223 protein-coding genes, 1 riboswitch and 2 other annotated features (1 of these 226 cut by a window edge) are annotated in these 230,686 nt (G+C 44.3%); of the genes, 163 read left to right on the top strand and 60 right to left on the bottom strand.

Going from position 1 to position 230,686, the window contains the following annotated elements:
- Positions 1-1,181, bottom strand: partial view of a transcriptional regulator gene (locus ACFPTP_RS15275; RefSeq protein ID WP_381446518.1) — the 5' portion only. It extends 64 nt beyond the left edge of the window; the window shows 1,181 of its 1,245 coding nt (coding positions 1-1,181); the start codon lies at positions 1,179-1,181; the stop codon falls past the left edge of the window.
- Between the two features lie 86 nt (positions 1,182-1,267).
- Here ACFPTP_RS15275 and ACFPTP_RS15270 point away from each other — a divergent pair, with 86 nt between their 5' ends.
- From ACFPTP_RS15270 to ACFPTP_RS15245, 6 genes are all read left to right on the top strand, one after another.
- The gene (locus tag ACFPTP_RS15270; protein WP_381446516.1) at positions 1,268-2,380 is read left to right on the top strand and encodes a mandelate racemase/muconate lactonizing enzyme family protein; all 1,113 of its coding nucleotides are present in this window, start codon (positions 1,268-1,270) and stop codon (positions 2,378-2,380) included.
- Positions 2,377-3,060: a GNAT family protein gene (locus tag ACFPTP_RS15265; RefSeq protein WP_381446514.1), complete on the top strand. Its 684-nt coding sequence runs from the start codon at positions 2,377-2,379 to the stop codon at positions 3,058-3,060. Before ACFPTP_RS15270 ends, ACFPTP_RS15265 begins: the two co-directional genes overlap by 4 nt.
- Positions 3,061-3,258: 198 nt before the next feature.
- Positions 3,259-4,947 carry a methyl-accepting chemotaxis protein gene (locus ACFPTP_RS15260; protein ID WP_381446512.1) on the top strand — a complete coding sequence of 563 codons (1,689 nt, stop codon included), beginning with the start codon at positions 3,259-3,261 and terminating at the stop codon, positions 4,945-4,947.
- Between the two features lie 179 nt (positions 4,948-5,126).
- The gene (gene helD / locus ACFPTP_RS15255; protein ID WP_381446510.1) at positions 5,127-7,361 is read left to right on the top strand and encodes an RNA polymerase recycling motor HelD; all 2,235 of its coding nucleotides are present in this window, start codon (positions 5,127-5,129) and stop codon (positions 7,359-7,361) included.
- A 255-nt stretch (positions 7,362-7,616) separates the two neighbouring features.
- Positions 7,617-8,915 carry a phytoene desaturase family protein gene (locus ACFPTP_RS15250; protein ID WP_381446509.1) on the top strand — a complete coding sequence of 433 codons (1,299 nt, stop codon included), beginning with the start codon at positions 7,617-7,619 and terminating at the stop codon, positions 8,913-8,915.
- A 5-nt stretch (positions 8,916-8,920) separates the two neighbouring features.
- The gene (locus ACFPTP_RS15245; RefSeq protein ID WP_381446508.1) at positions 8,921-9,784 is read left to right on the top strand and encodes an RNA polymerase sigma-70 factor; all 864 of its coding nucleotides are present in this window, start codon (positions 8,921-8,923) and stop codon (positions 9,782-9,784) included.
- A gap of 131 nt (positions 9,785-9,915) precedes the next feature.
- Here the strand turns inward: ACFPTP_RS15245 and ACFPTP_RS15240 are convergent, their stop codons facing one another.
- On the bottom strand, positions 9,916-11,376 hold the full coding sequence (locus tag ACFPTP_RS15240; protein ID WP_381446507.1) for an alanine/glycine:cation symporter family protein: 1,461 nt from the start codon (positions 11,374-11,376) through the stop codon (positions 9,916-9,918).
- 129 nt (positions 11,377-11,505) lie between these two features.
- On the opposite strand from ACFPTP_RS15240, the gene ACFPTP_RS15235 reads away from it, so the two are divergent.
- The 3 genes from ACFPTP_RS15235 (at position 11,506) to ACFPTP_RS15225 (ending at position 13,198) form a co-directional block, all read left to right on the top strand.
- On the top strand, positions 11,506-11,970 hold the full coding sequence (locus ACFPTP_RS15235) for a GNAT family N-acetyltransferase (protein ID WP_381446506.1): 465 nt from the start codon (positions 11,506-11,508) through the stop codon (positions 11,968-11,970).
- 1 nt (position 11,971) lies between these two features.
- Positions 11,972-12,367, top strand: coding sequence for a hypothetical protein (locus tag ACFPTP_RS15230; RefSeq protein WP_381446504.1), 396 nt, complete (start codon positions 11,972-11,974; stop codon positions 12,365-12,367).
- Between the two features lie 96 nt (positions 12,368-12,463).
- Positions 12,464-13,198, top strand: a complete 735-nt coding sequence (locus tag ACFPTP_RS15225; protein WP_381446502.1) for a sulfite exporter TauE/SafE family protein — start codon at positions 12,464-12,466, stop codon at positions 13,196-13,198.
- 53 nt (positions 13,199-13,251) lie between these two features.
- On the opposite strand, the gene ACFPTP_RS15220 is transcribed toward ACFPTP_RS15225, so the two are convergent.
- On the bottom strand, positions 13,252-13,437 hold the full coding sequence (locus ACFPTP_RS15220) for an H-type small acid-soluble spore protein (RefSeq protein WP_381446499.1): 186 nt from the start codon (positions 13,435-13,437) through the stop codon (positions 13,252-13,254).
- Positions 13,438-13,621: 184 nt separating this feature from the next.
- On the opposite strand from ACFPTP_RS15220, the gene ACFPTP_RS15215 reads away from it, so the two are divergent.
- Complete coding sequence (locus tag ACFPTP_RS15215) at positions 13,622-14,167, top strand: cupin domain-containing protein (protein ID WP_381446497.1); 546 nt, start codon at positions 13,622-13,624, stop codon at positions 14,165-14,167.
- A gap of 201 nt (positions 14,168-14,368) precedes the next feature.
- The gene (gene corA, locus ACFPTP_RS15210; RefSeq protein WP_381446495.1) at positions 14,369-15,331 is read left to right on the top strand and encodes a magnesium/cobalt transporter CorA; all 963 of its coding nucleotides are present in this window, start codon (positions 14,369-14,371) and stop codon (positions 15,329-15,331) included.
- Between the two features lie 32 nt (positions 15,332-15,363).
- On the opposite strand, the gene thpR is transcribed toward corA, so the two are convergent.
- The gene (thpR, locus tag ACFPTP_RS15205; protein WP_381446493.1) at positions 15,364-15,906 is read right to left on the bottom strand and encodes an RNA 2',3'-cyclic phosphodiesterase; all 543 of its coding nucleotides are present in this window, start codon (positions 15,904-15,906) and stop codon (positions 15,364-15,366) included.
- A gap of 153 nt (positions 15,907-16,059) precedes the next feature.
- On the opposite strand from thpR, the gene ACFPTP_RS15200 reads away from it, so the two are divergent.
- The gene (locus tag ACFPTP_RS15200) at positions 16,060-16,851 is read left to right on the top strand and encodes an HAD family hydrolase (protein WP_381446821.1); all 792 of its coding nucleotides are present in this window, start codon (positions 16,060-16,062) and stop codon (positions 16,849-16,851) included.
- A 93-nt stretch (positions 16,852-16,944) separates the two neighbouring features.
- Here the strand turns inward: ACFPTP_RS15200 and serA are convergent, their stop codons facing one another.
- Both serA and ACFPTP_RS15190 read right to left on the bottom strand, forming a co-directional pair.
- Positions 16,945-18,531 carry a phosphoglycerate dehydrogenase gene (serA, locus tag ACFPTP_RS15195; RefSeq protein ID WP_381446491.1) on the bottom strand — a complete coding sequence of 529 codons (1,587 nt, stop codon included), beginning with the start codon at positions 18,529-18,531 and terminating at the stop codon, positions 16,945-16,947.
- Between the two features lie 3 nt (positions 18,532-18,534).
- Complete coding sequence (locus tag ACFPTP_RS15190; RefSeq protein WP_381446489.1) at positions 18,535-19,689, bottom strand: pyridoxal-phosphate-dependent aminotransferase family protein; 1,155 nt, start codon at positions 19,687-19,689, stop codon at positions 18,535-18,537.
- 53 nt (positions 19,690-19,742) lie between these two features.
- Positions 19,743-19,977 (bottom strand) — a binding site (T-box leader).
- 153 nt (positions 19,978-20,130) lie between these two features.
- Here ACFPTP_RS15190 and ACFPTP_RS15185 point away from each other — a divergent pair.
- Positions 20,131-20,643: a DUF3231 family protein gene (locus ACFPTP_RS15185; RefSeq protein WP_381446487.1), complete on the top strand. Its 513-nt coding sequence runs from the start codon at positions 20,131-20,133 to the stop codon at positions 20,641-20,643.
- 98 nt (positions 20,644-20,741) lie between these two features.
- Positions 20,742-22,787: a prolyl oligopeptidase family serine peptidase gene (locus ACFPTP_RS15180; protein WP_381446485.1), complete on the top strand. Its 2,046-nt coding sequence runs from the start codon at positions 20,742-20,744 to the stop codon at positions 22,785-22,787.
- 32 nt (positions 22,788-22,819) lie between these two features.
- Here the strand turns inward: ACFPTP_RS15180 and ACFPTP_RS15175 are convergent, their stop codons facing one another.
- Positions 22,820-23,800, bottom strand: a complete 981-nt coding sequence (locus tag ACFPTP_RS15175; protein WP_381446483.1) for a M23 family metallopeptidase — start codon at positions 23,798-23,800, stop codon at positions 22,820-22,822.
- 149 nt (positions 23,801-23,949) lie between these two features.
- On the opposite strand from ACFPTP_RS15175, the gene ACFPTP_RS15170 reads away from it, so the two are divergent.
- Complete coding sequence (locus ACFPTP_RS15170) at positions 23,950-24,267, top strand: thioredoxin family protein (protein WP_381446481.1); 318 nt, start codon at positions 23,950-23,952, stop codon at positions 24,265-24,267.
- Between the two features lie 148 nt (positions 24,268-24,415).
- Here ACFPTP_RS15170 and ACFPTP_RS15165 read toward each other — a convergent pair whose 3' ends face one another.
- Positions 24,416-25,141 (bottom strand): glycerophosphodiester phosphodiesterase, encoded by a 726-nt coding sequence (locus tag ACFPTP_RS15165; protein ID WP_381446479.1) that lies wholly within the window; start codon positions 25,139-25,141, stop codon positions 24,416-24,418.
- A gap of 89 nt (positions 25,142-25,230) precedes the next feature.
- The gene (locus ACFPTP_RS15160; protein WP_381446477.1) at positions 25,231-25,509 is read right to left on the bottom strand and encodes an AbrB/MazE/SpoVT family DNA-binding domain-containing protein; all 279 of its coding nucleotides are present in this window, start codon (positions 25,507-25,509) and stop codon (positions 25,231-25,233) included.
- A 197-nt stretch (positions 25,510-25,706) separates the two neighbouring features.
- On the opposite strand from ACFPTP_RS15160, the gene ACFPTP_RS15155 reads away from it, so the two are divergent.
- From ACFPTP_RS15155 to ACFPTP_RS15130, 6 genes are all read left to right on the top strand, one after another.
- On the top strand, positions 25,707-26,564 hold the full coding sequence (locus ACFPTP_RS15155) for a YitT family protein (RefSeq protein WP_381446475.1): 858 nt from the start codon (positions 25,707-25,709) through the stop codon (positions 26,562-26,564).
- Positions 26,565-26,618: 54 nt separating this feature from the next.
- A riboswitch (SAM riboswitch) is annotated at positions 26,619-26,725 on the top strand.
- A gap of 74 nt (positions 26,726-26,799) precedes the next feature.
- Positions 26,800-27,708 carry a homoserine O-acetyltransferase MetA gene (gene metA / locus ACFPTP_RS15150; protein ID WP_381446473.1) on the top strand — a complete coding sequence of 303 codons (909 nt, stop codon included), beginning with the start codon at positions 26,800-26,802 and terminating at the stop codon, positions 27,706-27,708.
- 104 nt (positions 27,709-27,812) lie between these two features.
- A complete protein-coding gene (locus tag ACFPTP_RS15145) occupies positions 27,813-28,517 on the top strand; it encodes a DUF421 domain-containing protein (protein ID WP_381446470.1) in 705 nt (234 codons plus the stop codon).
- A gap of 216 nt (positions 28,518-28,733) precedes the next feature.
- Positions 28,734-29,303 carry a TetR/AcrR family transcriptional regulator gene (locus ACFPTP_RS15140; protein ID WP_381446468.1) on the top strand — a complete coding sequence of 190 codons (570 nt, stop codon included), beginning with the start codon at positions 28,734-28,736 and terminating at the stop codon, positions 29,301-29,303.
- 73 nt (positions 29,304-29,376) lie between these two features.
- Positions 29,377-29,718, top strand: coding sequence for a DMT family transporter (locus tag ACFPTP_RS15135; protein WP_381446466.1), 342 nt, complete (start codon positions 29,377-29,379; stop codon positions 29,716-29,718).
- Positions 29,718-30,032 carry a DMT family transporter gene (locus ACFPTP_RS15130; RefSeq protein ID WP_381446464.1) on the top strand — a complete coding sequence of 105 codons (315 nt, stop codon included), beginning with the start codon at positions 29,718-29,720 and terminating at the stop codon, positions 30,030-30,032. The genes ACFPTP_RS15135 and ACFPTP_RS15130 overlap by 1 nt, the downstream gene beginning before the upstream one ends.
- Positions 30,033-30,097: 65 nt before the next feature.
- On the opposite strand, the gene ACFPTP_RS15125 is transcribed toward ACFPTP_RS15130, so the two are convergent.
- Entirely contained in the window at positions 30,098-32,707 is a 2,610-nt protein-coding gene (locus tag ACFPTP_RS15125; RefSeq protein ID WP_381446462.1) for a cation-translocating P-type ATPase, read from the bottom strand.
- Between the two features lie 219 nt (positions 32,708-32,926).
- On the opposite strand from ACFPTP_RS15125, the gene ACFPTP_RS15120 reads away from it, so the two are divergent.
- The 10 genes from ACFPTP_RS15120 to ACFPTP_RS15075 all read left to right on the top strand — a co-directional run bounded on the left by ACFPTP_RS15120 (position 32,927) and on the right by ACFPTP_RS15075 (position 42,391).
- Positions 32,927-35,254, top strand: coding sequence for a xanthine dehydrogenase family protein molybdopterin-binding subunit (locus ACFPTP_RS15120; protein ID WP_381446460.1), 2,328 nt, complete (start codon positions 32,927-32,929; stop codon positions 35,252-35,254).
- Positions 35,251-36,087 (top strand): FAD binding domain-containing protein, encoded by an 837-nt coding sequence (locus ACFPTP_RS15115; RefSeq protein WP_381446458.1) that lies wholly within the window; start codon positions 35,251-35,253, stop codon positions 36,085-36,087. Before ACFPTP_RS15120 ends, ACFPTP_RS15115 begins: the two co-directional genes overlap by 4 nt.
- Positions 36,087-36,557 carry a (2Fe-2S)-binding protein gene (locus ACFPTP_RS15110; protein WP_381446456.1) on the top strand — a complete coding sequence of 157 codons (471 nt, stop codon included), beginning with the start codon at positions 36,087-36,089 and terminating at the stop codon, positions 36,555-36,557. Before ACFPTP_RS15115 ends, ACFPTP_RS15110 begins: the two co-directional genes overlap by 1 nt.
- Before the next feature lie 1,531 nt (positions 36,558-38,088).
- Positions 38,089-38,553, top strand: coding sequence for a hypothetical protein (locus ACFPTP_RS15105; RefSeq protein ID WP_381446454.1), 465 nt, complete (start codon positions 38,089-38,091; stop codon positions 38,551-38,553).
- Between the two features lie 134 nt (positions 38,554-38,687).
- Positions 38,688-39,221 (top strand): sigma-70 family RNA polymerase sigma factor, encoded by a 534-nt coding sequence (locus ACFPTP_RS15100; protein WP_381446452.1) that lies wholly within the window; start codon positions 38,688-38,690, stop codon positions 39,219-39,221.
- Positions 39,205-40,209, top strand: coding sequence for an anti-sigma factor (locus tag ACFPTP_RS15095; protein WP_381446450.1), 1,005 nt, complete (start codon positions 39,205-39,207; stop codon positions 40,207-40,209). The genes ACFPTP_RS15100 and ACFPTP_RS15095 overlap by 17 nt, the downstream gene beginning before the upstream one ends.
- A gap of 58 nt (positions 40,210-40,267) precedes the next feature.
- Positions 40,268-40,960 carry a hypothetical protein gene (locus ACFPTP_RS15090; RefSeq protein WP_381446448.1) on the top strand — a complete coding sequence of 231 codons (693 nt, stop codon included), beginning with the start codon at positions 40,268-40,270 and terminating at the stop codon, positions 40,958-40,960.
- A gap of 138 nt (positions 40,961-41,098) precedes the next feature.
- Entirely contained in the window at positions 41,099-41,404 is a 306-nt protein-coding gene (locus tag ACFPTP_RS15085; RefSeq protein ID WP_381446446.1) for a hypothetical protein, read from the top strand.
- A 15-nt stretch (positions 41,405-41,419) separates the two neighbouring features.
- Positions 41,420-41,845, top strand: coding sequence for a hypothetical protein (locus tag ACFPTP_RS15080; RefSeq protein WP_381446444.1), 426 nt, complete (start codon positions 41,420-41,422; stop codon positions 41,843-41,845).
- A gap of 66 nt (positions 41,846-41,911) precedes the next feature.
- Entirely contained in the window at positions 41,912-42,391 is a 480-nt protein-coding gene (locus tag ACFPTP_RS15075) for a hypothetical protein (protein WP_381446442.1), read from the top strand.
- 53 nt (positions 42,392-42,444) lie between these two features.
- Here ACFPTP_RS15075 and ACFPTP_RS15070 read toward each other — a convergent pair whose 3' ends face one another.
- Positions 42,445-43,107: an HAD family hydrolase gene (locus ACFPTP_RS15070; protein WP_381446440.1), complete on the bottom strand. Its 663-nt coding sequence runs from the start codon at positions 43,105-43,107 to the stop codon at positions 42,445-42,447.
- 108 nt (positions 43,108-43,215) lie between these two features.
- Here ACFPTP_RS15070 and ACFPTP_RS15065 point away from each other — a divergent pair, with 108 nt between their 5' ends.
- Positions 43,216-44,115 (top strand): RluA family pseudouridine synthase, encoded by a 900-nt coding sequence (locus tag ACFPTP_RS15065; RefSeq protein WP_381446438.1) that lies wholly within the window; start codon positions 43,216-43,218, stop codon positions 44,113-44,115.
- Positions 44,116-44,152: 37 nt separating this feature from the next.
- On the opposite strand, the gene ACFPTP_RS15060 is transcribed toward ACFPTP_RS15065, so the two are convergent.
- Positions 44,153-44,791, bottom strand: coding sequence for a spore coat protein (locus ACFPTP_RS15060; RefSeq protein ID WP_381446436.1), 639 nt, complete (start codon positions 44,789-44,791; stop codon positions 44,153-44,155).
- A gap of 160 nt (positions 44,792-44,951) precedes the next feature.
- Here ACFPTP_RS15060 and ACFPTP_RS15055 point away from each other — a divergent pair, with 160 nt between their 5' ends.
- The 8 genes from ACFPTP_RS15055 to ACFPTP_RS15020 all read left to right on the top strand — a co-directional run bounded on the left by ACFPTP_RS15055 (position 44,952) and on the right by ACFPTP_RS15020 (position 55,091).
- The gene (locus ACFPTP_RS15055) at positions 44,952-46,235 is read left to right on the top strand and encodes a glycoside hydrolase family 18 protein (RefSeq protein WP_381446819.1); all 1,284 of its coding nucleotides are present in this window, start codon (positions 44,952-44,954) and stop codon (positions 46,233-46,235) included.
- A 508-nt stretch (positions 46,236-46,743) separates the two neighbouring features.
- Positions 46,744-48,123: an NADP-specific glutamate dehydrogenase gene (gene gdhA / locus ACFPTP_RS15050; protein ID WP_381446434.1), complete on the top strand. Its 1,380-nt coding sequence runs from the start codon at positions 46,744-46,746 to the stop codon at positions 48,121-48,123.
- A 298-nt stretch (positions 48,124-48,421) separates the two neighbouring features.
- Complete coding sequence (locus tag ACFPTP_RS15045; RefSeq protein ID WP_381446432.1) at positions 48,422-49,630, top strand: argininosuccinate synthase; 1,209 nt, start codon at positions 48,422-48,424, stop codon at positions 49,628-49,630.
- Positions 49,631-49,821: 191 nt separating this feature from the next.
- Positions 49,822-51,411 carry a hypothetical protein gene (locus ACFPTP_RS15040; protein WP_381446430.1) on the top strand — a complete coding sequence of 530 codons (1,590 nt, stop codon included), beginning with the start codon at positions 49,822-49,824 and terminating at the stop codon, positions 51,409-51,411.
- A 27-nt stretch (positions 51,412-51,438) separates the two neighbouring features.
- On the top strand, positions 51,439-52,653 hold the full coding sequence (locus tag ACFPTP_RS15035) for an ABC transporter permease (RefSeq protein ID WP_381446428.1): 1,215 nt from the start codon (positions 51,439-51,441) through the stop codon (positions 52,651-52,653).
- Entirely contained in the window at positions 52,650-53,780 is a 1,131-nt protein-coding gene (locus tag ACFPTP_RS15030; RefSeq protein WP_381446426.1) for an ABC transporter permease, read from the top strand. The genes ACFPTP_RS15035 and ACFPTP_RS15030 overlap by 4 nt, the downstream gene beginning before the upstream one ends.
- Before the next feature lies 1 nt (position 53,781).
- Complete coding sequence (locus ACFPTP_RS15025; protein WP_381446817.1) at positions 53,782-54,447, top strand: ABC transporter ATP-binding protein; 666 nt, start codon at positions 53,782-53,784, stop codon at positions 54,445-54,447.
- 86 nt (positions 54,448-54,533) lie between these two features.
- Positions 54,534-55,091, top strand: a complete 558-nt coding sequence (locus tag ACFPTP_RS15020) for a YdcF family protein (protein WP_381446424.1) — start codon at positions 54,534-54,536, stop codon at positions 55,089-55,091.
- A gap of 104 nt (positions 55,092-55,195) precedes the next feature.
- Here the strand turns inward: ACFPTP_RS15020 and ACFPTP_RS15015 are convergent, their stop codons facing one another.
- Positions 55,196-55,990: a histidinol-phosphatase HisJ family protein gene (locus ACFPTP_RS15015; RefSeq protein WP_381446422.1), complete on the bottom strand. Its 795-nt coding sequence runs from the start codon at positions 55,988-55,990 to the stop codon at positions 55,196-55,198.
- A 106-nt stretch (positions 55,991-56,096) separates the two neighbouring features.
- On the opposite strand from ACFPTP_RS15015, the gene ACFPTP_RS15010 reads away from it, so the two are divergent.
- The 10 genes from ACFPTP_RS15010 to rlmN all read left to right on the top strand — a co-directional run bounded on the left by ACFPTP_RS15010 (position 56,097) and on the right by rlmN (position 64,168).
- Positions 56,097-57,068, top strand: a complete 972-nt coding sequence (locus ACFPTP_RS15010) for an ATP phosphoribosyltransferase regulatory subunit (RefSeq protein ID WP_381446420.1) — start codon at positions 56,097-56,099, stop codon at positions 57,066-57,068.
- The gene (gene hisG, locus ACFPTP_RS15005) at positions 57,059-57,694 is read left to right on the top strand and encodes an ATP phosphoribosyltransferase (RefSeq protein ID WP_381446417.1); all 636 of its coding nucleotides are present in this window, start codon (positions 57,059-57,061) and stop codon (positions 57,692-57,694) included. The genes ACFPTP_RS15010 and hisG overlap by 10 nt, the downstream gene beginning before the upstream one ends.
- Complete coding sequence (gene hisD / locus ACFPTP_RS15000) at positions 57,691-58,971, top strand: histidinol dehydrogenase (protein ID WP_381446415.1); 1,281 nt, start codon at positions 57,691-57,693, stop codon at positions 58,969-58,971. Before hisG ends, hisD begins: the two co-directional genes overlap by 4 nt.
- Complete coding sequence (gene hisB, locus ACFPTP_RS14995) at positions 58,968-59,552, top strand: imidazoleglycerol-phosphate dehydratase HisB (protein WP_381446413.1); 585 nt, start codon at positions 58,968-58,970, stop codon at positions 59,550-59,552. The genes hisD and hisB overlap by 4 nt, the downstream gene beginning before the upstream one ends.
- A 13-nt stretch (positions 59,553-59,565) precedes the next feature.
- Complete coding sequence (hisA, locus tag ACFPTP_RS14990; RefSeq protein ID WP_381446411.1) at positions 59,566-60,315, top strand: 1-(5-phosphoribosyl)-5-[(5-phosphoribosylamino)methylideneamino]imidazole-4-carboxamide isomerase; 750 nt, start codon at positions 59,566-59,568, stop codon at positions 60,313-60,315.
- On the top strand, positions 60,278-61,042 hold the full coding sequence (gene hisF / locus ACFPTP_RS14985) for an imidazole glycerol phosphate synthase subunit HisF (RefSeq protein ID WP_381446409.1): 765 nt from the start codon (positions 60,278-60,280) through the stop codon (positions 61,040-61,042). The genes hisA and hisF overlap by 38 nt, the downstream gene beginning before the upstream one ends.
- Positions 61,039-61,674, top strand: a complete 636-nt coding sequence (gene hisIE / locus ACFPTP_RS14980; protein WP_381446407.1) for a bifunctional phosphoribosyl-AMP cyclohydrolase/phosphoribosyl-ATP diphosphatase HisIE — start codon at positions 61,039-61,041, stop codon at positions 61,672-61,674. The genes hisF and hisIE overlap by 4 nt, the downstream gene beginning before the upstream one ends.
- On the top strand, positions 61,667-62,737 hold the full coding sequence (gene hisC, locus ACFPTP_RS14975) for a histidinol-phosphate transaminase (RefSeq protein WP_381446405.1): 1,071 nt from the start codon (positions 61,667-61,669) through the stop codon (positions 62,735-62,737). The genes hisIE and hisC overlap by 8 nt, the downstream gene beginning before the upstream one ends.
- Before the next feature lie 85 nt (positions 62,738-62,822).
- A complete protein-coding gene (locus tag ACFPTP_RS14970; protein WP_381446403.1) occupies positions 62,823-63,014 on the top strand; it encodes a hypothetical protein in 192 nt (63 codons plus the stop codon).
- A gap of 86 nt (positions 63,015-63,100) precedes the next feature.
- Positions 63,101-64,168, top strand: a complete 1,068-nt coding sequence (rlmN, locus tag ACFPTP_RS14965; RefSeq protein ID WP_381446401.1) for a dual-specificity RNA methyltransferase RlmN — start codon at positions 63,101-63,103, stop codon at positions 64,166-64,168.
- Between the two features lie 89 nt (positions 64,169-64,257).
- On the opposite strand, the gene ACFPTP_RS14960 is transcribed toward rlmN, so the two are convergent.
- The 7 genes from ACFPTP_RS14960 to ACFPTP_RS14930 all read right to left on the bottom strand — a co-directional run bounded on the left by ACFPTP_RS14960 (position 64,258) and on the right by ACFPTP_RS14930 (position 69,759).
- On the bottom strand, positions 64,258-65,679 hold the full coding sequence (locus tag ACFPTP_RS14960) for a tyrosine phenol-lyase (RefSeq protein ID WP_381446399.1): 1,422 nt from the start codon (positions 65,677-65,679) through the stop codon (positions 64,258-64,260).
- A 135-nt stretch (positions 65,680-65,814) separates the two neighbouring features.
- Positions 65,815-66,186, bottom strand: a complete 372-nt coding sequence (locus ACFPTP_RS14955) for a hypothetical protein (protein ID WP_381446397.1) — start codon at positions 66,184-66,186, stop codon at positions 65,815-65,817.
- Positions 66,187-66,329: 143 nt separating this feature from the next.
- Positions 66,330-66,650: a YflT domain-containing protein gene (locus tag ACFPTP_RS14950; RefSeq protein ID WP_381446395.1), complete on the bottom strand. Its 321-nt coding sequence runs from the start codon at positions 66,648-66,650 to the stop codon at positions 66,330-66,332.
- An 82-nt stretch (positions 66,651-66,732) separates the two neighbouring features.
- Positions 66,733-67,032, bottom strand: coding sequence for a hypothetical protein (locus ACFPTP_RS14945; protein ID WP_381446392.1), 300 nt, complete (start codon positions 67,030-67,032; stop codon positions 66,733-66,735).
- A gap of 71 nt (positions 67,033-67,103) precedes the next feature.
- A complete protein-coding gene (locus ACFPTP_RS14940) occupies positions 67,104-67,673 on the bottom strand; it encodes an SCO family protein (protein WP_381446390.1) in 570 nt (189 codons plus the stop codon).
- Positions 67,670-69,082, bottom strand: a complete 1,413-nt coding sequence (locus tag ACFPTP_RS14935; protein WP_381446387.1) for a sensor histidine kinase — start codon at positions 69,080-69,082, stop codon at positions 67,670-67,672. Before ACFPTP_RS14935 ends, ACFPTP_RS14940 begins: the two co-directional genes overlap by 4 nt.
- Positions 69,082-69,759: a response regulator transcription factor gene (locus ACFPTP_RS14930; protein ID WP_381446385.1), complete on the bottom strand. Its 678-nt coding sequence runs from the start codon at positions 69,757-69,759 to the stop codon at positions 69,082-69,084. The genes ACFPTP_RS14935 and ACFPTP_RS14930 overlap by 1 nt, the downstream gene beginning before the upstream one ends.
- A 159-nt stretch (positions 69,760-69,918) precedes the next feature.
- Here ACFPTP_RS14930 and ACFPTP_RS14925 point away from each other — a divergent pair, with 159 nt between their 5' ends.
- From ACFPTP_RS14925 to ACFPTP_RS14910, 4 genes are all read left to right on the top strand, one after another.
- Entirely contained in the window at positions 69,919-70,671 is a 753-nt protein-coding gene (locus ACFPTP_RS14925; RefSeq protein ID WP_381446383.1) for a FixH family protein, read from the top strand.
- Between the two features lie 132 nt (positions 70,672-70,803).
- Positions 70,804-71,136 (top strand): ASCH domain-containing protein, encoded by a 333-nt coding sequence (locus ACFPTP_RS14920; protein WP_381446381.1) that lies wholly within the window; start codon positions 70,804-70,806, stop codon positions 71,134-71,136.
- A gap of 15 nt (positions 71,137-71,151) precedes the next feature.
- Positions 71,152-71,580 (top strand): hypothetical protein, encoded by a 429-nt coding sequence (locus ACFPTP_RS14915; RefSeq protein WP_381446379.1) that lies wholly within the window; start codon positions 71,152-71,154, stop codon positions 71,578-71,580.
- 134 nt (positions 71,581-71,714) lie between these two features.
- Positions 71,715-72,563 carry a GNAT family N-acetyltransferase gene (locus tag ACFPTP_RS14910; RefSeq protein WP_381446377.1) on the top strand — a complete coding sequence of 283 codons (849 nt, stop codon included), beginning with the start codon at positions 71,715-71,717 and terminating at the stop codon, positions 72,561-72,563.
- Between the two features lie 175 nt (positions 72,564-72,738).
- Here ACFPTP_RS14910 and ACFPTP_RS14905 read toward each other — a convergent pair whose 3' ends face one another.
- The 4 genes from ACFPTP_RS14905 to ACFPTP_RS14890 form a co-directional block, all read right to left on the bottom strand.
- Positions 72,739-73,917, bottom strand: a complete 1,179-nt coding sequence (locus ACFPTP_RS14905; protein ID WP_381446375.1) for a pyridoxal phosphate-dependent aminotransferase — start codon at positions 73,915-73,917, stop codon at positions 72,739-72,741.
- Between the two features lie 140 nt (positions 73,918-74,057).
- The gene (locus tag ACFPTP_RS14900; protein ID WP_381446373.1) at positions 74,058-74,804 is read right to left on the bottom strand and encodes a hypothetical protein; all 747 of its coding nucleotides are present in this window, start codon (positions 74,802-74,804) and stop codon (positions 74,058-74,060) included.
- A 137-nt stretch (positions 74,805-74,941) separates the two neighbouring features.
- Positions 74,942-76,762 carry an oligoendopeptidase F gene (gene pepF / locus ACFPTP_RS14895; protein ID WP_381446371.1) on the bottom strand — a complete coding sequence of 607 codons (1,821 nt, stop codon included), beginning with the start codon at positions 76,760-76,762 and terminating at the stop codon, positions 74,942-74,944.
- 104 nt (positions 76,763-76,866) lie between these two features.
- A complete protein-coding gene (locus ACFPTP_RS14890) occupies positions 76,867-77,166 on the bottom strand; it encodes a hypothetical protein (protein ID WP_381446369.1) in 300 nt (99 codons plus the stop codon).
- A gap of 61 nt (positions 77,167-77,227) precedes the next feature.
- Between ACFPTP_RS14890 and ACFPTP_RS14885 the strand changes: the two genes are divergently transcribed.
- The 4 genes from ACFPTP_RS14885 to ACFPTP_RS14870 all read left to right on the top strand — a co-directional run bounded on the left by ACFPTP_RS14885 (position 77,228) and on the right by ACFPTP_RS14870 (position 79,437).
- The gene (locus tag ACFPTP_RS14885; RefSeq protein ID WP_381446367.1) at positions 77,228-77,644 is read left to right on the top strand and encodes an NUDIX hydrolase; all 417 of its coding nucleotides are present in this window, start codon (positions 77,228-77,230) and stop codon (positions 77,642-77,644) included.
- Positions 77,641-78,096, top strand: a complete 456-nt coding sequence (locus ACFPTP_RS14880) for an NUDIX hydrolase (RefSeq protein ID WP_381446365.1) — start codon at positions 77,641-77,643, stop codon at positions 78,094-78,096. Before ACFPTP_RS14885 ends, ACFPTP_RS14880 begins: the two co-directional genes overlap by 4 nt.
- On the top strand, positions 78,093-78,887 hold the full coding sequence (locus ACFPTP_RS14875) for a class I SAM-dependent methyltransferase (RefSeq protein ID WP_381446362.1): 795 nt from the start codon (positions 78,093-78,095) through the stop codon (positions 78,885-78,887). Before ACFPTP_RS14880 ends, ACFPTP_RS14875 begins: the two co-directional genes overlap by 4 nt.
- A 97-nt stretch (positions 78,888-78,984) precedes the next feature.
- On the top strand, positions 78,985-79,437 hold the full coding sequence (locus ACFPTP_RS14870) for an NUDIX hydrolase (RefSeq protein WP_381446360.1): 453 nt from the start codon (positions 78,985-78,987) through the stop codon (positions 79,435-79,437).
- Between the two features lie 54 nt (positions 79,438-79,491).
- On the opposite strand, the gene ACFPTP_RS14865 is transcribed toward ACFPTP_RS14870, so the two are convergent.
- Positions 79,492-79,935 (bottom strand): hypothetical protein, encoded by a 444-nt coding sequence (locus tag ACFPTP_RS14865; RefSeq protein WP_381446358.1) that lies wholly within the window; start codon positions 79,933-79,935, stop codon positions 79,492-79,494.
- A 208-nt stretch (positions 79,936-80,143) separates the two neighbouring features.
- Between ACFPTP_RS14865 and ACFPTP_RS14860 the strand changes: the two genes are divergently transcribed.
- The 6 genes from ACFPTP_RS14860 (at position 80,144) to ACFPTP_RS14835 (ending at position 84,237) form a co-directional block, all read left to right on the top strand.
- Positions 80,144-80,623: a PaaI family thioesterase gene (locus ACFPTP_RS14860; protein ID WP_381446356.1), complete on the top strand. Its 480-nt coding sequence runs from the start codon at positions 80,144-80,146 to the stop codon at positions 80,621-80,623.
- A 29-nt stretch (positions 80,624-80,652) separates the two neighbouring features.
- On the top strand, positions 80,653-80,901 hold the full coding sequence (locus ACFPTP_RS14855; protein WP_381446354.1) for a hypothetical protein: 249 nt from the start codon (positions 80,653-80,655) through the stop codon (positions 80,899-80,901).
- Between the two features lie 2 nt (positions 80,902-80,903).
- Positions 80,904-81,290 carry a DnaJ family domain-containing protein gene (locus ACFPTP_RS14850; RefSeq protein ID WP_381446352.1) on the top strand — a complete coding sequence of 129 codons (387 nt, stop codon included), beginning with the start codon at positions 80,904-80,906 and terminating at the stop codon, positions 81,288-81,290.
- Positions 81,291-81,304: 14 nt separating this feature from the next.
- Complete coding sequence (gene nagZ, locus ACFPTP_RS14845) at positions 81,305-82,525, top strand: beta-N-acetylhexosaminidase (RefSeq protein WP_381446350.1); 1,221 nt, start codon at positions 81,305-81,307, stop codon at positions 82,523-82,525.
- Positions 82,526-82,590: 65 nt separating this feature from the next.
- Positions 82,591-82,896, top strand: coding sequence for a magnetosome magnetite crystal formation protein family (locus ACFPTP_RS14840; RefSeq protein WP_381446348.1), 306 nt, complete (start codon positions 82,591-82,593; stop codon positions 82,894-82,896).
- Between the two features lie 135 nt (positions 82,897-83,031).
- Entirely contained in the window at positions 83,032-84,237 is a 1,206-nt protein-coding gene (locus ACFPTP_RS14835) for a dicarboxylate/amino acid:cation symporter (RefSeq protein ID WP_381446815.1), read from the top strand.
- A 41-nt stretch (positions 84,238-84,278) separates the two neighbouring features.
- On the opposite strand, the gene ACFPTP_RS14830 is transcribed toward ACFPTP_RS14835, so the two are convergent.
- Positions 84,279-84,512 (bottom strand): YkuS family protein, encoded by a 234-nt coding sequence (locus ACFPTP_RS14830; protein ID WP_381446346.1) that lies wholly within the window; start codon positions 84,510-84,512, stop codon positions 84,279-84,281.
- A 254-nt stretch (positions 84,513-84,766) separates the two neighbouring features.
- Positions 84,767-85,258: a hypothetical protein gene (locus tag ACFPTP_RS14825; RefSeq protein ID WP_381446344.1), complete on the bottom strand. Its 492-nt coding sequence runs from the start codon at positions 85,256-85,258 to the stop codon at positions 84,767-84,769.
- A gap of 117 nt (positions 85,259-85,375) precedes the next feature.
- On the opposite strand from ACFPTP_RS14825, the gene ACFPTP_RS14820 reads away from it, so the two are divergent.
- The 4 genes from ACFPTP_RS14820 (at position 85,376) to ACFPTP_RS14805 (ending at position 89,892) form a co-directional block, all read left to right on the top strand.
- Positions 85,376-86,548 (top strand): MFS transporter, encoded by a 1,173-nt coding sequence (locus ACFPTP_RS14820; protein ID WP_381446813.1) that lies wholly within the window; start codon positions 85,376-85,378, stop codon positions 86,546-86,548.
- Positions 86,549-86,662: 114 nt separating this feature from the next.
- Entirely contained in the window at positions 86,663-87,055 is a 393-nt protein-coding gene (locus ACFPTP_RS14815) for a MarR family winged helix-turn-helix transcriptional regulator (protein ID WP_381446342.1), read from the top strand.
- A gap of 13 nt (positions 87,056-87,068) precedes the next feature.
- Positions 87,069-88,232: an MFS transporter gene (locus ACFPTP_RS14810; protein ID WP_381446340.1), complete on the top strand. Its 1,164-nt coding sequence runs from the start codon at positions 87,069-87,071 to the stop codon at positions 88,230-88,232.
- A 94-nt stretch (positions 88,233-88,326) separates the two neighbouring features.
- Complete coding sequence (locus ACFPTP_RS14805; RefSeq protein ID WP_381446338.1) at positions 88,327-89,892, top strand: BCCT family transporter; 1,566 nt, start codon at positions 88,327-88,329, stop codon at positions 89,890-89,892.
- Between the two features lie 49 nt (positions 89,893-89,941).
- Here ACFPTP_RS14805 and ACFPTP_RS14800 read toward each other — a convergent pair whose 3' ends face one another.
- A complete protein-coding gene (locus ACFPTP_RS14800) occupies positions 89,942-90,367 on the bottom strand; it encodes a protein-tyrosine phosphatase family protein (RefSeq protein WP_381446336.1) in 426 nt (141 codons plus the stop codon).
- Complete coding sequence (locus tag ACFPTP_RS14795) at positions 90,348-91,109, bottom strand: metallophosphoesterase family protein (RefSeq protein WP_381446333.1); 762 nt, start codon at positions 91,107-91,109, stop codon at positions 90,348-90,350. The genes ACFPTP_RS14800 and ACFPTP_RS14795 overlap by 20 nt, the downstream gene beginning before the upstream one ends.
- A gap of 91 nt (positions 91,110-91,200) precedes the next feature.
- Between ACFPTP_RS14795 and ACFPTP_RS14790 the strand changes: the two genes are divergently transcribed.
- Entirely contained in the window at positions 91,201-91,875 is a 675-nt protein-coding gene (locus tag ACFPTP_RS14790; RefSeq protein WP_381446331.1) for an SOS response-associated peptidase, read from the top strand.
- 177 nt (positions 91,876-92,052) lie between these two features.
- Here the strand turns inward: ACFPTP_RS14790 and ACFPTP_RS14785 are convergent, their stop codons facing one another.
- The gene (locus ACFPTP_RS14785; RefSeq protein WP_381446329.1) at positions 92,053-92,670 is read right to left on the bottom strand and encodes a DUF3298 and DUF4163 domain-containing protein; all 618 of its coding nucleotides are present in this window, start codon (positions 92,668-92,670) and stop codon (positions 92,053-92,055) included.
- Positions 92,671-92,780: 110 nt separating this feature from the next.
- Here ACFPTP_RS14785 and ACFPTP_RS14780 point away from each other — a divergent pair, with 110 nt between their 5' ends.
- Complete coding sequence (locus tag ACFPTP_RS14780) at positions 92,781-93,194, top strand: nucleotide excision repair endonuclease (RefSeq protein ID WP_381446327.1); 414 nt, start codon at positions 92,781-92,783, stop codon at positions 93,192-93,194.
- A 53-nt stretch (positions 93,195-93,247) separates the two neighbouring features.
- Here the strand turns inward: ACFPTP_RS14780 and ACFPTP_RS14775 are convergent, their stop codons facing one another.
- From ACFPTP_RS14775 to ACFPTP_RS14765, 3 genes are read right to left on the bottom strand one after another with little or no spacing between them, the layout of a single operon-like run.
- On the bottom strand, positions 93,248-94,195 hold the full coding sequence (locus ACFPTP_RS14775) for a metal ABC transporter solute-binding protein, Zn/Mn family (protein WP_381446325.1): 948 nt from the start codon (positions 94,193-94,195) through the stop codon (positions 93,248-93,250).
- Positions 94,196-94,248: 53 nt separating this feature from the next.
- A complete protein-coding gene (locus ACFPTP_RS14770) occupies positions 94,249-95,103 on the bottom strand; it encodes a metal ABC transporter permease (RefSeq protein WP_381446323.1) in 855 nt (284 codons plus the stop codon).
- On the bottom strand, positions 95,103-95,846 hold the full coding sequence (locus ACFPTP_RS14765) for a metal ABC transporter ATP-binding protein (RefSeq protein WP_381446321.1): 744 nt from the start codon (positions 95,844-95,846) through the stop codon (positions 95,103-95,105). Before ACFPTP_RS14765 ends, ACFPTP_RS14770 begins: the two co-directional genes overlap by 1 nt.
- Positions 95,847-96,135: 289 nt before the next feature.
- On the opposite strand from ACFPTP_RS14765, the gene ACFPTP_RS14760 reads away from it, so the two are divergent.
- From ACFPTP_RS14760 to brnQ, 3 genes are all read left to right on the top strand, one after another.
- A complete protein-coding gene (locus tag ACFPTP_RS14760) occupies positions 96,136-97,287 on the top strand; it encodes an exonuclease SbcCD subunit D (RefSeq protein WP_381446319.1) in 1,152 nt (383 codons plus the stop codon).
- The gene (locus tag ACFPTP_RS14755) at positions 97,284-100,361 is read left to right on the top strand and encodes an AAA family ATPase (protein WP_381446317.1); all 3,078 of its coding nucleotides are present in this window, start codon (positions 97,284-97,286) and stop codon (positions 100,359-100,361) included. The genes ACFPTP_RS14760 and ACFPTP_RS14755 overlap by 4 nt, the downstream gene beginning before the upstream one ends.
- Before the next feature lie 194 nt (positions 100,362-100,555).
- Positions 100,556-101,932, top strand: coding sequence for a branched-chain amino acid transport system II carrier protein (gene brnQ / locus ACFPTP_RS14750; protein WP_381446315.1), 1,377 nt, complete (start codon positions 100,556-100,558; stop codon positions 101,930-101,932).
- 18 nt (positions 101,933-101,950) lie between these two features.
- On the opposite strand, the gene ACFPTP_RS14745 is transcribed toward brnQ, so the two are convergent.
- Positions 101,951-102,613 (bottom strand): GntR family transcriptional regulator, encoded by a 663-nt coding sequence (locus tag ACFPTP_RS14745; protein WP_381446313.1) that lies wholly within the window; start codon positions 102,611-102,613, stop codon positions 101,951-101,953.
- A 114-nt stretch (positions 102,614-102,727) separates the two neighbouring features.
- Complete coding sequence (locus ACFPTP_RS14740) at positions 102,728-103,243, bottom strand: GNAT family N-acetyltransferase (protein WP_381446311.1); 516 nt, start codon at positions 103,241-103,243, stop codon at positions 102,728-102,730.
- Between the two features lie 126 nt (positions 103,244-103,369).
- On the opposite strand from ACFPTP_RS14740, the gene ACFPTP_RS14735 reads away from it, so the two are divergent.
- The 3 genes from ACFPTP_RS14735 (at position 103,370) to ACFPTP_RS14725 (ending at position 104,958) form a co-directional block, all read left to right on the top strand.
- A complete protein-coding gene (locus ACFPTP_RS14735; RefSeq protein WP_381446309.1) occupies positions 103,370-103,951 on the top strand; it encodes a 3D domain-containing protein in 582 nt (193 codons plus the stop codon).
- Positions 103,952-104,062: 111 nt separating this feature from the next.
- Positions 104,063-104,233 (top strand): hypothetical protein, encoded by a 171-nt coding sequence (locus ACFPTP_RS14730; protein ID WP_381446307.1) that lies wholly within the window; start codon positions 104,063-104,065, stop codon positions 104,231-104,233.
- A complete protein-coding gene (locus ACFPTP_RS14725; RefSeq protein ID WP_381446305.1) occupies positions 104,230-104,958 on the top strand; it encodes an SDR family NAD(P)-dependent oxidoreductase in 729 nt (242 codons plus the stop codon). The genes ACFPTP_RS14730 and ACFPTP_RS14725 overlap by 4 nt, the downstream gene beginning before the upstream one ends.
- Positions 104,959-104,995: 37 nt before the next feature.
- On the opposite strand, the gene mnmM is transcribed toward ACFPTP_RS14725, so the two are convergent.
- Both mnmM and mnmL read right to left on the bottom strand, forming a co-directional pair.
- Entirely contained in the window at positions 104,996-105,595 is a 600-nt protein-coding gene (mnmM, locus tag ACFPTP_RS14720) for a tRNA 5-(aminomethyl)-2-thiouridylate-methyltransferase MnmM (protein WP_381446302.1), read from the bottom strand.
- Entirely contained in the window at positions 105,592-106,551 is a 960-nt protein-coding gene (gene mnmL, locus ACFPTP_RS14715) for a tRNA modification radical SAM protein MnmL/YtqA (protein ID WP_381446300.1), read from the bottom strand. Before mnmL ends, mnmM begins: the two co-directional genes overlap by 4 nt.
- A gap of 173 nt (positions 106,552-106,724) precedes the next feature.
- Here mnmL and ACFPTP_RS14710 point away from each other — a divergent pair, with 173 nt between their 5' ends.
- From ACFPTP_RS14710 to leuS, 4 genes are all read left to right on the top strand, one after another.
- The gene (locus ACFPTP_RS14710) at positions 106,725-107,897 is read left to right on the top strand and encodes an MDR family MFS transporter (RefSeq protein ID WP_381446811.1); all 1,173 of its coding nucleotides are present in this window, start codon (positions 106,725-106,727) and stop codon (positions 107,895-107,897) included.
- Between the two features lie 109 nt (positions 107,898-108,006).
- Positions 108,007-108,693, top strand: coding sequence for a CoA transferase subunit A (locus ACFPTP_RS14705; protein ID WP_381446298.1), 687 nt, complete (start codon positions 108,007-108,009; stop codon positions 108,691-108,693).
- A gap of 9 nt (positions 108,694-108,702) precedes the next feature.
- Complete coding sequence (locus ACFPTP_RS14700) at positions 108,703-109,344, top strand: CoA transferase subunit B (protein ID WP_381446296.1); 642 nt, start codon at positions 108,703-108,705, stop codon at positions 109,342-109,344.
- Positions 109,345-109,538: 194 nt separating this feature from the next.
- Positions 109,539-109,755: a binding site (T-box leader), on the top strand.
- Positions 109,756-109,826: 71 nt separating this feature from the next.
- The gene (leuS, locus tag ACFPTP_RS14695; protein ID WP_381446294.1) at positions 109,827-112,241 is read left to right on the top strand and encodes a leucine--tRNA ligase; all 2,415 of its coding nucleotides are present in this window, start codon (positions 109,827-109,829) and stop codon (positions 112,239-112,241) included.
- Positions 112,242-112,301: 60 nt separating this feature from the next.
- On the opposite strand, the gene ACFPTP_RS14690 is transcribed toward leuS, so the two are convergent.
- Positions 112,302-113,570 (bottom strand): BaiN/RdsA family NAD(P)/FAD-dependent oxidoreductase, encoded by a 1,269-nt coding sequence (locus ACFPTP_RS14690; RefSeq protein ID WP_381446292.1) that lies wholly within the window; start codon positions 113,568-113,570, stop codon positions 112,302-112,304.
- 131 nt (positions 113,571-113,701) lie between these two features.
- On the opposite strand from ACFPTP_RS14690, the gene ACFPTP_RS14685 reads away from it, so the two are divergent.
- On the top strand, positions 113,702-115,321 hold the full coding sequence (locus tag ACFPTP_RS14685) for a putative polysaccharide biosynthesis protein (RefSeq protein ID WP_381446290.1): 1,620 nt from the start codon (positions 113,702-113,704) through the stop codon (positions 115,319-115,321).
- A gap of 3 nt (positions 115,322-115,324) precedes the next feature.
- A complete protein-coding gene (locus tag ACFPTP_RS14680; protein ID WP_381446288.1) occupies positions 115,325-116,041 on the top strand; it encodes a pseudouridine synthase in 717 nt (238 codons plus the stop codon).
- Between the two features lie 34 nt (positions 116,042-116,075).
- Here the strand turns inward: ACFPTP_RS14680 and ACFPTP_RS14675 are convergent, their stop codons facing one another.
- Positions 116,076-116,297, bottom strand: a complete 222-nt coding sequence (locus ACFPTP_RS14675; RefSeq protein ID WP_060210271.1) for a DeoR family transcriptional regulator — start codon at positions 116,295-116,297, stop codon at positions 116,076-116,078.
- Positions 116,298-116,565: 268 nt separating this feature from the next.
- On the opposite strand from ACFPTP_RS14675, the gene pepV reads away from it, so the two are divergent.
- Genes pepV through ACFPTP_RS14650 form a run of 5 tightly spaced genes read left to right on the top strand, consistent with a single transcriptional unit; the run spans position 116,566 to position 121,385 of the window.
- The gene (gene pepV / locus ACFPTP_RS14670) at positions 116,566-117,978 is read left to right on the top strand and encodes a dipeptidase PepV (protein ID WP_381446809.1); all 1,413 of its coding nucleotides are present in this window, start codon (positions 116,566-116,568) and stop codon (positions 117,976-117,978) included.
- Positions 117,978-118,832 carry a D-amino-acid transaminase gene (gene dat / locus ACFPTP_RS14665; protein WP_381446285.1) on the top strand — a complete coding sequence of 285 codons (855 nt, stop codon included), beginning with the start codon at positions 117,978-117,980 and terminating at the stop codon, positions 118,830-118,832. The genes pepV and dat overlap by 1 nt, the downstream gene beginning before the upstream one ends.
- A 33-nt stretch (positions 118,833-118,865) precedes the next feature.
- A complete protein-coding gene (locus ACFPTP_RS14660) occupies positions 118,866-119,852 on the top strand; it encodes a nuclease-related domain-containing protein (RefSeq protein WP_381446283.1) in 987 nt (328 codons plus the stop codon).
- Between the two features lie 18 nt (positions 119,853-119,870).
- Positions 119,871-120,515, top strand: coding sequence for a tRNA (guanosine(46)-N7)-methyltransferase TrmB (gene trmB / locus ACFPTP_RS14655; RefSeq protein WP_381446281.1), 645 nt, complete (start codon positions 119,871-119,873; stop codon positions 120,513-120,515).
- A gap of 24 nt (positions 120,516-120,539) precedes the next feature.
- On the top strand, positions 120,540-121,385 hold the full coding sequence (locus ACFPTP_RS14650; RefSeq protein WP_381446279.1) for a YtnP family quorum-quenching lactonase: 846 nt from the start codon (positions 120,540-120,542) through the stop codon (positions 121,383-121,385).
- Positions 121,386-121,455: 70 nt separating this feature from the next.
- On the opposite strand, the gene ACFPTP_RS14645 is transcribed toward ACFPTP_RS14650, so the two are convergent.
- Positions 121,456-121,770: a hypothetical protein gene (locus ACFPTP_RS14645; RefSeq protein ID WP_381446277.1), complete on the bottom strand. Its 315-nt coding sequence runs from the start codon at positions 121,768-121,770 to the stop codon at positions 121,456-121,458.
- A gap of 163 nt (positions 121,771-121,933) precedes the next feature.
- On the opposite strand from ACFPTP_RS14645, the gene ACFPTP_RS14640 reads away from it, so the two are divergent.
- From ACFPTP_RS14640 to murC, 7 genes are all read left to right on the top strand, one after another.
- Complete coding sequence (locus ACFPTP_RS14640) at positions 121,934-123,007, top strand: M42 family metallopeptidase (RefSeq protein WP_381446274.1); 1,074 nt, start codon at positions 121,934-121,936, stop codon at positions 123,005-123,007.
- Between the two features lie 68 nt (positions 123,008-123,075).
- Complete coding sequence (locus tag ACFPTP_RS14635) at positions 123,076-123,597, top strand: DUF84 family protein (RefSeq protein WP_381446272.1); 522 nt, start codon at positions 123,076-123,078, stop codon at positions 123,595-123,597.
- A gap of 83 nt (positions 123,598-123,680) precedes the next feature.
- Positions 123,681-124,196 (top strand): hypothetical protein, encoded by a 516-nt coding sequence (locus ACFPTP_RS14630; protein WP_381446270.1) that lies wholly within the window; start codon positions 123,681-123,683, stop codon positions 124,194-124,196.
- A gap of 71 nt (positions 124,197-124,267) precedes the next feature.
- On the top strand, positions 124,268-125,086 hold the full coding sequence (locus tag ACFPTP_RS14625) for a DUF1444 domain-containing protein (RefSeq protein ID WP_381446268.1): 819 nt from the start codon (positions 124,268-124,270) through the stop codon (positions 125,084-125,086).
- A complete protein-coding gene (gene ytpR / locus ACFPTP_RS14620; protein ID WP_381446266.1) occupies positions 125,083-125,688 on the top strand; it encodes a YtpR family tRNA-binding protein in 606 nt (201 codons plus the stop codon). Before ACFPTP_RS14625 ends, ytpR begins: the two co-directional genes overlap by 4 nt.
- A 114-nt stretch (positions 125,689-125,802) precedes the next feature.
- Positions 125,803-128,358, top strand: a complete 2,556-nt coding sequence (locus ACFPTP_RS14615; RefSeq protein ID WP_381446264.1) for a DNA translocase FtsK — start codon at positions 125,803-125,805, stop codon at positions 128,356-128,358.
- Positions 128,359-128,506: 148 nt separating this feature from the next.
- Complete coding sequence (gene murC, locus ACFPTP_RS14610) at positions 128,507-129,820, top strand: UDP-N-acetylmuramate--L-alanine ligase (protein ID WP_381446262.1); 1,314 nt, start codon at positions 128,507-128,509, stop codon at positions 129,818-129,820.
- 249 nt (positions 129,821-130,069) lie between these two features.
- Here the strand turns inward: murC and ACFPTP_RS14605 are convergent, their stop codons facing one another.
- Complete coding sequence (locus ACFPTP_RS14605) at positions 130,070-130,501, bottom strand: ABC transporter permease (RefSeq protein ID WP_381446260.1); 432 nt, start codon at positions 130,499-130,501, stop codon at positions 130,070-130,072.
- Between the two features lie 318 nt (positions 130,502-130,819).
- Between ACFPTP_RS14605 and ACFPTP_RS14600 the strand changes: the two genes are divergently transcribed.
- The gene (locus ACFPTP_RS14600) at positions 130,820-131,305 is read left to right on the top strand and encodes a DUF948 domain-containing protein (protein ID WP_381446258.1); all 486 of its coding nucleotides are present in this window, start codon (positions 130,820-130,822) and stop codon (positions 131,303-131,305) included.
- Positions 131,306-131,339: 34 nt separating this feature from the next.
- A complete protein-coding gene (locus ACFPTP_RS14595) occupies positions 131,340-131,978 on the top strand; it encodes a YtxH domain-containing protein (RefSeq protein WP_381446256.1) in 639 nt (212 codons plus the stop codon).
- 49 nt (positions 131,979-132,027) lie between these two features.
- On the opposite strand, the gene ACFPTP_RS14590 is transcribed toward ACFPTP_RS14595, so the two are convergent.
- A complete protein-coding gene (locus ACFPTP_RS14590; protein WP_381446807.1) occupies positions 132,028-134,148 on the bottom strand; it encodes a cell division protein FtsA in 2,121 nt (706 codons plus the stop codon).
- A 165-nt stretch (positions 134,149-134,313) separates the two neighbouring features.
- Here ACFPTP_RS14590 and ACFPTP_RS14585 point away from each other — a divergent pair, with 165 nt between their 5' ends.
- Positions 134,314-135,396 carry a bifunctional 3-deoxy-7-phosphoheptulonate synthase/chorismate mutase gene (locus tag ACFPTP_RS14585; RefSeq protein ID WP_381446804.1) on the top strand — a complete coding sequence of 361 codons (1,083 nt, stop codon included), beginning with the start codon at positions 134,314-134,316 and terminating at the stop codon, positions 135,394-135,396.
- Positions 135,397-135,507: 111 nt separating this feature from the next.
- The gene (gene ccpA, locus ACFPTP_RS14580; RefSeq protein ID WP_381446254.1) at positions 135,508-136,506 is read left to right on the top strand and encodes a catabolite control protein A; all 999 of its coding nucleotides are present in this window, start codon (positions 135,508-135,510) and stop codon (positions 136,504-136,506) included.
- A 119-nt stretch (positions 136,507-136,625) separates the two neighbouring features.
- Here ccpA and ACFPTP_RS14575 read toward each other — a convergent pair whose 3' ends face one another.
- The 3 genes from ACFPTP_RS14575 to ACFPTP_RS14565 are packed head-to-tail and all read right to left on the bottom strand — an operon-like array spanning position 136,626 to position 139,072.
- Positions 136,626-137,780 (bottom strand): acetoin utilization protein AcuC, encoded by a 1,155-nt coding sequence (locus ACFPTP_RS14575; protein ID WP_381446252.1) that lies wholly within the window; start codon positions 137,778-137,780, stop codon positions 136,626-136,628.
- A complete protein-coding gene (locus ACFPTP_RS14570) occupies positions 137,777-138,424 on the bottom strand; it encodes an acetoin utilization AcuB family protein (RefSeq protein ID WP_381446250.1) in 648 nt (215 codons plus the stop codon). Before ACFPTP_RS14570 ends, ACFPTP_RS14575 begins: the two co-directional genes overlap by 4 nt.
- A gap of 15 nt (positions 138,425-138,439) precedes the next feature.
- Positions 138,440-139,072 carry a GNAT family N-acetyltransferase gene (locus ACFPTP_RS14565; protein ID WP_381446247.1) on the bottom strand — a complete coding sequence of 211 codons (633 nt, stop codon included), beginning with the start codon at positions 139,070-139,072 and terminating at the stop codon, positions 138,440-138,442.
- Between the two features lie 179 nt (positions 139,073-139,251).
- On the opposite strand from ACFPTP_RS14565, the gene acsA reads away from it, so the two are divergent.
- Entirely contained in the window at positions 139,252-140,970 is a 1,719-nt protein-coding gene (gene acsA / locus ACFPTP_RS14560) for an acetate--CoA ligase (RefSeq protein WP_381446245.1), read from the top strand.
- A gap of 48 nt (positions 140,971-141,018) precedes the next feature.
- Here the strand turns inward: acsA and ACFPTP_RS14555 are convergent, their stop codons facing one another.
- Positions 141,019-144,027: a transglycosylase domain-containing protein gene (locus ACFPTP_RS14555; protein ID WP_381446243.1), complete on the bottom strand. Its 3,009-nt coding sequence runs from the start codon at positions 144,025-144,027 to the stop codon at positions 141,019-141,021.
- Positions 144,028-144,390: 363 nt separating this feature from the next.
- Here ACFPTP_RS14555 and tyrS point away from each other — a divergent pair, with 363 nt between their 5' ends.
- A complete protein-coding gene (gene tyrS, locus ACFPTP_RS14550) occupies positions 144,391-145,656 on the top strand; it encodes a tyrosine--tRNA ligase (protein WP_381446241.1) in 1,266 nt (421 codons plus the stop codon).
- Positions 145,657-145,973: 317 nt separating this feature from the next.
- Here tyrS and ku read toward each other — a convergent pair whose 3' ends face one another.
- Positions 145,974-146,801, bottom strand: coding sequence for a non-homologous end joining protein Ku (ku, locus tag ACFPTP_RS14545; RefSeq protein WP_381446239.1), 828 nt, complete (start codon positions 146,799-146,801; stop codon positions 145,974-145,976).
- 119 nt (positions 146,802-146,920) lie between these two features.
- On the opposite strand from ku, the gene ACFPTP_RS14540 reads away from it, so the two are divergent.
- Both ACFPTP_RS14540 and ACFPTP_RS14535 read left to right on the top strand, forming a co-directional pair.
- Complete coding sequence (locus ACFPTP_RS14540; RefSeq protein ID WP_381446237.1) at positions 146,921-148,762, top strand: DNA ligase D; 1,842 nt, start codon at positions 146,921-146,923, stop codon at positions 148,760-148,762.
- A gap of 120 nt (positions 148,763-148,882) precedes the next feature.
- Positions 148,883-150,475 (top strand): long-chain-fatty-acid--CoA ligase, encoded by a 1,593-nt coding sequence (locus ACFPTP_RS14535; RefSeq protein WP_381446235.1) that lies wholly within the window; start codon positions 148,883-148,885, stop codon positions 150,473-150,475.
- Positions 150,476-150,547: 72 nt separating this feature from the next.
- Here ACFPTP_RS14535 and ACFPTP_RS14530 read toward each other — a convergent pair whose 3' ends face one another.
- Positions 150,548-151,213, bottom strand: a complete 666-nt coding sequence (locus ACFPTP_RS14530; RefSeq protein WP_381446802.1) for a Type 1 glutamine amidotransferase-like domain-containing protein — start codon at positions 151,211-151,213, stop codon at positions 150,548-150,550.
- Between the two features lie 229 nt (positions 151,214-151,442).
- Positions 151,443-152,045 carry a 30S ribosomal protein S4 gene (gene rpsD / locus ACFPTP_RS14525; RefSeq protein WP_381446233.1) on the bottom strand — a complete coding sequence of 201 codons (603 nt, stop codon included), beginning with the start codon at positions 152,043-152,045 and terminating at the stop codon, positions 151,443-151,445.
- A 345-nt stretch (positions 152,046-152,390) separates the two neighbouring features.
- Between rpsD and ACFPTP_RS14520 the strand changes: the two genes are divergently transcribed.
- The 3 genes from ACFPTP_RS14520 (at position 152,391) to ACFPTP_RS14510 (ending at position 156,690) form a co-directional block, all read left to right on the top strand.
- Positions 152,391-154,259 (top strand): sensor domain-containing diguanylate cyclase, encoded by a 1,869-nt coding sequence (locus ACFPTP_RS14520; protein ID WP_381446231.1) that lies wholly within the window; start codon positions 152,391-152,393, stop codon positions 154,257-154,259.
- Between the two features lie 84 nt (positions 154,260-154,343).
- The gene (gene megL / locus ACFPTP_RS14515) at positions 154,344-155,555 is read left to right on the top strand and encodes a methionine gamma-lyase (protein ID WP_381446229.1); all 1,212 of its coding nucleotides are present in this window, start codon (positions 154,344-154,346) and stop codon (positions 155,553-155,555) included.
- A 250-nt stretch (positions 155,556-155,805) separates the two neighbouring features.
- Positions 155,806-156,690: a hypothetical protein gene (locus ACFPTP_RS14510; protein ID WP_381446227.1), complete on the top strand. Its 885-nt coding sequence runs from the start codon at positions 155,806-155,808 to the stop codon at positions 156,688-156,690.
- A gap of 795 nt (positions 156,691-157,485) precedes the next feature.
- On the opposite strand, the gene ACFPTP_RS14505 is transcribed toward ACFPTP_RS14510, so the two are convergent.
- The gene (locus tag ACFPTP_RS14505; RefSeq protein WP_381446224.1) at positions 157,486-157,968 is read right to left on the bottom strand and encodes a GAF domain-containing protein; all 483 of its coding nucleotides are present in this window, start codon (positions 157,966-157,968) and stop codon (positions 157,486-157,488) included.
- A 211-nt stretch (positions 157,969-158,179) separates the two neighbouring features.
- On the opposite strand from ACFPTP_RS14505, the gene ezrA reads away from it, so the two are divergent.
- The 10 genes from ezrA to ACFPTP_RS14455 all read left to right on the top strand — a co-directional run bounded on the left by ezrA (position 158,180) and on the right by ACFPTP_RS14455 (position 168,631).
- Positions 158,180-159,874, top strand: coding sequence for a septation ring formation regulator EzrA (gene ezrA, locus ACFPTP_RS14500; protein ID WP_381446222.1), 1,695 nt, complete (start codon positions 158,180-158,182; stop codon positions 159,872-159,874).
- A gap of 104 nt (positions 159,875-159,978) precedes the next feature.
- Positions 159,979-161,109: a cysteine desulfurase family protein gene (locus ACFPTP_RS14495; protein ID WP_381446219.1), complete on the top strand. Its 1,131-nt coding sequence runs from the start codon at positions 159,979-159,981 to the stop codon at positions 161,107-161,109.
- 3 nt (positions 161,110-161,112) lie between these two features.
- On the top strand, positions 161,113-162,318 hold the full coding sequence (thiI, locus tag ACFPTP_RS14490; RefSeq protein WP_381446214.1) for a tRNA uracil 4-sulfurtransferase ThiI: 1,206 nt from the start codon (positions 161,113-161,115) through the stop codon (positions 162,316-162,318).
- A gap of 83 nt (positions 162,319-162,401) precedes the next feature.
- Positions 162,402-162,611, top strand: a complete 210-nt coding sequence (locus ACFPTP_RS14485) for a small, acid-soluble spore protein, alpha/beta type (RefSeq protein ID WP_381446212.1) — start codon at positions 162,402-162,404, stop codon at positions 162,609-162,611.
- Positions 162,612-162,797: 186 nt separating this feature from the next.
- Positions 162,798-164,372 carry an acyl-CoA synthetase MbcS gene (mbcS, locus tag ACFPTP_RS14480; protein WP_381446210.1) on the top strand — a complete coding sequence of 525 codons (1,575 nt, stop codon included), beginning with the start codon at positions 162,798-162,800 and terminating at the stop codon, positions 164,370-164,372.
- 108 nt (positions 164,373-164,480) lie between these two features.
- Complete coding sequence (gene rarD, locus ACFPTP_RS14475) at positions 164,481-165,398, top strand: EamA family transporter RarD (RefSeq protein WP_381446208.1); 918 nt, start codon at positions 164,481-164,483, stop codon at positions 165,396-165,398.
- A 63-nt stretch (positions 165,399-165,461) separates the two neighbouring features.
- The gene (gene sppA, locus ACFPTP_RS14470; protein WP_381446206.1) at positions 165,462-166,466 is read left to right on the top strand and encodes a signal peptide peptidase SppA; all 1,005 of its coding nucleotides are present in this window, start codon (positions 165,462-165,464) and stop codon (positions 166,464-166,466) included.
- A gap of 15 nt (positions 166,467-166,481) precedes the next feature.
- Entirely contained in the window at positions 166,482-167,099 is a 618-nt protein-coding gene (locus ACFPTP_RS14465) for an RDD family protein (RefSeq protein ID WP_381446204.1), read from the top strand.
- Between the two features lie 33 nt (positions 167,100-167,132).
- Complete coding sequence (gene tpx / locus ACFPTP_RS14460; protein ID WP_381446202.1) at positions 167,133-167,639, top strand: thiol peroxidase; 507 nt, start codon at positions 167,133-167,135, stop codon at positions 167,637-167,639.
- Between the two features lie 74 nt (positions 167,640-167,713).
- The gene (locus ACFPTP_RS14455) at positions 167,714-168,631 is read left to right on the top strand and encodes a class I SAM-dependent methyltransferase (protein ID WP_381446199.1); all 918 of its coding nucleotides are present in this window, start codon (positions 167,714-167,716) and stop codon (positions 168,629-168,631) included.
- A gap of 291 nt (positions 168,632-168,922) precedes the next feature.
- Here ACFPTP_RS14455 and ACFPTP_RS14450 read toward each other — a convergent pair whose 3' ends face one another.
- Complete coding sequence (locus ACFPTP_RS14450) at positions 168,923-169,372, bottom strand: universal stress protein (RefSeq protein WP_381446197.1); 450 nt, start codon at positions 169,370-169,372, stop codon at positions 168,923-168,925.
- A gap of 315 nt (positions 169,373-169,687) precedes the next feature.
- Here ACFPTP_RS14450 and ald point away from each other — a divergent pair, with 315 nt between their 5' ends.
- Positions 169,688-170,803 carry an alanine dehydrogenase gene (ald, locus tag ACFPTP_RS14445; protein ID WP_381446195.1) on the top strand — a complete coding sequence of 372 codons (1,116 nt, stop codon included), beginning with the start codon at positions 169,688-169,690 and terminating at the stop codon, positions 170,801-170,803.
- A gap of 43 nt (positions 170,804-170,846) precedes the next feature.
- Here ald and ACFPTP_RS14440 read toward each other — a convergent pair whose 3' ends face one another.
- Positions 170,847-171,944, bottom strand: coding sequence for a M24 family metallopeptidase (locus ACFPTP_RS14440; RefSeq protein WP_381446193.1), 1,098 nt, complete (start codon positions 171,942-171,944; stop codon positions 170,847-170,849).
- Between the two features lie 102 nt (positions 171,945-172,046).
- Between ACFPTP_RS14440 and ACFPTP_RS14435 the strand changes: the two genes are divergently transcribed.
- Together ACFPTP_RS14435 and ACFPTP_RS14430 are read left to right on the top strand one after the other, a co-directional pair.
- Positions 172,047-172,727, top strand: coding sequence for a metal-dependent hydrolase (locus ACFPTP_RS14435; protein WP_381446191.1), 681 nt, complete (start codon positions 172,047-172,049; stop codon positions 172,725-172,727).
- A 144-nt stretch (positions 172,728-172,871) separates the two neighbouring features.
- Positions 172,872-174,179, top strand: a complete 1,308-nt coding sequence (locus ACFPTP_RS14430; RefSeq protein ID WP_381446189.1) for a DRTGG domain-containing protein — start codon at positions 172,872-172,874, stop codon at positions 174,177-174,179.
- Between the two features lie 34 nt (positions 174,180-174,213).
- Here the strand turns inward: ACFPTP_RS14430 and ACFPTP_RS14425 are convergent, their stop codons facing one another.
- Positions 174,214-174,534 carry a YtpI family protein gene (locus ACFPTP_RS14425; RefSeq protein WP_381446187.1) on the bottom strand — a complete coding sequence of 107 codons (321 nt, stop codon included), beginning with the start codon at positions 174,532-174,534 and terminating at the stop codon, positions 174,214-174,216.
- Between the two features lie 91 nt (positions 174,535-174,625).
- Between ACFPTP_RS14425 and ACFPTP_RS14420 the strand changes: the two genes are divergently transcribed.
- From ACFPTP_RS14420 to ACFPTP_RS14370, 11 genes are all read left to right on the top strand, one after another.
- A complete protein-coding gene (locus tag ACFPTP_RS14420) occupies positions 174,626-175,567 on the top strand; it encodes a DHH family phosphoesterase (protein WP_381446185.1) in 942 nt (313 codons plus the stop codon).
- Positions 175,568-175,586: 19 nt separating this feature from the next.
- Positions 175,587-178,652, top strand: coding sequence for a DNA polymerase III subunit alpha (locus ACFPTP_RS14415; protein WP_381446183.1), 3,066 nt, complete (start codon positions 175,587-175,589; stop codon positions 178,650-178,652).
- 494 nt (positions 178,653-179,146) lie between these two features.
- Positions 179,147-179,971 carry a DUF3888 domain-containing protein gene (locus ACFPTP_RS14410; RefSeq protein ID WP_381446181.1) on the top strand — a complete coding sequence of 275 codons (825 nt, stop codon included), beginning with the start codon at positions 179,147-179,149 and terminating at the stop codon, positions 179,969-179,971.
- 381 nt (positions 179,972-180,352) lie between these two features.
- The gene (locus ACFPTP_RS14405) at positions 180,353-180,874 is read left to right on the top strand and encodes a DUF5412 family protein (RefSeq protein ID WP_381446179.1); all 522 of its coding nucleotides are present in this window, start codon (positions 180,353-180,355) and stop codon (positions 180,872-180,874) included.
- Between the two features lie 132 nt (positions 180,875-181,006).
- The gene (locus ACFPTP_RS14400; protein ID WP_381446177.1) at positions 181,007-181,423 is read left to right on the top strand and encodes a metal ABC transporter substrate-binding protein; all 417 of its coding nucleotides are present in this window, start codon (positions 181,007-181,009) and stop codon (positions 181,421-181,423) included.
- A gap of 505 nt (positions 181,424-181,928) precedes the next feature.
- Entirely contained in the window at positions 181,929-182,579 is a 651-nt protein-coding gene (locus tag ACFPTP_RS14395) for a FadR/GntR family transcriptional regulator (protein ID WP_381446175.1), read from the top strand.
- Positions 182,576-183,430, top strand: a complete 855-nt coding sequence (accD, locus tag ACFPTP_RS14390; RefSeq protein ID WP_381446173.1) for an acetyl-CoA carboxylase, carboxyltransferase subunit beta — start codon at positions 182,576-182,578, stop codon at positions 183,428-183,430. Before ACFPTP_RS14395 ends, accD begins: the two co-directional genes overlap by 4 nt.
- A 1-nt stretch (position 183,431) precedes the next feature.
- On the top strand, positions 183,432-184,385 hold the full coding sequence (locus ACFPTP_RS14385) for an acetyl-CoA carboxylase carboxyltransferase subunit alpha (protein ID WP_381446170.1): 954 nt from the start codon (positions 183,432-183,434) through the stop codon (positions 184,383-184,385).
- 204 nt (positions 184,386-184,589) lie between these two features.
- Positions 184,590-185,552 carry a 6-phosphofructokinase gene (gene pfkA, locus ACFPTP_RS14380; protein WP_381446168.1) on the top strand — a complete coding sequence of 321 codons (963 nt, stop codon included), beginning with the start codon at positions 184,590-184,592 and terminating at the stop codon, positions 185,550-185,552.
- Between the two features lie 49 nt (positions 185,553-185,601).
- Positions 185,602-187,362, top strand: coding sequence for a pyruvate kinase (gene pyk / locus ACFPTP_RS14375; RefSeq protein ID WP_381446799.1), 1,761 nt, complete (start codon positions 185,602-185,604; stop codon positions 187,360-187,362).
- Between the two features lie 71 nt (positions 187,363-187,433).
- Complete coding sequence (locus ACFPTP_RS14370; protein ID WP_381446166.1) at positions 187,434-187,817, top strand: FxsA family protein; 384 nt, start codon at positions 187,434-187,436, stop codon at positions 187,815-187,817.
- Here ACFPTP_RS14370 and ACFPTP_RS14365 read toward each other — a convergent pair.
- The gene (locus ACFPTP_RS14365) at positions 187,807-188,781 is read right to left on the bottom strand and encodes an AI-2E family transporter (RefSeq protein WP_381446164.1); all 975 of its coding nucleotides are present in this window, start codon (positions 188,779-188,781) and stop codon (positions 187,807-187,809) included. The genes ACFPTP_RS14370 and ACFPTP_RS14365 overlap by 11 nt on opposite strands.
- A 181-nt stretch (positions 188,782-188,962) precedes the next feature.
- Between ACFPTP_RS14365 and citZ the strand changes: the two genes are divergently transcribed.
- The 25 genes from citZ (at position 188,963) to ACFPTP_RS14240 (ending at position 213,708) form a co-directional block, all read left to right on the top strand.
- A complete protein-coding gene (gene citZ, locus ACFPTP_RS14360; RefSeq protein ID WP_381446162.1) occupies positions 188,963-190,078 on the top strand; it encodes a citrate synthase in 1,116 nt (371 codons plus the stop codon).
- 95 nt (positions 190,079-190,173) lie between these two features.
- On the top strand, positions 190,174-191,433 hold the full coding sequence (gene icd / locus ACFPTP_RS14355) for an NADP-dependent isocitrate dehydrogenase (RefSeq protein WP_381446160.1): 1,260 nt from the start codon (positions 190,174-190,176) through the stop codon (positions 191,431-191,433).
- Positions 191,434-191,568: 135 nt separating this feature from the next.
- Positions 191,569-192,042 carry a MaoC/PaaZ C-terminal domain-containing protein gene (locus ACFPTP_RS14350; protein WP_381446797.1) on the top strand — a complete coding sequence of 158 codons (474 nt, stop codon included), beginning with the start codon at positions 191,569-191,571 and terminating at the stop codon, positions 192,040-192,042.
- A 51-nt stretch (positions 192,043-192,093) separates the two neighbouring features.
- Positions 192,094-192,801 carry a response regulator transcription factor gene (locus ACFPTP_RS14345; protein ID WP_465269809.1) on the top strand — a complete coding sequence of 236 codons (708 nt, stop codon included), beginning with the start codon at positions 192,094-192,096 and terminating at the stop codon, positions 192,799-192,801.
- Positions 192,798-194,198: a two-component system histidine kinase PnpS gene (gene pnpS, locus ACFPTP_RS14340; protein WP_381446156.1), complete on the top strand. Its 1,401-nt coding sequence runs from the start codon at positions 192,798-192,800 to the stop codon at positions 194,196-194,198. Before ACFPTP_RS14345 ends, pnpS begins: the two co-directional genes overlap by 4 nt.
- 75 nt (positions 194,199-194,273) lie before the next feature.
- Entirely contained in the window at positions 194,274-195,242 is a 969-nt protein-coding gene (hflK, locus tag ACFPTP_RS14335; protein ID WP_381446154.1) for an FtsH protease activity modulator HflK, read from the top strand.
- On the top strand, positions 195,242-196,243 hold the full coding sequence (gene hflC / locus ACFPTP_RS14330) for a protease modulator HflC (protein WP_381446152.1): 1,002 nt from the start codon (positions 195,242-195,244) through the stop codon (positions 196,241-196,243). The genes hflK and hflC overlap by 1 nt, the downstream gene beginning before the upstream one ends.
- A 506-nt stretch (positions 196,244-196,749) precedes the next feature.
- Positions 196,750-197,286 carry a hypothetical protein gene (locus tag ACFPTP_RS14325; RefSeq protein ID WP_381446150.1) on the top strand — a complete coding sequence of 179 codons (537 nt, stop codon included), beginning with the start codon at positions 196,750-196,752 and terminating at the stop codon, positions 197,284-197,286.
- Between the two features lie 256 nt (positions 197,287-197,542).
- Entirely contained in the window at positions 197,543-198,079 is a 537-nt protein-coding gene (locus ACFPTP_RS14320; protein ID WP_381446148.1) for a GNAT family N-acetyltransferase, read from the top strand.
- Between the two features lie 101 nt (positions 198,080-198,180).
- Positions 198,181-198,507: a DUF3221 domain-containing protein gene (locus ACFPTP_RS14315; RefSeq protein ID WP_381446145.1), complete on the top strand. Its 327-nt coding sequence runs from the start codon at positions 198,181-198,183 to the stop codon at positions 198,505-198,507.
- A gap of 109 nt (positions 198,508-198,616) precedes the next feature.
- A complete protein-coding gene (locus ACFPTP_RS14310; protein WP_381446143.1) occupies positions 198,617-199,543 on the top strand; it encodes a hypothetical protein in 927 nt (308 codons plus the stop codon).
- Between the two features lie 141 nt (positions 199,544-199,684).
- Complete coding sequence (locus ACFPTP_RS14305; RefSeq protein ID WP_381446141.1) at positions 199,685-199,897, top strand: hypothetical protein; 213 nt, start codon at positions 199,685-199,687, stop codon at positions 199,895-199,897.
- Positions 199,898-200,166: 269 nt separating this feature from the next.
- Positions 200,167-200,472 carry a hypothetical protein gene (locus tag ACFPTP_RS14300; RefSeq protein WP_381446139.1) on the top strand — a complete coding sequence of 102 codons (306 nt, stop codon included), beginning with the start codon at positions 200,167-200,169 and terminating at the stop codon, positions 200,470-200,472.
- Between the two features lie 555 nt (positions 200,473-201,027).
- Entirely contained in the window at positions 201,028-203,652 is a 2,625-nt protein-coding gene (polA, locus tag ACFPTP_RS14295; RefSeq protein WP_381446137.1) for a DNA polymerase I, read from the top strand.
- 9 nt (positions 203,653-203,661) lie between these two features.
- Positions 203,662-204,534: a DNA-formamidopyrimidine glycosylase gene (gene mutM, locus ACFPTP_RS14290; RefSeq protein WP_381446135.1), complete on the top strand. Its 873-nt coding sequence runs from the start codon at positions 203,662-203,664 to the stop codon at positions 204,532-204,534.
- A 16-nt stretch (positions 204,535-204,550) separates the two neighbouring features.
- A complete protein-coding gene (gene coaE, locus ACFPTP_RS14285; protein ID WP_381446795.1) occupies positions 204,551-205,147 on the top strand; it encodes a dephospho-CoA kinase in 597 nt (198 codons plus the stop codon).
- A gap of 127 nt (positions 205,148-205,274) precedes the next feature.
- Positions 205,275-206,297, top strand: a complete 1,023-nt coding sequence (locus ACFPTP_RS14280; RefSeq protein WP_381446133.1) for a glyceraldehyde-3-phosphate dehydrogenase — start codon at positions 205,275-205,277, stop codon at positions 206,295-206,297.
- A 122-nt stretch (positions 206,298-206,419) separates the two neighbouring features.
- Entirely contained in the window at positions 206,420-206,884 is a 465-nt protein-coding gene (nrdR, locus tag ACFPTP_RS14275; RefSeq protein ID WP_381446131.1) for a transcriptional regulator NrdR, read from the top strand.
- Positions 206,885-206,919: 35 nt separating this feature from the next.
- Positions 206,920-208,284 (top strand): replication initiation and membrane attachment family protein, encoded by a 1,365-nt coding sequence (locus ACFPTP_RS14270; protein ID WP_381446129.1) that lies wholly within the window; start codon positions 206,920-206,922, stop codon positions 208,282-208,284.
- 2 nt (positions 208,285-208,286) lie between these two features.
- A complete protein-coding gene (dnaI, locus tag ACFPTP_RS14265; protein WP_381446127.1) occupies positions 208,287-209,231 on the top strand; it encodes a primosomal protein DnaI in 945 nt (314 codons plus the stop codon).
- A 347-nt stretch (positions 209,232-209,578) separates the two neighbouring features.
- Positions 209,579-211,516, top strand: a complete 1,938-nt coding sequence (gene thrS / locus ACFPTP_RS14260; protein ID WP_381446125.1) for a threonine--tRNA ligase — start codon at positions 209,579-209,581, stop codon at positions 211,514-211,516.
- A 605-nt stretch (positions 211,517-212,121) separates the two neighbouring features.
- Positions 212,122-212,628: a translation initiation factor IF-3 gene (infC, locus tag ACFPTP_RS14255; protein WP_381446123.1), complete on the top strand. Its 507-nt coding sequence runs from the start codon at positions 212,122-212,124 to the stop codon at positions 212,626-212,628.
- A gap of 26 nt (positions 212,629-212,654) precedes the next feature.
- Positions 212,655-212,855, top strand: coding sequence for a 50S ribosomal protein L35 (gene rpmI / locus ACFPTP_RS14250; RefSeq protein WP_252502652.1), 201 nt, complete (start codon positions 212,655-212,657; stop codon positions 212,853-212,855).
- A gap of 49 nt (positions 212,856-212,904) precedes the next feature.
- Complete coding sequence (rplT, locus tag ACFPTP_RS14245) at positions 212,905-213,264, top strand: 50S ribosomal protein L20 (protein WP_060209871.1); 360 nt, start codon at positions 212,905-212,907, stop codon at positions 213,262-213,264.
- A gap of 153 nt (positions 213,265-213,417) precedes the next feature.
- Complete coding sequence (locus ACFPTP_RS14240) at positions 213,418-213,708, top strand: DUF1294 domain-containing protein (protein ID WP_381446120.1); 291 nt, start codon at positions 213,418-213,420, stop codon at positions 213,706-213,708.
- A 25-nt stretch (positions 213,709-213,733) separates the two neighbouring features.
- Here ACFPTP_RS14240 and ACFPTP_RS14235 read toward each other — a convergent pair whose 3' ends face one another.
- Entirely contained in the window at positions 213,734-214,117 is a 384-nt protein-coding gene (locus ACFPTP_RS14235) for a sigma-w pathway protein ysdB (protein WP_381446117.1), read from the bottom strand.
- Between the two features lie 95 nt (positions 214,118-214,212).
- On the opposite strand from ACFPTP_RS14235, the gene ACFPTP_RS14230 reads away from it, so the two are divergent.
- The 5 genes from ACFPTP_RS14230 (at position 214,213) to ACFPTP_RS14210 (ending at position 219,244) form a co-directional block, all read left to right on the top strand.
- Positions 214,213-214,698: a dUTP diphosphatase gene (locus ACFPTP_RS14230; RefSeq protein WP_381446115.1), complete on the top strand. Its 486-nt coding sequence runs from the start codon at positions 214,213-214,215 to the stop codon at positions 214,696-214,698.
- 85 nt (positions 214,699-214,783) lie between these two features.
- Positions 214,784-215,278 carry a helix-turn-helix domain-containing protein gene (locus ACFPTP_RS14225; RefSeq protein WP_381446113.1) on the top strand — a complete coding sequence of 165 codons (495 nt, stop codon included), beginning with the start codon at positions 214,784-214,786 and terminating at the stop codon, positions 215,276-215,278.
- Between the two features lie 11 nt (positions 215,279-215,289).
- On the top strand, positions 215,290-216,147 hold the full coding sequence (locus ACFPTP_RS14220; protein ID WP_381446111.1) for a metallophosphoesterase: 858 nt from the start codon (positions 215,290-215,292) through the stop codon (positions 216,145-216,147).
- A 369-nt stretch (positions 216,148-216,516) separates the two neighbouring features.
- Positions 216,517-217,503: a zinc-binding dehydrogenase gene (locus ACFPTP_RS14215; RefSeq protein ID WP_381446109.1), complete on the top strand. Its 987-nt coding sequence runs from the start codon at positions 216,517-216,519 to the stop codon at positions 217,501-217,503.
- A 61-nt stretch (positions 217,504-217,564) separates the two neighbouring features.
- Positions 217,565-219,244, top strand: a complete 1,680-nt coding sequence (locus ACFPTP_RS14210; RefSeq protein WP_381446107.1) for a formate--tetrahydrofolate ligase — start codon at positions 217,565-217,567, stop codon at positions 219,242-219,244.
- A gap of 42 nt (positions 219,245-219,286) precedes the next feature.
- On the opposite strand, the gene ACFPTP_RS14205 is transcribed toward ACFPTP_RS14210, so the two are convergent.
- On the bottom strand, positions 219,287-220,984 hold the full coding sequence (locus tag ACFPTP_RS14205) for a M3 family oligoendopeptidase (protein WP_381446105.1): 1,698 nt from the start codon (positions 220,982-220,984) through the stop codon (positions 219,287-219,289).
- Positions 220,985-221,171: 187 nt separating this feature from the next.
- On the opposite strand from ACFPTP_RS14205, the gene ACFPTP_RS14200 reads away from it, so the two are divergent.
- The gene (locus ACFPTP_RS14200) at positions 221,172-221,459 is read left to right on the top strand and encodes a DUF6509 family protein (protein ID WP_381446103.1); all 288 of its coding nucleotides are present in this window, start codon (positions 221,172-221,174) and stop codon (positions 221,457-221,459) included.
- Positions 221,460-221,661: 202 nt separating this feature from the next.
- Here the strand turns inward: ACFPTP_RS14200 and ACFPTP_RS14195 are convergent, their stop codons facing one another.
- Positions 221,662-223,212 (bottom strand): methyl-accepting chemotaxis protein, encoded by a 1,551-nt coding sequence (locus ACFPTP_RS14195; RefSeq protein ID WP_381446101.1) that lies wholly within the window; start codon positions 223,210-223,212, stop codon positions 221,662-221,664.
- A gap of 266 nt (positions 223,213-223,478) precedes the next feature.
- On the opposite strand from ACFPTP_RS14195, the gene ACFPTP_RS14190 reads away from it, so the two are divergent.
- Positions 223,479-224,462, top strand: a complete 984-nt coding sequence (locus ACFPTP_RS14190; protein ID WP_381446099.1) for an NAD(P)/FAD-dependent oxidoreductase — start codon at positions 223,479-223,481, stop codon at positions 224,460-224,462.
- 24 nt (positions 224,463-224,486) lie between these two features.
- Here ACFPTP_RS14190 and ACFPTP_RS14185 read toward each other — a convergent pair whose 3' ends face one another.
- The 3 genes from ACFPTP_RS14185 to ACFPTP_RS14175 all read right to left on the bottom strand — a co-directional run bounded on the left by ACFPTP_RS14185 (position 224,487) and on the right by ACFPTP_RS14175 (position 227,622).
- On the bottom strand, positions 224,487-225,593 hold the full coding sequence (locus ACFPTP_RS14185) for a DUF1648 domain-containing protein (RefSeq protein ID WP_381446097.1): 1,107 nt from the start codon (positions 225,591-225,593) through the stop codon (positions 224,487-224,489).
- Between the two features lie 3 nt (positions 225,594-225,596).
- A complete protein-coding gene (locus ACFPTP_RS14180; protein WP_381446095.1) occupies positions 225,597-225,980 on the bottom strand; it encodes a GntR family transcriptional regulator in 384 nt (127 codons plus the stop codon).
- Between the two features lie 91 nt (positions 225,981-226,071).
- A complete protein-coding gene (locus tag ACFPTP_RS14175) occupies positions 226,072-227,622 on the bottom strand; it encodes a polysaccharide deacetylase family protein (RefSeq protein WP_381446093.1) in 1,551 nt (516 codons plus the stop codon).
- A gap of 371 nt (positions 227,623-227,993) precedes the next feature.
- Between ACFPTP_RS14175 and trhO the strand changes: the two genes are divergently transcribed.
- Positions 227,994-228,971, top strand: coding sequence for an oxygen-dependent tRNA uridine(34) hydroxylase TrhO (gene trhO, locus ACFPTP_RS14170; protein WP_381446091.1), 978 nt, complete (start codon positions 227,994-227,996; stop codon positions 228,969-228,971).
- Positions 228,972-229,150: 179 nt separating this feature from the next.
- Positions 229,151-230,563 carry a VWA domain-containing protein gene (locus ACFPTP_RS14165; RefSeq protein ID WP_381446088.1) on the top strand — a complete coding sequence of 471 codons (1,413 nt, stop codon included), beginning with the start codon at positions 229,151-229,153 and terminating at the stop codon, positions 230,561-230,563.
- The last annotated feature ends 123 nt before the right edge of the window (positions 230,564-230,686 follow it).

Raw genomic sequence — 230,686 nt, 5'->3', positions numbered from 1 at the left:
TCCTCGCCTACGATACGGACATAATCAAATTCTATGAGCTTTTTTAATGTACGCTCTGCAGTCCTTCTGGAAACGTTCATATAGAGGGCAAGATCGGTTGCTGAAAACTGGTTCGTGGTCCTCGATTGGCGGAATTGCAGCAGCTTTGAAATATTGGCAGGGCCCAATTTTGTTTTTTCCGCAATTTCCACTAATAGGGGATGATCGACTTTCATATCAATTGCACCGTTTGATTGTGGATACGGGCCATGAAGCCTTTTATTGGAGTCGAGAATATAAAAGCTGTTCAGTTCACCACTTTGAATGAAATTCAATGCGAGTCGTGCATGTTCGGCAGCTTTCATCGTCGTTTCACCGTAACCGAAAGCCATCTTGACATGCCGGGGGAGGCGGTGGAAAAAATTCATGAATCCCGGGTTTTTAATGGAATGTTCTATAATGCCCTTCGTTGTGAACAGCGAAAATTCCCCGTCGGTTTCTGACCAATGCGCTTGTAATATGGTAGAAAGCTCTGTTACGAAAGGCACGATCGGCAATCCGGATGACTGAAGGATTCCAACGGCAATTTGGGCAGAAGAGCTTTTCTGTAAAACCGCTTTTTGCTGCGCAAAACGCAGACTCCTAATAATCGAGCTTTCCGGGTCGATCATCATACGGGCAGTTATACCTCTTTGCAACAGCTTTTCGTAGACAATATGGATGCTTGTAATTGCGATTTCCGTCTTGCCTTGATCAGACAACCGTTGATGGAAATTTATAACATCCTCAATTGATCCACCATTCTGTAAAACATGAATGTAGGGTAGTTCAATCGTTCCATTCAAGTCATTCAACACATGATCGATATGGGACTGCTCGGCGACATCAATAGAAATCCGTTCACATGAAACCCGCTCATTTGCCAAAACAGATAATAATGTCGTAGAGACAGCGGTTTCATCCTGTTTCAAATAGAACGTCGGCACGTTGAATTGTTGAACAGCCTCTTTTGCATAGGCATAAGGCAACGAACCTGAAAAAAGGATGGCATCACTTGGTTTTAGTGTCTTGATGATGGCAGCGGCTTCTTTAGGATCGGTATATATATGGCATTCCAGTTCAAAATCCCCTTCATTCACGGATAAATCCTCTGCGCGTCGACAAAAATGTTCAGAGCCGATAACAGCAATTTTGATTCTCAATAAATTACCTCCTAACTATTAGCGACTATTTAACGACAGTGATACAATAATTATAGCCGATTCCCAATAAGAAAGGAAAGATAGTAATGAAAATTTTGGAAATAGAGATTTTTGCCATTCACTTGCCTTTAAGAGAGCCATTCATAATAAGCTATGCAACATATGATTACATGCCATCAATTATTGTTAAACTAACAACGGACACGGGCCATATCGGATACGGGGAGGCGGTAGCGGACGAGCACGTCACCGGTGAAAGCTGGGAAAGTACATATGCAGTCCTGAAAAACACGTTGGCGCCGAAGCTGATCGGCATGAATCCCATTCAAATGGAAAAGATCCACGAGCGCATGAACGCCGAAATCTACGGAGTGCCGTCAGCGAAAGCTGCACTGGACATTGCATGCTATGACGCCGTAGGAAAAGCGTTGGGCGTCCCAGTTTACGATCTATTGGGCGGCAGATACCATGATGAATTCCCGATCACCCACGTTCTAAGCATCGGCACACCTGAACATATGGCGAACGAAGCGGAACAGCGCGTAAACGAGGGCTATCGTTCATTGAAAATGAAAGTCGGCACGGACGTATCCGAAGACGTGAAACGAATCCAGGCTGTCCGCGAACGTGTTGGAGAGTTAATCGCGATTCGCATCGATGTGAATCAAGGATGGGTGAACAGCTCGACGACATTGCAAGCGATGAAAAAGCTTGAAGACTGTTCACTCGATTGGCTGGAACAGCCGGTGAAAGCCGATGACATCGATGCAATGGTGGAAATCAAATCGAAAACTTCAGTACCAGTCATGATTGACGAAGGATTACGCGGAATCCGTGAAATGAGGGAAATCATCGCGAAGCGCGCCGCGGACAAGGTGAACATCAAACTGATGAAATGCGGCGGCATTTATCCGGCTATGAAGCTTGCCCATATGGCGGAAATGGCGGGAATCGAATGCCAAGTCGGCTCGATGGTCGAATCGTCCGTCGGTTCAGCGGCTGGCTTCCATGTTGCCTTCTCCAAAAAAATCATGACGAGCGTCGAATTGACGGGACCATTGAAATTCAGTGGGGATATCGGAAACTTAAAGTATGACGTTCCGTTCATCCGCTTGACGGAAAAGCCAGGACTCGGTGTCGATGTCGATGAAACGGTCTTGAATAAATTGACAGTCTTCTCAGAGAAGGTGGTCGGATGAAGAAAGAATTGATTTTACGAAGCGGTCAAGAAGTGGCGATTCGGAACTTAGATCACAATAACCTTGAGCAAATCATGGACTTGCAGGAGAAAGTGATTGCGTCATTGGATGTCTCTTCTTTTTTACAACCATTGTCGGAAGAGGAATTCAACTTCATCCTGAACGGCAGCGGCTCGATGATCGGCGCATTTCACGGCGAACGGCTTATCGCTTTTAGGGCGATGCTTGAACCGGAAATCGACGAGCATCATTTAGGGAAAGACGCCGGCTTGCGGGATGTCGAATTGCCGTCAGTCTTGTATTCCGAAGTGACGAATGTGGATCCGGAATATAGAGGAAACAGCTTACAGAGGATTCTCGGCGAACTTCTCATGCGAAATATTGACAAGTCCCGCCATCGTTATGTGTTCGCAACTGTCGCCCCATTCAATATCGCAAGCCTGAAGGATAAATTCGCGCTAGGCATGCATATCATTTCATTGAAAAAGAAATATGGAAATCTTTTGCGATACACGTTGATGAAAGATCTGCTCGCCGATGAGGAGACAGGCACACTCGCCATCACGGTCGACATGTCAGATATTATGAAGCAGCAATCCTTATTGGAAGATGGTTGGATCGGCGTTGGCCAAGAAGAGGTCGATGGGACGTGGGAAGTGAAATTCCAAAAGAATAAATGAATAGATGAAAACCGTACGAAGTGGAAAGTCACTTCGTACGGTTTTTAATATAAAAGGACTATATTTATTCATTTCGAATTAATGAACAGCCTCTCTAGGGTATTTTCGACGGTTTTTAACAATCTATCTACCTATGCCTATGCGAAATGTAAATAGTAGTTTATAATGATGATTGGTTACAATTATAGGAGGATACTAATGAGATATTCAGTAAGGAAAAAGTTGTGGACAGGTTTCCTATCCTTATTACTCTTAATGATTATTGCAGGAGTCTTAAATTACTTAACGATTCCAGACATTAGTAAAGAGTATAAGTCATTTATTAATGATCGTATGGAAAAAGTAATATTGCTTGAACAGCTATCAACCAATCAAACTGAGTTGTCAAATGATCTGCGTGGTTATTTACTCTATAAAGAAACGAAGTATTTGAAGAACCGAAGCGAATTGCTTGAATCAGTTGATGAAAAATTGAGGGCAATGGACTCCACCCTCGAATCAGAGAAAAGCAGGGCCTTGCTTGAGGAATTAAAAGGATCAGCAGAGCAGTACCGTGTTCTTTCTGAAGAAGCACTTGCCGCCTTCAATAAAGGGAAAGATGAGGAAGCGCTTGTATTAGCGGAAAAAGCGGAGCCTCATCAAAGTCTTATTATGAAAAATGCGGAAAGATTGATCACCTATCAGCGTGAGCAGATGCTTGAGGCTGAAGATAGGATTGAACAAAAAGTAAAATCGACTGGCATTTTCATTATAGGCGTTCTCGGCCTTGTAATGATTTTGAGCATTATTATCGCCTTTGTCATTAGCAGGATGATTACAAATCCTGTTGGCAAAATGACGGATGCATTGAAGCAGCTTGCTGATGGGAACTTTGCTATCGATCCGTTGCGAATTAAAAACAGGGATGAAATCGGTGAAATGGCAACTGCTTTCAATGACATGGCATCAGATCTGCGTACGATTGTCACAACTACACGCGATTCCGCCTACCAATTGGCCGCACAAGCCGAGCAATTGACGGCGAGTTCGGAAGAGAGTTTGGCTGCTTCCGAAATGGTTGCTGAAATTGCGGAGAAGAACTTATTATCGAGTGACATGCAATTGAATCTTGTGAATGAATCCACGACTGCAATGGGTGAAATGGCGAGCGGCATTCAGCAAATTTCGGAAGATAACGAAGCGATGCTATCGTCATCCAATGAAGTGTCCAAACTTGTCGGTGAAGGCGCGGATCTCATGAGAAACGTGAACAATCAGATGTCAGCCATAGCCGACTCCATTCGCCAATCCGCGGACGTCATTACTGATTTGGCAGTTCATTCGGAAAAGATCCGGAATGTGACGGGACTCATTACAGGTATTGCGGAGCAGACAAACTTGCTTGCATTGAATGCCGCGATTGAAGCAGCGCGGGCAGGGGAGCAAGGAAAGGGCTTTGCGGTCGTCGCCAATGAAGTACGGAATCTCGCTGAGCAATCGAAGGAATCTGCGGAAGAAATCGGCAGGATGATTGACGCCGTCATTCAAAACGTTTCAAAGGCAGTGGACAGCACGGAAATTGGAACGGAACGCGTGAATGAAGGGGTGGGCATCACTGAGCAGACCCATGCTGTATTCAATCGGATTGAAGAAGCCTCGAAAGACGTCAGCGATAAAGTCGGAACGGTTTCCGCCGCTATCGAGCAGATCCGTTCAATGACAAATCGGGTGACAGAAGCTGAAAAGATGGTGCATGAATTGGCCGTCCAAGCATCTGCGGAGGCACAGTCTACAAGCGCAGCGACAGAGGAGCAATTGGCATCCAATCAGGAAATTGCCTCAAGCAGTCAAATGCTTTCCGAAGTCGCAGAAAAACTGCAAAACGAAATGGGACGTTTTACAGTCTGATGAAAGTCTCCACGCTAAATCATTGGCGTGGGGCTTTTTAATATCTTTGATTGCAATGATTCTGAATAAATCATATTGCCTAAACCATCCCATAATGGTACAATCAACTTCTGTTTCATTTCACCTCCAACATCTCACCCAAAAAAGCAGGACGCAAATACCAAAATGGAGGACTGTCTATGCAGAAACATCCCGATTTTGAGTTTGAATTGCAGCGCCTTGACTACACGAAGCACTATATGCAGAAACTCCTGGAAGAGTCGATGCGTGATGTGAAATCCTCACAAGATGAAATCCGGCATGCGATGGCCGACTTGGACTATTTGGATTCCAGTTTAAGCTACATTAATATTTTAACGAACACCCGATTTTTCGAAATGGCCCGTTCCCAAAAGGAAGGACTCGAAGCGATCCAGCAGAAGCCTTATTTTGCCCGAATTCACTTCCAAACGGAAGGGGAAAAGGACGAATTCCTCTATATCGGAAAAACATCCGTTTTCCATCAGGAGACGCAGGAACCGATCATCGTCGATTGGCGCTCGCCTGTCGCGAATGTTTACTATGATGGCAGACTCGGAGATTTGACGTATAAAGTTCGGGATGAAGAAATAAGCGGTCATCTTTTTTCGAAGCGGCAGTACAAAATTGAAGAGGGCGAGCTTCTCGACATTCTTGATATTGATTTAACGACGAATGATGAATTGCTTCAGGAGGCATTGGCAGGCAAGGCGGATGTCCGGCTGACCGAAATCGTTTCCACAATCCAGGCAGAGCAGAATGAAATCATCCGGGCGAATCTGAAACAGCCGATCATTGTCCAAGGAGCTGCTGGAAGTGGTAAGACGACGATTGCTCTTCACCGGATCTCCTATTTCCTTTATACGATGGGCACCGATTTCCCTTCTAATAAGTTGATGATCTTGGCTCCAAGCAGGTTGTTCATGGAATATATCGGAGATGTACTTCCGGAACTGGGTGTGGGACGGATATGTCAAACGACTTTCGCTGAATACGTACTGGATGCGACAGGATTGAAGCTGAAATTGACTGATCCGAATAAAAAGCTTGAACTGTTGACGGCAGCAGATTCGGTGAATGAAGAACAACTTTTCATTGCACGAATGAAAGGAACGCTTCATTACCGAGAAATCATGCAAAGATTCGTGAACAAGCTGGAACAGGAAACAGCGGCGCTTTTTGAGGACGTTTATATTGAAAAATACCGGATCATGCGCGCATCACGATTGAAGAGATTGTTTCTGCAGGACTTCAACTATTTGCCGCTTGAGAAACGGCTCGAGCGCATCAAGCTCATTATGAAGAGCGAAGTGAACCGGAAACGCAAACAGCTGTATAAGCTCTTATCCGACAAGTATGAAGAAGCGCTCGATAAGGCGCTCTATGGTATAAGGGATGATGAGAAGCGGAAAACGCGCATTACGAGGATCATGGATGAGCGGGACGAACGGCTTCCTTCTATTGAAAAGGAAGGGAAAAAGACCGTAGCTACTTATATGAAGAAATTTAAGAAGTTCAATATTAAAAGTTTGTACAGGGATTGGCTTACAGATCCGCAATTACATACTGAACTGGCATGCCACTGGTCCGATTCGGTAAGGGATGCTTTTTTTGCCGCGCATGCTAGTGTTTCTTGGGAGACAGAAGACTTGGCGGCCCTTTATTTCCTTCACGCCAAATTGAAAGGCGTGGCGGATGAGTGGAAAATGCGTGTAGTCTTCATCGATGAAGTGCAGGATTACAGCGAATTCCAGCTTGCCGCTCTGCAAGACGGACTCGAAACGGATATGTTCACGATGGTCGGGGACCTGGCTCAAGGGATCCATAGCTACCGGGCGCTGACGTCATGGGATTCGGTGAAGGAAATGTTCCCGCGCGCCACCTACACGACATTGCAAAAAAGCTACCGGACGACAATTGAGATTATGCAGCTAGCGAACAAAGTCCTTGCGCAGATGGAAGAGGATTTACCGCTTGTGGAACCGGTTGTCCGCCACGGCCGGGACCCGGAGTTTTATGATCTGGCCGCACTCGATGCATCCAAGGTGAATGAAATCTATGAAGCCATTCTCAGTAGGGGCCACCGATCGATCGCATTGATTTGTAAAACGCGGAAAGAAGCGGCGGCAATTTATAAACAACTCCAAAAGGCAGGCATGCCTGTCCAATTGCTAGGTGAGGATTCCGACATAAATGGCGATTGCCTCTTAATCGTACCTAGCCATTTATCAAAAGGCCTCGAATTCGACGCCGTCATCATCGCGGCTTTCGATGAACCATTCCGTGACCATCCGATCGATCGAAAGCTGTTATATGTAGCGATGACGAGGCCGATGCATGAACTGCATATGCTTTCCGACTCGTTAGTGCAGTTGATCACGCCTAAAAACGCCTAAAGTCATCTAGAAGCGCATAAATCGGACAAAAAGTCCATAAACGAAGATATTCACGCATAAATCCCTATAGAAACGCATAAACCGCAAAAAAAGCTCATAAACTATAATAATCACGCATAAATCAAAGAAAGGGTTCTCCAACTGGGAATCCTTTTTGTGGAATTCTGCAGAATCGAAAAGTTCTTTCATAGTAGCTGTCACAAAATCCTTCCCTCGCTCGTTTTAATTACAAAACAAATGATGGAGGGGTTTTTTATGCTTACCTATGATGTTGCAGTAGTCGGTGGCGGATTAGCTGGGTTGACAGCTGCTAATTTTTTGGCAAGGGAAGGAAAAAGGGTTGTTGTTTTGGAAAAAGCGAAACGTCTAGGTGGAAGGGCGATGACAAATGATAAAAATGGGGTTCTTATGAACTTGGGACCTCATGGATTGTATCTGTCAGGGGATGCTGCAAACATAATAACTGAACTCGGAATATCTCTTCCAGGTGGGAATGCTACGAAAAATATTCATATTCATGGCATTTTAAATCACGCCGTTCATGTCATTCCAACAGATTTTTCATCGACTATGTCATCACCACTTCTTCCGTGGAAAGCTAAGTTCATGCTTGGCAAATTAATGTTAAAGATTATGAGATTGGATATTTACTCCATTCCGGAAGTTAGCCTTAAGGAGTGGGTGGATACTGAAATACCCGATCCGATGGTGAGGCATATATTTTACTCAATTTGTCGATTGACTTCCTATACGAATGCCCCGACTTTACAGCTTGCAAAGCCAGTTTTGAAGCAGGTGAAACGGTCACTAAAGGCGGGCGTTTTATATGTAGATGGAGGTTGGGATACGATTGTTCAGAAACTTAAGAAGCAGGCAGAAGCATTTGGGGCTGAAATTGTAATGAATAAAAATGTAACAACTATTGAGCATTGTGAGCAATATCAAATCATACAATGCTCAGATGGTACGGTCATTCGCATTCCTCATTGTATCATTGCAGCCTCTCCAAAAGAGGCAATGAATATGATAAATGGAGCGGAGCATACTTCTTTACGTTTGTGGGCTGAGCAAGCAATACCTATTACGGCATGCTGTTTAGATATCGGAATTAAAAAGTTGCCTAACCCCAAACATCAATTTGTGATAGGACTCGACCAAGCTTTGTTTTTCACGAACCAATCAAGGGTTGCGAAATTAAGTGAAGACGGAACATTGGTTGTAAGTTTAGCAAAATATCATAATCCGATGGAAGAAATTAATGTGAACGCAGATAAGCACCAATTAGAATCAGTTATGGATTTGCTTCATCCTGGATGGCGAAAAGAAGTCGTGATGCAACAATTTTTACCGAAACTAATGGTATCGCATGATTTTCCACATGTAAAACGAAATGAAAATCCCGGTCCGAGCATACCGGAAATGAAAGGAATTTTTATAGCAGGAGATTGGGCAGGACATGAAGAAGTATTAGCGGATGCTGCAGTTGCGAGTGGGAAGCGTGCAGCTCTAGAAATTTTACATGCATACAAAATGATGTTAGCAAAGGAAGGTTAATCGTTTTGGAAACTGAACAATTGTATCAGACGTATAAACCTTTATTATTTTCGATCGCCTACCGAATGACGGGTAGTGTTGCGGATGCAGAAGATCTTGTACAAGAGGCGTTTCTAACCTATGACCGTATTAGTAGTGAAAAAGTCATTGAAAACGAGAAAGCGTATTTATGTAAAATTTTGATGAATAGCTCCATAGATAAATTGCGATCAGCTGCAAGTAAGCGCGAGGTTTATGTGGGAGAGTGGCTGCCAGAACCATTCGTAGATTCAGGAAATGACCCTGCACATACTTATTTGATGAAGGAATCTATCTCAACCGCTTATCTCTTGCTTTTGCACCAGTTAACTGAAGATGAACGAGCTGTCTACCTATTACGAGAAGTTTTTCAGTATAGCTACGAGGAAATTGCGACTATTATTGAAAAGTCCTCGGCCAATTGCAGGCAGATTTTTCGCAGGGCCAAAATGAGCATGGATAACCGTCCGAAATCTTCTACATTGGATTTCCAATCGATGAGAAACAGCGTAGAACAATTTACGATGGCACTCCAAAAAGGGAATATTCCTAAAATGCTAGAGTTATTGAAGACAGACTCTGTATTTATTTCTGACGGAGGCGGCAAAGTTAAAGCTGCGCTAAATCCAATTTATTCAGCAGAGCGAATTGTCTTATTGTTAACAAGCATTATGAAGAAGCTGCCTGAAAACGCAAGAATGGAATTTGAAGTTATCAATGGCTATCCAGGCGTTGTCGTATCAATTAATAGCTATGTCGCTTATGTCGTCTCAATGGAGTTCCAAGACGATAAAATTTCAACTATTTATATGGTTGCCAATCCGGATAAACTGGAACACTTGCAAAAATAAAGCTTTACGAATGAAGCACGAGAACAAAAAGACGGGGAAGAATAGCAAAACGCTATTCTTCACCCGTCTTTTGTTTAACGCGATGTGTTTCTAATCAAGCACAAAAACTTCTCATTCCAACGCATTTAAACTCACTTCTTATCCTTCTCCTTATCCTCATAAAACAAATTAAAATTCGGGTCGATTTTCCCGATATTCAAATGCCTTGCCTTATAATCACGCAACAATTCGAAGAACTTCTTGCTCAATACCAAAATGACGATCAAGTTGATGAACGTTGGAATCGCAGTCGTGATATCCGCGAAATACCAGACTGCCTTGCCAGGCATATCGTAGTAAACGGCATAGACGACCATCAGCAAGCCTGGAACTGGATAGAGCCATTTATAGAAGAAAATTGTCTTGTTCTTCACGTTGACTTTCTTCTCCCCGCCGAACAGATGGCGCAAGATGATTTCATAATATGTGTACCAGCCCGTCGTTGTCGTCAAGCCGAACAAGAAGACGGACAACGCGATAATGTACCTGCCGACTTCTCCAATACCGATTTCAAACGCTGATAATGTCAAAGCTGCTCCATCCAACCCTGACGACCAAGCGCCAGTAATGATAATGGTGAAAGCGGTCATCGAACAAATGATAATCGTATCGACGAATACTTCCATGGCCCCCCACATTCCTTGTTTGATCGGATGGTTCGTTTTCGCTGTCGAGTGAATCATCGGGGAAGTACCCCACCCGGCTTCATTACTGTAAACCGCCCGTGCAACCCCCATCCGGATCACTTGTGCAATTACGGCCCCGGTAAAGCCCCCGACAGCCGCCATTCCCGTAAATGCACTGTCGAAAATCAACACAAACACAGGGCCAATTTGATCGAAATTCTTGAAGATGATGAAGAGGGATGCCAATACATAAAAGATGCTCATGAATGGGATGAGCTTCGTCGCGATCTCCCCGATCCGCTTAATGCCGCCATAGATGATGACGTAAATGAGTGTGACGTAAATAAGTGAAGAAGGAATCATTCCGATTTTGAACGTCGAGCTCACCGCTTCAGAAACGGTATAGTTTTGGAGGGTAATGAAAAATGTAGTGAAGATACCGAACCCGAAAAGGATAGCAGGTATTTTCCAGTACTTGAACTTCTTTTCCTCGCCTAATCCTTTTTCCATATAATACGTAGGCCCGCCGTATGGATTGCCTTTTTCATCCGTTCCGCGATAATGGACGGCAAGGGACACTTCGACCGTTTTTGTCATCATGCCGAGAAGGGCGGTAATCCACATCCAAAATACCGCACCGGGACCGCCTACCGCGATGGCCGTCGCCACCCCTCCGATATTACCAACGCCGACGCTGCCTCCGATCGCCGTGCTGACAGCCTGGAATGGCGTCAGAATCCCTTTCGCATTTTCAATCTTTTCCTTTTTCGTAAATAGCTTGCCGAACGTCGCTTTGAAAATATGGGGCAAATAACTGATCTGGAAGAACTTGCTTCCGATTGTAAAATAAAGCCCGACAAACAATACCGTGAAGATGAGCGGCAATCCCCATAACCAACCGACAATCGTTTCTAAAATCTTGTCCATTTTCTCTCCCCTTCCATCCAGTCAGAATCTTTTGTCTACTGTATGAAAAGGAGAAAGAAATGATACGCGAATATTTAGATATGAATCAATTCATTATATAGTATAATATTGACAGGGGAGGATGTAGCTATGATAAACGCTAACCATTTCTGGGGAATGCCAGATGAAGAAATAGTAGACGGGATTTTACAAATACATAATCGTATTTTTGCGAATGCAGATGAATTGGTAGAGAAGGCTGCATCACGGCCGAACATCCTTTTTGTAGTTGCAATTGAAGACAATCAAGTAGTCGGCTATAAGATTGGTTATAGTCTATCAAAGGAACGGTACTATAGTTGGTATGGGGCTGTTCATGAGGAATACAGGGGCAAGGGGATTGCCTCCCGGTTAATGGAGCTCCAACATCGTCTTGTCAAGGATGCACGGTATGCAATTATTGAAACAAAGACGAGGAATAAATGGAGAAATATGTTGATATTGAATATTAAACATGGGTTTGACATTACAGAAACGTTTATTGACGATGAAGGAATTCATCGAATAAATTTAGAGAAAAGTTTGCTGGATAGCAAGAGAGAAGGGGGCAATTGAATTGAAGAAAATTTTCGTTGGTTTATTTGTCATGGTAATGATTCTTAGTGGCTGCGGTAAAGACTATTGGGTATGGAACAAGAAGGAAATCGATAAAGAGCCTGGGGTCAGGCAATATGTCAATTACTTGCAAGATGAAAAGCCGGATCGGAAAGGTTTTAAGCTGATTGATATTAACGAAGGAAAAAAGATGGTTGTCGTCTCAACCGGCACGAATAAACTCGAACTGGAGGCTGTGAACGTTGAAGTATCGGACGATGAAACAATCGTCACGGTCAGGGAAATAGAAGCGGACAGCGACGAGATCAATCCCTTTATCTTAATCGGCCTTGAACGTAAAAACGGCAAGCTGAAGGTCTTTAATGAAGAGGGAGAAGAATATGAGATTGGCTTCTAATCAATAAGTAATAGTTATCCCTTTGCATAATAACTATCGAATTTTCTAATGAACCCCCAAGGCGTATAATAGAATTATACACAGGGGGTGTTCATGGTGGAATATATTTCACTCTTTTTCATTGGGGCGATTGCAACGACAATCGGCACATTGGCGGGAGGCGGAGGATTGATCAGCCTTCCCGCGATGCTACTGCTTGGCGTACCGATCCACTCAGCGATCGGTGCGAATAAAGTATCCAATACGGTTAGTTCATTCTCGAGTTTTCTTTTCCTTTTGAAGAATAAACAGATTTCTTTGCGTGAATCTTTTTGGATTATTCCAGTAAGCCTTATTGGAGGCATTAGCGGCGGGTTCATTGCAACAAAGCTTTCAGAAGATCATTTATATATTTTGGCGATCATTCTTTTATCATTTGCATTTATAACATCGTTCATTGGAAAAGGGGATTTCGGTGGACAGGAGATATTGAAGTTCAGCAAAGTAAGTGTACCGGGATTGTATGGAATCGGGATTTATGACGGACTTTTCGGCCCGGGTCAAGGAACGTTGATGCTATATTTATTCGGTCATTTGAAAGTGGCCTATATTAAGGCTGTCGGCTACGTTCGCCTCGCAACATTTTCTAGCTGTTTCGGTGCAGCGATCACCTATATTGCGGCAGGGAAAATCATTTGGCCACTAACACTTATGTTAATGTTAGGGTCAATTACCGGCGCGCAGACAGGAGTGCGAATCGCGGAAAAGCTGAAACCGAAATTCGTGAAGCCGATCTTACGGGTTGTGACAGTAGCATTGATTGTACAAATCATCGTTGAAAATATCGGCTAAGCCATAGCAAAAGGAAAGAAGAAGCTGTCCGGAATAACTCCGGGCAGCTTTACTCATTGTCGGTGCTCTTTCAATTCGGAAATCGCAACTTCGGACCTTTCCTCCATCGCTTGACGCAAGTGAACCGTGGCAGTCCGATCATCTTCATGGACCTTATCGATCCAGACAGAAACCCCGTTATAACTTACCATTACCTCATCCGGTGACGATATAATCTGACGTGCACGTTGACTATCCATTGCTAATCCCTCCTATATGGAATCCTGAACATACTCCCTCTTACTATGGATGAAAAAGTGAAATTTACTCATTCCACAAATAGGTCGGTCAAAAAGGGATCACTTTTGCAAACTGTCGCTAGTAAGTACAATACCCACACAACAAGCATAGAATAATTTACAAGCTGTGAAAGGGTTGATCAAAATGTATTATGTTCCAAATACGTATCAGCATCAAAATCCTTATTACATTCATGCACCGATGTTGTACTATGAAGCGCCGCCGGGGTACTGGGCTATGCCTGCTATGCCAGGAAATGCAAACTTGCCTGTTGACAAGGGCATGATGTTAAAAGACTATGGACCAAATCCATTTGTCGTTAATATCAATCAAGCTTCAAAGCAAAATAATACGTTCCGGACCGCCTTATGGACAGGAAAGCATTTGCAAGTTACATTAATGAGTATCAAAGTGGGCGAGGATATTGGGGTGGAAATTCATCCTACTGTTGACCAATTCCTACGGATTGAACAAGGTCAGGGAATCGTTCAAATGGGCAATACGAAAGATAATTTAAGCTTTCAAAGAAATATCCATGATGATTCTGCAATAATGGTGCCAGCTGGAACATGGCATAATGTCATTAACACAGGCAACATTCCACTAAAACTTTACTCGATCTACGCTCCTCCTAATCATCCATTTGGCACAGTTCATGTTACGAAAGAAGACGCAATGGCTGAAGAATAAGATTGCAATCAGTGTGAGTCGCGGCTTGGTGAAAAATCCAAGCCTTTTTTGCATGGATTTTCACAGTGCTTTGGTCAGGCCGACGTTTACGTTTTACATATCGGATGTAGTATGTGGATGGAAATTGGTTATGATACGGTAAGGACAGTCATCAAAACCGGGTTGGAGAACGTTCATTTCAAGTGAAGAGAAGGTGGTAACATGATCCGGACGATGGGGTTAACAACAGACGATCAATTCATTTATGACTTCCCGGTACATGAAATCTCAAAACTCTCATTTCAATGGTACTGGGTTGATTTCGATCAGCCGGATGCGGAAGAGGCGTATTTGCTTCATTCTTACTTCGCATTCCATCCGCTCGCATTGGAAGATTGTTTCGGCCGCATTCAGCGTCCGAAGCTCGATCATTATGATGGCTATACATTCTTTGCCATACACTCCATTTGCCATGAAGACTTGAATGCGGAAGAGCTGAATCTCTTTCTAGGCGAGAATTTTGTCATCACTTTTCATTACAATCAATTACAAGAAATTGACAAAGCGAGAGAAGCGATCATGCAAAATCCAAGGAAATGGGAACGAGGACATGTCCATGTCACTTATGAAGTCATGGATAAAATCGTCGATCAATACTTTCCGATCCTCTATAATATTGAAGACCATTTGGACGATATCGAGGAAAAGCTTTCTCCTACTACAGCTCATTTATCCATGGATTATGTATTTGAAGTGCGCGGCGATCTTTTACGTCTCCGAAGGACAATTTTGCCAATGAAGGAATTGCTGTACAGAATGCTCGAGTCGAAAAGATTGGATTTCATTCCCCATGAGCACACATACTTCTCGGATATTTACGATCATCTTATTCGGTTGGGTGAAATGGTAGATTCCAATCGGCAGTTGACTTCAGATATACGTGATAGCCAACTGTCCATCAATTCCAACCAGATGAATAGCGTCATGATGACGTTGACGATCATTTCTTCCGTCTTCATTCCGCTCACCTTCATTGCCGGTGTGTATGGAATGAATTTTGATCATATGCCGGAGCTCCATTGGCTTTACAGCTATCCCATCGTCTTAGTCGTGATGCTGCTAATCGGAATCGCGATGATCGGATGGTTTACGTACAAGGGCTGGTTCCGCATCAATAAGTCGTAATCGAAAACCCTCTCAAGTACAACCGGAGAGGGTTATTGCAATGAAAAGGTTTGAACCGCTTCGTATTTTGGAGTTTTTGACGGGTGGATTCTGAAAAGTGAAAATCTGTCCACGTGAAATGGGAGAGGCGTGCTTTTCTCTTTTTGAATAGGAAAATCCCCATTGATCTTGCGCTTTTTCGCAATTGTAATGTGGGGCGTGAAGCGATGATCGGGTTCGATGCCCAACTGGTCGGTGCCGATTCCCGCAATTGATTGCTGCAGCGCTTCAAGCTCATTTGACTGCTGGACGGATAAATAAACGACTCGGGGACCTTTCGGTGATCCGAAAAAGGAAAGGCCGTCGACCGTCAAAGGGAATGCTCGATGATTGCCTGCGATAGCGGCAAGATTTTCCCGCAATGGCGCAACATTTTGTTCCGGAAGTGCGCCGATGAACAGCAATGTAATATGCAGATCATCCAAATGCGGGATAACTTTATAGGCGGTTGGTAAACTGAATTTTTCCCTGTACATCTTTACAAGCCCTTCGGCAGAGGCAGGGGCTTTAATTCCAATGAAATAATGATGGTGCATGGTTCGCGCCTCCTTCATACATATCTCGTCTCCTATTGTAGCCTAATTCGTAGTCGATGAAACGTAGGGAAAGTGCCCGAATGTGCTCGATCACCATCTAATACCGTTTCGGAGCGGTTTTTTATGTATAATGAGGCAAAGGGGGAGTGGAAGATGATCTGCACAATCATTTTTGATTTGGACGATACACTTTTATGGGATGAGAAAAGCATTGCGACTGCATTCGAAAGGACATGTCAATTTGCAGCGGAAGTACATAATGTAAAGCCAAAGGAATTGGAGGCGGCGGTCCGCGAATCGGCACGGGAACTTTACGCCTCCTACGATACATATGCACACACCCAACTAATCGGGATCAACCCTTTCGAAGGATTATGGGGCATATTCGATGATCCCGGCGAGCAGTTCCAGCGAATGAAGGAAATCATTCCGGGTTATCAGCGTAGCGCATGGACAATAGGGCTTGCGAAACTCGGAGTTAGGGACGAGGAATTCGCTGCTGAGCTTGCTGCACGATTCATCGAGGAGCGAAAAAAATCGCCATTCGTTTACGACGAGACGTTTTCCGTCCTTGATCAGTTGAAAGGCAATCATACGCTAGTCCTTTTGACGAACGGTGCTCCTTCGCTTCAACATACAAAATTGGAGATCACCCCGGAGATAGCCCCTTATTTCGATCGAATCGTCATTTCAGGCACTTTCGGAAAAGGGAAACCGGATCCAACTATTTTTGAGCATGTATTGGAGGAAACGGGCAGTTCCGCAGACGAAGCCCTAATGGTCGGCGACAATTTACTGACCGATATTTTGGGCGCTTCGCGTGTAGGAATGCGTTCCGTCTGGATTAACCGTGAAGGGAAACCGGATCAACCGGAAATCCGACCGACTTATGAAATAAAACATTTGGAAGAACTGTTTCCCTTATTGGAGAAGTTGAAAAGGTGAGTCCCACAATGGGAACTCACCTTTTTCAAGCGAGGGTACTTTCATGTTCAAGGTCCATTCTTCCGCATCCAAGGTACATGCATTTCCCCTGCATCAAAGATCAATCGCTTTCACTTCATAAATGTCCTCAAGCTCAGTCAAATCTTCAATTTCCGTCTGCTCAACCCGATTATCGATTGTGAGCATCATGATGGCATCGCCACCGACCGTTGAACGGCCGACTTGCATCGTTGCGATATTGATGTCTTTCTGTGCCAATAATGTACCGACGCGCCCAATCGCACCCGGCTGGTCTTTATGCTTAATGAACAGCAGATGGCCTTCCGGCACAACATCGACGACATAATCGTCGACCTTGACAATGCGCGCGCCCAGGCCGTTCAGCAGTGTGCCTGCCACGCGATGCGTGAACTTTGCAGTGACGATTTCTGCAGTGATCAAATGAAGAAAGCCTTTGCCGGTTGTCGTTTTATGCTCATTCACTTTGATGTCGAACCGCTCGGCTAGAAACTTCGCATTGACGTCATTGACGTGGTTGCCGAGGTTGCGTTTCAAAATCCCTTTCACCGTATTGCGTGTCAAGGCGCGCACATCGTAGTTGGCGAGCTCGCCGGCGTATTTGATGTTCACTTCTTCAATCGCTTCATCGGTCATGCGCGATAGAAAAATCCCAAGCTTTTCTGCCAAATCAAAGAACGGCGCGATTTTCGCCATCACTTCCTTCGAGACAGAAGGAAGGTTGACGGGATTTCGGACGGCTTCCCCTTTAAAGAAGTTCACAACGTCCTGACTTACATCGACAGCGACACTTTCCTGAGCTTCTACTGTGCTTGCCCCGAGATGCGGCGTCGCAATCACTTCAGGCAATGTGAGCAGCGGATGATCGACAAACGGCTCCATTTCAAACACATCGAGGGCCGCCCCGGCCACTTTCCCCGACACAATCGCCCCGTATAGTGCATCTTCATCGATAATTCCACCTCTTGCGCAGTTGATGATCTGCACGCCATCCTTCATTTTCGCGAATGCCTCTTCATTTATTAAATGGCGTGTCTCCTTCAATAAAGGCGTGTGGATAGTAATAAAGTCAGCTGCTTTCAACACGTCGCCTACGGTTCCGAAGCCAATCCCCATTTTTTGCGCCTTCTCCTCGGTGAGGAATGGATCATAGGCGATGACATTCATCCGTTGTCCCTTTGCACGGGCGGCTACTTCCGCACCGATCCTTCCGAGTCCGATGACACCTAGCGTTTTGTTTTTCAACTCGACACCGATGAATGATTTGCGATCCCATTCGCCGTTTTTCAATGAGTTGAATGCCTGCGGGATTTTTCTCGCAAGAGCTGTTAACATCGCAATTGTATGCTCTGCAGCGGAATTCGTATTGCCGTCAGGCGCATTGACGACGATGATGCCATGTTCCGTAGCGGCATCGAGGTCGATATTGTCGACGCCGACACCCGCACGTCCGATAATCTTCAGATTACTAGCTGCTTCAATTACTTCTCTCGTCACTTGCGTTTGACTGCGTACGAGCAACGCGTCAAAGCCTTTGATCCTCTCAAGCAAATCCTCTTTCGACAAGTCAGTGGCAATAGTGATTTCCAACCCATCCGCTTGCCGCAGCGGATAGATCCCTTCCTCGCTTAGTGGATCGGCTATCAAAATATGATACGTCATCTATTATTCTCCCCATTCCAAATAGATTCGCTGTGCTGCTGCTACACCTTTGCCGAGCTCGATATTCTTACCGGTTTTAATTAAACCCATTTCCATCATCCCGAGCGTCTGCAAAACATCGGCAGGGGAGCAGTACCCCATATGTCCGATTCGGAAAATTTTCCCTTTTAAGTGTTCCTGCCCGCCTGCGACTGAAAGTCCGAATTCCTTCTTGATTACTTTCCGGAATTCCTCCGCGTCAAAATCATCCGGTTTGACAGCGGTGACTGTGTCAGAAGCATCTTCCTCATTCGTCAATAAAGGGACCTCAAGCGCCTCGAAGGCTCCGCGTGTCATCTTTTTCATGAGTGTATGGCGAGCATACACGTTCTCAAATCCTTCCTTCTCCATTAAATCAAGCGCTTGATCAAGCCCGAAAAGGATTGAAAGTGCAGGGGTGAAAGGTGTCGTATCTTTCGCCAGGTCATCCCTATATTTCACCAGATCCAAATAGAAACCGCGGTTAGGATTGGAACGGATGACATCCCATGCACGCTCGCTCACAGCGATGAACATCAATCCCGCTGGCAGCATGAAAGCTTTTTGAGAGCCAGTCACCAAAATATCGATGCCCCATTCATCCATTCGGGTTTCCACGCCGCCAACACAGGAAACACCATCCACAATGACAAGTGCATCAGACACTTCCTTTACCGCAGCAGCCAATTCATGGATCGGGTTCAAGACACCTGTCGAAGTTTCACAATACGTCGCAAATACGGCAGTGACATTTGGAAGGTTACGAAGATGTTCCTTTATTTCATGGGTATCAAAAGCTTTGCCCCACTCGACTTCATATTTGTGTACACGGATTCCATATGCTTCGCAAATGGCAACGAAGCGAGCACCGAAAGCACCTGTCACAATGACAAGCACCTCGTCCAGCGGCTTCACAGCATTGACAACAGCCGCTTCTAATCCCGAAGTTCCGCTTCCAGTCACAATCAATACGTCCTGATCTGTCCCGAATACTTTGTTCAAGCGTGGTTTGATGGAGCGGAGCAATTCGGACGTCTCATTCCCTCGATGGCCGATCATCGGCTGTGCCATCGCCCGCTGAACACTTGGCGGAATGGGAGTTGGTCCTGGGATTCGTAAGTATTGTTGATCTTGCAACATGTCTATCTCCTCCTTAGAAAAATAAAAAAGCCTTCCGTCCCTTGCAACTAGATGCAAGGGGCGAAAAGCTATTAGCTACGCGGTGCCACCCTTTTTCGCTGTCATGTCGACAGCCTTCATTGCATGCATAACGGGCATGTTCCGGGTGAACCTACTGACAAAACTGAAAGTGAAATTTCAGTCCACCGATTCAGGAGTGCTGCCTTCCGTCAGAAACGCTGATTCCCACCAACCATCAGCTCTCTAAAGATTCTGTTCCGCAAAGCCTGTCTCCATCCATATCATTGTTCGAGTTATTTAATTATTGACAATCATATCATGAGATTTCTGGATGTCAATTAAAATTATGATATCCAATCGACCGCATAAAATACCGAAGACTACACATCATAAAAGCAGTTCCATTCACAATGGAAAAGATTAAGAAATGAGGGAGAACATATGGGCATATTAAATGGAAATCCAAAAGAGGAACCGTTGCATTACGGCGAAGTGCTTGGATGCTGGGCGTTTGCAGGCGCTAACAAAGGGTTGATCAGCGGATATGAAGGATTCATCAATCATGCTGGCGACAAAGAATTGATCGATCTCCTGAAAGAAGCCGTTGAGATGATGAAGCGCGAAAATAAGGAAGTCGAGAAAGTACTTAAGGAAAACGGCGTGACCCCTCCTCCGACATTGCCTGACCGTGCAGTTGCGAATGCGGAAGAAATTCCAGTGGGCGCGCGATTCATGGACCCGGAAATCAGTGGTGCTGTTTCAATTAACGTCGGACAAGGTCTTGTTTCATGCAGTCAGGTAATCGGCCAATGCCTTAGAGAAGACATTGCAATGATGTTCAGTAAATTTCATGCGGAACGGCTATTATTTGGGGCGAAATTACTTCGTTTGAACAAAGAAAAAGGCTGGATTATCCCTCCGCCTTTGCATGGCGCAGCATTTCCGAGCAAATGATAGTGAGCAGCTGATTTCAGTCAGCTGCTTTTCTTATGCTCATTTTTCTGAACAATATGGTAAAATGTCAATTGTAAGTCAATAAAGGGGGATTAGTAATGGTGCTGTTCACGAGAAAAGAAGATGTAGTAGAAAATTATCATGGAACCGATATCCGCGACCCATACAGATGGCTGGAGAACCCGGAAGACCCGGAAGTACAGCAGTGGGTTGATGAGCAAAACAAACAGACACAAGATTTCTTGGCAACATTTCCTGATCGCGAAAAAGTAAAAGGGAAGCTAACGGAGAAGTGGAATTATCCGAAGTATACTGTGCCTCGGAAAGAAGGCGAATATTTTTATTTTCATAAGAATGATGGTCTCCAAAACCAAGCTGTCTTCTACCGTACTAAAGATCTTGAATCCGGCGAATTGGAAGTTGTATTGGATCCGAATACGATGAATGAAGAAGGCACTGCTGCCATTACGAATCTGTCATTCACTAGCGACGGCAAAAGGCTCGCATACGGGATTTCGCTTAACGGAAGCGACTGGCAGGAAATAAAAGTGCGGAACTTGGAGACAGGCAAGGACGAGGCAGATCTGATCCGACACTGCAAATTCTCAAGCATTGCTTGGAATGAAGAAGGGACCGGATTCTACTATAACCGTTTTCCTGACCCATCAACAGTTTCACATGAAGAACAGAGCTTTTATAATAAAGTGTATTGGCATGAAGCGGGAACATCCCAAGATGAGGATGTCCTTGTATATGAAGATGCCGATAACAAGGAGTTCTCCTTTAATCCGATCATGTCGGATGATTACCGCTATCTGATTCTGAATATTTGGAAAGGCACTGAGAATAAAAGCCGGATTTATTATAAAGACCTTGTAAAGGGCGGCGAATTCGTCCATCTGTTTGGTAAAGGGGATGGGGAGTATTCGTTCATCGGAAATGAAGGGCGCACTTTCTATTTCATAACGAATGTCGATGCACCTCGCGAAAAGATCATTGCTGTAGACTTGGACAATCCTTCCAAGGAAAATTGGATTGATGTAATTCCGGAGAAGGAAGATGTGCTGTCATTCGGAAAAATCGTAAACGGTCGATTGGTCGTCTGCTATTTGCATAATGCACATAATGAACTGAAGATTTTCGGTTTGGATGGCAAGCTTGAAAAGGATGTGGACTTGCCGGGATATATTTCATTGACGGGTTTGACGGGCAAGAAAGAGGAAGCATGGATGTTCATCGGATACACGTCCTATTTGGCACCGAGCGAGGTTGCGGGGTATGACTTCGGAAATGGTGAACTGACTGGAGTGTTTCAAGATGAGAATAAATTCGATACGGATGGATTCGAGACTTCCCAAATCTTTTATACATCAAAGGATGGGACGAAGATTCCGATGTTCCTCACCCATAAAAAGGGCTTGATCCAAAATGGAGAAAACCCGGTCCTTCTTTACGGATACGGCGGTTTCAATGTCAGTTTGACGCCTTCTTTTTCGCCTGCAGTGCGCATGTGGATTGAAGAAGGCGGAGTTTATGCGGTCGCCAATTTAAGAGGCGGCGGTGAATTCGGGGAAGAGTGGTACAAGGCGGGAACTTTGGAGCTTAAACAGAACGTCTTCGATGACTTCGCAGCTGCCGGCGAATGGCTCATTGCAGAAGGCTATACGAAGAAGGAAAGGCTCGCAATCATGGGTGGAAGCAACGGCGGTTTGCTCGTCGGGGCAAGCATTACACAGCGTCCAGATTTGTTCGGGGCGGCAATTTGCCAAGTCCCTGTAATTGATATGCTTCGCTACCATAAATTCACGGTCGGACGCTATTGGGTTACTGATTACGGAAATGCAGAAAAAAGTGCGGATGACTTCGCTTTCATGATCAACTATTCACCACTCCATAATGTGAAAGAAGGCGTTGAGTATCCGCCAACGTTAATAACGACGGCCGATACGGATGACCGTGTCGTTCCAGCGCATGCGATGAAATTTGCGGCGACGTTGCAAGCGGCTTATACAGGGGATCACCCAATCTTGCTCCGTGTGGAAAAGAATGCAGGACATGGTCTCGGAAAGCCAACTGTCAAAATCATCGAGGAGCTGACTGATATCTATTCATTCCTCCTCAAAACATTAGATGTTCAACAATAAAAAGGGAGGTTGCCTCAAAGTCGAGGCAGCCTCTATTGTTGCCGTTCCCAATTCCGAAGGGCGGGATACGGATCGAAGGCCCATTCAATCCGTCCGTTGTATTTGTACAAACCGTAATGCAGGTGGGGAGGGAATTTCCCGGAAGTTCCTTCTTTTCCGTAACCAGAACTGCCGACAAAGCCGAGCAATGTCCCGGGTTCCACAATATCGCCTTCCTTAATGCCTTTATCAAAATAGGCTAAATGGGCAAAGTAATGGTACGTGTTATGGTTATCACGAATGCCAATGCGCCATCCTCCGTATTCATTCCATCCCATAACTTCGATAATGCCGTACGATGTGGCGACGACGGGAACACCATAGCCTGCGAAAATATCCGTTCCTTCGTGGATTCGGCGTCCGCCCCATCCACGCTTAGAGCCCCAAGTGCTTCGATACGAATAATTATGGCCTTTCGGTATCGGAAACACATGCTTATCAAGCTCGACCGTTTCGAAATGCTTGTATAGCTTTGCAATCGTCATGATCTGATTAACCGTCGTTTCACGTTTATAATAGTGCCATAATGCCGCTTTAAACTTATCTTCATCAGGCCCATACATGGCTAAATGGGAATACATCGCCATCAATACATCGGCTGGATCGGATCGGTCGGCAATTCCATCTCCATTGCCGTCGGTTCCGAAGCCTCCAAAAAATGCGATGGTGTCCGGGGAAGTGTCGGTTAGGTCGGGATTCCATATACCGAACCAATCTTCCATGGAGAAGTGGATGGATATGGGACCTTCCGATTTTGGAAGATCATTTCGCACTTGCTGGATATTCCGTTCGTATTGATCGATCGCAGCTAGATGGTGCCACGGAACCGATTCGCTTGAGAATTGCAGATATAAACCCATCCGCTCCTCCACAATCTCCTCTTCGGTCCGTTGATCGGAAGCGGAGGCGATGTTGTGAGGGAGACAAAGAAAGGTCAATGCACATAAGGAACCAATCAGGTGATGGATACGCAAGGGGAAACCTCCTTTGTTGAATGATTAGAATTCCCCGATCGTTCAATTTCATGAATGAATGTTTTTGTTTTTCATGCATGGTCTTATGATGGATTGCTTTTTGAGTGCTATACTCAAGGTGAGATGAAATAGAAGGGGAGATGACGTATATGGAAAAGCTTCAATCGGTTGAGCAGTTTGAGCAGTTGAAAAATGAGGAACGGACAATGTTTATGTTTTCTGCGGACTGGTGCCCGGATTGCCGGGTGATTGAGCCTTTCTTGCCTGGCCTTGAGGCGGATTATCCGGAGTATACTTTTATTTATGTGGACCGCGATGATTTTATTGATGTTTGCCAGCAGTTGGATGTGTTTGGCATTCCTAGCTTTATTGCGTTCAACAATGGTGAAGAGGTTGGGCGTTTTGTGAGCAAGGATCGGAAGACGAAGGAAGAGATTGAGGGGTTCATCAACGGTTTGGATGCATGAAAAAAGAGATATCGCTAATCCTTAGGAGGATCGGCGGTATCTCTTTTTATTATTCGTTGCTCGCAACGCTGCGCTTGTGCTCGCAAACGCCGTTCTTCGTGACGGCGTTCGCCGCCTTTCGCTTCAATCCTACATCAATCCCCACATTTTAGTTAAAAGATGAAAAGAAGGTGTTCATTTTTTCTGGGTGGTCGGTGAAGATGGATTGTATTCCGGCTTGTTTTAAGACGTTCGCATATGTTTCGTCATTTACGGTGAATGTTCTAACCGGCATGCCGCTGTTTATCACTTCCGCCATGGACGGACGGATAGCAGCGGGGAATAGGATGTGGAGGGCATCGGCCGGGATTTTATTGAGATAGTCTAATGGGTGTACGAGCACTTCCATGAATAATGCGGCGGTTTCGATTAGAGGATTCAGCTGCTTTACAGTCTTGATGGCGCTATGATCAAATGAGGAAATGATGACACGCGATTCCAGCTTTCTTTCAGCAATCGAATCGAGCACTTTTTCCACCATACCTTCGTATGGGAAAATATCCGATTTTAATTCGATATTCAGCTTGTGTTCAGTTGAATGAAAAACATCGAGGACTTCCGTGAGTGTAGGTATTGTCTCTCCTTTGAATTCCGGCGAAAACCAGCTGCTGAAATCATATTTCTTCAGATCCGCCAAAGAAAGATCTTTCACATAGCCAGTGCCGTTGGACGTGCGGTTGATTGATTCATCATGGATGACGACTAGTTCGCCGTCAGCCGTCATATGTACATCGAATTCAACGCCGAAGACCGGGAGACGTGCAGCCTCTTTGAATGCGGCTATTGTATTTTCAGGATAGTTTGCTGATGCTCCTCGATGAGCGTAGATCTCCATTTTGCTTCCTCCAATTTCATGTAAGCTTACATTTTGTCCACAGCAAAAGGGCTACGGTTATGTTACCGTTGCCCATAATTTCGGGAATCTTAATCCCAGGTCTTTCGTTCTTCGATTTCCTTTTTCAGGATTTCAGCCCCTTTGGGACTTATATACATGCCATTGGAGAGTCTTTTGTTTTCGGAAGTAATTTCCCCGGTTACAATACAGGCCGAATCAACTACATACTTTCGCAGTATGATCATATCGTCATCAACGAAAATTTCCATTGGGGCACCTTTTTCGAGTTTTAACGTGCTTCTTAATTCTTTCGGGATTACAATCCTGCCGAGATGGTCAACTTTTCTGACAATACCTAAGCTACGCATTATGATCCTCCTCGAAACTATGTTTTCTTGTTACATGTCCTACTATTATACCAGTAAATTAGAAAAATACAAAAAAATGAGTATACTTTCTTCTAGTCTCCTATTCTCTCTATTCCTTTTATTCTCCCTTTAAAACGTTTCTGCGCATCATTTTTTCTGATAGAATAGGAAAGTCTTCTAAGAAAGGGGAACACATCATGACATTCATCCAGAAGAGACCAGTCGTTTTCGATTATGTACAGATCATCTTTGGAGCGACTTTGGTCGGGCTTGCATTCAATATATTTTTATTGCCGTCGCGTATTGCGGCTGGCGGTATTTCAGGTGTCAGTACGATTCTTTATGAATTATTCGGATATAATCCCGCATACGTCCAATGGCTGATCAATATCCCGCTCATCCTATTGGGACTGCTGCTTGCGGGGAAGGAATTCAGTGCCAAGACGATTGTTGGTACTTTTTTCGTCCCGTTTGTCATCTATTTGACGGGTGGCCTTCAATTACACGTCGACAACCCGCTTCTCAGTTCCATTTATGGCGGCATTATGCTCGGTATCGGGCTAGGAATCGTATATCGGGGGAATGGGTCGACAGGCGGAACAGCTTTAATTGCCCAGCTTCTGAAAAAATACACAGGCATCTCTAGCGGATTTTCCCAATTGATTGTCGATGGCGTTGTCGTTGTCACGTCGGCTTTCGTCTTCAATTTCGAACTGGCACTCTACGCGCTTATGTCGATTTATGTGACAAGTAAAGTAATTGATTTCGTCCAGCTGCAAACATCGCCGACGAAGCTGGTCCTTATCATTACAGACCATCCCGAGAAGATCCAATCGGTCATCCAAAACGAAATTGACCGGGGGTTGACGAAAGTGAAGTCGACGGGAGGCTATTCAAATGACGAAAAAACAATGATACTTTGCGTTGTCGAACAGTCCGAGGCCGTATATTTGAAGAAGTTGCTTCAAACAGCCGAGCCATCGTCATTTGTCATTTTCCTCAATGCATCTGAAATTTTGGGGCTCGGTTTTTCGAAAGCGAAAGTTCATCGCTAAAAGAAACCGGTATACTTTTCTGCTAAAGATGATATAATAATCACAATTGAATATTTCTTATCAAGAGAAGCTGAGGGATTTGGCCCGATGAAGCTTCAGCAACCTCTGCATTTGCAGGAAGGTGCTACCTCCAACAAGATGCAAATCTTGAGAGATAAGAACGGAGAAATCGATGCAAATCCTCGTTCCTATCTTTGGGAACGAGGGTTTTTTATATTTTAAGGGGGAGAAATAATTGCCAATCAATATACCTGAACATTTACCGGCACGCGAACTGTTGAAAGAAGAAAAGATCTTCGTAATGGATGAAGGGCGGGCGACAACCCAAGATATCCGTCCGTTAAATATCCTTATCCTGAATTTAATGCCGGAAAAAGAAAGAACTGAGCTTCAATTGCTTCGGCTGCTCGGCAATACGCCATTACAGGTGAATGTTTCATTTTTGAACACTGCCACATACGAATCGAAAAATGTAAGTAAAAATCATTTGGAATCCTTTTACACGACATTCGAACATGTCAAGAATAGACGCTATGACGGACTGATCATTACAGGGGCGCCAATTGAGCATCTGGAGTTCGAAGATGTCGTCTATTGGGATGAATTGAAACAGATCATGGATTGGTCCAAGACAAATGTGACTTCCGTTTTACATATTTGTTGGGGTGCGCAAGCCGCGCTTTATCATCATTACGGCATTGATAAGTACGAATTGCCAAAGAAATTGTCCGGCGTCTTCAGTCATCAATTGACCGATCCGACTGTCGAATTGGCAAGAGGCTTCAATGATATCTTCCATGCACCACATTCCCGTTATACGTCTGTGTCAATTGAAGATATCGAACAGGATTCCCGCCTTCAATTATTGGCGGTTTCGGAAGACGCGGGTGCTTTTATCATCCTTTCCAATGACGGCAAACAAATAATGGTTACCGGACATTTGGAATATGATGCATGTACGCTCGGTGAAGAATACGAACGGGATTTGAAAAAAGGAATCGATATTGATGTTCCAGCAAACTATTTCCCTGACGACGACCCGAAAAGAGAGCCATTGAACACATGGCGATCCCATACACATCTGCTTTTTTCGAACTGGTTGAATTATTATGTTTACCAAGAAACGCCATTCGAGTGGGAATGAGAATGAATTCCTGTGAACTCAAATTGACGAGTTCACAGGTTTTTTTCATTAGTATAATCAAATAATTCTGTTGCACACTAGTTCTAGTGGAGGTGTGAAACAAAATGGGTAAATTTGAACTTGATTTTTGGGAAATGATTGGAAGGGCTTCGACATCATTTATTGCTCTTTTGATTCTGGCCAGATTCATGGGCAACAAGCAGATTTCTCAGCTTACTTTTTTCCATTATGTCACGGGGATCACAATAGGATCCATTGCTGCCGAAATCGCTGCTCAAACCGAAACCAAGTTCTATGACGGTATGCTTGCGATGATTTGGTGGGCTATTTTAACGATTCTTGTCAATTATTTAACCGTGAAATCAAAGAAGGCTAGGAAATTGGTTAATGCTTCGCCTACAATCATCATCTCCAAAGGAAAAATCAGTGAAAAGTCGATGAAAAAAGTACGATTAACATTGAATGAACTGAATATGATGCTTCGTGAGCAGAGCATTTTTTCCGTTGCAGATGTGAACTACGCAATCCTTGAAACGAACGGGCAACTAAGTGTCATGAAAAAATCGGCCCAAGAAACTGCAACACGCAAAGACGTGAAAGCTCCCGGAAAAGATCCTAAATATATTCCAACAGAGATTATTTCTGATGGGAAGTTGATCAAGGAGAACTTGACTGAACTTGAGCTGAGTGAGGAATGGGTTTACGACCAGTTGAAGAAGAGAGGGATAGGAAAAATCGAGAATGTGTTTTATGCGGAAATCCTCGGCGATGGCAATCTCCACGTCGATGAACGCACTCAAGAGAAGTAGAGATCAAATGGCCGTCGCTGTACGTAGATAGGAATGAGAACTTTTTCGGTGGAAATGAGAACTTTCTACGCGAGATCGAGAACTCTTTCGGGGGAAATGAGAACTCTTTACGCAAGAACGAGAACTCTATCAGTGGGAATGAGAACTCTTTGCAAGGAAACGAGAACTCTTTGTGGTATAATGAATGACAGTCATTCAGTGGAGGGAGGGCAGCAAGTGGATAAGAAGGAGAGAATCATAAAAGCGGCAATCGAAGTTTTTCGCAAGCAAGGCATTGAGAAGACGAAAATATCCGATATCGTCAAGGCCGCAGGGATTGCCCAAGGTACGTTCTATTTGTATTTTTCATCTAAGTTATCATTGATGCCAGCAATCGCAGAAGTGATGGCCTCAAAGACTTTGGAAATTGTTAAGGAGCGCGTATCAGATGATGCGCCTTTTCAAAATCGGATGGAGCAGCTCGTCGATGCCATTTTTGAGGTGAATGAAGAGTATCATGAAATTCAAGCTCTCATTTACTCGGGTTTAGCATCAACGGAACATCTGAAAAACTGGGAAACAATATACGCCCCGTTCTATAAATGGGTGAGTGAAGGCCTTCAGCAAGCAATTGAGGAAGGGGTCATACGGGATTCAGTCAATCCGGATCGGACTGCAAAGCTCATCATCGGTCTTGTCGAATCGGCTGCTGAACAAATTTATTTATACGACGCAGATAAAGAAGACGAGGCGATCATTCAAAAAAATGAAGTAAAGAACTTTTTGAAGCATGCGCTTGCGGATTAAATTCAGTTATCTTTGACAGCTCGTCATTCAACAAAATGAATGACAGTCAGTCACCGAGTTAGGAGTTATTTTTATGAACAAGTCATGGATTTATGTAGCACTGACAAGCTTTTTCGAATTGGTATGGATATTCGGTTTTAATGTGGCCTCTGAATGGTGGCATTGGATTCCAATCATCTTTTTCATCTTCGTCGATTTTCATTTCCTGGCGAAAGCTTGTGAAAACCTTCCTACGGGCACTGTATATGCCATCTTTGCAGCAATTGGCACTATCGGGACTGCTTTAATGGATGTTTTCCTATTTGGGGAAACGCTCGGAGCGGGCAAAGTAATTTTCATCATGATATTAGTTGTAGGAGTTATCGGACTGAAGATTGCTGACGACGTCGATGAAAAGAAAGGAATTGTTAAGTGATGGGTTGGTTATTTGTATTCGCAGCGGCAATAAGCGAGTTTATCGGCGTTGTCGGGTTAAACAAATATAGTGAACAAAAGACATTTGTCAATGCAATTCTCTTCGGGGGCGGTTTCGGGGCAGCTTTCGCGTTTCTCTATATGTCATTCAACTATTTGCAAGTAAGTACGGCGTATGCGGTATGGATAGGTGTCGGTACTGCAGGTGCTGTGCTGATCAATATGCTGTTTTTCGGTGAATCAAGGAGCAAAGGCCGAATCGCCAGCGTCCTTCTGATCGTCGTCGGTGTCGTAGGATTGAAGGCTTTATCATAAAACTTCATTATCATGTGAAAGCTGGGAAGCAACTTCAAAAAAAGTTACTTCCCGGCTTTTTATAATTATTTCTTGTTACGCACAAACAGTACTTTAAACCATTGGATCACTAGGAACGGCAAAATTGCCAAACAGTAGATGAACATGAATTGCGTGCTGTTTAAATTAGCAACTTTAAACATGTCCGCTAACGATGGAAGCAGCAGAACAACATGCAAACTAATGACCCCGATGAAAAATGCCAGCCATGAATACTTATTTGAGAACACTCCGATTGCAAAGATGGATGCTTTCGATCTGGAATTGAAACCATGCACTAATCGGGCAAGACATAAGGTTGCAAATGCCATTGTGCTTGCGGTAAGCGTATCTCCTGTCTCCAATCCCGTGAGAAAGGCGATAACCGTAGAGATGGCAATCAAGAGGCCTTCCAAGATGACCCTAGCCGTAAACGATTTTGTTAATAAATGTGTTCGGATATTTCTTGGCTTGTCCCTCATCGCTTTTGGATTATGCGGCTCTAATCCGATGGCAATCGCGGGCAGGCTGTCGGTTAGCAAGTTGATGAATAACAGATGCACCGGTGCAAAGGGAACGGGCAATCCGAAAATCGTTGCATATAGGACGACAAAAATGGCACCCGCATTACCCGACAATAAAAAGAGAATGGCATTTTTTATATTGGTGTAAATGCTTCTTCCGTTCGAAATCGCTTTAACAATCGTTGAAAAATTATCGTCTGTCAAAACCATCGATGAAGCATCTTTCGCAACTTCGGTTCCGGTGATTCCCATTGCCACACCGATATCGGCCTTCCTCAAGGCGGGTCCGTCATTTACGCCGTCTCCAGTCATCGCGACGACATGTCCTTTTTCCTGCCACGCGTTCACAATCCTGATTTTATGCTCGGGTGTAACGCGGGCATAGACAGAAAAGTTCTCTACTTGTTCCTGCAATTGCTTGTCTGTCATTTTTTCAATTTCTTGTCCTTCAATTGCTTCAGAAGGATCTTCTAAAATCCCGAGTTGTTTTGCAATGGCGATTGCCGTTATTTTATGATCCCCTGTAATCATGACAGGTTTAATTCCAGCTCTTATACAGCTTTCAACAGCTGCCTGCGACTCATTTCTAGGAGGGTCCATCATCGCCACTAAGCCTACGAACGTCAACCCTCTTTCATCCCTGGCATCGATTGGCCGATTGCTTCCAATTTCCTTGTAGGCAATCGCCAATACCCGTAAACCGTTCTGTGAAAAATGATAGTTGACTTCTTCGATTTTTCTTCGATGCTCGTCCGTCATTGGGAGAATCCCTTTGGAAGTTTCGATTTTCATGATTTTTGGAAGGAGTATATCCAAGGCCCCTTTTGTAATCATGAAGGTTTGTCCATTGATTTGATTCAACGTGCTCATAAGCTTTCTATCGGAATCAAAGGGAAGTTCCGCAACTCTCGGATAGTGTTTTCGAACAAGTAATTCATCAAATAGAAACTGTCTTCCTAATTTAACGAGAGCTAATTCTGTAGCATCTCCAATTTCCTTTTCACCCTGATTCAAGGCGTCATTGCATAATAAGGCTTGTATAAGAAGTTTCTTCTGAATTGAGTCGTTCGGTTGCAGTTCATTGTGGGGCATGACTTTTTGGTCAACATAAACGTGTTGAACTTTCATTTTATTTTCGGTCAAGGTTCCTGTTTTATCGGAACAAATTACCGATACACTGCCCAGACTTTCTACGGCATATAGTTTTCGGATAATCGCGTTTTCCTTCGCCATTTTCCGGGTTCCAAAGGCAAGCACAATCGTCACAATCGAACTCAATGCTTCCGGGATGGCGGCAACTGCGAGTGAAACGGCAAACATAAAAGATTCAACCAATTCGCGCCCGCGAATAAGGTCAATTGAGAAAATCACAACACAAATCATTGTAATTCCGAGTGCCAATCTCTCTCCAAAGTGATCCAAGCTTACTTGCAAAGGGGTTTTCTTTTCTTTTGCAGTATCCAGCAAATTCGCTATTTTTCCGATTTCGGTTTCCATTCCAATCGCTGTCACTGCTATAAGGCCGCGTCCTTTGGTGACAAAGCTGCCGGCGAATACCATATTGTTTTGATCGGCAATCATTTCATGCGGTCCATTGATTGGCGCATTACTTTTTGTTATAGCTATTGACTCACCAGTTAGCGAACTTTCATTAATATGCAAATTGTGGCTTTCAATTATTCTTCCGTCGGCACTTATATAATCACCGGTCTCTAAGTAAAGAAGATCTCCGACGACGATATCCTCCGAAGCAATCTCGGTGATTTGGTTGTTCCGCATCACTTTTGCGATAGGGGAGGACAAGGCCTTTAAATTCTCCAACGATTGTTCCGCCTTCGCGTGCTGAACAGTTCCTAGAATAGCGTTTAATATAACGACAAGCAGTATAACAACCGTGCTTTCGACTTCACCTAACAAAAAAGAGACAAAGGCGGCAATCAGTAAAATAATGACTAACAAATCCGTGAACTGGCTGAAGAAAACCGCAAAAATACTTGTCCTTTTTCCATCTGCCAATTCATTATAGCCATGAAGGGCTTGCCTCGTTTCAACATCATCATCATTCAACCCTTCTTTTGTTACGTCCAATAGCTTCATCACTTCATCTGCTGTTTGTTGATAGTAGACCGACATTTGTTTCCCCCTTTGACTGAAAAATCCGCATTTTAAAGAACCTACACTTGTCCATTTCGAGTCATTTCCAATAGAATGATGTGATTTGCACACTTTTCCTGCACTACATCAATCCTATTCGTTATTCCATCCCGGTATGACAGTATACAAAACGATGAATATTTACTGGCACTTTAAGCGATAATAGGACCATCACGGAACTAAAGGTGGCATCACTGTATGACTTGGTCTATTGGAAAAGATGTTCAACGGAAAGATGCGATTGAAAAAGTGAGCGGAACTGCCAAATATACGGCAGATTATTCAACTACAGATATGCTGCATGTGAAACTTGTCACGAGTCCGCATGCACATGCACTGCTTAAAAAAATTGACATTAAGGAAGCGGAGAAAGTGAAAGGGGTAAAGGCAATTCTAGTAGGGGAACCTTTTCCATTAACGGGCGATGAAGTTCAAGATCGTCCCATTTTGGCGTTCGGAAAAGTACGATACTACGGAGAACCTGTTGCCGCTGTAGTCGCAAAGGAGGCCTATCAAGCAAAACAGGCTGCAGATTCAATAAAGGTCACTTATGAAAAATTACCCGTTATCCACTCCCCGAAAGAGGCAATCCAAGCTGATTCGCTTTTAATCCACGAAAAGTTGGCGAACTATAAAAAAGTGGAATGTGTCTATCCGGAACCTAATACAAACATTGCAAACCGTGTAAAAATAAGAAAAGGCTCCGTTGAAAAAGGAATGGCTGAAAGTGACGTTTTTGTTGAAGAAGTTTTCTCCATCCCCCCTTCGGACCATATTGCAATTGAAACACGCTCTGTCATAGCGGAAATAAAACGCGACGGATCCGTACATATCACTTCAAGCACGCAAGCTCCCTATCGGATAAGGGAAAAAATGAGCGAATACTTCAATTTGGAAATCGGTAAAATTACTGTAACTGCACCCTTTGTCGGCGGCGGATTTGGCGGGAAAGTTGCACTTCAGTTGGAGCTGATTGCATATATCGCATCCAAGGCGGTTGGTGGAAGGCCTGTGAAACTGCACTATACCCGGGAAGAGGATATGGTGACGGCCCCTGGACGGATTGGTCTTGAAGCGAAAGTTAAACTTGGTGCGACGAAAGAAGGGAAATTGAAGGCCGGAGAAATTGAGTATTTATTTGACACGGGGGCTTATTCCGATAAAGGCACAATGCTTGTAAAAGCAGCCGCGGCGACCTGCACAGGTCCTTATGATATTGAACATTTATGGTGTGACTCACTTGCGGTTTACACGAATCATTCTTATGCAACCGCTTATCGCGGGTTCAGCCATTCTGAAATATTGTTTGCATTTGAAAGGGCAATGGATATTCTTGCACAAAAGCTTGATATGGATCCGTTGTTAATTCGTGAGATCAATACGGTTTTACCCGGATCTACAACACCCACTCAAGTTCCGTTGAATGGCAGTTCGGTCGGGAATTTACCAGCGTGTATCAAAAAGTTGAAAGAGCAGATGAAGTGGGATGAAGGCATGTTGGTCCAAGTCGATTCGGAAACAATCCGAGCGAAGGGTATCAGCTGCTCATGGAAAACATCGACGATCGATTCAAGTGCGAGTTCAGGAGTTACATTGCTTTTTAATCCCGATGGAAGCATTAATGTCTTATCCGGCATCGTTGAAATCGGCATGGGAACGAAAACGACAATTGCCCAGCTTTTGGCGGAAAAACTGAAAATGGACATCAATAAAATCCACGTTCAAATGACTGTTAACACCCAGTCGACGCCGGAGCATTATAAAACTGCAGCGAGCCGCGGAACACTGATGGTTGGTCGGGCATTATTGAATGCTGCGGAAGATGTAATTGTTCAATTAAAAACCATTGCTGCACAAGTGCTGATTTGCTCACCGGACGATTTGGAGGTTGCCAATGAAAGGGTTTTTATTCGCGACGAGCCGGAAACATTCATACCGATTAAAGAAATATGTTATGGCTATAGGTATCCAAACGGTTATTCGATAGGCGGACAAATCATCGGGCGGGGGACCTATACGATGCGCCAACTCACCAACATTGATAAAGAAACCGGCATTGGCAAGACGGGACCGGAATATACAGTCGGTGCCCAAGGTGTAGAAATTGAATTTAATTCGAGGGATTTTACGTATAAGATCCTCAATGCCTATTCTGTGATTGATGCCGGGGAAATCCTGAATATGAAAATGGCACTCGGACAAATCATGGGCGGAATGAGTATGGGGCTGAATCATGCAAGCAGCGAAACGCTGATAATGGACAAAGGCGGGCATATTCTTAACCCTAGGATCCGGACCTATGGATCGTTCCGTTTTGGCGACCATCCGAATTATATTGTCGATTTCATTGAAACTCCCCATATCGACGGTCCTTTCGGTGCTAGGGGAATTGGTGAAAGTGGGTTGATTGGCATGCCTGCTGCTTTGGCGAACAGTTTATCAATTGCTGCGGGAGTAAAGCTTAACCATTTACCACTTACACCCGAAGCCATTTGGGCAGAGAAGAAAGCGGTGAAGGGCCAATGATTGCTTATGATGCCGAATATTATAGGCCGACAACATTCGAAGAAGCGATCGAGTTATTTCATACATTAAATAAAGATGGGAAAAAACCAATGTATTTTTCAGGCGGTACGGAAATCATCACGCTAGATCGGACGAATCGCATAATCCCAGGCGCGATTATTGATATTAAATCAATCCGGGAATGCCATGTTGCCGATATTGACAAAGACGAAATTCGATTAGGCGCTGCCCTATCGTTGACGAAAGTAAATAAAACGGGATTCTTTCCATTGTTAAATCAAACGATATCTCAAATAGCGGATCATACAGCACGCAATAAAATTACATTAGGTGGGAATATTTGTGGGAATATCCCGTATCGGGAGGCTGTCCTTCCGTTTTTATTAACGAACAGCAAGGCTGTTATCGCAAGTAAATCGGAAGTGAAAGAGCACCCGTTTGAATCCCTATTCAACAATGATCATCGATTGAATACAGAACTGCTTTTGCAAGTTAAAGTGAGCCGCAGTGAGGTGGAGTTGCCTTTTGTGTCGATCAAGAAAAGAAGGCAATGGGGCGTCGGTTATCCGTTAATTACCGCGGCGGCGGTCATGAAAAACAATCGGTTAAAAATTGCGTTTAGCGGATTATGCAATTTTCCATTCCATGATGCGAAAATCGATAAAATTATGAATGACGGTTCTTTATCAAAAGAAGGGAAAGCAAAGGAAATCGTCAATTCTACACCAGCTCCTGTGTTGGATGACGTCCATGGTTCTGCTGAATACCGGGAGTTTGTACTTGGGAACTTGTTGGAAGAGATAGAAGGGGCTTTTAAAGGAGCGAGTTTGTGATGACCGACCGCATGATTGTTTTAGACATAAATGGTGAGGCGTATTCTATTCATGTGAGAAATGTCGATACATTATTGGAGGCTCTACGGGAAAAGGTTGGGCTAACCGGAGCTAAACCCGGCTGTTTAAATGGAGACTGCGGTGCATGTACAGTGAACATTGATGGGGAAGTGATGAAATCCTGCCTAATGCTGGCGGTTGAAGCGGAACATAAAAACATCACAACAATCGAAGGTTTGCAAGACACACCGATCCAAGAAGCATTCATCGATCAATTTGCTTTCCAATGCGGCTATTGCACGCCTGGCTTTATCATGAATTGCCACACACTTATCCAAACTGAACCTGAAGCAACGGATGCCGTCATTAAAAGTTGGCTGGAGTCCAATATGTGTCGATGTACAGGCTATAAAGAAATAGAGGAAGCTGTTAAAACTGTTCTAAAAAGCGGCTGCCAGGAAAGTCGGTAAATCCACTTTCTATGGGTAGTCTTTTTTTGTGGGAATGAGAACTTAACTGGGGGGAACGAGAACTCATCCAGGAAAAGGAGAACTCTACTACGTTCCCCGCGGTTATTTTGATTTCAAGAATACTAGTAAGTCCTATGGGAATATTATACAATGGAATAGATTGTATAATATTTTCTATTTTCAAAAATAGATCATGGCAGGGGGATATCTTGTACATACTACAAACCTTTAATTTAGGATTTAGATTCCTACTAGAATTATGTGCATTGATTGCCATTGGGTATTACTTAATGCATTATTTATTATCCTATTTAGGCGAGAGTTGATACAAACTTCAGGTCGTCTGGCTGCCTAAAGGGTAGCTATGTGAGGTCTTATTGAACTGAAAGGCAGGTTAGTTCAAGAGGAAAGGAGCAAATTATATCTGTGACATTGTTAGCGGTGAAAAAAACGTTTGTCTCATTGTTTATAGGGATATTTTATCTCTTTATTATCCTGTTATTCATACAAATAATTTCTGAGTTCTCCAATATAAGACTATATTTACTTTACGACAACGGTCTTAGTGTTATTGACGGATTTGGTATCTTGGTAGGCTCATTTTTTCTAGCCTTTATTTTGGAAAGAAAATTAACCAAACCATTAAAGTATGGCTTATATTCAATATTGATCTTAATCGGGAGCTTTTTATTTCTTTTAATTACTGCTCTCATTGCAATGACTGGTTTTGGTTGGTTTACCGGATGGTTCCAATGAAGAACACAAAGGTGCAGTTTAGTTCTACAGCAAGGGATTGACCAAATAATAATGCCAGGAAAAGGGAGAGGCGTTTTGAAAAAGCTACGTATCATCTGCGTTGGTATGCTGTGAAGCGCTGAATGATTTTGTAATTGAAGAGCAAGAGACAAATCTTGTTACCGTCGATTTGGCTGCAAATTACTTTATTCTTGAAGGGGATAAATTACACACTATTCAAACGGTCGACGAATTTAAAAAAGCGGTAAATGAATATGATCGCTTTTTTAACATTTATATTGTAGAAGATAAAGTCGTCATCTTGACTCAACAATACTTGCCTTAGGATTATAAGTAGAGTGGTCCTAGTGGATTAATCGTTTTCAAAGGGAGGTTTTAGAAGTTAGAAAAAAATATGTCGTACTTATCTTATTTGTCCTTATTCTGAATGGATGCAATAACCGGTCTGACGTAAGTGATAAACTTTACCCAGGATATATAAATCCGTATGAAACCCCTATACACATAACAAAAGATGAGGCGGAACAAATTGCACTAGAACAAGCCAACATTGATAAACTTGATTCGCCAGAGATATCCAACCATTGGGAGACGCATATCCATAGTGTTTATTCGGTAAAATATGATCGAGATGTTTTAGTCTATTGGGTTTTTATAAAAACAGCTGCACTGCCGCCTGAAGAAATTATGTTCAATGAAGTTTACTATATAAGTACCGACAACGGAGAAGTGATTATCACTAATGAATAACGACATAAAATATAGGAGGATACATATGCGACGGAATACAATCGTTATACTCTGTGTATTGGTAATACTTATTCTCTCCGCCTGTAATAATAATGTATCCGAAAAAGAACCCGAGAAAAGCGTCGAGGATTTACCAGGTCTTTCAAATAATATAGATGGCGAAGCCCGAATTCTAGAAGTTGGCACAGATTTGGAAATGGAAAATGGTTGGTTTATTGTTCCTAAGGGCGTTACTACAATGACTGTTTCTGCGGAAGCAGAGAATGTGGAAACAGTATTGTTTTGGATCACCCCAACAGGAACAGCGACTTGGGATGAACGAAAACTTATTGGGATCGACATAAATGGAAATGATGGCTGGTCAATTGAATGGGAATTCGGTGATCGGATATTCCACGACCATATTACGATTCAGGCTCTGGGAAGTGATAGTGCATCACAAGCACAAGAGACATTCAACGTCCATTCTGTTGATGAGAATGGAGAATAAACGATGCGGCCAGCAGGCACAGGGCTTATTAAAACAGGGCAGCTTTGACTGCTCTTTTATTATGAACTCGGAAAACTGTAACATCTAAGCAACTCGAACGTGTTAATAGAGAGAAGAGTAAAGAGGGGGGCAAAATGCAAAAACGATATCAATTAGAAAGTTTATATAAGCAATATGCCAGGCCCCTTTACCACTACTTGCTCAAGTTATGTGGCTCAAAGCAGCTTGCAGAGGATTTAACACAAGAAGCTTTCGTCCGTGCGACTATTTTTTTACATACATACGATGAAGAAGAGGCTCGGGCTTGGTTATTCAAAGTTGGACGAAATGCATATTTAGATGAATGGCGGAAGCGACAACGGCGACTCTCATTCCCTTTCATCTCTGCCATTTCATCCAAAAAAGAAATGATCAGTCCATATGGAATTCCGGAAGAGTCCCTTCTAACACAAGAACGGAACCAACAACTTGAAGAGCTGCTAAAATATTTACCTGAGCAATATCGCTCCATTATTTATCTACGGGAATATGAGGAATTTAGCTACAAAGAGATATCGGATACATTGCAGTTGACGACAGACCAAGTAAAAATAACACTTCATCGGGCAAGGAAGCGATTGGCTAGTCTTGCTGAAAAGAAAGGGTGGCAGTATGACAGAATGGAATAAGGATTTGGAGAAACGGATACTTAAGAAATCCCGTTTTACGCTAACCTTTCGGATTCTCCGTATTATGTTGTTAGTGCTTTTGATTTATAGCGGATACAAAGTTTCAATGAATTTTGTTGCAGATAAACTAAATATAGCGAATGAAAATGCTTATTACTCAAAATTGGCAATCGAGTGGACTGTACCGAATGTACGAGCGGATTTTAATTTTGAAGAAGAAGAAATGACTTTGTTAGGAACGAAAAAATTATCATATAACTTGATTAAGAAGGTGGGGAATAATGATAAGGTCATAGGTAAAGCGTTTGTAACAAAGCGTCTTACAAATCCTTCAACAATTTCTTTTTCCCAACCCGGGCAGAAACAGCTGAATGAATTCTCTTTTTCGCTTCCTATTGATCCGCGTACAGGAAAGAAGTTGGAAGGCAATACTTGGCCAAATGTATGGGAAACACTAACAATGCTTCCTGAAGGCACGGTAGGGGAGATGGCTTTTTCCACGACTAGCTTTATGGAAGCCAAACAATTAATTGAGCTGTTGGAGAACTATGATCTACATGTATTATGGATGCCTTTGTATACAGGTGAGTTTGTAAATTACGAACCTGGTTGGACTAGTAGCGGTAACAAATTACTAATGGTACCCCACTTTGGCCTGTCTGGCGGAAATGATCGGAATGAGAACTTTCATGAGCAGTCAATAATCACTAGATTAACTCAGGAATCCCTTAGTGAAAGTGAACAATTAATGCTGAAAAACATGGAAGAACTTTTATCTAAGTCTCCAAGTTATTACGAGCAATTTTTAAGGCTAGGATATTTACCGCAAAAATATCAGTATTTAAAGGAGAACGGATTTACGGTATACGGAGCTGTTGTAACAGGGCCGGTAAAAGAATTATTAAAACTGCAGGACGTATCATATATCCAAGGGGAGCAACTGGGAGAAGTGGAATTATGGAATTGGCAGTCGAAGAATAACGAATGATTAGCGCTCATCATTCACTCCTTATGGGGAAATAATAACTCATATGGAGTGAAAGCAGATGAGAAAATTCATTATAAGCATAGTAGTCACGATTTTACTTTGTCCTGTAGGCGTAGCACTTGCAGTTCAAAGAGTGGTGACGTCATACATTATCTCTGATGTATGGTATGAAAACATCTTTCTGATTGCAGATAAAACAGATTGGATGTCGACCAAAAACTTTACTGTCCAAGTAGGTGATGATTTATTTTACAACTTCCCGGATTGGCGTAATGAAAAATTTACACCAAAGTTATTTCATGAGGATATAAATGCTGATGAATTAAAAGATATTATTGTTGTGCTGATTTCGGGTGCAGGGTCTGGAATATCCACTAAAGAAATTCATGTATTAAATCAACTACAGGATCCCTACACAAGATACAACGAGGTTCCAGTTGAATCTGTTACGGAGGCTGTCCAACGACTTGTAAAGATGGAGCAGATAGGGGATAAAATATCAATCTTAATTGGTAAAAAGGAATATGAAGTGGATTATACAAAATTCAATTATCATACTCCAAACAATTCACCTCAAATAGGAGCAATCGAGGAATATTCGCCTGAAAATGGAGTCCTTTACGGCTATACAACTGTGTTTGTTTCAATTCCCGAGGCAAGCATAGGAACTTTCAAAGTAAAATACGTTTGGGATGGTGAAAGGTATAAAGCTGACTCTGTAGCATTTATTGAATTAGAACAATCTAATTAAATGACGCACGCGATTGCCAATCCAATACGTGAAATAAAACGGCCATATTGTGAAACAAATTGATTTGTTATTCGTATAACTGAGTAATTGGGAAAATAAGTATATGAAAAACAACATCATTTTTTGGGGGACAACAATATGGTAGTTGAGATTATCTTGGCAGTAATTTTTATGATTCCACTTTATGCGTTCTTTATTTGGACCTATAATTGTCCCGAAGATAGTTTTCTGTTTGGAAAGCGTTGGCAATTTAAAGAGGAGCCAGAGGTTTCTCCGAATGTTGTCCGTTATTTGAAATTCGCATCCATTGTAGCTATGATTGGTACCCCTATCGTTATTTTTAGCATCTTTTTCAAGCAGGCCATCTTCGGTTTGACATTAATGGCGTTTATTTTTGTCATCGTTATTGGTGCGTTTATTATTTTTACCGGTGAAAGTAATTAACAAAGGAGGCTTTCTTTGAGTCCAAAAGAATTAATTGAATTGATGGTGGTCAGTGGAATCTTCATTGTTATACTATTCGTTTCCTTCGTTCTTAAGGGTATGAGCAGAAAGCTGGTTCGGAGATTGGCTGTTTTCTTTCTGCTTGCTTTTGCAATCTTTTATTTTGTGCGTCCATATTGGATTGATATCCAAATCGAGAAGAAAATCGAGTATATACAGGTGCACTTGGAAGAACGATATCCCGGAGAAACATGGAGTTATAAGAAAGTGCCTCACCGTGAAGTTGGCTATAAACACTTAAATCCATATTACATCGGTGTGATATTTGAAAATGAGCCAGAGGTGGAATATCAATATTTTGCTCGTGGCAAAGATGATATTATCCAGGTAGGCTACTCAATTAAAAATGACTTCCTAAGCGATCCACTGCATTTGGAATGACTTTTCATTTTTTCAACAGGGATGAGAAGGAGGGGGTAGGGCAAATCGAAAGGAAGTGATTTTGAGATGAGAAAAATCAAGTATTTAACCTTTGCGATTATTATAGTTTTATTATCTCTTTATCTTTATGAGAACTTCATATATTATAGGTTTCCTTTCAACCCTATTAAGGAGTATACATCTGAACCCAATATTGATTTTTATTTTTCAAGAAATCTTCCTAATGGCGAAGGCATCACAACAAAATGCCAACACGCAAATACTTGTGGCTTGGTTCTGGAATACTTGAGCGATCTGAATTTAATGCCTTTAAAGGACAACGCGGCGCAGGGCATGCTTAAATATGGAAATGTAACTTATTTTACAGGAATGTTAAAGTTTAACGAATCGGATAAGATCTTTATATCAGATATATCGATAGACACACCTAATATCCTTCGTATTTATTCTCCTATAAATGGTTTCAAGGGAGGGTATTACAAAATTATGGATTCCAAGTTTGACTATAATTATATTTATAATTTGACTGGCGATACTGAGGAATAATGTCGAGATAAAAGAAAAAAGGAATTCAAAAGTCTGAAGTCCTTTTTTATAAATTATATAATCGTCCATTTCCTGACCTCAGCAACCCGCCTCAACCGTTCCTCAGGTCTGACTGCAACAGGATTTCCGACTAGCTCTAGTACTGGGAGATCTGAATAGCTGTCCCCATATGCAAAGCTATGTTTCCAATCGATTTGCTTTCCTTGCAGCGACTCCATAATCATTTCAGTTTTCCGCTTTCCTTGGATATGATAAATTGACGTCTTGCTGTCAAAAGCACCATCCTCCGTAAATGGGATATCGGTTCCAATAACCGTGTCGAACACAATGCCATCCGTCACAGCATGCAATAAGGTCGTATAAGCCCCAGATACAAGCATGACATGCATACCGTCACGATGATGCTGACGGACTCTTTCTACAACTTCCTCATTCAAATCTTGTCGCATGATCTCCTTCAATTCAGCAAAATAGTGCTCGAGCTCCATTTTCGATAAAGTACTCAATGCATTTGCGTAGAGCTGCACCGACCGTTCCCTCATTTTTGCTTCCGGAACGATCTTCATTTTGTAGCCTATGTAAATTGGGAGAATCCCGCGAAAGAAAGCTTTATACTTCGAGCCGTGAGTTGGGTGCTGCTTCAAATGATCCATTAATAACTGAAACGTTTCCTTCGCATATAACGTGCCGTCAAAATCGAATAGCGCAACTTTCATTGAATCCATCCCCCTAAAATTTTCAAAAGCAATTAGTAATGATGATACAGCGTTTGAAATGAAAGGGCAATTTGTGGATAATTGATGGAGAGAGTGAGGAGACACGACATGCATAAGAATCAAAAGAACAGAAGGGAAGATTCCTTCCTTTTCACAGTTAATGAAGAAGCGGAGCTATTGCCGTTTTTATTGGATCATATGAAAAAGAACAGCCGGAACTCCATCAAGTCCATGTTGACGAGAGGACAAGTCACCGTGAACGGCAGATCAGTGACAAAGCATAATCATCAACTGCTGCCTGGCCATAAAGTGGAAATCCTCGCGAATAAAGCTGCTTTGAACGAAAGCAAATTGACAGGTCTGTCGATCATCTACGAGGACGACGCAATTATCGTCATCGATAAAGAAGCAAGCCTATTATCAATGGCGGCAAAAGATAAAAACGAAAGAACGGCATTCAGTGAAGTATCCGCTTATGTCAGAAGACAGGATCCACGCCAACGGGTCTTCATTGTACATCGTCTAGACCGTGATACGTCAGGTATCCTCCTGTTCGCTAGAAGCGAGCAAGTGAAAGTGGCATTGCAAGATCATTGGGATGAAGTAGTGAAAGAAAGGGTTTATACAGCCTTAGTTGAAGGGAATGTCCGTAAAGATTCGGGCACGATTAAATCCTGGCTGAAGGAGACGAGAACATACAAAGTCTACTCGAACCCTACAGACAACGGAGGCCAACTGGCAATTACACATTACAAGAAAATCAGATCGAACCGCCAATATTCTTTACTGGAGGTCAAGTTGCAAACGGGCAGGAAAAACCAGATCCGCGTCCACATGGAAGAAATCGGCCATCCTGTCGTCGGTGACAAAAAATACGGCTCCACAGTCAACCCAATTAAAAGACTAGGCCTGCATGCAACAGCTTTAACAATCGTACACCCAGTAACAAAAGAAATAATGAAATTCGAATCACAAATACCTTCATCGTTTATCAATAAATCAAAATGAAAAAGCTGCCCTGACATTTACGTCAAGGCAGCTTTTCTTATTGCACCGTATGATTTGGCATGCCAGGCTGGCCGACCGAAGAGGCATACGCATTCAAGAGCGCCTGCATGTCCTGTTGAGCAAGCTGAGGCACCTGATAATAATGGTGCTTGTTTTGATAAATCGAAAGTTCATACGCCATCTCAATGCAGTTTGGCACTGAATCCGCCAATACACGTCTCACGACCGGGTTTGTCGTTTCAAGAGCAGCCATTGTTTTTGCCGAAGCATTTGCTTTAGCAGACCCAAGAAGGAAGCCGGAGATCATTTCATCATTAATCTCACTCGCATTCTGCATCGGCTTCTTCGGCTGTGATTGCTTCATGCCGTAGACGAAATCATTCCCCTGCTTCATCTGATAGCTGCCTGTCGGATGGGACGGATCCATGCCTGTTTTAAAGCATTCCACTGTAATATTATACTCGTCCAAAGTAAAACGGTATTGCCTGTCCAAAATATCCAGCAACTCTGGGTCTTTTACATGCGGCCGTAAGATCATTGCCTGATTTAACGATGCAATCGTGCCGGAAAGCACTTCATGGACGTCAAACAGCTCGTGTCCCCCATGGTTCATCATTGGCGGGACTGTCCCTGTATGCATATTTTGATGTGTTTCGCCAAATTGATTTTGCGTCAAAATAGGTTTCCTCCTTTTGTAGATTGATTTTCAATCGTCAATAGTATGGCTTCAATAGGAAGGCATATGCGTGAAAAAAAATCGAAATGCGCATAATCGCAGGCTTTTAAAAATAGCATGTGATAAAGGACAATTTGTCAATGAAAGGCAGTGGATAAAATTGCTTATACATGTTGTGCAACAAGGACAAAATTTATATGGAATCGGTCAAACCTATGGCATTCCGTATGAGGATATTGCAAGGGCGAATGAATTGACGAATCCTTCTCGAATCGTTGTTGGGCAAGCACTCGTCATTCCTGTCCCGAGCAGGTACCATTGGGTTCTCCCCGGACAATCGCTTTATGTCATTGCACGATTGTATGGAACGACAGTGGAGGAACTTGCAAGATTGAATGGCATTTCACCGAACAGCATGTTGAGCATTGGCCAACGTTTGCTTCTTCCACAAAGGAGAAAACCGATTATTGATGTTTTTCTTTATGTGGAGCCAAGAGAGGCGATCATCGATACGATCGTTCAGGAAGTGAGGAACAGAGTAGACGATTTGACGTACTTGGGAATGTTCAGCTATGAAGCGCAGCGGGATGGATCGTTGAAAGCTCCCGTCATTGACGATATTCCTGAAATAGCCGCGAGGGCGGGAGTATTGAATGCAATGGTTGTCAGCAATATTGAGAACTTCGCGTTCAGCGGAGACTTAGCCCACGTCTTTTTTACAGATCAGACGGTGCAAAACCGGTTATTCGAAAACATTGTCCGAACTGCAAAAAGGTTCGGTTTTAGTGACATTCATTTCGATTTTGAATTTATAATACCTGCAGATAGGGAATTATATAATACATTTCTGCGTAATGCCCGTGCCCGTTTTCATCCAGCCGGCTTGACGCTATCCGCTGCATTGCCGCCAAAATCGAGTGCTGCTCTGACGGGGATCTATGGCGGGATTGATTTCAAAGCGATTGGGGAAATATGCGATTTCGTCACGTTGATGACATATGAATGGGGTTATTCATACAGTGACCCGCAAGCTGTAAGCCCACTCAATCAAGTCCGGCGAGTCGTTGAATTCGCGGTCAGTCAGATTCCTAGCGAAAAAATTTACCTTGGGCAGAATTTATACGGGTATGATTGGAAATATCCGTACCCTCCTAAAACAGGAGTTGCGGCAAAGGCACTCAGTCCGCAGCAGGCGATCAATTTGGCAATTAACCACAATGCGAATATCCAATTCGATTCCGTTGCCCAAGCGCCGTTTTTTCTTTACTGGGATAATGATGGTGTGCGTCATGATGTCTGGTTCGAGGATGCGCGCAGCATCCAAGCAAAATTCAACTTATTGAAGGAATTCAATTTGCGGGGAATCATGTATTGGAAGCTCGGATTAGCATTCCCTCAAAACTGGCTGCTACTCAAAGACAATTTCACGGTGCGAAAGCGATAAATCAAAACGAACCATATGTGCAGCGGCACATATGGTTCATTTGATGGGTCAACTATTATTCTTTTGAAATATAATTTATTACGCTTTGGAAAAAGTCTACGTCCGGGTTGATCAACAGAGCAGGTAGGAATGCGAAAGCCATTAAGATCACTAGATTGGCTCCTATAACGGTGCGCAGCAATTTGCTGAATTTCATAAAGCATCTCCTCTTTCTCTTTGTAGTTGTTTTCCAAATCGCAAAAATCTGGGCTTTGGATATATCTAATAATAATCTATGTTCAGAAATGTGTAAATGATTTTATTTTCGTCCAACGTTATTCGACAATCTTAAATTAATCGACACAAACTGCACAGGTAAATGACCATAAATTGAAAAAGTTGTTGTATATATTCATATTTTCAGTAATACTAAATAAAACGAAGAAACGATTTCGAAATATTAATTTTCACTAATACGCTAGACATCACATATAGTTTTCTTCGCTATTTTCAAGAAAGGATGAGGCAAATGACAAATATGGAGAACAACCGAGATAACCGTAGCCGGGCGAATGACTATGTTCATGAAGTATATGAATTGGTGAAGAAAAGAAATCCGGATGAAAAGGAATTTTTACAAGCGACGAGAGAAATATTCGATTCCCTCCGTCCGGTCTTTGCCAAGCATCCTGAATATATTCGAAATGGGATACTGGAGCGCATAACCGAGCCCGAGCGCATCATCTCTTTCCGTGTCGCCTGGGAGGATGACAAAGGAAAAGTGCATGTCAATCGGGGATTCCGCGTGCAATTCAATAGCGATCTCGGTCCATATAAAGGTGGCATACGCTTCCATCCTTCCGTGAATAATAGCATCATGAAGTTCCTTGCATTCGAACAGATTTTCAAAAATGCATTGACGGGGCAGCCGATCGGTGCGGGAAAAGGCGGCTCCGATTTCGATCCGAAAGGTAAATCCGAGCGGGAAATCATGCGCTTTACACAGAGCTTCATGACCGAGTTAAGCAAGCATATCGGCCCGGATATTGACGTGCCAGCGGGTGATATCGGCGTCGGCAAGCGCGAGATCGGCTATTTGTTCGGTCAGTATAACCGGTTGAAAGGCGGTTACGAAGCCGGTGTCTTAACAGGAAAGGATCCGAATCACGGCGGTTCGTTAGGACGGAAGGAAGCGACCGGATATGGCACAGTCTATTTTGTCGAAGAGATGTTGAATGAAAACGGACTTTCCTTCAAAGATAGCACGGTCGTTGTTTCGGGGTCCGGAAATGTATCGACGTACGCCATGGAAAAAGCCCAACAACTCGGAGCGAAGGTCGTCGCATGCAGCGATTCCGGCGGTTATATTTACGATAAGGACGGTATCAATCTCGACACGGTAAAACGGTTAAAAGAAGTGGAGAATAAACGGATTTGGGAATATACGAAGGAGCATCCGGATGCCGAATATCATGACGATTGCTCGGCAATCTGGTCCATTCCTTGTGATATTGCACTTCCTTGTGCGACACAAAATGAAATCGATGAAATCGCTGCCCATATGCTCATTGCAAACGGATTGAAAGCGCTCGGGGAAGGTGCCAATATGCCATGCAATATCGAAGCGATCAATATTTTCCTCGAAAATAACATCCTGTTTGCTCCCGCAAAAGCGGCAAATGCTGGCGGCGTGGCTGTATCCGCGATGGAAATGTCGCAAAACAGCATGCGACTTGCATGGACAGAAGAGGAAGTGGACATGCGCCTGAAAACGGTCATGGAAAACATCTATGCAAGCTGCAAGGAAGCGGCCGACCGGTTCGGCAAACCCGGCAACCTCGTCATGGGAGCCAATATCGCAGGATTCCTGAAAGTCGCCGATGCAATGGTTGCCCACGGAATCAGATAAATAACCGAAACTACCTTACATTGCCAGTCAGTAAGGTAGTTTTTTCATTTAAAATCCATAAATCTTCAAAACGGCGCATAAATCGCCGTAACCGCGCAAAAACCCATGTAACCACGCATAAACCCTCATATACACGCATAAACACCTGCAATCACGCATAAATCCCCAAATTCGCTCATAAAATCCGCACAATAATTTTTCATGCAAATCTATTGATATTCAAAATATGTGTGGTATTATAAAAATACATAAAGCTGAATAAAGATGCAAAACGATGTATAGAGGAGGATGAAATGAAATGGGAAATAATAAAGTTGTATTGGCGTATTCAGGTGGTCTTGATACTTCAGTAGCGGTGCAATGGTTGACGGATAAAGGGTATGACGTCGTTGCATGTTGCCTGGATGTCGGTGAAGGGAAAGATTTGCAGTTCATTCAGCAAAAGGCGTTGCAAGTCGGTGCGGTGAACAGCTACGTCATCGATGCGAAGGAGGAGTTTGCGCAGGAGTATGCGTTGCTCGCATTGCAGGCGCGCACTTATTACGAAGATAAATATCCTTTAGTTTCGGCATTGTCACGTCCATTGATCTCCAAAAAGCTTGTCGAAGTGGCGCATAAGGAGAATGCGACAGCAGTGGCACATGGCTGCACCGGTAAAGGGAATGACCAAGTTCGTTTTGAAGTGGCCATCAAAGCGCTCGATCCGTCACTAGAGGTGATTGCGCCTGTCCGTGAATGGAGCTGGTCGCGTGAAGAGGAAATCGCATATGCGAAAGAGAAGAATATCCCGATTCCGATCGATCTCGACAGCCCTTATTCCATCGACCAAAATCTTTGGGGACGAAGCAATGAATGTGGCATCCTTGAAGATCCATGGGCTGCGCCGCCTGAAGAGGCATTCGGTTTGACCGCGTCACTCGAAGACGCACCGGATCAACCGGATGTCATTGAAATCGAATTTGTTAAAGGGGTGCCTGTCAGCATTGACGGAAAACAGTACCCACTGAGTGAACTGATCTTAAAATTGAATGAAGTTGCCGGAAAGCATGGGGTAGGTAGAATTGATCATGTTGAAAACCGCCTTGTCGGCATCAAATCGCGTGAAGTGTACGAATGTCCGGGAGCCGTCACATTGTTGAAGGCGCATAAGGAATTGGAAGACATTACACTCGTCAAAGACGTCGCCCACTTCAAACCGCTTGTCTCCCAGAAACTTAGTGAACTCATCTATAACGGTCTATGGTTCTCGCCGCTCCGTAATGCGCTCGAGGCATTCGTGAAAGAGACGCAGCAATACGTCAACGGTGTAGTACGCGTCAAATTATTCAAAGGGCATGCGATTGTCGAAGGAAGAAAATCTTCCAACTCCCTTTATGATGAAAAACTGGCGACGTATACGTCCGATGACGAATTCGATCAATCAGCGGCAATCGGCTTCATCCAATTATGGGGCCTGCCGACGGAAGTCCATAGCTCGGTGAATAAAAAGCAAAAAGTGAAAAACTGAATGATCATGCCTTCTGCAGAAAAATGCAGGAGGCTTTTTCTAGTCAAGCAACACAAATAGTATTTAACTCCTAATCTTTCTAACTAGATATAAGTGATCAATTTGTGAAAATAGGAACAATTATCCTTTTTTTATAGTAGAATTTCTATGATGCATGAGATTGCTAATCTGCTATTTAGGGAGGAAATTCAGTGGAGAATGTTCAAGAGAATAAAGTGAAAAAGAAGTCGCCCGCATTACTGATTGCCGTGCTGACAGCTGTGATAGTCATCGGTGCCGGGTCGGTTTCCGCATTCTTTCTATTTAACAAATCGCCAAAGGTAAAATATTTATTAGCTGAAACGAAGACGTTCACACAAATCGGAGATCTTTTCGAGGAACGCTATAAAAACGAAGTAGCCTGGATGGATGTCCAGAAATCGAAGCCGGTTGAATCGACCTACGACCTTTCAGCGGAATGGAATGATCCAAGTGCAGGTTATGATATGGTCGAGCTGCAAAGGATCCTCAACAATACGACGTTCTCCATGACACAAGCGAAAGATCCGGTTGATAAGGAATGGGAAATGAATTTCAGCGGAAAATTCGGCTCTGTATCGTCGGATTTCGCTACTTTGTATTTCACACCAGAAAAAATGATGGCGGCTTTGCCATTCACGGATAAGCTTTTGTTTTTCTTGGATGAGGACTATGGAAAAATGATGAGGGAAACGGATGCTTTTTATGAAGGTCCGGAAAAGCTCGGTTTGTCCCATCTGTTTGAAGAGCAATTTTCCATGGACGGGGAATTCCAGAAATACGTGAAAGAGGAGTATATGGAATACCTTTACCATGAGCTTCCTGAAGAAGCATTTACAAGTGAAAAAGAAGAAATTGAACTGTTCGGCGAGAAAGTGAAAACGGAAAAAGTGGAAATGAAGCTTTCCGAAGAACAAGTGAAGTCACTTTTAGTTGATCTGTTCAAGAAAGCCAGGGACGATGAAAAGCTGAAGGCGTTATTGAAAGAGCAGATCGCTTTTTCGACGATGACTGATGATATTTCTGATCGTAAGCTTACCGAATTGATCCGTGACTTTGAAGATTCATTGGACGAAGCGGTGGATGGAGTCAATAAATTGCACATGCCGAACGGACTTGAATCGACGATCTGGCATAAATCCAATAGCATCGTAAAGCGGGAATTCGCCATGTCAATCGGTGAGTCAAAAGATGAAATTGCGACATTGAAGATAGCTGGCGTCCAATTATTGGAGAAGTCCGGTCAGAAATGGGATTATTCATTCACGGGCACGGAACCTTATATGCAGGATGAGACGATCGTCAAATTCACCGGCGACTTGACGTGGAAAGACGGGAAGTCTGATGATACGATCACGATCACCGCTGAAGATGTATCCATAACGTATAAAGGTAAAGAAGAACTGGATGGGAAAGAACGCAAATTCAACCGGGAGTTTGCCGTATCGGACAAGGATTTCTCTCCTAAGCTCGTGTGGAGCGGTAAAGCTACGCATGAAAAAGATTCGGTGAAAGCGGATCACGAGTTCACGATCATTGATCCGTCAGGCGCCATTTCAACAACTGACATTTACCTTCGCCTGAAACAAGAAGGGAAAATCGTAAAGAAAGTGGATATGCCGGATGAATCCAAAAATCTTGTCGATGTCGGCAAAATGAGCAGTGACGAATTGGATGACCTTGGAGACGAGTTGGCTCAAGAGTTCGAGAAGTGGGTGACTGAACTGATGGGAGACCTCCAAAGTGAGCTTGAAAACTTCTGATGATTGGAAGTGGGCTGGTTGCAATCGATGCGAAAAATATTGTTTTTTACGACTGAATACTTGAAACAGCTGAAGAAGAAGCGGGCGACCCTTCTTCTTCTTTTTCTATTCCCGCTCATTTTGATCGGATTGTTAGTCGGTCTTGTGGCAGGGCTCATCATTCCCGCCGAAGACTCGCCGATTCGTGTTGCGTTAGTCGATGAGGATCAGACGAAGGAATCGATGCTGATCAGCACACTGTTGACGGAAACGGCGAACGGGCAAAATACAATAGAGATTTTTCCGGCTTCAGCGAGTGATGCCAAGCAGTTGATCGAGAAGGATGAGATTAGCACTTTTTTTGCATTGCCGAAAAACTTCACGGATGACCTTTACGAAGGGGAATCGGTGACAATTCCAATAACCGGCAATCCTTCCAGGCCCATTGACAGCTTCATCACGAAGCAGCTTGTCGATAGCTTGGCGAGGTATATTGCGGCAGCCCAAGCGAATATTTTAGTGATCAATGATTATGCAAAAGAGACTCCGATGTCTCGAGATGAGCGGATGGAGATGATGTTTGAGCAATTCGTCGATTTCACGCTCTATACATTAGGCAAAGATAAGCTGATGGATGAAGAAGTATTGAAGAACACGGCAACTTCATCGCCGATCGATTACTTCGTTTTATCCGGTTGGTTCATTGTCATATCCATCTGGCTGTTATCGTTTTACATTGTACTGGCTGACGTTGAGTCGAAGTCGATGGCTATCCGGATGAAACTGTTTGGCGTCACTATTGGCCAACGGGTGGCGGGGAGGCTGCTTGTTTCCCTGTTTGTCAGTTCACTGCTTGCGGGAATCACTTTTTTCTTGCTTATAAAAATCCTGGAAGTCGAATTTTATGCTGTCGATATGATGCGATTCGGTTTATTTACCTTGCTGTACGCTTTTATTCTGCTTTGTGGCATCGCGCTTATCGATGCATGGTTGCCTTCAAAGAAGATTGTGCTGTTTTTGCAATGCATCTTCGTTTTCATCTTTGTTCTTGTAAGCGGTGCATTGATTCCAACTTTATATTTTCCGCAAGTTTTCCAAGGACTCATTCCTTATTCATTTTCAACGATTGCTCTTGGGTGGATGATGGATCTTGTGCTGGAAGGCCGTAATTATACGAATTACACATCGTTAGCCATCTATTCGCTCGTTGCAATCATCGCCCTATGGCTGTCGCTAGGCTTGAAAGAGAGGTGGAGCCGATGAATCGGATGCCCGCGCAATTTTTCCGTTTGAAGAAGGAGTGGAAAACTTCACTTTGCTGGCTGCTCACCCCGATTCTGTTGACGGTATTCGTCATGAAGACATTCGGGGCTTTGCAGGAGGATGCGAAAGTGCCGATTGGGCTCATCGTAGTAGATTCATCTTCATTGGCCACCCAATTGGCGCATGAGATAGAGAGAAACGAAATGCTATCAGTCCGCTATATGGAGCTGGACGATGCACTACATAAGTTGAAGCAACACGAACTCGACAGTGTTTTCGTCATCCGGGACGGGTATGAGGAATCTGTTTTGGCGAACAGGCGAAATGGATTGATTGAGGCTTATTCATCCAATCGTTCCTTCGCATATCCCGCGATATCGGAAACGATCATGTCATTAGCCCAGCAAGATATGTCAAGGTCGAAAGCGGCTGGTGTCATCCGTCAGCTCTTCCGTGAATATGGCATGGAAGACGAATGGAATTATGATGAGATTATCCGGAAAAGTGTAGAGAAACAACAGAATGAAAGTCTCCTCCATACAAGTTTTTCATACGGCGAACAAGCAGTGAAATCCGATGAAAAGCCACTTGAACTATTGAACAGCAGAGCAGTTTGGGCGTTTTTCACAATCATCGCCGCGTTCTTCCTTTTCGATTGGATGATCAAGGAAAGCCGGCCCTCGATGCAAGTGCGATGGCTCTATACGTCTATATCGTTTAAATTCCATGCAGTCCGGATGTTAGGATTGTATTGTTTTTTGACGATCTTGTCCGACGTAGTTACTTTGACCGTATTTCATTATGTTTTACAAGAACCTGTCACATTGGCTTTCATACTCCCGCTGCTTACATTCCGGGTAACGTTGAATCTTTTCGCTTTTTTGCTGGCGATTGTTTATCGTCAATTGTTCATGTTTTACATGACAGGGATTGCTATTGCCCTCTTATTGACCGTCACTGGAGGGGCTATCTTACCGCTAGATGCTTTGTCTAAAAGAGCGCAATGGGTGGAGGTCATCAGCCCGGTGCGTGCATTGATGACGACGACAATTCCAGTCGTTTGGCTACTGCTCTTAGTTTTAGTGCTGGCTGCATGGTTAGTGAAAGGAGGGAAACGGATTGCTTGAAGTGATTGGTGTCCAAAAACGATATCGAAGGAAAAGCGTATTGAAATATGTTTCGTTTCAAATGAATGAAGGGGAAATTGTCGGCCTCGTCGGCGAGAATGGTGCAGGAAAATCAACATTATTGCAAATTTTAGCAACGGCAATGGAACCTACCGCTGGCGAATTGCGTTTAAATGGTAAGCGGTATGAGGACGATTTCAAACAGCTACGGCAAATAATCGGATATGTACCCCAAGATATTTCTGTCTGGGAAGAATACACAGTCGAGGAGAATATGCGCTTTTTCGAAAAGCTCTCATGGAAAAGGCGGTCGCCCGAAGAATGCAGGAAACTATGTCTCGAAATGCAACTTACACAGTGGAAGGAACCTGTCCATTCGTTGTCAGGCGGGATGAAGCGCAAGCTCAATTTGGCAATCAGCCTATTGAATGATCCTATTCTTCTTTTATTGGATGAACCGACTGTCGGCATCGATTTGAAATCAAAAACGGAGATTGGAAGTTATTTATTGGATTTGGCAAAGAAGGAAGGAAAGATGATCTTGTATACGTCACACGATATGGATGAAATTACAAATGTGTGCGACCGCGTCTATTCAATCGGCGAAGATCCATTTTATCCATCCTTGCTCAAGGAACGTGGGGTTCACGTGGAACAGTTAACGTAACGGAATGAGCCATTTTTCCACCGACCGGCTCATATACTAAATTGACTTGAATAGGTGATCAATTGAAGAAAACAAAGAAGTTGGGGATGATAATCGGAATCACGGCGGCTTTGATTGGTATGACAACTTGGCTGTTGTTGGGCAAATGGATGGCAGATGGATTGGAGCCTAAGGCGGATGGTTCATATGAATACGCCATAATTCTTGGGGCCAAGGTGAACGGGGAGACGCCGTCGCTCACTTTGCGCTATCGATTGGAAGAGGCGCTATCTTATGCGGAAGCCTATCCTGATGTGAAATTCATCTTATCGGGCGGCCAAGGCCCAGATGAGGATATTTCAGAAGGGGAGGCGATGCGTAGATTCTTGGTTGAAAGAGGCGTTACGGAAGAACGGCTGCTGCTCGAAACCGAGTCGACATCGACGTATGAGAACCTCTTTTATTCAAAGAAGCTGCTGCCAGAGGGTGTGAAAGCCGTCACAATCATCACAAGCGATTTCCATTTAGCGCGCGCACGGATGATTGCAGACAGCTTCGATCTGGAGACGGACGCTTTACCAGCAAAGACTCCGCAGTCAGTAGTCGCACAGCAGCACATTCGGGAGAGGCTTGCCCTTATCAAGACGATTATCGTTGGAAAATAATATCGATGCCAAACAGCCCGCGTCCAAAGCGGGCTGTATCGCGCTCAAAGCTAGGGGTAGCGCTCAAGAAATGGAATCTACGCTCAAGATGTTCCGCTCTGCGCTCAAGGCAAATCAATCGGATGAAAAGTAGGTTTCAATCCCTCAAACGTTGAAAGATAACGGAACCCAATCGATCGCAGCAGCTCAAGCGATTCCTTGAAATCGAACGCAATATCTTCCGGCTTGTGCGCGTCAGATCCTAACGTAATAATCTCCCCGCCACATTCCTTATACAACCTCAACACATCATCACTCGGCAATCCGTTCGGCAGCCCGTAACGAACACCGGACGTATTCAACTCAATCCCTTTGCCAGCTGGGATGATTACGTTGAAAATTTCGCGCAGCACATCATGGAAATCATTCTCGACGACCTTAGGCGCATACCGTTTGATCAAATCAACATGTCCCAAAATGGAGTAATTCGAAAAATTCCTCACACACTCCAGCAATTCATTGTAGTACATAAGCGAGGCATCCTCTGCCGACCTCCCGACAAAAATATCCCCGTAATGCAAACCTTTCCGGGCAACCGTATGCATCGAGCAAATGATGAAATCAAACGGCTCCGCTTTCAACATTGCGTCATAGCGTTCCAACAAATGCGGCTGCACACCGATCTCTACACCTTTATGTATGCGGATCTTTCCGTCGTATTGCTCGCGTAACTCATCGATCCGCGCACTGTATTTCCGTTTATTGAAATCAAATTCAATTGAATCGTCCGGATAATCGTAATCGATATGCTCCGTGAAGCAGATTTCCGCAACGCCTTTTGAAATCGCCCCTTTCACCATTTCTTCCATGTCTACATTGCAATCTCCCGAAAATGAACTATGCATATGGTAATCAAACATTTTAAAAAATTCCTCCTATCGGTTGACAAACGATAAATATAGATTTATAGTACGTTATAACTTTAACGTAGTAAAGTAATGAAGTGACCTGTGAGGTGGACGATAAATGAATCCCGATTTGATGGTTGTGGAAAAGTTCGAACAAGTGATCAACACAATAAGCAAACGGTTTTCTACATATGGATTCCAGCGGATTAAAACGCCGGCTTTCGAACGCTATGATCTTTATTCCAAAGTGACGAGTTCCGTTAACCGGAAAGAGATGGTGAAAGTGATCGACCCATCTGGAGAAGTGTTTGTCCTCAGACCCGATGTCACAATTCCAATCACACAGGAATTGTCTCACTCTGAAAGCGAACTGACAAGTGAACACCGTTTTTATTATGTTGAGGAAGTTTTTCGAATATCATCTGATCCGACAGAAAAAATTGAGCGGACGCAAGCCGGAATCGAATATTTTTGCAGAAGGTCGCCGGATGTCGACGCGGAAACGATTTACTTGGCATTACAGACGATGAAGGACTTGGCATTTGACGACATTAAAATTGAGATTGGGCATACCGCATTCTTCCTTGAAATGATCTCGCAACTCCCGTTGACGGAATTTCAAATTGATAAGCTGAAAGCAAGTATACAGGCGAAGAACAGTGCTGAAATTGGCGAACTCCTGTCAACTGTGGACGCAGATGAGGCAATAAAACAAGCCGTCATGCAAATTCCTTATCTGTACGGGAAGCCGGAAGACGTTCTGAAACGTGCAAAGGAAATTGCCACCACTAGCCGCATGCAGGGAACGATCTCCTATATCGAGGATGTTTGCCGGCAGTTGAAAGACTATGACGAGCAACTTGTCATCGACTTTGGATTGATCAACCGAATGGATTATTATTCGGGCATCCTGTTTCAAGGATATGTTGGCCATTTCGGCAAACCGGTACTGATGGGCGGCCGATACGATCGATTGGGTCACGAATTTGGAGCTGATTTACCGGCGATCGGATTCGCTTGTGAAATCGAATCATTAGTAAAGGCTTTGGATAATCAAAAAGGACGGAAGGGGGAGGCAACTTGGAAATGATAACGCTCGCGATGGCCAAAGGGCGGATTGCAAACGAGGCGATTTCACTGCTGGAGAATGCGGGAATCCTCTTTTCGGACTTTGAAGATAAAAGCAGGAAGCTCATTTTCCTAGATGACAACCGGAGCATCAAGCTGATCTTCGTCAAGGCGGTGGATGTCCCGACGTATGTTGAGCTTGGTGCCGCGGATATTGGTGTGATCGGCAAGGACATCATGCTCGAGGATCCGAAAGATGTTTACGAACTCATGGATCTAGGCATCGGAAAATGCAAATTATCGGTGGCGGGATTCCCGGACAAAAACTTGATAGACAGATCACAGCTGACTGTAGCCTCGAAATATCCAAATCTCGCAAAAGAGTATTTCAATCAAAAAGGCATCCGTACGAAGATGATTAAACTGAACGGGTCGGTTGAATTGGCTCCGCTCATAAGCTTGGCAGATTGTATTGTCGATATCGTCGAAACCGGTGCAACGTTGAAAGAGAATGGATTAGTTGTTCTTGAGACAATTACGGCAGTGAGCGCAAGATTGATTGTGAATAAAGCAAGCTTCGCAATGAAAACAGAGTGTATCCAGAATTTCATTTCTGACGTCAAGAGAGGATTGGAGGTGTATTCATGAAAATCGTCAAAGCAGCAGAATTTACGGTAGAGATCGATCAACGGAACGAACAGTTGATCGATCTGGATTTTGATCGGAATGTATTAACGATAATTAACGATGTCCGTATGAATGGGGATGTGGCCTTACATATGTATACCGAGAAATTCGACGGTGTTACGTTGGAGAATTTCATTGTCACCGATGATGAATTTGATGAAGCTTATACACTTGTATCAGAAACCTTCATCTCCTCTCTGCTGAAAGCGAAGCAAAGAATTACCGATTTTCATGTAGAACAGAAGGAACGTTCTTGGTTCATTCGACAAGAAAAGGGCGTCGTGCTTGGCCAACAAGTGACCCCCATCGAACGGACCGGTATTTATGTTCCTGGAGGGAAGGCGGCTTATCCATCCACTGTCCTCATGAATGCAATTCCGGCAAAGATTGCTGGCGTAAGCCATATTGCTATCGCGACACCTCCGCAGCCAGACGGAAAAGTGAATCCGCACGTCTTAGTGGCGGCGAAAGAGACTGGTGTGGAGTGCGTTTATAAAGTTGGCGGCGCACAGGCGATTGCGGCGATGGCCTATGGAACGGAAACCGTCCGGAAAGTGATGAAAATAACTGGGCCTGGAAATGCATATGTTGCTAGGGCGAAAAAATGGGTGTTCGGCGACGTTGGAATCGACATGATTGCAGGTCCGAGTGAAATTTGCGTGTTGGCGGATGAGACGGCAAATGCTGCATTTGCTGCTGCCGATCTCTTATCCCAAGCGGAGCATGACGAGCGGGCTGCGGCCATTTGTGTGACGACGAGCGAGCTGTTTGCGGGTGAGCTCATGACGGAAGTTGAAATGCGGTTATCCGATATGGAGCGTCGGGAGATTGCAAGCCGTTCCATAAGCGACTTCGGCCGGATTATCGTCGTTGAATCGATGAACGAGGCAATTGAAGTTTTGAATAAAATAGCACCGGAGCATTTGCAAATCATGGTGGACAATCCGATGGCGACATTGCCGTACATCCGGAACGCGGGCGCCATTTTCATTGGACCGTTCTCGCCGGAAGCATTGGGCGATTATATGGCTGGCCCGAACCATACATTGCCGACGAGCGGAACAGCCGCTTTCTCGTCTGCGTTAGGCGTTAATGACTTCATGAAAAAATCGAGCATCATCCATTACACGGAGGAAGCATTAAAGGAAGTTGCGGATGACATCATTGTGTTGGCGGAAGCGGAGCGATTGACCGGCCACGCCGAATCGATCCGTATGAGGAAGGGGGAAGCGGAATGAGGAGTGAAAGAATTTCGAGAAGCACGGCGGAGACGGCGATTGAGCTGAAATTTGATCTCGACGGAACCGGCAAAACGGATATACGGACGGGTGTCGGCTTTCTCGACCATATGCTGACGTTGTTCGCGAAACACGGCAGATTCGATTTGACGGTTGTATGTAATGGCGATCTTGAAGTCGATCAGCACCATACAGTTGAAGATATCGGGATCGTGCTCGGGCAGGCGTTCAACCAAAGCATCGGCAATAAAGAAGGCATTGAACGGTATTCGACGGTGTCGACGCCGATGGATGAAGCCTTATCGACTGTATCACTCGACATAAGCGGACGCTCCTTTCTCGTCTATAACGTCGAGGGATTGAAAGAAAAGATCGGCGATTTTGATACGGAATTAGTGGAGGAGTTTTTCCTTGCCTTTACAAGACATGCTAACGTGACGTTGCATATCAATTTGCAATACGGGAAAAACAGCCACCATATCATCGAATCCATTTTCAAAAGTTTTGGAAGGGCATTGCGCATTGCAAGTACAATTAATCCTGAAATTGAAGGGGTTCCATCGACAAAGGGCATGTTATAAGGGGGAAGCGACAATGATTTTATTTCCGGCAATCGATATAAGAGGGGGCAAATGCGTCCGTCTCATTCAAGGCGACTACGGCCGTGAAACGGTTTATCATGATTCACCGGCAGAAATGGCGAAGGCATGGGAAAGACAAGGCGCCAAGTATATCCATGTCGTCGACTTGGATGGGGCGAAGACAGGTGATTCATTGAACAGGGAAGCGATTGCGGAAATCACGAAGGCCGTGCAAATCCCTGTGCAAGTCGGCGGAGGGGTACGGTCGATGGAAACAATCGATTTTCTTATCGCAAACGGCGTCAGCAGGGTCATTATCGGGACGGCTGCCATTCAGGATCCACAGTTCGTCGAGGAAGCAGTTGTCAAATATGGCGAAAAAATTGCAGTGTCGATAGACGCCCGAAATGGTTTCGTCGCGACAGACGGCTGGACGGAAACGACGGATATGAAAGCGGTCAAATTGTTGCGGTGGCTCGAGGGAATTGGCGTCAAAACGGTCGTCTACACCGACATCCAAAAAGACGGCATGCTGCAAGGCCCGAATTTCGATGAATTATATGTGATGAACAAAGCGTCAGATATGGACATCATTGCTTCCGGTGGAGTTTCGACGAACTTGGACATCGTCAAGCTGAAGATGATGGATCTGTATGGCGCCATTATCGGGAAGGCATTGTATGAAGGGAATCTATCCTTGGAAACAGCATTGGAGGCGATCAGAGATGAAGAAACGAATTATACCTTGCATGGACGTCGATAACCGGAAAGTCGTGAAAGGGAAGAAGTTCCTGGATGTTCAGGAAGTTGCGGACCCGCTTGAACTCGCGAAGAAATACGTAGCAGATGGTGCGGATGAGTTAGTCTTCTATGATATTTCCGCTTCTACGAAGAACAGGGAGATGTTCCTCGATTTGATAGAAGAGATTGCAAGGGAAGTTCCGATTCCTTTCATCGTCGGTGGAGGCATTCGGACAATCGAAGACGTTGATAAGATCCTCAATATCGGCGGGGATAAAGTATCCATCAATAGCGCCGCATTGCTGAACCCGGAGCTTATCCGGGAAGCTGCGGAGCAATTCGGCTCCGCACGGATCATGCTCTCAATGGACGTCAAGAAGGTGGGTCCCAGAAAATGGTCTGTCTTTGCCAAAGGCGGGATGGAAGACACGGGACTTGATGCGATCGAGTGGGCGAAACAAGGCGAGCAATTAGGGGCTGGTGAACTTGTCGTCAACAGCATTGATGAAGACGGTGTGAAAGATGGCTATGATATCGCGCTCTATAAAACGTTGGCTTCTTCAGTCAGTATACCAATCGTTGCAAGCGGCGGAGCAGGCAAGCCTGAACACTTTGCAGAAGTGTTGACGGAAGGGAAGGCGAGTGCCGCCCTTGCAGCTTCTGTATTCCACTTCGAAGAAATCGATATCGGTGAATTGAAAACGTATTTGGAACCACAAAAAGATGTTGTTGGGAATGAATCATCATGAATATTGACGAACTTGCATTTGATCGGAACGGTTTGATTCCCGCTATCGTCCAGGATGAGCGCACAGGTGAAGTGCTCATGCTCGCCTATATGAACCGGGAATCCATCCGAAAGACGATTGAAACGAAAGAAACTTGGTTTTACAGCCGCTCCAGGAAAGAGCTTTGGAATAAAGGCGCCACTTCCGGCAATCGGCAAATCGTGAAACGGCTATCCGTCGATTGTGATCAGGATTCGCTCCTCCTGCAAGTGGAACCAGCAGGACCCGCATGCCATACGGGAGAAACGACATGCTTTCATACTAATGGATTCGAAGAAAGGAAATCTGTTCGTGGAGTCGTGCATGAAGTCGTTGATGAAATAAAAGACCGTCGTGCAAATCCGGTGGACGGTTCCTATACTTCCTATTTGTTTAGGGAAGGCGTGGACAAAGTGCTGAAGAAGATCGGGGAAGAATCGACGGAAGTCGTCATCGGCGCAAAAAATCGGGATAAGAATGAATTGACGAATGAACTTGCCGATTTGACGTATCATACGCTTGTCCTTATGGAACTGCTCGACGTCACAGTCGATGATGTGAAAGGGGTTCTTCGAGAAAGAAGACCGAAAAAGGAAGTGTCGCGGGATGAATAAATTTTGGAGTGAAATGGTTAATCGGACAGAACCATACTTGCCGGGCGAACAGTTAAATGATCCAGCCATCATCAAATTGAATACGAATGAAAACCCGTATCCACCAAGTCCGCTCGTAAAAGAAGCGATAGCGGAACAATTGGAGGGGCAGCTCCGTTTGTACCCTTCCCCGACAGCAGACAGCTTGAGGGAGACAATCGCCGAAACGGTTGGTGTTTCAAAGGATGAAGTTTTTATCGGGAACGGGTCCGATGAAGTTCTTGCCTTCTCATTTATGGCATTCTTCCACCCCGGCAAACCGATCCACTTTCCGAGCATCACATATAGTTTCTATCCGGTATACGCCAAACTATTCAACATTCCATACGAACTTGTCCGTGTGAATGAAGACTTCACGCTGCCCGCTGAATTGTTTTTCGGCTCAGAAGGCGGCGTTATCCTGCCGAATCCGAATGCGCCAACGAGCCTATATATGGAGCTTTCGTCGATTGAATCCATTTTAATCAATAATCCAGACACAGTCGTCATCATCGATGAAGCCTATATCGATTTTGCAACTGTGTCCGCAGTGGAATTGGTAAAGTCGTATGAAAATCTCCTCGTCGTCCAGACGACATCGAAGTCCCGCTCCCTTGCAGGCTTGCGCGTCGGCTATGCAATTGGACATCCAGGTTTGATTAAGGCGCTTGTAAGAATCAAGGATTCATTCAACTCCTATACAATTGACAGGCTTGCGCTAGCAGGTGCGACCGCTGCATTCAAGGACCGAGCCTATTTCGATAAAACGATTATGAAAATCAAAGAGACACGGTCTCGTTTTATAGAAACCTTGCAGGAGATGGGCTTTCATGTTTTACCCTCACAAGCGAATTTTGTATTTGCCACACATGCAGATAGAGCAGCCTCCGATTTATATTTGCAATTAAAAGAGGAGGGGATTCTCGTGCGTCATTTCAATCAACCTGGGATTGAAAACTATTTGCGCATTTCGATTGGCACGGATGAACAGATGGATTGTCTGCTGCGAAAATTGGAGCAATTGCTGATGGTTTCAACCACGTAACTGAAAATGAGGATGGCAATAGGGGTTGTGAAACTGCTATACTGATGTCAAATGGATGTTTTGGCATAAAGGAGGCAGCAATCGGATGACTACACCGAAATTCATCGATATCGCATTGATCATCTTCTTAAGCTATTTTGCTTTTGATCGTTTCTCAAAAGGGATGACCGGCATCGGTATTTTCTTCACTGTCTTGGCACTGATGAATGTATTCGTTCTCGTCATGAAAATAAAACAGGATAAAATGAAGGCAATGAGCCAAAATAACGAAAGCTGACATTAGTAAATGCAGCTTTTTTCTTCTGTTTTTGCAACTTTTGTGGTATAATGACTGAATGCAAATCTGAGAAGTGAGGAATTGACATGAAAAAATCAATTTACGGCTTGACATTGGATCAACTGACACATTGGCTCGTCGAAAATGGACAAAAGAAATTCCGTGCTGCACAGGTATGGGACTGGCTTTACAAAAAGCGCGTCACAGACTTTGCAGATATGTCGAATATAAATAAAGAATGCCTTCAATTATTGGAGGAGAATTTTGTTATACAAACGCTTGAGCAAGCAGTGAAGCAAGTTTCGGAAGATGGCACCATCAAATTCCTTTTCAAAATGCAGGACGGGAACTTGATCGAAACTGTTTTGATGACATTCCCATACGGCCACTCGGTATGTGTGACAACACAAGTCGGATGCAATATCGGATGCAGTTTCTGCGCGAGCGGTTTATTGAAGAAAAACAGGGATTTGGATGCAGGGGAAATTGTCGGTCAAATTATGAAAGTGCAACAGCATCTTGACGAGCTGGGCAACGGTGAGCGCGTCAGCCATATCGTCGTCATGGGTATCGGGGAACCATTTGATAATTACACGAATTTGATGAACTTCCTCCGTGTCATCAATGACCAGAAAGGTTTATCGATCGGTGCGCGTCATATCACCGTTTCAACGAGTGGTTTGACACCGAAAATTCGTGAGTTCGCTGAAGAAAACATCCAAATCAATTTGGCGGTGTCCCTTCACGCGCCGAATAATGAGCTGCGGACAAGAATTATGAAGATCAACAAAGCATACCCGATCGAAAAGCTGATGGACGCAATCGATTATTATTTGGAAACGACAAACCGCCGGATCACGTTTGAATACATCCTATTGGATGACGTGAACGACCACATTGCGGAAGCCGAGCAATTGGCAAAACTGCTTTATAATAAACGGCATTTGTCTTACGTGAACCTCATCCCGTATAACCCGGTCGATGAGCACGGACAATACCAACGAAGCAAATCAGAAGCAATCAAATCATTTCACGATGCGTTGAAAAAACGCGGCATCAACTGCGGCGTCCGCTGGGAACAAGGAACGGACATCGACGCAGCTTGCGGACAATTGCGAAGCAAGCAAATCAAGAAAGATAAAGTGGCGAAATAACTACGAAAATGCATGCCAGAAAAAAATGGCATGCGTTTTTTATTTTGCACAAGGGCCCCATTATTCCATCAAGGGCTCAATTCACTTGCCTACGCATTAATCTTCCGATTCTCCTCACTGATCAACTCTCCGTTTTCCGCCAACGGAGCAAACCTCGCATTAAAGAAACGTAACGTCGGCGGCTCGTATACCATATTCAAACCACAGATCGCATCCCGCTTCTCATATAGCGCCAAAATCGAATCGACAACTACATCCATATGATTATTCGTATATACCCTGCGCGGGATCGTCAGACGCACCAACTCAAGATTCGGCCGGTTATGCTCGCCAGTCTTGCCATTCCGGCCTGCCGAAATGATGCCGCGCTCCATGCTTCGAACCCCGGAATCCAAATAGAGTGCTGCAGCCAGCGCTTGCGCCGGAAACTCATCTTGGCCCAAGTGGGGAAGGAAAGCGCGCGCATCCAAAAATACAGCATGGCCGCCAATCGGTTGCACGATCGGAATGCACGCATCCAGCAGCTGCTGCCCGAGATATCGTACTTGGCCGATCCGGTGCTCGATATAATGATCGTCGACCGCCTCCCGGATGCCGATCGCCATCGCTTCCATATCCCGGCCTGCCATTCCGCCATAGGAAGGCATCCCTTCATAGACAACGACTAGCTCGCGTGAACGGATATATAGATCTTCATCATTCATCGCAAGGAATCCGCCAATATTCACAAGGCAATCCTTTTTTCCGCTCATCGTGCAGCCATCGGAATACGACATCATTTCCTTCAATATGTCTGCAACAGTACGGTCCGTATACCCATCCTCGCGTTCCTTAATAAAGTAAGCGTTTTCAACGCAGCGCGTCGCATCTAGCATCACATCGATCCCATGGGACTTGCAAAGTTCATAAACCTCTTTCATATTTTGCATGCTGACAGGCTGGCCACCAGCAAGATTCACCGTGACGGCAAGACAGACGTATGGAATCTTTTCAGCGCCGACTTTCTGTATCAAATCACGCAGTTTATCTAAATCGACATTTCCTTTGAAAGGCATATCGATGGATGGATCATGCGCTTCATCGATGATAATGTCGACAAACGTAGCTCCGTTCATCTCCTGGTGCGCACGCGTCGTCGTAAAATACATATTGCCAGGCACATAATCGCCTTCTTTGATCTTCAGCTGCGACAAAATATTTTCCGCACCGCGACCTTGATGCGTCGGTAAAACGAATCGATATCCGTATACTTCACGGACGGCCTGCTCCAGCCGTTTCCAGCTCTTGCTTCCGGCATAGGCTTCATCACCCGTCATGAGCGCTCCCCATTGCGCATCACTCATCGCCGTCGTTCCGCTGTCCGTCAACAGATCGATATACACATCTTGCGAATCAATCAAAAACGTGTTGTACCCTGCGCGTTCAAGTGACTCTTTGCGTTCCTCATAAGAAAGCATCGAAAGCGTCTCCACACTTTTAATCTTATAAGGCTCAGCAGTTCTTCTCTTCAATACAAACATCCCCTTTTAAAAAAGATTCTCCCCATTTCACTATATCCCTTGGAAACCTACTATTCAATTAATTTACAATAGATTACGAATAAAAAGGCCGCCCTCATACTATATGTGGCAGCCTTTCAATAAATCCTATTCCTTTAATTTTCTAATACCGATCATAATGAACTGCACGATGACGCCAAGCCCGAAGCCGAATGTCGTAATGATGAATAAGGAAAGGACGCCTATCAGGTCGCCAAATCCGTTCGTATCCATGAGAAAGCTACGGAAAAACTCGGCGAAGCCTAACACGAGGGATGCCATAAAAATCCAGAATGCAATCCTCAATTTATAAAACAGCAAAGAAGACGCCAGGATGCCGACAGTCAGACCGAATATGCCGAACGTCAAGTAATTCTTAAACACCAATTCCGTTCCTAAAATGGTCCGAATCCCTAAGATGAGCAGGACGAAGGAAGTTAGACCGGTGAAAAAACCTATTTTCCATAATTTGTTTCCCAATGAAATTGCACCCGCTTTCAGTACATATCATAACGGAAAAAAGGTTCTAAGTGTAGGATGTTGGTGTCAGAAAAAGAAAAAACGGCTGCTCCTCCTTGCAAGGGAGGAGAACAACCGCCGTCATTTTATCACGATTCAACTAATCATTTCTTTGCAATCAGCACGAGTTTACCGTGATCAAGCTCCTTTTCCGCATCTGCGGCATCCTCTGCCGTCAATCCGGCTGCTTCCATCTTGCTGCGGAGCTCGTCTCCACGGGATGTGAACATGTTTTTCATGCTGTCGAGGAATCCTTGCTCCTTCATGCCGACAGCTTCCGTATCAAGGGCGTCTGTAATATTATCGGCCCTTTTTTTGTCGTGCGCAAATATATAAATATCGTCATGTGTATATCCTTGTGTCGTCAATTCCTCAATTTCCTTTTTAGCTTGCACTGCATTTTCAACAACTTTTTTCAAGACCATAGATGATTACCTCCTAATTGTATTTGTTCTATCTATACCTCAAATAGGACAAATTAAACTAACGGAAGCAACCTCTGGAACATCAAAAAGCGAAAGGATCTCCTTTTAACCGCTTGTATGATTTGATGAATTCATGCGGATTTTCCTTCACACCGAATGTGAAAACCCCACGGTTCGTATGGAGATAGAAAAGCCCGGTGCCATTTGAAAAAGGGCGATAAGAGACGTCGTGGACATGATCCAACGAAAAAGTTTGGTCCGACGAAGTGATCGATTCTTCGTAAAGCAGAAGGGTGCGGGTCGACTGCGAATGTTTTTGTTCAAACCAATTGATTGAACGTTCGATAATAAAATAGGGCAAAGAAGAAATGGATTCTTTCAAAAGGATTCCTCCCGGAAATTGTCTTGCCTCCATGCTACCAGTTTTATGTTTCATCGCCAATTATTCCGTCGTCACTTTAAAAGGCGTTTCACTTCATTCAGCATCCGTTCTTCAAATGAATTCTCGGAATAACTATATTCATTCACAATACGTCCTTGTTGATCAACGACATAAAAATTCGTTCCATGGATGAACTGACCGGATGTTTTCGGCTTTTGTACAATTGTCTGGAATTGATTCAACGCCAATTTTTCAATCGCCTCCTGCGAATAGCCCGTCAACAAATGCCAATTGGATTCATCTTCCGAGAACTGGCTAACATAATCCTTCAAAACTTGAGGCGTGTCAGTGTCCGGATCGACGGTGAATGTTACAAACTCCACTTCAAGCGCGGACTCCTTGAACATTGTTTGCAGTTCGGCCATTTTATGGGACATTGGCATACAAACCGATTCGCAATTCGTGAAAATAAAATCTGCAATCCACACTTTTCCTGCGAGTTGATCGGTTCCGAAAGGCTTTCCGTTTTGATCGGTGAAAGCGAATGAGGCGACTTGTCTGCCAGTCTGTTCCGGCTGCCCGCAAGCAGACAAAAGAAATGCTGCAATGACCAACATGGATATCCATTTGATCGTTTTCATTGTTCATCCCCATCTTTCATCTGATTTTTAAAACGGACAGTGACCGTCGTTCCTACGGCTGGTTCGCTTTCAATGGAAAAAGTGCCTCCATGCAGACGGATGATCTCCTTCACGATCGAGAGGCCGAGCCCCGATCCACCAGTCTTCCGGTTCCTTGCTTTATCAGCACGGAAAAAACGTTCCCCGATTCTGCTAATATCATCCTCAGGTATGACAATCCCTTCATTCGTCACTTTGAATTCGACAAATTCATCATAGGACTTCAAATGAATGCCGATAATCCCATCATCAAATGAATATTTGACGGCATTGTCGATAATATTATAGAAAACTTGTTGGATCCTTTTCGGATCTCCCGATAATATGAGGTCCTCCTCAATATCAAGCCGTACATCCAATCCTTTTTCACTGATCAGGATGTTGAATAAATCCAGTGTGTCCAAAATGATCTGCGCGATGACGATTGGTTCTTCAACAAGTACATACAAGTCTTCCTGGAGATGATTCAGCTCAATGAGGTCATTGATCAGCTTATTCAAACGGACGGTCTCTTTTTCGATAGTCGTCAAGTAGCTTTCCGCTTCCTCGGGCGATGAGTAGATCTTTTCCTTCAATACATGTGTATACCCGCCGATATACGTCAATGGCGTCCGCAGTTCGTGTACGAGATTGGAGGTGAATTCCTTCTTCCTTTTTTCCTGCTCCTCCAATGAAAGGCTCATTGAGTTGAATGCTTGCGCCAATTGGCCAATTTCATCTTCCCGGTCGATTTCAATCCTGCTGCCGTAATTCCCTTTTGAAACTTCAGCCGAAAGTCGCTGAAGGTCCTGCAACGGTCTGAATAATGACTGCCATGCACGATTGAGAATGAGAAACAGGATGAAAAAGAATAAAGTGCCGACTGCAATCAACAGAGGAATGCTCTCCCGAAAAACATCTTGAATGGCAGCGAGTGGGATGTATATGTAAATGAAACCGATGAGTCCGGTTTCACCTTTAATCGGAAAAATGGCTCCAAGAATTTCCCGATCAAGCTCCTCGACATATCCTTTTTTCATGATGTAAGCGCCTTTATTCAGGCTTTCCCTGTCGGCGTCGCTTATAAGATTTTGATAATTGACCTTATAGGGAAAGTATGACGTGAGGTCTTCGAGCTGGTTTACGACAATGACTTCGTATTCGGAGACGATGTTGTACCATTGGATTTTTTCATTGATTTCATCGCTCAACTCGCCGTAATGATAATGGGAAGCCGTCCGTTTCCCTTGGTAGACGATCGACTCCTCAATGCTCGAAATATATAGTTTGGAATAAAGGAAATGAATGAAGAAAAACGAAAAAAGGATTGTGAAAGCAAGACTTGATACAAGGATAACCAATATTTTTTTGCTCAATGTGAGCTTTTTCATCATTTCACCTCAAGCTTATAGCCGATTCCCCAAACTGTTTCAATCATGTTCCCGGCTTCCCCCAGTTTCAATCGTAATGTTTTTATATGAGTATCAATCGTTCGGTCGGTGCTTTGGTGATGATCTCCCCAGACGAGACTCAAAATCTGCTCTCTTGTATAGACGCGGCCTGGTTTTTTTGCAAGGGTTTCAAGGATACCGAACTCCTTTACCGTCAATGAAATCGGTTTATTATCCAATGTGGCCGTATGCGCTAGATGATCGATGACGAGAGGGCCAACTGTCAGTACCGGAGACATGTATTGGTGTTGGTACGATCTTCTTAAAACCGATTCAACCCTTGCGATGAGCTCGCCGGGCATGAACGGCTTAACGATATAATCATCGCCGCCGATTTTAAGGCCTTCGACTTTATCCCATTCTTCACCTCTGGCGGATAAAAAGATAATCGGTATATTCGTTGTTTTTTTCAATTCTTTGGCGAATTCGAATCCATTCATGTATGGCATCATGACATCGACAATACATAGATGGGGTTGCAGATTATACACTTTTGACAATGCATCCATGCCATCCGTCGCCTCTTCGACAACATAACCGTCTTTGGCTAGGAACGTGCGCACTAAATTTCTCATTTGCGGCTCATCATCAATTATTAAAATCGTATAGGGCTTCATCCAAATATCCTCATTTCGCAAAAATAGTCAATTATACTATACTCTGTAGTTGTGAAATACTTATGAAAATGTGCACTTCATAATTATTTCGCATTCACTTGATACTATCATATCGGAATATATATGCTCGTCAATAAAGAAACAATGGAGGGTATCAACATGAAAAAACGATTCAAAATGCTCGGCATGCTCATTGCTTTAGGAGTTTTAGCCGCTTGCGGAAAGGAAGCAGATGATGGCTCAGCAGTAGAAGTGCTGCCTTTGGAAGTTGACTTGACAGTAACCGAACAGGCGGAAGTCGGAGAAACGGTGAAGATGGAAGCGCTCGTCACATACGGTAATGAAAAAGTGAGTGATGCCGATAAAGTCGTCTACGAAGTCTGGGAAGAAGGGAAGAAAGATGATTCGGTCATGATTGACTCCGTCAATGAAAAGGATGGCACATATACTGCGGAAACATCCTTCGAACATGACGGCCTGTTCCATATCCAAGTCCATGTGGATGCGAAAAATCTGCATACGATGCCGGTGAAACAAGTGACGATCGGTGAAGGCGCACATGCAGAAAGCGAACATGCAGCAGGTGATGAACATGGCCATGATCATGGCCATGCGGACGGTTTTGCACTTCATTTCGTAAAACCGGAACATGCAACGGTTGGTGAAGAAACGGAATTGATGACCCATTTGCAGATCGATGGGCAGCCACTTGAGAAAGCGGAAGTCCGTTATGAAGTTTCTAGCGATGTCCTCGGGGAAAAGCATCTTTGGATTGATGCAGCTGAAACCGAAGCAGGCGAATATGTTGCAGTCCATCCATTCGAAGAAGCAGGGACATACACGGTGAAAATTCATGTTAAAAATGCAGAAGGCTTACATGAGCATGAAGAATTCACGATTGAAGTGAAATGAATCCGAATGTGAGGATTGTGGCTGTATCGTGAATTACGGCAATGATTCAGAGTGTACTATGACCGTTACATCTGGAATTGTCGATCGGGAATCGATATGATAGAGGTAGATTGAGAAGAGGAGCGATACAATATGAATGAGTTACCGGAAAAGACATGTTCGATTGAACGGCTTGTCACCGTTCCAGCAGATGTCGAGCGAGTTCTAAATGGTGAAAAGACAGCTACGAGAAGAAACGGTGTCTATGCATACCCGGAAGAAATCATGGTGTTAGACGGAAAAGAGTTCAAAATCGAAAAGCTCTACAAGCAAACACTTGGTGAAATGACCGATGAGGACGCGAAACAGGAAGGGTTTGCAAGCCTCGAAGAATATAAGCAATCAATTCTTGCTTTGCATCCAAAAATGCCATGGCTTCCGACAATGAGCGTGTGGGTCCACGAATTCAGCCCAGTTGCAAAGTAAGTTGGCATGAAATTCATGTATGGGACAATTGTATTTGTCCACGTCGTTTCCGCAGTCCTTGCAATCGGCCCCTTATTTCTCTTGTTGCCGACGATTAAAAGGCTGCGGAACGTCGATCTTCAAACTGAAAATGCATACTTGACGATCATCAAAGTTATTATCAGGCTTGTCATGCATGCCGGTCATTTGCTCGTCCTTTCTGGCGCATTGCTGCTGCTCACAGGTCCGTGGCCTTGGAATACGTCTTGGGTGATTGCTACCCTTGGGATCATGCTGTTATCGGGCTTTTTCTTATCAAGCGGGTTTACGAAAGTCCTTAGGAAATATTATAAGCATAGCAGCAAAGGGCAGATTTTGAACGTTTTGACAAGGACAACCTGGATATATATCGGATTGATGCTCATCATGCTTTGGCTCATGGTACAAAAGCCGATGCTTTGGTGAAATGAATTCAGATTACATAAAATGAGGATGTGCAAGGGTTTATTGCATATCCTTTTTTATTTTCGTCTTAAAAGAATCGTGACAATTCTTTTTATTGAGTATATAATTCTCGGAAACGAAAAGGGGAGATTGGGATGGAGATTGTTCAATATGATGATGCAGAGAGGTTTGCAGAGGTGGCAGAACCGATCATCGCGAAAAACGAGGATGCGTTCAGCCTTTTCTTCGGTATCCTGCAGGCAATAAAAGCGGGGAAATATGAAAATCCTTTCATGGCGGTCGTGTCGGATGGGGAGGAAGTGCTCGCGCTATTGCAGATGACGCCGCCGCATCCATTGAATCTGATCATCGTGGATGAAGGCAAGAAGCATGAAACGATTGATTTCATCATACGGGAATTGCTTGGGAATTCAATTGCGGTCCCATCAGTCATCAGTTTGAAAGAATGGGCTATTTTATTCGCAAACAAGTGGGAAGAACAAACAGGGGAGTCGCAAAAGCTGCTTATGGATCAGGGGCTTTATCGATTGGATGAGATTGACGAGACAATTGAAATGAGTCCGGGAAGTTGGAGATATGCTTCTGGAGAGGATGCCCCGCTTATTGAAAAATGGTTTGCATTGTTCGAGGAAGACGCGAATCTTGATGGAACAGCGCCGGAAATCATTAAAGAAAGGGTGGCCGCATTCCTTGAAGCCCGGGAAGTCTTCCTCTGGGAGGATGAAGGGAAAGTCGTTTCGATGATGAAGAAAGCAAGACCCACAAAAAATAGCGTCACCGTTTCTCTCGTTTTTACACCTAAGGAGGAAAGGAAGAAGGGGTATGCCCGCACAATGGTCGCGCATGGTTCGAAAGAGTTATTGAAGGAATATGAATTCTGCGTGCTTTATACGGATATGATGAATCCTACTTCGAATAAGATTTATAAGGAAATCGGCTACAAACATATTGCCGATTCAATTCATATTGGTTTTGAGAAATAAGACAGTGGATGGCGCATCCAAATAGGTGAGTCCCGCGCTCAAAGCAGCTGATTTCACGCTTAAAGTCGGTGGCTCCGCGCTTAAAGCAGCTGGTCTTGCGCTCAAAGTCAGCGGTCCAGCGCCCAAAGCCCACCATCAAATAAAAAATGCCGCCATCGGCAGGCGGCATTTCCTATTAAGCCTCACTCGCAGTAAATATCCCCAGCTTCTCAATTCTCTGAACGGCCTCGGCAATACGCTCTTCGCTCGCCAGCAGGCCTACCCGCACATAACCTTCTCCATGCGTTCCAAATCCATGCCCAGGCGCAACGACAACACCCGCCTGTTGTAGAAGGATATCCGCAAACGCCTCACTCGTATAACCCGGTGGAACAGGCAACCAGGCGAAGAACGACGCTTTCGGCGCTTCCACATCCCATCCGATCCGTTTGCATTCGTCAATCAAGACATTTCTACGCCCTTCATACAATGCAGTCAGTTCGCGCACGCATGCCTGATCTTCCGTCAACGCAGCAATCGCGGCGTGTTGGACTGCCGGAAAAAGGCTGATGAACAAGTGGTGCTGCAGTTTATTGATAGCCTCGATCATTTGGCGGTTTCCGACTGCAAAGGCAACCCTCCAGCCGGCCATGTTGTATGTCTTCGATAATGTGTACATTTCAATCCCAATATCTTTTGCGCCTTCAGCCTGAAGAAAGCTGACGGGCTTTTCATCGTCAAAACCGATTCCCCCATACGCCATGTCATGCAAAATGAAAATATCATTCTTCTTGGCAAAGGCGACCGCTTCTTCAAAAAAGGGAACGGTCGCGACTGCGCTTGTCGGGTTGTTCGGGTAGTTCAAATACATGACTTTCGCCTTCTGTAGAACTTCATCTGACAATGTATCAAAATCGGGCATGAACCCATTTTCCTTCAGTAGGGGCATCGTTTCATAAGTGATATTGGCAAGACTCACTCCTGATAAATAATCAGGATATCCAGGATCAGGCAGCAAAAGCAGATCGCCTTCATCCATCATCGCCAAAGGAACTTCGACAAGCCCGATTTTGGAGCCGCCTAAAACTGCAACTTCCGTATTTGGATCTACATCGACATCATACTCACGCTTGTAAAACTCCGCGATGGCTTGACGGAATTCAGGAATGCCATCGAATGGCGAGTATCCATGTGTTTCCGGACGCTCCGCGGCTTGCTGCAAAGCTTCGATGATATGAGCGGGTGTTGGCTGATCAGGATTGCCTCTGCCCAAGTTGATAATATCCATTCCAGCAGCTTTCGCGGCATCCACTTTTTTGACTAATGAAGAAAAGAAATGGGGTGGCATGTTTTGTACACGGTTTGAAATCAACATGTAACGACCTCGTTTTCATAGTTTTTTGATTCGTCTGACTACCATGTGCTTTCATTCTACTATATGCCTCAGAGGAAACTCAACATGATTTTTTATGGGAAAGGAAAAAACTGCCGCCCGTTCGGAGACGGGTGGCAGCTTCAAGACTTGCGATTATTTTCCATGATGAAAGTCAAAAGGGAAACCCAATGGTCGACCTGCCGTTGCACGTCTGTATATTCCTTGGAATCCCTTCTCAGCCTTTTATCAAGATTGGCATAGAAACGGATGATGCGGACCGGCTTTGTCTCGTCATCGATGATCATTTTCATTTCAACATTGGCAACTCTACGGTGAATCGCCTTTTTTGCCATCGGCATCTTTTTATTGATGATTTGTGTGACGGATTGTCCAAGCTCTTCGATGCGCTCCGTTGTCCCGTCGGCTTCGTTCACGACGGTTTTCTGGCGTGTCCCGTTTTCATAAACTTCCACTGCCAACAGTGAGGAATATGGATAGTCAGAAAGTATGTATGGCATTTTGTGAAAAGCTTTTTTTACCCTCTTGCCATCGATGAGTGGAGCAGGTTCCCAAAAATGGATTCTGCGATTACTTTCATCTACAGCGATCTTTGATAGCAAATCATCTGCGACGAAGGCATGCGATTCGATATAATTCGCTGATTTCGGTTGGAAAGTCTCCATATATTCCTTCTGACTTGCCTTCAGCTTTTCTTCCGTCCGTGTAGAAAGGGATAAGAAAAGTATGGCAAACCCGAAGAATAAGGCGAAAAATATAAAGCCGGGAAGGAAAGCATCGCGCTTTATGAAATAAAACATGGCAATGATCCCGATGATTGGCGCAAGACAGCCGAACCGTACATACCAATTGGATTGTGTAGAAGACAAGTGAACCCCTCATTTCGAAAAAAATGATAGAAACTAATGCAAATAGAGTTGTATTCATCATATCGGATGGAAATGCGAATAACAATATTCAAAATAAAAAGCTGCCCCCTGCGTCAACGGGGACAGCTTCTTCAAAATCAGTTCACTTGAGCTGCTTCAATCTCTTCTGTCAATTCTACAAGCTGATCGATCAATTCACCAATATACGCAATCGTATCGAGCAGCGGCTGTTCCGTCGTAATATCGACTCCCGCCATTTTGGAAAGCTCTGCAGGCGATTTCGTGCCGCCCGCTTGAAGCACTTTCAGCCAGTCTTCAACAGCAGGTTGCCCTTCCTCCAAAATCCGTTTCGACACTTGAGTGGAAATTGTCAAACCAGCGCTGTATGTGTATGGATACAAGCCCATATAATAATGCGGCTGGCGCATCCATGTCAATTCCGCACCTTCATTGATTTTCACGTCGTCTCCCCAGAATTCTTCTAGGACGCCGCGCTTCAGGCCGTTTAGCACATTCGCATTTACACTGCCGCCAGCATCGATGCGCTCGTACACTTTGCGTTGATATGCCGCTTCCAATAAGTGTGTGACGAAGTTATGGTAGTATGTCCGCGCCACGATGGAAGAAATGACCCATCGCTTGAATTTCGGATCATCCGAATTGGAAAGCAAGTGGTTCGCCATCAACATTTCATTCATCGTCGAAGGTGCTTCGATGAAGTACATGGAAGGGCGTGAATTGAAAATGTTTTGGTGTTGGTGGGCATTGTAGAAATGTCCGGCATGGCCCAGCTCATGCGCCAAAACGAAGACATCTTCCATGCTGCCTGTCCAGGAAATCAAAATATAAGGGTGAACGCCATAAGGGCTTGAGCAGAATGCGCCTGTCGATTTACCGGCATTCTGTGCAAAGTCCGTCCAGCGTTCTTTATAGGAACGATCGATCATATTTAAGTAATCGTCACCCATAATGGCTAGCGCATCATCGATATATTTCTTTGATTCTTCAATTGTGATTTTCGGCTCATAGTTCGGATCCAATGAAATTTTTAAATCCGAGAATGTCATCTCGTCAAGGCCATGGACCTTTTGAAGAAGTTTAGCGTATTTGCGCATATGCGGCGCAAGATGCTCCATAATCAAATCGATCTGGCGGTCGTACATGGAACGGTCGACTTCCTGGTTGAAAAGGAGGTAATCAAATACATTATCATATCCTCTAAGGTCGGAAGTTGTCTTCTCCTTCTGCAAGTGCATGTCGTACGTTTTCGCAGTCGTATGCTGATACTCTCTCAATTTTGCATGGAAAGCATCATATGCAGCTCTTCTCTTTTCCGTATCCGTTTCGGACTCCCATCCGCCTTCAAATGTCGTATAGCTTAATGGGTATTTTTCGCCGTCGACTTCAAAATCATCGAAGTTCATATCGACTAATTTTGTCGTATTGTATAGACCATATGGCGCGTTCAATACAGATGAGAATGCCGCCAATGTCTTTTCCACTTCAGGATGAAGCTTGTGAGGTTTTTGACGAATTAATTCTTCAAGATAGTTTTTATACTCTTCGGATTGGGTCATCGCATTTTCCAATAGCTCACTCGACACTTCGGATAGTTCGCTTGTGAAGAAAGAAAGCTGGCTTCCGAGCTTGGAAGCGATTGAGCCGTATTTGCTTGCGCGCATTTGTGCTTCGTCATTCGTTTGGTCAACACTATGCGAAAGGCTTGTGTATGTCCCAATCGGCACCATTTTGCCCATGATGGAAGCATATCCATCCAGTGCCTCTAGGATTGCTTTCTCATCGGTGATTTTCCCCTTGAAGCGCTCTTCGAATGAAGCGACTTCACTTTCCAGTTGCTCAATTGCTGCATTATATTCCTCTTCGGTTCTGAAAAGGTCGTTCAAATTCCATGTCTCTTCTACGTTCACTGCTGAACGCGGCGGTAGACTTTTTACCATTTACTCATCTCTCCCTATTCGTTCAATTTATTACGGATGTCGAACTAATGATAGTATATAGCAAACTTATAGAAAAGTAAAAATGAATTGGTATTTCTGTGAACTTATTTTCGTGACTGTCTTTCTATTTCGTCAGCGACTACGAAAGCCAGGTCTTCATTGCCAAAAAGTTGAAGAACATCGAGCATCGTTTCGTTGTCGATATGAAAATCGTCAAATCCGTCATCACTTTCAATGACTTCCTGTAAAGCTACATTTACCATTTGCTCTGGATATGCCTTTTTATAAAGTACATGAGGATCCAATTCGTTGTTCGAGCACCATTGCACAAACAGGCGGATCATCAGTGTTTCATCTTCTCTATACTTCTGAATGATTTGTTCATCGATATTTCTGAATTCCATTTTTCATCCCTCCGGTGATAAGCTATGATTCTAAGTATATATGAAATGGGGGATTTCAATAATGAATCGAGTCGATGTTGTTTATTCCGCTATCCTAAAAAAGGGAAAAGTGCTGATGGTGAAGAATAAGAAATATGATAATTGGACGTTGCCGGGCGGTGGCGTGGAAAAAGGGGAGACGCTGGAACAGGCTGCAGTTCGTGAAGTCTGGGAAGAAACCGGCCTGACAGTCAAAATCGGGAGCTTGCTCACGGTGAATGAAGCGTTCAGGCAAAAGGAAAATAATCATGTGCTATTCTTCACGTTTTCGGCGGAAGTATTGGATGGGGAAGTGGCCATCCAGGACACAGGCGGCATTTTAGAAGCGGAATGGAAAGATCTTTCATTCGCAAATGAAGCAATGCCTTATTACGAAGGCGGTTTTGAAAAACTGCTCGAAACATCAATACCGTATACATTTCAGGGAGTTCAGATTTGAACGGTGAAGATGGAAAATATCCAATAGCAAAAGTACTTGGCATTTTGGAATCTGGACGCCGAATTTTAGTTGAAGAATTTGATGGAGAACATTCTAAAGGGGAAGGAATCTATTATCGTCCTATTGGAGGATCTATAGAATTTGGGGAAAAATCCACTAATGCACTTATTAGAGAATTCAAAGAGGAATTAAATGTAACTGTTGAAATTGATAAGTTTATTGGATGTATTGATAATATCTTTGTGATTAATGAACAAATTGGACATGAAATTATCCAGATATATACGGTCGTTTTTGTAGATAAAGAAAACTATAATCGGGAGCTATTTGAGATTCGGGAAAATGAAAAAGTGTCATTTGCGAAGTGGGTAGACATAATGGAGTTCTTATCAGGTGAAAAAGTATTATTTCCTGATGGTTTAGTTGAAAAGCTCGAAAGGGGAATTTCATGAACCAACAGCAAATGAGTGAAAAAAATAAAATAGGATGGAATCAACACGCTTACCAGGCATGGGTGGTAAGACATGGCCTGCCTACTTACTACGCAAAAGAGTTAAAAAAAGATCCATCTAAAAAGGTCAGCTATTACTTCGACGAAATTGGGCATGTGAGAGGAAAAAGAGTCCTTAATTTACTTGGCTCAAAAGGAAATAAAGCAGTCTGTTTTTCACTATTAGGTGCAGACGTCACAGTGGTGGATCTATCTCATGAAAATAAACGATATGCTATGGAGTTGGCGGAAGCTGCAGGAGTTTCGCTAACCTATATTGTCGAAGATGTTCTCGAAATAAAGGATGAAGAAATATCGCCATTCGATATCGTCATTCTTGAGATGGGGGTACTTCATTATTTTATGGATTTACGCCCGTTGTTTCAAAAGGTGTCCAACCTGTTGAACGAGACAGGGGTTTTTATTGTAAGAGATTATCATCCTTTCATTTCAAAAACGATGCGCTTTTCAAACGGGGAAACAATTGTGGATGGTAATTATTTTACTGAGGAATGTTTAGTAGTGGATGTTCCCTATGCGTACCTTTTACCAAAAAGTATGCAGCAGCAGTTAAAGAAAAATGTAATCAGGCAGTGGACGCTATCTGAAGTGGTTAATGCTCTAATCAATTCTGGTTTGAACATAAGAAAAATGCGAGAAGATAAAGGTATCGAGTGGGCGTTTCCAGAAGGTGCACCTAATGGTATTTCTGAGAGGCTTCCTGGGACATTTACTATCTGTGCATCAAAATAAAATCACATTGATTTTATTAATTTGTTGATTGAAGTGGAAATCAACATAGGGATATTCTCGTATCTTCTGTAAGTTTATTTAAAAAGGGGAATGGGTTATGGGATATATTGAGGAATTGAGAGAAGTGGTCGGAAATCGTCCATTATTGCTGACTGGCGCGGGGGTAGGGGTCTTCAATGAAAAAGGGGAAATCCTTCTGCAAAGAAAGATGGATGGACGATGGGGCATCCCTGGCGGATTCATGGAACTCGGGGAGTCAGCTGAAGAGACAGCTCGGAGGGAAGTGCTCGAGGAGACAGGCATGCAAATTGGGAAGATGGAACTTGTCACTGTTGTATCCGGTCCACAGACTCATACCGTTTTGAACAATGGCCACGAATATTACTCAGTGACAATCGTCTATGCAACGGATGACATTCGTGGCGGAAACCTGAAAGCGGATGGCGTTGAGACATCGGAAGTCGGATTCTTTCATTTGCAGCAGCTGCCGGAAAACTTGAGCCCGCTCATACGGGCGATGATTCATCAATACGGAGCCATGCGAAAATGAAACTTGATTTTCAGTTATGCGTGAATAATTGGATTTATGTGCGGCCGCAAGGCTCTAGGATTTATTGCTGACGAAAAAACGGACGATCCAGTCGACGTCGAGGGGGCCGTCGACGATTTCATAATAGAGCAGCGAGTTTTGGATGATCAAGTTTTCCGCGATAACAATCGTGATGTTATTTCCTTCCGTATCTTTCAAGCTGAGGGTGAATTCATCTATATTGTCATCTGGATTGATTTCCTCAGGCTTCAGTTTCTTCACATGATAATTGCGCAGGAATTGCAGCAGTTCATCAACTTGATGTTCATCATCGATTGTCCACGTTTCAGCTGGGGAACCGTGCCTTGTCGGTACTGTAAACGTGAGAGAATCAAATTTGGTACTAACAGTATCAATGAATTCATCGAAGCTTTTTTCTTTGAAATCATTGATGGTCTCCATCATTGCATACATCCCTCCGATTATGAGTGCGATGAGCAGGAAGGCTCGCATTTTCATGTTCAATTCCTCCAGTCTTCGTTTGGTATAGTATACGCAGCGATTTCTTATTTGGAATAGTACTCATGCTATGATTCGGGGGAGATAATAATTAACAGTAAGTCGTGCGAAATAAAATTTGGAAAATGATGAACAATCCTATGAGAGATGATTGAAGATTAATGTTATAATAGTATTCTAACTATATCGAATATGCGGAGGGTGAATAATGACGAAAATTGATAATGCGATCCAAGACTATTATGCAGATGACTTTGCCTGGTGCTACGGATGCGGGCGGCTGAATGAGGAAGGACATCATTTCCGCACTGGCTGGGATGGCGAGAAAACGGTTACATACTATGAACCATTGGAAAAGCATACGGCGATTCCTGGATTTGTATATGGTGGATTGATCGCTTCGTTCGTTGATTGCCACGGTACAGGCTCTTGCGCACTTGCTTTGTATCGGAAAAATGGACATGAGCCGGGGGATGAGGCAGAAGTTCCTCGATTCGTCACTGCATCATTGAACGTCAACTTTTTGAAGCCGACGCCACAAGGGAAAGTGTTGAAAGCGGTCGGGACCGTCGAAGAGATCCACCCGAAGAAATATAAAGTGGATGTCGAGGTATTTGCGGATGACGTACTTTGCGCGACAGGGGAAGTCGTCGGTGTCGTTGCGCCAGCATCATTTACAGGAAAATGAACAAAAAAGGAAAGGAGTCGTGAAGATAGATGTTATATGTAATGGGGATTGTAGCAATCGTCATGTGTGTGCCGATCACGGCCATCATTACCGATTACAAGCGAAAGACGATGAGATTCAAGGCGGATATGGTTCGTGAAGAAATTGAACTCGAGAAAATGAAGCAGCAGAACTTCATCATTGAAACCGAAAAGATGAAGCTTGAGTTGGAGCAAATGAAGCTTGAATATTCATCAGGCAAAAATGAGCTGGTAAAAATCGACGAAAGAGTGGGATAAGCATGTCCGACAACTCGAAGCCTCCGTACAATGATCTGATCGGCGATATGTTAAATAAGCGTGGGGATGAAGTTAGCATGGAGAATTTGAAAGGCTTCGGAAAACCATTGCCGAAAGAATATTTTTCTGGCGATACGTTCCAGCATTTTCAGCGGATTGCAAAAGACGCAGGCTACAAGCCGCATTGGCTAAAGTTGCAACATGACATTAGCAACATGATCCACGAAATTGCAAAGCTTGCATCGACCGGCGATCAGGACGATCTGCAAAAACGTGTGGATGACGTGAATAAAAAGATTGCCGAGCATAATCGCCATTGTCCGCCTCCGATGTTGAAAGGCCGTATTTCGCTTGATTCCCTCGATCGAGCAAAAGAAATTTGGAGTTGAACTGGCGAAGCCCCTTGTTTCGCGGTATAGCATGGATTGTTTTTTGCACCCTATTGCTGACTGGATGCAAAGGGGAAATACACGAGATTGAAAAACAATTCCCGACTTTCAGCTTAAGGGCGCAAGTGACCGAGACGCCGGAAATCATATCCCAAGTTGATCTATTGTTGGATAAGATGACGTTGGAAGAAAAAATCGGTCAGCTTCTCATTGTCGGGATGGAGGGGAAGACATATGGCGACGAACTCGACCGGCTTATTCGCCAGTATCATGTCGGGGGCATCCTATTAGTAGGCAAGAATATTTCGTATCCCGCCGGAATGTTGAAGTTATTGAATGAAAGCAAGATGGCGAATGCCGATTACGAAATTCCGCTGTTCATTTCGGTCGATGAAGAAGGGGGGCGTGTGTCCCGCCTGCCTCCAAACATGAAAAAACTACCCGCGGCGCAATACTTCGGAAGGATCGGTGATGAAACGCTTGCGTATGAATCCGGTTCCTATCTTGCGACTCTGTTGAACGCGTTCGGTTATAACATGAACTATGCACCTGTTTTGGATGTCCATAGCAATCCGAAAAATCCCGTCATCGGAGACCGTTCATTCTCGTCCGATTCCGAAGAAGTCGCTGATTTAGGCGTGGCTGTCATGCGGGGAATGAGAGATAACGGAATCATCTCGGTCGTCAAACACTTTCCAGGACATGGGGACACTCATATGGATTCCCATTTATCGTTGCCTGTCATTGAGAAGACGATGGACGAATTGCAGAAAACCGAGCTGATCCCTTTTCAACGGGCCATTGAAGAACAGGTGGATGTCATCATGGTGGCGCATATTATGTTCCCCGAGCTTGACGATAAATATCCATCTTCATTATCGAAGAAGATCATTACAGATTTGTTGCGTGCGGATATGCATTTTGATGGTGTCGTCATTACCGACGATTTGACGATGGGAGCCATTGTCAATGACTATTCTGTGCCAGAAGCCGCTTTGCAATCATTCATCGCGGGAAGTGATCTGCTGCTGATTGCCGGTGATTATGAAAACCAGGTCGGCACAATCAACGCATTGGCAGATGCCGTCCAGGAAGGTACGATATCTGAAGGACGGATCGATGAAAGCGTTAAGCGGATTTTGACACTGAAGGAACGCTATGAACTCAAAGATACACAAATTGAAGATATCGATTTGGATGCCATCGAACATAAATTCAATGAATTATTGGATTGAAAGTGAAACTTCCTCCTTCGTTATCCGTAAAATAAAGTATAGTAGAAAACAAGGAGGTATCTGATATGGAAAACACAGGTTTGAAAGTGCTCGTTCATGCGAGCGCATTTTTCGCTCCATTCCTTGTTCCGTTCATCATCTATTTAGTAGTGGATGATTCAGAGGTGAAAAGATTGTCCATCCAAGCGCTTTTGTTCCAATTAGTGATGGGCGCTTTGATTTTCATTTCAGCGATTTTGATCATATTCTTGATCGGCATTCCGATGATCATCGTTTTCGGTCTGATGGCATTCATCGTCCCGATCTTAGGGATTGTGAAATCGCTGCAAGGCGAAACATACAATTACCCGATTGTCGGCAAATGGTTCTGATCGCTCCCCCTTTTCGCGAAAGCGGCTTGGGGGCTTTTTTTATTATGTCAATTCATTCATGTTGTGCAGCTGATTTGTATATGTTGGAATAAGCAGATTTGCGTACAAATTTCAAGAAAGGGGAGAAGCATGAAGATCAAATTCAATTTGGTCACGCAAATTTTTATCGCCTTTGTGTTAGCCATCATTTTAGGCAGTTTGTTCGGGAGTTCAATCGATTTTCTGAAGCCATTCGGGGATTTATTTTTACGTTTAATTAAATTCATCATTGCGCCGCTCATTTTGTCGACCTTGGTCGTCGGAGTGGCTGGCACGTCCGATCCAAAACAACTGGGCAGGATCGGTATCAAGACAGTTGTCTATTATTTGGCAACAACAGCCATCGCCATCATCATCGGCCTTGCTATCGCATTCCTCATCTCGCCGGGTAAAGGATTATCAATTTCCTCCAATGGATTGGTCGCTCCGGAATCCGCGACGCAAGAACCTCAAAGTGCAATCACGACGATCCTGAATATCGTACCTGAGAATCCGTTCACAGCCTTGGCCGCCGGCAGCATTTTGCAAATCATCTTCTTTGCACTGTTCATCGGGCTGGCAATCACGTTGGTAGGGGAAAAAGCGCGTCCTGTCTATACGTTTTTTGAAGGCTTTGCCGAAGTGATGTACAAAATAACCGGGATTGTCATGAAAGTAGCGCCAATCGGTATTTTAGGTTTACTTGCTCCAGTTATCGGACAATACGGGCTTTCTGTTCTTTTGCCGCTCGTAAAAGTGATTTTGGCAGTATACATCGCCTGTATCCTGCACGCAGTCATCGTATATTCGACAGCGGTCAAATCATTTGCGGGAATGAGTCCGAAAAGGTTTTTTAAAGGGATTTCTCCTGCAGCGCTCGTAGCCTTCAGTACTTGCAGCAGCTCGGGTACGCTTCCTGTCACGATTAAGAACACGAATGAAAATCTAGGGGTTCCGAACCGGATATCGAGCTTCGTCCTTCCGCTCGGTGCAACAGTCAATATGGATGGCACAGCGATCTACCAAGGGGTTGCCGTCATTTTTATCGCTCAATTCTATAACTTGGAATTATCGTTCCTCCAGTTGCTGACGGTTGTTCTTATTACCATTTTGGCATCAATCGGGACAGCAGGAGTTCCCGGAGCAGGCATGATCATGCTTGCGATGGTGTTGACGTCCGTAAATATGCCATTGGAAGGAATTGCATTGATAGCCGGAATCGACAGGGTGCTTGATATGATGAGAACTTCGGTGAATGTCGTAGGGGATGCATCCGCGGCTGTTGTCGTTGCGGGCACGGAGAAAGTATTGGATGGTGAATAAAAATAAGACCGGAATCCGATATAATGGATTCCGGTCTTTTATTATCGCTGTAGACGCTGTTCCACTTCGTCCACGACATCCTGAACGGACATTCCATGAATGCCGACGACTGGGAAATCGAATTGATCGACATTCACATCGCTGATCGCACGCACGACTCCGATATCATAGCCATTCAGATTCTCATCGTTCTCAAACATTTTCACGTTATGTCCTTTTTCCTCCAATGCCACTTTCACATCGTCAAAAGGGTTTTCCACTGCAATCTTCGCCATTTTAAACACCTCCGATTTAGTAAAGTGATTCCGTTCTTTGTTTTCCCGGAATCAAATCTACTAAACACGAGGGATATTGACACAAGGGCTTCATTATTCCATCAAGTGCTCAATTAATTGCAAAAGGGCTCCATTATTCCATCAAAGGCTCAATTAATTGCACAAGGGCTCCATTATTTCATCAAAGGCTCAATTAATCGCACAAGGGCTCCATTTTTCCATCAAGGGCTCAATTAATTGCGCAAAGACTCTTTTCATTCCCGCGTTACTTCGTTCACTTCGCCGTTCTCGGTCCGCAATTTTCTGAAGCCAGAAAAAGCATCGATGATTGTCGTGGCGATTGAAGCAAGTCCAATTACGATGATGATTAAACGGACTTGCGGAATAATATCGTCGGGCGATCGTTGGAACACATCCGCGATAACGTCAGCCAGATGAGGCAAGACGAGCGACGGATTGAGTAGAAGGATGATAATAAGGATTGTCCAAGCGGCATTAATGATGAGATTGCCGTACGCCAGCTTTGCTGTCCACTTTGGGGAAAGTGATTTGTAAGAGGCTAGGACGATTTCCATAGTGAGCAACAGAAGGGTTATCGGAAACAAAGTCATCAAAGACAAATTGCCGAAGGCTGCCATTTCAATTTCAATCCTTTCCAATACTAGTACTACGTAATCTACCCGGATATCCCGCGATTTAAAACGGATGGCCGTTTTGAAAAATTGATTTTTCGGGATTCTCAACATTCACTCTTCACATTGCTGTATACTGGACATATTGTTTAAATTTATTTAAAAAGCGTGGGGATTTCGTTGACATCCAGTACACAAACACAGAACACAGCAAATCCGGTTTACCCGATCATGTTTGCCATCGGAGCCTGTCACTTACTGAATGACACGCTTCAGGCAGTCATACCGGCGATGTTTCCGGTGTTGGAAGAAGAAAGAGGATTAAGTTTTACACAGCTTGGATTCATCTTTTTTGCATTGAATATGGTCGCGTCCGTCCTTCAGCCCGTCGTCGGCTATTTCAGTGATCGGAAACCAATGCCTTATGCACTTCCTATCGGCATGACATTTTCGCTTGTCGGAATGGCGGGTTTAGCAATCGCGCCAAACTATTGGCTCATTCTATTGTCGGTCATTATATTGGGGCTTGGCTCCGCGGTATTCCATCCGGAAGGCTCGCGTGTATCCTTCTTGGCAGCGGGAACGAAAAGGGGACTGTCCCAATCGATCTATCAAGTCGGGGGGAATTCGGGACAAGCATTGGCACCGCTCATCAGTGCATTTGTCTTAGTGCCGCTCGGTCAAAAGGGGGCAGCCGTTTTTATTGCGGTGGCGGCTCTCGGGATTTTCATTTTATCCAAGATTTCCGCTTGGTATAAGCGCCAGTTGGAATTGGATAAAAAGAATAATCGTAAAAAGGTGCTGCTTTCTTCAATTGGCGATTTAACAAAAAAGCAAATTGGGATTGCGCTCGCATTATTGTTGACGATTATTTTCGCCAGATCATTCTACGTCACGAACGTTACTAGCTTTTACATCTTTTACTTGATGGATGGCTATGGATTGAAAATTGAGCAAGGTCAGCTATACATATTCCTCTTCATGGCGCTAGGCGCTGCAGGCACATTTTTCGGAGGGCCGTGGGCCGACCGGATCGGAAGAAAAAACGTCATCGTATTGTCGTTGTTAGTCCCATTACCGCTCTGCCTTCTCCTTCCGCACGTACCGCTTTGGGGGGTAGGGGTATTATTAGTTGCAATCGGCTTTTTCATTATGCTTAGCTTCACGGTCACGGTCATTTATGCACAGGAGCTTGTACCGACCAAAATCGGGACAATGGCCGGTTTGACGGTCGGCTTGGCGTTCGGGATGGGAGCGATAGGTGCGGTTGTTATGGGGAATTTGATGGATAGTATCGGCATCTTCCCAACGATGGTCATTGCCTCCTTCTTGCCATTCATAGGCTTAGTCGGATTGGCTCTGCCGAAGGACCAGAAAATCATGTCACCGAATACACAAAGCTAAAAGTTCACGTCTAAGGCTGCCATTCATTTGGCGGTCTTTTTTGATGCCTTTACAAGAAATATGAATAGGCGTATACTTTATTAGTTACCTAAGTAAACAATGAGGTGTGGAAAAATGAATCCTTTAATTCATGAGCTTTTTCAAAGATCGCGTTTTTTAAGTAAAGAACTGAACCTGGCCCTAAAACAACACGGATTGTTCGCAGCACAATGGACAGTTATTTACTGCGTCGATCAACATGGCGAGATGACATTGACTCAGATTTGGAAATACTTGAATGTTGAAGCGCCGACAATTACACGGACCGTCAATCGATTGGAGCAGATGGGCTGGCTCATGACCCGGGAAGGGAAAGATCGACGCGAAAAATATGTCGGCTTGACGGAAAGTGCAACCGTGCAGCTTTCCGATATTAAAGAGACGATCATTCAGTTTGAAAATGAAAGCTTACAAAGACTATCCGAAGAAGAGGAAAAGCTCCTTATGGAATTGCTGAAAAAAATATAAAAGGAATGATTTCATGAATACGAAAGAACCGATTTGGACGAAGCCGTTCATTAGTCTATTCCTGACGAATTTGTCCGTTTTCATCGTGTTTTATGGCTTGGTATCGACATTGCCGCTTTATGCAAAAGATGCGTTGAGCCGGACTGACGAAGAAGCGGGCCTGTTGATGACGATATTTTTAGTGTCCGCCATTATTGTAAGGCCGTTTTCAGGTAAACTGCTCGATATCGTAGGTAAGCGGAAAATGCTGATGATCAGCTTGTTCTTTTATCTTATTTGTACTGTACTTTACTATTTCATTACACCGTTTGCAGGCTTGCTTGCCTTGCGTTTCTTCCAAGGTATTTGGTTCAGCATCGTCACTACGGCCGCTGGGTCACTTGCTGCGGATATTGTGCCAAAAACAAGGCGCGGAGCTGGGCTTGGCTATTTTGTCATGTCGACCAATTTGGCAGTCGTTGTCGGTCCATTTATCGCACTTTACGTCATCCAATCGTATTCCTATGATGCTTTGTTCATCTTGATGAGTGCTCTTATGATCATTGGAGCATTTGTAGCACTGCTTATTCCTCAAGTGGAAATAAAGACGGAAGAAATTAAATCAAAAGGTTTTACATGGAATGACTTATTTGAGAAAAAGGCGATGCCGATTGCATTTTTGGCTAGTTTGATTGCATTTTCATATGCCAGTGTCTTGTCCTATTTATCAATCTATGCCCAAGAGAAAGGCTTGTTGCCACTCGCCAGTTTCTTCTTTGTCGTCTTTGCAGCAGTCATGCTGATTACAAGGCCATTCACAGGAAGGATTTTTGATGAAAAAGGGCCGGCTTATATTTTGATTCCCGGCTTCCTGCTGTTCTTCTTCGGTTTGTTCATCCTCTCCTTCATGAATTCCCCGGTTTTATTTCTTATTGCCGGAGCGTTTGTCGGGCTCGGCTATGGAGCGCTCGTACCGAGCATGCAGACGCTTGCCATCCAATCGACTACTCATCAAAGAAGCGGATATGCGACAGCGACATTCTTCACGTTATTCGACTCGGGTTTGGCAGTCGGATCGTATGTTTTAGGAATTGTTGCTGTGCAAATGGGATACCGGAATGTATATATGTTGTCCGGCTTTCTTGTGTTTGCTGTGCTTGCTTTATATATTTTTATTATCCGTAAACGACATAGCTGAAGAATAGAAGGAAGTCATTTTCGGAAAGTACGTTATCTTGCTTCAGCTTAGGGTATAGACTCAGTAACTATGTTTATTGGGAGTCGATTTTGTTTTGGATAGGAAGTTTTGGAAGAACCCGGTATTTTCCATATCGGCAGTCGTCATTTTACTCCTTGTTGTTCTGGGGGCAGTCATACCGGGACCTTTTGGAAAGGTTGCAGGACAATTATACGGGTACACAACGGCGAAGTTCGGTTGGTTCTATTTATTGACCGTTTTCATTATCATCGTTTTTTTAATCGGATTGGCAATAAGTAAATTTGGTGCAATCCGTTTGGGAGGGGACGAGGAAAGGCCGGATTATCCTTTTTTCACATGGATCGGCATGCTGTTCTCGGCCGGTTTCGGGGTTGGACTAGTATTCTGGGGAGTCGCGGAACCGATGAGCCATTACTTTACTTCCCCTATGAATGGCGTCGAACCGCAATCGCAAGAAGCGGCCCGGATTGCAATGGGCTATTCGTTCTTCCATTGGGGAATTTCGCAATGGGGCATTTTTGGCATTGTCGGGCTGGTCATCGGTTTTCTACAGTTCCGGAAAAAGAAAGATGGTCTTATTTCTACAGCACTGGAGCCTTTGGTAGGTTCCAATAAGCATTTGAAGACAGGCATCGACTCTTTCGCTGTTATTGCGACGGTGATGGGGATCGCGACATCACTTGGCATGGGCGTGTTGCAGATGAGTGGCGGTCTGGAATATGTATTTCAGACGAAAAACACGTTTTGGGTGCAATTAATCATTATTTTCATCGTCTTCGTCGCCTATATGATTTCAGCTTCAACTGGGTTGAGTAAAGGGATTGCGTATTTAGGCAATTTCAATTTAGCGATGGCAATTGCAATGCTCGTCTTCTTCTTTTTCGTCGGTCCGAAAGTTTTCATATTGGAAAGCTTCACTTTGGCGATCGGGGACTACATTAATAATTTTATTCGTTATAGTTTGAGGTTACAGCCGTATCAGGGAGGAACGTGGGTGAGGGAGTGGACGATCTTTTATTGGGCATGGACGATTGCTTGGTCGCCTTTCGTCGGTGCGTTCGTTGCCCGTGTATCGAAAGGCCGTACAATCCGGGAGTTCATCGCGGGAGTCATGATCATTCCACCCGTGTTTGCCTGCATGTGGATTGCCACATTGGGCGGGACTGCGTTATTTAGCGACTTGAATAACGGTACAAGGATTGCTGAAGCTGTTGATGCGGATGTCACTTCTGCCATTTTCGAAACGCTGAAGCACCTACCATTCACAGGTGCCGTTTCATTCTTATCCATCGTTCTCATTTTTACTTTCTTGATTACATCTGCAGATTCTGCAACTTATATATTGGCAAGTATGACGACGAGAGGCAGCTTGTTCCCTCCGCTTATCGTTAAGATGACTTGGGGCTTCCTCATGTCCGCAATTGCTGCAGTTTTGCTTTATGCCGGCGGTCTGGAGGCGTTGCAATCTGCATCTCTTGTGTCAGCACTTCCATTTACGCTGTTTCTCATATTGCTCATTTTTTCATTAGGGAAGTTGTTAACGAAGGAGCCGATTACAGTCAGACCGACTGATATTAGGCGATTCGAGAAGATTGAAGAAGAAGTTAAAAAGAAGAAGACAAGTGGGAAAAGGAAATAATCCTTTGACAAATAAAGTGGAGGCGGGGAAATACCCGGCCTCCATTTTTTTATTTTCCGTACAGCCGATTCAATGCTTCTTTGAATGCGGGTTTGATGTTTGTTTCGGGACGTATTGCCTCCGTCATCAATTCCGCTTCCTCTACGTTCTCCGCTTTACCTAATTCGAGCAATGTGGCAGCAGCTAGTGTGCCTCCACGTCCTCTTCCAGTGTTGCAATGGAAATACACGTTTTTACCTTCTTTGTATGCTTCCACTACTTTGTTTACAGCTTCACGAATTGATTTGTCCTGTTCATTCTCATCATCGAGCAGCGGCTGATGGACGCTTATATCGCTCGGTAACGGGCTGTCCACTGTTGCACGCAAGTCATAGATGACATCAATTTTTTCATTAGCCATCAATTCATCAATTGCGTCGACACCGCCGAAGAAGATTCGATCTGTTACCAATGCTTTATACTTTTTGTTTGTCATTAGTTTCACCTTTTTCCGAGTTCTTTTTTTCCTTGGCTTTCACGGAGTAAACGACTTTTTCAGGAAGCTGAAGGCAGTTCAACTGCCCGCCGTATACAGCGGCGCCATCGATTCCGATTATCCGGTTGTCGCCAAAATAGACTGAACAGCCTTGCTTGTCCTTATGTAGATTTTTCGTCGGGGTATGTCCAAATATAACTGTTTTTTCGCCGCAATATCCATTGTGGAAAACGTCTCGGATCCAAATCAGCTCATAAGGATCGGTTTCTTCTATCGGTTTTTCCGGATGGACGCCTGCATGGACAAAAATCGTATCTTCCCATTCCAAGTACGTATCAAGATTTTGAATGAAATGAAGATGATCTTCCAATTCCTTCGAATGGATAGCCGGCTTGACGAATGGTTCCTCTTCCTCGACTTTGAAATCTTTTTCTGCAAAACCATAGCTCTTTAACGTTTCAGTGCCGCCATTCCGATTGATCCAGTTCTTCCAAACCCTTTCTTCGCCATCTATTAATGCCCTCACCATCATATCTTCATGATTCCCTTTGAGGACGACAGCCCCCTCGTCACTCAGCTTCATTACTTTGTCGAGGACCTCTTTTGAGTGAGGACCGCGATCGATATAGTCCCCCAAAAGAATGAGCTGATCCTGATCGGGATGATATCCGATATGTTGCAATAACTCTTCGAATAACGCAAGCTCTCCGTGGATGTCGCTGATGACCAGTGTTCGCTTCATAATAAACCCCTCCGATGACACTTTTCATGAAACTACTCAATAGACATGATACCATTGACTAAATAATCATGAAAGTAAGAGGAGGATATCCATGTGTGGCCGCTTCACTTTATTTGCCCCGTATTACGAAATCATTGACCGATTTGATATTGAATCGGCATTTGCAGAAAGCGATTATATACCGAGCTACAACATCGCCCCTTCTCAACAAGTGGTGGCGATCATTAATGATGGGCGGAAGAATCGATTGGGTCATCTTCGGTGGGGGCTTATTCCGCCATGGGCAAAGGATGAGAAAATCGGCTATAAAATGATCAATGCCCGTGCCGAAACGGTGGCCGAGAAACCGAGCTTCCGGAAAGCTTTCCAAAGGCAGCGTTGCATCCTTCCAGCGGATTCTTTTTATGAATGGCAACGAAAAGACGGGGAGAAGATTCCGATGCGCATCAAGCTGAAGAACGATGAATTGTTCGCCATCGCAGGGCTGTGGGAATCTTGGAAATCCCCTGACGGAAAGGTCATCCATACTTGCACGGCCATCACAACCGCGCCGAATGAATTGATGAAACCGATTCATGACAGGATGCCGGTCATTTTGAATAGGGAAGACGAGGCAGCATGGCTTGATCCTCGAAATGATGATATGAATTTCCTGGGGAATATGTTGCGTCCGTTCGATGAAAATCAGATGGATGCATATAGCGTCTCATCTGCAGTGAATTCACCGAAGAACAATGAAGCAAACCTCATTGTCCCGGTTTGTTGATTAAAAAAGCGTGCAGCTACTATTCGCTGTACGCTTTTGTTACGTCTAGACTTCGGGCGCTGGAAATAAGGATAACAGCCTCAAAATACTTGCTCCCAACGCTGCGCTTGTGGTCGCAAAAGCCGTTCTTCGTGACGGCTTTGCCTTTCACCTCTAAGCAGGCGCCCTACGCTTTTGTTACGTAAAGGCCATCATCCGATCCAATGGAGAATTGGGTTTTATAATATCTCTCAAATCGAGCAGTGGGATTGGGAAGTACGGGAACCCCCAATAATAAGGAGTAATTTCGTATAGTTGGAAAAAGATAACGATGGAAGTATCTGCTATATAGAAATCCTGATCTTTTCGAATGCTTTTAAAAGGGGGATCTAGTAAATCTATCTTCCACTTCTTAATATCTTCCCGGATAATATCAGAAATTTTTTTTACATAATCGCTATCCGCTTTGAATAGCTCCTCCAATTCATATTGTTTGCCGGTTCTCGTGTCAAAGGTCAACGCTTTGGAGACCGTCATTCCATGGGCACCGCCTGTAAATGAATAGACGATAAGGAGTAAACTGAGAACGCCTCTCTCATTCGTTTTCACTTCAAAATTGGCAACCATCTCAACAAGACTTCCATCATAGAAATTCTGTTCCACAAGCATTTCATTTAATGTATTGATAATCGTATGATTAAGACTCCTTTGAATAGTCCCATCACTCATATCCGTAATAACCGGGTAATATACCTTCACTTTAGAAGAGGTGTTAGGCAGCTTCCTCGTTTGAATCACTAATGGGAAATCATCCATATAATAATTTCCTCCTTTTGGGCAGTCAATTATTATATGAAAGCAAGACTTGGGAAGATCACTATATGGAGTGACATAACATTTCGCATTCGAAGTCATTTTGTGGTAGGATGGAAGCTCACAAAAGAAGAGGACGTGAAAGTAAATTGATTTCAATTACAATACCTAACCCGGACGTTACGATCATCCAACGCGAACAAAAAATAACTGGAGACGAGGCACCGATCAAACCGATCAACGGTTTCATCGACATCCATGAAATCCCGCGCGATAAAGGCGGCCTTATCCTTTTTTACAATAAAAGCGACGAACTCCTTTTTGGAGGAAAAGCAAGAAAGCTCCGTCAGCGTGTGAAAAAGCATCTTGAAGACAATGTCTCACCAGTAAAAAACCATCGAAACGAAATCAACAAAATTTCCGTCATCATTGTAGAAGATCCGATGGAACGGGAAATCTATGAAACCTATATCATCAATACATTGCGAGCAAAATACAATGTAGATAAAGTGTTCTACCAAGACTAACCATAGAAAAACCCGCATTCAAGCTGTGATTTAGCTGGAATGCGGGTTTTGTATCATTTAGTAAGTTCATCATGAATCAAATCGATGTTGTAATTCAGGTACTTTACATACGTATCGACTTCATCACCAGGTTTTCCGATTTCATCCGAATAGATTTTCTTTTCAGCAATACGTACTCCGGTTTCATTTGAAACTGTTTCCATCGGACGTGGATCCACATTGGACTCCATAAACAGGACATGCACTTCATGTGTTTTGATGAACTCGATCAAATTTTTAATTTGAATTGGTGAGCCGTTCTCTTCCGTATCGATTTCCCAAATATAGGCTTCTTTTAATCCATAATGGGAAGTCATATATTGGAAAGCCCGTTCACTTGTGACCAATATACGTTTTTGTTCCGGTATATCATTAATTCGCTCTTCGTATTCTTTGTCGATTTCTTTCAAACGTTGCACATATGCATCCCCGCGTTTTTGAATTTCATCGCTTTTAGATGGATGTTTTTTCACAAGTATGTCACGCATATCCTCAGCCATCTTCACACCGACGGAAGGGTCTATGAATGCATGTGGGTTAATTTCCTCTTCACGGCCGTCCTCGCCTTTCAAATACATCGGTTCAACACGCTCGGTCAAGCTGAAAACATTTTCGTCTTTCTGCTTAACCGTATCAATCATTTTAAAGAACCAGCCTTTTTTTCCGCCCTCGAGGTTCAGCCCATTATAGAAAAGGACATCTGCATCGGTTGCAGCTTTAATGTCAGCTGGTAAAGGTTCATATTCATGTGGGTCTGTTCCGGTCGGTACAAGGTTATGGACTTCTACCAAGTCCCCACCGATTTCTCTTGCCATATCAGCGATGATTGTGAAGGACGTTACTACTTTAAGTGGCTGATCGCCTGTTGGAGCATGGCTTTCAGACTTACCATCATCTCCACAAGCTGCCAGTAAAAAGACGGAGAGCAGAGATAAACCAATCCATGTACGTAATTTTTTCATTCCTGATTCTACTCCTTATTCTTTAAAATTTTATCTTCATAACGGATTTTCCATCATGCAAGTTTCTTCCGGCTGAACGACTGGAATTTCCGAGTGACGATTCCTTGTTTCGGTGAAAAAAGGAACGCCAAAAGAAATAACGCGGTTGTTGCCAGTGCAATCACTGGTCCTGAAGGCATGTTGTATTCAAAGCTGAAGTATAACCCCACAATAGCTGATAATGCGCCGAAAAATGATGCGAGAAGGATCATTACAGAGAGCCGGTTCGTTAATAGATAGGCTGTGGAAGCCGGTGTGATGAGCATGGACACGACTAGAATGACGCCTACAGTTTGTAAGGACGCAACAGTTACAAGAGTTAATAGAAACATGATGGAATAGTGAATAAATCTGACTTTCAGGCCATACGCAGCCGCCATCGTTTCATCGAAGCTTGAGACAAGCAGCTCTTTATAGAAGATGATCACGACGAGAATGACGAAACTGCCGACTGCTAGTGTGAGCCACATATCAGATGATCTAACTGCCAACACGTTTCCGAAAAGTATCTGGGTTAAATCAGTTGCGCTCCTAGCTCGTGTAATTAAAATAATTCCAAGTGCGAAGAATGCAGAGAAGACTAAACCGATTGATGAATCATTTTTAATGCGGCTGTGTTGTGTGATTGCACCAATGCCGAATGAGGTTAAAATCCCAGCGAATACGGCGCCGTAGAAGTAATTGATGCCAAGCATGTAGGAAATGGCGACTCCCGGCAATACTGCGTGTGATATGGCGTCTCCCATCAATGCCATGCCCCGAAGTATAATGAAACTGCCGATGACTCCACAAATGATACCGACCATTATGGATGTTACGAAGGCCTTTTGTAAAAACGCGTAGGTCTGTAAATCATGTAGAAATTCCATTACATTTGAACCCCCAAATCAAACAGCATTGAAACTGGCCTTTCGTATGCTTTTGCCATATTTTCGGATTGGAAGACTTGTTGAACCGGACCAGCATCGATAAGCTGCTTATTGATTAAAACAAGTTCATCAAAATAGTTTTTCACCTTTGTCAAGTCGTGATGGACGACAAAGACAATTTTGCCTTCGCACTGCACCTTTTTTAAAATACCAATGATCACTTCTTCGCTTGAGACATCAATGCCGACGAACGGTTCATCTAAAAAGAAGTAATCCGCCTTTTGTGCAAGTGCCCTTGCAAGAAATATTCGTTGTTGTTGACCGCCTGACAATTCACCGATTTGGCGATTGGCAAAATCCTGCATACCTACTTGTTCGAGGCAGCTCATTGCCCATTCCTTTTCTTCTTTCCGGGGCCTATGGAAAAGACCTAATAATGGGTAAGTCCCGATGACAACAGTGTCTTTTACTGTGATTGGAAAGTTCCAATCGATATTCGAACGTTGTGGAACATAAGCGATCTTCTTTTTGAAATCATTTATTGGTTTGGAATTGATTTCAATGATGCCTTTATCTTTTGGAATTAAACCGAGCATCGCCTTCATCAATGTGGATTTTCCTGCTCCATTTGGCCCCAAAATGCCAATTAAATTACCGGATGTGAATTCAAAAGAAACATCTTCAAGAACTTGTTTCCCAAAGTAGGAAACCGATACGTCTTTCACAGAAATGACATTCGACATTATTATTCCTCCTAGATTCGGATTGGGAAAGAAAAAACTTTCCCTTGTGCAACTTATTGTGTAAAAAAAATAATAGTTTGGGTGAAGAGTATATTTTCAATGGGATATTAACTAGTATATTGCAAGACTACAATAAAGTTTCCTTCGTGCAACTTTTTTCAATTATAGTATAAAACAAATTCAGAGTAAAGATATTTTTACTAATTCCCGTTTTTCTTTTTATCATGCCCCTTCGAACAAGTTTCCTGTAAAATGAATGGTAGATAACATAGAGGGGGAGTTGACGAAAATGAAGTTTTTTCACACTGCTGATTGGCATCTTGGCAAGCTTGTGCAAGGCGTTTATATGACGGAAGGGCAAAGGCATGTCCTTCGTCAATTCGTTGACGCCGTACGGGCAGAGAAGCCTGACGCGGTCGTCATTGCGGGCGATCTTTACGATCGGGCGGTTCCACCGCCGGAAGCAGTCGCGTTATTGGATGAAGTCCTTTGGGAAATTGTCATGGAGTTGAAGACCCCGGTCATTGCAGTGGCTGGAAACCATGATAGTCCCGGACGTCTGCAATTCGGCAGCAGATTGATGCAATCGAATGGCTTCCATATCGTCGGCCAAATGACTGCGCAAATAGAGCCGGTCATTCTGAGAGATCATTTTGGAGAAGTCCATTTTCATCTTGTTCCGTATTGCGATCCGTCAATTGTGAAGCATTTATATGTAGATGACGATGTCGTCGATCATCATACGGCGATGGAGAAAGTCATCGGGAAGATTAGCGAATCGATGGATGAGGCCGCCCGTCATGTGTTTGTGGGACATGCCTTTGTGACGCCTTTTGGGGAAGAAGAAAAAAATACGAGCGATTCAGAGCGCCCTCTTGCAATTGGAGGGGCGGAATACGTGGCAGCCCATCTGTTTACATCATTCGATTATACCGCGCTCGGCCACCTGCACCAGGCACATCATGTTCTGAATGAAAAAATCCGATATGCAGGTTCCCCGATGAAATATTCGATTTCAGAAGAGAGACATGCAAAAGGGTTTTTCATTGTGGAAATGGACGGCGAAGGTAATGTGGAAGTCGAAAAGAGAGTGCTTGCTCCTTTATATGATATGCGGACAGTTGCGGGGACGATGGAAGAGATCCTTGCTCATCCGCCAAGCGACGATTATGTATTTGTGACGCTGCATGATGAAACGCCTGTTTTATTTCCAATGGAAAAAGTGAAATCCGTCTTTCCGAATGCCATGCATATTGAAAGAAAATTGGTAAGGACAGCGGCCGCAACCGAACTGCAATCAGCCGCGGTCAAGGAAAAGCCGGATGATTTGACATTGTTCCGATTCTTTTATTCCGAGATGAGCGATATGGAGCCCGACGCTGAAACGGAGAGGATCTTTGCTGAAGTGTTGCAAGAAGTCAAAGGGGGTGAAGATAAATGAAGCCGATCCAATTGACGATGACCGCTTTCGGCCCGTATAAAGGGACGGAAACAATCGATTTCCGTCAGCTTGAAGAGCACCGGCTATTTGTCGTTTCCGGAGCGACAGGTGCTGGCAAGACGACGATTTTTGACGGCATCTGCTTTGCTTTATATGGACAGGCTAGCGGTGAGGATCGGACGGAATTCCGCTCAATGCGCAGCGATTTTGCGGATGACGCCGTCCAGACAGCTGTTGAATTGATTTTTGAAATAAACCGCCGTACTTTCCGGATCATGAGGCAGATCCCCTACACGAAAATCGGCAATAAAACTGAAACGACTGCGAGATGTGAGTTTTTTGAATTGGTAGATGGCGGGGAAGTTCCATTTGTCGATCGTCAAATTGTCTCGGAGATCAACCGCAAAGTCGAGGAGCTTGTCGGTTTCACACAGGCCCAATTCAGCCAGATTGTTATGCTCCCGCAAGGTGAATTCCGGAAGTTCCTCACATCTGATACTGAAAACAAAGAAACAATCATGAGGAAAATCTTCAAAACGGAAGAGTACAGGGAACTCGTCAATCGTTTGAAGATGAGGAGAGACGACGCGAATCAACAATTGCTGGACGAAAAGAGGAAAGTGGATGGGTTTATCCAGCAAATCACGAACCTCATTCCTCCTAGGGAGTCACTAATTTTTGAGGTTTTATCACAGGAATACGCGAACACTTCGCAAATAATGGACGGGCTTGAACAGGAAATCGGCCATTATACAAAGAAAAGTGCCGAAGATGAAACGAAGTATACAGCCGCTTATCAACAACATGCTGAAAAGTTGGAGTCATACCATACGGCTAAAAAATACAATGAGCTATTTGAACAGCTGGAACAGCGTAAAATTGCCCTTGTAAAACTCAAGGAAGAAATCCCATCTGTTCAGTTGAAGGAAAAACGTATTGCGGATGCTGAGCGGGCATCGGTCATCCATGAAATCGAAGGCCAATTCCGGATGTTTGCTGAGGAAGCGAAGTTGAAGGGAAATGAATTGCAAAAAGCCAGTGCAACCGTACAAGAAGCGACAGAATGGCTGCAGGAGAAAGAGCTTGCTTATAAGGAAGAAGAGGGGAAAGAGCAGGAAAGAGGGGCAGTTGCAGAACAGCTCATAAGGTTGCGCGATCATCTCCCTGCCGTGACGGACTTGGAAGCTAAAGAAGCAAATGTACAAAACGTTAAAACGAGAATCGGGAAACTGGAAGGCGAATTAGCTGTGACTGCTGAAAAGGCGGAAGCGGAAAAGCGGAAAGTCGCCGATCTGACTGTACAAATTGAGAATGCTGAAAAGACGATTGCTCCATATGACGAGCTGCTTGAACAGCTGAACACAATCAGGTTGCATTACAAGATCGTCCGGGACTATGAAAATCTGAAGAAAGAATCCGCAATTTGTTTGGAAATGAAAGAGCTTGCATCCGCTAAATTCATCCAAACGAAAAATGAATTTGAGCAAATGCAAACTGCTTGGTTGGATGACCAAGCCGCACATTTGGCACAGACATTGAAGGATGGGGAGCCTTGCCCTGTATGCGGCAGCGCCCACCACCCTTCTAAAACAAGCGGACATGATGCCAAAGCGGTTTCCCGTGAACAGCTAGAAGCAAAAAGAACTTCATTGACAGAAGTTGAAAGTGCATTCCGATCTGCAGAGGCGAAATGTGAAAGTGTTCTTTCTCAGATAACAGCAAAAGAACAGGAAATGAATGAACAGGAAGTAACAGACAGTCTAGATGTCCTATTTAACAAAGGACAACAAACTTCGAAGACAGTGGAACAGTTAAAAAATGTACGAAATGAACTAGTTTCATTGAAGGGGCTTCATAAGAAAGCTGACAAGGAAACAACAGAATGGACTACACGAAAGTCGGAAATCGAACAGCAATTATTTGAACAGAAAACGTTATTTGCGCAAGAATCTGCACTGTTGGAGAGGGAGCTTTCTTCGATTCCGGAAGGGCTTCGAGATCTGACACGAATTCAAATGGAAATCAAGGAAACAGAAATACGGAAACGCCAAATGGACGAAGCTTGGCAGCGGGCGCGAAAAAGCCTGGAAGAAGCAAGGGAACGGCGGGCCACTTCCATCAATTCCGAGCACCATTTAAAAAAGTCCGCGGATGAATACGTTGCGAAAAGGGATCAAGCGGAAGACAGATTCAAGAAGGGCTTGCTAGCTTCTGAATTTAACACGGAAGAGGAATACCGGCAAGCGAAGATGGCGGAAGAGGACAGGCTGCACTTGAAGGAATACATTTTGCAGTTCAAGCAGCGTCTTCATACGACGAAGGAAGCGATAGATGAGTTGGAAGCCAACCTAGTTGGAAAAGAAAAGACCGATTTAGTAGGCCTGGCAGAAACAATTCACTCTTTGAAATCGGCTTATGAAAAAGCGTTCGCGGAGTGGAATCATTCCATTGAATGTCAAAAGGCACTGATACGGCTGAATTCGGATATTGAAAAAACAGCAAAAGTTGTGGTCGACTTGGAAAGACAAGTCGGTAAAATTACAGGCTTATACGATTGTCTACGCGGCCAGAACGATCATAAGCTATCATTTGAACGTTTCATTCAAATCGATTATCTTGAGCGGATCATCCAATCTGCGAATGAAAGGCTGCGGAATCTATCGAACGGGCAATATGAATTGATCCGAAGCGATCGTCAAGAAGTCCGGGGCAGGCAAAGCGGCTTAGGACTCGATGTGCACGATGCCTACACCGGACAAAGCAGGGATGTGAAAACCTTGTCCGGGGGAGAGAAGTTCAATGCCTCACTGAGCTTGGCTCTAGGTATGGCGGACGTCATCCAGAGCCATCAAGGCGCCGTGTCCATCGAAACGATGTTCATCGACGAAGGGTTCGGAACACTGGACGAGGAAGCTTTGCAAAAGGCGGTTGATACACTTGTCGATTTGCAAAAATCCGGCAGAATGATCGGCGTCATCTCACATGTGGAAGAGTTGAAAACTGCTTTCCCGGCTATACTTGAAGTACAGAAATCAAGGGAAGGGCATAGTGTTACAAGGTTTGTTTTGAAATGAAGCTGGCGGGAGGTTACTGACAACCTCCCGTCCGTTTTTTTATGACTGCGCTACATTCACTAAATCTAATAAAATAATCCAATTTAAAAATATTTTACTATTGCATTTTAAAGGGAACGGGTTTATTATAAACAAACGCGATATATTGCATACAACATAAAGCGAGATTTTCAACATGAAGGGGTTTACACACCATGCAAACGAAACTGTCTTTTTCATCGTATCTTTTAATTGGAATTATGCTATTCGCTCTATTCTTTGGCGCCGGAAACTTGATCTTTCCCGCTCAATTGGGTCAAAATGCAGGGACGAATCTATGGCCTGCAGTCATTGGCTTTCTGATTACAGGGGTTGGCCTGCCTTTTCTTGGCATCCTTGCAATGGGCTTTTCAGGAAGCCGGAACTTGCAAGACTTGGCAAGCCGTGTACATCCGGTCTACGCAGTCTTATTCACATCATTATTATATTTGACGATTGGCCCATTCTTTGCTGCTCCACGTACCGGGGCGGTCGCGTTTGATATCGGCATCTCCACATTCATCCCGGAAGATTCGATGCGTATTGCTTTGTTCATCTTCACTCTCATCTTTTTCGGAGTGACATTATGGCTATCGCTTAACCCGGCAAAGATTGTTGATCGTGTCGGTAAAATTATGTCGCCGGCTATCATCGTTTTGTTGCTCGTTTTGCTGGTCGTAGCTTTCATTAATCCGATGGGGGCGGTCCAATCCCCTGTGGATGCATATGCAAATGGGGCGTTCATGAAAGGCTTCATGGAAGGGTACAACACAATGGATGCTTTGGCGTCGCTTGTATTCGGAATCATCGTCATCAATGTCATCCGTTCCATGGGTGTTACGGACAAGGTCCAAATCCTTTCGGCAACAGCAAAAACAGGTTTCGTTGCAGCCGGATTCCTTGCGCTTTTATATGTAGGGATTGCTTATCTGGGGGCTACGACAACTGAGAAATTCGGTCTTTTAGATACGGGCGGCCCCGTATTAAGCGGCGCAGCCTCCTATTATTTCGGAACGTTTGGTTCAGTCATGCTTGCAGTCATCATCATTCTCGCTTGTTTGACGACGAGCATCGGCTTAATCACTGCTTGCGGTGAATATTTCCATACAATCGTTCCAAAAGTGAGCTACAAAGCCTTTGTTATGATTTTCACGACATTTTGCTTCATCGTATCGAACTTCGGCTTAGCGAATATCATTACGTATTCGATTCCGGTATTGATGTTTTTATATCCGTTAGCTGTCGTCCTTATGCTGCTGACATTCACATCGCCGTTGTTCAATCATTCAAGAATCGTCTACGTCAGTGCGACTGCTGTTGCATTTATGATCAGTGTGATTGATGGTGTGAAGACTTTATATGGAACGCTTGGAGCTTCGGAAAATGAGTGGCCAAACTGGCTTAGCGGGATCGTGTCGTTTTACGAACAGGTTTTACCGTATTATAGTGAAGGCCTCGGCTGGCTTCTTCCGGTAGTGATTGTCATGCTATTCACGGGCATCATTGCAAAATTGTTTCAGCCATCTATGCAATATAAAAAGCACTCCAATTAATAAATTGGAGCGCTTTTTTTATTTTGTTTTTTTAGAACGAAATTCTTCAATTGCACGGAGCCAGTTTTCACGCATGATCGCCGCCGCTTTTTCTCCATTGCCATCTTTCAGCAACCTGATAATATCCTTATGTTCATCAATGGACTTTTCCGTCAAAATGATTGAGTTATGGAAGAAGAGCCGGCGTACATGGGTCTGCAAAGAAGCTACGATAGAATGAATATATTTGTTTGCCGCTTGGTCGACGATGATTTGATGAAAGTCCTCATCGATTTTCAATGCCGTAAAATAATCTTCTTTCTGGACTGCTTTGGCGAAACGTTCATTCGTCTCTTCCAATTCCTTTATGGCGTCTTCATCCAAATTGGGTGCTGCAAGCTCTGTGGATAGCGCTTGCATGGCGGCTAGGGGCGGCAATAGGTCATTGATCGACTCTTTGTCCACCTCAGTCACCTGTGTGGCTTTTCCCGGATACATTTTGACAAATCCTTGTACTTCCAATAACTGAAGCGACTCGCGGATCGGCGTTCTGCTAACGCCTAGCGCTTCCGCCAATTCAATATCATTCAGCTTTTCGCCTGGCTGCAATGTTCCGTCGATAATCCATTGCTGCAATTGAGTAAATGCACTTTCTTTCGCTGTTACGCGTGTCGGTCTTTGATGTTCCGAAGGTATCGGCATTGCTGATCACCATCCTGCTTGCAATTTGAATAGCATATCCCACTTCATTTCTAGTACTATTAGTATACATGAAAAGAATTCATGGGGAAAGAGGGGATATGCAATATATTAGATTCAGATTTGACGTGTATAGACGAGTGAAATATCTTCATCTTCCTCGCTTGCTCCATACGACAACTCTTCACGCTCGAATGCAAAGCCTTTCGCCTCGTAAAAAGGGATTCCATACATATTGCCTTTTGCAACCGACACCCATTGCCGATCCGCCCCATACGTATGCTTTTGTATTTTTGTATAAAAATTGAGCAGTTTTGAACCGATTCCAGTCCCTCTTGCTTCCGGGGCGACGTAGAAGACATAAATTTCCCCATCTGTCTCATCCTTCATCCCTCCGCCGATAACTCCGACAATGCTTCCTCCGCTTTCAGCAACAATATAGCCATGCCAGCTTTTGTCGATTGTTGTGACTTCCTGTTCGACGCGTTCGACACTGTAATATTTCGCAATTAAATCTTCAATATAGCCAGATGAAAACAGCTTTTCGTAAGTGAACCACTGGCATCTTGAAAGCAAGTCAGCAAGGGTTTTTGCTTCGTTCCTCCTTGCCATTCTCACTAAAATTTCAGTCAATTTTCATCTTCCTTCCAATGTAATAATCACTTTTCTTTTGTAACGATACTGGTTGCAAATTGTAACATCAATGTAATACTTCACTGCTAATCTATGAGTAGACTAAAAAGGCGGGGAGTAGAAAACTTGAGAAAACATATTGTGACGCTTATTTTTACAGTAGTTTTATTGATCGGTAGTTCGACCGAAAGTTTTGCAGCCTCTTCAACGTATACGGTCAAAAATGGTGACACGCTTTACAGTATTGCAGCAATGCATAAGATCACCGTAAAAGAATTGAAAACATGGAATGGCATCAAGTCGGACCTCATTCATCCAAATCAGAACTTACATGTCGTCAAGACAAACACGAACGTTAAGGCGCAATCGAAACCCAAGGCTGCCAAAACACCATCACGATCCGATGATGACAATGTAGTAAAGGAAATCACGGTTTCCGCAAGTGCTTATACAGCGAATTGCAACGGCTGTTCCGGCATCACTTCAACAGGCATCAACTTGAAGCGCAATCCCGATGCAAAAGTGATTGCTGTTGACCCCTCCATTATACCATTAGGCACAAAAGTGTACGTGGAAGGGTATGGATATGCCATTGCTGGAGATACCGGCAGCGCGATCAAAGGAAATAAAATCGATGTCTTCTTCCCGAGCAAAAGCGAAGCGTATAAATGGGGAAGAAAACAAGTGAAGATAAAAATATTTAAATGACAATATCAGGCCAATCCCTTCAAGTTTTGAGGGGATTGGCTATTTTCATTCCTCCAATCCCCCATCCAACATGGTAAACTGTTGTAAAACGAGGGGAATGGGGGAGCGGTGATGGAGAAGAGAAGATTGATTATCGGGGTAATCACTATCCTTGCAATCGCGTTATACATTTGGATTGCTTATTTTGAGATTCCGGCAAAGGTGAAAAAAGGGGAAGATGCGCTTCATGGAGAATCATGGATTGCTGAATTCGACGATTATTTGAAGGGGGAAGTCAGATGAACATATTTATTGTAACCGGTGCATCAAAAGGAATCGGTTTTGAATTGATGAGACAGTTAAAGTTGAGGGGGGACCAGGTGATCGGCATTGCGAGGACAAATGAAAGCCAAGTTAATGACATGGTGACTGCGGATCTTTCTCAGACCGACCAATTGGCAGAAAAGGTGCGCACAATTGTGGAAGACAATATTGCCTCTGCAACTTCCTTCACATTGATTAATAATGCAGGAACGGTGGAACCAATCGGTTTGATCGGCACGGTTGACGAAATGAAACTGACGCAAGCGCTTGCTGTCAATTTGACGGCACCGATGATCCTATCGAATGCATTCATCTCAGCATTGGAGAAATTCCAAGGCAAAAAAAGGATTGTCAATATTTCTTCTGGGGCAGGCAGGAATCCATACGAAGGATGGGGTGTTTATTGCACGACGAAAGCGGGGCTCGACCATTTTTCCCGAGTTGTTTCACTTGAACAGGAAAAAGCCGAATACCCCGTCGATATTATTTCAATTGCGCCTGGAATCATCGACACCGGCATGCAGGAAACGATTCGGGCAAGCAATGCTGACGAATTCCCATTGCACGACCGATTCGTCGACTACAAGGAACAAGGGCATTTAAGCAGTGCGGAAGAGACAGCAGGAAAACTGATCGCCGTAATGGATCGCGAAGACTTCACCAAGCTCGGACCGATTGCGGATATACGGCAGATTTGGGAATGAAAAAACGCTTGGATCCTAAATTGGTCCAAGCGTTTTCTTATTCCTCGACCCGTACGACCGCTTCAAATTCCCTCACTTTTTCGATTGCAATCAAAAATGGGGGATTTTTTCGTTGGTTGAGCAATTCATATCTAGCGACGTGAACATCTGCCTGATGGAGGGATTTCACATATGCCAGCAAGGCATCCCGTTCCTTGGCCCCGCCTTCGTGGCCATCATAGACTGAAATCGTTATGATTCTACCTTTTTTCAGCATACCGAGCAACTTGTCGATTGCCTCGATTGTGGAATCCGGTTTTGTGATAATGGATAGATCCTCCGCGTAAGGAAGATAGCCAAGATTGAACATTGCACCGCCGATTTGTCTTGTAACGTATTTATCCACATTGGCATGGCTGTCCAAAATCAATGCGACACGGTCATTCAGTTTATCCAATCTATTTGCAGTCGCCTCGAGCGCAGCTTGCTGGATATCGAAAGCGAAAACACGACCACTTTCACCTACGAGCCCCGCCAAGAATAATGTGTCGTTCCCATTTCCAGCAGTCGCGTCGACAACCGTTTCGCCGGGCAAAACCGTTTCGCTGATCAATCGTTTGGAAAACGGTAATACACGATGCAATAAAATATCACTCATATACGTTCAACCGCCTTTTCGTAAAACTTTCCTTGGAAACTGCCTCGGCGTTCCAATTCCTTGTCGATGCCGTTCAGCACATCCCACTTCGATGCGCTCCACATCGGTCCGATCATCAAATCGAGCGGACCGTCTCCGGTAATCCGATGAATAATCATTCCTGGCGGAAGAATTTCAAGCTGATCCACGACAAGGTTAATATATTCATCCCGATCAAGGAAATCCAGCATGCCCTTTTCATATTGTTTAACCATCGGCGTTCCTTTCAATAGATGCAACAAGTGTATCTTAATGCCTTGTACATCGAGCTTTGCCACTTCTTTTGCCGTTTCCATCATCATCTCCGTGTCTTCAAGTGGAAGGCCATTGATGATATGGGTACAGACGCGGATGCCGTGCCTCCGCAATTTATCCACGCCTTCCCCGTACGTTGCGAAATCATGCGCCCTATTCACGAGCTTCGCCGTTTTCTCATGAACGGTCTGCAAGCCTAATTCGACCCATAAATACGTCCGTTCATTCAGCTCAGCCAAATAGTCGACGACATCATCAGGAAGGCAATCTGGACGTGTGCCGATCGATAGGCCGACGACACCTGGCAGTGCGAGGGCAGCTTCGAATTTCTCTTTCAAAACTGGCAGCGGGGCATGTGTATTCGTGTACGCTTGAAAATAGGCGATGTACTTGCCTTCTTTCCATTTCTGATGCATCTTATCTCGGATTTCTGCAAATTGCACATCGATCGGCTTAGCCCGGTCTCCTGCAAAATCGCCTGAACCGGCGACACTGCAAAATGTGCAGCCGCCGAAAGCGACTGTACCGTCCCGATTCGGACAATCAAAGCCTGCATCAAGGGAAACTTTGAATATTTTCATCCCGAATACGTCTTTCAAATGCCGGGACCATGTATAATACCGTTTCCCTTCAGTAGGGAACGGGTAATTTAAGTCTGCCATCTGTTTCAACTCCTCTAATCGTACATTGTATCATGTCGGATTCGATCGGTGTCATCTGAATTGCGGAACATATTCCGTTCCTGTTGTCCGAAACCAGAAAAAGGCATACACTCGAAATAGCTTTTGCTTATAGGAGATAGAGATTGGAGGCAATGGAAATGCCTAAAATGGAAATACCAAATAAAGTTTGGCTTCTCATCATAGGAATGTTTGTCAACGTCATAGGAAACTCCTTCCTATGGCCGTTGAATACGATATATATGCATGAATACCTTGGTAAGTCGTTGGCTGTCGCCGGTCTTGTCCTAATGGCGAATGCCGGGGCTGGCGTCGTCGGGAATCTGCTTGGTGGTGTTTTATTCGACCGGATCGGCGGTTTCAAATCAATCATGGCAGGCATCATCATTTCGATTTTGGCACTGGCTTATCTCGTATATGATCACAGTTGGTATCCGTATATCATCTTGCTAACCGTATTGGGATTCAGCGGCGGTGTCATTTTTCCGAGCATGTATGCGATGGTCGGAACGATCTGGCCTGAGGGTGGCAGGAAGGCATTCAACTCGATCTACTTGGCACAAAACGTCGGTGTCGCCATCGGGCCGGCACTTGCAGGTTTGATCGCTTCCGTCCATATCGATTATATTTTTTCTGCGAACTTGATCTTCTATATCATTTTTCTTTTCATCGCCTATTTCGGATATAAAAAGCTGGAGATTGCACCTGATCGCCATACGGATATCATCCGTGAAACAGCGAGGATCAAGAACAAAGCGCCTTTCTATGCTTTGCTCATTTTGGTTGGCGGCTATTTAATCACATGGCTAGTCTATTCTCAATGGTCGACGACGATATCCACGCATGCTTTATCACTCGGCGTCACATTAAGGGAATACAGTTTCATTTGGACGATTAACGGATTGCTGATCGTCTTCGGACAGCCGCTCATCAAACCGCTTATCAGACGGCTTGAGAAGCAGCTGAAAGCACAGATGATCATCGGGACGATCATCTTCATTATTTCTTTCATTGTCGTCAGTTTTGCAGGCTCTTTCAAAATGTTCATCATATCGATGGTCATCCTCACATTCGGTGAAATGATCGTCTGGCCGGCCATCCCGACATTGGCGAGCCAGCTTGCACCAAAAGGAAGGGATGGGTTTTACCAAGGGGTCGTCAACTCCGCCGCAACAATCGGTCGGATGATCGGTCCATTGGCCGGGGGAATCCTCGTGGAGATCCATGGTATGAAAATGATGCTTTTGCTGCTGACAAGCCTAATGGCTATAACAATCGTCACAACGCTTTTATACGATCGACCTCTCCAAAAACGGGAAATCCAATAAGGATTTTCCGTTTTTCCAGTTTGGAACGTTGCGTCCCGCTGAATAGTTTGATTAAATGAATAGTGGATAGGTGCAATTTTTCTGAAGGATTTAAAAGGGGGAATGCTAGATGAAACCGATTTATTCAACAGCTATGGAAGCGATTTCGCAGATTGAAGATGGCTCGACTTTAATGGTTGGGGGCTTCGGACTTGTCGGGATCCCGGAACAGCTCATTTTGGCACTCGTCGAAAAAGGCGTCAAAGATTTGACGATCATTTCGAATAACTGTGGTGTTGACGAATGGGGTCTTGGCCTTTTATTGAAAGAAAAGCAGATTAAGAAGATGATAGGGTCCTATGTCGGTGAAAATAAAGAATTCGAGCGTCAAGTGCTTTCGGGCGAAATCGAAGTCGAATTGACACCGCAAGGGACGCTAGCTGAAAAGATCCGGGCAGGCGGTGCAGGGATTCCTGCATTTTACACACCGGCAGGAGTAGGGACGACGGTAGCGGACGGAAAAGAGACAAGGGTGTTCAATGGCAAGGAATATGTCCTTGAAGAAGCGCTTGTCGCCGACTTTGCATTGGTCCGCGCAGCGAAGGCGGATAAGATCGGGAACTTGATCTATAACAAGACTGCCCAAAACTTCAATCCGATGATGGCGGCTGCAGGTAAGATCACGATTGCGGAAGTAGAAGAAATCGTGGAGACGGGCGATCTTGATCCAGCGACGATCCATACACCGAGCATTTACGTGCAAGGTTTATTGCAAGCGGAACAGGAAAAACGGATCGAACGACTAACTACTCGATAAGGGAAGGGGATGTTCACGATGAATTTCAGAGAGAGAATTGCAAGACGAGCGGAAAAGGAAATCAAAGATGGCGACTACGTAAACCTTGGTATCGGTATGCCGACATTGGTCGCAAACTATATATCGGATGACAAAACGGTTGTTCTCCAATCGGAAAACGGACTTCTTGGAATCGGGCCATATCCGACAGAAGACCAGGTAGATCCTGACTTGATCAATGCGGGTAAGGAAACGGTGACGACGATCCCGGGATCCGCATTTTTCAACAGTGCAGAATCATTCGCGATGATCCGCGGAGGGCATGTCGACGTAGCGATTCTTGGCGGCATGGAAGTGTCCGAAAAAGGAGATCTCGCCAACTGGATGATTCCGGGCAAGATGATCAAAGGAATGGGCGGCGCGATGGATCTCGTGCACGGTGCGAAAAAGATCATCGTCATCATGGATCACGTCGCGAAAGACGGCTCGGCAAAGATCAAGAAAGAATGCTCATTGCCGTTGACAGGAAAGGGCGTCGTCCATAAAATCATTACGGAACGTGCTCTGATCGACGTAACACCGGACGGCTTGGAATTGAAAGAAGTTTTCGAAGGATTCACCGTCGAGGACGTCATCAATTCCACCGAGGCGGAATTGAAAGTGAGCCTTTGATTTTATTAATTCACACTTAGAAAACTGCCAGAAAAGGCGACACTCCTGCGGGAAAGCGAGACAGCTGAGACCCTGCAGGAGCGAAGCGACGAAGCGGCTTAGCGCTCGCCCGCGGAAAGGGAGCCGTTCTGGCGGTTTTCGTTGTTGTATTTTGGAACAATTTCGGGTACACTACAATAAACTAACTTCAAATAGCGTTGGCTTTGAAGAGGAACTAGTAATCGGTCCGGTCGATTGAAGAGAGCAGGCGGTTTGGTGCAAGCCTGTACGACTACGATGAACTCGCCTTTGAGCCTGCATCGGTGAACGAAAAGTAGCCAGTGCCGTTTTCCGCGTTAAGGAAACAAGTTGGGCGGCATTGCCGTCAATTTGGGTGGCACCGCGGGAGTACATATACCTCTCGTCCCTTATCGATTAAGGGACGGGAGTTTTTTTATTTCCGCAAAACGCGATTTGAATGTAATAGGAAGGAATGAACAGAGATGAGTTACAAGCATGTAGAGATTGAAAAGAAATGGCAGCAATATTGGAAGGACAATAAGACATACAAAATGGTGAACGATGAATCCAAGCCGAAGTTCTATGCGCTTGATATGTTCCCATACCCTTCCGGAGCGGGGCTTCACGTCGGCCATCCGCTTGGCTATATCGCAACGGACATTTTAAGTTCATTCAAACGGAAGCAGGGCTATAATGTCCTTCACCCGATGGGATGGGACGCATTCGGTTTGCCGGCTGAACAATATGCGATCGATACGGGCAATGACCCTGCCGAGTTCACTGCGAAAAATATTGCAACGTTCAAACGCCAAATGAACGACCTAGGGTTTTCCTACGACTGGGACCGCGAAGTGAATACGACTGATCCAAAATACTACAAATGGACGCAATGGATTTTCATTCAATTGTATAAAAGAGGCTTGGCGTACATCGATGAAGTGCCTGTCAACTGGTGTCCTGCACTTGGTACGGTTCTTGCGAACGAAGAAGTGATCGACGGCAAATCGGAACGCGGAGGACATCCGGTTGAACGCCGCCCGATGCGCCAATGGGTGTTGCGCATTACGGAATATGCGGATCGCTTGCTTGAAGATTTGGATGAGCTTGATTGGCCGGATAGCTTGAAAGATATGCAACGCAACTGGATCGGCCGCTCTGAAGGCGCCCAATTGACGTTCGAGATCGACGGAACGGATCTTTCATTCGAAGCCTTCACAACACGTCCGGATACGATTTTCGGAGCGACATACGCAGTTCTTGCCCCGGAGCATAAGCTTGTCGACAAGATTACGACAGCTGAACAAAGGGAAGCGGTTGACGCTTATTTGGATAAAGTGAAAACGAAAAGCGACTTGGAACGTACGGATCTTGCGAAAGAGAAGACGGGCGTATTCACGGGCGCTTATGCAATCAACCCTGCGAGCGGCGAAAAGATGCCGATCTGGATTGCGGATTATGTACTTGCTTCGTATGGTACTGGTGCCATCATGGCGGTTCCTGCCCACGACGATCGCGATTATGAGTTCGCAAAAGAATTCGATTTGCCGATCGTTGAAGTCGTTGCAGGCGGCGATATTTCTAAAGAACCTTTTACAGGCGACGGCGAGCATATCAACTCCGACTTCTTGAATGGTTTAAATAAAGACGAAGCAATCGAAAAGGCAATTGCATGGTTCGTTGAAAACGGCAAAGGCGAGAAGAAGATCACGTACCGTCTACGCGATTGGTTATTCTCCAGACAGCGTTATTGGGGTGAGCCGATTCCAATCATCCATTGGGAAGACGGCTCGATGACTCCTGTCGACGAATCTGAATTGCCACTGATGCTGCCGAAGACTGACAACATCAAGCCGAGCGGTACAGGTGAGTCTCCACTTGCCAATATCGAAGAATGGGTGAATGTCGTCGATCCGGATACGGGCATGAAAGGCCGCCGGGAAACGAATACGATGCCGCAATGGGCAGGCAGCTGCTGGTACTACTTGCGCTATATCGACCCGGATAATGATGAAATGCTCATCGATCCGAAGCTAGCGGAACGCTGGTTGCCGGTCGACATTTACGTCGGCGGCGCGGAGCATGCGGTGCTTCACCTTCTTTACGCACGCTTCTGGCATAAGGTGCTATACGATATCGGCGTAGTTCCGACGAAAGAGCCATTCCAAAAATTGTTCAACCAAGGAATGATTCTCGGGGAAGGCCATGTGAAGATGTCTAAGTCGCTTGGTAATGTCATCAACCCGGACGACATCGTCCATTCCCACGGTGCGGATACACTTCGTCTATACGAAATGTTCATGGGACCGCTTGAAGCATCGAAGGAATGGTCGACGAACGGTCTGGAAGGATCCCGTCGTTTCTTGGACCGCATTTGGCGCCTATTCGTCAATGAAGACGGCACGCTAAGTTCAAAAATTGGCGGCGAGCCAGGCGGTGCGCTTGAAAAGGTATACCACCAAACTGTGAAGAAAGTGACGGAAGACTTGGAAGGCATGCGCAACAACACTGCGATTTCGCAAATGATGGTGTTCATCAATGAAGGATATAAAGCTGAATCGATTCCGAAAGAATTCGTCGAAGGCTTTGTCACATTGATTTCACCGATCACTCCGCATCTTGCAGAAGAGCTTTGGGAGATGCTAGGTCATAATGAATCCATTGCATACGTTGCATGGCCGACATACGATGAGTCGAAGTTGTTTGATGACACGGTAGAAGTTGCGGTTCAAATCAACGGAAAAGTCCGCGCGAAGATCGATGTCGCGAAAGACATTTCAAAAGAAGAGCTTGAAAAGGTGGCTCTTGCAGACGAAAATGTGAAGCAATGGATTGAAGGGAAAGAATTGAAGAAAGTCATTGCGATTCCAGGCAGATTGGTCAACATCGTAGCTGTTTGACAGTCGTAATAAATAAAATCCACGGAAATGGAGTTAAGTTCATTTCCGTGGATTTTTTATTTATCCTTCGTATGTCGCAAACGCCCCTGCATTCAAGCCTGCAATCCTGCCAGTAACAAGCGCGGAGGTGATATTATACCCGCCTGTATAGCCATGGATGTCCAAAATCTCTCCGCAGAAGAAAAGTCCATCCTTTTTCCGCGATGCCATCGTTTTAGGCTCGATTTCTTTCGTGGAGATGCCTCCACCGGTGACGAATGCCTTCTCGATTGGCTGCGTGCCATTCACCGTCATTGGGAAGCCTTTCAGCAGCCCCGCAAGCTTGCGGATCTTTTCATTGGAAAGACCCGCTCCCGTATCAGCTTCATCGATTCCTGCCCGTTCAAATAAAAACAGCAGCCATCTTTCCGGAGCGAGCCCCTTCAAGCTATTCTTGACAGCTTTCTTCGGGTCCTCCTTTAACATAGCGTGAATCATTTGGAAGGCCTTCTCTTCATTCATCGAAGGCATGGAGTCAATGCGCATATCGACAGGCTGCCCGCCGTTTTTCATCTGCTCCTTCACGACGAACTGGCTGCACCGCAATATTGCTGGCCCGCTCAATCCAAAATGGGTGAACAGCATGTCCATCTGATGTGTAATAAGCGTTTTACCTTTTGCATTTAATACAGAAACAGCGACATCGCGTAATGCAAGACCTTGCAGTTCCTTCGATTGGATGAACAGTTCATTGGACAACAAAGGCACCTCAGTAGGATATAGCTCTGTCACAGTATGACCCGCTTTCTCAGCCCATGGATACCCGTCGCCTGTGCTTCCCGTCTGCGGAACGGCCTTTCCGCCCACCGCGACAACGACCGCACGAGAACGGATTTCTTCACCGTCTTCCAGTCGCACACCCAAAATCTTTTCCTCATCCATCAATAATTTCTTCACGCGGGTCGTCAATCTCACTTCTACGTTCAATCGATCCATTTCAGAGAGCAACGCATTGACGACGTCTTTCGCTTTATTAGAGACAGGGAACATCCGGCCGTGATCTTCCTCTTTCAGCGGAACTCCGAGCCCTTCAAAGAAAGCTATGATATCCTCATTATTGAAGACGGAAAATGGACCATATAAAAATCTTCCGTTGCCTGGGATGTTCTTCACAATTTCTTCGAGCGGCAGACGATTCGTTACGTTGCATCGTCCGCCTCCCGATATCGATAATTTATTTCCGAGTTTTTTCCCTTTATCTAACAGGAGAACTTTGCCTCCATGCTCTGCTGCAGCAATCGAGGCCATCAGTCCCGAGGGACCCCCACCGATGATAATGACGTCATACATATATGGAACCACACTTTCAGTTTTTCTCTATTATACATGGATACGCTCGATAATCATTGTGAAAAGTGCCGGCGGCGGGTAAACTGATAAGTAGCTTTGTCGAGTAGTTCTTATGATTGGAAGGATCAACTATGTCATCAAATCTTGTAAAAGGCACGGCCATTTTAACAATCGGGCTCTTCTTATCGAAAGCGCTCGGTCTTTTATACGTTATACCGTTCTATGCGATTGTCGGGGAAGAGAATGTTGGCTTGTATCAATATGCATACATTCCTTATAATCTTGCGCTAGCTGTTGCAATTTCAGGTGCACCGCTGGCCATATCAAAATTTGTATCCAAATATAATGCAGTTGGGGATTATGCGACCGGCAGGAAACTGATGAAATCCGGAATGCTCGTCATGATAGGGACAGGTATTTTATCGTTTTTAGTCTTATTTTTCATGGCTGAACCAATTGCGAATTTTGTCATTGTGGATGACGATAGGCAGAAATTTACGCTTGCAGAAGTTACATCGGTTATTCGATGGGTCAGCTTCGCGTTGCTTGTAGTTCCGTTAATGAGCATTGTTCGCGGATACCTGCAAGGAAATCAGAAGTTCGAGCCAACCTCCGTTTCACAGCTTGTTGAACAGATAGTGAGAATTGTAGTCGTATTGCTTGGAGCATTCATTGTAGTGAACGTCATGGATTTATCTCCAAGAACAGCTGTGAAATTTGCGGTGTTTGCTGCATTCATCGGGGCGCTTGCCGGCCTAGTTGTTTTATATAGATATTGGATGAAGTATAAACCAGAATTCAATCAACTTTATGCAAGCAGTCCACCGGCAAGCGATATTACTTTTCTTGATATGTATAAAGAAGTAATAGGGTACACAATTCCATTTGTCCTTGTCGGAGTCATTAATCCGCTCTACCAATTTGTAGATATGCTTACATTCAATAATGCGATGAAATCGATTGGTCTCTCGGACGTAATGGATACTTATTTTACAATGCTCAACTTTTTGACACATAAGGTCGTCATGATTCCAGTTATGGTGGCTACCGGTTTTTCGATGGCTTTAATTCCGGTAATTACAAGTTATTATACAAAGAAAGATCAAAAGGGACTTACACGATCGCTTGACCAAACGTTTCAGATCATGCTGTTTCTGACTGTTCCGATGGTGCTTGGTTTGATTGTTCTTTCAAATGAAACCTATACTTTCTTATACAGTAAAAGTACGGCAGGTGCGGGGGTTCTCGCCTCATACGCACCGGTCGCAATCCTGTTCGGCCTTTACTCCGTTACAGCAGCTATCCTCCAAGGGATTGATCGGCATAAATGGATCGTCTTCACTTCACTGACGGGACTACTATTCAAAATGATTTTGAATATCCCGCTCATTAAGATATTCGAAGTGAACGGGGCGATTGCGGCTACGGCAATCGGATACGCAATCGCGGTTGGCATCAATATTTATGTCATTTCGAGAGTCCTTCATTACCGTTCCAGAATGGTGTCTAGACGCCTCATTCTTATCGGGATTTTCAATGTGATCATGCTCATTGCAGTTCATTTTACATTAAAAGGACTGCTTGCTATCAGTCCTGTCCACGGGAAGATGCAGGCGCTGCTGTATGTGATGATTTGTGCGGTTGTCGGGGTAATCGTTTACGGAGCCCTTTCCTTGAAATCGGGGCTTGCGCAAAAGCTGTTCGGCGACCGATTGACGAGGATTACGAAGAAGTTTGGTTTTGGAGGGTGAACGATGCGACTTGATAAATTATTGGCGAATATGGGTTTCGGCTCCCGCAAGGAAGTGCGGCAGCTATTGAAGAAAGGCGCTATTCAAGTAAATGCTGAGCCGGTGAAGGATCCGGCTCTTCACGTCAATCCGGAAAAGGATGAGGTGACGATCCTCGGTGAACGGGTCGTTTATAAGGAATTCATTTATTTGATGTTGAATAAACCGCAAGGCGTCATCTCCGCGACGGAAGATGACCGTGACCGGACTGTCATCGATCTGCTTGACGGGGAACACCGCCATTTCAATCCGTTCCCTGTCGGACGGCTCGATAAGGATACGGAAGGGTTTTTATTGATCACAAATGACGGCAAACTCGCGCATGAATTGCTGTCGCCGAAAAAGGAAGTGCCGAAAACGTATTACGCCCATATCGATGGGCGAGTCGATGAAACCGATATCGAAAAGTTTGCGGAAGGGTTGACGTTGGACGACGGTTATTTCACGAAACCGGGACAGCTCCGGATTCTGCAATCGGGCGAGATATCGAAAATCGAGCTGACGATCACGGAAGGGAAATTCCATCAAGTGAAGCGGATGTTCGAAGCGGTCGGAAAGCGGGTCGTCTACTTGAAACGCCTTTCGATGGGGCCGTTGGAGCTTGATGGGGCATTACGTTTAGGTGAATATCGGGAGTTGACCGAAGAGGAAGTCGCAATGCTCCGCAATGAAAAAGGCTGAACCGGATGATCCGGTTCAGCCTTTTGAAGTGACATTATGAGGGCAATTTAACTTTCTTCTGAGTTGTTGTCCATTTTCCGCGGGCCGGGCTTGTGATGAGCTCATTGTATTCGAGTACGTTCAAGTCCCTTTGCGCTGTGCGGTTTGTGATGCCGAATTCTTCAACGACATTTTCCGTTGTGACAATACCCCTGTCAAGGATATATAAATATACGTCCTTGATGCGGGTAAGCATACGATCAGTAGCTGGATTCAACTGTGGAACCACTCCTTCATCTTCATTTTCCAAAACGATGGGCATGAGACTATTGAATGTACCCTATGCTAGTTGAAATAGCCCCCGACAATGCACTCCTTTCATCAGAACGTTGCGTCAGATGCAATGTTCTGACAATACAAGTATAACTCATTTTTGGTGATAGTACATGAATTTTTTGTAAAAATTTTGGCTGAATCGTTTAGCCCTTTATTTTCTAAGCTGAACATGTAAAAATAGGGTATTAGGAAAGAAGGTGCTTGGATTGGTGAATTGGAATGAAAAAGTGTTGGCAAGAGAAGAACTTCTAATTGATGATTTAAAGCAATTGGTTTCCATTCCGTCCGTACTTGATGAAAGCGCAGCGACAGAAGATGCGCCATTTGGCCAGGAGCCGAAGCGCGCGCTCGATTGGCTTTTGGAGGAAGGCAGGAAAGCCGGGTTCACAGTGAAAAATATCGATAATATGGCTGGCCATATTGAGATGGGTGAGGGCGAAGAGCTGCTTGGCATCCTTTGCCACGTCGATGTCGTACCAGCTGGCGGCAACTGGACATTCGGTCCTTTTGACGGGACTGTGCAGGACGGGAAGCTGTTCGGCCGCGGTGCGATTGACGATAAGGGACCGACGATTGCTGCCTGGCATGCGATGAAGTTGGTGAAAGAAGCTGGAATCCCTTTGAATAAACGGGTCCGGCTCATTATCGGAACCGATGAAGAAAGCGGTTTCCGCTGCGTGAAACGTTATTTTGAAAAAGAAGAGATGCCGACAATCGGGTTTGCGCCTGATGCAGATTTCCCGATCATCAACGCAGAAAAAGGGATTTCAACATTGGTCTTTACCCAGAAGACGGAGAAAGCCGATGGTCAGCTTCAGTATTTCAAGTCAGGGGATCGTACGAATATGGTGCCTGATTATGCGGAAGCACATATTAAAGGTTTCGATTTCAAGGAGATCCAAAGTAAATTTGAAAGCTTCACGAATATACATGCCATCGTAGCATCCATCGTTGAGGAAAATGGCGAGGCGTTTTTACGATTCCACGGCAAGTCCGCTCATGCGATGGAACCGGATAATGGAGTGAATGCAGCTGTTCTCCTTGCAACTTTCCTGAATAAGATTTTTGAAGAAGGTGAATCAAAGGATTTCACCCAATTCATACTTGACGCATTCGGGACGGAAACTCGAGGCCGCTTTCTAGGATTGGCCTATAATGATGAAGTTTCGGGCGATACGACATTGAATGCCGGCATCGTTTCCTTCAACCCGGAAGAAGGGGGACGGGTGCAAGTGAGCATGCGGTATTCCGTCACTTATCCTTTTGAGGAAAAACTCGGGACTTGCTTTGATCGGCTTAAGGATTCATCGTTTGCGGTGGAAGTGAAGTCCAACTCGAAGCCCCATCATGTCGATGCAAATGATCCGTTCATCAAAACGTTGCAGGAGATTTACACGTCCTATACGGGTGAAGAGGCGGAACTATTGTCAATCGGTGGGGGCACGTATGCGCGCGTTCTTGATAAAGGAGTCGCTTTCGGCATGCTCTTCCCGGGCAGGGACGATGTCGCTCACCAAGCAGATGAATATGTATATATAGAGGACTTGTTAAAGGCGACTGCCATTTACACCGAAGCGATCAGCCGTCTTACATCCAATGAAGGGGAAGGGAAAAACAAATGATGACAACTTATTTTATCGACGGCCAATTCACGAGCAAGGACAGCTTGAAACTATCGATTGATGACAGGGGATACTACTTCGGGGACGGAGTTTATGAAGTCGTCAAAGTGTATGACGGGGAACTTTTTACTGCCGAAGAGCACTTTGCCCGCCTATCCCAAAGCGCATCTAAAATCAAGATGGCCATCCCTTATTCTGAACAGCAATTGATTGACATAGCTAAGGAATTGGTCAAGGTGAACGAGGTGAAAACCGGCCATATTTATTTGCAAGTGACACGCGGAGCATCACCGCGGGTCCACCAGTTCCCTGAACTTGCAGTGACTCCTGTTGTGACTGCGTATGCCATCCATAACCCAAGGCCTTTGAGCAATATTGAGGGCGGCATCTCGGTGAAATCAGTCGAAGATGTCCGTTGGCTCCGCTGCGATATTAAAAGTTTGAATTTGCTTGCGAACGTCCTTGCAAAACAAGAAGCTTATGAGTCGGGCTGTGCAGAGGCAATTTTCGTCCGTGACGGATTTGTCATGGAAGGGTCATCTTCCAATGCATTCGGTGTGAAAAATGGCGTTCTTATTACACACCCCGCTTCAAATCTCATTTTGAACGGGATTACACGCCAAGTCGTTTTGAAGCTTTGCAATGAAATGGGCATCCCGGTCGAGGAAAGAGCATTTACACCGGAAGAGATGTACGCGATGGATGAATTTTTCATTACATCCACTACCGCTGAAATCACGCCTGTCGTATTAATTGATGAGAAACCGGTTGGTACCGGTAAACCTGGAGAGATAACAAGAAAATTGCAGGAAGCATTCGCGAGGCAGATTCCGTTATCCGTAGCGCGGGATTAATGGATATTGCCTTACTGATCGGAGTGAATGAAATTGGCGCAGCTCGTCAAACTGCTTGATTATGTATCACGCTATGAGAATGATTTATCACATTATCCGACACAATATATACGTTTGAAAAACTCCCAGTGGAAACGGATGAAAACCCAGTGGGAGCATGGTGCCGACCTTTCCGGGTGGAGGCAAACTCCCGAAGAAACAGAAGAGCAGACAGAGGAGGGGAAATGGTATTCCCCTCTTTTCCGTCTGTTCGGCAATCGGAAAGAGGGATCAATAGAACTGGAACAGGATGAAACGGACCAAGACGAACAGGATGACATTGATGTCCTGGACTTCAATCCGAATATCATTTACAATCCTAAAAACGAAGAACAGCTTCGGAAGCTCTATTTGGACCAGCTATTCCATTTCCAATTGAAATGGGCAAGCTCGACGATGATGGAGAAATCCAATCTGGATGCAAGCTTTATGAGGGATTCATTGCTCAGAAGCTTCACCCAGCAACTGCCAGACAGTTATCTTCTGTTTTATTACCCGATCCTGAAAGTGAAAAAAGCACCCGTAGAACTCGATATCCTCCTGATTACGCCAATCGAGTGCCTATGCATCACAGTGTTGGAGGGAGAGAACGCCGCCGCATTCATCGGCGAAGGCGATCGCTTTTGGACGAAAAAATACGGAGACAAAGAATCAAGGGTATTAAATCCATTGATCGGTTTAAATCGGATGGAGAAAATCGTGTCGGGGGTTTTTGCGGCACAGGAAATAGACTTCCCAATAAGGAAACTTGTTATTTCCAGGAATGGCTATATCGATTATCCCGGAGTGCCGTTCGATACGGACATCATTGATCGAAAAACATACGAAGGATGGTTCGGCTCTCTCCGGAAGTCGACGGTGCCGATGAAGTTCAACCAATTCAAAGCTGCCCAATCGATTTTGGATATGGGACAAACTACTGCAGTGAGCAGATTGTTTGATGAACAGATTGAGCAGGAACAGACTGATACTAATGAATAGAAATGAGTGTAATGAATTATGCGGCTTCGCAATAAACCGTGGGCAAAAGATTTCATGGCAGCGCATCCAGATGTGTTGATCCATGAAGAAGAAGGTGCAACAATTGATTGGAAATCGGTTTTTGCCAACGAAAATCCGATTCATGTTGAAGTCGGGACAGGAAAAGGTCAATTCATCATCGGAATGGCGCTCGCCAATCCCGATATCAATTATATCGGCATCGAGCATTTCGATAATGTTATCGTATCGGCTTTGGAAAAAGTCATCGAGGCAGAAAAGCCTTCCAATCTACGCCTCTTAAGAGGAAATGGCGCCAATTTAGAGGATTTATTCCAAAAGGGTGAATTGGACAGGATCTACTTGAATTTTTCGGATCCGTGGCCGAAGTCCCGCCATGCAAAACGTCGGTTGACCCACGAATCATTTTTGGCCCGCTATGAGAAGGTGCTGAAACAAAGAGGGGAAATCCATTTCAAGACTGACAACAGGAAGCTATTTGAGTACTCGCTCGTTTCCATGTCGGCATATGGAATGAATCTTCAGGAAGTGTCGCTCGATTTGCATGCGGAAATGCCTGAGGACAATATAATGACGGAATATGAAGAGAAATTTTCAGCAAAGGGGCAGCCGATCTATCGATTGGAAGCGATGTTCAATAATTGAGAACCGGGAAAGGGGAGGTTTTGTTTGGATACATATAATTTTCACGATATGAAACTTGCTTGGCTTGATGGGGGCGTCAATTTTCTCGATGGAGGTACAATGTTCGGTGTTGTACCGAAAGCGTTATGGTCTCGAAAATATGAGGTTGATGATGATAACTTGATAGAGCTACGGACTGATCCGATTCACATTTCCTATGAAGGGAAGCATATCCTCATAGATTCCGGTATCGGGAAGGGGAAGCTTTCGGAAAAGCTGAAGCGCAATCTTGGTGTCCGTGCTGAAACGAAGGTGGAAGAAAGTTTGGCAGAGCTTGGTTTGACGCCAGCTGATATTGACATTGTTCTCATGACGCATTTGCATAACGACCATGCTGCTGGATTGACAGGCTGGGTTGGTGATGAACTTGTGTCGATTTTTCCAAATGCGGAAATCCACGTTTCGCAAGTCGAATGGGATGAGATGCGGAATCCGAATATCCGTTCAAAGAATACGTATTGGAAAGAGAATTGGGAGCCTGTACAACGTCAGGTGAAGACATTTGAAGACCAAGTGGAGATCCTGCCAGGCATCGAAATGATTCATACTGGAGGCCATAGCGACGGACATAGTGTCATCAAGCTGACTCAAAACGGCGAAACGATCCTCCATATGGGGGATATCATGCCAACGCATGCACACAGCAACCCGTTATGGGTATTAGCTTATGATGACTACCCGATGACGTCGATCATTGCGAAGGAAAAGCTTATGAAGGAAGCTTTGCCAAACGGATATCGTTTCATCTTTTATCATGATGCCGTCTATCGTCTCGTCCAGTGGGATGAAAGCGGCAAAGAAATCACCGAATCAGTCGAACGCACAAGATAAGGTATGACAAAAAAGCAACAGGCGATGGAGAACTGCTCCTTACCTGTTGCTTTTATTATGCCATGCCTTATTATTTTTGGATCAATTCGACGACCGTGCCTGTTTGCGAGTTAGCCGCAAATTCAAATTGCTCCAGTTCGCCATTACGGATTCTAGTAATGCCGCCGCGGTACACTTCCATCGACAAAACATTGTTTGTAAACGGTTCAGGCTTCATGACGATCCATGAACCATCAATCGGGCCTTCCTTTTTAAAGGCATCCTTCACTGCATCCAAGACATGTTCCGCCGGAGTGTTCGGATTCATTTTTCCGATTGCCTGATTGACAACGAGCCCGGCAGCGACGCCTGTCAAAACTCCTGCTACGAAATCTTTCACTTTCATGTCTGAGAAACCCCCTCCATCAATCTTCCCCAAGTGTACCATATTTCAAATAAATGTTTAACTGTTGAAAAATTAGTTCGGAAAGCTAAATATTATGATGGAAAGTTTCAAATACGTGCACTATACTAGAAAGAAGTACATATCTAATAGGGGGAAACTTCTCATGAACAACGAAACGTTGACTATGTTCAAGACATTGACCGAGCTGCCTGGAGCACCAGGAAATGAGCATATGGTGCGCAACTTTATGCGGGAAGAACTCGGAAAATATTCCGATGAACTGATCCAGGACAACCTTGGCGGGGTCTTCGGCGTACGGAAAGGCCCTGAAGACGGTCCACGCATCATGGTTGCAGGCCATATGGATGAAGTAGGTTTCATGGTCACTGCAATCACTGATAACGGCATGCTCCGTTTCCAGCCGCTTGGAGGATGGTGGAACCAGGTACTGTTGGCACAGCGTGTCCAGATCATTACAGATGAAGGACCAGTCGTCGGTGTTATCGGATCCATTCCGCCACATCTGCTCAGTGATGAAGTACGGAATAAACCGATGGACATTAAAAACATGCTGATCGATATCGGTGCGGATGATAAAGACGACGCAAAAAGAATCGGCATCCGTCCCGGCCAGCAAATCGTACCGATCTGCCCGTTCACGCCAATGGCGAATGAGAAAAAGATTTTGGCGAAAGCATGGGATAACCGATACGGTTGCGGTTTGGCAATTGAGCTATTGAAAGAGGTTCATGGTCAAACGCTTCCGAATACCCTTTATTCCGGAGCAAACGTAATGGAGGAAGTCGGCTTGCGCGGAGCACAGGCTGCTGCCAGAATGATCAACCCGGATTTGTTCTTCGCTTTGGATGCGAGTCCTGCAAATGATGCTTCCGGCAATAAAAATGAATTCGGCCAGCTTGGAAAAGGGACATTGCTGCGTATTTTCGACCGTTCGATGGTGACGCACCGCGGCATGCGTGAATTCATTCTCGACACTGCGGAAACGAATAAGATCCCATACCAATATTTCATCTCCATGGGAGGAACGGACGCAGGACAAGTCCATATTGCAAACGAAGGCGTACCAAGTGCAGTGATCGGTATCTGCTCACGTTACATTCACACGTCCGCTTCCATCATCCACACAGATGACTACGCAGCGGCGAAAGAGCTTCTCGTCAAATTAGTGAAAGCTTGCGATAAAACGACTGTTGAAACGATTAAAAGCAATGTTTAATTGATCAGTGAAAATAGCCATCCTTTCAACAATGGGATGGCTTTTTTCTGACAAGAAAGGAGAACAGCATGAAATTCATCATAGGATCTACCAATCAAGCAAAAGTCAATGCGGCACGGGCAGTGATCGAAAGCCATTTTCCTGGAAGTGAATTGGAGGAGGTGAAAGTCCCTTCCGGAGTGAAGGACCAGCCCTTCGGTGACGAGGAAACAAGAACAGGCGCATTGAACCGCGCAACAAATGCCGCCAATGAACAAGGCGACGCAATCGGAATTGGTTTGGAGGGCGGCGTGCGTGTCGTTGGGGAGGAAATGTTCGTCTGCAACTGGGGCGCACTCGCATTGCCTTCAGGGAAATCATTCACTGCCGGGGGCGCACAAATTCCTTTGCCGGAAGAAATTGCTTCCGAATTGCGGGATGGCCGTGAATTGGGAATTGTCGTTGATGAATACTTCAAGGCGAGCGGTATCCGCTTTAGCGAAGGTGCAATCGGAATGTTCACCGCGCACGCAGTTACCCGTGACAAGCTGTTCGAGCATGTTATGCAATTATTGATTGGCCAATTGAAGTACTACGAAAAGGCTAACTAAAACGCTTGATTTGCATATACGTAACATTATCTTTAAAATAGGAAACGGTATTTGAATAAAAATGTACGATTGGAGGAAGCTGAATGTTCCGTTTTTGGAAGTTCTTATTCCTGGCACTCCTATCCATAACTGTATTAACCGCATGTGGCAAAACGTTCGAAGAACAGGCCACCGGGGCAATTCTCTCGGCAAAAGAAGCTTTTCAATTGCATGATCAACATGTGAATGATGAAGTTCATGGTGTTTCATTATATAAGCCGGCCGGATTTACGATTGATGAGAAGTCCGACGCCCAAAACATCGTGATGAAAAAAGGCGATGAGACTTTCCTTCTTTTTATTAATCCGAATGAGGCTAGAGATAGCAGACTCTTTTACGATTTGTTAACGAAAACTGACGATAAAGAGCGATTTGAGGAAGTTTTCACCGAGGATGGATATTTCGGTTTTGCCTCGGTTGTCAAGAAGGGTGAAGATCAAGTCGAGCTCATTGCTAGTGTCGGCGGAATCAAGATGACGACGATTACGAAAAACAAAAATATTGAAGCGAATATGGGCAAGATGATGGAAGTCGTACGTTCCATTGAACAAGGCTCATAATCAATGACTATTCGGTCACCCGGCGCAATTGCGGCGAGCGGCCGTTTATTTTTGAGGAAAGGGTGATATGCATGAATTCACAACAACTAGTGGACCTTTTGAAGCAACATCTGCCATCCGAACATTTGCAATGGCGTTTCGACCGGAAAACCGATAAGATCCGTTTGGAGCACGCTGTATTGAAAAAAGGAATGGATATTTCCTTGCCGGAAATCCTTGCGAAATATGAAACAAAACAAGATGCTGCCATCAATGAAGTCGTCTACACGATTCAGGAAACATTTAAAGCGATGGAAAAAGAGCAGGCGGAAGGATTTATGAAAGAAAATGCCATCTATCCGGTCATCCGCTCAACTTCCTTCCCACAAACTTCCAAGGCGGGAGACCGTTTCATCGTGAAGGATCATACAGCGGAAACGAGGATATTCTATGCGCTCGACTTGGGCACGACATATCGCCTCATTGACGAATCAATGCTTGAGTCCATCGGCATGACGGAATCCGAAATAATGGAATCGGCACTGTTTAAAGTAAGATCTTTGCCGACGAATATGAAAAAGGATGAAGTGGCTGGAAATCTATTCTATTTCGTCAATAATAATGACGGGTATGATGCAAGCCGTATTTTGAACCAAACATTCCTGAAGGAAATGGAAGGGAAAATTGAAGGACATATGACTGTTTCGGTTCCCCATCAGGACGTCCTGATTATTGGCGACATCCGAAATGATACGGGTTATGATGTGCTTGCACAAATGACTATGCAATTTTTTACAATCGGGGCGGTGCCAGTCACCTCCTTGTCATTCATTTATGAAGATGGTAAATTGGAACCGATTTTCATCATGGCTAAAAATCGGGTAGCTCGAAAGGAAGGAAAAAAGAAATGAATATTTTTTACAATCAAAACGGCGTCGGCGATGTACTTCTCGTACAATTGACGACTGAACGCCCTGAAAATAGGGAAATCGAAAGCAATAAGGATATTACCCTTATCATAGACGAGGCAACAAAAAAGATTGTCGCATTCAACGTCTTCAATGCATCGACGTATGTTAAGGTCGAAGCAGACGGGCAAGTAGAAACGACAGAAGAAATCGTCGGTCAGCTGCAGGAAGCGCTTAAGTCAAATGGAATCGAGCTTGAACTGGATGTGGATTTAACGCCGAAATTCGTCGTTGGCCATGTCATAACGAAAGAGAAGCACCCAAATGCAGATAAGTTAAGCGTTTGTACGGTCGATGTTGGGAATGAAACTCTCCAGATCGTCTGTGGAGCGCCGAATGTCGATGCAGGCCAAAAAGTCGTCGTTGCAAAAGTAGGGGCTGTCATGCCTTCCGGAATGGTCATCCGAGATGCGGAACTGAGAGGGATCGCTTCCTCGGGAATGATTTGTTCGGCGAAAGAACTTGGTATTCCGAACGCTCCTGTTGAAAAAGGGATTATGGTCCTTTCCGAAGATGCGACTCCTGGGGAACCTTTTACAATGTGATATGGAAAAACGTACTGTTTAAGGCAGTACGTTTTTCTTATTTTGGTCATCCAATTGATTTAATCTATGAAAACCTGCTAAAATAGAATGATCGACTTGAAAAGAGTGATAGATTTGACTTGGATTAAAAAAATGATGAACCGTTTATTTGATGCAGATAATAATGAAGAGTTTGAAGAAAATTTTGATGAAGAGATTGAGTTAGAAGAATATAAAGAGGAAGCTCCTGCAGAAAAGCCGGCTTTCCGGTTTCCAATTATCACCGATGCCGAAATATACGGGTGGGAACCCGATCCGGAAAACGAAAGAAGTAAAGCGGATAATTTGATAACAGAGCTGGACGATGAAGGTTTCGAACCAGTACCTTTATATAAAAATGACAGATGGCCTGGTGGGAATGAAAAACCGACAATTCATCGGGCAACGGCTCCAACGAAATATAATACACAAACGCCATTGAAAACTGAGCCGGCCCCAAAACGTGGGAAGGCGCCAACTGAAGAAATTGAACCGAGCAAGAAAACGATCATCCAGAAAAAGAGTAACCGTCCATTCACACCTACGGAAGTGCCTTCGCCGATTTATGGCTATTCAAGGCCCAAAAAGGATCGGTTTGAAGCCCTTCGACCTGAAGAGGCGGAAGCGGCAACCGAGGAACTTTCAATTCCTGCCCAGGCAGAATTGGAATATGATCAGATTGAAGTCGAAGTCGAAGCGCCGATTGAACAGACAGCAACAGAAGATGAAATTCAAAGCATTGAATTGGAAGAACATGCTCATACTTCAGATAAAGAAATGATTGTCGAGACGATCATTGACGACCCAGTCGAATGGGACTCCACGGAACAGGAAGAGCTTGATTCCGAAGCTGAAATGAAAGACGAAGAACTGCAGCAACTAGACGATCAGCTATTGGTAGACGTCGATGAGGAAGCTGATGAGGAAGTTGAAGCGGAAAGCGGTTCGGAACTGATCGCTACGGAAGAATTTGAGCCTGTATCGAGCCTGGAACCGTTAATCGAAGAAGATGAACCTGTACATGTCCCTGAACAGAAGAAAGAAAAAATAGTGCCGTTTAATGTCCTTATGTTAAAGAATGATAAACTGAAATATGAGGAACGTGAAAAAAGAAGTGGCTATCAGTCAGCCTTTGATACCACAAAAACGGGTGTCACTCAAACGGAACAAGTTCAGGACATCGCAAAACCTAATGTGTTTACTGAAGAACCGGAAGAACCAGAGGAACAACCTTATTATGCATTTCCTGCAAAAGATTTTCTTATTCAGCCCGAAGAGCATATAGAAGATTCGGAATGGCTTGTGTCCCAATCGCAAAAGCTGGAAGAGGCGCTTTCATATTTTGCTGTGCAGGCAAATGTCATTGAGGCCGTACAGGGACCTACCGTCACGAGATTCGAATTGACGGTTGGACATGGAACGAAAGTGAGCAAGGTCCGCAATCTGACTGACGATCTGAAACTAGCGTTGGCTGCGGAGGACATCCGGATTCAAGCACCAATCCCTGGAACCAGTTCCATCGGGATTGAAATTCCGAATCGGAAGCCAAGGGCCGTACGGATTTCTGAAGTCATTGAAACAGAACGTTTTCAAGGCTCCGAATCCCCTTTAGAAGCAGTCTTGGGACTAAGCTTGACGGGTGAGCCGGTGACATTGGATTTGCGCAAGATGCCGCATGGAATGATCGCCGGTGCAACAGGCTCCGGGAAATCTGTGTGCATAAATTCAATCCTAGTCAGCCTATTGTATAAAGCATCACCTGCAGATCTGAAAATGTTGCTCATCGACCCGAAAATGGTCGAACTTGCGCCGTTCAACGGAATTCCACATTTGCTAAGCCCTGTCATCACTGACGTGAAAGCCGCGACTGCCGCATTAAAATGGGCGGTCGGCGAGATGGAGCGCCGTTATGAACTTTTTGCGCATGTAGGTGCAAGAAATATTGAGCGTTATAATGATATGGCAGAGAAAGACCGCAAATTTTCGTTGAAGCTGCCTTATTTGCTTATCGTCATTGATGAGCTGGCGGACTTGATGATGATGGCACCTGCAGATGTGGAAGTGTCGATCGGCCGTATCACCCAAAAGGCTAGAGCATGCGGAATCCATTTGATAATTGCGACACAACGTCCTTCCGTCGATGTAATCACAGGGACGATCAAGGCGAATGTCCCGACTCGCATCGCATTTTCCGTCTCTTCACAGATCGATTCACGTACAATTATTGATACGCCGGGGGCAGAGAGGCTGCTAGGAAAAGGCGATATGCTTTATCTAGGAAACGGCCAGTCCTCCGCAGTGCGGTTGCAAGGTACGTTTGTCACGGATGCCGAAATTGAACGTATAATAGAACACGTTCAGAACGAAGCTGAGCCTGATTATCTGTTCGGCCAAGAGGATTTATTGGCAACCACGATGGAAGAAGAGGAGACTGATCCTTTATTTGCTGACGCCTGCCAATTCATACTCGAACAAGGCAGTGCTTCCACGTCCCTATTGCAACGCAACTTCAGCATTGGATATAATCGTGCTGCAAAGTTGATGGATCGCATGGAAAAACTAGGTTTCATTTCCGAGCAAAGGGGAAGTAAGGCACGGGAAGTCTATTTAACGGAAAGTGAACTTGACCATTTTTTAAATGGCAATGAATAGCATGTTGAAAAGTAATATTTTTGATAGACGATTCATATTTAATCGAATTGGGAATAGAGAATACTAAAAAATGAATGGGGAATCAGCGGTTACGATCAGCTGATGAACCAGAATGTGGGAACAGTTAATGATCCCGGGAGGTTGCATTATGACATTGTACCATTTTACAGGAATCAAAGGATCGGGGATGAGTTCGCTTGCACAGATCCTTCACGATTCATCTTATGCAGTACAAGGTTCCGACGTGGAGAAATATTTCTTTACGGAAGACCCTTTGCACGAGAGAAATATATCGATTTTACCTTTTGATGAAATTAATATTAAACCAGGCATGACTGTCATTGCAGGGAACGCATACCCGGACAGTCATCCCGAAATTGTTAAGGCGCATGAATTGGGCGTTGAAGTGATACGCTATCATGAATTTTTAGGCAACTATATGGATCAATTCATTTCAGTCGGAATTACTGGATCTCACGGAAAGACATCGACGACTGGATTGTTGGCGCATGTCTTAGCCGGGAATGCCCCGACATCTTATTTGATCGGAGACGGTACGGGCAAAGGAGTCAAGGATAGTCAATATTTCGTTTTCGAGGCATGCGAATACAAACGCCATTTCCTTGCATACGAGCCTGATTACGCTATTATGACAAATATTGATTTTGACCATCCGGACTACTTCAAGGATTTGGATGATGTCATGGATGCATTCGGCCAAATGGCATTGCGTGTGAAAAAAGCGATTATTGCTTGCGGCGATGATATTCATTTGCAGCAAATTAAAGCGAATGTTCCGGTCGTCTACTATGGCTTTGATGAAGTGAATGATTTCTCCGCAAAGAATATTGTGAAAACGGAAAATGGCGCTACGTTTGATGTATATGTGCGAAATGAATTTTACCATTCGTTCACAATCGCATTGTCGGGTGACCACGGTATTCTGAATTCCTTAGGTGTCATTGCACTATGCCATTATGAAGGGATACCGGCTGAGGGCATTGAAGAAAGATTGGCTACCTTCAATGGCGTCAAGAGACGTTTCACAGTGAAAGAATCTTATGGCCGGACGATTGTGGACGATTATGCCCACCATCCGACGGAAATCAAAGCGACATTGCAATCCGCGAGACAGAAATATCCCAGCAAGGAAATCATCGCGATTTTCCAGCCGCATACATTTACGCGGACCGCTGCATTGCTTCAACAATTCGCAGACTGCCTATCAGAAGCAGATCACGTCTATTTGTGTGACATCTTCGGTTCCGCACGGGAAAAATCAGGCAACTTGACGATTGATGATCTCATTAGCAAAATTCCGGGAGCAAAGCATCTGAAGTTGGAAAACATCGACGTCCTCGATGAGCACGGAAATGCAGTTTACCTTTTCATGGGCGCGGGCGACATCCAGAAGTATTTAAACGTCTTCGCTGAACATACAGAAAAAGAAGAAACAGCCTGATCCAATGGATCGGCTGTTTTTTCCTTATGTAGAATAAAAAAAGTTGATTTCCGTTTCAGACGGACGCTTTCCGGGGGGGGGCGGGCGGCATCCGATTTGGTATTCTTGCTCGCAACGCTACGCTTGTGCTCGCAAACGCTACGCTTGTGCTCGCAACGCTACGCTTGTGCTCGCAAACGCCGTTCTTCGTAACGGCGTTCGCTAATCCCCAGGAGTCGCCGTCTTCCACTACAATCAACTAAGAGTGTTCTATGAAACAATTGTTTTTGATGAAGGGTTGACCTTCTTTCTAAATAAAGAATTGCCGCTGATATAAAATATAATAATGATGATAGCACTTACACTTGGATAACCGATATAAATCGCCAGATCCGTATGCTCTATTAAACTAAATTCTCCCCATTCAAGCCATAAACGCCAACCCATTCCAAGGCTGTTTAAAATTATACAAAGCATAAAAACAAACCATATTCTTTCTTTAAATAAGCCTACAAATATGTTTGCCGCAAGGAAATACATAAATAATGTCAAAACCATAAAAAATAAACTGAAACCCTTCAGTCCTGGTATGACATAGGTAAATGATATTCCCGAAAAGAAAAGAATGTTTATAGTGGCGATTATTATAAATGTCTTTCTCGATTTTTCTATGTGATTATAGAACTGTTCTCCTGCTGACAAGGGTTTCCCTCCAATATCTTCTCGTTTTTGTACTGAACCGTTAAACGGCCCGTTTTAGGAACACTAATTACTCTTGATTCTTTACACATAAACTTTTAAACCTAATAACTTACTTTAACATAAATCCCCTTAATTTTTGGTGATTTTCTTCTTTCCAATCAACTAGTAAATATTTATCTTAATATCCAGAAATAATTTATTTCGGAAAAAATGAAGGAGATTTGAAAAGAATGTCGAAAAAGGGTAGAGTAGGCGCGTTTATTTACCTCATTTATAGGGTAGAAATTATTTATGGATGTTATCGGGAGGAGGATTGCCATGGAAGTGTTACTGTACATTGCTGCAATCGTTGCTGCAATCGCATTTTTGATTTTATGTATTAGCCTTGCAATGACATTAGGTTCATTGAAAACAACATTACGAAGCGTCTCCGAAACATTGGATGGCTTGACGAACCAGTTGGAAGGGGTCACGTCCGAAACGACTGAACTTCTTCATAAGACAAATGCCCTTGCCGAGGATATTCAACAGAAATCCGAAAAATTGAACACTGTCGTTGATGCAGTGAAAGGGGTAGGAAGCTCAGTCAGTGACTTGAACGATTCAGTCCGTCGGGTGACCAATTCAATCACTGTCGAAGCCGAGAAGAACAGTGATAAAATAGCCCAGGTGGTTCAATGGAGCAACGTCGCATTCGGCATCATCGGTAAAGTGAAAGATATGAAGACGGAAAGATCATCAGGCTGGACTGTCTATAAACCGGACAATGGACAGAAGAGATTGCCAAGTCCGGGCGGGCACTGATATCGACTAAAAAAATCATACGGGAGGAATTCACATGACTGAAAAACTAAAACCGAACTATAACGATGCACATTACGATCACCACTATTACGGGAACCAAGACTATAAGAACACTTTCGGGGAACCATCCCACTTGCCTGTCAATTACCCATACCGTTCCAATACGGACAATTTCTATGATGAGGACGATTCCGGCGCAGGAAGCTTCCTTTTGGGCGCACTCGTAGGAGGCGTTATCGGCGCTGCGGCGGCATTGTTCCTAGCACCGAAAACGGGCAGAGAAATGCGCGACGATTTCTCGGAACAAGCGGTCCAATTGAAAAACAAAGGGATCGAATTAAGCGCAGTTGCGAAGGATAAAGCGACGGAAATCACTTCAGTGGCCAAAGAGAAGACGGATGGCCTGACGAAAACGATCCAGGAGCAATCCGGGCAAATTGTGGATAAAGTGAAATCGATGGCCAATAAGACATCGGTCCCTATGGATGATGGGACAGCTTTTTCCGACGGTGAAGAAGCAATCGATTTTCCTGAGACGGTAACGACGAAAGATAAAGAGGCTGCAAAGTATCAATCTACGAAAAATAGCGGTGTCTCCTATGACAATAGTGAAAACATCGGACATGAAAAGAATGTGAATCAAAATCACATTTCGGTTGAAAAAGAAAAGTGAAATTGAAAGAGCCAGGCAGCCCATCGTGGGTTGTCTGGCTCTTTAGATATCAGCTGAATTTGATTTCCAATGCATCTCCACTGAAGATCGAATCATTAAAGCCGATCGGTTCTCCGTTGCGCAATAGCTGGTAGGAGGATGATGCATTTTTCGGCAATGAATAATCGATGAAAAGGAAAACATCGCTGAACAAAAATGGCCGTTGAGCCGTTTTCGGAATCGTGAGCCGGTCGCCTGGACGGACGATGGCTGAATTGTCCACTTGCTCACCATTCAATAAGATGGATGCCCCGCTGCTCCAAATCGTTACAGGCTCCCCATTGAACGTAATGCTCGCTGTTGGTTGATCGGAGTGATCCAAAGTAGCGACGATATCCCCGACAGTAGGAGGAGTATGCACCCCTAACTTGATTTCATCCCCATCCCGTAAAGGATGATCTTGAGGAACCGGCATATTGCCGATAAAGAATTGAGGGGTCCAGTCGTCCAACCGGATTCTTTTATTATTCACAAACACTTCAAACGGTATATAAGGTTCCATGCCGAGGTCTTCAAGTACTTCGTTTAGTTTCGTAGATTGCGAAAAAACGATTTCATCCCTGTCCTCCACAAGCGTATCGGGTCCGACAGGAATGCCGTTGCACTCAATACTTGGCACGATTGTATGCTTATTTCCATGAATGGTCACTTTAATTGGCTGAATTTCACCGATCAGATCACGAATTGTGACGGATGCATCTTTACCGTCCTTGCCGGGTTCAAGCGTAATTTCATCGCCATTCATGATGAAGTCTTTCGTGCTTGCGGGCTTTCTATTCAACAGGATTTCAGACGATATTCCATGTTCTCCTGGAATCATCATCCGGCCGCCGTTCAATGTAATTGATATTCCCATTCCCGGCTTGCCGTACAGTTGTCTTGCCTTAATATTTGCGGCAAGCAATGCATCTCCGACTGTCATCTCTTTCAATTCAAATAAGCGGATCGTTTTTTCATTGACAGTGACCGACATATAATGGATCGGTGCCCGTCTTGCTGCAATCGCGATGCCGATTGGTGTGACGAGTGCAGGGGTGGAAAAGATGCCTTCCGACAAAGTGACTTCCGACAATGCATCGAGTCCACGGATGCCGACACGGTTTTCAGGCAAATCGAGTCGGATACTCAATTCTTTTGGTAGAAGAGGTGTAAGGCTTCCACCACCGACGACCATGACGGCTTGCGGCGACTTTTGATTAAGTCGTTTGATTTCATCAGCGATGCTCGATGCCAGCTTCTCGATGGATGGCTTGATGATAGCAGTCACTTCCGAAGTGGGCACTTGCTGTTCGAAACCGAGAATGTCCGAAATGGTAATCGATTCTTCAGTTGCGAGAGAGCGTTTTGCGATTTCAGCTACAGGAAAGTCAAGAAGGTAATGGTTGCTGAGCGCTTCTGTAATTTCATCTCCCGCAACCGGAACCATACCGTAAGAGACGACCGTATTATTGTTTGTAATGGCGATATCCGATGTACCCGCCCCGATATCGACGAGTGCGACATTCAATCTGCGCATCGAAGGAGGGATCAGGACGTTGATGGCAGCGATCGGCTCAAGCGTCAGCGCTTCCATTTCCAGGCCAGCCCGTTTCAATGCCGAAAGCAGGGACTCGACGACGACCCTCGGGAGGAATGTCGCAATGACTTCCGCTGTCGCTGTTCTGCCCGCCTGATCGATCAGACTGCCGATTTCATCTTCATCCAATTTGTAATGAAGGACCGAATAGCCGACACAATAATAATAATCATCTGCAGTGGCTGCAGAAGACAGTAGTTGCTGCTGGGCTTGTTGCACCGCAGCCAATTCGAGCCGGTTAATGTCCTCTGGTGTAAAGAGCGGTTTTCCGGCAATATCAATCGTCATGGATCCTTCCATCGTTTTGAGCGCACGTCCTGCTGCGGCAACACTTACTTTTTTCAGCATGCCATGGCGTTCCTCCAGAATTGATTTTATTTCTGATATGACAGAGGCGACGCTTACAATATTATGTATTTGCCCATCAATCATCGAGCGTTCCTTATGTTCAATCGTCACGAGATCGGCAACATGGTAACTCCCATCTTGTTCGGAAAGAATGATGCCGACGACGGAACGGGTACCGATATCAAGTGCGAAAAGTTTGTTCGACAGAATAATACACCCCTTTTTCGTCAAATACTAATGAAATTAAACAATTTGTAAAAATGACGTGACTTTTCAAATACTTTTCATTATACTTAGGACTATTATATAAAAATGTAACACAGAATTCCTGCTTCGAAAAGGGAATGATGTGTGCGGGGAGGAGACATAATGATGAGACAAAATGATTTAGATCAGCTTAGAGGTCAAGTGGATGAATTGAATACGAAGATATTGGACTTGATCAATGAACGTACTTCAGTTGTCCAAGAAATTGGCAAGGTGAAAGAAAAGCAAGGTGTCAACAGGTATGATCCGATCCGCGAAAGAGAAATGCTGAACGCTTTGGTCCAATCCAATAAAGGACCGATTCCAAATGGAATTCTAGAACAGATTTTCAAAGGCATCTTCATGTCTGCGCTCGAAATCCAGGAAGATGAGCAACGCAATGCATTGCTTGTTTCCCGTGAACGCAAGCCTGAAGATACAATTGTCAACGTAAATGGAGAAAGAATCGGGAACGGGGAACCGACATTCATTTTCGGTCCTTGCGCCGTTGAATCATATGAACAAGTTCTTGCAGTTGCTCAATCAATCAAGGCAAAAGGGTTGACGATGCTCAGGGGCGGCGCTTACAAACCGCGTACATCCCCTTATGATTTCCAAGGGCTCGGCCTTGAAGGGCTGAAAATCTTGAAACGTGTCGCCGATGAAACAGGCTTATCGATCGTGACGGAAATCATTACGCCATCCCACTTGGAAGAGGCGCTCGATTATATCGATGTCATCCAAATCGGGGCGCGCAATATGCAGAACTTCGAATTGCTGAAAGAAGCAGGCATGGTGAATAAACCAGTCCTTCTAAAACGTGGATTGGCTGCAACGATTGATGAATTCATCAATGCGGCTGAATATATCATCTCCAAAGGGAATAGCCAAATCATGCTTTGTGAGCGTGGAATCCGCACATATGAGCGGGCGACACGAAACACTTTGGACATTTCCGCGGTTCCGATTTTAAAACAGGAAACACATTTACCGGTTTTCGTAGATGTCACTCACTCGACAGGCAGAAAAGACTTATTGCTTCCAACTGCAAAAGCGGCAATTGCTGTAGGAGCGGACGGTGTCATGGCGGAAGTGCATCCTGATCCGGCTGTCGCTTTATCCGATGCAGCACAGCAAATGGACATTAAACAGTTCGACGAGTTCTACGCTGAAATTGAAAGATTCATGAACACCCATCAAACAGTCTAAGGGTTGCTACATTTGAATTATTCTATAAACAGCGCCGGACCTTTCAAGGATCCGGTGTTTTGTTTATAATAGAAGTAAGCGAATACATACTGATGGGAAGGAGATTCGTCAATGGCAGTTACTATTTATGATGTAGCAAGGGAAGCGAATGTTTCCATGGCTACGGTTTCCCGTGTTGTCAACGGCAATCAGAACGTAAAACCGGCAACACGTAAAAAGGTTCTCGAATGCATCGAACGCCTCGGCTATCGTCCGAACGCCGTGGCAAGAGGGCTTGCAAGTAAGAAGACGACAACGGTTGGAGTAATCGTTCCAGATATTTCCAAAAGTTATTATGCCGAACTTTCACGCGGCATCGCGGATATTGCGACAATGTACGAATACAATATCATTCTGTCCAACTCGGACAAACGGGCGACGAGGGAAGTTGAGCTATTGGAAGACCATCTCGGCAAACAGGTTGATGGTCTCATTTTCATGAGCGATTCACTTTCAGATGAAATCCGTGCGGAAATGGCGACAGCGAATGTGCCGATTGTTTTGGCGGGTACGTTGGGAGACAACACGGACTTGCCGACAGTGAACATCGACCATGAGGAAGCGGCCTATGAAGCAGTGAAGAAATTGATTGATAATGGCCATGAACGCATCGTCCATGTGAGCGGTCCGATGTCGAGGGATATCAATCGGTTATGCAAGAAAGTCGGATACGAGAGGGCGTTGAAAGAAGCTGGCCTTCCGATCATCGATGAATTTTTCATTGAAACGGACAATACGTATGATGACGCTTATGAAAAGTGGGCTGTGATACGTGAGCTAGAAGAAAAGCCGACCGCCATTTTTGCCGGCAATGATGAAATTGCTGTAGGCGTTTTAAATGGAATCAGGGATGAGGGCTTTTCAGTGCCGGAAGACTACGAAGTGATCTGTTTCCAACATACATTGCTGTCGCGTGCGGTAAGGCCGCAATTGACCGCCATCATCGTCCCGTTATATGACTTGGGTGCGGTTTCGATGCGCTTGTTGACAAAGCTGATGAACGGCGAGGAAGTCGAAGATGTAAATGTTATTCTGCCGTATCATAAGGAAGTGCGCCAGTCGACAAAATGAAAAAGCTGTTCCGGACAAACTGCCGGGACAGCTTTTTTCATATGATGGCTCAATTATTTAATCAAGGGCTCCATTATTCGCAGAAGGGCTCAATTATTTCCGCAAGGGCTCAATTCAAGTCATTGACTACGAATAAAATGCAAAGCGCGTTCAAGCATTTGAGCATTTTTCTCCATTATTTCCGCCTTCCGTGGAATCGGTTCGTACAACGGATCCGGATCTTGCCATGTCTCGATGAACGGTACAGGAGACTCGACTTGCCATGCTTCAAGCCATGCATCAGGCAGCCTGCCCATAGGAATCGGCAACTGCTTCATCGCTAGCCAAATATGCGACCATGCCCGCGGTACGACCCGCCATATATCATAGCCCCCGCCGCCGACAGCGATCCACCGGCCTTCGCAATAGCGCTCAGCAATTTTCCGTGCAATCCGTGGTATTTGTTCATAAATCTTCATCGTGCCGTACAAATGGGTGAGGGGATCGAAATAATGGGCATCTGCCCCATTTTGCGTCAATATGACATCCGGCTTGAAAAAAGCTGCGACTTCTTCAATTGCCGTTTTGTAAATCTGTAGAAACGATTCATCCTCCGTGAAGGCATCGATCGGGAAATTGAAAGAAGTCCCATAACCTTCGCCATTTCCGCGTTCAGTTACAGCGCCTGTCCCAGGAAAAAGGTATCTTCCGGTTTCGTGGACGGAAAGTGTGCAGACGTTCGGATCATCGTAAAACGTCCATTGCACGCCGTCGCCATGATGGGCATCCGTGTCGATATAAAGCACACGCGCATTATACTTCTTCTGGATGTATTTAATAGCGACCGAGCTGTCATTATAGACACAAAATCCTGAAGCCTTTCCTTGGAAACCATGGTGAAGCCCGCCTCCTAAGTTCAACGCATATTTCGCCCTTCCTTCCATCACCTCATCAACTGCGGTCAACGTCCCGCCAACAAGCATGGCGCTCGCCTCGTGCATATTCGGGAAAATAGGGGTATCTTCAGTACCGATGCCATAAACGGAACCAACCTCTTCGGTAATTAATCCTTGGCCGGCTCTTTTGACGATATCAATAAACTTCGGATCATGGACCAATAATAATTCCTCATCGGTCGCAATTCTCGGAACGATGATGTCTTCATCGGATATGGCACCGGATTTCTTCAACAGATCCAGCGTCAGTACAATCCTCTTTTGATTGAATGGGTGAGTGTCCGAAAAAGAATAGCCAAGTTGTTCTTCGGAAAATATGAACACAGCATCTTTCTTCATAGATCAATGCCGGGTACATTCGGCCAAAGGACTTCAAATCCATTTTTACGCAAGCCATTTATGACATTGAGCGGATTCATCGTCTTGACGCGAATAACAAGAATTTTATTATCTTCATTTTCTTTATCGGGATATACAAGAACACTTAGCACATTCAATTTATGTTCGTGGAACACTTTGGACACTTCAAAGAGGATGCCGGGTATATTCGGTACGCGCACTTCAATCTGGGAGCCCGGCTGATGAACTCCGGTCAATTCGATATACTTATAGAGCAGGTCCGTCTCCGTAATGATGCCGACAAGTTTTCCGTTGGAGACGATCGGCAGGCAGCCGATCTGGTTATCGTAAAAAATGACTGCGGCCTCTTCCACGAAATCCATCGGGTGGCCACTGATCGGGTTCTCCGACATGATTTCAGATAATGGTGTTTTGTAAACGTTTACATCTGTCGAGTCGGAATAAAGGGAAGGGACGACCTCTTTCAGATCACGGTCTGTCACAATGCCGACAAGCCCTTTTACATCCGAAACGATGGGGAGATGCCGAATTTTCTTTTCCTGCATGATTGTCAAGGCGTCGTTTACAGTATGCTCCGGTGAAAGGGAGGCGACGTCCCTTTTCATTATCTCTTCAATTAACAATAGAAAAACCTCCCATCAATACATGAATCGGTTCATAAAGCGAAGACTATCAAACTGTTGGATTGATTCCTGATCTACCCTTTTACCGATCCTTGCCATGAGGCAATTCGCGGGATGTGAGCTGATTTCCGGATCATCGGTTGCATAATATTCCAACCCGCCTGCGTTCATCATCTTCTCCATCACTTTCCGGTATTCCCACACATTCAGTTTCGTCCCTTTCAAATCCCAGTGCCAATAATATTCAGTCGTGATGATAATATAGTCCTCCATTGCATCGTCCATCATGGACACTTCGAGCAATGCCTTTCCGACTCCGCCGCCCCGATATTTCGGGATTACTTCGATGGCACCCAACTCAATAAGATTCTCCATCTTACCTTTCGACCATCTTTCAAGGGGATCCGGGTACAAATAGGTCACATACCCGACGATTTGATTCATATCACGGACGATGAGTATCCGTCCTTCGGGAAGATCGGCGATTTCGATCAGTGCCTTGTGCTGCTGTGCAGGCGGCCTGAAAGCAACTAAATGGTCATGGAATTCAAGGTTTGCCAATTCGTTTCCTGGAATCGGACCCTCAATGACAAGATCGCCATTCTTATGTTTGACTTCCATCGCGTTATACGTTTTCCTATGTTCCACGCTAATCACCGTCCTACAAATAAATAGACCTTATTCACAGTATACAACAATTATGTTCAAGGCAAAGAACTTCTTGATGACAAATTAAACAACAATACTAAAAATATTAATTTATTAGCAAATAAAGAATGAATATTGTAGAATAGGAGGGGTAAATGTTTCACGAAAGGGTGATAGGAATGGAGATTAACACTTTACCTGTAATGCAGGGGGATTATCAATTACAGGATTATGACCAAACAGCGAAGGATTTTAAATGGTCTGACGCAGAGAAGGAATTCAGCTGGCATGAGACCGGACTCATCAACGTTGCGCACGAGGCTGTAGATCGTCATGCGAATTCCTATCGGAAAAACAAAGTGGCTTTGTTTTACAAAGATGCGGTACGCAAAGAAGCGTATACGTATAATGAAATGAAAAGAATGTCCAATAAAGCGGCAAATGTCCTGACGAACCACTCATCGTTGGAAAAAGGGGATCGCATTTTCGTTTTCATGCCGCGTTCTCCCGAATTGTATTTTGTCATACTCGGGGCGTTGAAAATGGGGACAATTGTCGGACCGCTTTTCGAAGCATTTATGGAAGGGGCAGTCTATGACCGGCTTTCCGATAGTGAAGCGAAAGCGATTGTGACGACACCGGAGTTATTGGGCAGGATTCCTGTCGACAGATTGCCTCACTTGAAAACAATCTTTCTTGTAGGCGACAATATAGAAGAAAATGATAAATATATAGATTTCAAAAAACATTTCAAGAAAGCATCCCCATACTACCAGGTGGTTTGGATGGAGAAGGATTCGCCGACGCTTCTTCATTACACGTCCGGTTCCACAGGGAAACCGAAAGGCGTTCTGCATGTACAGGAAGCGATGGTTCAGCAATTGATGACAGCACGCTGGGTATTGGATTTGAAAGACGAGGATATCTTTTGGTGCACGGCGGACCCCGGTTGGGTTACGGGTACGGCATATGGGATTTTTGGACCTATGCTAGCGGGTGCAACATCGCTTATTGTAGGCGGAAGATTCTCCACGGACAGCTGGTACGAAGCCATTCAAGAGTATGGCGTAACAGTATGGTACAGTGCGCCGACAGCGTTCCGGATGCTAATGGGCGCGGGTGCGGGACCCTTGGAAAAATACGATCTATCCTCATTGCGTCATATCTTGTCAGTCGGGGAACCTTTGAACCCTGAAGTCATCCGTTGGGGGATGGAAGTGTTCAAGCTACGGATCCACGATACTTGGTGGATGACGGAAACCGGGGCACAAACGATTTGCAATTTCGGATCATTGCCGATCAAAATGGGATCGATGGGGAAGCCGGTGCCTGGCATTGAAGCGGCGATCGTTGATGACCGAGGACAAGTATTGCCTCCGAATCGGATGGGCAATCTGGCCATAAAAAAAGGATGGCCTTCAATGATGCGTCAAATTTGGAACAACCCTGAGAAGTATGATTCCTACTTCTTGAACGATGAATGGTATGTATCCGGTGATTCTGCCTATATGGACGAAGACGGCTATTTCTTCTTCCAAGGACGTGTCGACGACGTCATCATGACGAGCGGGGAACGTGTAGGACCGTTTGAAGTGGAAAGCAAATTGCTGGAGCACCCGGCGATTGTCGAGGCGGGGGTTATCGGAAAACCCGACCCGGTCCGTGGTGAAATCATCAAAGCCTTTGTCGCTCTCCATGATGGATATGAACCTTCTGAAGAACTGGAAGATGACATTAAGCAATTCGTCAAAAAGGAACTTGCCGCACACGCTGCGCCAAGGGAAATCGAATTCAAGGACAAGCTTCCGAAGACAAGAAGCGGAAAAATCATGCGACGTGTATTGAAGGCATGGGAACTCAACTTGCCGACAGGCGACTTATCGACGATGGAAGACTGATAACACAAGAAAGGGACTCCCAGTTGGGGAGTCCCTTTTTGTATTCCATTAATCATCGCCATCATCGTCGGAAGGCGGTTTATTGCCTCCGCCATTGTTGCCATTTCCGTCGTTCCCATTGTTCCCGTTATTTCCGTTATTGCCACTTCCGTTGTTTCCATTTCCATTTCCATTGTTTCCGTTATTTCCACCGTTGTTTCCGCTTCCGCCTTCGCCGTTATTATTTTCATTTCCTGGCGGCGTCGCAGGAGGCTTATTTTCATCGTCCGGTTTTTCTGTCGGTGGCGGTTCTGGGCTAGCGACAGTTACGATATTAGAGGCCCCGGATAAAAGTCCGGTAATATCAACAGCTCTGACGGAATATTCGCCTGGGCCGACAGCGATTGAGTTGGCGGATCCATCTTTGACTGTTGCAATCCGTTCATTGTTCCGGTATACATAATAACCGATCACGTCATTTGAAGGGGATTCCGACCAAACTAACGTCGACCCGTTCAGCGATGCGTTGACGCCTGTCGGTGCAACATCATCCGCATTGAAGACTGCCCCTGATACGACACTTGAAGCAAATATAGACATGGATGGGAACAGCTTGGAAGCATCTCCACCCCAAGATCCTAGCATCCTGTCGATAAATGCTTGATTGACTCCGGTTCCACCTGAAACAATAAATTCCGCAGGCGTCGAAGGCAGTGCCATGTAGCGGCTGCCCTTGACGGAGACATAAGACGCATTGATAATGCTGTCATCCGGTTTAGTAGGGAGCATCACTTTTGAATTGAACAGGTCAGATCTGACCAATCCGGCAGACGTACAAGCAGCGGACGGTGCCAATCCTGAAATTCCGCAGAACGGCTTGGATACTACGCCTGCTGGCTGTTTGAAAGTGCTGCCAGCCCCGATAATATCTGGTCTCACTTCATTCGCTTTATTCATCAATCTGCCGAAGAGCATAGACGTCCGGGTCGTCGGATGCATCGCACCGGATTTTCGGGTGTACAACTTGCGCTTCTGATCCTTATAGCCAAACCAGAGGCCCATTGAGACATTTGGATTGTATCCGACTAGCCAAGCGTCGCCGTATCCGTTCGTCGTCCCGGTTTTTGCAGCCAGGTCGGTTTTGAAATTCATGAATCCAGGCAATTGCTGTCCTGTTCCGCCAGGTTTTATAACATCCCTTAGCATATCTGTTACGATATACGATGTTTCAGGGCTGAACACGTCGACAGGTTCAATCTTGTGTTCATACACGACATTGCCGGCCATATCTTCGATTCGATCAATGATGTAAGACTGGATGAACTTGCCGCCATTCGCGAAAGTGGCAAATGCGTTTGTATTCTCCTCAACACTGACTCCGACATCCATTCCGCCGTATGAAACGGAAAGGTGGACGTAATCTCCAGGCGTGAGTTTAGTGAAGTTCATCTTCTCAAGGAACTCAGCTGGCCGTCGATCTACGATTTCATTGTATAGCCTTGCTGTCGGTAAGTTGAGGGATTGAGCCAATGCCTGCCTTGCTGGGATAATTCCGTTTTCCACATCGGCATTATAGTTTGAAGGACTCCATGTACCCTTGCCATCCGGTATTTCAAATTTAACATCGACGACCGGGCTTCCTGCGCCGATGATACCATACTCAATCGCTGGTGCATAGACGAGCAGCGGCTTCATGGAAGATCCGTTTTGCCTGAAAGCCCTTGTCGCATGATTCGTGTTCTCAAGATTATGGTCGCGTCCTCCGACAAATGAGAGAATTCGGCCTGTGCTGTTTTCGATCATAATGGCTCCAACTTGCACGGGATCGTCTTTCAGAATGGTTTCACCTGTGCTGATATCTTTTTCCTCACGTGTATAAGTCATTCCGTAATTCTCAAATTCCTCTGCCACTTTGTTCATTCCGTCGTAAAGTTCTTTATCGACAGTCGAATAAATACGGTATCCACCGGTACGCATCGCGCGATCGGCAAGTATAAAATATTTCCCTCTTACTTTTTCATCTCCATCTACCCGTTCTGGATCGATGCCATCCTTTTCCGCCAAGATTTTCGCAAGGATCTCTTTCGTTCTCTCTTGGATTTCCTGTGTTAAATAAGGATATCTCTCGGTTGCGCGCTCTGTCTTTTCGCGGAAGTCTTTCGTAATATCATAAGCGATCGCTTCTTCGTATTGCTTATCGGTAATATAGCCCGTTTCTTTCATACGGAAAAGGACCGTTTTCATTCTGTCGATTCCTGGCTTGATATTTTCATCATTCTTCAAGCCGCCGCCATAATAGCTGCTCAGGAAAGGGGTATACGCAAACGGCGCTTGGGGAATTCCCGCAATATAGGCCGCTTGAGGAAGATTAAGTTCTTCTGCACTTACACCGAAGATACCCTCGGCTGCAGTCTCGATCCCCGCGATATTTTGCCCTAATGCATTCCTTCCATATGGAATGATATTTAAGTAGGCTTCTAGAATTTCTTCTTTATCCATGAAATGTTCAAGCCGCATGGCAAGCAGGATTTCTTTCGCCTTCCGCTCATAGGATACTTCATTTGTCAAAATCTGGTTTTTAATAAGTTGTTGGGTGAGTGTTGAACCACCTGTCTGACTGGATGAGTTTGTCACATCTTGAAACAGTCCGCGGAAAATCGCTTTAGGTACGACTCCCTCATGTGTTTCAAAATATTCGTCTTCCGTTGCCAGAACTGCATCGATGACGAAAGGAGAAACCTTCTTTAATGTTGTCTCTTTCCTTTCGATATCGGCATTTACTTTCCCTAAATAGATGTCATTTGCAAAATAAATTTCCGAAGTCTCTTCATAATTAAAGATATTACCCCGCATTTCATCTTTCGATCGGAGTGGCTCCTTCGCTACGAGTGATGCGAAATAACCGGCGCCGACTGAGGCAGCGAATACGCCAAGCGTTAGCCCGAAGATGAGGAAGATGAGAAAAAGATTCCAAATGACTCCCGATGTGATGCGGATCCCTTTTGCCCATCCTTTTTTCTTCAATGATTCAAATTTATCTTCTATTAGATCTATCCTGTTTTTACGTTTTTCACTCAAAGTTTCATCCCCCCTAAAATCCTTCCTATTATAGCACATTTCGTGGAAATCAATAGAAAATGTTTGACAAAGCGGTAGTTTAGACTACAATAAGGGATATATCATTTTTCACATGTTGAGAAAGCCGGAGTAGGAACGCTCGATCCGTCTAGAGAGGCAGCGGTTGGTGGAAGCTGTCCGGTAGAACGTTTGCGAATTACAGCTTTGGAGTGTGACGCGTACGCGGCGATAATGCGTCTTCAAGCGGAGAATGTATATATTCTCAAGCCGGGTGGTACCGCGTTAGTTGACTTTGTATCTAACGTCCCTGCATGATTCAGTTGAATCGTGTAGGGTCTTTTTTATTTTATTGGAGGGATTATGATGAAGAATGAACTGCTCGAGGACTTGAAATGGAGAGGCCTCCTGTATCAGCTGACGGATGAGGAAGGCCTTGAGAAGGTATTGAATGAAGAAAAAATCTCGTTGTATTGTGGAACAGACCCGACGGCGGACAGCTTGCATATCGGTCATATTGTACCTTTTCTCACGCTTCGCCGTTTTCAGCAACACGGTCATCGCCCCATCGTTCTAGTGGGCGGTGCAACAGGCATGATCGGGGATCCATCCTTCAAGGCGGAAGAGCGACAGCTTCTGTCCGATGAACAAATCGCGAAAAACGTGGCGGGCATTCGCCGACAATTGGAGCATATCTTTGACTTCGACAGTGAAAACGGAGCTATCTTAGTTGATAATAAAGACTGGTTTGGGGAAATGTCTGCCATCAGCTTCCTTCGTGACTACGGAAAACTGTTAAGCATCAACTATATGCTCGCGAAAGAAAATGTTGCTTCCCGTCTGGAAACGGGCATCTCCTTCACGGAATTTTCATATATGCTGATCCAAGGCGCCGACTTTAGCCATTTGTACGACAAGTACAATTGCCGTTTACAAATCGGTGGTTCCGATCAATGGGGCAATATTACAACAGGACTTGAAATTATCAGGAAAACACATAACGAAGAAGCAAAAGCATTCGGAATCACGATGCCGCTCATAACGAAAGCGGACGGCACGAAATTCGGAAAAACTGCTGGCGGTTCTGTCTGGCTTGATGCAGCAAAGACGTCGCCTTATGAGTTCTATCAGTTCTGGATCAACACGGCAGATGCGGAAGTTATCAACTACTTGAAAATCTTTACATTCATGAGCCGGGAAGAGATCGAGGCGCTTGAGGCATCCGTTCAGGATGAACCGCACCTTCGAAAAGCCCAGCAAACGCTGGCGGAAGAAATGACGCGTCTCATCCATGGCCAGGAAGCGCTCGACCAAGCGATCCGCATTTCGAAAGCGTTATTCAGCGGAGACTTGAAGGCGTTGACGGTTGCTGAAATGAAAGATGCATTCAAAGACGTGCCGACAGCGGAACTTACGAAGGCGGATAAAAACATCGTCGACTTCATCGTCGAAGCAGGTGTTTCTTCTTCTAAGCGTCAAGCACGCGAAGACGTGACAAACGGTGCTATTTCATTGAACGGCGAAAAAGTGACGGATCTCGCATATGAGGTCACTGCGGCAGACCGTTTGGACGACGCGTTTACAATTGTACGCAGAGGGAAGAAAAATTATAAAATGGTCAAATTCATCTAATACAAAAAATGCCATCCTTTGTTGGGATGGCATTTTTGTATGCGAAAAAGGTGGATTCGGTGGTAATTTGCCGAGAATCGGTGGTAAACATCTGAAAGTCGGTGGTAATTTGCCGAGAATCGGTGGTAAACATCTGAAAGTCGGTGGTAATTTGCCGAGAATCGGTGGTAAACATCTGAAAGTCGGTGGTAATAGGCCGAGAGTCGGTGGTAAACCCTCGAGAGTCGGTGGTAAATGTGCCGAGTCGGTGATAAAGTGTCCCAAGTCGGTGATAAACTCCCCCAAGTCGGTGATAACGCTTGTCACGCACGGATTTTCTAAGCTTTCATCTTCGCTGGTGCCTTTTTTCGTGGTGCCGGCTTCTTCTTCTTTGTCTTATCGAGCGATGCCTGCAGCGCGGCCATCAAATCGGTTGTATTTGAAGGCGAAATTGCCTTTTTCTCCGTTTTGGCAACAGCTGTATTGCCCGCTTTTTTCTCTTCGATCAATTCCATAAGCGCCGTCCTGTATTCATCCGTATATTTATCGGGATCGAATGCAGTCGTCAATTGATCGACTAACAGAAGCGCAGTGTCGAGTTCTTTTTTCACGACCGTATCCTCAGCGGGAATATTCGGCACATCCCCTACATTGCGCACTTCATCCGGGAAGTGGATTGTTTCCATCAACAATGCGTCTTTATATACCCGGACGACTGCCAACTGCTCCTTCGAGCGGATGATGATTTTCGCGACACCGATTTTTCCGGATTCCTTCAACGCCTTTCGCAATAGTGCATACGCTTTGCCGCCGTTCGCATCAGGAGCCATGAAGTAGCTGCGTTCAAAATAAATCGGATCGATTTCCTCCAACTGGACAAAATCAATGATCTCAACAGCTTTGTCTTCATTTTCCTTCTTCAGCTTTTCAAGGTCGTCATCATCGAGTACAACGAACTTGTTTTTCGTATACTCATACGCCTTCACGATCTCTTCGCTTTTCACTTCTTTATCACAAATCGGGCATACTTTCTGATAGCTGATCGGGGAATGACACTCCTTGTGAAGCTGGCGCAATTTAATGTCGTTGTTCTCTGTAGCCGCATGAAGCTTGATCGGAATATTGACCAGACCGAAACTGATGCTTCCTTTCCATATTGTATGCAATGAAATCACCCGCTTTTATTCTTAGTATGGAAAGCTGACTCATTCCTATGTATACGAAAAATAATCCGTCAAACACTATAAATAAAAGCGAAATCTATACATAAGAACGGAGCGATCAGATGAAACCGATGCTAATGATGGATGTAGATGAAGTGCCAGTAGGGAAAGACTGGATATACGAAACAAAATACGACGGATTCAGGGCGATTCTTCAATGGACCAAAGAAGGAGTTCAGCTATTCAGCAGAAATGAAAAAAACCTCAATGATCTTTTCCCCGAGATTATCGAGGGTTGCTGTCGGATAGAAGATTTGATGGAGCCTTTCCTGCCCATTACATTTGACGGCGAATTGGTATGCCTTCAGAACGATTTCAAGAGTGAATTTTCCATTGTTCAGACGAGGGGACGGATGCGTAAGAAGGAGGTCATTGCCCAACATTCGGAAGCCTTCCCTTGCCAATATATTGTCTTCGATCTTATCTCTCTGAAGGGTAAAGATCTATCTGGCATCGCACTAGAAAAGAGAAAGTCGAAACTGGAGAAATACTTTGACAAGATTGGAATCCCGACTGCCGTTAAATATCGTCATCAAAGTTCAATCCGATTGATCAAAACATATACGGACGAAAAAGAATTGTGGAACCAAGTCAGGCTGAACAATGGGGAAGGGGTCATCGCCAAGCACAAGAAAAGTGTCTGGAGCAATGAAAAACGGACGAATCAATGGCTAAAAGTGAAAAACTGGAGACAGGTCACGGTTATCATTACGAAATACGAACAGATCAATGGATTTTTCACTGGTGCCATATATAAAAAGGGCCAGCTCGTTGAGGTCGTTACATTCAAGCACGGTATGTCGGATGAGGAAATGAAGACGCTTAGTGAATTGTTTCTAGCGAACGGGCAAATCATCGGGAATTCCATTTATGAAATCGCGCCATCCATCTGTGCGGACATCAATTGCATTAGCTTCGACGGGAAGCATCTACGCGAGCCGCGGTTCCATTCTTTTCAATTTGATATGGATCCCGAGGAGTGCCAGTGGCGGCATATGCTGCGACAATTGAACCCGATTCCCGGGCAAGTCCAAGTTACGCATCCTGACAAGCCGGTTTGGCCAAAAGAAGGCTTGGAGAAGGACGACTACTTGCTTTATTTGCAAATGGCGTCACCATTCATGCTTCCGTTCCTTGAAGAGCGACATCTCACATTAATTCGTTTTCCGCATGGGGTCCCTGGCGAGAAGTTCTATCAAAAAAGCGTTCCCGACTACGCACCCAACTTCGTGAAGACGTCTAAAGATGATGATATTGAATACATCGTTTGCAACGATATCACGACATTGCTATGGCTTGGAAATCAACTTGCCCTCGAATACCATATTCCATTTCAAACAATCGATACCAAAATGCCGACAGAAATCGTCTTCGATTTGGATCCTCCATCAGTAAAGGAATTTTCACTCTCTGTAGAAGCTGCGGTGCGGATGAAAGCGATATTTGACCAGTTCCAACTCACTTCATTCGTCAAAACATCCGGAGGCAAAGGCCTGCAATTATATATCCCGCTTCCGTATAATACATTCACTTACGACGACACCCGTATCTTCACGAAATTCATTGCCGATTTCCTATGCGATCAAGAGCCGCAATGGTTCACAACTGAACGACTGAAGAAGAACAGGGGAAACAGATTATACTTGGACTATGTACAGCATCACGAAGGAAAAACAATCGTCGCTCCCTATTCACCAAGAGGAAACGAGATTGCAACAGTTGCAACTCCGTTGAATTGGGATGAGGTTGGAGCCGCGTTAAGACCTGAACAATTTACAATCAACAGTGTAATGGAACGGATGAAAAATATCGGCGATCCGTTTCGTGAATTTTGGAAAGTGGGGGATACTCAGCCATTTGCTGTTGTACTTGAACAATTGAGAGGGTTATTGGATGAAAAATAACCCTTATCACCTTTAATTATTTACAAAAAGCTGAATTTTATGATAAGGTGTATCCTATATATATTTTGAAGTGATAGTTTGGCAGATAAACAGATTTAGTAAAAGGGGAGGAATACTACCGTGGAAGTGCCATTGATTCTAACACAATTTTTAGATCATGCAGTTAAGCTCTATGGGGATAAAAAAGCAATTATTGGTGATGAACGAGTATTTACGTATCGGGAAATGAATGAACGTGTCAACCAGTTGTCAGATGGTCTTCGGAAGTTAGGCGTGAAAAAAGGCGACCGGGTAGCGTTCTTGGCACCAAACACGTTAGAAATGCTGGAAGGCTTTTATGGTGTTTTCCAGTTAGGGGCTGTCATGGTGCCATTGAATATTCGTTTAAAACCTGAGGATTATCTATATATATTAAATCATAGTGGATCAAAGGTTTTGTTTGTAGATCAGGACTTATACAATTTAATTTTGACTATTAAAGAAAAGCTGGAAACCGTTGAGGAGATTATTGTTCATTATTATGACGGCTCATGTGATGAAGTGAATTATGATGAATTTCTAGAAGCGCATTCAAAAGAAACATTCCATCGGGAGGCTTTGGAAGAGACGGATGTCTGCAGCTTGCTATACACGAGCGGAACAACCGGTAATCCTAAAGGTGTGATGTTGACACATCGTAACAACTATCTTCATGCGTTAACATGTATGCATCATTTACGGGTGACGGATGATGATGTTCTTGCACATGTGTTGCCGATGTTTCATGTTAACGGCTGGGGCTCCCCGTTCTATTACACAGCAAACGGGGCAACTCAAGTCTGTTTAAGAAAAGCAACTCCAAAAAGTATTTTTGATGCAGTTGAGAAACATGGGGTTACCGTTATGCATATGGCTCCGACGGTGTTGAATTCATTGTTGCAGCATTACGATGAGCATCCGCAAGAAATGAAGCAAAATACTCGTGTATTTATTGCAGGATCGGCACCACCGACAGCGTTCGTCAATAGAGTGGAGGATGAGCTGGGCTGGGAGTTTATTCAAGTATACGGTATGACGGAATCCAGTCCGCTAAGCACCATCTCTAGAATCCGCACTCACTTCAAGGATTTTTCAAGAGAAGAACAGTCTCGTTTAAAAGCTAAAGCCGGATACCAAATGATTGGTACAGATGTAAAAGTCGTAAATGACTTTGGAGAAGAAGTAGCCTGGAACGGAAAAGAAATTGGCGAACTCATTGTCCGTGGAAATGGTGTCATGAAAGGTTATTGGAAAAATGAAGAAGCAACGATGGAAGCGATCCGTGATGGCTGGCTTTATACAGGGGACATGGCCGTGGTGGATGAGTATGGAACCGTAGGAATCGTCGATCGGAAAAAAGATGTCATTATATCAGGGGGAGAAAATATTTCCTCCATTGAAGTAGAAGGTGTTTTATATGACCACCCTGCAATTCTGGAAGCAGCGGTAATTGCTGTTCCCCACGAAAAATGGGGGGAAACGCCACACGCCTACGTGGTTTTACGTTCAGGGCAAAACGCTGCGGAAGAAGAACTGATTCAATTCACAAGAGATAAGCTTGCCCATTTTAAAGCGATTACCGGAGTCACCTTTGTAGACGAGCTGCCGAAAAATGCTTCTGGTAAGATCTTAAAAGTTCAGTTGCGTAATGAATACTGGGAGTCGGTCGGAAAAGCGGAGAGATTTGTTAACTAATAATAAGTAATTAGAACAAACCCTTGAAACGTTGATTAGCAACATTTCAAGGGTTTTATTGTGCATTTAAGATTAGGGGGTAAACAATTTCCAATCCCCTTCGGATACAACTTCGATCGCTCCATCGATCACTTTGATGGCGGTTTGATCATCAATTGCATACGCCGGCCCCTGTATCCCAGCGGCCCATTTCTCCGCATTAGCCATTGTGTTATACGGCAGCATCTCGTGATCCAGATGTGGGAAAATGGCAAAATCGACTAGACCCAGCGTTTCATCGCTGCCGTTGGGTGGGGTCCAGCCAACGAAGAATTCCCCGATGTTAGGTGCCATTACCATACTCCCTGCACTCATTCCCACATAAACTGCTTGCAGCGACGGCAAGAGGTCCGCCAGCCCGGATTGCCTCATCCAGTGGTTCAGGTAGAGGGCGTCACCACCAGAAACCAGCAGGACGTCCGTCTCTCGGATCAGTGGCACCCAGCGATCTTCGTCGATGCTTGGAAGTGCTGTAAGCTCCAGCACGCCGATGGACTTCCAGCCCAGTCCAACCATGGAATCGGATTTCCCGCTGATGAACTCCCAGGCTTTGACGCCGGGACCGACCCAAGGGTGGCCGTACATCGCAGTGGGGATGCAAAGTGCGCTAGACTCGGCGATCGGCTTGCCCAACATATCAACCAATGCGTCATGGATACTTTTGTTGTTGATACCTGCAGATGTCAGCAGAAATTTCATAAACTCAACTCCTCTTCTTTGTGTGGGTCTACTATTTATTGGACTTTTCAAATGCTTGGTATGCAGTTGCATGTTGTATCTTAATGTAAGCACCAGTTTGTAGCGAGAGTCAAGAGTAAAAATCAAATAGATATTATCTTGCGAAAAATCAAAAACGAAAAAAACCTTGAAACGTTGGTCAAACAACATTTCAAGGGTTTTATTTGCATTAAAATTCTTAATGCTCCTATTAACGAGAGTAGAACTCAACGATAAGAGCTTCGTTGATTTCAGCAGCAAGTTCGCTACGCTCTGGAAGACGTACGAAAGTACCGACTTTAGTGTCAGCGTTGAATGAAACGTACTCAGGAACATAGTTGTTCACTTCAAGAGCTTCGTTAACAACATCCAAGTTTTGAGATTTTTCACGAAGAGAGATCTCTTGACCAGGTTTCACGCTGTAAGATGGGATGTCAACGCGTTTTCCATCAACCAAGATATGGCCGTGGTTAACAAGTTGGCGAGCTGCACGACGAGTACGTGCAAGACCCATGCGGTATACTAGGTTGTCAAGGCGAGTTTCAAGAAGGATCATGAAGTTCTCACCGTGTTTACCTGGCATTTTACCAGCTTTGTTGAAAACAGTTTTAAATTGACGTTCGTTCACACCGAACATGAAACGAAGTTTTTGTTTTTCTTGTAATTGCAATCCGTATTCGGAAAGTTTTTTACGTTGTGTAGGACCGTGTTGTCCCGGTGCGTAAGGGCGTTTTTCGATTTCTTTTCCAGTTCCGCTTAGCGAAATGCCAAGACGACGGGAAAGTTTCCAAGATGGACCTGTATAACGAGCCATGAAAGACTCCTCCTCTGTATTGGTTTTATTTTGTTGTAAAATAAGAACCAGATGTATTCAATCCGTGTGCCATTCTATAATCTTGCATCCTCGCCTCAGCAGCCTCAAGGTTACACGATGCACCTTACTGAAAGGAATAGACTGGACAGCATGAATCATACAACTGCTGCAACTATTTTACACAAGGAACATCATAACAATTATTCGAATGTGAGTCAAGCTCTTTTCATTAGCCAACCAAAAACAGGAGAAGAACCGATGTAAAAACTATTAATAATAGGTTTTATGTATTAGAATGATAGTATAGGTACAAATTACGAGGGACATGAATGAGGGTGATGGCAAATGAACGATCATGAAATGACATTATATGAAGTGAAATGCGCCGTTTTTGATTTGTTGTCAAATCTGAATGATGAATATCCTTTGGAAGCCATGCTTGTGGAATTCAAGAAATTATTCATGGATCATTTCGATATTAGCGATGCAGACATACTTCTATACGATAATAATCGTTTTGCGCCACTTTCCAAAAAGGTGACATCTCGGAGCGATTGCGGACAAGTTGCGGAAGCGATTACAAAAAATCATCCAATTTTCAATGTGTCATTCATCTCGCATGCTTCCGATAGGGAATATGATTTTGCGGACGACTCGCTCATTTTAAGGGATGTCCATCTTGCTCCCCTTGCTGCTCTGCTATTTCAAGCGAGTGAAAAATGGCATGCATTTGCCCTGACACCTCATTTGAAAACACTGAAAAAAGTATTCGGCACGTTCATTGGCCAAGTCATTCAAATGCATCAAATCTCTGAAAAGGAAAAGACGTATAGACATCTATTCGAAGTGGCCGAACTTTTCAACTCAACGATGGAAAGCGATGTCATCCTTGAAGGGCTTATGGAGGCAGTAGCAGGGTCATTTCCAGCCTACGACGTCAACCTCCTCCTTTCAAATGAACAGATAGGAAAAACGAACGAGTACCGTTTGTTTGACTATGCGAATGAAAGGGCATCTGCTATTGATGCATTCCTATCTGGTGATTTGACAATCGAGAATGCCGTAGATATTGCAAGCAGCCTGATGAATGCGCCCATCCGCGGTAGACAGGGAATTTACGGCGTGTTGCAGATTACTGCGCCTAAAGGCACTGAATTCACGCTTGCGCAAAAGGGCTTTATTCGATCGATGGCGAATGGCGCTGGCAGTGCGCTTGAAAACGCCAGTCTTTACGAGCAATCCCATCGTTTGGTAGACGACTTGCGTTTAGTGAATGAAGCCTCAAGGGAATTGAACAGCAATTTGGATCTTGATGAAATGATCGCCTTTCTGAAAGATCAGTTCATGAATGCTTTCCGTCCGCATGAGATGGCATTTGTCTTTTATGAAGAAAAAGGCCAATTCTCCGTTTCGCCTTCGAGTACAACACTATTCAAAGAACATGCAGGAATGAAATATATAGAATCAGTTTCAGCCCGTTTTCGAAAAGGGGAAGAAACAGTATTCGACGTAAATGCAAGAAAACATGCAAACGATGACAAGGAATTTAAATCACTTGTCGCCCTTCCAATCAACAATGGCGGCGAAATGATCGGATTCGTGATCCTCATGCACCGGGAAGAATACTTTTTCTCATTTGACAGTTTTAAATTGATGCGCTCCCTTATCGGCCATTCTTCGCTGGCGATTTCGAATATTATGCTTCGCGATCAATTGCAGGAGCTTGTTAATAAAGACCATCTTACGAAATTATTCACCCGTTCCTATTTGGATGAAGTTGTTACATCAACGCTAGAAAACGAAGAGTTCGGCGTATTTCTCTTGATGGATGTAGATGATTTCAAATTTGTGAATGACACTTACGGACATGCGATAGGAGACTTAGTATTGCAACAAATCGCTGCCTATATCCTATCCATCGTTAAGGATTGGGGAATCGCTAGCCGGTGGGGAGGGGAGGAGATTGCAATCTTCATCCCATCCGCGACTATCGAGGATGGGATAGATTTGGCCCGAAAGCTTGTAGAAGGAATACCTGAAGCGACCGATCCGGGTGTAACCGTTTCAATCGGATTAAGCGGCTGGTCTTCTACTGATAGGAAATCGTATAAGGAGCTTTTCCAATCGACGGACCGGGCTTTATATCATGCGAAAAATTACGGAAAGAACAGATTCATCCTTCATGGAGCAGCTTCGGCGATAAAGTGTCGCTGAAGTTGCCCTTTTTCTTTTTCGGGAAAGAGGGTAAAATGAAATTAGGAAATGTAAGTGCTTACAATACCGAAGGGCGGAATGGAAATGAAAAAATCGACACTCCATAAAGACACGCTTGTCATCCATGAAGGCTATGATGATACAAAACATCATGGCAGCTTGGCGGTACCACTTTATCAAACTTCGACATATTCCTTTGAAACTGCGGTGCAAGGGGAAAAACGTTTTTCCGGTGAGGAGGCAGGCAATATTTACTCCAGGCTCGGCAATCCGACAGTCCGTATCCTTGAGGAAAGAATGGCAGCCCTTGAAAACGGGGCGGGCGCCCTTGCTTTCGGCTCTGGAATGGCGGCGGTCAGCTCCATACTTGTCCATTTGACGAAGGCCGGCGACCATATTATCTGCTCCAGAGGAATCTATGGCTGTACATTCGGTTTACTCGGAATCATGCAAGAGAAATATAATATTACCCATAGCCTGATCAGCATGAAGACTGAAGAAGAAGTCGAAAAGGCGATCACGCCGGAAACGGTATGCATTTATGTCGAAACACCTATCAACCCGACAATGGAATTAGTAGACTTGGAAATGGTCTGCAAAGTGGCTAGGAAGCATGGATTGGCTGTCGTTGTCGATAATACGTTCACATCCCCTTACTTACAAAACCCGATCGATTACGGCGCTGATTTTGTCTTGCATAGCGCAACGAAATATATCAACGGTCATGGCGATGTGATTGCTGGATTGCTCATAGGAAAAGATGCTGATGAAATGCAAAAGCTGAAGATGACCGTTCAGAAGGACTATGGCGCAATCATGTCCCCATTCGACGCATGGCTGCTCATCCGCGGATTGAAGACGCTGCCTGTCCGAATGGAAAGGCATACGGCGAATGCCGAAAAAATTCTAGATTATTTGAAAGGGCAGCAACTTGTCGAAGACATCTATTATCCTTTCGACCAAGGCAACCCGCAGTTTGAAATTGCGAAAAGCCAAATGAAAGCTGGTGGCGGCCTTATTTCATTTACAGTGAAAGGCGGCAAGGAAAGCGCCCAAGCATTCATCGACAGTCTTTCCTTGATCAAGATTGCAGTCAGTCTAGGAGATGCCGAGACGCTCATCCAACACCCGGCGACCATGACGCATTCAGGTGTGCCTGAAGCGGATCGCTTGCAGATGGGCATTACAGACTCTCTGCTCCGTCTCTCTGTCGGACTCGAACACGCAGACGACCTCATCGACGACTTGGATTCAGCCTTCATCGCACTGGCACAAAAACATTCGACTCATGCATGAAAAAATGAGGCTATCTAGAAAGTAAGTGAAAACTGTCTTTCAATGATAGCCCTTTTTCACTTGAAATAAATAAGCAGCATACTTTCGGATTCAGAGACACGGTTTCCGAGGGGGCGCATTGTCTATTTTGAAGAAGTAGCATAAAATCTAAGTGTAATTCGACTATATAACTGAACAATATCACGTTTTAAAGACGAAATCGAAACAGCTAAAAGGTTCTAGATAAATTAACAATTTGAACGGAGACATCATGGACAATAGACTATCAAAAATTTTGCAAGAACATATGAGGGATATGGCGAAAATAGGAACAATGGCAACAGAATATACCTCTGCTCTAGCAAGGATCGGTAACGCAGCAGCCGAACGCTATGCCAAATTGAATAAAGCTTTTCAACCATATTTGGACTTAACTCAATTTACCCAAAGTTTTGCCAATATACAGAGCGGAATTCTTAAGACAGAAGAGGATATCAAAGTCTTTAAAGTAGCGATTGTTGAATTGGGCTATCCACCCCATGATGGAATGGCTATAGGTAATATGAGAGCAATAGCAGAGCTATATTTAGATGATAAAAAAGAGTTAGAAGATAATATTGATGAGATCATGACACACCTATACAATGCCTCTGAATTGAAGGAGATACTGCTTTTTTGGGAAGAAACTAAGTTGGTAAAGAAACGCCTTCCTTTGTTGAGGAATGCAATTATGGCACACAATTTAGGCATGTATGACTTAGTTGTTCCTTCTATAATATCTCAAATGGAAGGATTATTAGTTGATACATTTCATGTTAAAGGTAGAGTGGATGGTACTATCCAAAAAGTCATGTTAAAAAACCTATTACTAAAAGATGAGTCCATAAGTTCATTTAGCTTTGATGAAACGATCCATGAATATTTCTCAGATAATGTATTAGCTAGTTTCGAACATGGTAAACAATTAGGAACCGATTTAAGCCGACATGCAATTTTACACGGTTCTGATACAGGGTTTGGGAAAAGGACGGTTTCATTAAAGGCGATTTTATTATTCGACTACTTAGTATCTGCTTCTATTAAGGTGAAGGACGATGTGATACAAGAGTGTAAAAGAGAGATAGCGGGAATTAGACGAAGGAAGCGGAAATACTGAGAGTAGACGGCACATGACAAGTAAAATTAAATATCATAATTAATAGCAAATATACCTTATTGGTGTTGTTGTTTTATTTTGTTCGTTAATGAGTGAACAATGTAATCAATAAATGAACTTCTATAAAACAAAGTAGTTGAAGATTAAAAGGGAGAAATACTTAGATGTAATAGTTATGAATTTAGAGAATGTAAACACTATGATAGAGTAACAAAAGCTAACACAGTGCATCACGCCAATCCACTGGAGACATATCTCTATTATTCTGATAGGCTTTGTCTAAATTCGAAAAGTATCGAAAGCATTACAAAGGAAAATAAGCATGAGTCAGTATTATCATAGGTGTTGAGTAAACTTAACAACTGATTATAAATACTTTGTTGAGGTAATGGAGTATGCAAATAGCATCTTAGAAATACGTCCCTCCAAGTAATAGTAAAGCCCTATGAGTGATCATTACTCCTGGTAAATAATAATATAAAGCCGTTTGATACAAAGAGACTACTCAGATAAGGGGCGTTCCCTTTTTTCAGTGCAGTCCACATTATTTGTTGATTATATTTCGAAATTGTTACTATAATTATTAAGTGAAATATTGGAATTTCGGATGAGTTATTTCCATTTTTAGGGTCCTGTGAGGGTGGAACACTAAGAAAATCGCCAGAAAAGGCGACACTCCTGCGGGAACAGCGTTGACCGAAGACCCCGCAGGAGCGCAGCGACGAGGAGGCTGAGGCGACGCCCGCGGAAAGGGAGCCGTTCTGGCGGTTTTCGTATTATCTGGTTAGTCTCTTTTTAAATATGCTTAACTAGCACTTCCACAAATTGCTCAAGTCCCTCTTGATCATCTTCAGTAAAACGATCATACTCCGGACTGTCGATGTCAAGAACTCCGATCATTTCACCATCTTTAATCAATGGAACGACAATCTCGGAACGAGATGCTGCATCACATGCGATATGCCCCGGGAACTGATTGACGTCCGGAACTAAAATGGTCTCTCTATTTTTTGCTGAAGTCCCGCAAACACCTTTCCCAAGCGGAATTCGTATGCATGCAGGCAATCCCTGGAATGGGCCGAGTACAAGTTCATCCTCGCCATCCATTAAATAGAAGCCGACCCAGTTGATTCGATCAAAAAATTGATTCAACAAAGCCGAGGCATTGCTCAAATTCGCATAGCGGTTGCTCTCTCCGGAAAGCAACGCATCAAGCTGTTTTGACAATTGTCCGTATTTCTCTTTTGGAATATCCGAGTAATCAGTTGCAGTAAACAAGAAAAGCACCCCCTGAATAGATTCCTCTTCAGTATACGTTCCTTCCTGATTTTCTACAAATTTCGAGGATTTCAGCGCGAAAAGCACCTTTTTCCCTATAATTCGTCCAAATTCATACGAAAATGCTTTAAACATGTTACTATATAAGATAATATTATTTTAACTAGTGGTTAAAAGTTCATATCAGTGACTTCGGAATAGGGGGATCACAATGGTGAAATATTTCATCATTCCAATTATTGTTCTACTTGTGCTTATCACGATCGCCTTTTTGTTCAGGCGTAAACATATTAGCGAAATCAATAAACTGGAACATGAAAAGATGCAAATTCAAAACAAGCCGATTTTTGAAGAGATGATGAAAGTCAAACAACTAAATATGACAGGCGAAACAGAAGAGAAATTCGAACGGTGGCGCAATGAGTGGACGGAAGTCGTCGACGTACATATGCCAAAAATCGATTCATTGCTCTTTGATGCGGAAGATCTGATCGATCGTTTCCGCTTCAAAAAAGCGACAGCGAAGGAAAAAGAAATCCAGGAAAAAATCCGCCAATGTGATAAAAGGAAAAACGATATATTGGCAGAGCTGAATGAATTGATCGGCAGCGAGGAAAAGAACAGAATCGAAATGGAAAACCTCCGCGAGCAATACCGATTGGCAAGGAAAACAATTTTGGCCCATCAGCATTCTTACGGAATGACAGTCGTTCCATTGGAGAAAGAACTTGAATCCTTCACTCCTAAATTTGAGGAGTATGATGAATTGACGGCAAATGGGAATTATTTGCTCGCACGTGAAATCGTCATCACTCTATCTGCAAAAGGGGAGAGGCTGTCGACGCTTATCCATGAAATTCCTTCATTGCTGACTGAGCTCCAACATAAGTTGCCGGCTTCCATCCGGGAATTGCGGAATGGTATCAAGGAAATGGAAGACCAGTCTTATAACTTGGCGCATCTTGATTTGACAAAGCAATTGGATGAAATTGAAGAAGGAATCGGAGTGCAATTGACGAATTTGGAAGAACTGGAAATTGATACAGTGCGACAAAACGTCATGGATATGAACGACCGCATCGATGCTTTCTATGATTCATTGGAAAATGAAGTGAATGCAAGGCATTATGTTGATTTTCATTTTGAGGACATCGAAGATACACTTAATGCCATTATAAAATTGACGAGGGAAACATCAGATGAAGCCGTCTATGTTCAGCAGAGCTATCGTCTCGATGAAAAAGAAGCTAAAGTGCCGCAAGCGAGCTTGAAAAAGCTGGAAGTGATTCAGAATCGCCATAATGCTTTAAAAATCATGATGGAGGAAGAAGAATCAGCCTATTCCTACTTACAAGCAGAGCTTAAAGGGATTTCCGATGAGCTCGAGGAAATTGCGGAGGAACAGGAAAGCCTTGCCAATCGGATGAAAAATCTACGCATAGATGAAAACAATGTCAGAAATAGACTTGCCGATCTCGCACGTGATCTGCAAAATGCGGATCGGAAGCTTCACAGGGGCAACATCCCCGGCATTCCAGACGAAATGGATGCACGTCTTGAGGAAGCAGAGGAACAGTTATTCCTCGTAAGCCAAAGTTTACAGGAAGTCCCATTGAATATGTCGGTTGCAGAAAGTTATTTGGCAAATGCGCAAACCGTTGTTAAAGAAGTGAATGAAAGAGTTGATGAGCTTCTTGAAAACGTCATGCTTGTCGAACGGATCATTCAATATGGAAATCGCTACCGCGTCTCCAATCCGGAAATGCATGAAAGACTGCTCGATGCAGAAGAATCATTCAGGCAATTCCGCTATGCAAAGGCGCTTGAAGAAGCGGCAACAGCTGTGGAAGCGGTCGAACCGGGCGCGATGAAGCGAATTGAAGAAATGTTGAAGGAACAAGTTTAAACTAATTAAGCGATTGATAGTGGGTTGACATGAACGAGCCACCGGCATACTAAGTGCATGCAGGTGGCTTTGTTGCGTCAAAAGTGAAAGAAGGGAAAATCCATATGATTTATTTTGATAACAGCTCAACGACGCGGCCTGATGAAACCGTACTTGAATCTTTCATAGCCGCCAATATGAAATATTACGCGAATCCCGCATCGCTGCATGTTTTTGGCAGAGAAGCTGAAATTTTACTGAATCGCTCAAAGGAACAAATGCTGTCGCTCGTCGGTAATGCAGAAGGAGAAGTCGTTCTGACATCCGGCGGAACTGAAGCGAATAACCTAGCCATTCTTGGTCTTGCTGAAGCCTATCGTGCAAGAGGAAAACATGTGATTACGACCCAAATCGAACATCCATCCATATTGAATGCATGTCGAAAATTGGAGGATATCGGATTTGAAGTGGATTATTTGAAGGTGGATGATCAAGGACTGCTCTCATTAGATGAATTGGAGAAGATGGTTAGAAAAGATACGATCCTTGTCAGCATCATGCACGTCAATAATGAAATCGGGACGATTCAACCGATTCGGCAGTGTGCTGAATTGATCAAAAAAAATAGCCGAGCCATTTTTCACTCGGATTGTGTTCAAAGTTTTGGGAAGCTGCCTGTCAACATGGACGAATTAGGTCTGGACGCCATCACAATCTCCGCGCATAAAGTGAACGGATTGAAGAACTCCGGCGCATTGCTTTTGAAAAAAGGCGTGATGCCGCATGCAATCAATTTCGGCGGTGGCCAGGAAAAAGGTTTAAGAAGTGGAACCGTTTCTGTGCCAAATGCTGTTGCCATGGCGAAGGCAATGAGAATCAGTACTGTTAAAGAAGAAAGGGCGGATTATAGGAATTGGCGGAATTTGCTTATAGAAGCATGCCGTCCGTACGAGAATATCCGAATCCTTTCGCCTGAAGCTGGTGCTCCGCATATATTGTCCATCGCATTCAAATCGATCAACGGCGAAGTGGCAGTGAATTACTTTCAGGAGCAAGGCATCATTATTTCAACATCCAGCGCATGCTCATCAAAAAATAAAAATGCAGGGCATGTAATAGAAGCAATCGGTTTGGAAAATAAGTTTAAAAACGGTGTCATTCGTGTCAGTTTCGGCAACACTAATACGAAAGACGAAATAGATGAATTCATCAGAGTGCTTAACAGCTTCATGGTATTGATTGAGAGGGGAATGTAAGAGATGAAATGGAAAGAAATTTTAATCCGCTATGGAGAACTTTCATTAAAAGGACGGAATCGGAACCACTTCGTCCGTAAATTGAGAACTAACATAAAGAATGCAATGGTCGATTTGAAATCTGTTCAACTGCGTGCTGAGCGGGACCGCATGTTTTTGATTGCGGATGACGAAGCGGATATGAAAGAGGCAATTGAACGGCTGCCGCATATTTTCGGCATCCAGTCATTCAGCCCAGTCGCAATGTGTGACGCCGATCTCGACGCGATCAAACAAAAAGCGCTCGAAGTGATCGGCACTGAAGAAACAGCAGGAAAAACATTCAAAGTGGAAATTAAGCGGGCGGATAAAACATTCCCATACGTGACAGGTGAATTGCAAAAAGCAATTGGCGGCCATGTCTTGCATCATTTCCCTGAACTTGTTGTTCAAATGAAAAAACCGGATATTATGCTGCTTGTCGATATCCGGAAAGAAGGCGCATTTCTGACGTCCAAAGTATATAAAGGTGCAGGCGGCATGCCTGTCGGTTCAAATGGCCATTCATTGCTTATGCTATCAGGAGGCATCGATAGCCCTGTCGCAGGATATCTTCTAATGAAACGCGGTGTCTCAATCGATGCAGTCCATTTTGCAAGCCCGCCTTATACGAGTGAATTGGCAAAACGAAAAGTGATGGACTTGACTGAAATGCTTTGCTCATTCGGTGCGTCTGTGCGTCTTCACGTCATTCCATTTACGGAACTCCAGCAAGCGATTGTCCAACAAGTGCCCGACAATTTGACGATGACATCTACAAGAAGAGTGATGCTGCAAATCGCTGATCTAGTGAGAGAAGAAATTGGCGCATTGGCACTTGTCACAGGAGAGAGTCTTGGCCAGGTTGCAAGTCAAACGCTTGAAAGCCTGACTGCCATCAATGAAGTGACTGCAACACCCATTCTCCGTCCTTTGATTGCGATGGATAAACTGGACATTATCGAGCTTTCACAGCAGATCGGGACATATGATATTTCAATTAGACCTTATGAGGATTGCTGTACGATCTTTACCCCAAGCAACCCGAAAACAAAACCGAAACTTGAAAGAGTCCTTCATTTCGAAAGCTTTTTTGATTTTCAGCCATTGATTGAAGAAGCTGTAAAAAATAGAGAAGTCATCGAAGTTTGGCAGCAGCAAGAGAAGGATAATTTCGAGGATTTGCTTTAATTTAAGGGTATTATTACCATTGTACCTCCTGCATGAATTTCCGGAAACGGTCCATTCTATATGCACAAGGAGGTGACAACGACATGGCTAACAACAACAGCGGCAACTCAAACCAACTCCTAGTTCCAGGGGTACAACAAGCTCTTGACCAAATGAAGAACGAAATCGCAGCTGAATTTGGTGTAAACCTTGGACCAGACTCCACATCGCGTGCCAACGGATCCGTCGGCGGAGAAATTACTAAGCGATTAGTGCGTCAAGCCCAACAACAAATGAAGGGTTACCAACAATAATGAGTATATAAAAGCTGTCCCGGATTTCCGGGGCAGTTTTTCATTTTTATTACTGCTGTTCCATTGCAACTCAGTCTACACTTCGAAGGTAGGGTTTATTCAAAAGGGCTGCAAGAAAAATGAATATGTTTTGAACTTTCTACAAGACGTTTGTATAATTGAATCATACGAAAAGGGGGAATTCAGATGAATCGTGAAGAATTGCTTGCACCTCAGAATTACAATCTCGTTTCTGAATTTGAAAAGTACGCTACAGGCGATGGTAAGCGCGCACTGATCTATGTCAATTCGAATGGACAGGAAAAAGAAATTACATACGATGAATTAATGGCGAAAGCGAATAGAGCAGCGAATGTATTTACAGAAAACGGCTTGCGAAAAGGGGATGTCATCCTTGTCATGGTTCCAAGGACAATCGATGCTTACGTTACATATATCGGGGCATTGAAAGCGGGCATCGTTGTCATTCCAAGCTCTGAAATGCTGCGTTCTTCCGATATCGAATATCGCTTGGAGCATAGTCAGGCGAAAGCGATTGTCGCCTTTGAATCATTCATGGATCAATTCGAATCGGTGAATAATTTACAAGGCGTCCAATTGTTCGTCATCGGGGAAGCAGGGGATGGCCAAAAATCATTGACCCAACTGATGGAATCAGCCTCCTCTGATTTTGAAGCTCCTCCTACGAAAGGAACCGATATGGCGTTTCTGTCGTATACGTCGGGCACGACAGGCAAGCCTAAAGGAGTCGTCCATACACATGCATGGGCTTACGCTCATTTACGGACAGCCGGACCGAACTGGCTTGGCATCGAGGAAGGGGACGTCGTTTGGGCGACCGCTGCGCCGGGCTGGCAGAAGTGGATCTGGTCTCCATTCGTATCCGTTTTGGGAAGCGGAGCGACAGGTCTTGTCTATGATGGAAAGTTCGATGTGAAAATTTATTTGGATTTAATAAAAACATATGAAGTGAACGTGCTATGCTGCACACCGACGGAATACAGATTCATGGCGAAAGCCGAGAATTTACAAGACTATGATCTTTCCTCCCTGCGTAGCGCGGTGTCCGCGGGCGAGCCGCTGAACCGGGAAGTGATCGATATTTTTGAAAGGACATTCAATCTTGCGGTTCGGGATGGATACGGCCAAACGGAAAATACGCTTCTTGTCGGTACGATGTTGGGAATGGAAGCGAGACCTGGATCGATGGGCAAACCGACGCCGGGGAACCGGGTGGACATTATCGATGATGAAGGTAAGCCGGTATCTGCCGGAGAAGTGGGCGACATCGCCGTCCATATTTCCACGCCTGCTCTGTTCAAAGAGTATTTGAATGATCCTGAGCGGACAAAAATGCAATTCCGTGGAGAATATTATGTCACCGGGGACCGTGCAAGGCTGGACGAGGATGGCTACTTCTGGTTTGAAGGACGCGGCGATGATATTATCATCAGTTCGGGCTATACGATCGGGCCATTCGAGGTCGAAGATGCATTGACAAAACATTCGGCGGTGCGTGAGTGTGCAGTCGTCGGCAGTCCTGATGAAGTGCGCGGAAATGTAGTCAAAGCATTTATCGTATTGCGCGATCCCGAAATGGAGCAAAATGAAAATCTCGTAAAAGATTTGCAGGAACACGTAAAAACGTTGACAGCTCCTTATAAATATCCAAGAAAGATTGAATTCGTGAAGGAATTGCCGAAGACGGCCTCCGGTAAAATCATGCGGGTCGAATTGAGGAAGCAAGAACAGAATAAATAATCGCTAAAACCGTCCAACGCCGAAATGGCATGGGCGGTTTTTCCTTAGCGGGTTTACGAACAGTATTGAAAGGACTATAATTGTCCTATTCGAAAGGAGGGTGCCTGAATGCAGTCTGAAAAGAGTGGTATCCTATGGGTCGTCGGAGCGTTTCTCTTTTGGGGAATCATGCCGATTTATTGGAAGCATCTTGAACATGTACAAAGTGATGAAATCTTAACGGGACGGATCGTGTGGGCATTCGTATCCACAGTCCTGGCTGTTTTGATTTTGAAAAATGGCAGACACCTGATCACTGACATCCGGGAGTTATGGAAAAGTCAATCGCAGTTTTGGAGCCTTTTCATCGCAACCGTGTTGATATCGGGAAATTGGTTCACCTACATATGGGCGGTCAATCATAATTATATTGTGCAAACGAGTCTGGGCTATTATTTTAATCCACTTGTTTCCGTTTTACTCGGCATCATCTTTCTGAAGGAGAGGCTTTCGTCATCGCAGAAGGTCGCTTTCCTGCTTGCCTTTACAGGCGTCATTATACTTACGGTTTCATACGGAAGAATTCCGTGGATCGCTTTATGTCTTGCGATTACATTTGCGATTTACGGCTTCATCAAGAAAAACATTAAATTGGATGCCCTTCGCGGTTTGGCGATCGAAACATTATTTATTACACCATTCGCAATCGGCTATTATGTCTACCTATTCATGAATGGCCAAGCCGTCTTTTTACACGGAGATATTAAAACGGATACCCTTCTTATCCTTACGGGGATTGCAACCGCACTTCCACTCGTCATGTACGCAAAAGGAGTACAGCTGATTCCGTTATATGTAGCGGGGTTCATTCAATATATCGCACCGACGTTGATGTTGTTCATAGGCGTAGTAGTCTATAAGGAATCATTCGGCGGGATCGAACTGTTGTCATTTTCTTTGATATGGGCGGCATTGATTCTTTTCACGGTTTCAAAGGTTTATGAATCAATTGCAACAAAAAAGGCTGCACATGGATCATCGAAGTAAAATGAAACATTTATAAGGTCTGAAACGTATACAATGGTGGAAGATAGAAGGGGGAATTACATAATGGCAATGAAACGATGGATTGCAATCATCGTCGCAGCGGTGCTTATCTTCATTTCGATAGGCATTAACTCACTTTCGTATTTGTTTACGAGGGACTTCAGCAGCTTCATGGAGGAAATAGCGGCGGGCAATGCGGGCTATAGCGAAGTGGTCATCGAACAAGGAAAAGGAAGAGATCGGATTGCTGTCCTCACATTGGACGGAGTCATTCAGGACGTTGGCAGTTCCCTATTCGCTTCAGGCGGATATAATCACCAATTATTCATGACACAGCTGAATGATATTTTGAACGATAAATCGATTAAAGGAGTCGTCCTGTCAGTGAATACGCCAGGCGGTGGAGTGCTAGAGTCATCAGATATTTATGATGCGATTCGAGCAATCCAAATCGATAGGGAAATTCCTATTTACGTAGCAATGGGCGGACTTGCCGCTTCTGGTGGTTATTATGTTTCAGCGCCCGCAGAAAAGATCTTTGTACATCCCGAAACGATTACTGGATCGATCGGGGTCATTATGGAAAGCGTCAATTATGCCAAGCTTGCGGAAAAGTATGGAATTGACTTCAATACGATTAAAACAGGCCCTTACAAAGATATCATGAGCGGATCCCGCGAAATGACTGCAGAAGAGCACAATATGCTTCAAGAAATGATCAATGATTCATACGAACGGTTTGTCGCAATCGTTGCGGAAGGCCGCAATATGACGACTGAGCAAGTGAAGAAAGTTGCTGACGGCCGCATCATGAACGGCAGACAGGCAATCGATTCGGGTCTTGCTGATGACTACGGAAAGATAGGCGATGTCATCGATGCAATGAAGGCGGACTACGAGCTCGAAAACGCAACTGTATTTGAATTTGCACCAATGGATAGCTTCGGGTCTCTCTTCGGAGTGAAGGTCGGCAATCTATTTGGGCGCAATCTGGAGTCCGAACTAATCGGCAAGTTGCTTTCCGATTATGACGCACCGCGGATGATGTACTTATATGGTGAGAAATAAGGAGGGGAAAAAGGCATGACGGATCATATTGAACATAATCAGTCGATAGGGAATATTCCCGAGCCGGAGAATCAGCCTACAATGGAAACTCCCCAGCCGAATCGCCTTCCAGCATATGAAATCATCAGAACGGAGCGATTCAGGCCGAAATATGCCGGCTTTTGGACGCGTTTCTGGGCATATGTCGTTGATCTGCTTATCGTTTCATCGATAAGCGGAATATTCATCAAACCGGTCTTCAGGGTCTTTGATATCAAAATATCCAATCCGTCATTTCTTTTATTCAGCCCATACAAAGTGACGCTTCTCATTCTGTTTCTCGGCTATTTCGCACTTATGACGAAAATTGCCGGGCAGACTGTAGGTAAAATGATTTTGGGAATCAAAGTCGTCAGGCAGGATGGCGGAAAATTGACTTGGGGAACAGTCCTTTTCAGGGAAGTGATCGGGCGCTTCATTTCAAAACTTCTTACGCTTCCCTATTTGCTCGTCGTCTTCATGCCGAAAAAGGAAGCATTGCACGACCTTTTCGCGGACACGTATGTCGTCCATGAGCAATCGTTTGAGAGGGAAGTCATTGAGACAAGGCAGGAGCGCAAGGGCGAAGAGTTGCATGCGGGAACAATTGTTTAGTAGAATGAACTGAAATGATAAGGAGGCGTCTTCATGGTAAATGTCACTTTTAAACAAAATCCGGTCACATTGCTCGGAAAAGAAGTAACAGTAGGCGATAAAGCTCCAGATTTCACAGTACTCTCAAACGATTTAAAACCGGTTACACTGAATGACTCGAAAGGGAAAATCCGGTTGATCAGCGTTGTTCCATCTATCGATACGGGTGTTTGTTCAGAACAGACGCGTAAATTCAGCCAAGAAGCTACTTCGCTTGGTGATGATGTGGAAGTGCTCACGATTTCCGTAGATCTTCCTTTTGCGCAAGCAAGATGGGGTGCAACGGAAGGCGTCAGCAACGTCCAAACATTATCTGACCATCGCGACCTTTCATTCGGGGAAGCATATGGCGTCGTCATGAAAGAGTTACGTCTCTTGGCGCGCTCCATTTTCGTCGTCGACAAAGATGATACAGTCACTTACGTTGAGTATGTAACTGAAGGTACGGATCACCCTGACTATGATAAGGCGATTGCAGCAGTGAACGAATTAACGAAATAAAAAATTGGCCCACTCGGCAACGGGTGGGCCACCTTACCGTTTTGAAGGTATATTTTGGATTAGAGGGATATTATATGGTGACAAATACTGAACAGATTTTTACATTTTTAAATGAATACGCAGAAGCTAATAAAGAGGAGCTCTATCTGGAGTCGGTGATTGAAGCTTGCAACGAATGGCTCTCAGGGGAAACGATGCCCCGGTTGACGCCTTCTGTGACAAAAGAGGAAATCCGCCGTGGAATCCAGCTAGCTGTTTTGAAAGGGATGAAAGAACAAGCGCAGCCAAACCATCAGATGACACCGGATGCACTCGGAATGCTCATCGGGCATTTCGCAACTAAACTGATGCAGCAAAAGGATCAAGTGACGATACTTGATCCGGCAGCAGGTACAGGCAATTTGCTGTTCACTGTGATGAATACAATCGGAGATAAAGGGACAGCGACATCTGTTGAAATCGATGAGTTATTGGTCAGATTATCCGCTGTAACCGCCGACTTACTGGAGCAGCCTGTACGCTTTTTCATCCAAGATGCATTGCGGCCGTTGCTCGTGGATCCTGTCGACTTGGTCATATGTGATCTTCCGGTCGGCTATTATCCCGACGATGAGAATGCCATCAATTTTGAAATGATGCCTGCAGAAGGACACGCTTTTTCCCATCATCTATTCATTGAGCAATCGATGAATCACTTGAAAGAAGGTGGCTATGCAATCTTCTTGACGCCTGTATCTCTTTTCGAATCAGATCAATCTGCAGAGCTTCACCGTTACTTGAAAAAGAATGCAGTCATTCGTGCTGTCCTCCAGTTGCCTGCTTCGTTGTTCCGCAGCGCAGCACACGAGAAAAGCATCTTGATCTTGCAGAAGCCGTATGCCGAGATGAAAGCCAAGCCGGATGTACTGCTGTCGAAGGTGCCGAGTATGTCGGATAAGCTGGCGATGTCACGATTCCTTGAGCAAATCGATGAGTGGGTCGCCGAATTATAAAAGAAGCTTTTATACATTAACCCGTTCCAATCTCAAAGTGGTTTGAAACGGGTTTTTTGCTTTGTATGAGCATTTTTCGATAAACCAAAAGTCCCGAAATGACGATAACTCTTGGGAAATGATCGATAACTTGCGGGAAATGACCGATAACTCTGTTGAAGTGACCGATAACTCAGAGGAAATGACCGATATCCGCCGGGAAATGATCGATAACTTTCTCGGCAGATATAAATCAAAGAAGGCGAAAAAGAACCTGCCCATCCACAGGGCAGGTTCTTTTCTACATACATATCAATCTTCTTCAGGAGTACGTACGACGAGCACGTCGCAAGCAGATGAGCGGACAATGTTTTCGGAGACGCTGCCGATCAGGAAGCGCTCGACTTTGTTCAAACCTGTCGCGCCACAGATGATAAGATCCGCGCCAAGCTTTTTAGACAGGTCGCGCGAAATCATCGTTTTCGGCGAACCGTATTCAACGACGATGTTTACATTGTGCAGTCCGGCGGCTTCCGCTTCCTGTTTATATTCAGTAAGTAGCTCCTCTGCAAATTTCTGAGCCCGTTCTGCGATGGAACGATCATACGCTTCGACTGCCGCATAGGAACGTGTATCGATGATGTTCACCAAGTTCAAGGTAGCATCATTTCGCTCCGCGATGCCCACCGCTTTTTTGAACGCCCATCTCGATTCCTTCGATCCGTCCACAGCTACGATAATTTGATCGTATTTTAATACCATTCCAATCACTCCATCCTGTAGATTTGTATTTACATTTACTACTTCGATAAAAATCGGAAAAAACCTTTCTTTTTACAAATGAATTCAATGAATAACCGTCGGAATTTGGCGGAACTGTGACAGTGTGTATTCATTTTATTCCCTTTCCATTCTATAAAAAACATGAAATGGGTATTGAAATCCTTCGATAGTAAAATTGTTTATTATCTTTCTAGAGCAAATTCTTATAATATCTGATAGAATTGTTAGTACATTGGTCTTGTCGAATTGTCGATTGGTGGCCAACTAACTTTCTTATTTATAGGAGGATCAGAAATGCGTATTGGGATTCCAAAAGAAGTAAAGAATAACGAAAATCGGGTGGCGATGACACCTGCAGGAGCTTTCAACCTAAAGTCTGCAGGCCATGAAGTACTGATTGAAACGGGTGCCGGTCTAGGTTCCAGCTTTACAGACGAGGACTATGTCGAAGCAGGCGCAACAATCGTAGCAACTGCGAAAGAAGCATGGGATGCGGATATGGTTATGAAAGTAAAGGAACCGCTTGCTTCCGAGTACGGCTATTTCCGTGAAGGGCTTATCCTATTCACCTATTTACACCTTGCTCCTGAATTGGAATTGACAAAAGCAATGCTTGACAGCAAAGTAGTAGGCATTGCCTATGAAACTGTTCAAGTGAATAATTCTTTACCTTTGCTTGCTCCGATGAGTGAAGTTGCAGGACGCATGGCGACACAAATCGGTGCGCAATATCTTGAAAAGATCAACGGTGGAAAAGGAATTCTTCTTTCGGGAGTCCCAGGTGTTTCGCGTGGACATGTCACTGTGATCGGTGGCGGACAGGCTGGAACGAACGCGGCGAAAATCGCAGTCGGCATGGGAGCGAAAGTGACAGTGCTTGATTTGTCTGTAGATCGTCTCCGCCAATTGGATGAAATGTTTGGCGACAGCATTCAAACGCTCGTTTCCAACCCGTTCAATATCGCTGAATCGGTCAAAGATTCCGATCTCGTTATCGGCTGTGTACTGATCCCTGGTGCGAAAGCGCCGAAATTGGTTTCCGAAGAGATGGTACAATCGATGAAGCCAGGCTCGGTACTTGTCGATATCGCAATCGACCAAGGCGGCATCTTCGAAACGTCCGATCGCGTGACGACTCATGATAATCCTACGTATGAGAAGCACGGAGTTGTCCACTATGCAGTTGCGAACATGCCAGGAGCTGTTCCGCGCACTTCGACAATGGCATTGACGAACGTTACAGTTCCATACGCATTGCAAATTGCAAACAAAGGCTACAAGCAAGCTTGCTTGGATAACGCTGCATTGCAAAAAGGCATCAACACATTGGAAGGCCATGTAACATATAAAGCTGTTGCAGACGCCCAAGGCTTGGAGTATGTTCCGGCTGAAACACTTTTAACTAAATAATGAAAACGCTGTCCGACTTATTCCGGACAGCGTTTTTTCAATTTCATGGCTTGATGATTTGCAGTTCTTTCGGGAATTTCGTAAGCACTTCCACACCGTCTGACGTGACAACAACGTCATCTTCGATTCGCACACCTGTAATTTCGGGATGATAAATGCCCGGTTCAACAGTGAATACCATTCCTTCTTCCATTTCCATATCATTCGTTCCCGTAATCGAAGGGAATTCATGGACGGAAATGCCGAGTCCATGTCCAAGGCGATGTGTGAAATAGTCGCCATAGCCTGCTTCCGTAATGACATCCCTTGCGGCTTTATCCAAATCGCGCGCTTTCACGCCAGGACGGATCATATCGATTGCCGTCTGTTCCGCTTTTTTGACCGTTTCATAAATTTCACGCTGTTTTTCTGATGGCTCGCCGAATGCGACAGTTCTAGTAATATCTGAACAATAGCCTTCGTAAACAACACCAAGGTCGAAGAGGATGAAATCACCTTTTTGGATTTTCCGGTCCCCAGGTGTACCGTGTGGAGAAGCTGTTTTCGGTCCGGATAGCACCATCGTGTCGAAGGACATTTTTTCAGCGCCCATTTTCTTCATTTCGAATTCGATTGCCATAAGAATCTCAAGCTCCGTTTTACCTTCCGCGATTTCTTTGCAGCCGATTTCGATGGCATGGTCAGCCAATGCTGCTGCCTTGCGCAATTTTTCAAGCTCTTCTTCGCTCTTGATGTTTCTCATTTTATTTAATTGTTCATCTAGGCGCTGGAATGACGCACCTTCAAAAAGTTGTTCCATTCTTTCGAGACGTTCCACTGTCAAATGGGATTTTTCGATTGCAATCGTTCGAAGAGGAACTCCTCTTTTCGCGGCTGCAACGGCTAGAACTTCCCATGCATCCTCTGTATCCTGGTGGCCGACCGGTTCGAACGTCCATCCGGACGCCTTCAAATCAGGCACTTCCATAAGAGGACAAATGACGAATGGTTCCGCCTCCTTGAAAATCATGACCCCTAATAGCCTTTCATGCGGTTCACTGCGGAAACCGGAAACGTAAAAAACATTGTCCGGAGTTGTAATGAATGCTGCATCTACATCGTTTTCCTGCAAGTAGCTTTTGATCTCATTAATTTTATCCAAACTTATCCCTCCTATATCAACAAACTTATCATAACAAAAAAGAGGGTTTTCCGGTTAGAATAACGAAGTAGTATGTATGAACAGATTTGGAGGGATTTGCAAATGAAGATTTCTTATCACGGACATTCTGTCGTGAAAATCGAAACTGAAGGCAAGACATTATTGATTGATCCGTTCATCACTGGAAATGAATTAACGGACTTGGATGCTTCAGTTCAGAATCCAGATGTGATCCTGCTGACACACGGGCATAACGATCATGTAGGGGATACGTTTGATATAGCAAAACGATGCAACCCGCTCATCGTCGCACCGAATGAACTGGCGGTCTATATTGGATGGCAAGATTTAAATGCCCACGGGATGAATATCGGGGGCTCGCATACATTCGATTTCGGGACTGTAAAATATACGCAGGCATTCCATAGCTCTTCCTATACAACCGATCAAAATGAAATCATCTATACAGGAATGCCGGCAGGAATTTTGTTCACCGCGGAAGGAAAAACAATTTACCATGCAGGGGATACGTCCCTTTTCGGCGACATGGAATTGATTGGCAAACGTCATTCGATCGATGTAGCATTTTTGCCGATCGGGGATAATTTCACGATGGGGCCCGAAGATGCTGCGGCTGCAGTAGAATTGCTGAATCCGAAGCTTGTCGTGCCTATCCATTACGATACATTCCCGCCAATTAGGCAAAACCCGCAAACATTCAAAGATCTTGTCACATCCCATGAAGTGAAGATCATGAAAGCTGGAGATTCATTCGAATTATAAAACCGCAACCGATCCGGACAACTAGTTTGCCGGATCGGTTTTTCATTCCGCAGAATGATTCATATGCCCGAGTCTTCCTGTAAACACTATTCTTGCCGATTTATGATAAAATAGGGGCAGGTAAAAAGAGAAAAAGGTGAAAAGATGTCGACAAAACATGAGCTGATATTACGTTATATCGAAGGGTTGGCAGTCGGCGAAAAGATTTCCGTACGCCAAGTTGCCAAGGCCTTATCCGTCAGTGAAGGAACGGCATACCGGGCAATAAAAGAAGCTGAAAACCAAAAGCTTGTCAATACGATTGAACGTGTTGGTACAATCCGTATTGAAAAGAAGAAAAAAGAGAATATCGAAAGGCTGACATTTGCCGAAGTCGTCAACATTGTAGATGGCGTCGTTCTCGGTGGACGGGACGGACTTCATAAAACATTGACTAAATTCGTCATCGGGGCGATGAAACTTGATGATATGAAACGGTACATAGATGCGGGGAGCTTATTGATTGTCGGAAATAGGCTAAAGGCTCACGAACTTGCGTTAAGTGCAGGGGCGGCAGTTCTTGTCACCGGGGGCTTCGATGTCGCCGATGAAGCGAAAAAATTGGCGAATGAATTGAATTTGCCGATCATTTCATCCAGTTATGACACATTTACGGTAGCAACGATGTTGAACCGGGCGATTTATGACCAGTTGATTGAAAAGGAAATTCTACTCGTGGAAGATATTTTGACGCCGCTTTCTGAAACGATAACTTTTTCACCGAAGGACAGTGTGGATTATTTCAATGAGGTGAATCGTGAAACGGCGCATTCGGGATATCCGGTCATTGATCGGAAAGGCAAATTGATCGGAATTGTCACTTCGCGCGACGCAGTCGGGAAGCAAAAGACAGAACTGATCGAGAAGGTGATGACCCAGCATCCCATCACTGTGAATGGCAAAACGAGCGTCGCATCCGCAGGCCATAGTATGATTTGGGAGGGCATTGATTTAATGCCTGTGGTGAGCGATAGTGGGACTTTGGAAGGGATTATCAGCCGCCAAGATGTCCTAAAAGCATTCCAGATGACACAAAGGCAGCCGCAGCAAGGGGAAAAAATCGATGATATCGTTAAAAATCAAATGAAAGCCGTGCCCGATCAACCGCAAAATGTTGAATTCACTGTCGTTCCACAAATGACAAACCAATTGGGTTCACTTTCATACGGTGCGCTGACGACGTTGCTGACCGACGTTGGAAACCGTGCAATCAAAATGCGGAAGAGGGGAGAAAGTATTCCCGAAAACATGACGATCTATTTCATCAAGCACGTCCAGCTCGGGAATACAGTCACCGTCGAGCCGCGCATCCTCCATATGAGCAGGCGATTCGTCAAAGTGGACTTCGACCTTTTCTCGGATTCGGAACTTATTGCCAAAGCGATGGTCATGTACCAGCTTTTCGAAAGATAAATTAGGAAAACAAAAAACTGATGCGGCGGCCGCATCAGTTTTCATTCAGCTTTGTTTCTTCATCGATAAATTGTTTGTAATGCTTTGACGCTTTCGTATTAAAGAGAATAATATAGGCGCCGAACACGATGAAAAGTCCGGAAACGGCATATGTTGCAAACCCATCGAACAGAATAAGCTGGTTAATTCCGAAAAAGAAAAGAAGCCCGCCTAGAAATGCCCCGGCCTTGCTTGCGAAGTATTTCTTCCGGATCGGGAACACTTGACTTGTTCTGAACTGACGAGTTTTAAAATAAAAATAATAGACCCCTGATGCAATAATCAAAAAGACCAGTAAGAAATTGAGAGTTTTCATAAAAGAGCCTCCATCAAATAACTTCTTTTATTGTAGCGGCTTTTTTCGAGGAATGCGAATAGAAATCATTCATAACCGGAGGAATTGCAAATTGAAACGACAAATCATCGACACAATTGAACAATATGAAACAATCATCATACATCGCCACGTCCGTCCCGATCCGGATGCGTACGGCTCTCAAGTCGGCTTGAAGGAATTAATTAAAGCCAACTATCCCGACAAAAAAGTGTATGCAGCCGGGACACATGATGACATGCTCACTTATTTGGCTGTTCAAGATGAAATTGGGCCAGACGATTATGAAAGTGCACTTGTCATCATCACCGATACAGGAAATACAGAACGGATTGACGCGACGTCCTATGAAAACGCCGCTTTTATTATAAAAATTGACCACCATCCGAATGTTGATCCATATGGGGATATGCGGTGGGTGGATACCGATGCAAGTTCCACGTCGGAAATGATTTACCTGCTCTTTGAGGAAGGGGAAGAACATTATGGCTGGAAAATGTCAGATGAATGCGCGCGCCTGCTCTTTGCGGGAATCGTGGGTGACACGGGCCGATTCCTTTTCCCAAGCGCAACTGTGAGAACGTTCGAGATTGCAAGCGGTTTGATCAAATACGACTTCGATCGGACGAAGCTATTCGCGGAGATGTACGAAGAGGACCGTCGTTTGCTCCATTTGAAAGGCTTTATGTATCAACAGTTCACAATTGATGAAAACGGCGCGGCTTTCATTAAAATCGACAAATCGATTTTAGAACAATTTAATGTGACAGCGAGTGAAACGTCACAACTTGTCGGGTCCCTCGGTGATGTGAAAGGGATTTGTGCATGGGTTATTTTTGTTGAGGAAGACGATCAAATCCGCGTCCGGTTCCGTTCAAAGGGACCGATTATCAATCAACTTGCAGCGGAATACAACGGCGGGGGCCACCCGCTTGCTTCCGGGGCTTCCATTTATTCGTGGGATAAATCCGACGAGATCATTGCGAAATTGAAACAATTATGTGCGGTGAAGTAACGGTTCGGAGGGATTTTCATTGGTACTTGTCTATCCACAAATTGTGACCGGCGCCGATCTGCTGCGCGGCATTATAAAACTGGATCATCTGGCCCCGCTTCTGCAAAGGAGAGGGGCTAAATCTGTCGGCATCGTTAATTCGAAGATGTATGGCATCCGTTCATTTTGCAAAGTGATGGAAAAGTACGGCATCCATCCCGTCGTCGGATTATCCATCCGGTTGGAGATGGATGACGGTGCTGATATGTTGCTATATGCTTACGCGAAAGACGACAAAGGCTACGGCAACCTTCTTAAAATAAGCAGTGCGATGTCAACAAGGGAACCGGAAACACTTCCTTTGAAATGGCTGCCGGCATATAGCGAAGGTTGTGTGTTCATTTGCCCGATGACAGATCGTTCGTGGGATGCTAAACGAGGAACAGACACAATCGAGGCAATCCGAAAAGCGTGTCGTACGGTCTTTATCGGTATTTCCAGACCAGGCGGCATAAAACACCAAGTCGAGGATGAAATCTTGCGTATAGCTGAAGAGACGGAAACAGCTGTTACCGCCTTTCACGAATCAAGATATATTGCCGAAGAGGATGCCTTCGCTTTTGAGGTGGCCACAGCAATCCGATCCGGATATAAACTGAATGATCCTTCACGGCCGAAAATGGAAATATATGATGCCTACGTGCCTGAAGAGCAAGAGCTGCGGCAATGGTTTTCCGATCATCCCGAATGGATTGACACAATGGCCGAAATCATGTTGTCGTGCAATGCCGAGCTGCCTCCAAGCCAGACGTTAATGCCTGCTTTTCCGGTTCCCGAAGGATACACGTCGGCTTCTTTACTGAAAAAGAATTGCGAAGAAGGCTTGATTCGTCGTCTTGGAACCGTTAGCCGGATTTATTACGAACGGCTCGGGGCAGAGCTGGCCGTAATTGAAAACATGGGTTTCTCCGATTATTTCCTCATCGTGGAGGATTTCATGCGTTTTTCAAAGGAGAATGGCATTCTGACCGGCCCAGGGCGGGGCTCCTCAGCGGGTTCCCTTGTCGCCTTCTCCCTTGGCATCACCGATGTCGATCCGATCAAATATGGACTTATCTTTGAGCGTTTCCTCAATCCCGGCAGAATTACAATGCCGGATATCGACATCGATTTCGCGGACAACCGGCGCTCGGAAGTGATTGAATATGTAGCGAGAAAATATGGCAAAGCGCATGTTGCGCAAATTATTACGTTCGGCACACTTTCATCCAAGTCTGTCGCACGGAATGTTGCAAGGGTGTTCGACTTCTCTAATGAGGAGATGTCTTTCCTATCCAAGCAGATCCAGGAAGGGCATAGTAAAAGGCTGGAAGAGTCCGTTAACAAGTCAAAAGCCCTTCAAGACTGGATTGCGATGGATCCAGTACGAGCAAAATGGTTTCAAGCTGCAAAAACACTGGAGGGCTTGCCTAGGAATGCATCGACCCATGCTGCAGGTGTCATCCTGTCCCCGATGCCGTTAGTCGAAACGGTTCCGCTTCAATCCGGCGGAGACGATATTTACTTGACGCAATGGGCGATGGGGGACGTTGAGGAAATCGGCTTATTGAAAATGGATTTCCTCGGATTGCGCAATTTGACGTTTATGGATCGAATTCAATCAATGGTTCAGCATGATACGGGGAAGGAATTGCACTTTGAAAATATTCCATTGAATGATGCGAAGACATTCGATCTGTTCAAGAAAGGGGATATGACGGGGATTTTCCAATTCGAATCGGACGGCATGAGGGATGCTTTACGGCTCATCAAACCTGATGAATTTAGTGATCTTTATGCCATCAACGCTTTATACCGTCCAGGACCGATGGAAAATATCCCGCTGTATAGCCGAAGGAAAAACAACAAGGAAAAAATCGATTATTTACATCCACAACTGGAGCCGATCCTACGGGAAACAGAAGGCATCATTGTATACCAGGAGCAAATCATGCAAATTGCTGTACAGATTGCGGGATTCACGATGTCGGAAGCCGATTTACTTCGAAGGGCTGTCAGCAAAAAGAAGCGTGACGTGCTCCGGCAGGAAAGGGAGCATTTTGTTAAAAGTGCCGTACAAAATAATTTCCCCGAACGTTCAGCTAGCGAGATCTATGATTTAATCGTCAAATTCGCAGATTATGGATTCCCGAAGAGCCACGCGGTTGCTTATTCATTGATCTCCTATCAGTTGGCCTATGTCAAAGCGAACGCGCCTGCCTATTTTTATGCTGCGCTGTTGTCGATGGCGACTGGAAATCAGGAAAAGACGATGGAATACATCCATGAAATCAGAGGGAAAGGAATAAATATTCTTCCTCCTTCCCTTCAAAAGAGCAAGTACTCCCATATCGTTGAAAACGGTTCGATCCGAATCGGACTAGGGGCAATTAAAGGGGTTACCCCATCATTTTATAACATCGTCAAAGAAGCCCGGACGCCCAAAGGTTGGAAAACGCTCTTCGACTTCTCGGCGGCAATCGGTGGAACGAACTTTACCGAAAAAACGATCATTCCTCTCATTAAGGCGGGAGCACTTGATGAATTTGGGGAAGATCGATCCGTCCTTCTTGCGTCAATTGAAGCAGCCCGCAATCATGCCAAGTTCGTCAGCCCCGAAGGAGACGACTTGCTTCACGAAATCATTTATTCGGTAGCAAAGCCGAAATACTCACCGGGCGGGTCGATGCCAAGATTTGCAATGCTCGAATATGAACGTGAAGTACTCGGCTTTTATTTATCCGAACATCCGGCATTGGAAATGAAAAAGACGCTTGACGAAAAAATGGTCGACCTCGTACTTGTACCTGACGCCAAAGAACGATCCATGCTGAAAGTAGCCGGCATGATCCGTGAAATCAAACGGATCCGTACAAAAAAAGGCGAAGCGATGGCCTTCCTAATGCTCCAAGACGAAACAGGAGAATTATCATGCACCATTTTCCCAAGACAGTATGCCGCAAGTAACATCCATCTACAAGAACTTGCAATGGTGCAGATTGCCGGAACGATGGAAAAACGCAACGGCCAAACACAACTGATCGTCCAGCAGATTAACAAGGTTTAGAATAATAAATGTAAATTGACTGACCTATGCGAAGTAATGTACATCCTATTTATTGAGGCCACCGAAAAGTCCTTTAAAGTTAGGAGTCACATGGAAAACGTTGATTTACGCTTCAGGCGGACGCTTTCCGCGGGGGCGGCATCCGTTTTGGCATTCCTGCTCGCAAAGCTGCGCTTGTGCTCGCAAACGCCGTTCTTCGTAACGGCGTTCGCTCCAATCAACGAAACCTTATCATTAAGTACCAAGATTCAATTGAAGGAAATATTAGACAGTAGATATATATATATATCTATATATTGTCCGAATACATCTATTTCTCTAATGCAACAACCTGTAGAAAACATGAATTCAAAAATGGGTGTTTTACTTGGAAATCGTTGGATTGCCTAGACGGCTCTTTTTTCATTTTGAACTAACGGAGTTTAGGGGAAGAATAATTTAAAGATGTCAGGGGAAAATACTCATTAATTAAATCTATATTAGAGGAGTATTCGATGAAGAAATTCCTGGCAATATTATCTTTTGTCCTTCTTAGTATCCATATTAATAACCATCAAGTGGTTGCTGAAAAACCCCAAAATGAGGAAATATACAAGGATGCTTTTTTAACATTAATTTCAGGGAATCAGGAGGCCCAAAGAGAACAGCCTGATTATAAGCTTATTTATGATACTTTGATTACATCGCTATTCCCCTCCGTAAGTAAAGAAATTATTAATTATTATGGTTATCCCAAACAATATGAGGATGTTAAAATTCTGAGGATTACAAGAGAACATGAAGGCAGTTTTGATTTTAATGTAGAAGTACAAGTCACAACATTTGAACATGCACATGACCCTCCTTATGGTAAGGAAACAATGACTTTTAATATAAGTCCATTTGGGGTTAAAACCATTAGCTTTCAGCATGAGGGCGATAAATTCGAAAAGGATATAAATGAATTTTATAAAGCAACACTTTCAGATATAAAACAGTCTTTTAATTTGAATTTAGAGTCTTACTCTACTTACACATTCAATCAATTGCAATACCAAGCAGAAATAAATAAAGAATTTAAATCTCTGTATAATATTGCAGAAGAAATAGTAATTAACATTTTGCTTCCTGAAAGAAAGATACCCTACAAAAATGTTATTGACCCTGTAACCATTATAAAAGGCAATACAGGTTATATACTCTTTAAAAAGTCTGATGGTACAAATGTGAATTATCAAGTTCAAAAGAAAGATGGTAATTGGATAGTAATAGATAAAAATAGTAAACAAGGTAAGAAAATGGATTATAAATTACCATGGTATGTATGGGAGAAAAATTAAGCCTACTGATTAATTCAGTAACGGGTTCGGTTGATGGGGAGAAAACTGTAAAAAACACAGTGTTTGGGGCTCAATTCACATATGAATTGGTGTCCCCTTTTTTGTTGTAATATCAACATTTAAACGTTTTATACGGACAAATTAGCACCCCAATTGACACCTGAATTAACAACACCGCATGAATTTATGTGGTGTTGATAATTAGCGTGCTAAAACACCTGCTAATTCGATATTAGAAAGAAAAATATGGAAGGATGACGAGAAATCCATGTTAAAATATATTAAAGATTGTGAAATAATGATCTTCAACTAACGGAGCAGTTTAGTTGAAGAACAAGTTGGTTTGGGGAATGCGCAAAATACTAATCGAGAGGTGATTTGTTGGAAAGGAAATATAATCTGTGGTCTTTCATTTTATGTTTGTTATTAGTAGCGCTTTCATTACAAGCTTTGTATGCGGCATATAACCGAACTTGGCAATTGGCACCACCTGCTTTGACTTTATGGTTACTCGCTGTTATTGCTCTCGTTACGGGTATTATTGGATTTAAAGACAAAAGTAGTAGGCGAGCGAGATGGAGAAGTTGGCTGACGGTGCTAATTACTATTCCACTTTCGGCAATTTTTCTATTAGGGGTAGGGGTAAATACATTTGCGAGAGAGCACATTGAAACGACACAATCGCCTGATTCTAAAATCACCATCGACTTTTATACATTAAACGGTGGAGCAGCTACCTCAATGAGTGTGGAAGGAATTGTAAATGGTCCCCTTTGGTTTAAAAAGAGGATTTATTACGAAGACCCTATGCATAAGGTTGATGTGGAATGGATAAATAACCATATTGTCACGATTAACAATCATACTTTGAACTTGAATAAAGGGGAAACCTTTTCGAATTAGTAATGTTTTTTACGAAACGGGTGCTTTACTTGAAGGTCGTTGAGCTGCTTAGACGGCTCTTTCTTCTTATTCAACTAAAGAAGTAGTTTAGTTTGACAAGAAGGTCTTCTAATGATACGAGGGGGGGAGAAAATGAGGAAGAATTTATTTGTCTTAGCAGTAATTTCGTTACTCTTGTTAGTTGGTTGTTCACAACAAGAAACATTGCCAAAGGCAGAAGATAATAATAACAGTGAAATAGAGATGGATGTCTTTATACCGACCAGGGAAAGTATTTTAGCAAATGGCCGTTATCCAATAAATGATAATGGGCAAACTTATGGTCCAAATATGGGAGACGCGACAATCACTCTCGGAGAACCGGATTTACTGTCGGCAAAAGGTGAAAACGGAAAAATAGGTTATGTAAAAAAAGTAGATTTGGAAGGTCCACAGCCTAGAACTCCTGCAGAAGCAGTAAGACTCACAAAAGAAGCTAAACCAAGAGAAATTCCTTTGTATGATGTTGATGGAGAGACTATTATTGGTAAGTTTATTGTAGGTCGATAAAGCTGTTCGTTTATTGAACAACTTTATAGTAAAGAGAAAATGCTATTAAAGTAACGGTTACTTTCTTGAAGGTTGTTGAGCTACTTAGTACCTTTCTGATCGATTCTAATTTATATATTTATTTTACTGTTGAAATCGATGCTGATTAACCTCTTATTTATATTGTTTATTGCATTTTTCTTCACATCAATCGAACCCATTGCGATATTCGTTTTCTGGAAGACACCATTGATTGAAGCGGAGGGCGGCGACTCCTGGGGGATCAGCGTAGCGTGAAGACCCCGCAGGAGCGAAGCGACGAGGAGGCTGAGGGCAAGCCCCGGAAAGCGTCCGCCCAAGCGGAAATCAACTTTTCAAACAGTGCTAGAGACGTAGATTCATGTCTCTTTTTGTCTTTTCATTATTAATTCCTAGATATCCCTTTACGATGGGATCACTTTTCTGTATGCTATAAAAAGAAGTGGTCAGACCACTCGGATTACGACATTCCAAGAGGGGCGGCCGTATGCAAAATACAAAACCATCATCTAAGATGTTTCTGGATATCGTCGGTGAACTCAGGCTGATGATCAAGGCAGAAGGCATCAAAGCAGGTGACAAATTACCGTCCGAACGTGTATTGGCGGAACGTCTGCAAGTCGGAAGATCGACAGTCCGCGAAGCATTGAGAAGCCTCGAGCTGCTCGGTCTCATTGAAACCCGCCGCGGAGAAGGGACATACCTTGCCGATTTCAAAAAGCACCAACTCGTCGAAGTGCTGTCGACATTCATTATGCAGCAGCCTAAATCGGCATTGGATGTGACAGACACACGCGCCATCCATGAAAAAGCGGCCATCCAAACGATTTGTGAGGATGAACAAAAGCGCAGCCTTCCTGTCTGGGAAGGGTTGCTCATGAAGCTTGATGAAGATGGCGGGATTTTCCGAGAAGATGTTATTCGGGAAATGATCATTGCGACTGATAACCGATTATCCTTAAAAATTTGGTTTATACTGAAACGATATAGCAAGGTTCCATTCGAGCAGATGACAGATGGAACAGAAAATGACATAGTAAGAGCTTTGCTCATGCATTTGATGGACGGGAGCGTTACGGAAGCGTTAAATGCTTATGACCGGTGGATTGAACATATCAAGGGGGAAAACGAAGAATGATCCGTGAATTTTTTACAAAAAAGAAGCAGGCAATAACGATACCTTCGGCCGATGCGAAAAATGACGTGCCGGAAGGGATCATGACGAAATGTCCTGATTGCAAACAGATCATCTTGACGAAGGATCTGATGAAAACGGCAAAAGTTTGTCCGAAATGCGATCATCATTTTAAAATGACGGCATGGGAGCGTGTAGAATGTCTTTTTGATGAAGACACATTCAAATCGATGGACGACCATTTAAAGTCGGAAAACCCATTGAAATTCCCTTCCTATACAGAGAAAATCGCGTCGGACTCAAAGAAGACCGGATTAAATGAAGCGGTTCTTACCGGAATTGGAAAAATCGGTGGAAATGAAGTTGCAGTCGCCATCATGGATTCCCATTTCCGCATGGGCTCAATGGGGTCCGTTGTAGGCGAGAAGATCACGCGTGCGGTTGAAGCCGCCACAGAAAGAGGAATTCCTGTCATCATCTTTTCCGCGAGCGGTGGAGCACGTATGCAGGAAGGTGTCTTATCGTTAATGCAGATGGCGAAAACGAGTGTTGCATTGCAGCGCCATGCTGACAAAGGGCTTCTGTACATCTCCGTTATGACCTATCCGACAACTGGAGGCGTATCCGCAAGCTTCGCGTCCGTTGGTGATATCAATCTAGCTGAACCTAAGGCACTGATCGGGTTTGCAGGTAGACGGGTGATCGAGCAGACGGTAAGGGAAAAGCTGCCTGACAATTTCCAGACAGCCGAATTCCTTTTGGAACATGGACAACTCGATGCAGTCATCGATCGCCGTAATTTGACGGAGACCCTTGCTAAACTGGTCGGGCTGCATGTACGGGAGGGTAAATAAGATGAGTAAGACGTTAGCATTCGAAGAACCGATTGTGAAACTTCGGGAGAAAATCAATGAACTTGAAGAATTCACTTCAACGAACGAAGTCGATCTAACTGACGAAATCGGGAAATTGAAAACAAGATTAAGCAATCTGGAAACGGAAATCTATAGCAATATGGAACCGTGGGATCGCGTACAAGTTGCGAGACACCCTGAACGTCCGACGACGAGGGATTATGTCACTGAGCTATTTGAAGATTTCATGGAGCTGCATGGGGATCGTTCATTTGGGGATGATGCTGCAATCATTGGCGGAATCGGATCGTTCGAATCGATGCCCGTGACGGTGATCGGACATCAGCGCGGGAAGGACACGAAGGAAAACGTGAAGCGGAACTTCGGAATGCCGCACCCGGAAGGTTACCGGAAAGCATTGCGGTTAATGAAGCAGGCGGAAAAATTCGGCCGTCCGATCATCTGCTTCATCGATACGAAAGGCGCTTATCCAGGGAAAGCTGCTGAAGAACGAGGTCAAAGCGAAGCGATTGCCCGCAATCTAATTGAAATGGCAGGATTGAAAGTTCCAGTCATTTCAATCGTTATCGGAGAAGGCGGGAGTGGAGGAGCACTCGCATTAGGCGTTGCCAATCACATTCACATGCTCGAGCATTCGACGTATTCCGTTATTTCACCTGAAGGTGCGGCTTCAATTCTTTGGAAAGATGCGAGCCTCTCCAAACAGGCGGCTGAAGCGATGAAGATTACTGCACCTCATTTGAAGGAAATGGGGATTATTGATGAAATCATCCCTGAAGTGCTCGGCGGAGCGCATAGGGATCCGAAAGCCCAAGCAACGGAAATGAGGAAAGTGTTAAGAGCTTCATTGGACTCGCTTTGTAAAATGGATGCAACTGCAATTATAGAAGACCGGTATAATAAGTTTCGAAATATCGGCGTATTTTCAGAATAAGGTGCGGGCTTTCCCCGCATCTTTTCGTTGCGTCTAGACTCCGGGCGCCAGAGGTTCGGGGTCATAAGTCAAAGTTGCTCTGTGGCAAAAGGCGCCACGCCGCATCTTTGCCTTATGCCCGTCACCTCTAGTCAGGCGCCATGCGCTTTTGTTCTGTTATATGATAGTTAATACATAGTGAACTACATAAAAGGGGTGGTCCATTTGAAGAAAATCGGCGTTTTGACAAGTGGGGGCGACGCGCCTGGCATGAATGCGGCTGTACGTGCGGTGGTACGGAAGGCGATTTATGAAGGGTTTGAAGTTGCGGGTGTTTTCAATGGCTATCAAGGACTCATCCAAGGGAAAATCGAGCTGTTGCAGCTCGGATCGGTCGGTGATATCATCCAGCGTGGCGGGACGATGTTAAGATCCGCCCGTTCTCCTGAATTCATGACGGAAGAAGGCCGAAAAGAAGCACTTCGCCAGATGAAAGCACATCAAATCGATGGGCTTGTCGTCATCGGCGGTGATGGATCGTTCAGAGGTGCGTTCGAATTGGTGAAAATGGGGATTCCGTGTGTTTGTGTTCCTGCGACAATCGACAATGACATTAATGGTACTGAATTCACAATCGGCTTTGATTCTGCACTGAACACGGTCATAGATGCCATCGATAAGATCAGAGATACGGCCACCTCGCATGAACGCACTTTCATCATCGAAGTGATGGGCCGGGATGCAGGGGATTTGGCTCTTTGGGCTGGCCTGGCAGGAGGGGCGGAAACAATCCTCATACCTGAAGAGGGTTATGATATGGACGAAATCATCAACCGATTGCAAAGTGGTACGGGCCGTGGGAAAAAACATAGTATCATTGTCGTTGCGGAAGGTGTCATGTCCGGTTCGGCTTTGGCTGATCTGTTGAAAGAGAAAGCTGGGATTGAGACACGCGTTTCCGTCCTGGGGCATATCCAGCGCGGAGGCTCACCGTCAGCACGGGATCGGGTCATTGCGAGCCAATATGGCGCAAGGGCGGTTGAAGTGTTGGGAGAAGGACGTGGCGGAGTCGCCATTGGTATGCAAAACCATAAGGTGGTAGACTATGACTTAGAAGTGGTATTTGCACCAAAAGACCATACTTTGGATATGGGGCTGTACAAGTTATCCAAAGAATTGTCGATCTGATCTAACTATTACATTTGATGAGTACAATACGAAGGGGCGTTTTGTGATGATGAGAAAGACAAAAATTGTGTGCACAATCGGGCCGGCCAGCGAATCACCGGAGCTGCTTGAACAGTTGATGGAGGCAGGCATGAATGTAGCACGGCTTAACTTTTCACATGGTTCACATGAAGAGCACAAAGCCCGAATCCAATCCATCAGGGAAGCGTCAAAGAAGACTGGTAAAGTCGTCGGAATCCTGCTTGACACGAAAGGCCCTGAAATCCGGACGCATTCCATGAAGAACGGACAAGTCGAATTGATCACAGGTCATCATATCGATATTTCGATGACTGAAGTGGAAGGCGACGACAATGTTTTTTCGGTTACATATGAAAAACTGATTGAGGATGTGGATAAAGGGTCTGTCATTCTATTGGATGACGGTCTGATTCAGTTGGAAGTTGTCGGAAAAGATCCAGATAAAGGTCTGATCCATACGATTGTTGTCAATTCCGGTACATTGAAAAACAAAAAAGGGGTTAATGTACCAGGCGTTTCGGTCCAACTTCCCGGAATTACTGAAAAGGACAAAGAGGATATTCTATTCGGAATCCGTGAAGGCGTCGATTTCATCGCAGCCTCTTTTGTGCGAAGAGCTTCAGACGTAATGGAAATCCGGGAATTGCTGGAGAGAAACGATGGTGGCCATATCCATATCATCCCAAAGATCGAGAACGGAGAAGGTGTCGACAATTTGGATGACATCTTGCTGGTATCCGACGGGTTGATGGTCGCACGGGGCGACTTAGGAGTAGAAATCCCAGCAGAAGAAGTCCCGCTCGTCCAAAAGAAAATGATTGAGAAGTGCAATCAGGTTGGAAAACCGGTCATCACAGCAACACAAATGCTTGACTCGATGCAAAGGAATCCACGCCCTACACGAGCTGAAGCAAGTGACGTTGCGAACGCTATTTTGGATGGTTCGGATGCGATTATGCTTTCAGGGGAAACAGCGGCGGGACTCTATCCGGTTGAATCCGTCCGCACGATGGATCGGATCGCAAAAACGGCTGAAGATGCCGTCGATTACCGTTCTGTCGTTTCCACACGCCGCCGTGAAAAACATGGCAATATGACGGAAGCGATTGGTCAAGCCGCAGCTTATACGGCTATCAATTTAAAAGTGAAAGCAGTGCTTGCCCCTACTGAAAGCGGCCATACCGCCAAAATGATCGCAAAATATCGCCCTGGTTGCCCGGTTATTGCCATTACCGCTTCGGACGAATGCTCGAGGAAACTGTCACTTGTTTGGGGAATCTATCCGATCATAGGTGAAAGAGTGCATTCCATCGATGAAATTTTGCAGGAATCCGTCGAGGAAAGTGTGAAGCACCAATACGTCACCCATGGCGATGTCGTCATCATCACTGCAGGCGTGCCGGTCGGCGAAGCAGGAACGACGAACTTGATGAAAATCCATGTCATTGGCGATATGCTTGCCAAAGGGCAGGGAATCGGAAAGTCGGTCGCGTTTGGCCAAGCGGTTGTCGCTCACAACGCGCAGGAGGCAATGGCGCATGATATGAAGGGGAAGATCCTTGTCACATATTCCTCCGACCGTGATATGATGCCTGCCATCGAGGAATGTGCCGGATTAATAACGGAAGAGGGCGGATTGACAAGTCATGCGGCAGTCGTCGGCCTCAGCTTGGGAATCCCTGTTATCGTCGGAGTGGAAAAAGCAACTGAAATTATAGTGAATGGCAAAGATATAACAATGGATGCAGAATCCGGAGTCATTTATAACGGACACGCAAGAGTACTATAAAAAATAACGCTATGAGGCTGTCTTCCGACTTGTTGCGGAAGCAGCCTTTTTAGGATTGGAGATGTAGTGGAATGAAATGGCTATTGCTGTTATTTATTCTCGTACCAGCCGCGGAAATCATGCTCCTGCTCTATTCAGGCAACACAATCGGAATCATGCCGACCCTCCTGCTTATTCTCATCAGCGGAATTGGAGGGGCTTACCTTGCAAAAAGGCAAGGATTTAAGGCTTTGATTGATCTGCGAAACAGGATGGGGTCAATGGAAGCCCCGGGAAATGCCGTAATCGATGGTGTCTGCATTTTCTTTGGTGCTGTTTTATTGATCATGCCAGGCTTCATTACTGATGTTGCTGGGCTGTTACTTTTATTTAAAGGGCCAAGAAATATCATTCGACCGTTTATCGTCAGTTGGATATACAAGAAAATGAAACAAGGTCGAATTGTCATCCGGTGAAAACCGGATGCTTTTTTATTTTTAATGCCGCAAAAAGGATAAATGGGGTTAACAGAATGCCAGGCAACCCGAATAAGTAGAGTGAACAAACCGTGATGAAAAATGCATGGATCGGCTTTACGCGAAATGCGGAAGCCCACATATATGATTCTGCCAATTGCCTGGTCATCATGACAAAAATATAGAGCAGTGCGAGCGACACACCGACGAATAATTGGTTGGAGTAAAGGAAAAAAGCCGACATGGGTATGAGAAATAGCCCGATGCCCAACAAAGGCAGACTGTCGGCGACCGAAACAAGAAATGCGCTGCCAATCGGCGACTCGAACCCGAGCAGAGAAAATGCAATGCTAATCATGATGAACGTCAATAAAAACAATCGTGCTTCTACGAAGATGAAGGTACCGAACAATTCACCGGATTTTGTGAATATACGTTTGGCGGACTGACGCATGCGAACAGGAAAATAGACGAGAAACCAAAACTTGTTTTTTCCTGATTCCCGAAGGGCAAAGAAATAGGCGACGATGAAGATGAACAGGCTGAAAATACGTTGGAAAAAAGTTGCGGTGAAGGAAATGGCATATTCCAGGAGCGCATGTCCATATTCAATAATCTTTTCTTCAAGGAATGAAAGGATTTTTCCTGTCAAATCCGTTTTGCCTGTAAATGTGGAAAGATGTTTTTCCAGAAGTGGAACTGTATCCATCAATCCATGCAGTGCGATGAAACTGAACGTGCTGAAAATGAATAAAATTGAAAGCATGACGAACAAGGTGGCGATTGTTAGGGGCAGTTTGGTCATCGCCCGGAACGCTAGTAAAATAGGAGCGGTAAAATAGGCGACGATGATTGCAATGCCGACTGGTGGAACGAAAAATATGAAAATCCCTGCCAAAATTGCAGGAACCCATTGCATGGCCAAAGAGTGGAGAGTTTGCTGTTTTATATGACTTTTTAGCAAGCTTTCATCCTTTTTTTCTATTATTTACTGAAGAAAACAAGCGTTTCCATTCACAAAACTGTACTATTTGCTTATAATGGGTTTGTAAGCGTTTCAGACAGTACTAAATAAAAAGTAGATTTGCCGGTATTTGCAAGATTTTGTAGATATCTAGGCAATATTGACTGAAGGAGCGATTTAAATGACAGCATCAAAAGGATTGGAAGGAATCGTAGCGACACAGTCCGCCATCAGTTCTATTATTGATGACACTCTTACATACGTCGGTTACGATATCGATGATCTTGCGGTAAATGCAAGTTTTGAAGAAGTTGTTTATCTTTTATGGCATCAACGTCTGCCGAAAGCGGACGAGCTTGCGGAATTGAAACAGCAACTTGCGGATAATATGTCGGTTCCACAGCCTGTACTCGATCATTTTAAGACTTATCCGATTGGCGAAGTACACCCGATGGCAGCATTGCGCACAGCAATTTCCCTCCTCGGATTATACGATGAAAACGCCGAAGATATGTCTGATGAAGCCAATTATGAAAAAGCAATCAAGCTTCAAGCGAAAGTGGCAACGATCGTTACTGCTTTCTCTCGCATCCGTAAAGGTCAAGAACCAGTTGCACCAAAACAGGAACTTGGCTATGCAGCAAACTTTTTGTATATGTTGACAGGCGAAGAGCCTGAAGAAATCGCAATCGAAGCATTCAATAAAGCATTAGTGCTACACGCTGATCATGAATTAAACGCTTCCACTTTCACTGCACGTGTTTGTGTGGCAACACTTTCCGATATGTATTCCGGCATAACAGCTGCAATCGGAGCGCTTAAAGGCCCACTTCACGGAGGTGCGAATGAGCAGGTCATGAAGATGCTCATGGAAATCGGCGACGAAGATAAAGTGGAGTCTTACATTAGAGAAAAACTTGACAATAAAGAGAAAATCATGGGCTTCGGCCACCGTGTGTACCGCAAAGGCGATCCGCGTGCGAAGCATCTCCGTGAAATGTCCAAAAAGTTGACAGAACTTCGCGGAGAAGAGAAATGGTATAATATGTCCCTTCAAATCGAATCGATCGTGACAGGCGAGAAAAACCTGCCGCCGAACGTTGATTTCTATTCAGCTTCGGTATATCATTCACTTGGTATTGATCATGATTTATTCACACCTATTTTTGCGGTGTCGCGATTCTCGGGCTGGACGGCGCATATTTTGGAGCAATATTCCAACAATAGACTTATCCGTCCGCGTGCAGAATATATCGGACCGGATATGCAAAAATACGTGCCTATCAACGAAAGATAACTTGTACCCGGTTGCTACAGCTGGATCCACAAGTAATACACCGGGGCGGTAGAATCACTATCGGCCCCCTCATTTCGAAATGGAGGAATAGAAAAATGGCAAAAATCACAGTAACTGACGGCGTTTTAAACGTTCCAAATCATGCAACAATCCCATTCATCATTGGAGACGGAACTGGCCCTGATATTTGGCACGCAGCTTCACGTGTACTCGAAGCCGCTGTTGAAAAAGCATATAATGGTGAAAAGAAAATTGAATGGAAAGAAGTTCTTGCTGGGGAAAAGGCATTCAATGAAACTGGAGAATGGCTGCCACAAGAAACACTTGACACAATTGATGAATACCTTATCGCTATTAAAGGTCCATTGACGACTCCGATCGGCGGCGGTTTCCGTTCCTTGAACGTTGCACTTCGCCAAGAGTTGGACCTTTACACTTGCTTGCGTCCTGTCCGTTATTTCGAAGGGGTGCCATCTCCTGTTAAACGTCCGGAAGACTGCGATATGGTCATCTTCCGTGAAAACACTGAAGATATTTACGCAGGTATTGAATACCAAGAAGGCTCAGATGAAGTGAAGAAATTGATTTCATTCCTTCAAAACGAAATGGGAGTAAATAAAATCCGCTTCCCAGAAACTTCAGGCATCGGTATCAAACCGGTTTCCGAGGAAGGGACAAAACGCCTTGTCCGCGGTGCCATCAACTATGCACTTAAAGAAGGCCGCAAATCTGTAACGCTTGTCCACAAAGGAAACATCATGAAATTCACTGAAGGTGCTTTCAAAAACTGGGGTTACGAAGTGGCTGAGCAAGAGTTCGGCGATAAAGTATTCACATGGAACGAATATGATAAAATCAAAGAAGCTGAAGGTACAGATGCTGCAAACAAAGCACAAGCTGACGCAGAAGCTACTGGAAAAATCATCGTTAAAGATGCAATTGCCGATATCTTCCTACAACAAATCTTGACTCGTCCGAAAGAGTTCGACGTTGTTGCAACGATGAACTTGAACGGAGACTACATCTCCGACGCACTTGCTGCACAAGTCGGCGGAATCGGTATCGCACCGGGCGCTAATATCAACTATGTGACTGGACATGCAATCTTCGAAGCAACACACGGTACAGCACCGAAATACGCTGGTCTTGACAAAGTGAACCCTTCTTCCGTACTTCTTTCAGGCGTTATGATGCTTGAGCATATGGGATGGAACGAAGCTGCAAACATGATCACTGCTTCTATCGAGAAAACGATCGCTTCTAAAGTCGTAACTTACGACTTCGCTCGTTTGATGGATGGAGCTACTGAAGTGAAAACTTCCGAGTTTGCTGACGAATTGATCAAAAACCTATAAGTTAACGTTTACCGGGAAGCTCCGTTGCTTCCCGGTTTTTTATTGCCAACCAAGTCGCTTCTCTTTTGGAGTGAAAATTGATACACTTTCTATAACAATAATTCCGTGCAGGAAATTGAAGGGGGAAGCAAGTTGATATTAGGCAAAAAAAGGCGGATTGGAAGGGAAATCGACAAGATCGTTGAAGGAGAAAAGTTGAAGCTCACTGAAAAGATCGAGGACAAGGATTTACTTCTCTACCTAGGTTTGACAAATGATTCAAATCCGCTGTACATCCAGCATGATTATGCATCGCAAACCGAATTTGACAAGCCGATTGTGCCGACGATCATGTTGAATGGAATTGTAACCTCAGCCATTTCGAAATATTTGCCTGGCCCAGGGTCGCATGTGACGGAGCAACACTTGCTATTCCCGACTCATGTGCATCATTATGAAACAATTGAATTCCTATTTGAAGTCATCCGAGTGGAAAAAGAAAAAGACTCGATCGTTATTATGGTCGAGGCGACGAATGAGGAAGGTAAAACCGTCATTTCGGGAACTGTGACAGTCATTCCGCCATCCGTCAGGGAAAACCTGACGTCGGATGCTATGGAGAATTTTTGATTCCCATTCATTGAATAACAAAAGAAAAGGCATCTAAGGGGGATTTGGGAAATCATGCAAAAGATTTTAATCGTTGATGATGAACAGCCGATCCGCACGTTATTGGATTATAATCTGAAACAATCCAATTTCGAAACGATCATGGCTGCAGATGGCGAGCAGGCGGTTGAAAAAGTGGAAAATGAAAATCCGGATTTGATCCTGCTCGATCTAATGCTGCCGAAAATGGATGGCATAGAAGTATGCAAAATCCTGAGGCAACGGAATATTAATACGCCTATCATCATGCTGACAGCTAAAGGCGAGGAAACCGATAAAGTCCTTGGTTTGGAAATCGGTGCCGATGATTATATGACGAAACCATTCAGTCCGCGTGAAGTGATTGCGAGAGTGAAGGCGGTCTTGCGACGCAGCGGAGAGCGGACCGGCATCGATGAAGAGGAGGGGCAGGCACTTCGTACAGGTTCACTTACCGTACATCCAGAGCAGTACGAGGCGTACTTGAATGATGAAGCATTGGAATTCACCCCGAAGGAATTCGAACTGCTCGTCTATTTCATGCAAAATAAAAATCGTGTTCTTACCCGCGATCAGCTATTAAGCGCGGTTTGGAATTATGATTTTGCGGGAGATACCCGGATCGTTGATGTGCATGTCAGCCATTTACGGGAAAAGATAGAGGAAAATACAAGAAAACCAATTTTCATTAAAACGGTTAGAGGGATTGGATATAAATTTGAGGAGCAGAAATTGAAATGAATGGTCTCTACTCTAGACTGTTAATCGCTTTTGCCGTCATATTCTTGATTCTGTTGACTGGTCTTGGTGTCGTCCTTGGCCAGTTTTTTCATATGATCGATCACGGAATAACATTGCAAGTTCAGCGTAAATATTGGATTTTCCTCATCATCATTTTGACAATAGCTTATTTTCTTGCCCTTATGCTGTGTGCTCGTATTATCAGGCACTATGCGAAACCGATTGATCTGGTGACGGAAACTGCTGAGAAAATTGCACGCGGCGATTATTTGGCAAGGACACCGATCGATGATTTAGGGAGTGATCATGAACTAGGCATCGCAGTGAACCAGGTTGCAAGGAATTTGCAGGAAACATCGATATTGCGGGCGATGGAGAAGGAACGTCTGAAAACATTGATTGAAAGCATGGGCAATGGACTGCTCATGTTCGGAAGAGAAGGATCGGTCAATTTAGTGAATGGCGTATTTGAAAAGACGTTTGGATACAACCGGGATGAATTGATAGGAAAAACGTTCATGGAGATCGGGCTGCCCCAGGGCATTGAAAGTCTGATTGAGGATGTGTTTTTGACAGAGCAAGTGCATGAAAGACAAATCCGGAACGGTCAATCCCATTTCAATGTGTACGGTGCACCCGTAATCGGACGCCATGGCAATTGGCTCGGCATCATTGTCGTGACACATGATATAACGAAGCTTGTAAAACTGGAGGAAATCCGCAAAGACTTCGTTGCCAACGTTTCACACGAGCTGAGGACCCCAATCACATCCATCAAAGGCTTTACGGAAACGTTATTGGATGGAGCAATGAAAGACCCGGTAGCCTCAAAGGATTTCCTGGAAATCATCCAAAAAGAGAGCGACCGATTGCATTTATTGATTAACGATCTTTTGGAGCTGTCAGGCATCGAGCGGGAAGGATTCCAACTTCAAATAAGCAATGTGCTCATTTCGGATGTCATTGAAAAGTCGATGAAGATCATTAGTGGACTGCTTGAAAAGAAGAATATGGTTATTGTAAAAGACATCCAATCGAACATTTCAGTTGAAGCGGATGCCGACAGACTTATTCAAGTATTGGTCAACTTGCTCACAAACGCCATCAATTACTCGAAAGAGAACACGACAATTTCGATACATGCTTCTGAGACTGCAGATGAGGCGATCATTGAAGTAAAAGATGAAGGAATGGGAATCGCCAAGACAGAGCTGCCAAGATTATTCGAGCGTTTTTATCGGGTGGATCGCGCCCGGAGCAGGGACTCTGGCGGAACGGGGCTAGGGTTGGCAATCGTCAAGCATCTCATCGAGGCGCATGGCGGAAAGGTTACCGTTGATAGTGAATTGGGAGTAGGGTCTATATTTACTATACATTTACCAAAGAAATCCGCTTAACGCGGATTTTTTTTGAAACCAAATTCGCTCTTCGACCGTAAGTACAGTAGATACATAGATAAAGGGGGAATTCAAATGAGCACACGCCGAGCTTCGGTGGCAGCGGGTCTTGTAATATCTGGAGTGTTATTGCTCATCATTGCATTTTCGACATGGTATACAGTGGACGAATCAGAACAGGCCGTTGTGATCACTTTTGGAAAAGCAGGTAGTCCAGTGACAGATTCTGGCTTGCATTTTAAAATGCCTTGGCCGATCCAGCAAGTTGAAAAACTTTCAAAAGAGACATTTAGTCTTCAGTTCGGATATAAGCAAGATCCTAACGGAGAACTCGTTTCATTTGATAAAGAAACAAAAATGATTACTGGGGATGAATATATTGTTCTCGCGGATTTAGTAGTCCAATGGAAAATTACAGATCCTGAAAAGTATTTATTCAACTCGCAAAACCCACAGGAAATCCTACATGATGCAACGTCTTCTTCCATCAGATCAGTGATCGGAAGTTCAACGATTGATGCTGCATTGACAGATGGAAAAGCGGAAATTGAAGCAAAGACACGTGAATTATTGACAACACTTATGACGAATTATGATATAGGCATTTCGATTCAAGGTGTCAAATTGCAGGATGTTGAGCTTCCAAATGCGGAAGTCCGTGCCGCATTCACTGCCGTTACAGATGCCCGTGAAACGAAAAGCACCAAAATCAATGAAGCCGAAAAATACAAGAATCAGCGGGAAAGTGAAGCAATCGGGGAACGGGATGCAATTAAGTCCCGTGCGCTCGGACAAAAGACTGCACGTATTGAGCAAGCACGTGGAGATGTCGCTCTATTCAACGATCTGCACGCAGAATACAGTAAAAACAAGGCGATCACACGTCAGCGTCTGATCATTGAAACGTTGGAACAAGTATTACCTCAAGCGAAAATCTATATTATGAATGATAATGGCGAAACGTTGAAATACTTGCCGTTGCAGCAATTGGAAAGCCAAACACCACCACCGGCTGAACAGAAAACGGAAGGGGGCGGGAACTGATGTCGAACGATAACAATCCATTCAAAAGTATTGAAGATAAATTCAAAGAAATGCAACGTACACAAAAGAAAAAGCCGTCTGGAACGGAAAAGGTTGTCACTTCCAAAAAGCCGTTTAACACAAGAAAGTTCGTAAAGACAGCAATTACTTTGACGGTTATATTTGCAATTGCGGTCATTCTACTCGCGAATGTATTCATAGTAAAAGAAGGAGAATATCGGGTAGTACGCCAATTCGGTGAAATTACGAGAATTATTGACGAACCAGGATTGAACATGAAAATACCATTCATTCAATCAGTGACAAGCTTGCCTAAAAATCAAATGAATTATAATGTTTTAGAAGCAGAAATCAGCACAAAAGATAAAAAACGGATTATCATTGATAATTATGCTGTGTGGAAAATTACGGATGCTAGGAAGATGATTTCCAATGCGCGAAATATCATCAATGCGGAAGCACGCATGGAGGAATTCATCTATTCCGTCATTCGAAACGAGATGGGTAAGTTGGATTACGTAGATGTCGTCAATGAAGAAAATTCAAAACGAGGCAACTTGAATGACCTAGTCACTCAGAAAGTGAACGAGTTTCTTGATGAAGGTAATTTTGGCATTGAAGTGATTGACGTCCGGATGAAAAGAATTGATCTTCCAGAGGAAAACGAACATTCCATTTACACACGGATGATTTCCGAACGTGAATCGACTGCCCAAAGATATCTCTCAGAGGGAGATGCGGAAAAGAAGATAATTATGGCCGAAACGGATCGGGGAGTACAAGAGATGCTTGCGACAGCGAAGAAAGACGCAGCCATCATCCATGCTGAAGGGGAAGCGGAAGCTGCTAAAATCTATAATAACGCATTCTCGAAAGATCCAGAGTTCTACAATCTCTACCGTACGCTGCAGTCCTATTCACGGACAATCGGCGAAGACACAGTAATCATCATGCCAGCTGATTCGCCATACGCGAAAATACTGACAGGATACTTGGAATAATAGAGAGTGGAAAAGGGAGTATTAGTTGATTTTCGCTCCAAGCGGACGCTTTTCGCGGGCGGATAGCAAATAGGGACACAATTCACACTCGAATTGGCGTCCCTATTTTTGTTGGTATGATGAGGTGCATGGACCCGTTTACAATCTTACTAGAGCCAACTTGTTTTGATATCGGGTCGATATAATTGAAAGAAAAGGGAGGGATGTACAACTCGTGTATTTGGGTAATCTTCAAATGGGATTAACAAACTTATTTCGATAATAAGTTCAGATGCACTGCTAGTTTTAATGCAAAATATGATTACTGGTATGATGTTTGGAACTTTTATAGGGAATGAAACGTATCATTGTTAATCAGAAAATACTAAATGGAGGTAATTTCTTGATAAAGGAAATGCGCATCAACCAAAAACACATGTATGAGTGGGCACTTCAATCTAATAAGTGCAAGCGAACAATACTCGAGCGTTATGGCAAGTAAACAAATTAAAAGGGTGGGTGTTCCAATGTTTCAGCCTACAGCATTTTTCCGTGCTGGTTTAAAGATTATCGGTGTGTTAACAATCATTTGGAGTTTGAATCACGCTGTCACCGTTGTTTTTGCATTCAACTCTATCTACAATCTCTCAGAGCTGATGAATCATAGTGATTTGATGAATTATCGTCTTTCGCTTATTTTCCAAGCAGTATATCCTGTTTTGCTTTTGGCATTTGGGGTTTACTTGTTAAAAAGCGGTGAGACAATCATCCTATTTGCTTTTCGAGGTTCTGTTGAGGAACTGAAAGACAAAGCAGGGGAGTTGTTCATGCTCTTTATGAAATTAGCCGGGTTAGGTTTGATTATTTTTTCAATCCCAAAGGCGTTTCAATTAGTGGCTAATATCATGTTTGTTTCATCTGCAACATTAATCAATACAAGTGCTCAAATGGAATTCATACTTCAAAACCTTATTATGACTATTGTTCAGTTATTGCTTGGCGTCTATTTACTTAGGAGCGGGAAAGTCTTCTATAAAATCGGGTTTAAAAACTCATCTGAGTGATTTTGTGGAAACGTACTCAGTCTGTTGCGAAACTAACTTATGTCTTTTATCGGCGTAATAGAAAAGGCCGGCGATCACCATCTCTTTTTTATTTGGCCAGTGCAATCCTCGTAGCACGCACGGAAAGTGGGGGCGCTATTCAAGCATAAGGATTAGTGTTCTATCTTAATAGAAAGAACAGAGTATGGAGAAAGAATTCATTAGGAACATTTCAGAAATGTATTTTGCACAATTAATTTAAAGGAGTGCTGTCTTAATGCTTTTTTGTGGGGAAAGAATTCGATTAAGAAAAATGGCTATGGAGGACGTTCCTATCTACCACGAGTGGAGAAATGATATAGAGGTCATGCAATATACCAGTCCATCTTTAGATGTTTATACATATACCGATACAGAAAACTTCGTCAAAAATATAACCGGATCCCATAATTCAAAGGGCTATATAATCGAAGAAATTAGTACTGGTAAACCTATTGGTGTCACATCACTTATTAACATCGATTATAGAAACCGTAACGCCGAGTGTATAATTGATATCGGCGAGAAAAATTATTGGAGTAAAGGTTTTGGACGGGAGGCTTTTCAGCTACTTTTGGAATTTGCCTTCAAGGAGTTAAATTTGCATAAAGTGTTTTTGAGAGTTTTTTCTTACAATGAACGAGCAATAAGATTATATCAAAAACTTGGTTTTAATGAAGAAGGAAATTTAAAAGAGCAACTTTATCGGAATGGCTCTTGGCATGGTGTTGTTTTTATGGGGCTTCTAAAAAGCAATTACATGCATCACAAATAATGTTCCAGAAAAGGGTGCGATTCTTGAAAATGAATCTGCGTCCATTCTGCAATAGGGCCATTTTGTCGGATTTAATTCGTACAACAATAGAGGTGAAATGCATGAAGATCTGGAACCACATATTTTTGAAAAGAGGTCTTTCTTTGCTGCTCCTAACATTTTTTATCTTGGCTGCCTGTACTAATCCTGGTGAAGAGGTTAAAGGCGAGTATGATGTTAAGGGAAACATTGTTGATATAGATAGCGCAGAAAATAGTATCTTAGTTGAGGGTGAAAATAAAGGATTGACATGGGTAGCACTGCCTGAAAATGGAGATATCAAAAAATATGAAGAAGGGCAAGAAGTAGTCATTTGGGTAGATGGGGGAATAGACACTTCTTCACCAGCGTATACAAAGGCTTTGAACATTGAAATACTAAACAAATAATAACTATTTCTACAATCGGGCGCTTTTGTTGCAAAGACATACCAGGACAGGACATTCTACCGCTGTTAAGAAGCGCGCTGTCTTCTCCAAGAAAGGTGGAAGTAAAAAAATGAAATCAACACTCGAAATACCCACAATCCCTATAGCGAACCTGAACGAAGAGCTGAAATATGCGAATCCAGTTTCAATTGCAATCGGCCATGATAACGATCTATTCGTCCTGCTGGCGGAAGAGCGGCCACCTTTAATTAATGGCTGTTTCCCCGCAACGGTTACGGAAGAAAGCTATAGTTATCATGTCGTCCATGTGAAGGACGGGCAGAAGACAGTTGTGCATTTGCCGAAAGAGAAATGGAATTATCATTATATACAGCCGATCGATGATGGACATATATTACTTGTCGGTGCGCGATCGTATTACCACGATGCGCAGAATATTGAGGAAAACGCAAGGGTGTATGATAAAAATGGGCGTTTGATCCGATCGTTTTGTCTAGGCGATGGGATTCAGCACGTGTACGTTACAAAGAACCAGGAAATTTGGACAGGGTACTTTGATGAAGGGGTTTTCGGCAATTATGGCTGGGAGGAACCAATCGGTCGTAGCGGTCTGGTTGGCTGGGATGCGTCAGGTCATAAGATCGATTCAATGGAAGAGGACAAGGAGTATTCCATTTTTGAGTGTTTAGCGCTTACCGGTGATGCTGAAGACAAGATTTGGTTTTTCTTCAGTATTGATTCGAAGATTGGAGTACGAAAAAATGGACGGACAGTGTATTATTCGCCCGAAGGTCAGGGTTTCCAGTCGTTTGCGGTGAACGGGGATACCATCATTGCGTATCGAGGAAGATGGGGTCAGTTACTTTTTGAGATGCAGCGTGAAGGTGATGAATGTAAGGTTGTTCATGAAATTGAGCTGATTAAGCCGGCTGGTACGCCTGTCAAACCGGAATTGGTGAGCAACCGGGAGAACCGAATACTGTTTTTGGACGGAGATGAGTTGTACATGTTTGAGGCGAAATCGGGCGCGTGTTGAAAAGCCACTGGCTAAGATTTTGAGGTTTATTTTTATATAAAACTACTAGGCAAGTTTAGAAAAAACCACAATTCTACTATAATGCTTTGTTTACGCTCGCCAAACGGTCCATTTAGCCATAGATCCAGGAGGAAGTTAAACATGAAGAAAATTATTGTTGTTATGTTGATGCTCATTTCAGTTTTGGCTGCTTGCTCCTCAACAGTAACCAACTTAACAGAGGTTGAGGATGTACCGGAATTTGTACAGGATTCTATACAGCTCAATGTTCAATTGCAGCTAAAAGAAGAAAACAAAAACAGTTACTATATCACTCTTCAATCGGATGGGGATGCGAATTTTTTTATTATGTAAAAGGTGACATAGTGGAGATGAAATTTGATGTATCTAACTTCGACACAGGAACGAAAAAACAAAATGTATATCACCTAACGACAGATAAAGATATTGATACTATTGAGGTATATATCAATAGGGAACGAAGCGGTTTTGACGTAATCTCATTCTCATAAGACATACGCTAAATATTTAATCAAACTGGCGCAATTCTTGATTAAGGAACTGCATCCTGTATTGCAGAAATGGACCAGATTTCGAATGGATAAAAGTGAGGTGTATGTTTGATGAAAAGAAATGCGAGACTGCTTTCAGTTATTAGTATCGCGTTTGTATCAGTTTATATTGTCTTATTTTTATCAACTGGTTTAAACAAGATAGCGATGTATAATCAGTGGTACGCATTTTTATTATGTGTTTTCCTATCGGTGGGGGGATTTACTCTATCAATTTTTTCGATTTTCGGAGAAAGAACCCGTATCTCTCCTTATTTTACAGTAGCATTCTCATTTTTATTAATTCTATTTACCATTTTTGTGTTTCTTCTACCTGAAGCAGGAATACCACCTGCTATACCATTAATTTTTGATTGACTAAGAGCTTGTTCAGTCGTTTTTATTTCATAGCACACTCCAAGTTGATTGGAGTGGAAGACGGCGACTCTGGGAGGATTAGCGAACGCCGTTACGAAGAACGGCGTTTGCGAGCAAAAGCAAAGCGTTGCGAGCAGGAATGGCAAATAGGCTGCCTTAATTTCTGCAAAGGACACAGAAATACGGCAAATCGAACCCTGCGCTGTTCGTTTGGCTCAAGCCACGCCCTCCGGAAAGCGTCCGTCTGGAACGGAAATCAACGGTTGTACACGGTCTAGAGGATTGGGCGCTTTAACGGTATAAGGGCGCGTTCGTGGTACAGAGAAAATGCTCAGGCATAAAAGCCTGGGCTTTTTTCTGCTTTTTCTGCTGTCAATTCGACTACGGATCCACGCTATTTTAGTTTTTCTAAATGAAAAAGTGGCTCCTTACGAAAAATTCGAAGGTGATAATTATTTATATAGATAGCGTTATTGGTAGTCACACTTGCCCACGTGGTAAGATAAATGAAGATGACGTCTTTTATTGGATGAACGAACAAGGGAGTGGAGTCATGTGACAAAGAAGAAAATAGTGCTATTAGATGGTAACAGCTTGGCGTATCGAGCGTTTTTCGCATTACCGTTATTGACGAACGATACAGGCATCCATACAAACGCTGTGTACGGCTTCACGATGATGTTGCAAAACATACTGGCAGATGAAAAGCCGACGCATATGCTCGTTGCCTGGGATGCAGGGAAGACGACCTTCAGGCATTCAACATTCAGCGAATATAAAGGTGGAAGGCAAAAGACGCCGCCTGAGCTATCGGAGCAGTTCCCTTACTTGCGGAAATTGCTGGACGCCTACCAAATTACGCAATACGAACTCGATCAGTATGAAGCGGATGACATCATCGGTACATTAAGCAAATCCGGGGACGAAGAAGGCGTAGAAGTCGTCATCATTTCAGGTGACAAGGACTTGACGCAGCTTGCAAGTGACCATACGACGGTGTGCATTACGCGAAAAGGGATTACAGACCTTGAAAAGTACACACCTGAACATGTAATGGAGAAATACGGCATCACACCGCCACAGATTATCGATATGAAAGGTCTTATGGGAGATGCATCCGACAATATTCCTGGCGTCCCGGGTGTCGGTGAGAAGACTGCGCTTAAACTGTTAAAAGAATATGGCACGGTCGAAAAGGTATATGAATCATTGGACTCCGTTTCAGGGAAGAAATTGAAGGAAAACTTGACGGAAAATGAAGAGCTGGCTTATCTGAGCAAGAAGCTTGCGACAATAGAAGTGGATGCCCCGATTACCATTTCGATAGATGACTTAGCTTATCCGGGACCGGATGAAGAAAACGTCAAAACGATTTATGAGGAACTGAAGTTCAAATCATTGCTCGATAAAATGGAATCTCCAACTGAAAATGGCCCTATAGCAGAAATCGACGTTCAAATTGTCGCGAATCCTGAAGCAATTGATCTTGCTGATGAGATGGCGATCCATGTGGAAATGATGGATGAAAATTACTTGTCTACGGAAGTTACAGGCGTCAGCATGACAGATGACGAGCAAACAGTTTTCATTCCAATCGGGGTCTTGCAACAATCGGACCGTTTAAAAGAATGGTTTAGCGATGAAGCGAAAAAGAAGTATGCAACCGATTCAAAAGCGGCTTATGCTTCATTATTGCGCTACGGCGTTGAAGTGAACGGCTTCGAATTCGATTTATTGCTGGCCACATATATTGCAAATCCATCCTCTTCATACACAGATGTCGCTTCCGTAGCTAAGGAATTCAACTATTCGGATGTGCAGCCCGACGAAGCGGTTTATGGAAAAGGTGCGAAAAAAGCATTGCCGGAAGAAAAGGTGCTTGCAGACCATGCCGGCAGGAAGGCACAGGCCGTCTGGAAGCTGAGGCCAGTGCTTGAGGAGAAATTGCGTGAAAACGATCAGTTCGAATTATATCATGAGCTCGAAATGCCACTCGCAAATATTCTTGGCAAGATGGAATCTACTGGTGTGAAGACGGATTTGGGAATCCTCCAACAAATCGGCCTTCAGTTATCCACAAGATTGACCGAGCTCGAATCGATCATCTATGAAATGGCTGGACAACCATTCAATATCAATTCGCCGAAGCAGTTAGGTGAAATCCTGTTCGAAAAGATTGGATTGACGCCAATCAAAAAGACGAAAACAGGCTATTCGACTGCAGCTGACGTATTGGAAAAGCTTGAAAGCGAGCATGAAATCATCAGTTTCATTTTGACATACCGTCAGCTCGGAAAGCTGAATTCCACATACATTGAGGGGCTTTCGAAGGAAATCCACGAAGACGGGAAAATCCATACCCGGTTCCAGCAGGCATTGACGCAAACGGGTCGATTAAGTTCAATCAACCCGAACTTGCAAAACATCCCGATCCGTCTTGAGGAAGGTCGGAAAATCCGTGCGGCATTTGTTCCTTCAGAACCTGGCTGGCTCATGTTCGCTGCCGACTATTCACAGATTGAACTGCGTGTCCTTGCCCATATGTCCCAGGACGAAAAAATGATTTCGGCTTTCCGGGAAGGGGAGGACATCCATACGAAGACAGCGATGGACGTATTCGGTGTCGATAAAGATGGCGTCTCGTCAGACATGAGACGGACTGCAAAGGCGGTCAACTTTGGTATCGTCTACGGCATCAGTGATTATGGCCTGTCCCAAAGCTTGAATATTACCCGAAAAGAAGCAGGTAAATTCATCGATACGTATCTCAAGACATTTCCAGGCGTGAAGCAATATATGGAGGACATCGTCTCGGAGGCGAAAATGAAAGGCTATGTCGTCACGATGATGAATAGACGAAGATACTTGCCTGATATTACGAGTTCGAATTTCAATTTACGCAGTTTTGCGGAAAGAACCGCAATGAATACACCGATACAAGGGACAGCTGCAGATATCATTAAAAAGGCGATGATCGATATGGATGCAAGATTGAAGGATGAGAACATGCAAACACGGATGCTCCTTCAAGTGCATGATGAATTGATCTTTGAAGCGCCTGAGGAAGAAATCGAAAAACTGAAGAAAATCGTGCCAGAAGTGATGGAATCGGCTTTGTCACTCGATGTACCTTTAAAGGCAGAGTGGGCGTATGGCCACTCCTGGTACGAAACGAAGTGAGGAATAGAAATGCCAGAACTGCCTGAAGTGGAAGGTGTCGTCCGCGAATTATCGTCCGTCTCCATCGGGCGCACAATTTCTGAAGTGCAAGTTTCCGATGTCATTAGGAAATCAAAGGAGTTGGGCAAGGAAGCGATTGTCAAAGGGAGAACCCTTGAAGATTTCGTCGATGAACTTGCTGCAATGACGATAGTGGACATCACGAGGAGAAGTAAATATATTTATTTTCATTTGGAAAAGGATGGCCTGCCATTCTTGCTTGTGAGCCATCTTGGGATGTCGGGTGCATGGTTCGTTGTCGACAAGTTGGATGACATTACGGAACAGAAGTTCAGGAACCATGTCCATGTCATTTTGAACATGGCCGATGGCGGATTGCTCATCTATTCGGACATCCGGCGTTTCGGTGAATTGCGTCTGCTGCAAAAGGAAGAGGATTATTTGCCATTGCTGAAAATGGCACCCGAACCTTTTGACGCAGTCGCCGCCGACCATTTTCTCGCCATGGCTTCAACGCCAAAATATGCGCGTAGGCCGATCAAAGAAGTGATTATGGATGGCCACGTCATATCAGGTTGCGGCAATATCTATGCAACGGAAGCGCTGTTTAGAATGAAGATCCACCCCGGCAGAGCGACGGAGCGGATCAGTGAAAAAAGGAAGCGGGAACTGTTCCGAGAGATCGTCGACGTTCTGCAAGAGAGCATCGATGCGGGAGGCAGCTCCATCTCGGATTATCGGAATATAAACGGGGAGGCGGGAACGATGCAGACCCGTCTGAAGATGTATGGGAAGAAAGTGTGCGGCACATGCGGCAAAGAGACGAAAAGCATGAAAATCGCCGGGAGGACTTCTGTCTATTGCCCGCAATGCCAAAGGTGAGGAAAGGATGATTGCAATGATCATCGGATTGACAGGAAGCATCGCGACCGGCAAAAGCACTGTGTCACGGATGCTGAAACAAAAAGGATACCCGATTGTTGACGCGGATGAGATTTCAAGGCTTGTCGTGGAACCGGGAAGTCCTGTGCTTGATCAAATTGCCCAAGCTTTTGGCGCCGACGTACTCCTGTCGGACGGTTCGCTGAATCGAGAAAAGCTTGGAAACCTCATTTTTAATGATGGGGCAATGCGGGAAAAGCTGAACGGAATCATTCATCCTGCTGTCCGGGCAGAAATGATTCGGCAAAAGGAAGAATGGTTGGAAAAAGGGGCAAACACCATCATCATGGACATTCCGCTCCTTTTCGAAAGCAAGCTTCAGTCGTATGTGGATAAAATCATTGTCGTTTCGGCTACCCCTGTCATCCAAAGGGAGCGCTTGATCGCCCGAAACGGCTATGCTGCGGAAGAAGCCGATGCACGCATCAATTCCCAGCTGCCGATTATGGAGAAGGAAAAAGGCGCAGATGCAGTCATTAATAATGATGGAACACTTGATGAGACGGAAAAACAGCTGAACCAGATTTTATTGAAATGGGACGCTAAACTATGATTTTATTCTCTGAAAAGTGGAACATTGTTATTTTGTTCACAAACTCTTTGCACGTGGTTAAAATGTGCTATACTAATTAACGGATAAACGATAATAAGTATATAACATTACGCAGGAGGATTTTTTCATGACTACTTCGATAGCGATAAACGGTTTCGGGCGGATTGGCCGCATGGTGTTCCGCCAAATTATCACGAAGGATGACGTGGATGTAGTAGCGGTAAATGCATCTTATCCGGCAGAGACTTTAGCACATTTGATTAAGTATGACACAAATCATGGAGTTTTTGACGGGGAAGTCGTTGTGGAGGAAAATGCTCTTGTTGTTAACGGAAAGCGTGTCCAATTAATAGCTGAGCGCGATCCGTCCAAGTTACCTTGGAAAGAGCTTGGTGTAGATGTCGTCATTGAAGCTACGGGAGTATTCAATGAACGTAGTAAAGCTGCCCTTCATTTGGATGCAGGTGCGAAGAAAGTCATTTTGACAGCTCCGGGGAAAAATGAAGACGTAACAGTCGTTCTCGGTGTGAACGATGATAAACTAGATATCGAAAAACATGATGTCATTTCCAATGCAAGCTGCACGACGAACTGTCTTGCACCGGTTGCAAAAGTGTTGAATGATACTTTCGGCATTGAAAACGGATTGATGACAACTGTTCATGCTTATACAAACGATCAGAAGAACTTGGATAATCCGCATAAGGACCTTCGTCGTGCACGTGCATGTGCACAGTCGATCATCCCGACTTCTACTGGTGCGGCAAAAGCGTTATCGCTCGTATTGCCAGAGCTTGAAGGGAAAATCCACGGCATGGCGCTTCGGGTACCAACGCCGAACGTATCACTTGTCGACCTCGTTGTTGACGTGAAAAAAGATGTAACAGTGGAAGAAGTGAATGAGGCATTCATCAAAGCAGCAGAAGGCCCGCTTGCAGGAATCCTTCGTTTTACTACTGAACCACTTGTATCGATTGACTTCAACACAACAACAGAATCCGCGACGATTGACGGTCTCTCAACGATCGTCATGGGCGACCGTAAAGTGAAAGTCCTCGCATGGTATGATAATGAGTGGGGTTACTCGGCCCGGGTTGTTGAATTGGCTATAAAAGTAGGAAATGCATTGAAATCCAAAGTGAATTCTTAATCTGCAAATGAAAATCGTCCAGGTCGATCACTCGGCTTGGACGATTTTGTCTTCTCTTTCTATATTTTTGTCGAACTTCTGTTATAATCGATATACTATACGGAATTGCGGAGGATGCAAAAATGATATGTCCAGCTTGTCATTATAATGGCACCCGGGTCATCGATTCCAGACCTGCTGAAGAGAATCGATCCATCCGAAGACGGCGTGAATGCGAGAAATGCGCTTTCCGTTTCACAACATTCGAGAAAGTGGAAGAGATGCCTCTCATCGTCGTGAAAAAGGATGGCACGCGGGAAGAATTCAGCGGAGAAAAATTGTTAAGAGGATTAATCCGGGCATGTGAAAAACGACCGGTTGATCTTGAGGCGGTTAAAAACATCGTTTATTTGATAGAAAAAGAATTGAGAAGCTCGGGAACCGTTGAAATCGATTCCAAGGATGTCGGCGAAATGGTCATGGAAAAATTGGCCGATGTTGATGAAGTCGCCTATGTCCGGTTCGCTTCTGTTTACCGTCAATATAAGGACATTAACGTTTTTATCGAAGAGCTGCAAAACTTGCAGAAGAAAAATGATGAAAACTGACTTTGAATAAAGGAAGGAAGAGGGGTTCCGACAGTATGCTTTACCAGGAATTACAACCAGTCGATACATTTACAATCAAGTTGTCACACCCGTTCTCGGATTATGACCGGCAACTCCTCACATTGTTCTACCAACCATTGATCGGCCCTGACGCCATGAGTCTATTCATGTCTCTTTGGGCTGACGCAGAACGTGAAAAAGAAATTGAATTTAATCATTACTATTTAATGAATTTATTGACCATGCCTTTAGTAAAAGTGTTCGAAGCAAGGATTTCCCTTGAAGCAATCGGCTTGTTACGTACATATTGCAAACAAGAGGATCAGGATCGCGCTTTCTGCTATGAATTGTTGCAGCCGATGGATGCGAAGTCGTTTTTCGAAGACCCGCTATTATCCACTTTTCTGTTCAGCAAAATCGGAGAGCAAGCTTACCGCAGCCTGAGGGCCCGCTTTGCGGTCGATGATCCGTTGGATGAGCAATACAAAGAAATCTCTCGGACCTTTTTGGATGTGTTCAAGCCTATCCGTTACAATGCATCAGAAGGGATGGAGGAAGGCGGTCAATTGAAGGGGCGCAACGAATCAACAGGTATCCCGTTCGCTTATTCCGACTTCGACTTCAATTTGTTCCGGGCAGGGCTTTCCGAGCAGATGGTGCCAAAATCCGCGCTCGCCACTGTTTCGAATGAATTGATTGAGAAATTGGCCTTCCTTTATTCATTGACTCCACTTGATATGCAAAAAGTTGTCATGATGGCGCTGGATGGAAACACGATGAAGATTCAGGAAGACAGATTGCGAAAGGCGGCTGTGGATTATTATAAGATGAATATTTCACAAACCGCTCCATCCATCGAAAAAGTCTTTACAAAACAACCGGCTATACCAATCGAAGAACCTAAATCGAGGGAAGATAAGTTCATTTTCTATATGGAAAATACTACGCCCCGGGAGATGCTGAAAGACTATACTGGAAATGAACCGCTTCCTGTAGACGTTCAACTTGCGGAAAGACTTGTAACTGTCCATGGCTTCCCAGTTGGCGTGGTGAATGTACTGCTGCATTATATAATTATTCGCAATGACGGTAAAATCACCAAAAACTATGCAGAAAGAATCGCCTCGCATTGGGCGAATAATAAAATTGCGACGGCAAAACAAGCAATGGAAATATCACGCAAAGAACATGACCAATATATTAAATGGCAAAATGAAGGAAGTAAGAAGAAACCGGCATCCCGAAAGCCGACGAGAGTGGAAAAGGTGCCCGAATGGTTTTATAAAACGGATGATGAAAAGGAGCAGCAGCCATCAGCTGATCTTGAACCACCGATTGACGAAGAACGCAAGCGACTGCTACAGGAAAAACTTAATGCAATATCAAGCGGGGTGAAATAAAGTTGGAGAGAATCGGAAATGCAATGAAGCGAGTGTTCAACGCTTCGGACTTAACAGCAAGATATGAACAGTTAAGGAATGAAGTGATGGAGTCCCCAGGCGTCCAACAGTTCATCACCGATCATTCGAATGAAATCGATAGGACGATCGTCAACAAAAGTTTAGGGAAGTTATATGAATATACAACTGCTTCCCATCATTGCGATAAATGCCCTAATATCGAAGGGTGTGTCAATGTGATGAAAGGCTTCGAGCCGAAACTTGTCATGAGTCAAGGATACATCGATCTCGACTATATAAAATGTCCGAATAAACTTGTCGATGATGAGCGCCGAAATATATCCGGCATGATCGATAGCATGTATATGCCGAAGGATGTTATGGAAGCACGTCTGAATAATGTGGATCTCGAACACGATAAAAGCAGGATTATTGTTGCCGAGGCCGCAGCCCAATTCTTTAGTGAAATAAGCGAAAAAGGAAAGTTGCCTGAAAGAGGTCTTTACATTCACGGTCCTTTCGGAACAGGAAAGTCCTTTATATTAGGCGCAATCGCAAATGAGCTTGCCAATCTTCGCATACGGACCGTTGTTGTATATCTCCCTGAATTTCTAAGGGAAATGAAACAATCTATCCAGAATCAGACGTTAAATGAAAAAATCGACTTCGTGAAAAAAGCAGAAGTCCTTATGTTAGACGATTTTGGTGCAGAGTCCATGTCTGCATGGGCCCGTGATGAAGTGATCGGAACGATTCTTCAATACCGCATGGCGGAAAAATTACCGACATTCTTCACATCCAATTTCAACTACGATGAACTACAACATCATTTGACGTACACGCAGCGTGGCGAGCAGGAAGAGGTCAAAGCGGCACGAATTATGGAACGCATTAAAACAGTTGCAAAACCCATCCAGTTGAAAGGGAAAAACCGAAGAGAAATGTAGTTGGATATATCCACTTGCAATTTTCTGAGACATTCCCTATACTAATAACTATTATATTTTAAAATGTATTGAAGAGGACATGGATCGGTTCATCCACTTTACAGAGATCGGGGCCATTTGGCTGGAAGCCCTGAAGTGCAGAGGATCGATTTACCACCTTGGAGCAGCATCGGCGAACTCGTTTGACTAACCGATGACGGACCCGGCCCGTTAGCCGTTTCGAGCTTCATCTTTCCGGTTGCATGACCGGATAGAAGGAAGAAGGGTGGAACCACGAGCAACAGCCTCGTCCCTTTATTGGGATGGGGCTTTTTTTGTTCGAAAAAATAAGTGAGGAGTGTAAAAAAATGGCAGAAAATATTCAATTGAAATTTCCGGATGACGCGATAAAAGAGTTTCCGAAAGGCACTACAACAGAAGAAGTGGCAGGCTCCATCAGCCCAGGACTTCGAAAAAGCGCACTCGCCGGTAAAATCGGCGACCAGCTCATCGACTTGAAAACACCGATCGAAAATGACGGAGAAATTGCAATCATCACACCACAATCACCAGAAGCACTTGAAATCCTACGTCATAGTACAGCCCATTTGCTTGCGCAGGCAGTAAAACGTAAATTCCCGGACGCCAAACTAGGAATCGGCCCGGTCATCGACAACGGATTCTACTATGATATCGATTCACCGACTCCGATCACAGCTGAAGATCTTCCAGAACTTGAGAAGGAAATGAAACGGATCATCGGTGAAAACCTTCCGATCACACGAATTGACGTGTCCCGTGAAGAAGCCGAAAAGCGTTTCAAGGAAATCGAAGATCCGTATAAACTTGAACTGTTGGAAGCAATTCCAGAAGGCGAACAAGTATCCATCTATGAGCAAGGCGAATTCTTCGACCTTTGCCGAGGCATCCATGTACCTTCGACAGGCAAACTGAAAGAATTCAAATTACTAAGCATCGCAGGCGCATATTGGCGCGGCGACTCTAAAAACAAAATGCTTCAACGGATTTACGGTACAGCATTCTTTAAAAAGGACGAGCTTCAGGAACACCTCCGGATGCTCGAAGAGGCGAAGGAACGCGATCACCGTAAAATCGGGAAAGAGCTGAACTTGTTCATAAACTCCCAAAAAGTCGGTCAAGGTCTTCCGCTTTGGTTGCCGAAAGGTGCGACAATCCGCCGCATCATCGAACGCTACATCGTCGATAAAGAAGTGAAGCTCGGTTATGAGCACGTCTATACACCGGTCCTTGGAAGCGTTGAACTTTACAAGACATCAGGTCACTGGGGGCATTACCAGGACGGCATGTTCCCAGTCATGAGCATGGACAATGAAGATCTCGTTCTCCGTCCGATGAACTGCCCGCACCATATGATGATCTATAAAAACGGCATCCACTCTTACCGGAACTTGCCGATCCGCATAGCGGAACTCGGAACGATGCACCGCTATGAAATGTCAGGTGCTTTATCCGGTCTACAGCGTGTCCGCGGGATGACGTTGAATGACGCCCATATCTTCGTCCGCCCGGATCAAATCAAGGAAGAATTCAAGCGTGTCGTACAACTCGTCATTGATGTCTATAAAGACTTCAACATTGAAGACTACTCATTCCGTCTTTCGTATCGCGATCCGGAAGATACTGAAAAATACTTTGACGATGACGAAATGTGGGAACGCGCACAAAGCATGTTGAAAGAGACGATGGACGAAATGGGACTTCCTTACGTCGAAGCGGACGGCGAAGCTGCATTCTACGGTCCGAAACTCGACGTACAAGTGAAAACGGCAATCGGCATGGAAGAGACACTTTCAACAGTCCAGCTCGACTTCTTGCTTCCTGAACGTTTCGATCTCACATATGTAGGGGAAGACGGTAAGCACCATCGCCCAGTCGTCATCCACCGCGGAGTCGTCTCCACAATGGAACGCTTCGTCGCATTCCTGATCGAAGAATACAAAGGCGCATTCCCGACATGGCTTGCACCGGTCCAAGTCGAAGTGATCCCAGTTTCACCAGAAGCCCATTTCGACTATGCAAATGAAATCAAGGAAAAACTTGTAGCAGAAGGATTCCGAATCGACCTGGACAGCCGCGACGAAAAAATCGGCTACAAAATCCGTGAAGCCCAAGTCCAAAAAATCCCGTACATGCTAGTACTTGGCGATAAAGAAGTCGAATCCGGAGAAGTAAACGTAAGAAAATACGGCGAACAAAAATCCGAAAGCATGCCATTCGACGATTTCTTGAAATTATTAAAAACTGACGTATCACATGACAATTAATAATTATGAGTGCATAATGATTAATGTTGATTAATAGGAATATCCGTTGATTGAAGCGTAGGGCGGCGACTCCTACGGGAAAAGCGTCAGCAGAAGACCCCGCAACGAAAGCCGTAACGAAGAACGGCTTTTGCGAGCAAAAGCGTAGTGTTGCGAGCACAACTATGGGATGCCTTAATTTCTGCAAAGAACGCAGAAATACGGCAAATCGAACCCTTCGCTGTTCGATTGGCTGAAGCGACGCCCGTTGAAAGCGTCCGCCTGAAGCGGAAATCAACAGTTATATTTTTTATGTTGACAATGAAAGTTCAAGATGATAGACTTATTAAGGTTAATGAATACAGTTTGTGGTATAAGAAGGAGCTGCCCGCTTCTCACCTGATCGACGCATACCGTTGTTGACAGGTCAGCACATGAGTGAACGTGCCGTGCATTTATTTGCACGTACACATAAGCGGGTAGACAAAAGTTGCTTTTGTCTACTTTTTTTATTGTCCGGCTCTTACTGAACGAATGAACTCTGGGACCGTCAGAACGATGGACGGTATACCCAAACCGTGTATTCGCGATACAACATTCGGAGGTGGATTACTATTAGCAAAGACATGTACGTAAACGAGGGCATCCGTGCCCGCGAGCTTCGCCTCATTGACCACAACGGCGACCAGCTTGGAATCAAATCACGCAACGAGGCACTTGAAATTGCAGCACGCGCGAATTTGGATCTTGTCCTCGTCGCTCCAACAGCAAAGCCACCGGTAGCCCGTGTAATGGACTACGGTAAATTCAAGTTTGAACAGCAAAAGAAAGAACGTGAAGCAAGAAAGAACCAGAAAGTCATCAACCTCAAAGAAGTGCGTTTAAGCCCTACAATTGACGAGCATGATTTTCAAACAAAGCTTCGCAACGGCATCAAATTCCTGCAAGCAGGGGACAAAGTGAAAGCGTCGATCCGTTTCCGTGGTCGTGCAATTACGCACAAGGAAATCGGACAACGTGTTTTGGACCGCTTCGCGGAAGAGTGCAAAGAATTTTCTACGGTTGAAGTTAAACCGAAAATGGAAGGCCGGAGCATGTTCCTAATACTTGCCCCGACTGCCGAAAAAAAGTAACACGAACGATTTAGGAGGAACAGATCATGCCAAAAATGAAAACTCACCGCGGATCCGCAAAACGTTTCAAGAAAACTGCAACTGGTAAAGTGAAACGCGGCCGTGCATACACAAGTCACCTTTTTGCCAACAAGTCTACAAAAGCGAAACGCCACTTGCGTAAAGCTGCACTTGTTTCTTCAGGCGACTACAAACGTATCCGTGAAATGATCACATACATGAAATAATCTTTGAACTATTACAACATTCTTTAGGAATAGCAGGAGGTAATGAACTATGCCACGCGTAAAAGGTGGAACAGTGACGCGCAAGCGCCGTAATCGAGTATTGAAATTAGCTAAAGGCTATTTTGGATCAAAACATAGACTTTATAAAGTAGCAAACCAACAGGTCATGAAATCATTCAACTATGCATACCGTGACCGCCGTCAGAAAAAACGTGATTTCCGTAAACTATGGATCACACGTATCAACGCAGCAGCTCGTATGAACGGTCTTTCATACAGCACATTGATGCACGGTCTTAAAGTGGCTGGCATCGAAGTGAACCGCAAAATGCTTGCTGACCTTGCAGTAACAGATGCACAAGCATTTGCACAACTTGCAGAAACAGCGAAAAAATCAGTTGCAAAATAATTGATTGATCAATAAAGATCCTCGCGCCGTCAACCGGCAGCGGGGATTTTTGTTTCGGTTGAAAAATAGTAAAGAAAATTAATGAACTTAATATAGTTCTTCTTCCTAAGTACAATCAATAAAGTGTAGAATAGGAGATAGGGAGTTGACTATATGAATGGACTAATTATCACATGGATCATATTTATATCAATCTGGTCCTTCATCATGATGGGATACGATAAGAAGCAATCGAAGAAGCGGAGACGCAGAGTACCAGAGAAAACATTATGGTTATTTGCCATCGCAGGCGGCGGGATCGGTTCGTATTTAGGCATGATGGCATTCAGCCATAAAACACGCCATACCGAATTCCGGATCGGCTTTCTACTGCTTGCGTTAATCTACATAGGAGTCATCATCTATCTGTTAGGCATCGATCCATTCGGCGTGAATAGAGCATAAATGAAAATAAGAAAAGCCCGCTATATTAACGGGCTTTCATTAACGCTTCAATCGGATTTTTCCAACTGATTTCAGCTTTAGGATAATTTGAAGTGATCTCGGAAGACAAGAAATGAAAATCATCTTTCGTAAATCCTTGAAGCTTTGTCTCATCTTTCACCCATACGAAAATGGACACAACATCAAAGGAGTCTTCCGTAGTTCCTAAATACTTTTCACCTTCAAAGAGGGCACCTTTATATGTGATGAAAAAATTCTTCCTTACATTTTTCACATCATCATAAAAGTAATATTGCTCTTGTTCATACGCCTCGTCCAATTTCCGTTTCGGATCCAATAAATAACGGATACCGCGATAAAATAAATAGACGATGAAAGCAATGATGACAAAGCGGATCAACAATCCCATAACAGCATCCCCTCACAAAAATAGATATAGTCTTCTACTTATACGGATGAGATTCGGTTTGGTTTCAAGATATTCACGATTTTGGAGGTTTTTTAATGGATTTGACAACTTTATTCACGATGCAACGGGAATTGGACACATACATCCAAAAGAATCAGCTTGTTGCCAAAGACGTTTTCAAGGAAAAAGGGTTGGCCCTTCTCGTTGAACTTTCTGAATTAGCCAATGAGACAAGATGTTTTAAATTTTGGAGTACTAAAGGACCATCGGAGCGAGATGTTATTTTGGAAGAATATGTGGACTCCATCCACTTTCTTTTGTCGCTTGGAATTGAAAAACGTTTGGACACATTGAAAGTTTGGCCAACAGGCGAAGTGGAAGGGAATTTGACGGAAGTCTTTCTACAAACGTTCAATGCGATCCACGATTTTATTGCAAGAAAAGATATGGAAAGCTATGAAAACGTTTGGATACACTATGGGACAATAGCGAAAAGGCTCGAAGTTTCCTATATTGAAATAATTGAAGCTTATGTTGAAAAAAATGAAGAGAATTATAAGCGCCAGCAGACGGGTTACTGATAATTTGATAGAAAAATAAATTAGGATTGACAGAAGGAAATAAGAAAAATAATATAGAGATAAGTAAATAGGAGGAGGCATCACCGTGAACGATTGGAGTAAAGAGGATTTCGGAGTAAGACTAAAGACCTTAAGAGAGCAAAGAGGCCTATCAATGATGGCGTTTGGAGCAGCAATCGGTACATCCGCCAGCAGAATCAAAGATTGGGAGAAAGGTAAGAATGCCCCTTCCGCAGCATGGATTGCAAAAATATCCGAGAGATTCAACGTTTCAACTGACGAATTGATTTTAGGGGACCCTAAAACTTCAAAAGCATTCACTGCAAGCAGTTCATCGAACGTGGATATGCTCTATGAGCGGCTTCGTGAAAATTTGCTCATCGCAAAAGAAACCGATGAGCAAGAAGGAAAATTGGTCGAACTATATAACTCCATTGATGCGGAAAATAAAGAACGTTACCGTAGCGGCCGAGGAAGAAGGCTGGCGGAGCGTGAACTGCTTTCCATTTTGACGGAATTGCCAAAGAAGGACGTACTCGAATTATTGGAGCTTGCAAAAATAAAGAAACGTTGGCTATAAGCTGAATGTCTGTGCAAAAACGTAAGAAACGAAAAGGCATCATTCTGTTCTTCATTCTACTATTGCTACTTGGTCTTTATATTTATAAGGAGAATAGGACAATTGGAGTGACCTTCGTTGAAATCCAGGCTTCCGTTCTTCCGGAAAGCTTTGATCACTATCGGATTGTCCAACTTTCAGATATTCATGATTCGGAGTTTGGCGATAACAATTTGGAATTAGTGAATAAAGTGAAAGTCCTGTCACCGGACGCCATTTTCATTACCGGCGATTTCGTAGACCGGAATCGATATGATCTGGAGCAGAGCTTGAAAATCATCAAGCAATTGCACGATGTTGCACCGTTTTATTACGTGACTGGCAATCATGAAATATCAACGAATGACGATGACCATATTAAAACAGAGCTGGAGCGCTTAGGAGTTCATGTACTGATAAATGAATCTGTTGCAATTGAAAAAGGGCAAGGTGAACAAATTGCCATCGGAGGCATCGAGGACCCGCTGTCGAGCAATCTGGATGAAAAGGAATATGTCGAACAAGCGATAGATAAAACATTCAAAGATGTACCTGATGATATGTTCAAAATTCTTTTATCACACCGGCCCGAACAGTTCAACGTATACGTGGAACGTCAAATCGATCTCGTTTTCAGCGGGCATGCCCATGGAGGCCAAATTAGGATTCCAGGCATTGGAGGATTAGTCGCCCCCGGCCAAGGGTGGTTTCCGAAATACACTTCCGGCATCCATAAAGCGGATAAGACGTCTATGATCATTAGCCGCGGCTTAGGAAACAGCATAGTTCCAATAAGGGTGTTCAATCGCCCCGAAGTGGTTGTTGTAACCTTGAGATCCTCAACTGAATAGATACTTATAAAACGCAAAGAGGATTCTTCTTTGCGTTTTTTCGTCTAGACTCCGGGCGCTTGAAGGATGCCTTAATTTCTGCATAAACCGCAGAAATACGGCAAATCGAACCCTTCGCTGTTCGATTTGCTCGGGTCATAAGTCAGCTCAGCTACACGGAAAAAGACGCCGTTTCGCTGAGCCGCCTTATGCCTGTCGCAGCCAAAGTTGTAACGAAGTACAGCTTTTGCGAGTAAAAGCGTAGCGTTACGAGCAGTGATGACGAGCGCCCTGCGCTTTTGTTTTTATTATCAATATGAAAACAATTGGCGGATGTTGTATGATAGAATAGTATACAATTCATAGAATATTGTAAACGGGGGTTGTTGAGTGAAGGCGCTCATTCATGTAAATGGTCAATTGAAAATCGGTGAGATGGAAGAGCCAATTGCTCGCAATGGTGAAGTCGTCGTTGCACTACATGCCGCGGGGATGAATCGGAGAGACATTTATATACCGAATCGCCGGGGAGAAGTGGAAGACCCTTTGATTCTCGGTTCCGATGGGGCCGGCGTCATCGAATCCATCGGCGAAGGGGTGGAAGGCTGGCCAATCGGTGATGAAGTGATCATTAATCCATCGCTGCGATGGTTCGCTCAAAGTGCTGCTCCACCTGAAGGTTTTGATATATTAGGGATGCCGGATCATGGAACTTTCGCAGAGAAAATAGCCATTTCAGCCGAGCAGATCGAGAAGAAACCTGCCAATCTGTCAATGGATGAAGCATCCGTACTAGCATTGGCTTCATTGACAGGCTATCGGGCATTATTCACGCAAGGCGGATTGAAAAAAGGCGATACGGTCTTTATTCCCGGTGCAGGGAGTGGTGTTGCGACCTATATGATCCAGTTTGCGAAAAATGTCGGAGCCCGTGTCATCGTCAGTTCACGTGTAGAGGAGAAGCGACAGAAGGCAATGAAGCTCGGAGCCGACTTGGCGATAGATACGCACAGCGATTGGACAGTGGAGCTCGCGGATGAAAAAATCGACCTCGTGATCGAAAGTGTAGGGAGAGCAACATTCAACCGTTCATTGGATGTTTTGAAACAGGGAGGAAGAATCGTTGTATTTGGCGCTACGACAGAGGATGTCATCGAGCTGGATCTACGTAAATTCTTCTACGGTCAATACCAACTGTTCGGTTCTACGATGGGGAGCAGGGAAGAGCTCCGTGAGATGCTGAAGCATGTCCAAGAATTTGGAATAAAACCTGTCATTGACAAAGTGTACCGACTAGAGGATGGGTTGGAGGCATTTAAGCATTTGGAGGATAGCGAGCAGTTTGGTAAACTTGTATTGCGTATTGTCAATGAATAATGTGTTGTAGATAGGATAAATCAATCTTTGACTAAAGGACTCGAGAAGGGTGGAACCCGTTTTGACAGAAAAAGCAAAACCATTAACGGATTTAGCGATTGCTTCTTCTGCAGTCATGCAGCCGATAGCGGATATCGCAAGAAATGCAGGAATTCCTGAAGAGGCAGTTGAACCATATGGCCGATATAAAGCGAAGATCGACGTATCTAAATTGCCTGTTGCAAAAGGGTATGGAAAAGTAGTGCTTGTCACTGCTACGAGTCCAACGCCAGCGGGTGAAGGTAAATCAACAGTAACGGTTGGACTTGCGGATGCTTTGGCTAGATTAGGTGAAAATTCGATGATCGCATTACGCGAGCCATCCCTTGGACCGGTCATGGGAGTCAAGGGAGGTGCAGCAGGCGGAGGATATGCACAAGTCTTGCCGATGGAAGAGATCAATTTACATTTCAATGGCGATATCCATGCAATTACGACTGCGAATAATGCACTGAGTGCAATGATCGATAATCATATTCATCAAGGTAACGTTCTCCGAATCGATCCAAGGAGAATTACTTGGAAACGCGCCATGGATATGAATGACCGGTCTTTGCGTCATATTACAATCGGACTAGGGGGTCCCGGACAAGGTGTACCACGGGAAGATGGCTTCGATATTACGGTCGCTTCCGAAATAATGGCTGTGTTTTGTTTGGCGACCAGCTTGAATGATTTGAAAGAACGCCTTTCCCAGATGGTAATCGGTTATACGTATGAGAAGGAAGCTGTCACAGTTAGGGATTTAGGTGTTGAAGGCGCTTTGACCTTATTGTTGAAGGAAGCATTCAAGCCGAATCTTGTCCAGACGATCGAAGGAACGCCTGCATTGATTCATGGTGGACCTTTCGCAAACATTGCACATGGCTGCAACTCTTTGATGGCAACGAATACGGCTAGACGTTTGGCCGATATCGTCGTGACAGAGGCTGGGTTCGGTTCCGACCTAGGTGCAGAGAAATTCATGGATATTAAAGCGCGTAAAGGCGGATTTGCCCCGGATGCCGTCGTGCTAGTGACGACAATCCGTGCATTGAAAATGCATGGCGGAGTCGCAAAGACGGATTTGGGAAGGGAAAATGTCCAAGCTGTCATGGATGGAATTGTCAACCTTGAAAAGCATATAGAAACGGTACGTTCCTTCGGTGTACAGCCCGTCGTCGCATTGAACCGCTTCATTACCGATTCTGCATCTGAGCTTGACTACATTATCAAATGGTGTGCAGGGAAAGGCGTACGTGCGGCCATAACTGACGTTTGGGGACAAGGCGGGGCGGGCGGTCTGGACCTGGCGAAACAAGTCCTCGAGTTGTTGGAGGAACCGAATGACTTTGCACCACTATATGATGTGGAGCAGCCTGTCATTGATAAAATAACCGCGATCGTCCAGAAAGCATATGGGGGAAGCGGAGTTGTCCTGACAGATAAGGCGAGGAAGGATTTGCTGCAGATTGAACAGAATGGCTGGGATATCCTGCCGATCTGTATGGCGAAAACGCAATACTCTTTCTCGGATGATCCCAAGAAGTTCGGAAGACCGACAGATTTCACAATCACTATCCGTGAAATCATACCGAAGCTTGGCGCAGGATTCCTAGTCTGTCTGACTGGTGACATTATGACGATGCCAGGTTTGCCGAAAAAACCGGCGGCTCTTCAAATGGATATTGATGAAAAAGGAAATGCAATCGGGTTGATGTAATCCGAAAGAAAAGGGCTGCCGATGACGGCAGCCCTTCAACCATTATAATGCTTTATCGTCGACTGAATTCAACCAAGTTTCAATCGTTCCGACAACTGATTCGACACACCCATCCTCAAACGGTGAAATCAAATTCGCTTCGCTCACCAACTCCGTGAACGGTTTCGACCCGCCGAGCTTACATAGATGCAAATAATCCTTCCAAGCAGCATCTCGATCCTCAAACGAACGCTTCCAAAATTGGAACGCGCAAATTTGTGCCAATGTATAATCGATATAGTAGAATGGGACTTCATAAATATGCGATTGGCGCTGCCAAATCGATCCCGCTTCCAAATAAGGATTTCCATCGTAATCACGCATCGGCAAGTATGTCTTTTCAATCCGTTTCCATTCTGCTTTGCGCTCAGCAGGCGTCATTTCCGGATTTTCATAAACGGCATGTTGGAATTCATCTACAGCGACACCATACGGTAGAAACAGCAAACCGCTGCTCAAATGAGCGAATTTATATTTCTCCGTATCCTCTTTAAAGAACAGCTCCATCCAAGGCCAAGTGAAGAATTCCATACTCATGGAATGGATTTCAGCACCTTCATGTGTCGGCCAGACGTATTCAGGAATGCCGATATTGCGGCTGGAGTACACTTGAAAAGCATGGCCTGCCTCGTGTGTGAGCACATCGATATCGCCTGATGTGCCATTGAAGTTCGAGAAGATGAAAGGCGAATCGTAATTATCGATGAATGTGCAATAGCCTCCCGTTTCCTTCCCTTTTTTCGCTTCGAGATCAAGAAGATGTTTGTCTGTCATGTATTTGAAAAACTCATTTGTTTCAGGTGAAAGTTCTTCGTACATCTTTTTCCCGTTTTCAATGATCCACTCAGGCGACCCTTTCGGCGTTGCATTCCCGCTCAGGAAGTTTAGGGACTGATCGTAGAATTTCAATTCATCGACACCGATGCGCTCTGCTTGCCGCTCATACAACTTCGTTGCAAGCGGCACAATATAGTCACGCACTTGGTCACGGAAGTTTTTCACCATTGCAGCGTCGTAGCCGATTCGGTTCATGCGCGCATAGCCAAGCTCCACAAAGTTCTTGAAACCTAATTTCGTTGCGATTTCATGTCTCACTTTTACAAGATCATCATAGATGCGGTCAAAAGCTTCTCCGTTTTCCGCATAGAACGAATAGGAAGCCTCCATTGCAGACTTCCTGACACCTCTGTCAGTCGACTCGGCGTATGGTCCTAGTTGCGCGAGAGTCAATGTTTTCCCGTCAAACTCGATTTGAGCGGATGCAACGAGTTTTGCATATTCGGAAGTAAGCTTATTCTCTTGTTGGAGAAGCGGGAGGACTTCCGGAGAGAAGGATTTGATTGCATTGTCAGCAAGGGCGAATAGCTGCGTGCCCCATTTCTCTTCCAGTTCCTTACGATAAGGAGTCTTCACCAACTCCTTGTAGAAGGCGGTCCCGAGCTCTTGGAATTCAGGTCCGATTTCGTCGAAATATTCCCGTTCTTTCTGATAGAATTCATCGTTCGTATCAATGGATGAACGGATGTACATCAAGTTGGATTGTGTTGAATAATTGCTTCCGATGGCATTCAGCTTCTCGATGACGCCATTTTGCTCTTCGAACGACTCCGCATTGCGGAATTGTTCAAGCAGAACATTGAACTCTTGTTTTATGCTGTCCATGTCGGGTCTTTTATACTCGAATTCTTCGAAAGTAAGCATTTTCATTCCCCCCGTAATCTATTAGTGTGAATACAATTCACTATCTTCATTGTTAACTAACCATTGCGAAAATGCAAAAGAAAAATTACGGTATGGAATGGATATTTTTACGGAAGTGAAAACGTGACCATGTATGCCGTTTGCTGTAAGATGGGAGTGGAAAAACATAATGTGAGGATGAGACTACGTGGAAATTATTGAATATAGCATGATCGAACTGATTGACCCGACAGGAATTTTGTCAGGTAACCGATACGAATTTCGCGTATACGTAAAATTCGATGAGGATGATGAATTGTATAACGAGAAGGGGACAGGCATACGGGTCATTTACACGGTGGATGAGGATAAAGGGAAAGTCGCCTCCTATCATCTTTTCGACCGTGCAACAGATGAAGTCCTCGACTTTGACCTAGAGGATGAGGAAGTGGCCGAATTGGCAGCATTTTGTGAGGAACAATTAGAAGAAGAGTAAGCGAAGAAAAAATCGTTGAAACGGCTTCCTGTGCATGGGGATCCTGTTTCAACGATTTTTACTATTAAAATGTAAATCGGTTCACTTCTTTTTGAAGGTTCTCGGCTAGTCCTGCAAGCGTTTGTGAGCTTGTTGATATCTCTTCATTGACCGCCAATTGCTCTTCCGTCGCTGCGCTCGTCTCCTGTGCTGTAAATGCAGTCTATTCAGCCAGTTTTTTCACTTCCCTCGATGAAAGGGCAATCGTGTCCGTCATCGATCTGATTTGCTTAATCGCTTCAGTAACAATCGATACATTCTCATTTACTGCATTGACGGAATGCTCGATTTCAGTAAATGTATTCAATGAGTGGTGGGTGGCAGTCAAGCCGTCCTTCACGCTGTTGCTGCCGGAATTGATCGCTTCAACCGCTTTTTTTGTCGCCGCCTGAATCGAGTCGATCATTGCGCCGATATCAGCTGCAGACGATTTGGACTGCTCTGCAAGGTTGCGCACTTCCTCGGCAACGACCGCAAAACCTTTTCCATGCTCCCCGGCACGAGCCGCTTCAATTGCCGCATTCAATGCCAATAAATTCGTCTGATCGGAAATCGCGGTAATCAAAGACGTGACTTGTTGAATTTCTGCAGACTGTTTTGCCATCGATTGAATTATAGAAGCTGCTTCATGAATGATCGTGTCTGTAGCCGACATTTGCCCCGATAGGCTCTCGATCATCGAGGAACCGGCTTCCACATGGGAGATTACAGTTTTCATCGCTTCAAGCATCGACGAGTTGCTGGCAGAGATCTGATTGACATCAACCGTCAGTCGACTGACAGACTCGACAGTCTCATTCACCAAGTCGGACTGATTTTCACTATCCTTCATATTCTTCTCCGAAGCAGAAGCTACCATCTCGGAAGAGGCAAGGCTTTGTTCGGAACTTGCCGATAATTGCTCAGCCTGTGCTGCAAGCTGGTGTGACGAAAAACGGATCTGTTCCATGAGATTTTTTAAATCATCAGTCATTTTATTAAATGCGTTCGCCATCAATCCGATTTCATCTTTATTCCTAATATTGACGTGTTCCACCGATAAATCGCCCATAGCAATCCGTTCAAATGCCGAAGTCATCTGTTTGACCGGCTTTCCGATACTACGGCTGATCATATAACCTACGACTAATGAAATGAGGACAGCCAGTCCAATGAAAATAAATGTGAGTACATGGATAAAGCTCGTCATTTGCACTAAATCATCTCGGGAGTTTTGCATTTCTAGCTTTTGGTTCTCTTTCAAAGCGATTGCTTTCTCCATGATTTGCAAGTTGACATTATTGGCTTCACGTAAAAGATTCCGGTTCTGCGTCTCATTCGCCCGCATTAGACTATAACTGATCTCATCGACCATATCGCTGAATTGCATATGTAATTGTTTGATCTCCTCTACGATCACACTACCATTCGTATAAGCGAAAGCTTCGCCCATCTCGTTGATCAATCCGGTCGCATTTGCCGTCGACTCATCCCGCTGGCTGACGAATTCCTGCGTTTTAAATAGTACATAACTGCTGATTGCAATATATCTTTCTTTCTGCGCGCTGATCAATTCGTCGGATAAATTCACTTTATGCGAACGGTCATCGATCAGTTTTGCAAACTCGTCATTCATCTTCTTCGTTGCGAAGTAAGATGCACCCCCCATGACCAGCATAATGGCAAGAAGAACAGTAAACCCTGCCCAAATCTTTTTTGACACTGATACATTCATGAAATTAGTCCCCCTGAAAAAATCTCTCTATACAGTACATACATACTATTATACTTATTTGAGAAAATAATACTATATACAAAATTGAAAATATTGAGCGTATATACAAATGCATGATTGTGAAAAAAACTGTCCGTGCCAAGTCAAATTATGTGTTTTTTATTGAAAAATAATAGATAATGTGTAGAGTAGATATGTAGGGGATACTGATAAAACGGATTTTTCATACATCCATTCAAATTCAAAGTACATTGGAGTGTTTATAGATGAGCAATGAGATTGTCGATATTACAATTATTGGTGGGGGACCAACAGGACTATTTGCTTCGTTCTATGCGGGCATGCGGGAAATGTCGGTTAAAATCATCGACAGCTTGCCACAACTTGGCGGGCAATTGATTGAGCTATATCCGGATAAATTTATATATGATGTTGGAGGCTTTCCAAAAATCCTTGCGAAAGATCTCGTAGCAAACCTCGTTACACAAGCACATTATTCAAAACCTGAAATTCATCTAGGCGAAACTGCGCTCTCCGTGACGCGCGATGGGGATCATTTCATCCTTCAGACGGATAAAGGTGTCCATTTGACACGCACAATTCTTTTGACTGCTGGCATCGGAGCATTCCAGCCACGTAAAATCGGGTTGGCTGAGGAAGCTTCGTTCGAAGGGAAGACTTTGCATTACGGAATCAAAGACCTATCCATGTTCAAAGGAAAAGACGTGCTCGTATGCGGCGGAGGGGACTCCGCTGTGGACTGGGCAATGATGCTTGAGGATATTGCATCGAATGTATCGCTTGTCCACCGACGTGAACGTTTTACTGCGCATGAAACGAGCGTGAACCAATTGATGTCTTCGAAAGTGAATGTACTCACTTCACGTGCGGTCAAATCGATTGTAGGGGAGGACGGCATCGTCAATGAAGTTGTCATCGCCCAGAAGGACGGCACAGAGGAATCCTTGCATGTGGATCACGTCATCGTCAACTATGGAAATATTTCATCCCTCGGAGCAATCAAGGAGTGGGGGCTTGAAATGGATCGGAACTCAATTGTAGTCAATTCCAGAATGGAAACAAATATAGAAGGCATCTATGCGGCAGGGGACGTCACGACATATGACGGGAAAGTGAAGCTGATTGCGGTCGGTTTAGGGGAAGCCCCGACAGCCGTGAACCACGCAAAAGCATTCATCGATCCGAAAGCAAGACTGCAACCGTTGCACAGTACAAGTGTCTTCAACTAAAAAACCGGCAAATGCCGGTTTTTTTTACAATAAAAATGAAATTGCCAATATGATGATCAATGGACCGAGAATAATAAAATAGCCGATCGGATTCCCGAAATTCAGCGTCCAACCGACCCCGAACCTCTTCTCTACAAAGATGGAAGGGTCGTTTTTATTTACATAAAATACGCCTGCTTTCCAATAATCGTCATCGTCGTAGTCTGTCACACCATCGATTGGTTCCTCGTCCATTTCCAGTTGGACACGGGAGCCGCCTTGACCTACTTTGAATGCATACACTGCAGTTGCCAATAAGATTATGAAAAGAAATCCTAATGGCATCACCATCATGAGGATCGGGCCGCCTAAATCGCCATGGATGGTTGTCAGCTGCAGGAAGCCGAACAAGACCGTCATTGAAATTGATGTTAGGAAGAGCAGCCAGCTTGTGTATTTCCTGAATGATAACTGTTGAAAGCGTGATGTGCTTCTTCTTGCCGCGTTCAGTTTTACTCCGGACTTTTTTGTGGAAGCATTGATTGCAAGCATCATCCCTTGAATGATAAGGAGGATGAGCAGTGAAGCGATAATCGAAAAGGGATTTTTCTTGGTGAATGCATCCGGTTGTCCATTCGGTCCCCAGTGGGTCGGTATCATTTCCGGCATAGCTCCGTATTGGGTCGCCGAATATCCGATTAAACCGAGTGTAATCACCATAGGCAATGCGAACATAAGGTTAGGCAACATTTCATCATTAGAGCGGCTCGTCAAATCCGCGACGCGCACTCTTTTAAGGGTTTCTCCCCATTTATGTTCGCGTTTTCTTTTCATTGTCTTAATATGAAAATACAAGTAGAGTCCCATACTGATCAGAAGAATCCCGAACTGAAGGATCAAGCCAGTGAAGACAATTTGGTTCTCTTGCAATTGATTCCCGAGTCCCCAAATGAGATAAGCGAGCAGCCCTGCTATACCGATTAGGAAGATTGTTGCCGAATACGTTTTCTTGTATGTTGCGAGCGTTCTGTCATCAGTATGCCCTTCAGGTATCGTCACACCGAAAACAATTGTCTTCTTCAAAAGGTAAGGGATTGCTGCCTGCATTACCGTTAAAAATAGTATGATCACCAAAAATAAAGTGAGTACCATTATTCATCCCTCCGTTATTTCTGAAATGATTGATGAGGTGATTGATAATATTTGTTCTTCGTCCATGCCGTAAACGATTGATTCTGCAATGAGTGGTTTCATGTAAAATTTAATGAGATCCATTTGCATATCATTTGGCCCGTTTGCGGATATCGAATTGATGATGGCGCCGGATTTTGGTATGATTTCAATTATGTTTTTCTTTTCCAATTCATGGTATGCCTTGTTCACCGTATGCATGTTGACACCGAGGTCCGCTGCAAGGGACCGCACGGAAGGCAATGCTTCGTTTGGCTTCAATGTCCCTGTTGCAACCAATTCAATCAATTGATTCGCTAATTGGGTATAGATCGGTACTTCTGAGGTAGGTTCGATTTGAATGAACATCTCATACCCTCCATTCTGTTCTAATACCATTATAACAGCGAACGCTATTAATTTATACCCTGGATATAGAAAAACCCTGGACAAGAGTTGTTCAGGGTGTTGACTCTTCCAAATCCTTGACAGTAACAAATTCATAGCCTTCATTCTCCAAGTATGTGAGAACGGCATCGAGTCCATCGGCTGTCGATTGGTGGATGTCATGCATTAATATGATGCTTCCATCTTTCACATTCTCTTTCACTTTTTGAACAAGCCTTGCGGGGTCGCGGTACTTCCAATCTAGCGTATCCACATCCCATAAGACGATAGGCAATCCGGTCATATTATGGACCGCTTTATTGACGGCTCCGTAGGGCGGCCTGAAAGCCTCAACTTTTTGCCCGGTCACTTGTTCGATAATCGCGGAAGTCTTATCAATTTCTTTCGCGATTCGCTCGGGTGCGAGTTTTGTCAAGTCTGCGTGGTTCCAAGTATGGTTGCCTAATTCATGTCCCGCTTCCTTCACTTCATTCACGATGTCAGGATAATATTCGACTCGGCTGCCAAGCATGAAGAAGGTTGCTTTTGCATCGTGCTTATGAAGGGTTTCCAAGATTTGTCTTGTCACTTTCGGATCGGGTCCATCATCGAACGTTAATGCCACTTTTTTACGGACAGTGTCAGCAGGAGGAGAAACTTCAGCTTCTTCTTCTTTTTCTACAACTGCTTCTCCATCTTCTTCTACATCCTGTTCTGACGATTCATCAACGGAATTGTCCGAGCCACTTTCTTCGATTGCTTCTTCTGTTGAATCCTTATCTGCAGTTTCGCCTGTATCTTCCTTTATCTCTAGCTTGAACGAGGAGGCAAAGTATTCTTTAACGTTATCGATGGGCAGAGAGACGATAGGGGGTCCTGCCAAGCTCTCTGCTATTGTGTTTTCGTCGAAATAGATGATAAGTGCATCGTCTGTAATGGCGAAGTTCCTGTAGTTCATCCACACCGGTTCGGTATATTTTTCCAATTCATTTTCAATAAGGTGTCCCTTTAACGATACATCTTTTAGGATTGCAGTACGTACTAGTGAAGCTAGTGTTTCTAGTCGATTGGCATCTGCGGCAAATAAATCTCTTATCGAAAAGCTTTCACCTGTCTCCGAATTCAAGTGAAACGAACGGATTTCCATTTTGCCAGATTCCATGTCACTGAAACTACTGCTATTCACTAGAACAAACGAATAGTTTCCCGATGAATGCGGCAGCGTCTCATAAGAGATATTCAATTCACCTGTCGTTGTTTCACCAAGTCTTTTTTTCTCTATCATCGTTTCAAGATAGCTGGCTTCGACTTCATCGATATACTTTTTGACTTCGGTATTAAAAGTGTTATGTATGGTTTGCGGGTACTGGATAGCAAAAGGAGCATTTTTATCGTTTGATGTCTTTGTGATGATTTTGATCCCTGGGTAGTTTGAATCTATTTCTTCCGTTTCGATTGGGGCCGTCGGAGCACCCGAAGATTCCTTTTTATCGGGCTGTGAAGCAGTTTGGCCAGTTTCTGTCATGAAAACGAGAAAGATGGCGCTCAGTGTCAAGAGGATGATGGCTAGGGAAAAAGTGATATCGATCCATACAGAACGTGCTTTGTGACGCTTTCTTATCATGTTGCGCGGCTCCTTTTTTCTTTTGTGTATCAGAATTCTATCAAACTTCCTGATTTTTCTTCCTGTAAAGTTAGACGGAGCGACTCTATAGATAGTTTCGGATAATCGGGAAAAATGTCGATTCTTTTCTACTAGTAGTATACAACACTTATACCCATGTATGGGATGGGTAAATCAGGGCATTTGAAAAGAAATTCTGCCTAAAAAGAATGAAGAAAAGTTCTTTTTTGCAGTACGATTTTATGATATACTGTCTGATGCCCGCATCTTGCAAATACGGGTGAGCAGTGAGTGTTTACAATCGAATATTGTTAAACCGATCAAGCTGTTATTTCTACTGCAAAGAAAACAAACAGAAGGTGGTCGAAGAAATGGAAACTGGAGCATATCGGGTATTGTTGTACTATAAGTACGTACACATCGAAGACCCGGAAACATTTGCTGCCGAACATTTGGCATTTTGTAAGGAATTAGGATTGAAAGGCCGTATACTTATCGGCGAGGAAGGCATCAACGGTACATGTTCCGGAACTGTTGAACAGACGGACGCATATATGGACATGATGCATAGCGATGAGCGTTTTAAAGATCTTTGGTTTAAAATCGACGAGACAGATGGACATGCATTCAAGAAAATGCACGTACGTTATAGAAAAGAAATCGTAAATTTAAGCCTTGAAGAGGATATCAATCCATTGGAATTGACTGGCCAATATTTGAAACCGGAAGAATTCTTGAAAGCTATGCAAGACGAAAACACTGTTGTGTTTGACACAAGAAATGATTACGAATACGATCTTGGACATTTCAGAGGGGCGATTCGTCCGGATATTGAGAATTTCCGCGACCTTCCGGAATGGGTCCGTGAAAATAAAGAACTATTTGAAGGTAAAAAAGTCCTTGCTTATTGTACAGGCGGTATCAGATGTGAGAAATTCACAGGATGGATGAAACGTGAAGGGTTTGAAGACGTTGCTCATCTTGAAGGTGGAATTGTTACGTATGGTAAGGATCCTGTAGCGAAAGGCCAACTATGGGACGGTCAATGCTATGTATTCGACGAAAGGATTGCGGTTCCGATCAATCAAGTCGAGCATGTTGTCGTCGGTCGCGATCATTTTGACGGTACACCATGCGAGCGATATGTGAACTGTGCCAACCCTGAGTGTAATGCGAAAATCTTATGCTCTGAAGAAAATGAGCATTTCTATATGCGCAGCTGTTCGGACGAATGCCGTACACATCCGCGCAACCGTTATTTCGTCGAACAGAATTTGACAGTCGATGAATTCAACAAACGGATCGAAGCGATTGCGAATAAACGCAGCGAGGAAACTGCTACTATCTAATAAATCTATTCATGCCCGGGTGTTTGTCTGACGCCTGGGCATTTTTTTGTGCCCTTTTCACCTTCAAGTCCCAGATTAATGGGAAAACGGACTTCGATAGATTCATTTTTTGAACGAAAGGGAACTAAATCGGTTGCTTACCGTATAGGTATCATCATTGAATCAAGGGGGTCGCTAAAATGAGACAAATCTTTTTATCGATTTTCTTTGGTATCACCATTCTCCTGACAGGCTGTGTTAAAGATAGCGAGCCATCAACGGCCGAAGAAGACTTGGGGTCAACTAGCAAAGTTAGCGCCGGAAGTCATACGGAATCAAAGAACCTTACAGAACTGTCTTCTATCAATGTAGCTGAATCTACGGAAGACATGGCTTCATTGCCTCCGGGACATTTAACGAAAGATTTCACTGTCGATCAAGAAGTATCGATATGGTCCAAATCAGAAGTGCCGGAAGAAATCCGTGAATCATTTCTTGAAGAAATGAAATCGGTGACGGAAAGCACGAAAGATCCGAGGCAGATCCATAGTGCCTTCATTAAATTGCTTGGAAGCCCTCTATATAGTGAATTTGTCGGTCCTTTGGCTGTATTCCACCCTTCTTTCGCAGTGCCGATTCTTCCTGAGCCACATGAGTTGACGGAAGAAGGAGCGGCTGTAGACCTGCCTTCAAACGCCCTGATTTTATTGGATGCCAGTTCCAGCATGCTTCTTCAGGCAGATGGCCGTTTGAAAATGGACACGGCAAAAACTGCTGTGAAAAGCTTTGCTGCGACAATCGGACAAAACAGTGAAGTTTCTTTATATGTATATGGCCACGCAGGCACCCAAAGCAAATCCGATAAAGAATTGTCATGTGGAACGATCGATGAAGTGTATCCATTGGGAAGTTATGATGAGAAGAAATTTAATGAATCTGTAGACGGCGTCAATGCAAGCGGATGGACCCCGTTGGCTCAAGCGATCAAGCAAGCGCGGCTCGACCATGAAAACACGAAAGAGGATATTACTGTTTATATTGTAAGTGATGGGGCAGAAACATGTGGCGGTGACCCTGTTGCAGAAGCGCAAGCTTTCTCTGATTTAGCAAAAGCTCGACACGTCAACGTCATCGGCTTCCAAGTCGATCAAAAGGCTGAGAGCCAATTGAAGGCAGTCGCGGAAGCCGGAAATGGCACATATTTGGCTGCCGATACATTAGATGAAATGACTGCTGGAATTTCGAAGCTTTGGTTGCCGTCAGATTTGGATTTAGCGACATTAGTCTATAAAAAGCCGATAGGATGGCCACAAGCGACGGCATTGAGGACTGTTTCTAATTATGCGGATAAAACGAAAAATGCTATACGGGTCGAAAATGAACGATTTATCGGAGCAGCAAGATTGTTGGAAGAGGAAGGCTTAATTGATGAAACAGTCAAAGACGAACTTATTGAGTTAATTAACAATCAAAAAGAGCAATATATGCGCCTGATCATAGAGCTTGATGAGGAGAAGAGACAGCTCATAAACGATGAAGTGGACAGGATCAGTAAGAAAGTCGACGACTACCATGAAAGAATGAAAGCACTGAAAGAAAAGCAAAATAAATAAGAAGAGCAAAGGATCGGTTTAGACTGACCTAGCCATATGAGACACATATAAAACACCTTGATTAGGCTGCCATTACACCATATTTTGCAGGTGTCAGGTAGCCTAATTTTTCTTGGATACGTT

Origin of the sequence: Sporosarcina koreensis (assembly GCF_042655825.1) — a bacterium.
Lineage (GTDB): Bacteria > Bacillota > Bacilli > Bacillales_A > Planococcaceae > Sporosarcina > Sporosarcina koreensis.
Note: the sequence above shows the minus strand (reverse complement) of the source record. Positions and strands in the feature narration are given on the sequence as shown.

Coding starts and splice junctions, on each gene's coding strand:
- ACFPTP_RS14320 (WP_381446148.1), top strand. CDS start 197,543: ATGCTTTTTTGTGGGGAAAGAATTCGATTAAGAAAAATGGCTATGGAG.
- ACFPTP_RS15180 (WP_381446485.1), top strand. CDS start 20,742: ATGGTGCTGTTCACGAGAAAAGAAGATGTAGTAGAAAATTATCATGGA.
- ACFPTP_RS14400 (WP_381446177.1), top strand. CDS start 181,007: ATGAGGAAGAATTTATTTGTCTTAGCAGTAATTTCGTTACTCTTGTTA.
- ACFPTP_RS15170 (WP_381446481.1), top strand. CDS start 23,950: ATGGAAAAGCTTCAATCGGTTGAGCAGTTTGAGCAGTTGAAAAATGAG.
- ACFPTP_RS15105 (WP_381446454.1), top strand. CDS start 38,089: ATGCGACGGAATACAATCGTTATACTCTGTGTATTGGTAATACTTATT.
- ACFPTP_RS15265 (WP_381446514.1), top strand. CDS start 2,377: ATGAAGAAAGAATTGATTTTACGAAGCGGTCAAGAAGTGGCGATTCGG.
- ACFPTP_RS14455 (WP_381446199.1), top strand. CDS start 167,714: ATGGTGACAAATACTGAACAGATTTTTACATTTTTAAATGAATACGCA.
- ACFPTP_RS14450 (WP_381446197.1), bottom strand. CDS start 169,372: ATGGTATTAAAATACGATCAAATTATCGTAGCTGTGGACGGATCGAAG.
- ACFPTP_RS14970 (WP_381446403.1), top strand. CDS start 62,823: ATGACTACACCGAAATTCATCGATATCGCATTGATCATCTTCTTAAGC.
- ACFPTP_RS14240 (WP_381446120.1), top strand. CDS start 213,418: ATGAATGGACTAATTATCACATGGATCATATTTATATCAATCTGGTCC.
- ACFPTP_RS14865 (WP_381446358.1), bottom strand. CDS start 79,935: ATGAAAATGCGAGCCTTCCTGCTCATCGCACTCATAATCGGAGGGATG.
- ACFPTP_RS14915 (WP_381446379.1), top strand. CDS start 71,152: ATGTATGGGACAATTGTATTTGTCCACGTCGTTTCCGCAGTCCTTGCA.
- thrS (WP_381446125.1), top strand. CDS start 209,579: ATGGCAGAAAATATTCAATTGAAATTTCCGGATGACGCGATAAAAGAG.
- ACFPTP_RS15095 (WP_381446450.1), top strand. CDS start 39,205: ATGACAGAATGGAATAAGGATTTGGAGAAACGGATACTTAAGAAATCC.
- ACFPTP_RS14310 (WP_381446143.1), top strand. CDS start 198,617: ATGAAATCAACACTCGAAATACCCACAATCCCTATAGCGAACCTGAAC.
- ACFPTP_RS14760 (WP_381446319.1), top strand. CDS start 96,136: ATGAAGTTTTTTCACACTGCTGATTGGCATCTTGGCAAGCTTGTGCAA.
- ACFPTP_RS14870 (WP_381446360.1), top strand. CDS start 78,985: ATGGGATATATTGAGGAATTGAGAGAAGTGGTCGGAAATCGTCCATTA.
- ACFPTP_RS15030 (WP_381446426.1), top strand. CDS start 52,650: ATGAATCGGATGCCCGCGCAATTTTTCCGTTTGAAGAAGGAGTGGAAA.
- accD (WP_381446173.1), top strand. CDS start 182,576: ATGATCCGTGAATTTTTTACAAAAAAGAAGCAGGCAATAACGATACCT.
- ACFPTP_RS14190 (WP_381446099.1), top strand. CDS start 223,479: ATGAGCAATGAGATTGTCGATATTACAATTATTGGTGGGGGACCAACA.
- sppA (WP_381446206.1), top strand. CDS start 165,462: ATGGCAATGAAACGATGGATTGCAATCATCGTCGCAGCGGTGCTTATC.
- megL (WP_381446229.1), top strand. CDS start 154,344: ATGAAAAAATCGACACTCCATAAAGACACGCTTGTCATCCATGAAGGC.
- pyk (WP_381446799.1), top strand. CDS start 185,602: ATGAGAAAGACAAAAATTGTGTGCACAATCGGGCCGGCCAGCGAATCA.
- ezrA (WP_381446222.1), top strand. CDS start 158,180: ATGGTGAAATATTTCATCATTCCAATTATTGTTCTACTTGTGCTTATC.
- ACFPTP_RS15130 (WP_381446464.1), top strand. CDS start 29,718: ATGGGTTGGTTATTTGTATTCGCAGCGGCAATAAGCGAGTTTATCGGC.
- ACFPTP_RS14230 (WP_381446115.1), top strand. CDS start 214,213: ATGGATTTGACAACTTTATTCACGATGCAACGGGAATTGGACACATAC.
- ACFPTP_RS15110 (WP_381446456.1), top strand. CDS start 36,087: ATGACCGACCGCATGATTGTTTTAGACATAAATGGTGAGGCGTATTCT.
- ACFPTP_RS14235 (WP_381446117.1), bottom strand. CDS start 214,117: ATGGGATTGTTGATCCGCTTTGTCATCATTGCTTTCATCGTCTATTTA.
- hflK (WP_381446154.1), top strand. CDS start 194,274: ATGAGCACACGCCGAGCTTCGGTGGCAGCGGGTCTTGTAATATCTGGA.
- rplT (WP_060209871.1), top strand. CDS start 212,905: ATGCCACGCGTAAAAGGTGGAACAGTGACGCGCAAGCGCCGTAATCGA.
- acsA (WP_381446245.1), top strand. CDS start 139,252: ATGGAGATTAACACTTTACCTGTAATGCAGGGGGATTATCAATTACAG.
- ACFPTP_RS14645 (WP_381446277.1), bottom strand. CDS start 121,770: ATGAAAGTGAAAGATTTCGTAGCAGGAGTTTTGACAGGCGTCGCTGCC.
- ACFPTP_RS14705 (WP_381446298.1), top strand. CDS start 108,007: ATGAAACCGATTTATTCAACAGCTATGGAAGCGATTTCGCAGATTGAA.
- thpR (WP_381446493.1), bottom strand. CDS start 15,906: ATGCACCATCATTATTTCATTGGAATTAAAGCCCCTGCCTCTGCCGAA.
- ACFPTP_RS14530 (WP_381446802.1), bottom strand. CDS start 151,213: ATGAAATTTCTGCTGACATCTGCAGGTATCAACAACAAAAGTATCCAT.
- ACFPTP_RS14600 (WP_381446258.1), top strand. CDS start 130,820: ATGGAAGTGTTACTGTACATTGCTGCAATCGTTGCTGCAATCGCATTT.
- hisC (WP_381446405.1), top strand. CDS start 61,667: ATGAATAAATTTTGGAGTGAAATGGTTAATCGGACAGAACCATACTTG.
- trmB (WP_381446281.1), top strand. CDS start 119,871: ATGCGGCTTCGCAATAAACCGTGGGCAAAAGATTTCATGGCAGCGCAT.
- ACFPTP_RS15260 (WP_381446512.1), top strand. CDS start 3,259: ATGAGATATTCAGTAAGGAAAAAGTTGTGGACAGGTTTCCTATCCTTA.
- ACFPTP_RS15120 (WP_381446460.1), top strand. CDS start 32,927: ATGACTTGGTCTATTGGAAAAGATGTTCAACGGAAAGATGCGATTGAA.
- ACFPTP_RS14815 (WP_381446342.1), top strand. CDS start 86,663: ATGAATCCTTTAATTCATGAGCTTTTTCAAAGATCGCGTTTTTTAAGT.
- ACFPTP_RS14810 (WP_381446340.1), top strand. CDS start 87,069: ATGAATACGAAAGAACCGATTTGGACGAAGCCGTTCATTAGTCTATTC.
- ACFPTP_RS14205 (WP_381446105.1), bottom strand. CDS start 220,984: ATGCTTACTTTCGAAGAATTCGAGTATAAAAGACCCGACATGGACAGC.
- ACFPTP_RS15085 (WP_381446446.1), top strand. CDS start 41,099: ATGGTAGTTGAGATTATCTTGGCAGTAATTTTTATGATTCCACTTTAT.
- ACFPTP_RS15070 (WP_381446440.1), bottom strand. CDS start 43,107: ATGAAAGTTGCGCTATTCGATTTTGACGGCACGTTATATGCGAAGGAA.
- pnpS (WP_381446156.1), top strand. CDS start 192,798: ATGAATGGTCTCTACTCTAGACTGTTAATCGCTTTTGCCGTCATATTC.
- tpx (WP_381446202.1), top strand. CDS start 167,133: ATGGTAAATGTCACTTTTAAACAAAATCCGGTCACATTGCTCGGAAAA.
- ACFPTP_RS15035 (WP_381446428.1), top strand. CDS start 51,439: ATGCGAAAAATATTGTTTTTTACGACTGAATACTTGAAACAGCTGAAG.
- mnmM (WP_381446302.1), bottom strand. CDS start 105,595: ATGAGTGATATTTTATTGCATCGTGTATTACCGTTTTCCAAACGATTG.
- ACFPTP_RS14940 (WP_381446390.1), bottom strand. CDS start 67,673: ATGAAAACGATCAAATGGATATCCATGTTGGTCATTGCAGCATTTCTT.
- ACFPTP_RS14635 (WP_381446272.1), top strand. CDS start 123,076: ATGAAATTCATCATAGGATCTACCAATCAAGCAAAAGTCAATGCGGCA.
- ACFPTP_RS14825 (WP_381446344.1), bottom strand. CDS start 85,258: ATGTTGAGAATCCCGAAAAATCAATTTTTCAAAACGGCCATCCGTTTT.
- hisD (WP_381446415.1), top strand. CDS start 57,691: ATGAAAATCGTCAAAGCAGCAGAATTTACGGTAGAGATCGATCAACGG.
- ccpA (WP_381446254.1), top strand. CDS start 135,508: ATGGCAGTTACTATTTATGATGTAGCAAGGGAAGCGAATGTTTCCATG.
- ACFPTP_RS14280 (WP_381446133.1), top strand. CDS start 205,275: ATGACTACTTCGATAGCGATAAACGGTTTCGGGCGGATTGGCCGCATG.
- ACFPTP_RS14785 (WP_381446329.1), bottom strand. CDS start 92,670: ATGGATGATTTCCCATTAGTGATTCAAACGAGGAAGCTGCCTAACACC.
- ACFPTP_RS15115 (WP_381446458.1), top strand. CDS start 35,251: ATGATTGCTTATGATGCCGAATATTATAGGCCGACAACATTCGAAGAA.
- ACFPTP_RS15215 (WP_381446497.1), top strand. CDS start 13,622: ATGTATTATGTTCCAAATACGTATCAGCATCAAAATCCTTATTACATT.
- tyrS (WP_381446241.1), top strand. CDS start 144,391: ATGAAGAATGAACTGCTCGAGGACTTGAAATGGAGAGGCCTCCTGTAT.
- mnmL (WP_381446300.1), bottom strand. CDS start 106,551: ATGGCAGACTTAAATTACCCGTTCCCTACTGAAGGGAAACGGTATTAT.
- ACFPTP_RS14685 (WP_381446290.1), top strand. CDS start 113,702: ATGTCATCAAATCTTGTAAAAGGCACGGCCATTTTAACAATCGGGCTC.
- ACFPTP_RS15075 (WP_381446442.1), top strand. CDS start 41,912: ATGAGAAAAATCAAGTATTTAACCTTTGCGATTATTATAGTTTTATTA.
- ACFPTP_RS15200 (WP_381446821.1), top strand. CDS start 16,060: ATGATCTGCACAATCATTTTTGATTTGGACGATACACTTTTATGGGAT.
- ACFPTP_RS14410 (WP_381446181.1), top strand. CDS start 179,147: ATGAAGAAATTCCTGGCAATATTATCTTTTGTCCTTCTTAGTATCCAT.
- ACFPTP_RS14585 (WP_381446804.1), top strand. CDS start 134,314: ATGAGACAAAATGATTTAGATCAGCTTAGAGGTCAAGTGGATGAATTG.
- ACFPTP_RS15020 (WP_381446424.1), top strand. CDS start 54,534: ATGATAATCGGAATCACGGCGGCTTTGATTGGTATGACAACTTGGCTG.
- ACFPTP_RS14745 (WP_381446313.1), bottom strand. CDS start 102,613: ATGCCGATACCTTCGGAACATCAAAGACCGACACGCGTAACAGCGAAA.
- ACFPTP_RS14465 (WP_381446204.1), top strand. CDS start 166,482: ATGACGGATCATATTGAACATAATCAGTCGATAGGGAATATTCCCGAG.
- infC (WP_381446123.1), top strand. CDS start 212,122: ATGTACGTAAACGAGGGCATCCGTGCCCGCGAGCTTCGCCTCATTGAC.
- ACFPTP_RS15010 (WP_381446420.1), top strand. CDS start 56,097: ATGAATCCCGATTTGATGGTTGTGGAAAAGTTCGAACAAGTGATCAAC.
- ACFPTP_RS14820 (WP_381446813.1), top strand. CDS start 85,376: ATGTTTGCCATCGGAGCCTGTCACTTACTGAATGACACGCTTCAGGCA.
- ACFPTP_RS14755 (WP_381446317.1), top strand. CDS start 97,284: ATGAAGCCGATCCAATTGACGATGACCGCTTTCGGCCCGTATAAAGGG.
- ACFPTP_RS15045 (WP_381446432.1), top strand. CDS start 48,422: ATGGGAAATAATAAAGTTGTATTGGCGTATTCAGGTGGTCTTGATACT.
- ACFPTP_RS14855 (WP_381446354.1), top strand. CDS start 80,653: ATGTTATATGTAATGGGGATTGTAGCAATCGTCATGTGTGTGCCGATC.
- citZ (WP_381446162.1), top strand. CDS start 188,963: ATGACAGCATCAAAAGGATTGGAAGGAATCGTAGCGACACAGTCCGCC.
- ACFPTP_RS14180 (WP_381446095.1), bottom strand. CDS start 225,980: ATGTTCATTCAAATCGAACCTACCTCAGAAGTACCGATCTATACCCAA.
- ACFPTP_RS14700 (WP_381446296.1), top strand. CDS start 108,703: ATGTTCACGATGAATTTCAGAGAGAGAATTGCAAGACGAGCGGAAAAG.
- icd (WP_381446160.1), top strand. CDS start 190,174: ATGGCAAAAATCACAGTAACTGACGGCGTTTTAAACGTTCCAAATCAT.
- rarD (WP_381446208.1), top strand. CDS start 164,481: ATGCAGTCTGAAAAGAGTGGTATCCTATGGGTCGTCGGAGCGTTTCTC.
- ACFPTP_RS15145 (WP_381446470.1), top strand. CDS start 27,813: ATGGGTAAATTTGAACTTGATTTTTGGGAAATGATTGGAAGGGCTTCG.
- rlmN (WP_381446401.1), top strand. CDS start 63,101: ATGAAAAAATCAATTTACGGCTTGACATTGGATCAACTGACACATTGG.
- nrdR (WP_381446131.1), top strand. CDS start 206,420: ATGATATGTCCAGCTTGTCATTATAATGGCACCCGGGTCATCGATTCC.
- ACFPTP_RS14790 (WP_381446331.1), top strand. CDS start 91,201: ATGTGTGGCCGCTTCACTTTATTTGCCCCGTATTACGAAATCATTGAC.
- hisIE (WP_381446407.1), top strand. CDS start 61,039: ATGAATATTGACGAACTTGCATTTGATCGGAACGGTTTGATTCCCGCT.
- gdhA (WP_381446434.1), top strand. CDS start 46,744: ATGACAAATATGGAGAACAACCGAGATAACCGTAGCCGGGCGAATGAC.
- ACFPTP_RS14495 (WP_381446219.1), top strand. CDS start 159,979: ATGATTTATTTTGATAACAGCTCAACGACGCGGCCTGATGAAACCGTA.
- ACFPTP_RS14425 (WP_381446187.1), bottom strand. CDS start 174,534: ATGAAAACTCTCAATTTCTTACTGGTCTTTTTGATTATTGCATCAGGG.
- ACFPTP_RS14885 (WP_381446367.1), top strand. CDS start 77,228: ATGAATCGAGTCGATGTTGTTTATTCCGCTATCCTAAAAAAGGGAAAA.
- trhO (WP_381446091.1), top strand. CDS start 227,994: ATGGAAACTGGAGCATATCGGGTATTGTTGTACTATAAGTACGTACAC.
- ACFPTP_RS14485 (WP_381446212.1), top strand. CDS start 162,402: ATGGCTAACAACAACAGCGGCAACTCAAACCAACTCCTAGTTCCAGGG.
- hflC (WP_381446152.1), top strand. CDS start 195,242: ATGTCGAACGATAACAATCCATTCAAAAGTATTGAAGATAAATTCAAA.
- ACFPTP_RS14540 (WP_381446237.1), top strand. CDS start 146,921: ATGAAACCGATGCTAATGATGGATGTAGATGAAGTGCCAGTAGGGAAA.
- corA (WP_381446495.1), top strand. CDS start 14,369: ATGATCCGGACGATGGGGTTAACAACAGACGATCAATTCATTTATGAC.
- mbcS (WP_381446210.1), top strand. CDS start 162,798: ATGAATCGTGAAGAATTGCTTGCACCTCAGAATTACAATCTCGTTTCT.
- ACFPTP_RS14775 (WP_381446325.1), bottom strand. CDS start 94,195: ATGAAAAAATTACGTACATGGATTGGTTTATCTCTGCTCTCCGTCTTT.
- ACFPTP_RS14520 (WP_381446231.1), top strand. CDS start 152,391: ATGAACGATCATGAAATGACATTATATGAAGTGAAATGCGCCGTTTTT.
- ACFPTP_RS15155 (WP_381446475.1), top strand. CDS start 25,707: ATGACATTCATCCAGAAGAGACCAGTCGTTTTCGATTATGTACAGATC.
- ACFPTP_RS14860 (WP_381446356.1), top strand. CDS start 80,144: ATGACGAAAATTGATAATGCGATCCAAGACTATTATGCAGATGACTTT.
- pepF (WP_381446371.1), bottom strand. CDS start 76,762: ATGGTAAAAAGTCTACCGCCGCGTTCAGCAGTGAACGTAGAAGAGACA.
- ACFPTP_RS14370 (WP_381446166.1), top strand. CDS start 187,434: ATGAAATGGCTATTGCTGTTATTTATTCTCGTACCAGCCGCGGAAATC.
- thiI (WP_381446214.1), top strand. CDS start 161,113: ATGAAATGGAAAGAAATTTTAATCCGCTATGGAGAACTTTCATTAAAA.
- ACFPTP_RS14595 (WP_381446256.1), top strand. CDS start 131,340: ATGACTGAAAAACTAAAACCGAACTATAACGATGCACATTACGATCAC.
- ACFPTP_RS14875 (WP_381446362.1), top strand. CDS start 78,093: ATGAACCAACAGCAAATGAGTGAAAAAAATAAAATAGGATGGAATCAA.
- ACFPTP_RS15250 (WP_381446509.1), top strand. CDS start 7,617: ATGCTTACCTATGATGTTGCAGTAGTCGGTGGCGGATTAGCTGGGTTG.
- ACFPTP_RS14800 (WP_381446336.1), bottom strand. CDS start 90,367: ATGACAAACAAAAAGTATAAAGCATTGGTAACAGATCGAATCTTCTTC.
- leuS (WP_381446294.1), top strand. CDS start 109,827: ATGAGTTACAAGCATGTAGAGATTGAAAAGAAATGGCAGCAATATTGG.
- ACFPTP_RS14325 (WP_381446150.1), top strand. CDS start 196,750: ATGTTTCAGCCTACAGCATTTTTCCGTGCTGGTTTAAAGATTATCGGT.
- ACFPTP_RS14175 (WP_381446093.1), bottom strand. CDS start 227,622: ATGATAAGAAAGCGTCACAAAGCACGTTCTGTATGGATCGATATCACT.
- ACFPTP_RS14195 (WP_381446101.1), bottom strand. CDS start 223,212: ATGAATGTATCAGTGTCAAAAAAGATTTGGGCAGGGTTTACTGTTCTT.
- ald (WP_381446195.1), top strand. CDS start 169,688: ATGCGTATTGGGATTCCAAAAGAAGTAAAGAATAACGAAAATCGGGTG.
- ACFPTP_RS14890 (WP_381446369.1), bottom strand. CDS start 77,166: ATGGAATTCAGAAATATCGATGAACAAATCATTCAGAAGTATAGAGAA.
- ACFPTP_RS14435 (WP_381446191.1), top strand. CDS start 172,047: ATGAAGATTTCTTATCACGGACATTCTGTCGTGAAAATCGAAACTGAA.
- ACFPTP_RS14795 (WP_381446333.1), bottom strand. CDS start 91,109: ATGAAGCGAACACTGGTCATCAGCGACATCCACGGAGAGCTTGCGTTA.
- helD (WP_381446510.1), top strand. CDS start 5,127: ATGCAGAAACATCCCGATTTTGAGTTTGAATTGCAGCGCCTTGACTAC.
- ACFPTP_RS14770 (WP_381446323.1), bottom strand. CDS start 95,103: ATGGAATTTCTACATGATTTACAGACCTACGCGTTTTTACAAAAGGCC.
- ACFPTP_RS14430 (WP_381446189.1), top strand. CDS start 172,872: ATGTCGACAAAACATGAGCTGATATTACGTTATATCGAAGGGTTGGCA.
- ACFPTP_RS14830 (WP_381446346.1), bottom strand. CDS start 84,512: ATGGCGAAGATTGCAGTGGAAAACCCTTTTGACGATGTGAAAGTGGCA.
- hisB (WP_381446413.1), top strand. CDS start 58,968: ATGAGGAGTGAAAGAATTTCGAGAAGCACGGCGGAGACGGCGATTGAG.
- ACFPTP_RS14935 (WP_381446387.1), bottom strand. CDS start 69,082: ATGAAAAAGCTCACATTGAGCAAAAAAATATTGGTTATCCTTGTATCA.
- ACFPTP_RS14925 (WP_381446383.1), top strand. CDS start 69,919: ATGAAAAAACGATTCAAAATGCTCGGCATGCTCATTGCTTTAGGAGTT.
- rpsD (WP_381446233.1), bottom strand. CDS start 152,045: ATGGCTCGTTATACAGGTCCATCTTGGAAACTTTCCCGTCGTCTTGGC.
- ACFPTP_RS15165 (WP_381446479.1), bottom strand. CDS start 25,141: ATGGAGATCTACGCTCATCGAGGAGCATCAGCAAACTATCCTGAAAAT.
- ACFPTP_RS14950 (WP_381446395.1), bottom strand. CDS start 66,650: ATGGTCTTGAAAAAAGTTGTTGAAAATGCAGTGCAAGCTAAAAAGGAA.
- ACFPTP_RS14905 (WP_381446375.1), bottom strand. CDS start 73,917: ATGTTGATTTCAAACCGTGTACAAAACATGCCACCCCATTTCTTTTCT.
- rpmI (WP_252502652.1), top strand. CDS start 212,655: ATGCCAAAAATGAAAACTCACCGCGGATCCGCAAAACGTTTCAAGAAA.
- ACFPTP_RS14640 (WP_381446274.1), top strand. CDS start 121,934: ATGAACAACGAAACGTTGACTATGTTCAAGACATTGACCGAGCTGCCT.
- ACFPTP_RS14510 (WP_381446227.1), top strand. CDS start 155,806: ATGGACAATAGACTATCAAAAATTTTGCAAGAACATATGAGGGATATG.
- ACFPTP_RS14385 (WP_381446170.1), top strand. CDS start 183,432: ATGAGTAAGACGTTAGCATTCGAAGAACCGATTGTGAAACTTCGGGAG.
- ACFPTP_RS14185 (WP_381446097.1), bottom strand. CDS start 225,593: ATGGTACTCACTTTATTTTTGGTGATCATACTATTTTTAACGGTAATG.
- ACFPTP_RS14780 (WP_381446327.1), top strand. CDS start 92,781: ATGGAAGCTCACAAAAGAAGAGGACGTGAAAGTAAATTGATTTCAATT.
- ACFPTP_RS14270 (WP_381446129.1), top strand. CDS start 206,920: ATGCTTTACCAGGAATTACAACCAGTCGATACATTTACAATCAAGTTG.
- ACFPTP_RS15100 (WP_381446452.1), top strand. CDS start 38,688: ATGCAAAAACGATATCAATTAGAAAGTTTATATAAGCAATATGCCAGG.
- ACFPTP_RS15090 (WP_381446448.1), top strand. CDS start 40,268: ATGAGAAAATTCATTATAAGCATAGTAGTCACGATTTTACTTTGTCCT.
- ACFPTP_RS15220 (WP_381446499.1), bottom strand. CDS start 13,437: ATGGATAGTCAACGTGCACGTCAGATTATATCGTCACCGGATGAGGTA.
- dat (WP_381446285.1), top strand. CDS start 117,978: ATGACAACTTATTTTATCGACGGCCAATTCACGAGCAAGGACAGCTTG.
- coaE (WP_381446795.1), top strand. CDS start 204,551: ATGATCATCGGATTGACAGGAAGCATCGCGACCGGCAAAAGCACTGTG.
- ACFPTP_RS14920 (WP_381446381.1), top strand. CDS start 70,804: ATGAATGAGTTACCGGAAAAGACATGTTCGATTGAACGGCTTGTCACC.
- ACFPTP_RS14850 (WP_381446352.1), top strand. CDS start 80,904: ATGTCCGACAACTCGAAGCCTCCGTACAATGATCTGATCGGCGATATG.
- ACFPTP_RS14630 (WP_381446270.1), top strand. CDS start 123,681: ATGTTCCGTTTTTGGAAGTTCTTATTCCTGGCACTCCTATCCATAACT.
- mutM (WP_381446135.1), top strand. CDS start 203,662: ATGCCAGAACTGCCTGAAGTGGAAGGTGTCGTCCGCGAATTATCGTCC.
- ACFPTP_RS15240 (WP_381446507.1), bottom strand. CDS start 11,376: ATGGACAAGATTTTAGAAACGATTGTCGGTTGGTTATGGGGATTGCCG.
- ACFPTP_RS15235 (WP_381446506.1), top strand. CDS start 11,506: ATGATAAACGCTAACCATTTCTGGGGAATGCCAGATGAAGAAATAGTA.
- hisF (WP_381446409.1), top strand. CDS start 60,278: ATGAAGAAACGAATTATACCTTGCATGGACGTCGATAACCGGAAAGTC.
- brnQ (WP_381446315.1), top strand. CDS start 100,556: ATGCAAACGAAACTGTCTTTTTCATCGTATCTTTTAATTGGAATTATG.
- ACFPTP_RS14625 (WP_381446268.1), top strand. CDS start 124,268: ATGAATTCACAACAACTAGTGGACCTTTTGAAGCAACATCTGCCATCC.
- ACFPTP_RS14730 (WP_381446307.1), top strand. CDS start 104,063: ATGGAGAAGAGAAGATTGATTATCGGGGTAATCACTATCCTTGCAATC.
- ACFPTP_RS14930 (WP_381446385.1), bottom strand. CDS start 69,759: ATGAAGCCCTATACGATTTTAATAATTGATGATGAGCCGCAAATGAGA.
- serA (WP_381446491.1), bottom strand. CDS start 18,531: ATGACGTATCATATTTTGATAGCCGATCCACTAAGCGAGGAAGGGATC.
- ACFPTP_RS14725 (WP_381446305.1), top strand. CDS start 104,230: ATGAACATATTTATTGTAACCGGTGCATCAAAAGGAATCGGTTTTGAA.
- ACFPTP_RS15185 (WP_381446487.1), top strand. CDS start 20,131: ATGGGCATATTAAATGGAAATCCAAAAGAGGAACCGTTGCATTACGGC.
- ACFPTP_RS15135 (WP_381446466.1), top strand. CDS start 29,377: ATGAACAAGTCATGGATTTATGTAGCACTGACAAGCTTTTTCGAATTG.
- ACFPTP_RS14165 (WP_381446088.1), top strand. CDS start 229,151: ATGAGACAAATCTTTTTATCGATTTTCTTTGGTATCACCATTCTCCTG.
- ACFPTP_RS14315 (WP_381446145.1), top strand. CDS start 198,181: ATGAAGATCTGGAACCACATATTTTTGAAAAGAGGTCTTTCTTTGCTG.
- ACFPTP_RS14690 (WP_381446292.1), bottom strand. CDS start 113,570: ATGTATGACGTCATTATCATCGGTGGGGGTCCCTCGGGACTGATGGCC.
- ACFPTP_RS14575 (WP_381446252.1), bottom strand. CDS start 137,780: ATGAAGAAAGATGCTGTGTTCATATTTTCCGAAGAACAACTTGGCTAT.
- ACFPTP_RS15270 (WP_381446516.1), top strand. CDS start 1,268: ATGAAAATTTTGGAAATAGAGATTTTTGCCATTCACTTGCCTTTAAGA.
- ACFPTP_RS14305 (WP_381446141.1), top strand. CDS start 199,685: ATGAAGAAAATTATTGTTGTTATGTTGATGCTCATTTCAGTTTTGGCT.
- murC (WP_381446262.1), top strand. CDS start 128,507: ATGACATTGTACCATTTTACAGGAATCAAAGGATCGGGGATGAGTTCG.
- ACFPTP_RS14910 (WP_381446377.1), top strand. CDS start 71,715: ATGGAGATTGTTCAATATGATGATGCAGAGAGGTTTGCAGAGGTGGCA.
- ACFPTP_RS15125 (WP_381446462.1), bottom strand. CDS start 32,707: ATGTCGGTCTACTATCAACAAACAGCAGATGAAGTGATGAAGCTATTG.
- ACFPTP_RS15015 (WP_381446422.1), bottom strand. CDS start 55,990: ATGTTTGATTACCATATGCATAGTTCATTTTCGGGAGATTGCAATGTA.
- hisA (WP_381446411.1), top strand. CDS start 59,566: ATGATTTTATTTCCGGCAATCGATATAAGAGGGGGCAAATGCGTCCGT.
- ACFPTP_RS15190 (WP_381446489.1), bottom strand. CDS start 19,689: ATGTTGCAAGATCAACAATACTTACGAATCCCAGGACCAACTCCCATT.
- ACFPTP_RS14680 (WP_381446288.1), top strand. CDS start 115,325: ATGCGACTTGATAAATTATTGGCGAATATGGGTTTCGGCTCCCGCAAG.
- ACFPTP_RS14765 (WP_381446321.1), bottom strand. CDS start 95,846: ATGTCGAATGTCATTTCTGTGAAAGACGTATCGGTTTCCTACTTTGGG.
- ACFPTP_RS14395 (WP_381446175.1), top strand. CDS start 181,929: ATGCAAAATACAAAACCATCATCTAAGATGTTTCTGGATATCGTCGGT.
- ACFPTP_RS15065 (WP_381446438.1), top strand. CDS start 43,216: ATGCATAAGAATCAAAAGAACAGAAGGGAAGATTCCTTCCTTTTCACA.
- ytpR (WP_381446266.1), top strand. CDS start 125,083: ATGAATATTTTTTACAATCAAAACGGCGTCGGCGATGTACTTCTCGTA.
- ACFPTP_RS14840 (WP_381446348.1), top strand. CDS start 82,591: ATGGAAAACACAGGTTTGAAAGTGCTCGTTCATGCGAGCGCATTTTTC.
- ACFPTP_RS15160 (WP_381446477.1), bottom strand. CDS start 25,509: ATGCGTAGCTTAGGTATTGTCAGAAAAGTTGACCATCTCGGCAGGATT.
- ACFPTP_RS14300 (WP_381446139.1), top strand. CDS start 200,167: ATGAAAAGAAATGCGAGACTGCTTTCAGTTATTAGTATCGCGTTTGTA.